A 230,686-nucleotide genomic window follows, 5' to 3' on the forward strand; every position below is an offset into this window, starting at 1 on the left:
AAGATAAAACTCTTGAATCAATGGTATTACATGTAAACTCATACGAACTCCTTATATAGTTTTTTTGTAAAGATAAAACCCTATAGATACTATTCGTTTTAAAAAGCATAATTTTTAAAAATCACTCTTTACTTGCCTTACAGCATATTTAAGATCTTCAACTTTTTGTTTTATGTTGGGATAAAGTCTGGCTATAAGAGTATGATCTACTTTGAAAGAATGGTGTTTTGCTAAAAAGGCCTTTACTTTTGGAAAACTAAAATGTTCTTCTTTAACTAAGCGATAGACCAAAGGGGCATAGTGTCCTAATAGCTTAGACGACTTGGTAACCTTTTTCTTTTTGTGGGCTGCTAATGTCACTTTTATTTGCATGTTAAATTTCTCCTCTAGGGTAGTTAATTCCTTTGAATGCTTTTTTGCAGAACCAAGGTGTAAGGTATGGTAATGTGCTTCAAGGGAGAATAGAAGCGCACTATGTAAAAGATGAGAGCGATTTAGCTTAGAATCATTTCGTGATTTAAGAGCGTAGTAACGCTCTAAACTATTTTCCAAAATTTCACATTGCGTTACATCTGGTATTTTTGAAAATTTCCGTAAAAGCTGCTCTTGGGTATATGTTTTCAAGAAATATTATTTAGATTTATTTTGTAGATTTATTTCATAAGCTATAGGATCTTTTAAATATTCCATTAATTCACTTTCCCTCCACCGTGGGCTCCTAGAGCCTAAATAGATGGGAGAAGGCGCTTTTTTTAATTTCATTAGATTGCGCCAGCTACCTTCTTTTTTATTAACTATTTGAAGTACATTTGCAAGACGATATAATTTATCCATTTTTTATTCCTAGTATGATATATTTTTTTACAAAATAAATCTGCATTTATTGCGGTATAATATTGTATATTTTATTAATATTAGCTTATAAATGCAGTTATTTGCATATTTTACGGTTTATTTATACTACTTTAACTATTTAATTATATGATATTGTCTAATACTTCACTTAGATGATAAAACTTTTTTATCATTCCTTGCCTTTTTTGTGATATAATGATGTAATTAAGAATTTAATGCGCTTTATTCGCGGTATATTATTGTATTTAAATTTAATAAGCTTTAAAAGGGGATATATGCAGTTTAATGCAAATTATTTTATCGACCGATTACTTGATTACTATAAAGTTGCAACCATTGTTGCACTATCTTCTAAAATGCAAATATCGCAACAAACTATAACGTCATGGCGGACACGTAATTCTGTTTCAGCAATTCGTAAAAAGTGCCGAGAATTAGGTATTTATCACGATATTTTTAATAATTTAATATCTTCAAACAATAATTTTCAAAATGCAAATTTAAGTGGCGGTGCTACTGGAGTTGAAATTGGCTCCATAAACAAATCAATTCATTCTATTGCGAATAATGATTTTGGTTGTGATGATCTTGTCAAATCTCTTGTTAAAGAGCTTTGCAAGAAATATAAAGACGATATGGACACTCTTAAAACTTTATTGTTTCAACTAACTCTCCAGAAGTAAAAAAATGGATAATTCAGATATTACTACTTCTATTGATACGATAAAGAATGATTTTAGAGATGCAAATTTCCAAGATGAATCAGCAGGGGTTAAATTAAATAATTGCAAAATCAACTTATTGACTAATCAATTTAATTTCCCAAAACTTCATTGCATCTTTGATAAACCAAAATTTGATTCTCAAAAATTTATACAAACTGGGGCACATACTCTTGTCTATTTTTTAATTATTATTGTTAGTGCTTTTTTGATTTTAGTAACTGTATTCGATTCGCAATTTAAAAATTTAAAAGATTTAGAACCTTATCTTGTAAAAATTCTAATTGATTTAATTATGTTGGTTTTGGTACTTGTGGCTTTTTTTGAGGTTTTCTATCGAAAATATAAAATAAATTTTTCAAATAAGCTATGCTCTATTATTAGAAAAAGTTTTCTTTTCTACATTTTACTTTTTACTTTTTTAACATTATTATATATTTATTTTGGTTTGTACAAGTTTGCATTGCTATTTTTTATGGCCGCCACATACACTTTAGTTATTTTATTTCTGGTAAAAAAATAACTATAGTAGTTTTAAATTAATTTGTTTAAATACTTAACTTCAACTGGTCTAAATAATCACTCCACCATTGCATTAATATCTTTCTTTCTTTTAAATATTCAGCATGATTGTATGCGGCTTTTACACCAGAGCGTTCAGCGTGAGCCAATTGCCTTTCTATAGCATCACTATGAATTCCATGCTCACTGATTTGTTCATGTAAGATTGTTGAAGCCATTGCGCGAAATCCATGATAGACAATTTCTTCTTTTGAATATCCTAACCGTCTCAGAGCATAGTTAAGCGTGTTTTCACTCATTATTTTTATATTAGAGATTGAAGAAGGGAAAACATATAGACTACAATGTGCATTAATTGAATATGCGTGTTTCAAAATTTCTATTGTTCGATCTGTAAGTGGAACAATATGAGGAGCTTTCATTTTCATTTTAGCTGCTGGAATTCTAATTTCTCTTTTTTCAAAATCTATTTCTTTCCACTCTAATGATCTTATATTAGAAGACCGTAAAAAAATATAAGGTGAAATCATCAAAGCTAGTTTAGTGTTAATATCACCTTTGTAGCCATCAATAGCGCGGAGGAGGGCACCAACTTCTTGTGAATCTGTTATTGTTGGGAAATGCCTACGCTCTTGCGCTTGAATAACCATACTTTTTTCAATATCGGCAATAATATTATGCTCAACAATTTGCATAGTAACAGCATAACGCCAAATATTATTGAGCATGTTTAAAACTCGATCAGCTACTTCAAAAGCACCTTTATTTTGGATTTCTTTTAATATAGCTATTACTTCTAAACGACTAATTGTTTTGATATCCTTTTGCCCAATACTAATATATACATGATTAACTAAAAAGCTTTTTTTCTTTTGAATAGTTGTTTGAGCAAGTTTTCCAGCTTTTATATTAAACCATTCTTCTGATATATTTTGTAGAGTTGTACAATGTGCCAATTCTTTTTTATTATCTTTACGCTCTTGAGACGGATCAATGCTCTTGAATATTTTTTCTTTTGATTCCTGTCTTAACTTTCTAGCTTGTGCAAGTGTTATTTCTGGATATGTTCCAAAAGAGATTGTTTTTCGTGTACCTTGAAATCTGTAATCAAAACCCCATCTTTTATTTCGTTCTTTTTTAGACCAAATAATAATATATAGTCCATCACCATCATAAAGTTTATAGTCTTTTTCTTTTCGCTTAGCATTTTTTATCTGCATCTCAGATAGCGGTATAATCGACTTAGCCATGATAAATGACAGTACCTCACTTTATTTTTTTTGTAATTGTAGCATGTACTGTCAAAAATACTGTCATATATTTTGAATGTCAGTAAATTTATCTGATGTTATTTGAAGGTAAATAGAGCACATAAAGCGCTATTTAAAAGGGTTTTATGAGGTTAAATGAACTTTTATGATTGTGTTTAAAAGAAGAGATGGTACCTGAGGCCGGACTCGAACCGGCATATGTCTCCATACTAGATTTTGAGTCTAGCGCGTCTACCAATTTCACCACTCAGGCACTGTAAATAAGAGTTTGGAAGTGTACAAAAAAAAAGCTTAAACATCAGTAAAACTGAATGTTTAAGCTTTAGAAGCGAGATATTAAGCTTTTGCTACAGCGTCTTTAAGTTTTTTACCAACTTTAAATTTAACAGCTGTTGTTTTTGCAACATCAACGACTCTGTTTGTACCAGGAACTCTAGCTTTTCTAGCAGCTCTTGTAGCAGTACTAAATGTACCAAAACCGATAAAGCTTACATCTTTGCCAGAAACTAGTGCTTCGCTGATTGCTTCTAAAGCTGCATCGACAGCTTTTTGACTATCTTTCTTAGAAAGACCTGCTTTCTCAGAGACTGCTTGGATAAATTCCGCTTTTTTCATGCCCATTCCTTAATATAAAGTGTTGTAATGTGAGGATTGTACAATTTTTTTTAAAAAAAGACAATAATATTTTTTAAAAAGTTAAAGAATAGTGCCAAAAAGCCGATATTTTGCACAAGGAATTAAAATTGCTTGTATTTGATACAAAGAAAATGGATGGAGAATACTATGAGAATCACAAATAACCTTTTGTACACTAATTCAATTCGTAACTATCGAACTGCCAGTGAAAAGCTTTATGATGTTAACCAACAAATAGCCTCTGGTCTAAAGATACAAAACAGTTACGAAGACACAGGAATATATGTTGATACCATGCGTTTAAATTCTGAACTGAGCTCCCTTGAACAAGCCTCTGAAAGTAGTTCCAAAGCAAGTTCATTTGCAACTAATACGGACTCAACCTTAAGCGATATTACGGAACAGCTTGAAAACTTTAAAACATTACTAACACAAGCTGCCAATGAATCAAACTCTACAACAAGTTTAGAAGCAATTGCAGTTGAATTAGAAACAATCTATGAACAAATTAAAAGTTTATCTAATACATCAATTAACGGACAGTATCTTTTTTCTGGTTCAGCTTTGGGTACAGAACCTATTAGTAGTGATGGAACGTATAATGGAAATGGTGAGAGTTTAACGGCTGTTGTTGGTTCGGGTCTGGAGCTTGCCTATAATGTGGATGGTGAATCACTTTTCTTAGGCAGTGATAGTGAATATACCAAAACAATTTCTACGAATGTTGCAATGCTCAATCAAACATCACTTTATCCTGAAGTCATGGATTCATCAGGGACTAATAGCTCTTCGACAGAAGAGTATCTCACTGAAGATGATACGATACGTGATATGGTTGGCGATACAGACAGTGATGCCACGAACGATCCTGATACCGTTTTTTATCTTTCGGGTCGCGATGCTGATGGCGAAACATTTAGTACAAAAATAACCATGAGTTCAACATCTTCTGTTTCAGATCTTTTAGAGAGCATTGGTTCTGCTTATGGTAATACATCGACTAATCAAGTGGTTGATGTCACGATGAATGCCAATGGCCAAATTGAAGTGACGGATTTGACGGGAGGCAATAATGTGATTGAGATGAATCTCTTTGCTGCAGTGGATCGTGATGCTGCCGCGGGAACTTCTGGAGATGCCGATCAAAACAGTGTTGAAGATCTTGTTGCTCAAAGTAATGTTGATATTATTGAATTTAATGCAAGTAACTACTCAACAACCAATTCAGCTTCTACGATAGCATCACGTGCGGATACTTATGAATCAGATATTTATTATATTGGGTATCCTCTTGAAGATAGCAGTGGCGATGCAGCAGAATCAACAACGCTTTTAAGCGATATAATGCCCTCAAATGTTGATAGTATTTTAGTGGGTGCGACAACGTTATCTGTAACGGCTACTACAACAGTTCAAGATCTATTAAATACTATTTCAACTGAAACAGGAGGAACGGCACGTATCGAAGATGGACAACTGATTGTTGAGAGTACAGCCGCAGTGAGTATTCAGCTCACGGCACAAGATGCCACCACAACTGCTACGGCTGGTTTTAGTATTCCAGATGCTGCCAATTATACTGCTCGTGGTTTTGAAAAAGATGGCAATGAACTGACTGGGAATGTCTCTCAGGTAGTCATTGCAACCAATGAGTATGCAACGGCCACCACAAAGTTGAGTGAAGTCTCAGGTGTTGATACCTTAGACGGTAAGTCTTTAACATTAGATTATACTGATAAAAATGGTAATAGTAATACGGCAACTATCAACCTAAGTGATGCTGGAAGTACCGTTTCAGTAGATCTGAATGGTGATGGTGACACTACGGATACGGATGAAATATTTACAATTTACGATGGAAGTGGCAACGTAACAGCAGCGGATGATGTAACGTATCAGCAACTTACAGACGTCATTAGCATGCTTACTTCTGGAAGTCTACCAACAGATGGCGTACCTGCTGCGTCAACGGATTATGAAGAGTACAATTATGCCCTCAAAACAGCCGCAAGTAGTGTTGAAGTTGAATTAGATGATGAAGGTAAAATTACTATTTTGGATAAAACTTCCTCTGAGTCCAAAATAGAGTTGTCAATGTATGACAGTGATACAGGTGATTATAGTGGAACAACTAGCACAGCCCTCTCTTTTATGGCGAATGATGCTGTAACAACTGAAAGCCCTTCGATTGATCTTTTTTCTCAACTTGAAGAGATGATTGAAGCTGTTCGATCTGGTACATTCCGTATGGATTCAGAATCAGACGATCCTCGCAATATGGGTATACAAAATGCTTTGGCTGTTATTGATCATATTGCAGATCATGTTGAAAAAGAACATACTAAAATTGGTGCGCTATCCAATGCTCTTACAAGTGCAAATGAGACAGCTGAGACTCTTACAACGAGTATTACAACGATTCAGACTGATATTGTTGGCGTTGATTTAACCGAAGCTTATTTAGAATACACCTCTATTTCGACCTCGTATCAAACGATGTTGTCGACAATTTCTAAGGTGATGTCAATGTCTCTAGCGGATTACATGTAATAATTTGTTATAATACCTACACTTATTACATGTAAAGGATCTGCTATCTTTAAAGAGACTCTTTTTATTATTTTCATTGCTATTGCACTTTTCTTGGGCGTAGCAACCATTTTACCCGATGCTTCTGTTGTGGGAAAATTTGGTGCATTTCTTGGGCAATTCAATCAACATGCCTTTGGGTATGCGGCTTTTATCTATCCGTTTGTCTTGATATTTCCCGCGTTTACACTCTATAAAGAGAGTAGACTCACAGAGCGACGTATTGGGGTGTTTTTAGCTTCTACTATTCTGCTGTTTACTTTTTTAATGGCGCAGTCTATTATTATCAAGAGTGAATTGTATGGTTCTTTTGGGCGTGCTATCGTTGATATGTTGATCGCTTCTATTGGTATTATGGGTGTGTGGCTTTTTATTGTTGCCATCTTTCTTCTCTCTATGACACTGTTGGTAGAATCGAGTATCAGCGATTTTCTCACGATTATGAAGCCGACTTTTACCAAAACGAAAATCAAAGAGTATCAAGCCGAAGAGGAACCAACGGTTGATACAAAAAAAAGTCGCGTTATCAAAAAAGAGGTTTCAGCTCCTAAAGAAAAAATCGTGCTTAACGATGATCTTCCCGATGAAAACCCTGTTATTATTGAACCACTGTATCCTGAAAATGCAGAGCCAAAAAAATCGCTGGTTCATCTTAAAAGCACTAAAAAAGTGGAGATTCTCAGTGAAGTAGCGGAAAATACCAAACTACTTTCTGAGATTGATCAAGGTGAATGCGACAAACCCAAAGATTTCAAACTGCCACCACTGTCTTTTTTGGCTAATCCTCCTGCCAAAGTTGTGCATGTCAATGAGAGCGAGATCGATCAAAAAATTCAAGACCTTTTAGAGAAACTCAGACGCTTTAAAATTGAAGGTGATGTTGTACGCACGTACTCTGGCCCTGTGGTTACAACGTTTGAATTTAAACCTGCACCTCACGTTAAAGTCTCACGTATCTTAACGCTTCAAGATGACCTTGCGATGGCGTTAAAAGCAAAGACGATTCGTATCCAAGCTCCAATTCCTGGTAAAGATGTTGTGGGCATTGAGGTACCCAATCAAAAAATAGAGACTATTTATCTTAAAGAGATTTTAGAGAGTGATATTTTTAAAAAGTCATCGTCTCCTTTAACAATTGCACTGGGTAAAGACATTGTGGGTAATGCCTTTGTAACCGATCTTAAAAAATTGCCTCACTTACTCATAGCCGGAACAACGGGCAGTGGTAAAAGTGTGGGCATTAATGCGATGCTACTTTCACTTTTATACCGCAATTCACCCGATACCTTGCGCTTTTTGATGATTGATCCTAAGATGTTGGAGTTTTCGATTTACAACGACATTCCGCATCTTTTAACACCTGTTATTACGAAGCCTAAGCAAGCCATTGTGGCACTGGCTAATATGGTCAGCGAGATGGAGCGACGTTATCAAATTATGAGTCGTTCCAAAACCAAAAATATTGAAAATTACAATGAAAAAGCAAAAGCAATTGGTGTAGAGCCATTGCCTTACATTGTCATTATTATTGATGAGTTAGCGGATCTTATGATGACGAGTGGTAAAGATGTTGAATTTTACATTGCGCGTTTGGCTCAAATGGCACGTGCGAGTGGAATTCACCTCGTAGTCGCGACGCAACGACCTTCGGTGGATGTTGTGACAGGTCTTATTAAGGCAAACTTACCTTCTCGTATTAGTTTTAAAGTAGGGCAGAAAATCGACTCAAAAGTCATTTTAGATGCTATGGGAGCTGATTCACTGCTTGGAAATGGCGATATGCTTTTCACACCTCCTGGCACTTCGGGACTCATTCGTTTGCATGCTCCTTACACCAGTGAAGATGAGATTGACCGAGTGGTTGAATACCTCAAGAAACAGCGCCCCGTCGTATACGACGAGAGTTTTCTTAAGGAGAGTGAAGAGGGCTTTTCAGCTTCGTCTAGCAGCAAAGACAGTGGTGAGTTGGATGAGCTTTTTGACGACGCAAAAGCCATTGTCCTTAATGAAAGAAAGAGCTCAATTTCTTATATTCAAAGAAGATTGAATATTGGCTATAATAGGGCAGCGACGATTGTCGAGCAACTGGAGGCTATGGGAATACTCTCTTCTCAAAACGCTAAAGGGCAGCGTGAGATCATCGTAAACTAACCAAATCGTAAGGAGTCAGTCACAATGAGTTTTTTCCAAGCGTATGAAGCAGAAGTGAATGAAAGAGCAAAGTTAGGGGTTCCTCCTTTACCTCTTGATGCCAAAAAGACAGCCGAGGTAGTAGAGCTTTTAAAGAAAGAGGAGGGTGATCAAGCCTTTTTAAGAGATTTGTTGGCAAATCGTGTACCACCTGGTGTGGATGAAGCCGCCTATGTCAAAGCAGCTTTTCTGAACGATGTCGCTCAAAAAAACGTTACATGTAAAGCAATCTCTCCTGTCTACGCGATAGAACTTTTAGGAACCATGTTTGGTGGCTACAATGTTCAACCCCTCGTTGATGCACTCAGTTCAAAAGATGAAGCCGTAGCGCGTGCCGCCTGTAATGCACTCAAACATACAGTGCTCGTTTATAGCTCATTTAACGACATTGAAGCTCTCTGTAAAACCAACGCTTATGCGAAAGAAGTGATGACCTCTTGGGCAAATGCGGAGTGGTTTACCAATAAACCTTCTCTTGCTGAAAAAATCACGGTGGCTGTTTTAAAAGTAGCTGGTGAAACCAATACCGATGATCTCAGTCCTGCAAGCGAAGCGTTTACCAGAAGTGACATTCCTCTTCATGCCAATGCGATGTTGGTTAAAAGACTCCCTGGTTCGATTGAAAAGATTAAAGAGCTTATTGCAAAAGGCTATGAGGTCGCTTATGTCGGTGATGTTGTAGGCACAGGAAGCAGTCGTAAGTCTGGCATTAACTCCATTCAATGGTTCATGGGTCGTGAAATCCTCAATGTTCCGAATAAAAAAACAGGTGGCTTGATCTTAGGATCGACCATTGCGCCTATTTTCTTCAACACCGCCGAAGACAGCGGTGCGCTTCCGATCGAAGTCAACGTGGAAGGCTTGGAAACGGGTGATCTTATTGATGTTTATCCTCTGATTGGTAAAATCGAAAAAAATGGCAAAGTCGTTGGAGAGTTTAAACTTTCCCCAAATACCTTAGCTGATGAGTACCGAGCAGGTGGACGTATCCCGCTTATCATTGGTCGTGGCCTTACGACAAAAGCACGAGCGAGCCTTGGTATGGGCGCTGAAACTATCTTTGCCAAACCAGAGCAACCTGAAGAGCAAAAAGGTGTTGGTTACACGTTGGCTCAAAAAATGGTCGGACGAGCATGTGGCGTAGAAGGTGTTCGAGCTGGCATGTATGTGGAACCGCATACCTTAACGGTTGGTAGTCAAGATACCACAGGACCAATGACCAGAGATGAAATCAAAGAGCTTGCAGCACTTGGCTTTAGTGCCGATCTTGTGATGCAAAGTTTTTGCCACACGGCTGCTTACCCCAAACCAAGTGATGTCAAACTTCACCATACGCTTCCAGCTTTTATCACCTCACGCTCAGGTGTGAGTCTCAACGCGGGCGATGGTGTTATTCACTCATGGCTTAACCGTATGGTGCTTCCAGACACCGTAGGAACGGGTGGAGACAGTCATACACGTTTCCCGATTGGTATCTCTTTTCCTGCAGGTTCAGGTCTTGTCGCCTTTGCCGCTGTGACAGGAAGTATGCCGCTTAATATGCCTGAATCGGTTTTGGTACGTTTTAAAGGTGAAATGCAACCGGGTATCACACTTCGTGATCTTGTCAATGCGATTCCCTACTATGCGATCAAAAAAGGGCTTTTAACCGTTCCTAAAAAAAATAAAAAGAATATTTTTGCAGGAAAAATCCTTGAAATCGAAGGGCTTCCAAAACTCAAAGTTGAACAAGCGTTTGAACTGAGTGACGCTTCAGCAGAGCGAAGTGCCGCAGCGTGTGCCGTAGCGCTTGATGTTGAACCCATCGTTGAGTATCTCAAATCCAATATTACGCTCCTTGAAGCGATGGTCAAAGCAGGTTATGCGGATGCCAAAACATTGCAACGAAGAGCTGATAAAATGAAAGCGTGGATAGCTGATCCTAAGCTTTTAAAAGCGGATGCGAATGCGCAGTATGCCGAAGTCATTGAAATTGACCTTGCTGAGATCAAAGAGCCAATTTTAGCATGTCCGAATGATCCAGATGATGTCGCAACGCTGAGCGAAGTGCTTGCCGATGATAATCGTCCTAAGAAAATCGACGAAGTTTTTGTGGGAAGTTGTATGACGAACATTGGTCATTACCGTGCGCTTGGTGAAGTATTACAAGGCGAAGGCAAAGTGCCAACCACACTGTGGATCGCACCTCCTACAAAAATGGACAAAGATCAACTCACCAACGAAGGGTATTATTCCATCTTTGGAACATCAGGAGCGCGTATTGAAATTCCTGGGTGTTCACTCTGTATGGGAAATCAAGCCAATGTTAAAGAAGGTGCGGTTGTCTTCTCCACATCAACCCGTAACTTTGATAACCGTATGGGGCCCAACTCCAAAGTCTATCTCGGTAGCGCTGAGTTAGCGGCACTTTGCGCACTTTTGGGACGCCTTCCAAGCGTGGAAGAATACATGAGCTTAGTGCCAAAAAAATTAGCAGGTAAGACAGATAAAGTCTATAAATACCTCAATTTTAACCTCATAGAAGATTACGAACTCGCGAATTAAGACCTATAAAAGCCACTCATTTTGAGTGGCTTTTACTTTTACATGTAAGGATATTTTTGATTATCACTAAAAACTGCCTTGTAACCCTTGACTACACTGTTTTTGACACGGAAAACAACCTTTTGGACAGTGGAGTTACACCGCTTGTTTATCTGCATGGAGGGTACGGCGATGTTTTTGAAAAAATCGAAAAAACACTTGAAGGTAAAAGTGTGGGAGAGAGTATTCACATTCAACTCTCACCCAAAGAGGCATTTGGAGAGTACAAGCAAGAGTTTGTTTTAATCGAAGAGCGCACGATGTTTGAAGATGATTTGGAAGTCGGGCAAAATGTTGAAATGGTCTTTAGCGAAGATGATGAGAGCGAGATCATGTTAACGTACGCGGTGGTTGAAATCCTAGAAGATCGCGTTATTTTAGATGCCAACCATCCTCTCTCAGGTCTTAGCATCATCTTTGATGGTACCGTCATCGGAGTCCGAGATGCAACCAGTGATGAAATTGAGAAAAGACTCCTCGGGCATGAAGAGTCTTTAGTCGCACACCAAGACTAAGTAAGTTTCGCTTCCAACGCTTCGACTACTTGGTGCATTTTGTACAGTGAATCAGGATTGAGGGAGATCGAATCAATCCCATTTTTCACCAAAAACTCCGTAATTTCAGGGTAATCAGAAGGCGCTTGTCCGCAAATACCGATGTATTTGCCGCGTGTTTTACATGCTTCGATTGCCATTTTCAGCATTTTTGTCACGGCAGGATTACGCTCATCGAAAATATGTGCAATCATCCCACTCTCTCTGTCCACCCCTAAAACAAGCTGTGTCAGATCATTCGATCCAATCGAATAGCCATCAAAGATTTTCAGAAACGCATCGGCAATGATCACATTGGCAGGTATCTCGCACATTGCGTAAATTTTGAGTCCATTTTCCCCTTGCACCAAACCTTGCGCGTTCATAATGCCAATGACTTTCGCCCCTTCTTCGGGTGTTCGTACAAATGGAAGCATGATAACAACATTGCTCAGCCCCATCTCGTCTCGCACGCGTTTGAGCGCTTCACACTCCCATGCGTATGCCTCTTTGTAACTTTCATCGTAATAGCGACTTGCACCACGAAACCCTATCATAGGGTTTTCTTCGACAGCCTCGTAAGCTAGACCTCCAAGCATATTGCGGTATTCATTGCTTTTAAAATCACTCGTGCGAATGATGACGGGTTTGGGGTAAAATGCCGCGGCGATCATGCCCACACCTTCGCTGATCTTTTGCAAGAAGAACTCTTTAGCATCATTATACGGAGCCATAAACGCTTTGATGGCTTCTTCATCTTTGACTTTATTTCCTTTGTGCATATTCACCAGTGCCATCGGATGGGCATTGATGGAATGCGTCATAATAAACTCCATGCGAGCAAGTCCGACGCCATCATTGGGCATTTTGGCAAGATTGAACGCTTCGGCTGGATTGCCCACATTCATCATGAGTTTTGTCTTTGTCTCTTTGAGGGAGCTTAGATCCATCGTTTTACATGTAAAGGCAATTTCACCTTCATAGATGTAGCCTTCATCGCCCTGTGCACAGCTGACGGTAACTTTTTGAGCGTTACTCAGCACGTCAGTGGCATTGCCACATCCTACGACCGCAGGCACACCGATCTCACGCGCAACGATGGCGGCATGACAGGTTCGGCTACCTCGGTTGGTAATGAGCGCAGAAGCTTTTTTCATGATGGGTTCCCAATCAGGGTTGGTCGTATCGGCAACCAAAACATCTCCCTCGTTAAAGCGAGCAAATTCGGAGGTCGTGTGGATGACGTTAACTTTTCCACTGCCTATTTTATCGCCCACGGCGCGACCCGAGGTGAGAAACTTCGCATCTTTGGTACTATCGAGTGTATATTTTTCGATGGAAATATGGTTTTGAAGCTTACTTTGCACCGTTTCAGGGCGCGCTTGAACGATGTAGAGTTTGCCATCCAAGCCATCTTTTGCCCACTCAATGTCCATCGGGCGTTTATAATACTCCTCAATAATGAGTGCATGCCGCGCTAATTGTAACACCTCACTCTCAGTGATGCAGAAGCTATTTTGCTCCTCTTGTGTTGTTGGAACATTGATGGTATGGGTTGCTTCGCTGTAGAGCATCTTCTCTTTTTTACTGCCCAAAGAACGTTTTAAAATCGTATTGAGCCCTTGTTTAAGGGTTGGTTTAAAGACAAAAAATTCATCGGCATTGACTTTACCACTGACGACATTTTCGCCCAATCCCCAAATAGCATTGATTAAGATGATATTTTCTGAGCCACTCTCGGTGTCAATACTAAACATAACGCCACTGCTGGCTTTATCGCTTCGAACCATCTTTTGAATTCCCACAGAAAGCGCAACCTTAAAATGATCAAACCCTCGACTGCTACGGTAACTAATAGCACGATCCGTAAATAAAGAAGCATAGCACTGCTTCACACTTTGCAAAAGTTTTTCAGGTGTGTCAATATTTAAAAAGGTCTCTTGTTGTCCTGCAAAACTGGCATCGGGAAGATCTTCAGCCGTGCCTGAGGAGCGCACAGCAACATCAATATGTTCTGAGCCATACTCTTGTGAGAGCATATGATAAGCACTTTGTAGCTCTTTACTCAGCTGTTCAGGAAGGGTGGCATTTAAGATGAGCTCGCGAATGGTATGACCACACGTTTGCAGAGCAAGCGTATCGGCACAATCAAGATTTTTTAGGGATGCTTGGATTTTTGCATCGATGCCATTTTCTTTAAGTAACAGACGATAGGCATCGCTCGTGGTCGCAAAACCATTGGGAACACGAATGCCTTTGGTCGATAATTTTTGGTACATTTCGCCAAGATTGGCATTTTTACCACCCACAAGGGCGATATCACTGAGGTGAAGTTCATTGAAGAATCGAATGTAACGCATCATAACCTCCCGTACGAAAAGTTACTCCTATAGTAGCACAAAACAGAATTAAGGTTGCTATAAAAAGAAGATTACATGTAAGGCAAAAATGAGTTATTTTTGCTTCAACCAACGCTTAGCACAGACCAAAGTCGTACCCAATAAAATAAATGATGCGAACCAAAAAGAGGCATAAGGATGCACAAACTGGTTCATGATGTATGCCAGCATTGGTCCTAGTGCCGCACCAAAGTCTATCAGCAATGAGTAGGTCGTCATAATTTTGATTTTGGCACCATTACTGGCCGTATCGGCTGCCAAAGCATCGGCAATGGTTGTCAAAGATGTTGCAGTAGCTTGTAACAAAAGAAGCACGCTGATCCATAGCCAAAGGGGCAGATTAAACGAGACAAGCGCAAAGAGAATGCTCGCTAAAAGAGTCGAAATCAAAAGTAAAGGGTAACGACCGTCTTTTCCATCGGTTAAGCTGCCAAACAGAGGGGCTAAAAAAGGCTCAAATCCCCAACGAATTGCTTGAAGGATACCTGCAAGTGATGAAGCGCCAATGAGGCAGCCAAAGATCAATACCACCGAACCATTATGAATATTAATCAGATACGAGAGTGTTGATGTCACAATTCCTTGGTAAATGAGCGCAAAAAACATCCCAATGCCTAAAACCGATAAGACTGTACGATTGCTCCACAGTGAAAAATGTCGTTCATCTTCGACGTGGTGCGCCACCATACCTTGGGATGTTGGTTTAATAACGATAAAAACAACGGGTAACGCGCAAAGGGTTACGAGACTAAAGATCATCGATGTGGTGGTTAAGCCATAAAAATCTGCTAAAAATCCTCCAATCAACATGCCCACTAAGCTTCCAAGGCGATACAAGCCATTGTAAAGCCCCATACTTTTACCTCTCGTCGCATCGGTTGCATATTCTAAAATCGTAAAATAAGCACCTAACCTTAAAAATCCCCACGCAACGCCCCAAAAACAACGCGCAATCAAAAGTCCAATAAATCCTTGAATTAAACCATACGAAAGAGTCGTTCCAAATGCCAACAAAACCGCAATCAAAACGCCTGTACGCGCACTGATTTTGGTGTAAAGCCAGCCGATAAGAGGATTGAGAGGGAGTCTGACTAAGCGGTTGATGGATAAAAGAATGCCTACTTGCCATAACGAAGTAAGCCCAGCTTCTTCAAAGTGCGTAGGTAAAACAACGTAAAGCATGGAATCGCCCACTAAGCAGACAGCGGTAAGAAGTGAGATAATAATGATTGGATTTTTCTGAAAAGTGGGAAGCGTTTCGGGTTTCATAAAACCAGCTATGCTATTGGATTTTACATGTAAAAGAAAAAAAACGTATTAAATGGTCGGAGTGACGTGATTCGAACACGCGACCTCTACCACCCCAAGGTAGCGCGCTAGCCAGGCTGCGCTACACCCCGACACATTTAAGAGTTTGGATTTTAACAAAGATAACCAAAAAGTTTTATTATAATTAAGAAAAAATCATGAATGGAATGAATGAAAGAAATTCTCTTAACCACGTTTAATGCGCGCTATGCACACACCTCCATCGCGCAACGCTATTTGTTTGCAAATCTTGAAGAGCTTCAAGAAAGAGCGAAAATACTAGAGTTTGTCATCAACTCTCAAGTCGTCGATGCCGCAGAAGAAATTTTGAGTTACCAGCCCAAAATCGTAGGTATTGGTGCGTATATTTGGAATGCTTTGGAGGTGCAAGAGCTTATAAGTATTCTTAAAAAAGTTGCGCCTCAGATTTTGATTATCCTTGGAGGTCCTGAGGCGAGCCATTTTCCCCATCGTGTCGATTTTAGCAAAGCAGACTACATCATCCAAGGGGAGGGCGATATTGCTTTTTATCAGCTCTGTAAAACACTTTTAGAAGGAGATCTACCGCTTGAACGTGTTATTAAAGCGCCTATGGTTAATTTAAGCGCCATCAAACTTCCGTACGATTACTACACAGACCACGACATCAAAAACCGTTACTGCTATGTGGAAGCGAGTCGTGGATGTCCGTTTACCTGCGAGTTTTGCCTCTCTTCAGCGGATAAAAAAGTACGTGACCTCGACATTACACGCTTTCTTGCAGAACTTGAAAAACTCTGGCAACGAGGAGTGCGCAATTTTAAGTTTATCGACCGAACGTTTAACTTGAGTATTGAAAATGCAACAAAACTTTTGGACTTTTTTCTCTTCAAACCAGAAGAGTATTTTGTCCATTTTGAGGTGATACCCGACCATTTTCCCTCAGTCCTTCGTGAAAAAATAGCACAATTTCCTCCAGCAGCGCTCCAACTGGAAGTGGGCATTCAAACGCTTGATCCTGAAATATCTAAAAATATTCACAGGCGGCTTAACATCCCAAAGATTGAAGAGAATCTTGCCTTCTTGCAAAATGAGACGCATGCCCATTTACATGTAGACTTGATTATCGGTCTGCCAGGGGAGAGTTTGGAGGGTTTTGGGCGCAATTTAGATAAGCTCTATTCGCTGACACAGTGTGAGATTCAAATCGGCATCCTCAAAAAGCTCTCGGGAACAACGATTTCAAGGCATGATGAGATTTACGGTATGGAATACTCCGATAAACCACCCTATGACATCTTGCAAAATGATCTGATTCCTTTTGAGCAGATGCAAAAGATGAAGCGCTTTGCACGCTTTTGGGATATGATCTACAACAGTGGCAATTTCAAAAAAAGTGCCACCTATTTGTGGCGCGAAGGCAAGGTGTATGAAGGCTTTTATGCCTTTAGCGAATGGCTTTATGCGCAAACAAAATCAACATGGCAAATTTCGCTAGATCGTTTAGCCGAGTTGATCTTTCGGTATCTTTGTGAGGTGATGAAACACGATGAAGCAAGCATAAAAGCTATTTTGATCGAAGATATTATGACGGTTCGTGGACGTAAAATGCCCTCTTTTTTGCGTGAAAATTACGTACCCAATGAGGCGCAAAAAGAGGGATCTTTAAAGCTCAATAAACGACAGTTAAAACATGCCACAGTATAATGGCGATTTTTTAAGGAGAAGATAAAATGAAAATTGATAAAAGTTGGTGGACGGATATTATAAGTGTGAGCTTGATTGGTGTTTCATTTGTGGTGCCAGAGCCGTATGCGCATTGGAGTTTGTTGACAGGACTTTTTGCCTTCTCAGGTGCGATTACCAATCAAATTGCCATTCACATGTTGTTTGAAAAAGTACCTTTTTTGTATGGAAGTGGTGTGATTCAGCTGCAATTTGAGGCGTTTAAAACTTCGATTAAACATTTGATGATGGATCAGTTTTTTACCAAAGAGCAGTTGGATGCTTTTTTTGAAAAAGAGAAGAAAACGCTTGATTTAGCGCCTGTGATTGCAGATATTGACTTTTCACCTGCCTTTGATGCACTAACGAAAACCGTGATGGAGTCATCGTTTGGCGGCATGCTCGGTATGTTTGGCGGGGAACGCGCATTAGAGGGGCTTCGCGCACCTTTTAGCGAAAAACTCAAAGATGCCATCATCGAAATCAGTGAAAGTGATGTATTTCAACAAAAAATAGCACAAAGTATCCAAAATTCATCACTTAGTGATGATATGCTTATCACCATAGAGCAGATGATCGATGCAAGGCTGAGCGAGCTGACACCACAGATGGTCAAAGAGATCGTGCAGAATTTCATCAAAGATCATTTAGGCTGGCTCGTTGTTTGGGGTGGATTTTTCGGAGCATTGATTGGGCTTCTTTCAACATTGGTTCTATAATACATAAAATAATACATAATAAAGAGGTTTCATGGAGTGTTCGTATTTTGGGAAATGTGGTAGTTGTACGCTGTATACGTTGGACTATGAGGCGCAAGTTGAGCATAAAAAAGCACAGATGCAGACGTTGTTTTTCCCTTTACATGTAAACGCATTTGAGTACTTCCAAACCCCCTCAGAACACTACCGCGGACGCTCTGAATTTCGCATTTGGAAAGAGGACGATACGATCAGCTACGCCATGGGTTCTATCGATAAAAAAGGGGCTGTGTGTATTGAAACATGCCCTAAAGTTGAGTTAAAAATCTATACATTGATGCCTGAGCTTCTCAAACAAATAGAGACTTCCACCATGCTTCGTGAAAAGCTTTTTGCGATTGAATTTTTAGCTTCTTCAGAACATCTTTTGGTCACGCTCATCTACCATAAGCCTTTACATCTAGAGTGGGATGAAGAAGCTAAAGTGTTGGAAAAAATGTTTGGTATTTTGGTCATTGGGCGAAGTCGTGGCATGAAACGTATCCTTTCACAAGACTTTGTCGAAGATCGTTTCGAGATTGCAGGAAGAATGTATCGCTACCATATCATTGAAGGAGGCTTTTCACAACCCAATCGTTTGATGAATCAAAAAATGATCAGCTGGGTTTTAAGCCATCTTGAAAACTGTGAGGATTTATTGGAACTCTACTGCGGTTATGGTAACTTCACGATTCCCATGGCGCAGAAATTTCAAAAGGTTTTAGCGACTGAGATTTCTAAAACGTCCATCAAATCAGCACTTCAAAACTGTGAACTTAATGATGTCCATAACATCGCTTTTTTGCGTATGAGCGCTGAAGAGCTCACCTCGGCTTTGAAAAAAGAGCGTGAATACAACCGCTTGGCGGGCATTAATTTAGAAGACTACACCTTTAGCCATGTCTTTGTCGATCCACCTCGTTCGGGGATGGATGAGGCGAGCTTAGCATTTATCTCTCAGTTTGAAAACATCATCTATATTTCGTGCAATCCCGAGACACTAAAGCGTGATTTGGAAGTGTTAACGTCTCAGTACGCCATCCTCCATTTTGCCTTGTTCGATCAATTTCCGAACACCGAGCATTTGGAGTCTGGCGTTATTTTAAAACGCCTTTAGCCCTTTTACATGTAAAGGGCTAAATCTTAAAGAGCGCTAGTTTTGAAGCAAGGGTTTTGGAGAGATTGAGAAGCTCATCCGAAGAGGTATTGAGGTTCTTTACATCGCTACTGTTTTGCAGAGATGATTCATAAATCTGACCAATATTGTTAATAATCGTTGTTGTATTTTGAGAAAGACGCTTAGAAACCTCTGACGCGATCTGCGAAGCATCGGATGCCTCTTTGATAATAGACTCAGTCGTGCTAATCTTAAGCTCAACCTCTTCAGAATTGTTCGCCATTTGCTCAATAAATTTATAATTTTCACTCATCTGCCCACTCGCATCCATAATGTTTTGAACAATGACATTAATAGTCGCATTAATCTCCGTAAGACTGCGTTGGGTGCGCTCCGCCAAGTTTCGCACTTCATCCGCCACAACGGCAAACCCACGACCGTGTTCCCCCGCACGCGCCGCTTCAATAGCTGCATTGAGTGCCAAAAGATTGGTCTGATCGGCAATATCAGAGATGACAGTAAGTACATTTTTAACTTGATTGGCATCTTGGCTTAATTGTTGCAAGCGCTCAGATGTATGTGATTCAACCTCGGAAGCTTGTTGAATATTGGCAACCAAATGTTTGATCTCTTGGGCTGTAGTGTTGAGTGTTTTAGACGCATTTAAGATATTTTCACTCGTTTGTGTTGCATTGAGCGTATTTTGCTCTAGCGTTGTTTTCATTGCATCGCCCAAATCTTTGGTCTGTTTGACAAAATCACGCTCTGCAACCATACGTTTATCGACTTCATGGGATATACTTGAAAATTGATGTGCCATCGAAGCACTCTCGGTAGATGTTTTTGTTGAAGCCACAACGGTTTGATGAATCTTTTCGATAAATTGATTGATGTTTTCAGATAAAGCTGCGATTTCATCTTTAGAATTGATTTGAATGCGCTTGGTAAGATCACCACTTCCTTTAGCAAGATCGAGCGTAATGGTTGAGAGCGCATCAATTGAATTGGTCATACTGATGACCATAACACGCGTGAAAATAAAGAAAAAGACCATCCCACAGACAGATCCTACAATTAAAATCAATCGATCATTCCCTGTGATCAAAAATGATACTAAGATAATATTTGCCATAAAACCACATAAGGTTCCGATTGCTAAAAACCAACCTTTTGTTTTAATCTTAATTTGATTAAGAAACATTACTCCTCCTTGAATGTAAACCCGTTGATTATAACAAATTCATATGATAAAAGGAATGGATAATCGAGGCAAAAGATTGGGTGTGCTATACTCACCACTTAAAAATTTTTTAAAGGAGCAATAATGGAATGCGACATTTCAAATATTAGCATGCCTGGTGATGCAGGCATAAAAGACATTTTTTCGATGTGTAAGAGTATTGCCATTATTGGTTTATCTCCTGATCCAACCAAAGATAGCCATAAAGTGGCACGCTACTTGCAAGAATGTGGGTTTAAAATCTATCCGATTTATCCTAAAGAGGAGATGATTTTAGGTGAAACCGTTTACCGAACTCTTTTAGAGATTCCTGATAAAGTGGATATGGTAAATATGTTTCGAAAGCCTGAAATCGCCGATAGTTTGATCGAAGAGGTTTTAAAAAAAGGTGATGTGAAAGTCTTTTGGTTGCAATTGGGCATCGTCAATAATCAAGCGTGTGCCAAAGCACATGAAAACGGCCTCATTGCCGTACAAAATCGATGCACCAAAGTAGAATATGAAAGGTTAATGAAATAAAATGATAGCTCTTAGTGAAATAGTCAAAGCAAAACGACAACTGGCCAATGTGGTCACAAAAACACCGTGCGCACTTGCTCCTCATTTGAGTGAAGAAGTAGGCGCACAGGTTTATCTCAAAAAAGAGAACCTCCAAATTACAGGAGCATATAAACTCAGAGGTGCTTACAATAAAATCGCCTCTCTCACCAAAGAAGAGCGTGCTCAAGGCGTGATTGCAGCGAGTGCGGGAAATCATGCCCAAGGTGTTGCTTACTCAGCGCGCAGTTTTGGCATTTCTGCCACCATTGTTATGCCTGAAGCGACTCCACTTTTAAAAGTAACGGGTACAAAAGCCTTAGGGGCTGAAGTGATTTTGAGTGGCGATAATTACGATGAAGCGTATGCGTATGCGCTCACCTACGCCAAAGAGCACGGTCTTACCTTTATTCACCCGTTTGAAGATGACATCGTCATTGCAGGGCAAGGGACGGTTGCATTAGAGATGATCGATGAGATCAATGATCTTGACATTATCGTTGTTCCTATCGGTGGAGGAGGGCTCATCAGTGGTATGGCTTCTGCCATCAAGCAGATCGATCCAAAAATCAGAGTCATCGGTGTCAATGCTTCGGGGGCACCCGCGATGTGTGAATCTTTTTATGCCAAAAAAGCGATCAACTCTAAAAGTGTACGCACCATTGCTGATGGTATCGCCGTACGCGATGTGAGTGTGTCAAATTTGGAGCATATCTTGGAGTGTGTCGATGAAGTGGTTACGGTGGACGATGAAGAGATCGCTGCGGCTATTCTGTTTTTGCTTGAACGTCAAAAACTGGTCGTTGAAGGTGGCGGTGCAGCGAGTGTTGCAGCCATTATGCACCAAAAATTTAACTTTACTAAAAATATGAAAATAGGTGCAGTACTAAGTGGTGGAAACATTGATGTTCAGATGCTCTCGGTGATTATCGAAAAAGGTTTGATCAAATCGCATCGTAAGATGAAGTTGGTGATTACACTTATCGATAAACCGGGCTCACTGATGCGTCTGACAGACCTGTTTAAAAATGCCAATGCCAATATTATTCAGATTGATTACGACCGATTTTCAACCAATCTTTCGTACGGTGATGCGCAAATTACGATTATGCTAGAAACCAAAGGGATTGAACATCAAAAGATGATCGGTTCACTTTTAGAAGCCGCAGGGTATGCTTTTAAAGAAGAGGTCTAAACGAAGTCAGTGAGGGGTAACCCCTCACGTTTAGTCGAGTTGTTGGTAGGCTTCTAAAAGTGTTTCACGAAGAGCGTCTGAGAGTGTCTCTCCATTTTCACAATACTCTTTTAAGAAACCATCCAAATGACTCAGAAGCTCAAAGAGATCGGCTTCGATCTCTTTAGCACTCTTCTTTTTTGCCATCATCGTCTCAAAAAAGACCAATTTACGAATAAAATCAGAAAGAATCTCTAAAGCCTCATCTTCATTTTTGCCTTCTATTAGTTTAAAAGGACGCTCATCGGGTGTTTTAGAACTATCAAGACTGAGCTTTATGTTGCGCACATGATCTTGGATGATGGCTGAAAACTGCGCATAACGCTCAAACGAACCTTCACCAGAAAAGGCATCCAGTTTGTTGGTTAGTTTTCCTATCTGTTTTATCAATACAAACGCCACCATCGCTACAATCATCACAACTGGAATCAATTGTTCCATCATCTCTTATCCTTACATGTAAACCAAAATTAGTGCGATAAGATTTGCTCCAAAAAGAGTTTTAGACGGTCTGACTCAGGGTTTTGGAAAAACTCCTCAGGTGTATTTTCCTCGACGATTTGACCTGCATCCATAAAGATAATCCTATCGGCTACCTTTTTTGCAAAACCCATTTCGTGCGTTACACAGACCATCGTTTTATCTTCGCGCGCTAATTCTATCATAACATCCAAAACTTCGGCTACCATTTCGGGGTCAAGTGCGGAAGTTGGTTCATCAAAGAGCATAATTTTAGGGTTTTTACACAAACTTCGAGCAATCGCAACACGTTGTTGTTGTCCACCTGAGAGCTGGTTAGGGTATTTGTGTGCTTGATTGGCAATACCTACACGCTCCAAATACTTCATCGCAGTCGCTTCTGCCTCTTTGCGTGGCGTCTTTTTAACCCAAATAGGCGCAAGCGTGAGGTTATCGAGGATGGTTAAATGCGGGAAAAGGTTGAAGTGTTGAAACACCATGGCAACCTCTTCACGAATCGCTTTAATTTTCTTAACATCATTCACAAGCTCAATACCATCCACAATGATATTACCTTCTTGAAACTGCTCAAGATAGTTGATACAACGAATGAGCGTTGATTTACCCGAACCTGAAGGTCCACAGACAACGATAATTTCACCTTTATTGATGGTTAAGTTGATATCTTTTAAGACGTGAAAATCACCGTACCACTTGTTTAAGTTTTTAATTTCTATAATTTCTTTTCTATCTTTCATCTTCTATTCCTATCTCAAATTAGTATTAAATCGTTTTTCAAGCTTTTGGCTAAAGGTTGACATTGAGTAACAAAAGAACCAAAAGATAAAAGTAACAAACACATAGCCTTCCGTCTCATAGCCCAGCCAGTATGAATCAGCAGCACTCAAACGGACCATCGCTAAGAGGTCAAAAAGACCAATAATAAGAACCAGTGTTGTATCTTGGAAGAGGGCAATCGCAACACTTAACAGGTTAGGAATAGCCACTTTTAACGCTTGTGGAAGAATAACCAAAAACATCTTCTGCCAATACGAAAGCCCAATGGCATCGGCTGCTTCAAATTGACCTTTGGGAATAGACTGAAGTCCACCACGAATATTTTCAGCAATATACGCTGCTTCAAACATCGCAATACCAATGAGCGCACGTAGCAATTTATCAAACGTCACTCCCTCAGGAAAGAAGAGTGGCAAAATGATCGATGACATAAAAAGAATCGTAATCAGTGGCACACCCCTGATAAACTCGATGTACGTCACACTGATACTTTTAATAATCGGCAAATGCGAAGCACGACCCAGCGCTAAAAGAACACCCAGTGGAAATGCAGCAGCAATACCAACCGCGGCGACCATAATGGTGAGCATCAAACCGCCCCATTTATCGGTTGGAACCATTTCAATTCCAAAAAAGCCACCGTGCACCAATAAAAATCCAACAATAAAATAGATATGGGCTAAAACAACCTTGACCAAAGGACGTTTAAGATACTTAAACGCAGCAATCAGTACAAAGAAGAGTCCATAAACCGTGTTGATTCTCCACCTAAGCTCTGAAGGGTAAAACCCGTACATAAACATATCGATTTTCATACGTATAAAGACCCAACACGCACCACCACTGGTACAATCTTCACGCGTTGTTCCTGCAAAGTCGGCATTGATGTAAGCCCATTTGACAAAAGGAGGAATAATCCAAGAAAGCACCATAAGGCCTAGAAGCGTTAACGCAACATTGAGCGGTGTCGAGAAGAGATTCTCCCTGATCCAGACGGTGAGACCCTTTGTATTTGAAGGAGCTTTTCGTTCATTAATTTTGTTATAAATTGCCATATTAACGCTCCTGAATCTTCATTTTATGATTGAACCAGTTGAGTATCGCTGATACAAGCAAACTGATAATAAGATAGACGAGCATTGTCATCGAAATAATTTCAATGGCTTGTCCTACTTGGTTGAGAGACGTACCTGCAAAAACAGTCACAATCTCAGGATAACCAACGGCTGTTGCCAATGAGGAGTTTTTAATAAGATTGAGATATTGATTAATAATCGGAGGGATAGAAATACGAATAGCTTGTGGTAAAACAACCAATTTTAAAGATTGGTAAGGACTAAAGCCGAGTGAAATAGCCGCCTCTTTTTGTCCATGGCTGACTGCTTCAATGCCTGAACGTACGGCTTCAGCAATGAACGTAGCCGTGTAAATGGTGAGCGCAAATGTCAGTGCTAAAAACTCAGGTGAAAGTGTTTTTCCCCCTTTGAAGTTAAAGCCCATCAGCTCTGGATAACTAAAATTAAGGTGTGAACCACCGATAAAATACGCCAATACGGGAAAAAGAATCAACATGCCTATCGCAAAAGGGAAGACCATAAAATCTTTTCCTGTGGCTAATTTGCGTCTGTTCGCCCATGTATTAAGCACAATGGAAGCAATGAATGCGGCAATGACGCTTGCAAGCATTGTAAAAAACGTTGCATTGTATTCGGGTAATGGAAAGTAAAGTCCGCGATTGTTAATAAAGAAAATGTCGAAAAAATTAAAACTCTGTTTGGGACTTGGCATAGCACGCAGTACAACGTTGTACCAAAAGAGTATTTGAAGTAAAAGAGGGATATTTCTAAAAAAATCAATATAGGCTTTCGCAAGTCTTGCAATGAGCCAGTTGTTTGAAAGTCGCAAAATACCGATCAGTAGACCTACAATAGTGGCACACAAGATGCCTACAAAAGCGATAATAAGGGTATTCAGAAGTCCCACAACAAAAACACGCCCATGGGTGTTTTCTTCCGTGTAGGCAATAGGCGATTGGTCGATGCCAAATCCTGCGGTTCCATCCAAAAAGCCAAAGCCTGTTTGAATGCCTCTTTGTTCTATATTGGACATGGTGTTGGTACCAATATACCACAAAAAAGCAACCAAGCCAATAACGGTTAATAGTTGGAAAAAAATTCCTCGAATCTTTTGATTTCTCAAAAGTGCTAACATACGTGTCCTTTAATAGTTAAAATCAAAGGGCAGCGAACTGCCCTTTTTGCATCTTTGAATAGAGTGACGAACGACTATCTAAAAGGAGGCGCGTATTGTAATCCGCCTTGATTCCAAAGGGCATTATAACCACGTGCGATTTTAAGAGGAGAACCAGCCCCTACAGTTTTATCAAATGATTCACCGTAGTTACCGACTTGTTTAACGATGTTATACGCAAAATCTTTTTTAAGACCTAAGTTTTCACCCATTTGACCCTCAACACCTAAAAGACGTTTGATGTCTGGATTGTCAGATTTAAGCATTGCATCAGCGTTTGCACTGGTAACGCCTGATTCTTCAGCAGTTAACATGGCATAGAATGACCATTTAACAATGTCAAACCATTTATCATCACCTTGTCTAACAACAGGTCCTAAAGGCTCTTTAGAGATAACTTCTGGAAGAACGATAGACTCATCTGGTTTAGCCAATTTGATTCTCAAACCGTAGAGTTGAGATTGGTCAGAGGTTAAAACATCGCATCTACCTGATTCATACGCTTTAACAACTTGATCGTTGGTATCGTAAGAGACAAGTTTGTATTTCATTTTGTTGCTTCTAAAATAATCAGCTACATTAAGCTCTGTTGTGGTTCCTGTTTGAAGACAAATAGAAGCACCATCTAGCTCTTTAGCACTCTTAACACCAAGTTTTTTAGTAACCATAAAGCCTTGACCATCGTAATAGTTCACAACCATAAAGTTAAGACCAAGGGTAGTGTCTCTGGTTTGTGTCCATGTTGTATTACGTGAGAGCATATCGATCTCGCCTGATTGAAGCGCTGTTAAACGCTCTTTTGCATTGAGCGCAATGTATTTAACTTTTTTAGCATCGCCTAAAACTGCTGCTGCTACGGCACGACATAAATCAACATCGATACCTTTATAAACACCATCACCGCCTACTTCAGAAAAGCCTGGAAGCCCACCGTCAACACCACATTTTACGAAACCTTGTTTTTGTACTTCGCTGAGTGTATCAGCACTGAGTGTTGTTGAGCCAAGACCCAAAACTGTAATTGTTGCTAAAGAGATTTTAGCGAGTTTAGAACGTAACATCATTATCTTCCTTTCAAAGTTGATGCAAGAATTCTAACACTAAATTTTATTTTTTGGCGAAAAAACTGCCTATTTATTAATCACCACAATTAGGTGAGTAAAATCTACATCCTATTGAAACTATGTTCATTTTTTGCACATTCTTTTGTTAGTTTTACTTTGAAACAACTTTGTAATTTTAAGCCATCCTTTGTGACACATCTTAAAACTTTATAACTCCATTTGGCTATTCAATTCTCTTTAAAGCCAATCTCAATATAATAAATAAAAATTCAATTAAGGGTCATTTATGAGTTCTTGGACGCGCGCATCATGGAGAGAGAAACCAATTAAGCAACAACCAACCTATACCAACCAAGAGTTGTTAAAAAGTGTTGAGCAAGAACTGAGCAAATATCCGCCCCTTGTTTTTGCAGGAGAAGTGAGACAACTCAAAGCCTCATTAGCCGATGTGGTTGCAGGAAAAGCTTTTTTGCTTCAAGGTGGAGATTGTGCTGAGAGTTTTAGCGAATTTAATGCGGTCAATATTCGCGATATGTTCAAAGTCATGCTTCAAATGGCGGTTGTTTTAACCTTTGCTGGTGGCTGTCCTATCGTTAAAGTAGGGCGACTAGCCGGTCAATTTGCTAAACCTAGATCATCTGATTATGAAGAGATGGACGGTGTTTCACTTCCAAGCTATCGTGGAGACATTATTAACGATATCGAATTTACAGAAGAGTCACGTGTTCCAAACCCAAAAAGAATGTTAAAAGCTTACAATCAATCCGCAGCAACGATGAACCTTTTACGTGCTTTTTCACGCGGTGGTTTGGCAGATCTTCATCAAGTCCACAAATGGACATTAGGCTTTGTCTCTGCAAGCCCTTTGGGAGAGCGTTATCAACACCTTTGTGACCGCATTTCTGAGACATTGGCGTTTATGGAAGCGTGTGGCATCACCTCTGCCAATACCCCAAATATCAACGAAACCGTCGTTTATACCTCGCATGAAGCGTTGCTTTTGAACTACGAAGAGGCGTTGACACGCCAAGACAGTTTAACAGGTGATTGGTACGACTGTTCCGCACACATGCTCTGGATTGGGGATCGTACCCGTGATGTGGATGATGCACATGTGGAATTTCTCACAGGCGTTAAAAATCCTATCGGCATCAAAGCGGGTCCTAGTATGACCGCGGAGGGTTTAATGAAGCTTATCTACAAACTCAACCCTGAAAATGAGCCAGGACGTCTCAATATCATCGTGAGAATGGGCGCAGACAAGATCGAAAAAGAGTTCCCAAAATTGGTTCAAGCCGTTAAAGCTGCAGGCGCACATGTCCTTTGGAGCATTGACCCGATGCACGGCAACACCATTAAAGCCTCTAACAACTACAAAACACGCTCGTTTGATGAAGTGCTTCGCGAAGTCAAAGGCTTCTTTAAAGTCCATGAAGAAGAGGGCACCTTCCCTGGTGGCGTTCACTTAGAGATGACCGGTCAAGATGTGACTGAGTGTATCGGTGGCGCACAAGAGATCACGGAAGAGAAACTCGCATGTCGCTACCACACCCAGTGCGATCCACGCCTCAACGCCAACCAAGCCCTAGAGCTTGCATTCCTCATCGCAGACTCCCTCAAAGCCGCGCGTCAACGATTTTTAGCGCAATAAAACTGCTTTACATGTAAAGGTTTTGCCTTTACATGTAAACTCATCTTCCACTCAACCAATCACTCTTAGAGAACGGATACTGCTTTTTAAACTCAGCTTCATCAAAATCAAAACGATAATTTTCCATATAGGCTTTGATTAACTGGTACGCATCGTTGATCTCTTGAAATTTGGCTGTATCACCATTTTGGGCATCGGGGTGGAACTCTTTTGAGAGGGATAAATAGAGTTTGTGAAGGGTTTTTCTGTCAGTTTTGGCGACAACACCCAAGGTTGTGAGCGCTTTTTCAAAATCGCTGTACTCTAAACCTTGGATCATTGTTGCTCCTATAAGATCTTTTTAGCTCTGCGTTTGCGCTCTTTTTTCTTATGTAACCAGATATAAATAGCGGCAAAAATGACGATAAAAATAATCACTGCAATGGTAATGGTATGCAAATGTTCATTGAGCAGTGCTTCATTTTGACCAAAGTAATAGCCTAAAAACGTCAAGATGCTGACCCAAATGGCGGCACCAAAGCCAGTGTAAAAACAAAAAAGCCACACATTCATCCGCGCAAGCCCCGCAGGAAGCGAGATGTAATGGCGAATGACAGGAATCAGTCTTCCTGTAAAGGTTGAAAATGAGCCGTGTGTTTTGAAAAAAACTTCCACTTTTTCCAGTGTTTCAGGCTTGAAAAAAACGTAATGTCCGTATTTTAAAATGAGCTTTCGACCCAGTTTCACCGCTAAATAGTAATTCAAAAGTGCGCCTGCAATGCTTCCAAGTGTACCAAGCACAATGACAATCACCAAATTCATCTCACCTTTGGCACACAAATACCCAGCAGGAATCATCACCACTTCACTTGGAAGCGGGAAAATACTGCTTTCAATGAGCATCATCACAAAAATACCAACGTACCCAAAAGCTCCAACCGTCTGAACAATCCAATCAATAATCGCGTGCATAAAACTCCTACTTTTTGTTAATTAACACGAACTTCAACCTCTTTGCCTTGCCATAAACCATGCTTCGTGCAGTAGCATTGAGCATTGAAATGGTAGACGTCTTTGCTCGGAACAATAGAAAAAGCCACTTCTGCATTACCTTTTCGCTCTTCCGCACTTACGATGCACGCTGCCAGTTCGACTTTGGCAAGCATGTGGTCTGCATCAAAGAGCGTAATGGTCGAGATGTAATGGTTAAAATCATCAATATGCGCATGCTCACTTCCGACACGAACGCGCACAAAGGCAGGAATACCTTTTTGCAGCGCTGTATCACAGTAGATGTACGGCGTATGTTTATCGATAAAATCTTTACGTGCTTCGCGCTCTTCTGGACTGAATGTTTCGGGTGTAAAAATTTTTGGCATGATTAATCCTTTCTTTAAGGTTGTGCAATCCTACAATGAATATCTTTAAAAATTGAAATACTTAAGCTTTTAATTCAATCATACGGTCGCTACACCAGACGGCCAAATTTTTATCGTGGGTGATCAGCAAAATGCCCACTTGGTCTAAAAACTGCATCAGTAATTGCATTACATGTAAGCCTGTAATGTTATCGAGCGCAGAAGTGGGTTCATCGGCTAAAATGAGGGAAGGTTTCATTAAAAGTGCCCTTAAAATAGAACATCTTTGAAGCTGTCCACCGCTGAGTTGATGGGGCTTTTGAGCCAATACATCAGGGTCAAGATCGAGTGAATGACACAACTGGTGCAAATCATGCAACGGAGCGACGTCGCTGATTTGGTTGATGATCGTATAGGTTGGATGAAAAGAGGTGTAGGGGTCTTGGAAAATTTGCGAAAGTTTTGAGGTCGTGATCGTGCCACTTTTGGCTTTAAGATTTCCCGCAATCAGTTCAAAAAGTGTGCTCTTGCCACTGCCGCTCTCGCCCAAGATCGAGACAACTTCTCCGATGTTTACATGTAAAGAGAAATTGTCATACAAAAGCTTGGAATGAGCGTAAGCAAAACTTAGGTTTTCAATGCGTAAAACCTCTTGGTTCATGCGCGAATCTGCCCTTTACCGTAGACTTTAAATTTGTAAGTCGTTAGGTCGTTAATGCCCATGGGACCACGTGCATGCAGCTTATTGGTGCTGATGCCCACTTCTGCACCAAAACCAAACTCGCCGCCATCGGTGAAGCGGGTTGAAGCGTTGATGTAGACACACGCTGCGTCCACTTCATTGAGGAAACGCTCCGCCGTCGTATAGTTCTCACTTAAAATCGCCTCAGAATGCGAAGAGCCAAACTGCGCAATATGCGCAATCGCTTCATCAACACTCTCCACGATCTTGATATTCAGCGCATTGCTGAGATGCTCGGTATGATAATCCTCATCGCTGGCACGCTTTACATGTAAAAGTTTTTCGCTCTTTTCACATCCTTTAATCACAGCTCCTGTGCGATCCAGTGCCTCTTTCATGCGCGGTAGAAAATCTTCTGCAATCGCTTCATGAACCAAAAGCGTTTCCAGCGAATTGCACGCACTCGGGCGTTGGCATTTGGCATTGAGGACTATTTCTATCGCTTGGTCTAAATTTGCCTCTTTATCAACAAACGTATGACACACACCTTTGTCATGTTTGACCACAGGAACGGTCGCATTTTCACTCACGTAACGAATCAGCGCTTCGCCACCACGTGGGATGATAAGGTCAACATATTTATCCATTTTAATAAGTTTTGCAACTCCCTCACGGCTGTAATCGGGTAAAAGCGAGATGATCTCTGTTGGAAGGTTGAATTTTTCAAGTACCTCTTGCAACAATGACGCGATGATGGCATTACTGTAAAATGCCTCTTTCCCGCCTTTGAGCACGCACGCATTGCCACTTTTAAAGCAGAGCGCTGCGGTGTCACTCGTGACATTGGGACGACTCTCATAAATGATGGCAATCACACCAATTGGAATGCTTACTTTTTCAATTCTAAGTCCACTTGATACAACCCAACCCTCTAAAATACGCCCAACGGGCTCTTTAAGGGCAGCGATTTCACGAATCGCATTTGCCATCTCCGTAATGCGTTTTGGATTGAGTAAAAGGCGATCAACGAGAGCAGAACTGAGGTTGTTTTTTTTGGCTTCATCTAAATCTTTTTGGTTTTCTGTGATGATGCGCTCACTGTGTGCTTCCAACGCATCTGCCATGTGCATTAAAACATCGATTTTTGTTTTAGGATCAAGTGTCGCAATGATACGACTAGCAGATTTGGCGTGTTCTAAAAAATTTTGCACGTTCTTTCTTCCTTAGAGTGGAATTTAACCGCGATTTTACCACGTTTGTATTTAATATGTCATAAGTATGATCGGGGTATAATAGTTACCATTAACAGATAATTAACGAAGGGATACAAAATGCAGCAAATTTACGATTTAGTCATTATCGGTGGAGGTCCTGGAGGCATTGGTGCAGCGGTTGAAGCAAAAGTCCTTGGACTTAAGCATATCATGATGATTGAAAAGGGTGACAACCATTCGCAAACCATTCGCAAATTTTACAAAGATAATAAACGCGTTGATAAAAATTACAAAGGTCAAGAGATTGAACTTCAAGGTTCGATCGATTTTCGCGATGGCACCAAAGAGAGCACGCTGAACTACTTTGATTCACTTTTGGATAGAGGTGAAATTGACTCTGCGTTTAACGCTGAAGTGGAGAGCATCGTCAAAGAAGATGGTGAGTTTCGCATCGTCACAACCAAAGCAGGGTATCGCGCAAAGCATGTCATTGTCGCCATTGGAACGATGGGAAAACCTAACAAACCTGATTACACACTGCCGCTTTCACTCAAAGAGCGCATCAATTTTAACCTCGACAAATGTTCTCAAAATGAAAAATTACTCATCGTGGGTGGCGGAAATTCCGCTGTTGAATACGCCATAGAGCTTTCTAAAACCAACAATGTCACCCTCAATTACCGTCGTGACACGTTTAGTCGTCTTAATGAGATCAATCTTGAGCTGATTCAAGAGTACAACGGACAAGAGAAACTTCGTCTGCGCCTTGGAATGGATATCGTCTCAATTGAGAATGAAAACGGTCTGGTCAAAGTCAATTTTAGCGATGGGTATTATACGATTTACGATCGTGTCATTTATGCCATTGGCGGCACAACGCCGGTTGATTTTCTGAGAAAATGTGGCATTACCCTTGATAATGATGGTAAGCCAGAATTTGATGAAAATTTTGAAACCAAAACCAAAGGGCTTTACTTAGCAGGCGACATTGCAGTTAAAAGTGGTGGAAGCATTGCGATTGCGCTCAACCACGCCTATCATATTGTGTCACACATCTTAAAATCAAACTAACGAAGGCACCCACGAATGGCTCTTACTTCTTCTCAGGTTTTAAATATCGCACTCGGATTCGCTATTGTCGTTGGAGGCTTTGCCTCCGCTCAATACGGTAATTTTGGTGGAATTTCCTATGATGAACTCACCGAAAAGTACATCAGTAAAAGCGATGTCAAATTTAGTGATCTTCCACTTGAAGTGCAAACGCAGTACATCGATAAAGAGGCAACCATAGAGCAGAGCAAAGATGGCACGTTGTTTGAAGATGCCTATTACGATGAGCAAGGCAAATCTATTCCCGAGTCCGAACTTTCCAAGCAAGATTTTAAACGCATGATCAATAAACTGCAAAAGACCCTTCTTTTTCTACAACATGACAATCTTTTAATGTCCAATGAAAAAAGTGAACTCACCAAAAAAGTGGAAGAGCAACAAAACGAACTCGAAGAACAACGCAATCAATGGACCAATAAAAGCACCGAACGCCTAAACGAAGCCGAACAGCAACACTATCGCAACATCAGCGATCTGACGATGAAGATCAATGAGCTTCAAAAAGAGAATGTCATGATCTCCCAAAAAGCCAATATCGAAGCCAATACCTTGCGTAGCCAAATCGAAGAGCTCAGAGCCAAAGCCGTTGACGATGAAGATAAAAAACAGATAGCCATTGCAAAAGCCAGAGAAGAAGAGCAGTCAAAATTGGGTGACTATAAAGAGAAAATTAAATTTTTAAACGATCAAATCGCCCTTTTAAATGAGCAAATCAATACAACCAATGAAACCGCTAAAAGTGCTTTTGCTCGCAAACAAGAGGAGATTACAAAACTCAAAGAAGAGATCGTGCTTGCGGCAAAAGAGAAAAATGAGATCATGAGTAAGCAGACGCAAACGCTCGTGATTAATGAGCAAAAACATAAAGAAGAGATCGCAAAATACACCAAAACGATTGAGCAACTCAAAGTCGATACGGAAAAATTGATTGCGCAAAATCGTCAAGATATGCTCTCTCAAGATGCCGAGCATGCGAAAAAAATGGTACTGCAAGAAGAGAAAATTAAAAGTGTCAATACAGAACTTGCGAGTGCTAAAAAACACATTGACGCTTTGATGTTAGAGAATGAAAAAGATTTTAATAAATTTAGAACCTATCTTGAAGATGAGAAAAAGCTCAATAAAGAGCTAAGTGTCGCAAATAAAACCCTCGAAGAGAGTGCTCAAAATAGTGAAAAAACGCTCAATGTTTCCATCTTAAAACTCAAAGAAGAGATCGCTAAAAAAGAGAGTAGCATCAAAGAGCTCAACGATAAAATTATCCTTCTCAACAACGAAAAAGCCAATTTTGACATTGAAGTGAAAAAACGTGTTGATGAAAACGACAAAATTCACAATAAAAATTACAAAGTCTTTAATGAAAAAATAGCCAATTTTGACGCTTCCAAAAAAGAGCTCATCGAAAAACTTGAAAAACAGATGAATGAGTACAAGTCCGCTTCCACGGAGAACAGCGAGCGCGTTCAGTTTCACATCAATGAACTTGCAACCTCCAACAACGAACTCAAAGCCAAAAATGACGAAAAAGAGAAAGAGCTTCAAAGCTTAAAAACGCAAATTGTTTCCTTTAGAACTGAGACGCAAAAAGGCAAAGAGAGCGATGAGAGCAAGCTTAAAGAGCTTCGTGCAACGCTTGAAGAGTTAAAAGCCAGCAGCAAAGCAAAAGAGAGCGATTTCATTGCTAAATTGCAGTTACTTCAATCAGAGATCAAAGAAAAAGAGGGTGTGATCACATCAGCGAAAAAAGAAGAAGCTCTGAAAATCGCTGCTTTGGAAAAAGAGATCAAAACTAAAGCGATAGATCTTCAAAAAATTCAAACGGAAAATGCGCGTCATGAAGGTACGATTCAAACCTTACATGTAAAGCTCAAAGATGCAGAAGATAACGCAACCAAAGCAACCAGTAAAAACGTCGAGGAGCTCAAAGCGAAAGTGGCAACGTTTGAGAAAAATCGTGTCAGTGAAGATGCCAAGATGGTCGGACTTAAAGATGAGCTTCGTCGCAAAGAGATTGAGTATTTGGACATCATCAAAGAGAAAGACAAAGAGCTCAAAATCAAAGAGGCGACGATAGTGGCAAATAAAGAGGGAACGAAAAAGATAGAAATGCTCAAAGCATCAACCGAAGAGAACCTCACAAAATTTAAAGAGGAGTTCAAACAAAAAGAGCTTCAACGCCTCGCCGAAATCAAAGTGCTTCAAAGTGACCTTAAAAACAAAGAGAGCCAATTATCAGCGTTTAGCAAAGAAGATTCTCTTAAAAGCAGTGCTTTGGAAAAAGAGCTAAGAGCCAAAGAGGCGACCATCGTTGCCAACAAAGAAAATTATAAAAAAACAGAAACGCTCAAAGCTTCCTTGGAGGAGAATTTAGCCAAACTCAAAGAGGAGTTTAAACAAAAAGAGCTCCAACATTTAGAAGCCACCAAAGCCTTGCAAACAGAATTAAAAGCCAAAGAGAGCCAACTAGGTTCTAGTAAAAAAGATGAAACGCTGAAAATCATAGCGCTTGAAAAAGAGCTCAAAGCCAAAGAGAGTGCGCTTGCTCAAAGCCAAGAAGAGCTGAACAAACGCATAGCATCCAATGAGCAGACGATTAAAACGCTCAATGAAAAAATCAAACTTTTAGAGACAGCCACACCAAAAGTAGCTGCTAAAGCAACGACACCAGCACCAAAAGGTCAAAAATTAACGATGATAGACAAGGTGACATGTACAGACATGGGAACGGGCGTGAATGCCATCTCTGAAGCGTGTAAAAAAGAGGTACAAACCGTTCTTGCAAAATACGACAGCAGCTACTTCTTTGAAGTTGCACCGATTGTAGATAATGGCGGTTTTGCATCGCTCAAACTGATCAAAAGCAAAAAAGTGGGCGTTGAAGATACGGAGATCGATCGTATCAGCGGACTTGCCAACATCGGACTTGGAAAAGCCAGAGCCAAAGCAGGCGGTGATTTGGTCGAATCTTACGTTGGCGAGGGGGCAAAAATCAGTTATGCACTCTCAAACATCGAACAAGATAAAGCACGAGGCTTCCAAATCAGGGTGTACCACTAAATCATGAATCTGTTTCAACCAAAGCAAGGGTATCGTTACAACAGCGACACCCTTTTACTGTACGATTTTATCAGCTCATTTGCACCAAAGGGTGAACTTTTGGACGTGGGTTGTGGCTGTGGTATTTTGGGACTGTTGCTCAAACGCGATTTTCTTCATTTACATGTAAGCCTTTTGGACATTCAATTTCTCAATTGTGAAATCGCCAAAGCCAATGCCAAAGCCAATCTTTTAGCGATAGAAAACATTACATGTAAAGATTTTTTAGAAGCAATATTTGAGCATAAATGGGACATGATTGTCTCTAATCCTCCTTTTTACCATAAAGGTGGTGTTAAAAATGAAGACAATGCCCTTTTCCTAAGTCGCCACAGCAGCGCACTTCCATTTGATGCCTTTGCCAAAAAAGTGAGTAAAACGCTCTCCAATCGGGGATATTTTTGTTTCTGCTATGATGCGAAACAGATAGACCACGTGATGGCGTCACTGCTTGGAAATGGACTCAATGTCGAAGACCTCTGTTTTGTCTATCCTAAAGAGGAGAAAGAGGCATCGTTGGTGTTGGTACGTGCGCGTAAAAACTCAAAAACACTCTGTAAAATTCATCCACCGCTTTTTATCTATACGGGTGAGCATATCAGCGTGCGTGTGAAAGCTATTTTTGAACAATCTGCCACAAAGAGTTGTGAATGGAACACTTGATGAAATGCGAAGGCTATCCGTATGCGTTTGATCCCAACGCCTGTCAAAACTGCTCGGGAAAGTGTTGTATTGGAGAGAGTGGATACATTTGGGTCACACACGAAGAGATAAACGCTATTGCTTTGAAACTTTCTTTGTCCAAAGAGGCATTTATCAATAACTATTTACTAAAAATTCGCTATCGTTTCACGATCAAAGAGATCGCATACGAAGGCGGCTATGGTTGCGTCTTTTTCGATATGGAAAAAAAGATGTGTCGTATCTATGACGTACGCCCACAACAGTGCCGTACATTCCCTTTTTGGGAATATTTTAAAGAAAATATTGACGAGGTAGTCACAGAATGTCCCGGTATTATTCGCTTATAGTCGTTCTTGTTTTATTGGTGGGATGTAGCACCAAAGAGGTTGTTATTACGAACGAAACTACTAAAAAGGTTTTTGAAGAAGAGGATAATCTTATTTTGCAGGCGTTAGATTATCAGCAAAATGGCGATTATGTCAACGCGCGCAAAATTTATCATGCTCTGTATGAACAGAGCCAAAAGAAAGTGTACCTCACCGAAGATGCAGGGCTTGCCTTTGTCTTGGGCGATCCTGATGCGCACGATCTGATTGTACAAGGGATCAAAAAATACCCCGATGAGAAAAACTTCAACCGTCTTTTGGTGGGACAATTGGTCAAAGAGAAGCGCTATGAAGAGGCTGAAAAAGAGATACTCAGGCTCATAGAATTCAATAAAAGTGTCCAACATCTCAGCATCGCGGGCAATCTGTATTTGCAAATGAAAGCGTATGATTTGGCACTCAAATACTTTGAAAGTGCTTACAAACAAGAGCAAAACGAAGATATTTTGATCAACATTGTCGAGCTGTTAAACCGCTTCTTAGGACGCAAAGACGATGCCATTGCCTACTTAGAAACCTATGCCAATATGGAAGGGTGTGGCAATACTGTCTGTTACAAACTGGTTGAGATTTATGGACGTGATCGCAATGTTCAAGGATTAATTGCTACCTATAAAAAACTCTACAAAGAGGAACAAAGCGAAGAGATAGCCAAGAAAATTGTTGAACTGATGCTGTACATTAAAGATGTCAAAGGGGCAACAACCTTTTTGGAGAAAACAGGCTTTAACCAAGACATGCTGCTTCAAATCTATGCGACACAGAAAAAATTCAAGGAAGCCTATATATTGGCTGAAAAACTCTACGATGAGAGTAAAAATCTTGATTATCTAGGGAAAATGGCTATTTATGAGTATGAACTCAATAAAACAAAGCTGGCGCCTGAAACCTTGCAATCAATTTCGCGTAAATTTAATGAAGTGACCAGTTTGTTGAAAGACCCTGTTTATCTTAACTACTATGGGTATCTGCTCATTGACCATGATATTGACATTGCAAAAGGGATTGCACTGGTGCAAGAAGCGCTTAGATTAGAGCCAAATTCTCCTTATTATCTTGACTCCTTGGCATGGGGGCTCTACAAACAGGGTCAATGCGATGAGGCATATAATATCATGAAATATTTTGGTGAGCATGTGATGGAAGAAGAGGTCATCGCGCATATTGAAGCGATTAAAAAATGTTTGAAAGAGAAAAAATGATTTTAGACGAAATTATCAAACGCACGCGTGAGGATTTAGAAAAGAAGAAAAAAGAGTACACGATTGATTGGTTAGGTAGAAGCCTTGCATTTAACCCGTTTATGCCACGTGATGTGAAGCCTTATCTTAAAGCAACGCCTCAAAATCCGTATCGTATCATTGCCGAAGTGAAAAAAGCCAGCCCTAGTAAAGGGGTGATCAAAGCTGATTTTGACCCTCTGTTGATTGCCAAAGCGTATGAATTAGGAGGTGCTGATGCTATCTCTGTGCTTACTGAGCCTCATTATTTTCAAGGAAACTTGGAGTACTTAACCCAAATTCGTCGTTATGTTCCCACACCCTTGTTGCGTAAAGATTTCATTGTTGATGAGTACCAAATCTTAGAAGCGCTGGTGTATGGGGCTGATTTTATCTTATTGATCGCAAAAGCGCTCTCCAAAGCAGAACTCAAGCACCTTTTAGAGTACGCATTACGACTAGGGCTTGAAGTTTTAGTCGAAATTCATGACAAAGAAGACCTCGTTAAAGCCATCTTTGCAGGAGCAAATATCATCGGAATTAACCACCGAAACCTAGAGACCTTTGAGATGGATATGAGTTTAACCGAGAAACTGATGCCACTCATTCCGCAAGGAAAAATCATCGTGGCAGAGAGCGGATTGAATGACAAAGAGACGATTCAGCACTTAAGTAAAATCGGTGCGGATGCCTTTTTAATTGGTGAACATTTTATGCGTCAGCCTGATATTCAAACAGCGCTCGAAGCCTTTAAGAAAGTTGACTAATGGATTACATGTATGCTCCTTGGAGGGATACTTATTTTAGTGATAAACCCGAAGGGTGCGTCTTTTGCAACATAAGTGAGCATCCAGAGCTGGATGAGCAGCATCATGTTTTGTACCGCGATGTACTCTGCTTTATCGTCATGAATCGTTATCCTTACACGCCTGGGCATTTTATGGTGATTCCACATCATCACACCGATGCGGTTGAAACACTGGAACCCGAAGTGTGGCTGCATCTCTCGTTCATCGTGCAACGCTGTGTGAAGATGCTTAAAGAGGGTATTGGCGCGCAAGGGGTGAATCTTGGGATGAACCTTGGCAAAAGTGGCGGAGCAGGCATTGCAGAGCACATTCACTACCATGTGATTCCACGTTGGATGGGCGATACCAATTTTATTACCACCATCGCTGACACCAGAGTTTATGGAACCGATTTTGAAAAAATCTATACCCATCTTAAAGGTCTCGTTCCTGAGTATCTGGCATGCTGATTGAGCTTGACATTGACACCTTTATTTCCCAGAAATCAGAGTTTGATCTTTTAATCGACGCTCGTAGCCCCAAAGAATTTTATGAATCCCACATCGCAGATGCTCAAAACTTTTATGCCCTGAGTGACGCAGAACACCAAGAAGTCGGCACACTCTACAAACAAGTCTCACGCAATGACGCAAAAATACTGGGTGCTCGTTACATTTGCCAAAATGTAGCATCGCATCTTGAACGAATCGCAAAAGAGTACAAAATCGGCTCAAAAATCGGCATCTATTGCGCTAGAGGAGGGCTGAGATCAAGCTCTATCGCGATTATCCTCTCGCACATTGGCTATCAAGTCTACAGACTTCAAGGTGGCTATAAACAGTACCGTATGCATGTGCTCACCTTTCTTGAAAATTTACCCCATCACCATTTCATCGTCCTTGGTGGCAATACGGGCTGTGGAAAAAGTGAACTCTTGCAATCGCTTCATCCTTCCATCGATCTTGAAAACCTTGCCAACCATCTGGGTTCGAGCTTTGGAAGTATTAAAGGCGCACAACCCAGTCAAAAAGCGTTTGAAAATAGTTTATGCGAAATTTTACATACAATTGATCCTAATGCCACGATATTCATTGAAGCTGAAAGTAAACGCATGGGCAAATGCACCATTCCAGCGCTTTTACATGTAAGAATCTTAGAAGGGTATCGTGTCGAAATTACGGCACCGCTTGCGCAACGCGTTGAGCGAATACTTAAAGACTATCAGATGATTACGCCTGCCTTTTTTTACCAATCGATGCAGATGATTGCGCCGTACATTAAAAAAACCGTGAAAGACGATGTTTTACGCGCATACGAAGAGGGCGATCTTGCGCAAGTCGCGAAGATACTTTTGGTTGAGTATTATGATCTTGTCTATAAAAAACCGCGTCATAGCGATATAACCCTTGATAATGCCGATGAAATGGCAACTTTGGAAGCTCTTAGATCTTTACATGTAAAACGCTCAGCCGTTTAAACCCCACCTCCTTTTAAGTTTTTTTTTATCCACAAAATGCCACAATAATACCAACTATAGTTCAGTATTATTTAAGAGGAGTATTTGTATGAAAGTATTATTGGCATCGCTTGTGTGTGCATCGTCACTGTTTGCGCATTTTCAAACCGTTATGACAGATAAAACCGTCATTGAGCAAGGTGGGAACACGAAAGTTTCTATTCAATACGAATTTACCCATCCCTTTGAGCAAAATCTTATGAACATGGAAAAGCCTAAAGAGGCGGGTGTTTTTATGGACGGAAAAAAGACATCGTTTTTAGGTTCATTCCAAGCTGTCGAAAAAAACAAACTTACGACGTGGAAGAGTGAATATACAATAAAAGAGCCCGGTGTCTATCAATTTTATGTCGATCCTGTGCCTTATTTTGAACCTGCAGAAGAGAAATTTATCCGCCATCAAACCAAAACCATTGTGGACGCCTTTGGCTCAGGCGAGGGTTGGGATAAACCCATTGGTCTTAAAGCAGAAATTATCCCACTTTCTCGCCCTTATTCACTCTATGCAGGCAATCTGTTTAGCGCCCAAGTGCTTTACAAAGGCAAACCCGTTCCAAATGCTGAAGTGGAAGTCGAGTTTTACAACACCAAAGGACTTAAAGCACCCAATGAAATGTACGTCACACAAGTCTACAAAGCTGATAAAAATGGTGTCTTTCATGTCGCACTTCCACTTGAAGGCTGGTGGGGCTTTGCTGCTTTGATGGATGATGATGAAAAAATTAAAAAAGATGGTAAAAGTTACCCTGTTGAGTTGGGTGCGGTGCTGTGGCTCAAAACGGAGGCAATGAAATAACATGCACCTCAGTGAAGGCTTACTCAGACCTGAGATCTTAATCGGTGGAGCAGTCGTTTCGGCTGCTTTTACCCTGTATGCGTTTAAAACACTCAAAGATGACGAGATTCCCAAAACGGCCGTACTTTCAGCGCTGTTTTTTTTGGCGTCGTTCATTCATGTACCCATTGGTCCCACATCGGTGCATCTTGTCTTAGGCGGCATTGTAGGTGCAATGCTGGGTTTTCGTGCTTTTATCGCTATCTTTGTCGCTCTTTTACTCCAAGGCGTTCTTTTTGGCTTTGGCGGACTCACCACACTTGGTATTAATCTTTTCAATCTTGCCACGCCTACGCTGGTCGGCTATTGGCTTTTTATGCTTCCTACCACCAAACGCTGGCAAAAAGATCTGCTCTGGTTTTTAGTCGGTTTCGTTCCTTTAGCCCTTTCTGCCTTCTTACTTTCACTTACCCTAGCTCTCAATGGTGACGCGTTTGTGGATGCCTCAAAACTAGCTCTTTTAGCGCACTTACCGATTATGTTTATCGAAGGATTTATCACGCTTTTTGCGCTTCGTTTCATTGAAAAAGTCTCCCCACATCTTTTACATGTAAAGGAGCATTATGTTACGCATCGGGCTGCTTAGTCTTCTTGTGTTCACAAGTGTGTGGGCGCATAAAATCAACCTTTTTGCCTACGATGAAGCGGGTCTACTCTACGTTCAGAGTTATTTCACCAAATCGTCTCCTTGTAAACAGTGTGTCGTAAAGCTTTTGGATGCAAACCAAAAAGAGCTTTTAGCTTTCAAGACCGATGATGAGGGCAAAGCTTCTGCCAAACTGCCCTCTGCTGAATTTGACATTATCGTCGAAGCAGGTATGGGGCATCAAGCACAAACGCACTACGTCGCACAAAGTCATACCAAAGAAGAGACGAAAACACTACCATCCGACATGCCTTTGGATAAAATGCTCTTAGGATTGGTTATAATTGTTTTTTTCTTTGGAGTACTGTATTGGATCAAACGCAAACCCAGCCACACATAGCTTCCACAACAGCACTTCTTTTAGCGCTGTTGTATAGCACTGTTGTGGCATTACAAGAGCATCTTTATCTCCCCATGCTTCTACCACTGTTGTTGCTTGGCTGGATTCATAAAGCATCACTTGGGAATATTTTCAAGCGACTCTTTTTACTTAATACCTTGATTGCCATCGTCGTTGCAAGCATGCTGTGGCAAAAGAATTATGAGCTTGCACTGCTTGTTTTTTTACGATCCAATTTTATTTTGCTCTTTATTGTGATGCTTTTTCAGGGCAAAGATGAATTTTCCATCGCCATTGCGATGCACCGTTTGCGTCTGCCACATAAACTCACCTCCATCTTCTTTTTCACGGCAAAGTCCATTTTTCTCATCAAACGTGAGTTTTCTCTCTTTAAAAACACGTTACATGTAAGAGGCTTTACTCCTAAAACCAATCTGTTGACCTATAAAACGATGGCGGGATTTGTGGGAATTTTGTTCATTAAAGCGCTGGAGCGTTCATTTTGGCTTCAAAAAGCGATGCAACTGCGTGGTTTTTGTGGCGAAGTCTATACGTTAGAAGCGCATCAAGGCTTTAGCACGTACGATCGTTTGCTTGCATTTATCACGATTTTATCGTTACTTTGGCGACAAGGAGCCCTTTTATGAGCTGTTCGGTTAATATCAAAAATCTCTCCACCTCTCGCGATGGTGTGCGTTTGTATGAAAATGTGACACTGGATGTCTCGCACAAAGAGAAGATCGCCATTATTGGTCCTAATGGGTGTGGTAAAACAACACTTTTGGAGATCATCGCAGGACTTCGACCTTTAGAAGAGGGCACCTTAGAACTCTTTCATCAACCGATGAACTCTTTGGATGAGTTTAAAAGCATGCGTCATCTCATCGGCTACTTGTTTCAAGACTCGGACAATCAATTTTTAGCCCCTGTGGTCGAAGATGATGTCGCCTTTAGCCTTTTAGCCAGTGGTATTTCCAAAGAAGAGGCAAAACTCAAAACAGCGATGATGCTTCAAGACTTGGGCATCTCACATTTAGCGAAAAAGATTGTCTATCATCTCTCAGGCGGAGAGAAAAAACTGGTCGCACTGGCAGGTGTTTTGATTATGGAGCCCAAACTAATGCTTTTGGATGAACCTACTAATGGGCTTGATCAAGCGATGCAACTGCGTTTAATTGATATTTTAGGGCGCATTGATAAGAGTATTATTATTGTCTCGCATCACAAGGAGTTTATTGAGTTGGTGGTCGAAAAGATTTATGAAATCACACCCACAGGACTTAGCTGTTCGGTCAATCTTAAAAATGAGAGTAACCACCACCATGATCATGGCGATCACCCTCATTCACATTAGAGAGTTCTTTTAGAACTCTCAACACGTTTTTAAAGCAAAGCTTTCAAAACTGCGTTAACACTGGGTTTGCCTCGGCGGCACGCCCACGCACCCTTGGTGCTTTTCAAAAAAATGCTCTTAAAACGTTAAAAGAGGTTCTTTCCCAGATGAGAGTTTAACCGCTTCTTTGATGGCGTTGATGTAGCTTAAGCACGAAGGATTGCCATCTTTGTAAGCGATGTCAAAGGCGGTTCCATGATCCACCGATGTTCGCACGACGCCTGCATTGAGGCTTACATTGATGCTTTCGTCAAAATAGAGCGTTTTTAAAGGAATCAGACCTTGATCGTGGTACATACAGACAAAATAGGTAAAATTCTCACGATTGTTTTTTGAAAAAGCAATGTCAGGCACGAGGGGTCCCACAAACACTTCACGTTCTAAAAAATGATTGACTTTTAAGATTGCTTTTTCGATCTCCGCGTCTTCATCCCCAATCACACCATGATCGCCTGCGTGCGGGTTAAGCCCTAAAACAGCGATACGCTCAGCGCCTAATTCTTCATAGACTTTGAGCAAAAAAGGTTTGAGTTTTTTGGCTTTAATCTCATGCGGTACATCGCGCAGTGGAATGTGGTGCGTGTACAAAATGGTAAACATCTCCTCACATCCGAGCATCATAATCGCTTCGCAGCCCAAAAGATCACTCAAAGCATCCGTATGCCCTTTGTATTCCAGTCCTGACATCGCCCATGATTCTTTGTTAATGGGAAGGGTCACGATACCACTCACTTCATTGCTTTTTGCCAGTGCGACCGCGGTGATAAACGAGTCATACGAGCTTTCACCCGCTTCTGCAGTGCACACACCTGGTTCTATCTCAAAAACTTTCCCACAGTCACGTATCTCAAAATCACTTGGAACATCCAATCCTAAAAGCGCGGCTCCCCAGCCCAGCATATTTTCATTGATGCAGTAGAGAGGATAGCAATGCTTTTTCACTTCGTTATGTGAGCGCAAGGCAATTTCTAAGCCAATGCCGTTTAAATCACCAATACTGATGGCTATTTTTTTCATCGTACCAATCCTAACATCTCTTTGACTGCTTGCTCAAAGCCCACAAAAACAGCGCGCGCGATGATGCTTTGACCAATGTTGAGCTCGCTAATCTCGTTGATCTCTAAAATGCGTTTCACATTTTGATAATTAAGTCCATGACCCGCCGCTACTTTAAGCCCCAATTGGTGTGCCAGTTTAGAGGCGCGTTCCAACTCATGCGTTGCATCAAGCAGTTTTACATGTAAAGATTCGCGGTCTAATTCAAGCGTTTTGATACTGTGACGTGAACGTGAAAGATTGGAGTAGAGCATCGCGTAAATATTGGCGTAGGAGCCTGTATGAAGCTCGATCCATTCGGCTTGGATCTCTTTTGCCGCTTCGATCATTGCATTAGTGGGGTCAATAAAAAGTGAAAGCTCGATCTGCTCTTTTTTCAGCCTTTGCGCAATTGCTTTAATGACTTCTTTGTTTTTTACCACATCAAGACCGCCCTCTGTCGTCACCTCTTCGCGTTTTTCAGGGACTAAGGTCGCGCGATGCGGACGCAGTTCTATCACTTTTTTAATGATTTCAGGTGTAATCGAACACTCCAAATTGATAGGTAGCTGGGAAGTTTCAATGATTTTTTTTGCATCATCATCGTTAATATGACGGCGATCTTCTCGTAAATGAATCGTGATTTGATCCGCACCTGCGCGTTTGACTAAAGAGATGGCGTCCAATGGATCAGGATCATTAATCTTTCGCGCTTCTCTTAGCACTGCAATATGATCGATATTTACGCCTAGAAGCATCATTGTATCCTTCGTTTTTTAGGGATTATTATAGCCAAAATATGATTTCTAAAAAATTTCAATGGCTATTTGGGAATATGAATCCGTGTATTATCTAAAATGCCGTACTCAAAATCAGGGTGACAGGCAAAACAGTTTGAAGCATCTTTTACATGTAAAGAGTGATAGATATTTTTATCAATGCTTTTGTGTGTTTCTCTCCAATATGGAACCTTACTCATCGAAATAGGACGCATTTCGCCCAAAGATTCGAGTGTTTTAAAGGCAACTTTGTGCGATGAACTCTCCGCGCTGTGGCTTAAAAGGTACGCTTTGATGCTCATCTGTTCGCTTTTGGTGATGTTATTTTCTCTAATTTGCTCGCCAAAGTGATTATCCAGTCCCTCCATAAGACGTACCCATGAGTCGTGCGGTAACATAAAGGGAGGATAGAGTTTATGGCAGGTGCTACATTTTTCAAAAAAGGCAGGATTTTCTGCTTGAAAATTGCGCTTCTCAAACCTGCTTTGTGTCAAAAATGTCTCGTTAGAACATGCCACGCTATACAGCGTCACCATCGATAACCCAATCACCGCGTAGGCAAAAAGATGGCGTACCATCGAAACCCGCGCATCACTACCTTCTGCTTTTTTATAACCCGTGATCATCGCAAAAAGCATGTGCGTTTTATGGTAAAACTGCTCGATTAAAACACCAACGATGTGAATCAATGCCCAGATAAAAAGCAGATACGAAAGCACTTCATGGAGACTCAAAAGAGAGGAAGAAAACTGAAAATAGTGCTCATTGAGCTCTTTGAAAATCCCACTGCCTTCTTGGATTCCTTGCAAAAGTAGCCCACTGAGAACAATCCAACTCCCCAAGCCTAAAACAATCAGCGTAAACCAACTGGACGCGGCATTGTGCCCCGCATGAATTTTGCGCCATCTGTTTTGAACTTTCTGGACAAAATAGTCTTGAAGCTCTTTGGGGCTTAACGTAAACGTTTTAAACGTGGCATAATTGGGTCCAACAAATCCCCAAATGAGTCGAAAAAGTAACACAATGCCAAAAATAAGACCGAAGGCTAAATGCCATCTAAAAAGATAATGGAAAAATGAGGTACCAAAGGAGAGGAGAAAGGATGTTGCCATAATCCAATGAATAATGCGTGTACACAAAGGCCATACAAAAACTTCATGAATTCTTTTGTTCATTCGTAACTTTCAGATGTTTTTTGATGCGGTAAGACACCAAAAAACATCATACTCAAATTTTTATTTAGTGACGTTAAAGGTGTTGTGAATGTAATTCGCCATCATTTTAATGTCGTAGTCATACCCTTTTTCAGCTAATTTTTTCATGTTATGTTCCATAACATCGTGCTCGGTAGCCGTGGATTGTCCAAGACCGCCGTTTTTAATGTCAAAGAGTGACATCTCAAGTTCTTGAACACTCTGTTTCGTAAGAGCAGGTCCTTTTTTCTCAGCAACCCCTTCACCTTTTGGCCCATGACAGTGTAAACATGTCTCTTTATACACTTGATCTGGTGTGTATTTATAGGTGACAACCTCTGATTTTGGTTTATCGCCACATCCACTTAAAACAACCAAGGCAATGAGTGAGAGTGCTAAATTCATTTTTTTCATGCGTTTTTCCTTATTATGTATCATCATCAAAACTAGGCTCTACCAGAGAGCATGCCGTAAATTGTCATAGGTTTGAGGGCATAGACCTTAACCAACCACCATATCCAGCGCTCTTGTGTTGGATCAAGTGGGAAAGAAGGTGCGGGTTTGGCTGTCCAGTTAAATTCAAGCATTGCCACCGTTCCAATACTCGTAATCAAAGGACATACCGTATAACCATCGTACTCAGCAGGGAGTTTTGCTTGTTTTTCCATCACTGCGATTAAGTTTTCGGCAACGACATTGTATTGTTTACGCGCACTTCCGCCCGTTTTTCCCATAGGCACAGCGGCAACATCTCCTAATGCAAAAATATTTTTGTAGGTAACGTGTTGCAGAGTCTCTTTCACAACTGGAACCCAGCCTTTGCTCGAACCAACCGGTGATTTTCCAACAAAATCAGGAGCTTTTTGAGGAGGCGTGATATGGATAAAATCGTATTTTTTCTCGACCAATTTGCTCATAGAGACCATCGTGTACTCTTTAAGATCTTCGTCGTATTCACCTTTTTCAAGCCATTTCTTCTCAAAGGTTGCCATTTTTTTCTCAGTATCAATCGCAACTAAATTGGTTTTAAACTCCCATTTAAAATCTCTGACTTTAAACTGCTCAAAAATGGCGGCATTGTATTCAGGTACGCCAAACATTTTATCGCCTGATGGACAAAAGGTTAATTCTACTTTATCTCTTACACCCGCTTTTTTGAGTAAATCATGTGTAATGTACATAACTTTTTTAGGTGCGCCACCACATTTAATCGCCGTATCAGGGTCGGTAAAAATCGCTTGAAGTTTTTCAGGACCTTTGTGTGCTTTGGCTTTAGCGATCAGCTCTTCGATACCTTTTTTGGTATCCACGGCGCCATCGGCAAAATAGACAGAGTAAACGCCATCTTTTCCCACTTTTTTGCGCACAACATCATTCGCACCCATGGAGGTAATTTCGCCTTCTAAGCCTTTAATAGCCCCAAAATTCAGTGTCAATCCCGTTGCTACTACTAAATAATCGTACCCAATCTCTGTGCCATCAGCTGTTTTGACTTTATTGTTTTGTGGATCGAAACTCACAACCGAGTCTTTAATCCACTTAACCCCTTTAGGGATAAAATTCGCCGTTTCATAGGTAATGTCACTTTTTTCCCATACACCAGCTGCGATCAACGTTTGCCCGGGTTGATACGAAACAGAGTATGGATTTGGCTCGATCAGCGTAATGTCAGGGTTTGCAAGTCTGTTTGTAAGCTTTGCAGCGGTTGCAATGCCCGCAAGACCACCGCCTACGATTACAATTTTGCCTGTAGCATTCGAACTCGAAGCTTCAGCTTCTGTAGCGATTGTTGCACTTGCTATAACACTTGCAGCAATTGGAGATGCTGCCAATAACTTCATCGCATTACGGCGAGACATTCCACGTTCATGCTTTTCAATCTCAAAGAGTATCTCCTCAATGATTTTGTCTGATTTCATCGTTTTCCCATCCTTTTTGGTTGTGTATTTCCCCATTCTACTTCCAACAATCTGAGGCTTTCCTTGGTTAAAAATATTATACTTGATTATTTTAGTTGTTTATAATCTTCTGAAATTGTCCTCATAATGTAATGTTATCCAAACCAAACATTAAGTTTCTTTTTCCTAAAATCTTCTATTCACTTTAGCTCAAGTAGGCATTATGTTAAAACGAGAAGTTCTTATTTTTATCGTCATTTTTCTCTTCCTATCCTTAGGAATGCACATGAACCAGTGGCTGACACATCCTTTAGTGCATTTACAGCAACTCTCCATCCACAAAATGCCCTACCATCCGCTGCTTTACACCGTAATTGTCTACCTTCTTTTAGCATTAATTCGCGCGTTTATCAACACATTTATGAAACTTTTTAGACAAAAATAGGCTGAAAATGATTGGGTGTGATTTAGGCTCCAATACCCTGCGTATTGTGGAAATAGCGTGTGAGAGTAAAACCCGTGTGAAGGCGTTTGAGCGCATTGTGCGCACCGCAAAAGATTTACATGTAACGGGGAGGATCAGTGAAATTTCAAAACAGAATATTTTGAATGCGCTAAAAGAAGCTTCTAAAATTTTTGATTTTAAACAGGAAAAATGCTTCTGTGTGACGACTGAAGCGATGCGCGTGGCGTCCAATGCGAAAGAAATTTTAGACGAAATTGAGGCATGTTTTGGGCTTTGTTTTGAAATTATTTCAGGTGAAAGAGAAGCGTACTTAACTTCATTAGCGATCGAGAATGCCCTAAAACGTGAGGGTTTTGAGCATCAAACCTACGCCTTGTTCGATCTAGGCGGAGGCTCAACAGAACTCACGTTTTGCCGGAGTGGTATCAAACAGTCTCAAAGCTTTCCCTTTGGCATTATCAACACCGCGGAGCGCTATACACAAGAACGTGAAGCGCATGTTGCACGCATTGTAGAGTCCATTAGCCCGTTTGTGCAAACGCAACCCGATATTTCTTCCACTTTTTTACAATTAGTAACAACTGCAGGAACACCAACCACGGTTGCCGCTTTTTTAGAAGGGCTGGATTATGCCCATTACGATGCAAACAAAGTCAATGGAAAGATCTTACATGTAAACGATTTTGAAGAGGCGTATCAGCGATTAAGTTGTATGAATGAGAGCGATGCAGAGCGCTTCACAGGTACGAATCGTAAGGATTTGGTGGTTGTGGGAATTTTAATTGTCAAAGCGATGATGCGTAAACTTGGCTTTGAAAAATGTATTGTCGTTGATGATGGACTCAGAGAAGGGGTTGTTCTAGAGCAGTGTTACAATTTAGCACGATCCTAAAATACGCCTTCCAAATGAACCCTTTTTAATCTTTCTTTGCTATAATAACCCACTTTTTTTACAGAGCTTTACGGTACTTTGTAAATAATGATTGAGTCTTAGCCGACCTGTTCGGCAAGCTTTAGCGCCCAAACATCGTATAAAAATTATGTAAAGGAGAGGTCATGGAGTTAAGCGGTTCCCAAATGGTCATAGAAGCACTACGTAAGGAGAATGTCAGCGTCGTCTTTGGCTATCCTGGTGGTGCTATCATGAATGTTTACGATGAAGTTTACAAACAAAACTATTTTAAACATATTCTCACACGACACGAGCAAGCAGCCCTTCACGCAGCCGATGGCTATGCCAGAGCCAGCGGAGAAGTCGGCGTTGCCTTTGTGACCAGTGGTCCTGGTTTTACCAATGCTGTCACTGGACTTGCAACAGCCTATATGGATTCCATTCCGATGGTCGTCATCAGCGGTCAAGTTCCGATTAGTATGATCGGAACCGATGCGTTTCAAGAGATTGACGCGGTGGGTATTAGTCGTCCGTGTGTTAAACACAACTATTTGGTTAAAGATGTCAAAGATTTGCCACGTATTTTAAAAGAGGCGTTTTACATTGCACGAAGTGGACGTCCAGGTCCCGTACATGTCGACATTCCTAAAGATGTCACAGCACAGATGGGTCACTTTGCGTATCCGAGCGAAATTAAGATGCAAACGTATAAGCCAACTTATAAAGGCAATCCACGTCAGATTAAAAAGGCAATTGAAGCGATCCAAGCTGCTAAACGTCCGGTACTTTACATCGGTGGTGGTGCGATTAATTCTAACGCTAGCGCAGAAGTAAGGGAATTTGCAAAGCTCTGTGGTATTCCTGCGGTTGAAACCTTAATGGCACGTGGTGTTATGGGTGATGAGAACCCACTGCTTCTTGGAATGCTTGGAATGCACGGCTGTTACAGTGCCAATATGGCAATGAGTGAAGCCGATCTTATGATCGCATTTGGCCCACGTTTTGATGACCGTGTTACAGGAAAACTCAGTGAATTTGCCAAACATGCCAAAATCATTCATGTCGATATTGATCCTAGTAGCATTGGAAAAATTGTCCCGATTGATTACCCCATAGTAGGTGATCTTAAAAACGTTGTTGAAGCGATGATTCCTCTGGCAAAAGAGCAAATCGATGAGAGTAAATACAAACCGTGGCGCGATCTGTTAAAGCGCTACGATGAGATTCATCCTCTTAAATACGAAGACTCAAATGAGATTCTTAAACCACAGTGGGCGATTGAACGCGTAGGGCAATTACTGGGCGATAAAGCCATTATCTGTACTGACGTTGGGCAACACCAAATGTGGGCAGCACAGTTTTATCCCTTTTCCTACCCTCGCCAATGGCTCAGCAGCGGCGGACTTGGAACAATGGGGTATGGACTTCCTGCAGCCATTGGCGCTAAAGTTGCCGTGCCTTCTAAAACCGTTATTAACTTTACGGGTGATGGCTCCATCCTTATGAACATTCAAGAGTTAATGACCGCGGTTGAAAACAAAGTTGCGGTGGTTAACATCATCTTAAACAACCAATTTTTAGGCATGGTTCGCCAATGGCAAACGTTCTTTTACAATAAACGCTACTCGTCAACCGACCTTTCCGTTCAACCTGATTTTGTCAAATTGGTGGAGAGTTTTGGCGGCCGTGGCTTTAGGGTTACCACCAAAGATGAGTTTGACAAAGCCCTTAAAGAAGCGATTGAGAGTAACACGGTCTGTATGATCGATGTTCAAGTCGACCGTTTTGAGAATGTTTTACCGATGGTTCCAGCAGGTGGAACGCTTTACAATATGATGCTTGAGTATAAGGAGTAAGCGATGGAACATATCAGAAGAGTTTTATCGGTTATCGTTTTAAATGAAGATGGCGTTTTATCGCGCATATCGGGTCTCTTTGCGGGTCGTGGGTACAATATTGATTCATTGACCGTGGCTCCTATACCCAAAACAAATCTATCGAGGTTGACGATTGTCACCTCAGGCAGTACGCCTGTTTTGGAGCAGATCGTTAAACAGTTGCATAAGCTGATTCCGACCTATAAAGTCATTGAATCAGGTCAATTTGTTGAAAAAGAGATGGCGCTCGTTAAAATTCCTCTTAGTGAAGATTTTAACGGTCTTGATGCGATGCTTAAAGCGTACAATGGCACGATTGCAAGCAGTGGTGAAGATTTTATCGTTGTCATGGTTGCCGATGATTACGATCGTATCGACAACTTTTTAAAAGCGGTTAAAAAATACAATCCTACCGACATCGTTAGAAGCGGCTCAGTCGCGATGGATATTTAGATGAAACTAAGCCTTTTAGCCCAAGCGATTTCGCTTGAATTTTCAGGAATGGATCAAGAGGTTACCTCCTTTGCAACACTCAAGGAGGCGACTTCTTCGCAGATCGCTTTTTTTGTCAATCCTAAACTTTTAGGCGATTTACAAAACACCAAAGCAGGGGTCGTCATTCTCCCTGCTGCTTTTTTAGAACATCTTCCTTCAAGTTCCCAAGCGCTTATCAGCGACAATCCTTATTTGAGTATGGCGTATGCGAGTGCCTTTTTTGCTAAAAAACCGTTTGATACCTCGTCTCCTGCTACGATTTGCGAAAAAAGTAGCATTGGGACGCACGTGGTTATCGGCAGTGGCAGTGTTGTGGAAGAGGGCGTGCAGATTATGCCCAATGTCACGATAGGTGCAAATGTAAGCATTGGTAAAAATGTTGTGATTTACCCTAATGTTGTGATTTACGATGGTTGTGTCATTGGCGAGGGTTGCATCATTCAAGCGGGAACGGTGATTGGAAGTGACGGTTTTGGTTATGCTCATACAAAATTGGGTGAGCATATTAAGATCTATCACACGGGAAATGTCATTCTGGAAGAGAATGTGGAAGTAGGGGCAAATACAACCATAGACAAAGCTGTTTTTGGATCGACGATCATTCGAAAAGGGACAAAAATAGACAACCTCGTTCAAATTGGGCACAATTGTGAATTGGGGCAGTATTGTATTATTGTTGCACAATCGGGATTGGCAGGTTCATCCAAACTCGGGCGTAACGTTGTTATGGGTGGACAAAGTGCAACAGCTGGACATTTGGAGATTGGTGATTTTGCAACGATTGCTGCACGCGGTGGCGTTTCAAAATCAATAGAGGGCGGTAAAACGTACGGTGGTTTCCCACTGACTTTGCAAAGTGAGTGGCTTAAAACGCACGCAAAAATAGCGAAATTTTTTACAAAGAATTAAAAGGATCAAGCCATGGGCGGAAAAAACACAATATTAACAAAATTTCCATTAGCAGGAACAAAAAACGGAATTATTTCGATCTCGCATTTAGAAGAACCGTATGGAAGTGGTTCATTTCCAGTTGTAAGCATCGGTATTGCTTTGAAGAAAAATGGCGAAGAGCCTGATTGGAAAGCGCATATTCCTTATGAAAATCTTGATGAACTCATTGCAGCACTTCAAGATGCCAAAGTGCGTTTTGGAACACCTTCAAAATAACACACAATTGTTTTACATGTAAAGAATCTTTACATGTAAAACGTTCTCATTCAATTTTTATAAAACTCGATTTTCAAGCAATAAAAGTACCAAAGGTACGTGGGCTTTTCGCCGAGAAAAACCCAGTGTTAACGTAGCTTTTAAAGCTTTGCTTCAAAAGTGTGTTGAGAGTTCAGAAAGAACTCTCTTAAATTGAATCAATATACTCTTCGATTGCAACCGCAGCACGTTTTGAAAAAGCGACTGCTTCGACTACCGTTCGAGCTCCCGTTACCACGTCTCCTGAGGCAAAAACACCTTCCATTGTTGTACGTCCACTCTCATCCGTAATAACTAAGCCTTTTCCATCCACTTCAATTTGGCGTGCAGATTGGACAATATTGTCTTTAGGGCTCTGACTAATGGCGATTAAAATAGAATCTGCTTCCAATAATCCCTCTTCACCACTCTCATCCGTACTAGCGTAGATAACACCTTGTTCGGTAATTTCAATAGGCTGTTTGTAAAGCTCAAACTTGACACCATCGATTTTGGCACACTCGACCTCATGATGCGATGCAGGAATGTCTTCCATCCCTTTTCGATACATAATAATCACTTCACGTGCGCCATGACGCACCGCTGTTCGTGCCACATCCATTGCGACATTGCCTGCCCCTAAAACAACCACTTGGTGTCCTAAACGGTAGACCGAAGGATTTTTGAGATAGTCAATCGCAAAATGCACATGTCCTAAGCTCTCGCCTTTAATACCCAATTTCTTCGGAGCCCAAACCCCTGTTCCAATAAAAATAGCTTTAAAATCATCACGGAAAAGATCGGCGATGGTGATGTTTTTACCAATGGTAATGTTCGGGCGAATCGTAACGTCTAACTGGCGAAGTTTCGTCTCAATCGTATCTAAGATCTCTTTATTGAGCCTAAAATCAGGAATACCATAGCGAAGTACGCCACCGATTTTATCGTGGGCATCGTACATCGTAATCTCGTACCCTTTTGCTCCTAAAATAACCGCTAAAGAGATACCCGCAGGGCCACTTCCGATAATTGCAACTTTTTTGCCATTTTTGATGGGTTTTTCAAACTGAAGATCGTTCATGTAGAGATCGGAAATATAATTTTCAATACTTCCAACACTCACCGCCGTTCCCTTTTTATTGAGAATACAGTGCCCCTCGCAATGTTTTTCATGCGGACAGACCATGGAACAGATGACGGAGAGGGGGTTATTATCAAACAGTAATTTACCTGCTTCTTTAATCTCGCCTGCCAAAAAAAGACGAATCATTTCAGGAATGGGCGTGCCAACAGGACATCCAGTACGACAGGATGGCTTTTTACAGCCCAAACAGGTTTTTGCAAGAGTAATGACATATTTGTTCATCGCGTTAAGCCTTTATCTATGTGTGTAAAAATAATGTCGGAATTGTATCAAAACTATAAGATTTTTTTGAGAAGTTTTAACTTAACGAAAGAGGGTACTTTTTTTGGGAGTACCCTTTAGAAGTTTACTTGTAATTTTTAACAAAAGAGGCAATACGTTCAATGCCATCTTTAATCGTTGCATCATCGGTCGCAAAAGAGAGTCTAAAATACCCTTCCGTGCCAAACCCAATACCTGGAACAACCGCAACGCCTTTTTCTTCAAGCAATTTTTGACAAAACTTCATAGAGTCATTTTCAATCGCTTTGGTATTGACGAACAGATAAAAAGCGCCTTCTGGTTTTAACACCGAAATACCCTCAATTTGATTTAAGAGCTCATGCGCAAGATTACGTCTTCGCTCAAATGCTGAGCGCATGATTTCAATATCCGCATCGGCTAAGCCATTGAGTGCAGGAACCGCCGCTTTTTGCGTAATAGAGTTGATGTTTGAGGTGCTTTGTCCTTGAAAATCAACGATCGCATCAGTAATCTCTTTAATAGGACAGGCAAAGTAACCAAAACGCCAGCCCGTCATGGAGACTGATTTACTCAAACCATTGACCGTAATGGTGCGTTTAAACATATCTTCACTGATCGATGCCACTGAAGTGAATACAAGACCATCAAAGAGAATTTTCTCATACATCTCATCGGAAACCACTAAAATGTTGGTTCCTTTTAACACGTCTGCTAAAGCCGTAAGCTCTTCTTTGGAATAGACAGAACCTGTTGGGTTAGAAGGGGTGTTGAGTAACAGTGCTTTTGTTTTTGGGGTAATCGCCGCTTTAAGCTGTGCAGGGGTGATTTTAAAACCACTGGTTTCATCGGTATCAATAAACACAGGTGTTCCATCACTGTACTTGACAATTTCAGGATACGTTACCCAGTAAGGGGCAGGAATAATGACTTCATCACCTTCGTCAATGATTGCTTGAAAAATGTTAAACAATGAATGTTTCGCACCTACATTGACCACAATATCGGAAGGTTTATAGTCAAGATTGTTTTCACGCTTCAATTTTCCAGCAATTGCTTTTAACACTTCTGGAGTACCGCCAACCGCGGTGTATTTTGAAAAACCATCGTTAATCGCCGCAATCGCCGCATCTTTGACAATTTGTGGCGTATCAAAATCAGGCTCACCCGCTGAAAAACTCAGAACATCTCGACCTTGTGCTTTAAGGTCTCTCGCTAAAGATGTAATCGCCATAGTAAGAGACGGTGATAAAACTTGGATTCTTTTAGACAGCATGAAACTTTCCCCTATAAAAATATCGTGCAGATTATAGCGAAAAATTAGCCTGTTTCTCTTATATTTTTTACAAAAAAAGCTATTCCCATGGTGCTTTTTGAAAAACAGTTGTAAAGAAAGGATCCTCTAGAGTTTGAACGAGCTCATGTGCAAAGCTAAGGAGACCAGTATAGCCTATAAAAGAGGTTTGCAACACAGGTGAAACCTCGATAAAAGCGATTTTGGATGCAGCCGCGGAATGATAATGATGAACATCGCAGAGTAAAATATCCACCGCTTCTTCGTCAATGATCTCTTCAAGCTCTTCGTAAGGGTCGCGAATGACCATACCTTGACCTTTTAACAATTCAAAAACTTTTTCACTATCATCTTGTGTGCATTGGTAAATGGCAGTTGCTGCGATGCGAACATTCAGCTCTTTTAACATAGGAATAAATTGCCATGAGTATTTGCCTTTAAGATCGAGTAGTGCGACTTTATCCTTTAAAACTGTGCAACAAGATTCTAATGCTTGATGGAGACTTTTCTCTTCACGCGCAATAAACTGCTCTGAAATACGCGTCAGTTTTCCATCGGCAAAAATTTCAACGATGGAGCGAATAGCATCAGAAGTTGCGTGCCTTCCATAAAAGGAGACCTCGACCCAAGGAATATCCCACATCTCTTTCATCTTTCTGGCTAAACTGACCATCGGTTTAGCCCCAATCAGGACATTGAGTTTTACACAGTGCGCCATTTGTGTGCGCTCCACATCTTCCACGCCTCCAAAGATCCAATGGATGCGAAAACCAATGCTTTCAAGGAGCATTTTATACGCATTCATTTCATTCAGCGAGGCGTTAAAACCTATGAGATTAATGTCGTATGCCAAAGCATCCAAAGGCTCTTTTTGCCCCATTAACTGTTGCATCAGTGTCACGCCTGCAATGCGTGCACCAAACGGAACACCGCCCATAAACCCTGCTGCATTGATGAGAATAATCGGGATACCAAGGGTTTCTTGCTTGGTGTTTATAATGCGTTCAATATCCTCACCAATTAAAGAGCTTACGCAGGTCAGATAGATAAAGATGACTTCGGGATGAATATGCGCATAAACGTAGTTTATGCTTGAAGAGAGTTTGTCTTCACCTCCAAAAATGAGATCGTGTGCGTCCATTTGTGTGGTAAAAACAGAAGAGGGCGCATTCTGAAAAAGATGTGTTACCTGAGGACAAGTACTTGGCGAATGAATAAGATGCGCCGCATTTTTGAACGGCAATAAGGCTTGAAGCGCTCCTTCAAACGAACATCCACCAATCATAGTGCCAGGACTAAGCCGCTCACAGGTCACTTTTTTCTCTGTATTGGTATTGTGACTACAGCTGGATTCGTTGAACAGCTCTTTAATGCTCTGATAACGCGACATTTTTCTTCCTTACTGCTTAAAGATACTCTTCAACACCGATCTCAAATTTTTGGATTTTATACCCAATTTGGCGGTTGCTAATGCCCAGTTTTTTTGCCGCATGAATCTTAATGCCACTGCACTCTTTCAGCACTTTAATGATCGTCTGACGCTCCAACTCCTCCAAATCTGCCTTCGTTTCAAAGACTTTGATGTCGACATGTGTCTTTGCCGGAAGCACGGAGGAGAGGACGTGCGCGTTTACATGTAAAGAGGGAGCGAGCAGAACAATGCGCTCCATACAGTTTTCAAGCTCACGAATATTGCCCGGCCAATTGTATGCTTTAAGCAGTGTTTCCGCATCGTTCATCAACATACGCTCTTTGCCATGACGCCTGCAAAAACGCTCCAAAAAGTAGCGTGAAAGCAAAATAATATCTTCGCCTCGATCGCGCAGTGGAGGGGAGTGAATCGGAATCACATTGAGCCTATAGAAAAGGTCTTCCCTAAAACTTCCTTGGCGTACCATCTCTTTGATATCACGGTTCGTTGCCGCCACAATGCGCACATCGACTTTGATGGTCTTGGTTCCACCTAGCCGTTCAAACTCTTGTTCTTGAAGCACGCGCAACAGTTTGGCTTGAAGGTTTAAACTCAAATCGCCCATTTCATCCAAAAAAAGCGTTCCCTCATCGGCAAGCTCAAAACGCCCTTTGCGCATCTCTTTAGCATCGGTAAAAGCGCCTCGCTCATGCCCAAAAAGCTCGGTCTCCAAAAGGTTCTCAGGAATGGCGGCACAGTTGAGTTTGATGTAGGGTTTTTCTTTGCGCAGACTGTAGTTATGGATGGCTTTGGCAATAAGCTCTTTACCCGTACCTGTTTCACCGCTGATCAAGATGGTGGAGCTTGTACATGCTACTTTGCCCACAATCTCCAAAACATTTTGAATCACATTGCTATGACCGATGATCTCATTTTGTTTTAAAATCTCTTCTTTGTAGTAGAGTTTTTCTTCTTTAAGACGCTTCTTTTCATCATTAATCGTCTGATTAATCTGCTGTGACTGTGCCATCAATGAAGCAGTAATCGTTAATAGTGTCACTAATTCCTCAAAATCTAAGAGCGATTTTTGCGTTAAACTCACACCCAAAACGCCAAAGAGTCTGTTTTGAGAAAGAGCTGGGATGGCAAGATAGGAGATTTCACTCTCTTTGAGACTGCAGCTTTTATTGAGAAAAAGGATATTTTGATGAACATTTTCAATGACAACGGGCTCTAAAAATTGCGCACACAATCCCGTAGCACCTTCACCAATGTGATAGGTCGCTAACAGTTCTTGCCGTTTGCTAAGCCCCACAGAGCTTAAGACTTCAAGTTCATTGCTCTCATCATTGAGCGCATAATAGATGCTTTTATCCATGTAAAAATGCCGCTTCAGTAGGCTGAGTGTTGTTTCAAACGCTTTTTCGATGCCAAGTTCACTGCCTTTAAGTGCGACGGAGATTTCGTATAAAACCCGAAGCTCTTGATAACGTGGGCAATCTTTGATGGGGCTGATGCAAATCGTATCCACAGGCTCTCTCCTCAGTTTTGATGAATGGCAACGTATCGTAGTATAATTAACTATACTATGATAGTATACTGCTTAGTAGAAGAACGATGAATCACAAAAGTGCCTCTTTATTGAACAATTCGCTATTCGAGGCAATATTTTCTTTTGCACTGAGCTCATAGGGTTCAATTTTAAAGACAGAGACGGCTTTGCCATCGTGTGTGGAGCGATACTTTTCGATCAAACTTCCCGAGAGTTGGTGCTTATAGTAGTGTGGCGTGTATTTATCCAGCAATTTTTGAAGCACTAAAGAGGACTCTTCGGCGTCCATCACTTTATCCGCCTCGCCAAAAATGATCACACTGCGATACGCCGTATCGGCATGACAGGGAACAGGGTCGACGACGGTGCCGTATTCATAGAAGATGGTGAAGCAGACGGAAGGTTTTTGAAGCAAAATGCTCTCTTTTTTACCACTTCCCATGCCATGAAAGTAAACAGCACCCTTGTGCCATACGTAATTCACAGGCGTGGCGTAAGGGAAATTTTGCTCATCCACCATCGCGCGTCTCGCTCAAAAAGGCTTCAATAATCGCTTCATCGGTACAAATTCTCTTGGTATAACAAATTGTGTGCATATTTTTTCTCCTCGTGATGGAGGGATTTAGCTTTACATGTAAAGACAAAATCCCTCTGTTTTTCTACCAAACGTTGAGTAACCACTCTTTGTTTCGTTTGTATTCCATATCGCTAAACAGTGTATTGGCGATCTCTTCCGCAAGCCAAATCGCCCCTGCATAACCCACAATAGGATGACGATACAATCCAGCGCGATCAAAGGTTGGAAAGCCCACGCGCACCATCGGGATGTTATTGTCAATCGCGGTAAATCTACCTTTGGAATGCCCCATAATAAGATCAAGCTTTAAGCCTTTGTTTTTGATGCGATCTTCAAGTTCCCAAAGGTCCGCATTGGTGATGATCTCCATATCAAAATCTACTTTGGATTGAAGATTTTTGATGCGCGCATCTTTTTTGTAGCCTGAATTATCATCGCCCAAAAGAAGGAGTATGGGTTTCATCTCCATATCGATGCAAAATTCCGCCAAGCCGATAACAAGATCAGCGTTTCCGTAAATAGCCACACGTTTGTCCGCTAAGAACATATGCGCAAGATCGGTAATCGCATCGATAGCAATACCACGCTCTTTCACCAATGCTGCAGGAATGGGTTTTCCTGTGAGTTGTTTAAGGTGTTGTAAAAAGGTATCGGTATTGCGAATGCCAATGGGGGTTGGTCCTATGATTGAAGGTACTTGAAAATTTTTCTCCAAATATTTGGCTGCTTTACCGCCCTCATAGCGATTGAGTGCAATTGTACCAATGGCATCGCCGGTACTGATCATATCTTCCACCGTCGTATCGCCATGAGAGACTTCGCATTGCCCGCTTGGCATCAAAGGAGAGTCAAAACTCTCGATCTCAAACAGAACCGTCGCATCAATCTCCATCATTTTCAAAAGATGTTTGAGTGCAGTCACATCGCCTGGATTAACCCAACCCGTGATGAGATTGATCTTGCCATTGGGCGTATCCGTTTTTTTCGCAAAGGCTTTGAGCATCGATTCGACCGCAACATCGTAACCACTGACCATACTGCCTTTAAAACTCGGTGTATGCACTGGAACGAGATGGACTTCGCGCCCTTCGTATTTGTCTTTTAAAAGCCCATTATTAAGCTTGGTGATAACACCTTCGATATCATCGCCAATAATTTCCGTCGAACATGTCGTAATAATTGGAATGACTTTGATGTCGGGATAACGCATTAAAAGGACATCCACCGCTGTTTCAACCCTTCCCGTTGCTCCAAAAACAGCACTGTCTTCATGCAACGAAGAAGAGGCGATGTCGAAGTTATCTTTGAAATGTTGCGCAAACAGCATCCGCACAAACATAACGCACCCTTGCCCACCGTGAACAATGGCGATACAATCTTTGATGCCAATACTCACGTACTGTGCGCCACACGGCTGACATGTAAAGATCGGGTTAATAATACCCGTACGATCTTTTGCTCTGAGTTCACATGACATGGTTTATCCTTTTTTAGTATCGTGCAACTGTCAGCTCTTTGTTGAGCGAACCGCTAATCGTGACGTAGTCAATACGTTCTTTAAGCTTTTCTATCAGCACCTTGATACTCTCTTTATCCATTTCCGCAAACCACGCAAAGCGCGCTCGAAACGCTTCAGCTAAGGAGAGGGCATCGACCCAATAGCAACGATCCTCTGGCGTCTCTTTCGCCACTTCTTCATCGCATAAAAGTTGCTTTGTTTTGCTAAGAACCCCTTCGTTTTGCCTCTCTCTATCCCACGATCTTGAGTGAAACTGCCAAAGGCAATGTTTCATAATATAATCTTCCATCTGCATGATTCGAGCACTTTGTGTCGATTGTATTTGCATATTTACTTTTTCATCGCTCATTGGTTTCTCCTTTAAACCGCTGCTTGCTCGTGATTACGAGACAACTCAGGGTCATACACTTTACCTCGAAGTTTCGTCACACAATCAAAATCACCCGTGTACGGTCTCTCTCCCTCCACATTCGCTTCTTCTGGTATCAATTTTACATCGGAGATCATTTTGCGTGTCATAAAGCCTTTATCCGTCGCAATCGGGTCTCTGCTGATGTCAATGCCTGAGAGCTGATGAATCGGAGAGAACGCAGCATTGTAAATATCACGCGCAAAGCGAACCCACCCCTCATACCCTTTGTACGGTCCATTATGATAGGCGTGGGCATTGAGGTATTGAACCCGACGTTTTTTAGCCACTTCTCCAGGGCGCATACCCGTGAAGATGACATCGGGTTTGAGCTTATCCATCGCTTCGATGCCTTCAAGCTCGTTCGGATCATCAATGGCAAGTGTGCCGGGTTGGGCTCGTGCTACGCCTTTTTCCATATCACCTTGGTGCCCAAATTTGGTGTACAAGGAGACAACTTCAACGCCCATCTCTTCATGAATCACATTCGCCCAATGCCACAGTTTTGAACCTCCAGGCCACAAACATACTTTGACACCCGTCAGACGTTTTTTGTACCAATCAAGCTCAGGCTTCCAACGTGCGGTCTCTTCATCAATAATCGCTTGTGCGCGATCTTCAAGTCCAAAGAAGCGTGCTACTTTCATCAATGAATCGGAAAGTGGCTCAAACCCAAATCCATCGATATCAAGTCGTGGAATACCATACTTTACGCGAAGTTCGTTGCAGATATACTCAGCCGAACGTGCGCACTCAAGGACATTTAAATGCGCTCCGTGCATGCTTCTAAGCTCATCGTACGAGCCGTTGCCCGTAAAGCTTGAGAGCACTTGAATGCCCATGCGTTTGAAGTAGTCGCACATGATTTCACAATCGCCTTGAATGTTATAATCACCGACGTAGTTGATGACATAATCACTCGTAATTTTGGGCTCAACGGTTCCTACTTTTTCATGAATCCACGCAATGTTGATCTTATGATGCCCGCCTGATTGGCTAGGACCCGCAAAACCTGGCGAGTTACAGACAAAAATGTCTTTATCAGGCATCTCTTTGAGCACGTCTCTAGCAATCGCTTCCATATCATCCCCAATCAACGCTGACGCGCAGGTTTGATACACGGTCATACGGTTGATCGTCGGGTGCGCTTTGAAGGCTTCGATAATGTTCTTTTTGAGCAAATCGCCGCCACCAAAAACGACATGAGACTCTTTCATATCAGTGGCATAGGTGTATTTGAGCTGAAAGTTGTCGTTGTCGCTGATGTAACGTTTGGTGTGCCATGTATCATACGTACATCCCACAGGGCCATGACTCATATGAATCGCATCTTTCATAGGAGTGCCAATAACGTGTTTGGCGCCACAATAAGCACATCCTCGCTCCGAAATGGTTCCGGGGATGGTCAGAAGATGTCCTTCTGGAAGACATGAGGTCAAATCCTCGCCTTCACCTTTCACAACCGCATGTGACTTTCGCTCCGGAATGCAGGAACTGCATTCAAATTCATGATGTGGCATAGCTGGTTTCTCCTTTTTAATGTAGTCAATCATCCCCACACCAACTGCACGGAGTATTCCTGAGATTTAAAAAGGATAAAAGTGCCTATTGAAGGGCTTTTGAAAAACTTATGGAAAAAAGGAGGAGGGCTATTTTGACAAAATTGTAAGGGTAGGTATGTACAAAACAGTGAAAATGTAAAGCTTACATGTAAAAGAGTTTGGGAAGTAAAAAGGGGAGAGAAGAGTAAACGCGTTTAAAAAAGTTTACTCTTTAACGGATTCTAAATAGCATTTATAAATGGCTTCAAGTTCGTCATCTTTGATTTTGAGATCTTTGTTGGTGGTTAAGACCGCTTCTTCTAAAATCTTGATGCGTTTGAACATATAGATGAAAAGCTCTTTGTTGATGTCGGGGATTTTGTTGTGTGCCATAGGGTTTTTGTCGCGCCCTTTATCAATGATACGAGCAGGCAAACCCACCGCTGTTGAGTCATCGGGGATGCTTTTGACGACAACGGAGTTCGAGCCAATGCGGCAATTTTCACCAATGATAATATCGCCCAAGATTTTAGCACCTGAGCCAATAACGGTATGATTGCCAATCGTTGGATGACGTTTGACTCCACGATCCAAACTTACACCACCTAGCGTAACGCCTTGATAAATCAAAACATCGTCCCCCACAATCGCAGTCTCACCCACAACCACACCAAAGGCATGATCTATAAAGACACGGCGACCAATGGTGCACGCAGGGTGAATGTCCGTGTTGGTGATAATCTGCGAAATGCCCATCAGTGCGCGCGCAAGCGTTTTAAAACCCTTTACATGTAACGCATGCGCAATGCGGTAATTAGCCAGTGCCCAAACCCCTGGGTAGTTAAAAAAAAGCTCTACTTTCGAGTTGATAGCGGGGTCATGCAGAATCGGTTGGGAAAAATCTTCTTTAATTTTTTCCCACAAGGAGACAGAGTTCATTGCGAATTATCCTCATTGTTAATCGTTTTAAGATAGCCGTTGTCATTTAAGAAGAGGTAAATCTCACCTAAAATGTGTTTTTTCTCTTTTTCACTGATAATGTCAGACGCCTCAATGCGATCATTGAGATTTTCTTGAACCTCTTTAATGTCGTAATCAAGGTCTTCTAAAATGTCACTAATGCTTTGCGATTCTAAGATATTTTCAATCGAATAGCCATCATCATCAATAATAATAGTAGCCTCAGTTGGATGAGTAAAGAGGTTGTGTTTCATACCCAATACTTCTTGATAAGCCCCCACTAAGAAAAAGCCTAAGAAATAGTCACGATTTTTAATGTCCACATCGTGTAAAAAGAGTGGCGTTTCGGTGTTAAACCCTATCTCACCATCACTATCGCACGTGATGTCCCACAAAGAGGCTGAACGTGTAGGCACTTCATCCAAACGATCCAGAGGCATAACAGGAAACGTCTGACCAATGCCCCAAAAATCAGGCAAACTCTGGAAGAGTGAGAAGTTAACCAAGTAGCGCTCTTGCACACGATCTTGAATGTCTAGTATCTCACTGAGCTTTTTATCGGCAACCAAACCAACCGCTTTTTTGATGATAAGATTAACCAAAATCTCGGTATTAGAGCGATCTTGAAGGTCAATATACCCCAAATCAAACAGGGTCAATAACGACTCCATGTGATCGATACTATCGTGTAAAAATTCAAGCGCATTTTTACGGTTCATCGTACCTAAAAGATCGTATAGCTCTTGAACGAGAGGAGGGTTGATCTCTTTGGGTCTGAGCTTTTGATCGGTGTACTCTTGAGAGAAAAGCTCCAAAACAGGCGCAATAAGTACGGCATGGTGCGCAGCGACAAAACGTCCTGACTCGATGAAAATATCGGGTTCATGAACCCCTTTTTGGGTTGCGATGTCTTTAAGCAGATAGACAACGTCGTTGGCATACTCGCTTAAGGTATAGTTTTTATGCAGGGTAGTTTTATGTTGAGAGTATTCAACCGCCAAACCGCCGCCTAGATTGATCGCTCGAAGATGGGTTGCGCCCATACGACAGAGTTCTGCGTAAATATTTCCAGCTTCACGAAGCGCTTTTTTCAAAGGGGCAATGTCGGTAATTTGCGATCCGATATGAAAATGAATCATCGTAAATTTTTCAAGCAAATTGGCATCACGAAGCATATTAACCGCTTCTAAAAGCTCGGTGGAGGTTAACCCAAACTTGGAGTTAATACCACCACTTTTCGCCCAAATACCAATGCCAGAGCTGTGCAGACGAATGCGTAGACCAATATTAGGCACACACCCAAAACGATCTTTAGCAATGGAGATGATGCTCTCAAGCTCATTGAGTCCTTCAATGGTAAGCGTGATATTATGCCCCATCTCTGCGGCAATAAACCCTAACGAGATCATCTCATTATCTTTAAAACCATTCACGGTGATCGGAGCATCCGGATTGTTGTACGCCATCGCTAAAATCAGCTCCGCTTTACTACCAGCTTCTAGACCATAGTGATACTTTTGCCCTAAGGTGACAAGGTTTTTGACGAAATTGGGAAATTGATTGACCTTAAGAGGGTACACCGCACTAAAGTTACCTTCGTATCCAAACTCTTTTTTTGCATCAGCAAAACTTTTGTAAATCATACGGATCTGTTTTTGAATCAGATGCGGGAATCGAAGTAAAATAGGACCACGGATACCATCTCGTCGTATCTCTTGAATGATTTCTATCAAAGAAGGCTCACAGCCTGTGTTCACTTTTACCTTACCGTCTTCGATAAAAAAGTTATCGTTTCCCCATGTTTTGATTCCATAGTCCAATGTTTTGCTCCTTAAAAATGCGACAAATTGATAATTTTTTCTTCTTTACTCTCTAAATCTTTAATCCAAACACTCTGCTTCGCAAGCTCGTCTTCACCGATACATACACAAAATTTTACATACAATTTATCGGCCGCTTTAAGATGATTTTGGAGTGACTTTGACGCATACGAGGTTAAAACTTTCTCGGTTTTACGTTTTTCATCAACCAGCTTAAAGACGATCTCTTTCGCCCCATCGCAAAGTGCTGCAATATAGTAGCCTTCACGACTACTTTCTGGCATCTTAACCAGTTCCATCAATCGCTCAATGCCCATCGCAAAGCCAACAGCAGGCGTAGCCTTGCCATCTAAAAACTCAACCAAACGATCATATCGTCCGCCACCAGCGATGGCACTTTGCGCACCAATTTCGGAACTTACAAATTCAAACGCCGTTTTGGAGTAATAATCAAGCCCACGAACCAACTTTGGATTGACCACGTAAGCGACGCCAAACTGGTCTAGAATTGACTTTAATGTTGTAAAATCCTCTTTACATGTAACGCATAAATGATCAATGATCAATGGTGCATCCGCAAGCAACACTTTGCAGTGTTCGTTTTTACAATCCAGCACGCGAATCGGATTGGTCAGTTTTCGTCTTTCACAATCTTCACATAACCCTTCACGCGTCTCTAAAAATTTAACCAGTGTCGTGCGGTACTGAGGCATACACGAAGGACATCCCAAAGAGTTGATTTCCAGCGTAAACCCAATGCCAAGCGCTTCAAACATCGCCTTAAGCATCAAAATAATCGTTGCATCTTCTCTGACATCGCTTTCGCCAAAACTCTCCGCACCAAATTGGTGAAATTGTCGCAAGCGTCCTTTTTGAGGCCTTTCATAGCGAAACATCGGACCATGGTAGAAGAAGCGTCTTTTTTCGCCCGCTTTGTCGTATTTTTGCTGAATAAACGCTCTTACAACTCCAGCTGTGCCTTCAGGGCGCAAACAGACGTCGTTTTCACCTTTGTCAATAAACTGATACATCTCTTTACCGACAATATCACTGCTCTCACCCACACTGCGTTTAAAAAGTGCGGTCTCTTCTAAAATAGGCGTCTCGACAAACGAAAAGCCATACTGCTCCGCAATGCGTGAACAGGTTTTAATCATATAAAGATAGGTTTCACTGTGTGGCGAGAGGGTATCTTTCATTCCACGTAAAGCATTAATCATTTAAAAAATCCTCAATCTGTTTATAAATCGTCTCAATTTCGTGTGAAGCATCGACTTCCAAGACCTGAATCGGCAAGGTTTTAACAACGCGACGCATTATATCTTGAATCCGTAACAAATAGCTTACACCGCGCTCTTCAATTGCATCCTGCTCTTTTGCGCCCATGCGTTCACTCATCAGCGTCTTGTTTGTGAGAAAAAGTACGATTTTTTCAGGGTAAGACTCTTGCAGGGCTAAGCGGTTCATCGCAAGCAATAACTCGCCATCCACCTCTGCATGATTGGCACACGCATACGCGATCCCCGATAAAAAGCCACGATCGCTGATGACCAAGCGCTCATTGCGCGCAGGTTTGACAACACTATCGTAATGCAGTGCTCGATCGGCTAAAAACAAAAAAAGCTCTGCATTAAAAGAGCTTTTCAGCGCTCCACCCAACAACATTTCACGAAAATTCAAGCCTGTGGGCGTTCCACCAGGCTCTTTGGTCGCTAAAACTGTTTTATTGCGCTTGGCAAAAAGTGCCACTTGGGTACTTTTACCCGTCGTATCAATGCCTTCAAAAATCACATACATGTAAATCTACTTTGTAAATAAGGTAAAACCATAGGAGGGACTAAATGCGCAACATTCCCGCCATGTTTTGCGATGGAGCGTACCACAGAGGAGCTAATAAACGCATTTTTCAGACTGGGCATCAAATAAACCGTCTCAATTTCACTCCACAACGAGGCATTGGCATAGCCCATTTGGAGCTCAAACTCAAAATCACTCACAGCACGTAGTCCTCGTATCATCACGCGAATATCTTTCTCTTTTGAAAAACTGACCAAAAGGTTATCAAAGGGTTCAACTTCCACACCTTGCATATCTTTAATGGCGGCTTGCACCATCTCAACACGTGTGTTTATGTCAAAAACGGGACGTTTCTCTTCGGAAAGCGCTACAGCAACCAAGACTTTGTCGAAAAGCTTTTGCGCACGCTTGATGACATCCATATGCCCATTGGTGATAGGATCAAAAGTTCCTGGGTATATCGCGACTCTCATGCTCCCTCCCAACGTTGAAACAGGTTGTGTTCAATCCCTAAAAGATCAAACCATTTGCCAATCAAGAAATTTTCCATCGCTTCAAGGCTTGACGCCTTGGCATAATAACCCAAAATTGGAGGTGCAATATGTATACCAAGCATGGAGAGTTTGAGCATATTTTCCAAAGCAATCGCTGAAAAAGGCATTTCGCGAGGAGCCAAAAGAAGAAGGCGCTTCTCTTTAATCATCACCGAAGCAGTACGCGTAAGAAGATTGTCGGCAATGCCGTGTGTTATTTTAGCCAGCGTATTCATGCTGCACGGGATAATCGCCATAGCGTCTGTTTGAAACGAACCCGAAGCGGTGATGGCTCCGATATTTTCATCATCCAGTACAAAAGTATTGGCTTCTTTTGCGAGCACGATTTTGGCATGATCGGAGATAATAACGTACTTTTCAATGTTACTTGGAAGTGCCTTGATAAAGGCAAGCCCAAGCTCTACTCCACTGGCACCGCTAATGCCGACAATGATGCGTTTCATTCGAGGATAATCACTTCATGATGTGAAAGAATTTTTGCACTCAAAATTTTGCCTTGTTCTGTTTTAATTTTGACAACATCACCGATATTGCCGTCTTCCAAAAGGGTAGCTTGCACTTCTATAACCAAACCTTCCTCTTTGAGTAGCGCTTTAATACTCGCTTTTTTACTCACCATTTTTTTAACATCCAAATGAAAATCCGTCAAAATCTGACCCTCTTTAACACCGTTTTTGATCATACTATTGTGAGGTATTTCATTGGTAATCACACGTGTTGGAAGGGCATCTAAACTCTCCCAAACACTCTCGTAGTCATTGTTTGTGAGGATTTTACCGTTAAGCAAATTACGTTTTGCTTTAAACACCATCACCTTCGCATTCATCTCATAGGCAAAATAGAGCTTTTTATCCCGATCACCTACTTTAAAAATAGCCACAAAAGAGCCACTGTTTTTCTTAAGCATCGCCTCAGAGATCACAATATCAACAAGCTCATAGCGTTTAAAATCGGCAGGTAAAGAGGTTTTAATGGAGATACGCGGTTTTTCATCAATCATCACCAAAGGAGACGCTTCTTGAAATTTTTTTAAAAAGAGTTCAGTCATTGCATCCGCTTTGCCCATAAGAGAACAATTACGCCTAAAAATCACCACACCATCACTGCTATCGATGATGGTGACATTGCGATCACTAAAAGCTACACGCAGGGTACTGGTAGGAACGGTATACTGCACGCGTTCTTTGGGAATGGTGACAATAATGGGATCATCGCTGCTTTGATAGCCAAAAAAAGAGGCTCTAAGCGCATCTTCTTCAATGCAATAGGTTTTATCAATATAAAGAGGCTGTGAAAAAAGTGAGGTGATAAAAAGAAGTAGGATTAAAATGGAGCGGGAAACGAGGTTCGAACTCGCGACCCCGACCTTGGCAAGGTCGTGCTCTACCACTGAGCTATTCCCGCAAAACGGACGGAATTCTACCAAAAAAAACCCTTTGTGTCAATCTATTTTGAAATAATTGTAGCACAAATAGATTTTAAAGGGCTTAGAAGAGCTTTTTAGACCTTGAAAATCGTAATTTCTTGCTCCAACTCTTCGGTTGAGAGATTTAAACTGCTGGAAACTCCCATCAATTCATCGGCAATCTTTTTATTTTCGTGCGCAAGTCCTGTCGCTTCTTCAACCCCTTGCGTAAGATGGTCGATCTCTTTGGTGATACTTAACGTTTTTTCATAGGCAATATTCGTGATTTCTAGGCTTTTGGCTGTTTTTTCTTTGGTTTCATTTGCCAATGTCGAAATTTTGATAGCATTTTCATTCAGATCAACCACTTTTTGGCTGTTCTCTTTGATATTATCGCTTGCACTTGAGACACTTTGAATCACCACACTGATAGTTACATCGATCTCTGAGAGTGATTTTTGGGTTCGCTCAGCCAGCTTTCGCACTTCATCAGCAACCACCGCAAACCCACGTCCATGCTCACCCGCTCGGGCTGCTTCAATGGCGGCATTGAGGGCTAGTAAATTGGTCTGATCGGCGATATCTTTGATCATCTCCAACACAGAGCGAATTTGGCGTGTCTGCTCGGAGAGGTCGTGCATTTGGGTTGAGATATGCTGTTCATCTTGGCTCACTTGATTAATACTTTCAACAATAGAATCAAGGGTTTCAATCATTTGATCCAACATCGCATAATCCTCTTTCATATACGCAGCAGAGGTTTCAGAGATGTCGCGAGACTCTTGCAACTCTTGGTTGATTTTTGACGTCAATTTTTTAACATTATCCACTATACGATCTTGATTTTGAGCAACACTGGTGATGGTCTGCGCAAACGTTTGCATGCTTTTATTGGTTTGAGAATTGGCTGCCATCGTCCTTTTTGCTTTAATCAATGCTTGCTGAAGTGTGAAGAGTAGGGTATTGAGATTTTCGCTGATATGTCCTATCTCATCTTTATTTGAAATCTCGATAGGGCGATTGAGTGCCAAATCTTTTGTAATGTCTGAGAGATGATCCCCAATACGAGCAATACGTTTGACAATGTAACGCGTAATGGAGAGTAAAAGTGTGGATGTGATCACTAAAACAAGCGAAGAGATCACGATGACCAAATAGAGATTACTATTGAGTTTTGCACCAATTTGCAGGCTAATATCTTTCACCCGTTGTGTTGTAAAGTGTGAAATATTATCAAAACGTTGGGAAATATACTTACAATCTGTCTCGATTTCAACCGCCATATCACCGATATCTTCACGATTGTCTTTGACATAAAGTTCATGAATACGTTTAAATTTGAGAGCAATTTTTTGGTTATAGCGTTCATACGCCTCGTGAAGATTTTGTTTCAGTGTTGGCTCAGCGTAAAAATCACTCACAAGCGCTTTTTCAAAAAACTCTTTGAGCTCTTTTTCAATTATTGGAAGATGATCTTTTGCTTGCCCTGTAGGTAAAAATTCACTCGTGACATAAATGAGGTCATTTAAAATCATATCAAAGGTATTGCGCGCGAGTGCAATTTCACTATCGGGAATGACATTTTTTTGATAAATAGTTTCCAGTGAATTTTTACCAATCAGACTGGAATTGATACTGATATACGAGAGAATAATTAAACCAAGAACCGTTACAATCGAGATAAAAAGAAGCTTTGTGGAAATCTTTATTTCGTTAAACATTACATACCTTTACCAGAGCACTTTCAGATTTTGTGTAGCAAATAGTATCCAAAAAAGATTCATAAGGTCAAGTTTTTTAAACTAACTAAAAATAAGTCATATTTAATCGTAACCTATATTCCTAAAATACGAAAATAGCAATCGGTGCATTTTCGCCAACACTGCCAATACTTTCGTCACTGATCCATAACGCATTGCTCTGAACAAGGGGCTTTACCATGCCTGAGCCATATTTATTAGCGCCAAATACGTGAAATTTTCCATCCAAATAGGTTCCTAAAACAAGATTAACACGACCCGATTTGACTTTAAAAGGCTCAGCATTTTGTGCATACATGGGTTCGAAGTTAAACTTTTTTTGACCTTGAAGTTTCTTCAGTAAAGGGATCAGAAACAAAAAGGCATTGACATACGCAGCCAGAGGATTTCCTGGCATGGAAGCGACAATGGTTTTACCCATTTTACCCATCATTGTGGGTTTTCCAGGTTTGATGTTGATGCCATGAAACGAAGCTTCAAAGCCATTTTTCAAAAGAGCTCGCTCCACAAAGTCAGCCTCGCCTCTGCTCACACCGCCACTGGTAACAAGTACATCGTACTGTTTCATGCGCGCAAAATAGTCCGTCGCAGCGTCTAAATGATCGGGAATAACGCCACAATAATGCGCCACAAAGCCGTGTTCTGCCAAAAGCGCAATTAATGAGAGTGCATTAATGTCATAAATTTCATCTTCAGTGGCATTTTCCCAAGGCGATTTGAGTTCATCGCCCGTTGAAAAAACGGCAATGGAAAGCTTTTTATAGACTTCCACCATGCTAATGCCTTGCGATGCAAGCAGAGCAATATCACGCGACGTTAAGCAGGTGCCTTCGCTGAGCAAAGAAGCGCCCACGCGCTCTTCTTCCCCCTTGAGACGAAGCGCGTTACCTTTTTTCACATTGGGGGAGAGAACAATGTTGCGATCATCGTACGAAAGACAATCCTCAAAAGGGATGATCGTATCAGCATCACTTGGAACTTTCGCACCCGTCATGATTTTATAGCACTCATTGGTACTCAAACATGGCTCAACCACACTACCTGCCAAAATCGTTGTTTTAATAGCAAGTTCGCTTAAACCTTCTTGGTACTTAAAGGCAAACCCATCCAAGGCAGCATTGTTGTAAGAGGGGAGATTTTTCTTACATGTAATCTCACACGCAAGAGTACGACCTAGTGCTTCAAAGACACTGACCCACTCGTGATGGGGCTTTGTGCGAGCAAGATTTTCACTTAAGCGCATCGCCTCATCAAAACTAACTACGTGCTCATTGCCCATGGTTTACTCCTCAAGCCTTTCGATGTGCGCACCGAGTTTGGAGAATTTACCTTCCAAATCTTCATACCCACGATCAAGGTGATAAATTCTGTGAATTTTTGTCGTTCCATCCGCCACGAGTGCCGCTAAAATAAGCGCTGAACTTGCGCGAAGATCGGTTGCCATGACATCAGCGGCATTCAGTTTTGCTTTTCCCTCAACGGTTGCACTGTGCCCTTTAAGCTTGATGTTCGCACCCATACGCGAAAGCTCACTGACGTGCATAAAGCGGTTTTCAAACAGACGCTCATCGATGATGCTCGTTCCTTTTGCTTGGGTGCACAGTGCCATAAATTGCGCTTGAAGATCGGTTGGAAAGCCTGGGTATTCGGAAGTTTCAATATCAGAAGGGGTGATTTTTTCCGCAGGATGAAGGGTGAGCGTATCGTCTTTTTCATCGATTTTAAAGCCCATTTGTTCTAATTTCAAGATCACCGCGTCCAAATGGCGTGGATTGACATTTTTAAGGGTAATTTTTGACTTCGTAATCGCACCCGCACACAAGTACGTTCCCGCTTCAATGCGATCAGGAATGACACTAAAATCAGGAATGTCCAACAGTGTACCACCACTACCTTTGATGATCAGCTTTGATGTACCAATGCCTTCGATGCCAACCCCAGCTTCGGCTAATACTTCGCATACTTGAACCACTTCGGGCTCTTTCGCGACATTGACAAGCGTGGTCGTTCCATGCGCCAAGGCTGCTGCCATGATGATATTTTCACTGCCCGTTACGGTGACTTTATCAAAAATGATCGTAGCACCTTTGAGCCCTTTGGGCGCTTTGGCTAAAACATACCCTTGCTTAATCTCGATCTCCGCACCCATTTGCTCCAACGCTTTTAAGTGCAGATCGATCGGTCGCTGACCAATGGCACAGCCTCCTGGCAAAGAGACTTCGCAGTGTCCAAAACGTGCTAAAAGTGGTCCAAGTGTTAAGATGGAAGCGCGCATTTTACGCACGATGTCATAGTTTGCACATGCAGAATTGACCGTTGTGGCATTGACTTCTACCACATTTTTATCTTTACATGTAAAGCTTGCACCTAAATTGGTAAGCAGTTGTAAAAGTGTTTTGACATCGGCAACTTGAGGCATATTTGAAATCGTAATCGTTCGTTTTGAGAGGAGGGTTAACGCTAAAAGGGGCAGTGCGGCATTTTTGGCTCCTGAGATGAGAACCGTCCCGCTAAGTTTTTGTTTCCCTTTGATCGCTAAATAATACATCATTTATCTGTTCCTTTTTAAAAATTAAAGTATTGTAGTTAAAAAATGATTAAATTTTCTATGAATTTGGGTAGAATTTGAATTACTATGATTGTGAGGAATTTGGATGCTTTTAGAACAGTTTTTGCATGAAACGCGCTATCTCTCTATCGCTCACCTCTATTTTGGTGAAGAAAAGCTCACCATCTTGAGTCGTGCCAAAAAAGAACATGCTTCCTTTCAATCGTTTGATCTTGCAAAAGATCTTAAGACCATTCCCACAGCCGACATACTTTTTATCGAAATAGGCGAGAGTAGTAAAGACAAACTCAAACTGCTTGTCAGTCTTTTTGCCAAACATAAACCGATTATTGCCTATATTTTCGCCGATGATGTGGAAAACAGACTTTTACTTAAATTTGCACTGCACTTTGGCATCACCGATGTTTTACCTCTAAAAAATGAAGAAAATCTCCTCTTTTCCATCTTCTCAAAAAATGCTAATAAACTCGATGACAAACTCTACACGTTCCAAAAAATCGAACTGGAAAAAAAGATAGAACACTTTTTTCCTTTTCTCGTCTTTCAAGGCGAAACGCTCACCTACGCCAACGCCAAAGCAAAAATGCTTTACGAGACCAATGATCTTGCCGCTCTTCAAGCCAAAATAAACCGTGATGAAGAGCTTTGTGAGGCACTCAAAGCAGATGAAGATGCGCAAGGAAACATTATCATTGAAACGGCTTCGGCAGAAAAAGAGGTCTATCTCTGCGTCATCAAATCGTTTCCGCAAAGCCGTGAGAAGATCGTAACGCTCATCAATTACGATCCTGAAAGTGAGACCAAGAATTGCTCGTCCATTTTAAACCGTTTTGATTTTGTCGACAAACTTAAAGACCGTTTGGCGCAACAAAGTGTGACAAAAGCGCCTATTTCGCTGGTCTTTATCAACATCTCAAACCTTGATAAACTGAGCAAAACCTTCACGAGCACCACACTTTACGATGCGTTTAAAAACTTGATGCTCAAACTGTTTCAACTCAAAGAAGAGGATCAAGATGTCATTCAATGGAGCCCCAATCTCTACATTTTAATGGGCGAAGAGCGAAGTTTTGAGCATGCGTGTGAACAGACAAAGCATCTGCAACAAGAGCTGATTCGCGCTACCATCAATGAAAAAATCACACCGATTATCTTAAGCTCCGCTTTTCATGTTGAATCCGATGATCTTAATGTTGTCATCGACTATATTGAAAAGATCAACACTAAAACGCTTCTGCCACACGACATCGCCACGATCAAGTATTTTGAGTTGGAATACTTGGATAATGTCATCGAAGAGCAAGAGCAGATCACGTACCTTATGCACAATTGTGTCAATAACAAAATTCCAATCAAACTGCTCAATATCTACAAAGGACTTTGCATCAACACAACGTCATATATTCAAAAAATGGCAGATGAGAGCTATCAGATGAGTTGTGAAAACCTCCAAGGTTACGCGATGCAGATCGAAAAAGAGACGGTTTTGCAAGCGCCAAACTTCCCAAAAGACATCAAAGCCGAGGTCTCGTTGGTGGACATTAAACGCTCGTTTGTGGTCATTAAAAACCTCTCATTTATGCGAAGTAGTGCCAACAGCAGACAACACACACGCGTTCAAACCAGCATCCGCACACCCGTACTCATCAAATACGCTCAACGCTCATCCGCCCAAGGCGATATTCTTGATATTTCTGTCAATTCTATTGCAATGAAAGTTGGTAAATCGTTCCGCGAAGAGGAGATGCTGAACCAAAAAGTACGCCTCAATTTTTCCCTGCCCAACGAAGAGGGTGAAAATGGTTACGTCATCATGGACATTGAAGCGAAAGTAACCTACATTTCACAAAAAGACGACGCCACGAAAATCGTCGTCTTACTTGAAAACCTTCCAAAACCGTATGATGACTACTTGCTTCGTTACATGTACAACCGCCAAAAAGAGCTGATTTTTGAGATCAAAAAGGCGACCAAAGCATATAATTAGCCTTTACATGTAAAGCAAGAAAAACCGTTAGTCGGTTTTCTTTTCTATGTATTTAGCGCCATCATTGACCTTTTCTTTGCTCCACTGAGCACCATCAGACGTGTCTTGTTTGACACCACGCCACGTCTCACAACCAGTCGCCATAAATGCTACAAAAAGAAGCATTAGAAAGATTAAACTTTTTTTCATTTTAGTTCCTTTTTACTTTTTAAAGAAAAGATAGATGCCAACCACAAAACTGACAGCACCAAAAATATAATAGGTCATGACTTTATCGGTATCGGCACCTGTCACAGCTTGGGTTACTTGCGAACCGATAGAACCAGACATCTGAAATCCCCATACGGCAAAACCAATCCCTAGAACGACTAGAATAAGACCAATGATTTTGCTCGAAGCGCCAAAATTTGTTTGCATCGTAAACTCCTGTATTTGAAAGAGCTGAAATGGTGTAGGCATTGCAGGTAACTATACTATACATCAATATTTCTTGTTAGGTAATAAGAAATGCAAAACCATTATTTACCCAAGAATTTTTACATGTAAAGACTCTTCGTGTAAAAAGTTTACATGTAAAATAAATCGTTCATCTTTCTGTCGAAAAATTAATAAAAATTATGAAATCAATAATTTTTAATATATAATCAAAAAAGTTATTAAAATATCACACTAGGGGGCTAGAATGAGAAAAGTATGGATGTCAATGGGATTACTCACAAGTATGTACGCGATCCCGCCTTGCGAATATGACATGGAGCAAGTGTGCATGTATCTGTACAAAGGGCCTATGAGCGCAGAGGTAAACGTTATTAATATGACACAAAAAAAAGTAGTCGTTCAAGCCGAGGCGAAGCTTGATAAAACCTATCGAAAAATAGACAACCTTGTCTTAGCACCCAATCAAACCATGACACTGATAAAAACAAGATACGACAACTCTTCAACAAAACCAAGTTATATTTCGAGAAAATTTTCGTTTAAATACATGAACTAAAATGATCGCCTAAAAGGGTCAATGAAAGGCTTTATGCGTTATACATTAGATCCGTTACACCTTTACATGTAAAGCCTCAGATTCTTACCTCATTCTTTACATGTAAACGGTGTAACTTTAGAGCTTTTTACCAGTAACCAAGAACTTTCCACCAAAGACCACCTACAAATGTCCAAATAAACATATTGACTACGCTCATAATAAATCCCATCTTCCACCACTCTTGTAGCGTGGTATATCCTGAGCCAAATACAATAGGTGATGTACCTGTCGCATAGTGCGTTAATGTCATCATGATTGAGGAAGCGCCTATTAATGAAAACGCTAAAAAGAGTGGAGGAGCTCCAAGAGCAATTCCTGCTGCAAAAAATGCTCCAAACATGGCTGTTACATGCGCTGTCGTGCTTGCGAAGAAATAGTGCGCATATAAATACACGGTTACCAAGACAAATACCGCCAATTCCCACCCCATTCCAAAACTAGCAATGCTCGTCTCGATCAACCCTGAAAACCATTTAATTAAGCCTAATTTTTGAAGATACGATGCCATCATAACCAAAGCCGCAAACCACGTAATAGTATCCCATGCTACTTTTTCTTTTAAAACATCTTCCCACGTTAAGACTTGTGTCACCAGAAGAATGGCTAAACCAAGAAAAGCAACGGCGGTAGGGTCAACTTCAAAAGCTTTTCCAAAAATCGTTGCAGGAATATTTGCCCAAAGAAAGAGAAGTAAAGCAAACACACTGATCATAATCTTCTCTGAACGTTTCATAGGACCCATTTCCGCTAACTTTTCCCTAGCAAACACTGGCGCACTAGGAGTTTCTAGAATTTCGGGCGGATAAAAGAACTTTACAACAAACGGAACAAGCGCAATACACACTAACCCAGGAATTAATCCTCCAATCGCCCATTGAGCCCATGTGATATTAATTTTTGAGTTTGTCGCCTCGGCTATAAATTTGACGATCAAGGGATTGGGCGCCGTTGCTGTAATAAACATCGCCGACGTAATAGGATTGATATGATAACTGACAAGTGCTAGATACTTGCCAATTTTATTGGAGGTACCATCCTCAGGCGATGAATTAAAACTGGTCGCGATAGATTTCATAATAGGATGAATAATTCCTCCTCCACGCGCCGTATTGCTAGGCGTTACGGGAGCAATAATGAGTTCAGAAATAGCCAATGAATAGACAATACCAACTGTTTTTTTACCAAAGATTGAAATAAAATAATAACCAATTCTATTGCCCAATCCTGTCTTCACTAAACCACGAGAGATAATAATAGAGATGCCTATTAACCAAATAAGAGAATTAGAAAAGCCGCTAAGCGCATCACTCATGGCAATGGACGGCTTTGGATTTGTCACTCCCGTAATGGCAACTAAGGTAATAGCAATAATGGCTATAGAACCAATAGGCATTGCTTTGCCTATAATCGCAACAATTGTGCCAACAAACAAAGCCAGTAAATGCCATGCTCCAGGGGAAACACCCGTTGGAACCGAAATCCCAAACCATATCACAAGTGTAATCGCTATAGCAATCACACTGGATATTAATCTTATTTGATTCTCCATGAAATAGACCACCTTTGACGAAGATTGATTAAAACTCTTTACATTATATTACGAAATGCTTGCAAAATTTCATTAATTTTAAAAGAATTAAGAGAAATAATGAAAATAATGTGAGGCTACTTTTATGCTTTACATGTAAAGCATTTTGAAAGAGAAACTAAAAGTTATTTAAAGTAGCCTCGTCCCAATTTATCCTTTGTGACTTCTGAAACCGCTTGTTGCTTTGCGGAAGACTTTGCGATTTGTTCTTTGATATAGTTTGCATTTGCCATACTCTATTTCTCCTTTGTGGTGTTGTTAGTTTGTTGATTTTCTAAAAGCACTTTGCCGTAATCTAACGTCATATTTTCATAGCGTGAAGGACCTGAACCAAAGCGGGTATCGTATCCGCCTACGAGTGTGTAACCACAATACTTCTCAAAGGTATATTTCATAGCCTCTGCAGATATATGCCTTTCTAAGTATCTCTTGTCTAAATTATCAATTAAGAGTGAAGCGGTGTTGTCCGCCATTGCTTTAAGCTCTTGACGCAAGGCAATGTAGTGTAAAACATACGGATGGGTGCAAGAAAGCTCTTTTGAGGAAAACTTTGAAGCCAATGCTCCTCCTTGCAGCATCGTTATCATGGCAGCAATGCGTGTGGCTTCAAGGCTAGAATGCTGTTTGAGCTCTTTTTGCATCAAGGGGGAGGTTTCCCATTTACTTGCTAAAGCATTTAAGGCTTCATAAGCCGTGGTGGCAATGTAGTAGGACTTTTGGTTTACGAGCCAGAGGTTGTCATACATTGCACGAAACATTTTTTTCTCTTTTTCCGCCCTTGCTGGATCATGTGTTTTTGCATTAAGCACAACAAGTTGGTCTTGACTATACACCATCGGCTTATGGGCGATTACCTCTTCGGCTTCAGGGGTGACAAAGATGGATGAGGGAACTTTTTCGTGGTTATACATCTCATCAAGGTAGAGTGCTGCTAAGGGTAAGTCTCTTAGGGCATGGTGTTCACGGATGTTTTTATCGCTGAAGTTATCGTTATGGACTGCTTTGATAAACTCCCAAGTAAAGGTTGCCACGGCTCCTTCTTTACGCAAGAAGGGATTGGTATTGCTCTCATAAAGATAGTGAGGCATGGAAAAACCTCTTGCATGAGGATAGACAAACCAATGGTACCGCCATAAAGCCAACTCTCCATCTTCTTGTGGAATGAGCGGTGTCGCCATAGCATACAAGATACGCTGAGGGTACACAAGCCAGTAGGTTATGGGATTATTAGGAGAGAGAAATGCTCGGTAGAGCGCTACAACATTGCCTGCGGCGTAGTAACATTTGGCGTTGGGGTATGCACTCTCTTTAGGGCTTATCCACTCATAACACTGTTGGAAGTAAAAAAAGGAGTTAAACCCCACTAAAAACAAGAAGAGACGTTTTGTCCAAGGGTTTTTCAGTGAAACCTTAGGAATCTCTTTTTGAATAAAAGGACGACAACATCCAAGTATAAATGCTACGATATAAAACCCAAAAAGACCAAGAATGAGGCTAAATATCACAACTACTAACCATGCAAAACCCAAATGAAAAATGATCATCTTTTTCTTCCCTCTCATATAGTTTTACATGTAAAGCAAGTTCTTAAAATTTTCTGTGAATGTTTTGAATAAATTATTGTAGCAAAATTATGAAAAGAAGAAAGGAAAATCCCTTTTAAAGATGGTTAATAATACTCGCGTTATACGCTGCGCCAAAGCCATTATCGATGTTAACAACACTGACACCACTCGCACAGCTGTTGAGCATGGAAAGTAGGGCTGCTATGCCTCCAAAGCTGGCGCCATAGCCGACACTGGTGGGAACAGCGATGACGGGTTTGTCGACTAAGCCTCCGATGACGCTGGCAAGGGCTCCTTCCATGCCTGCGATGACGATGACCACTTTAGCGTTTTGGATAACCTCCAGATGCGCGAACAAGCGGTGAATCCCTGCCACGCCCACATCGACCACTTTTTTGACGTGATTGCCCAAGATGCGCGCCGTCTCGTAGGCTTCTTCCACCACGTAAAGATCGGACGTTCCTGCCGCGACAATCGCGATGTAACTCGAAGGTGGTGTTGTAATCTCTCGCTCGATGGTGATGGTTCGACCCATCACGTTGTATTTGGCTTCAGGTGCGATGCTTTGAACGGCTTGATACGCCGCTTCATTGGCGCGGGTGATGAGAATGTTATTGTCTCTATCGAGCAGTTTTTGGGTAATTTGAGCGATCTGATCAGGCGTTTTACGCTCGCCGTAAATCACTTCGGGATAGCCCAAACGAACCCCTCGATGATGGTCGATTTTGGCAAAGTCTAACTCTTCAAAAGGTTGTGCTTTGATCTTTTGGAGTGCTTCAGCAACGCTCACTTCACCATTTTGAACGGCTTCTAAAAGCTTTTCAATGCTTTGACCACACATGTTTAGGCGCCCAAACTGAGGGATTCTGCGACAGAATTGTGTCGGTAACCTTCAAGATCAAGCGTTACATGTAAAAATCCCAGCGACTTGAAATAAGCACACATTTCGCTCAATCGTTGGTCTTTTAGAAGATGAATTGCATGCGATTGTGGCATTTCAATCCTTGCTAACCCTTCTTCATAGCGCACGCGTATGTTGCCATAACCTTGCTCTATCATGTATCCCTCAGCCATTCCTACCATGCCCAGTGCTGTTTCATCGATGGTTTTGCCATACGGAAACCGCGTCAACAAGCACGCATAGGAGGGTTTATCCCATGTGGAGAGCTCCATATCTTTGGAAAGGGCGCGTATCTCATCTTTGGTCAGCCCCGCATCGAGAAGGGGTGTTTTGATGCCAAGCTCGCCCAGAGCCGCACGACCAGGTCGGTACTCTTTGGTGTCATCGACATTGCTCCCTTCGGCTACGGCGCTGAAACCTTTTTGGTTCGCGACTTCAAGTAAAGAGGAGAAGAGGGCGTGTTTGCAGAGGTAACATCGGTTTTTTGGGTTCTCACGAATCGCTTCGATCCAAGGTTTAACAACGACTTCATGACGTGCACCGATCTCATCGGCGATGCAAATCGCATCTTTGACTTCCCAATCCGCAATGTAGGGTGTTGAAGCCGTAATACCGATGGCTTTTTCACCCAAAACATCATGCGCCGCTTTGAGCAAAAAGCTGCTGTCAACACCACCCGAAAAGGCGACCATAAGGCTGTCGTAAGAGCCGATAATTTCCACTAAACGTTCGTATTTTTTATACATTTTCTTTTCCCATCGCTAAAGTGACACTCTCATAGACCAATGCTATGGAGACATTATACTCACGTGCGGCTTTTTTGCACTCTTCGTATTCGGCTTTGTATTTCACGCGTTTCCCCTCAAAATAGGCACATTTGACGCTAATTTCACCGTAAGGCGTTTTTACATGTAAAACGTTACGATCCAACGCAATTTTTTGAACCAACGAGCGTCTAAGCCCAATAGAGGTTGTCTCCGAAAAGATAATGCACTTCGCCTCAGCTTCTTTGTCCAGACCGACTAAGACGCTGAGCTTCACACCCAAACGGTTTTTCTTGGTCGTAATGGCAGTCGTGTAGACATCTTTCACACCCGTTTCAAACAGTCGCTCTTGTACAAAAGAGAGTATTTCAGGACTCATATCGTCGATATTTGTCTCTAAAATAACCTCTTCGTCCACGCGCTCATCTTCCTCTCCCAAATAGACACGCAAAATATTGGGAATACTAAAATCTTTATGCCCAATGCCATACCCAATCTTCTCAATCACCAAAGAGGGCTTAGCTTCATACACATCGACATTGGCTTTGAGAATGGCCGCACCCGTGGGCGTTGTTGTCTCAAAAGGGACGCGATTTAAGGTAACAGGAATATTTTGAAGAATTTCCACTGTCGCAGGAGCAGGAACAGGAAGTGTGCCGTGCGCGCAGGTGACAAACCCACCGCCTAGCTCAATTTTAGAAGCGATAATCTTCTTTACATGTAAAGCTTCTAAACAGATGGAAGCTCCCACAATATCGACGATGGAGTCAATCGCACCGACTTCATGGAACCCAATTTCATCAGGTACTTTGCCGTGGATTTTCCCCTCTGCCAAAGCCACTGTCCAAAACATCTTCAAACTTCGCTCTTTGATACTTTGAGCTAGTGTACTCGCGTTGATGATCGCTTCAATACTTTTAAAGGTTCGATGTTCGTGATGATGGGCATGCGTATGCCATGTAGGTGTGAGTTTAACGGTGACTTTCGTTCCGCTAATGCCCATTTTATGGGTTTTTTCAACCACCAATTCAAAGGCAGAATCCAAAGAGAGTTTGGAGAGTTCTTGCCTTAAATGCGCTTCACTGACGCCTAAATCAAGGAGAGCTCCTAGATTCATATCGCCGCTGATGCCGCTAAAGCAGTCGTAGTAGAGAACTCTCATGGTTATCCTTGAACTTAATTACTCACAACTTTTGGAACGGTGATCGAGCCAAAAGGAAGCACGATGATGCTCGCGTTTTCACCTTTTTCTTTAATCGCCTCAGCGAGTGCTACATGTAAATCATGGTAAGGCTTTAGATGCACCGCTTTCATCTCTTCATCGCTGAGTTCACTGACCGCCCAACTTTGCGCCCAAAGGTTGATTTCTGCCATTTTAGCCGCTTTGTGGTAGCCTAGTTTGTAACCGCATTTGATTTTATTGAGCACTTCTTGTGGGCAGTGAGCGGAGCTCATCAACTTAAAGAACCCCTCTTCACCAATACCTGTACGACACTTCGCAACCATGATAAGAATACCTTTGTCATTGAGGGCCAGTTTACCATTATCCAGTGCTTTTTGAGACTGATAGAGGTCAATGTCCATCGGATAGGGCGCAACAGAGATGACAATGTCCGCTTTTTGAGGGATGTTGACACAAAAAACTTCATCGGCTTTATCAATCGCGGCGTAAAAGGAATCACTTAAATCGCCTGCCGTTACAGCACAAATGTCATGATCGCTGTCCAAAACCGTCATAATCGCAAAGACATCAATATGCGTTAACACGCTCATCGCGTCCATCATATCTTCATGAACGGGATTGCCTTTTAAAGAGAGTGCTTGAGCATTAGGATGAAGCGCTAAGAGGTGATTTTGCTCAATCGTCTCAAATGCTGCAACACCCGGTAAAAACGCTTTTCGTCCCCCCGTATACCCTGCGAAATAGTGCGGCTCTACCGAGCCAATCGCGCAGACTTTTTTCGCTTCGGCGACGATTTTATTGAGGTACATCTCTGTACCGTTGGTTGATTTACCAAGATAAACCATTGCATCCTTGCGTGAATCATGGCTCCAGAGACGATTCTTTACATGTAAATCTTCGTAGATCTCTTTTCCCAAGATAAAATGCCACTCTTCTTCGGTGGGTGCTCTATGACAGCCCGTTGCCACGATAAAATAAATATCTTTCTCTTTAATCTTCGGATAAATACGCGCGAGTACTTTACGTGTTGGAGTAGGGCGTGTGCCATCATTGACGATGAACACAATGCGCTCATTGGTGTCGATAAAATGATCGAAACTCTCTTTACCAAGAGGCTGAACAAGCGCTTCATCAAGTGCTTGATTGTAGTCAATTTTGAGAACACTGTTTGGGTTATAAACACCCACCAGTTGCTTCTCACTAATCTCTAACTCAAATGTTTCATCTTTGCCATAGCCAACACTGACGTTCATTGCGCATCCTTCATTTAGTACTTAATTTTATTTATGTGTTCTCTCAAAAAGTTATATGTGATATTTTATCACCGTTTAGAACTCTAGGAAAACGTTTATCGAAACGAGTGAATCCCAAAAAAATCAAACACGTTTTAATAAAAATTTTCGATCAAAAAAAGATGCGAGAGCCAATTAGCCCTCACATCGTAACGCAAACTGTAACCTAAAATACTTCGTATTGTGCGCGACCAATTTTATAAAGATCAGCACCATACGTATCGTTGATAACGGTTAAAGGAAAGTCAACGACTTCGAGTCTACGAATCGCTTCAGGGCCTAGTTCTGGGTAGGCAATCACTTCAGCACTTTTAATTTGACGCGCAAGAAGTGCGCCCGCACCACCCGTTGCACCAAAATAAATGGCTTTGGAGTTAACACATGCATCAAGAACTTCTTGGCTTCGTTTACCTTTACCGATCATACCTTTAAGACCTTGCTCATTGATGAGTTTTGGAGAGTAGGAGTCCATTCTGTAACTGGTTGTAGGACCAGCACTTCCGATTGGATCGCCTGGTTTTGGAGGGGTTGGTCCAACGAAATAAATCACCGCACCTTTCATGTCAAAAGGAAGGGCTTGACCCGCGTCTAAAAGATCAACCAATTTTTTGTGTGCTGCGTCGCGTGCTGTATAGACAACACCGGTTAAATAAACAATGTCACCTGCTTTGAGTGGTGTAATATCTGCGTCACTAAGTGGTGCTGTTAAATGATATGTTTTGCTCATGGTAGTCTCCTTATAGCTTGATATGCATGTGACGTGAACTGTGGCATTGAACGTTAACGCTCACTGGCAAGCTCGCAATATGGCAAGGGTTTTTCTCGATGTGAACACCAAGAACGGTATTTGTTCCGCCCATACCCATAGCACCGATACCTAAGTTGTTAAGAAGTACCATTAATTCTTCTTCCATTGATTCTAAAACAGGGTCACTGTTTTTGCTTCCGAGCTCTCTAAAAAGAGCATGTTTAGAAGAAATTACCGCTTTTTCAAAGGTTCCACCAATACCAACACCAACGGTGAGTGGAGGACAAGGATTTGGACCCGCATCGGAAATCACTTGTTTAACGTATTCGATGATACCTTTTCTTCCTTTTGCAGGAGGGAATACGGTAGCTCTTGAAACGTTCTCAGAACCGCCACCTTTTGCTGCGTATTCAATGTCTAAGCTATCGCCTTCAACAAGGTCAAAATGGATGATCGCTGGAAGGTTGTAACCGACTTCGTCTTTAAGGTTAGCACGTGTGTCCCAATGACAGGTAGACGCTCTTAAATAACCCTCTTTATACCCTTGTTCTGTTCCCTCGTTGATCGCTTTTTTCAAGCTACCGCCAACCACTTTAACATCTTCGCCGACTTTGACAAAGAAGACGGCTAAGCCTGTATCTTGACACAAAGGTCTCTCTTCATTTTTTGCGATGTCTGCATTTTCCAAAATCTGCTTCAACACCTGTTTACAGACTTCACTTTTCTCATTTTTATAGGCATCTTCCAATGCTTTGTAAGCATCTTTTGGCAAGTTGGTTGCGCTGAAAAGGATCATATCCTTTACACTCTTGACGATCTCTTCGTACTTGATTTCTCTCATTTTACCTCTCCGAAAAAGTTGGTTTTTGGTTAAAACTGATTTTAAGCACTTTACAAAAGTACCAAAAATCAATTTTATCATCTTCTAACCCAAAACAGTGGGTTAGAGGTGCTTGGTTGAGTTTACATTAAAAGGAGAGCACCTCTAGAGATCTTTACATGTAAAGATCTCTAAAAAAGCTTCTGCCCCAAATATCGGGGCAGAAAAGGGATTGTGTTAGATCAAACCGTAAAGTTTTGCAAACAAGAAACCACAACAACATGCAGTCGTTACACCCACAAAGCCTGGTAAGATAAAGCTGTGATTGATAACGAATTTACCGATTTTAGTCGTACCTGCACGATCGAATGCAAGGGCCGCGATGTCGCTTGGGTATGTTGGAAGAATCCAGTAACCATACGCTGCAGCAGCAAACGCAGCGATCATACCTGGTGCTACACCCACCGCAAGAGCGATTGGAACCATAGCTGAAACAGCCGCCGCTTGTGAGTTGATGAGTTTAGAGATAAGGATCAAAACAACCGCATATGCCCATGGATAAACTTTGACAAGATCACCCATGCTTGCTTTAATATCAGCTGTGTGCGCGCCAAACATTGTTGAAGTCATCCAAGCGATACCAAAAACAGCGATAACCGCAGTCATACCTGCTTTAAAGACATCACTCTCAACAACAGTTTTTGATTTAAGATCAGCGACAATATAGATAGCAGCTGCAACGGCTAACATAAACATTTGAATGGCATCAACCATTGAAAGTGGTGTTAATTTACCTTTGATAGTAAAGGTTGGAACCAATGCAGGGAACATACCAAGGATCGCGATAACAGCGATGGTACCAAGGAAAAGCCATACAGAGATGTATTGTTTACGTGTAAAGACTTTATCAAGGAGTGTAGCCGTTGAACCGTAAACGTATTTTTTAGCTTCAGGATCTTTGATAAGCTCTTGGAACTCAGGATCTTTATCCAAGTCTTTACCTCTGTACATACTCACAAAACCAACAACCAAAACACCGATCAATGCTGAAGGCATTGTGATTTGAAGGAGTTGAATAAGACCTAGATCTTGACCGTTTACTAAAGGGTGTCCTTTCATAAGCGCGATCATAGAAACAACCGCAACCGATGCAGGAGAGATCATAATACCCATTTGCGCGGCAATTGTACTTGCTGCCATAGCGCGTTCTGGTCTATTGCCTGTTTTAATAGAAATATCATAAATAATAGGAAGCAATGTATAAACAACGTGTCCTGTACCACAAAGGAAAGTCAAGATAATCGTTGTAAGCGGTGCCAAAACAGTAACATAACGAGGATGTTTTCTGAGTAATTTCTCCGCTTGTTGTAACATAACATCCAAACCACCAGATGCTTGAAGAGCCGCACCCGCACAGACAACGGAAAGCATAACCAACATAACATCAATTGGTGGCTTACCTGGTGCTAAACCAAATCCAAATACAAAGATAATAACACCAACCCCACCAATAAGTCCGAGTGCTATACCACTTTTTCTTGCAGCAAAGAACAAGACGACCAATACTACAAGCAACTGTATCCAAAACATGCTTGACATGAAAACCCCTTTGAGATAATTTTTTATATTTTAACTTTAACTTAGAGCTAAAATATAATTTTCAGATAGCATTATATTCTCCGATTTAGGATATAAATGAGACCTTTTTGCTAATATAACAAAAAAATAAGTCTGGAAACCAATGTTAAACTTAAAAATAATTATTATTTTATTTATTTACAGCTCTTTTTTATTTTCAAATGAAATTCTGCTGCTTCACTCCTACAACAAAGGACTCAAATGGAGTGATGGAATTTCGCGTGGTGTGGAAAATATTATGCAAAAGCATCCGCAATATGAACTTACAACAGAGTATATGGATAGTAAAAAAATAGAATCCGAACATTACTTCGAAGAGCTGCTCGATCTTTATAAAAAGAAATTTAGAAATCGACGCTACAAAGCCGTCATCGTAGCCGATAACTATGCTTATGAATTCGCCCTTAAATATCAGCATGAGCTTTTTCCTAAAACACCGATCATCTTTTGTGGTGTTGAAAACTTTAATCCCAAAGATATTAATGATACGATGAAGCAGTATGTCACGGGTGTTGTAGAGTATAAAGATATACGTAAAAACCTCGAATTGATCTATCAACTCTTTCCTGCCATTAAAATGGTATACATTATAAGCGATGATGCGTACTCTTCCTTGGTGATCAAAGATCAGATAATTGATGAGTCCAATAATTTTCAAGATAAATTCCGTGTCGTATTTGACAATCAGATCGATTTTGATGCAATTGACGCTAAAATTGAAAAACTTCCAAAACACAGCGCCATTTTGTTTACCAGTTTTTATCGAGATATGAATGATAAGTATGTTCCCTATTACAAACTCCAAGCCTTTTTTCAACGCTCGCCTTATCCTATCTTTGCACTTAATCATATCCATGTCGGCGAAGGGGTTATTGGCGGCTATATGGTCAATCCTTATGAACAAGGAATGATTGCTGCTAAAAAAGCGTTTGAGCTGATTAATGGCAAAAAAATCAGCTCACTGCCTGTAGAAATACCCAAAGGGACCTACTTTTTTGATAATAATATTTTGCGAAAATACGCTATTTCGCTTAACGATATTCCTACTCCTGCTGAAGTCCTAAATGGCGTTGAGAGCTTTTACGAAAAACACCGTAAATTTGTGGAGAATGCGTTTGCATTGATGCCCCTGTTGCTTTTGCTGACCACCATTTTGGTTTTAAACATTATCAAACGTATTTCACTGGAAAAAGAGCTTTTGCGCCAGAATAAACTGGACTATGTTCTACTCAACAACATCCAAAGTGCCATTTTTTGGAAAGCAAACGATGGTATTATCTTAGGATGTAATGATCTTTTATGCCATATTTTAGAGCGTGAGAAGATTGATATTATTGGAAAACACGTACGTGACGTGATGCCAACCATTTGCGATGCGGTTCAAGAGGTACCGCTTGATTGTCCAACCAGTGCTGAAATTGAGATGCACATTCCCTATAAAGATAAGATCATTTTCTCTGTTCGCAGAACCTATTATAAGGATGAGAACAACCAAGAAGCGGGCGTTGTCACCATTCTTACAGATATTACCGAGAAAAAGCGCATTGATACCGAGCACAAACGCCATGAGCAGTTTGTTATTCAACGCTCCAAACAATCCGAAGTAGGGGAGATGATCGCCAGCATTGCGCATCAGTGGAAAACGCCGTTGGTTGAGATCTCCGCCATTGCGCAAGAACTCATCTACAAACGTCGCAAAAAACCTTTGGATGAAGAAGATACCCAAAAATTTGTCGATGACATTATGACCCAAGTCAAATACATGTCCAACACCATCGATGATTTTAGACAATTCATCAAACCTTCGTCGATGCAAACCGCCTTTGATGTCAGAGAAGCGATTGATACGCTTTTAACCGTTGTCAACCATAATGTCAAATACAACTATATTACGATCCATATCGTCCAAAAACAGCAAGGAATACTCTTAGCTTTTGGTTACCCTAATGAATTTAAACAGTGCGTTTTAAACATCATTAATAATGCAAAAGATAGTATTGTGAAAAGAAGAGAAACACACAGCATTGATGGTATTATTGACATTGAGCTTGATAGCGACGAAAACAACATCTATCTCTCCATCAGTGATGATGGATGTGGGATTGAAAAAAGCAAACTCGAATCCATTTTTGATCCATTTATGAGCACTAAAGCCAATGGCGATGGCTTTGGACTCTATATGGCGCGTTTGATCATTGAAGATAAAATGGGTGGTAAAATTATCGCTAAACAGAAAAAGAGTGGTGCACAAATTTTTATCACCATTCAAAAAGCTAAAGGAGATGCATGAAACTATTGGTCTTAGAGGACAATGAACGCTTAGCCAATCTGATTGTCGAAGCATTAGAGCAAAAAAAATACCATGTCGATCTTTTTAGCGATGGCAAACTTGCCCTCGAAGCCATCGACAATGGGTATGACTGCTTTATCCTTGACATCAACGTTCCAGGCATGGATGGGCTCAGCCTTCTTAAAGAGATTCGCACGATGGATAATGCCACGCCTGCCATTATCATCAGCGCCAACGTTGAACTCGACACCATCCAAGAAGCGTACAGCAAAGGATGCGATGAATACCTCAAGAAACCGTTTTACATGTACGAATTAGAGACCAAGATAGAGCGGCTCTGTAAACCCAAAATCTGCCTAGTTGCGCTACCCGATGGCTTTACGTATTCTATGGAGCACGAACAGTTAGTTGATGGTAGCGGCGAAGAGGTTAAGCTGGCTAAAAAAGAGATTCTTCTTCTGAATCTCTTTACAAAAAATCTCAATAAAAACATCTCGTTTGAACGCATTGAACAGTATGTTTGGGGTGGAGAGCTAACCACCACAGAGAATATTCGAGCCCTAGTCAAGCGGCTTCGTAAAAAACTTCCTGAAGATACCATTGAAAATCAAGGTGGCATCGGATACCGTCTCAATTATGAACATTAAAGCCTTTTTTGCCACACGCGAACAACTGCTCTACTTATTTGCAGCAGCCGTTCCGATCGCTTTTACTGCATGGAATTCGCTTCTGAATAACTTTGCCATTGAATCCGCGCAATTTGATGGCGAAAAAATCGGTCTGCTTCAAAGCATTCGTGAGGTTCCTGGACTTTTAGCCTTTAGTATCGTCTTTGTTTTGCTCATCTTTCGTCAGCAAAATGCGGCATATCTTTCTCTGTTTCTTCTGGGGCTTGGTACACTTTTGACGGGTTTTTTCCCTACGACACTGGGGCTTTACACCACAACGCTGATTATGTCTGTTGGCTTTCACTACTTAGAAACGCTCAATAACTCGCTCAGTCTGCAATGGATCGACACGAAAAATGCTCCCTCTTTTTTGGGTAAACTCTCAGCCATTCGCTCCTTTATTGGGCTTGCAACATTAGCCACTCTGTATGTGCTGATGAAATTTTTTAATGTCGGCTATGTCGGTATTTACGTGCTCAGCGGTGGCTTGACGATGTTTTTAGCCCTTGTCGCATGGCTGGGATTTGAGCATTTTAAAGACGATGTACTGCAAGAGACCAAACTCTTTATGCGCAAAAAATATTGGATCTTTTACGTGTTAACATTTTTAGCAGGGGCACGTCGTCAGATTGTCGTTGTCTTTGCAGGTTTTTTACTTGTTGAGAAATTTCACTTTACGGTCGAAAACATGGTGCTTTTACTCATTACCAATACCGTGTTAAATATGATTTTCGCCCCTTATGCGGGTAAGCTGATTGAACGTTTTGGTGAAAAACTCTCGTTACGCATCGAATATCTGAGCATTGTTCTCATTTTTATCCTGTATGGTTTGGTACAATCACAAAGTATGGCGGTGTCACTTTACATTTTAGACAATCTCTTTTTTACGATTGCCATCGCCCTGAAGACCTATTTTCAAAAAATAGCCGATCCCAAAGATATTGCGATCACTTCAGGTGTTGGTTTTACGATTAACCATATTGCGGCGGTTTTTCTGCCTTTTACGTTGGGTATCGTTTGGATTTACTCGCACAGCGCAGTCTTTTTCATAGGGGCTGCCATTGCGGTGGTTTCGTTTGTTTTGACATTTTTTATTGCTAAAAAGGAGCAGGGTTGCGTTTACATGTAAGCGAAGATTTTTTACAATTAGAGTACACTAAAGAGCTTAAAAACTACGATGAAGAACGCTATTTTGAAGAAGAGGGCAATGAAGCATTTGATGCACACTCTTTAAAACAGATGCAAATCATGATGACACGCATCGGCGAAGCAATGGAACTTGATGCTTACTCTTTGAAAAAACTTGAGGTTTTTTTGCGCACAGAGCTTCCATTTTTTGCGGTGACACGACGACTCGTTTTTCAATGGGTCACACAGAATTTTTTATATTAATCTCATACAATTTTAATATAATGTTTTATGGGTAAAAGGATAACGATGAAAAAAATTTATTTAATCAGACATGCCAAATCAAGCTGGAAAGATACAATCCTAGATGATTTTGAAAGACCCCTCAATAGTCGCGGTAAACGTGATGTTGTCTTTATGGGAAGACGTTTAAAGATGTTTAATGTCATGCCAGATCTTATCTATGCCAGTCCTGCGAAAAGAGCGGAGAGAACGGCGAAAGAGCTCGCACGTGAGGTTGATTATGATAAGAAAAAAATTAAAAGTGTGGATTCCCTTTATGAAAGCTCATATGAGAAGTATCTTGAGCTGATTCATGCGACCGATGACAAATATGAGTCCATTTTCATCATCGCACACAATCCTACCATCACGGAAGTAGGAGAGCGCCTTAGTGGAGCCATTTTGAGCAATATCCCTACATGCGCAATTGTCTGCATCAGCTTTGATGTGCACAGCTTCAAAGAGATCTGCGAAGAGAGCGGTCACATCCTCTTTTTTGACTACCCCAAAAAACACCTCAAAGATTAAGCGGCTAGAGTCTCTTTTTCAAAAAGAGAATCAACCCAGCCATCGCGACAGCACAACTTGCCATAATCAGCGTTACCAAGCTCGTACCATACGCAATATCACTAAAAGGCAGTCCTTGGCTGTTCATGCCAAAGTAGCCTGCCACAAAATGCAGAGGCAAGAAAATGCCTGAGAGAATCGTCAAAAGGTAGATCGTGCGGTTCATCTTTTCATTGCTACGACTGGTGTAGAAGTTATACAAGTTGTTTAGTTTATCGGTCGCAAGAAGCGCTGAGCGGTTGGTTCGTCCGATGTGTTCGTGAATATCTTGAAAATGAATCGCTAGAAAATCCTCTGCTTTAAGATACGTCTCAATAAATTGACTGAGCACCTCATCGCCCAAGGTGAGTACTCTTTGAATGCGGCTTAGATCTTTTTTATTGGAAAGCCAATAGTGCATAAAGTTTGAAAAATTGGCATTATCGTACAGCGCTTCTTCCATCAGATCAATACTTTCGTGGATCGAAGCAACCAATTTCATGACATGATTGGTCTTTTCATTTAAAAATTCATACACGCGTTGCATCGTCTCAAAATTGACAAATTCAGCTTTTTGTTTATCAAAATAGTAGTACGATTCATGGTCAAACACAAACGCATGCGACTCCATTTTTAGGTGTTTCCCCTCTTTATAGGGAAGCACTAAAATCAAAATATCATACGCAGATTCTTCAATAAAAATAGAAGGATGTGTAGGGTTTTTTATATCCGATAAGTGGAAACTGTCGACTTTTTCAAAAAGATTTTTCATTCCATACCATCCATTGTATCTGCTGCAATTTTAAGACGTTCTTTATCGAAATGGGTATAAATACGTGATGTATTGAGATCCGCATGTCCGAGGGCTTCTTGCACCAAAATCAGGTCGTGATTTTTTTGGTAGAGCAGGGTGGCAAAGGTGTGGCGAAGCATGTGTGCACCGTTTTTCTCTTTGCGAATACCCGCATGAAGCAGCATTTTATCCATGATGTAGCTCACATACGCTTGCGTCAAAGGCTTTCCTGTACGACTTTGAAACAACAGCATACTTTCATTGCTTCGATACCCCATCCACTCTTCCAAATCATGCGCGATGTTTTCTACTTTAACCATCGCTGTTCTGGGTTTATTGCCTTTTCCCCGAATCTGAAAGACGTAATACTCTCCATCTTTGACCATATCTTTCAGCCGCATCCCCAACGCTTCGCTCACACGCATGCCCGTATAAAGGATGAGTTTGATCAAAAGCCTGTTTTTGGCTTGGGCATAAGGCTTAAACTCGGTCTCTTCGATCGCTTTGAAAAAACGGGTAAGTTCCTCTTTGTACATGTGTGCAGGTAGCTTCTCGCCTTTGCGCCCACCAAGTCCGCCCCAGTTTTTAAGCTCAATGCGAAACTGATACGAACTGCCACTCTCATCTTCGTTTTGTTTGTCGATGAATTTAAAAAGCCCCAGCAGGGCAATCCGATAGTTCTTTTTCGTCGCATCGGAGAGTGAACCTGTCTGAGACGCTAAAAATTCACTCAACAGCTCCTCATCGATCTCTTTTAAAGAGCCTAGTTTCATAGGAGTGAGGTAATGGTAAAATTTTTCTAAGGGATTGATAAAAAGGTTGATCCCAATCAACCCAATATTGCGCGCTTCCTTGGCAAGATTTTTGAGATCATCCATGCTTTCGCTTCCATGGTTGAGCGAACCGATAATAGCGGAGAGTTTGGCATTTTCTTCGACATGGCGGTTGGAAAGAGAGGTGAGTTTTGACTTGATAAAACGATCCAGCCAAAAAAGCAAGCTCTGCTCAAAATTCTCTTTCACATCCACCTTGTAGCGCATCTTATTTGGCTCGCTTGGCGTAAAATTCTGCTTTAAAGGCTTTAAATTCACCTTTTAAAATCGCCTGACGCATCTGTTTCATCAATGTGAGGTAGTAATGCAAGTTGTGGATCGACGCCAGTCTAAAATAGGTCAGCTCTTTGGCACGGAAGAGGTGGTGCAAATAACCCCTTGAATAGTGTTTACATGTAAAGCATTCACACTCAGGATCAAGCGGTGCCTCATCACGTTGAAACTTCGCATTTTTGATGCTGATTTTACCAAACGAGGTAAAAAGTGAACCGTTGCGTGCATTGCGTGTAGGCATCACACAATCAAACATATCCACCCCTCGCTCAACGTTTTCGACCAAATCTTCAGGTGTTCCAACACCCATCAAATAACGTGGTTTATCTTTAGGCATTAAAGGCGTTACAAACTCAACCGTTTCATACATCAACGCATTGCTTTCCCCCACACTAAGACCCCCAATGGCAAACCCATCAAAGGGTAGGGCGCAGAGTTCATTCGCACTGATTTGACGGAACTCTTTATCGGTTCCACCTTGAATGATCGCAAAGATATTTTGATGCAGACCAATCCCCTCAGACTGTTTTTGTTTATGATACGTTATGGCACGCTGTGCCCAATCGGTTGTGCGTTTGATGGAAAGCGCGATGCGCTCTTTTGTAGCAGGAAGGGCTACAAGATCGTCCAAGATCATCATAATGTCAGAGTTGAAATTGTACTGAATATCGAGCACCTTCTCTGGTGTAAAGTAGTGCGATGAACCATCGATGTGGCTTTTAAACATAATGCCATTGACATCGGCTTTGGAGATGTCACTTAAGCTAAAGGCTTGAAATCCACCGCTATCGGTTAAAAAACTGTTCGGAAATTTGGTAAAGCCATGAAGCCCACCAAAATGTTTGATCACTTCATCGTTCGGGCGAAGGTAAAGATGGTATGTATTGCCTAAGATTATCTGAGCTCCAAGCATTTCGCTCATATCGACAGCGTCTAAGCTTTTCACACTGCCCACTGTTCCAACGGGCATAAATACAGGGGTTTGGATGGTGCTGTGTGCCGTTTTTATCGTACATGCACGTGCACTTCCATCGGTTTTATCTATCTGAAATTCCATTTTAGTTACAATATCCTCTCATATTTTAGGGAGTCGCTTATAATGAAAAAAATTTTAATTATCGCTGATGGCATTCTAGCAAAACAATTTTTAGAAAAGGTTATGGAAACCGAGGCTGGAGAGAATAGCTACACCATTGTGACCTATAAAGAAGAGACTTTACCTAAAAAGCGCCCTGAAAACTTTAAATTTTTTGAATTTGACCCAACCAGTTACGAAAAACTCGCCATCGTCCTCAATGAACAATTTTTCCAAGTGATGATTATGATGTCCAATGAACTTGACGTGAAAGCCACCTACACGAACATCAGGCGTGTGGATGGCAAAGTGCGTATCGTCATTATGGATAGATGGGATTTAAAGATCGAAGATAAACGTCTTTTGATGCTCAACTCTCGCGAGATCCTTGCCTCTCGTTTTACCGACCACCTTCCTAACACGCCGATTGTCGCACAAAACATCGGTCTGGGCATTGGTGAAATTATGGAAGTTTCGGTGCCTGTGGGAAGCTCTTACGCGTACCGTCATCTTGCCTCCATCGAGCAGAGCAGGTGGAAAATCGCAGCGGTGTATCGCTCCAACACGCTCATTCTCCCACGTCCTGCGCTCATGCTCTTACCCAACGATCTTTTGTTGCTTGTGGGCGATCCTAAGGTGTTGCAGAGTGTCTTTAAAAGTATCAAGCGTGAGCTGGGTCAGTTTCCTTCGCCGTTTGGTAGCAGTATCTACTGTTTGATCGACATGTTGCGCATGAGTGACAAAGAGATCGATGTGCTTCTCAATGACGCGCTGTTACTGCACTCAAAACTGAACAGCAATAAGTTACATGTAAAGATTATTAACCCAACCTATTCTAAAGCACTCGATAAGGTCAAAAGCTACAGCAACCACCACATCAACGTCATGATCGACTACTTTGAGACCAATCCACGTAAAGCACTCAGAGACGATACCGAGAGCATGGATATTGGGTTGATTGTTGTGATGAACCGCTTTTTTCAAAAGAACAAACGCACTCTGTATAAAACCAAACTGCCTATCTTCAAAATGGGAAAACAGGGCTTTGCAAGCCTCAATCAAGGCGTTGTGTTAAGCAATGACGCGCATGAAATCGAACAAGAGTCTTCCGTCATTTTTGACGTCGCAACCCAACTCTCACTCGATCTCAAACTCTACTCCTACAATCCTGACCATGAGAGTGAGAAAAACAGCCTTATTGAGCACTTTGATAACCTCTCTAAGATCTTTGGTCGCGAAGTCGATGTCATCCAAAGCGACAAAAACCCACTGGTAAAACTGCGTCATAAAGATAATATTTTGCAGTTTTTACCGTTCAGTCCCAAAATTTTGGAAACCAATATCCTCTCGATTTTCTCAACCGATATGGAAAAATTACACTTTAAACTTGCCGACAATTACCAGCTATTCATCCCAATCAATGCATAATTAAGTGCTTTTTGAGTAAGATAGAAATAAAAAACGGAAAGAACATGCACGTCAATGTTGTCTTAAACAAAACCACTTCAAAAGATTACAGTGTCATTATTGACCCATTAGAAAAACGCGTCTTTGATACCAAAGTGATGATCGTCACCAACACCACAGTAGCAGCACTTCACCTCTCAAGCCTTCAAACACGCATTGAGGCGAAAGAGCTTCACACACTCATTCTTCCCGATGGCGAAATGTATAAAAACTTTGAGAGTCTGAACCTCATTTTAAACGCCTGCTTTGAGCACCGATTGGATCGCAAATCCATTTTGATCGCTTTTGGCGGTGGCGTCATTGGCGATATGACAGGTTTTGCCGCTTCGATCTATCAGCGAGGCATTGATTTTATTCAGATTCCTACCACACTTTTAGCTCAAGTCGATGCCAGTGTAGGTGGCAAAACGGGCATTAACAACGACTATGGCAAAAATCTTATCGGCTCATTTTGGCAACCACGCGCCGTGTATTGCGATAGCGCATTTCTTAAAACCTTGCCCAAACGTGAATTTGCAGCGGGTGTAGCGGAGATCATCAAAATGGCAGTCACGTTTGATAAAGCCTTTTTTGAGTGGTTGGAAAGCCATGATCTGTTTGATGAAGATAATCTCAAGATGGCGATTCATAAAAGTATCTCCATTAAAGCTGACGTCGTTTCACAAGACGAGACAGAGCAGGGCATACGCGCGGTGTTAAACTACGGACACACCTTTGCCCATGTCATCGAGAACCAAACCCATTACACGACTTATTTGCACGGTGAAGCCGTTGCAATTGGGATCATGATGGCAAATGCACTCGCCCAAAAACTAGGTCTTTTAAGCCACGAAGAGATGTTGCGCATTCAAGCACTTCTTGAGCATTATGCGCTTCCAACCCACTATAACATCGACGATTTAGAGACATTTTACGATGCTTTCTTCTTAGATAAAAAAAGTGCCAACGACACAATTACTTTTATTTTAGCCAAGGGAATTGGCGGTCATGTGATGCGAAATAACATCCCAAAAGAGACCGTTCTTGAAGCGCTAAAGGATCTTCATGCCTAAAAAAATTCTGTGGCTTATTTTTCTTACATGTAACCTTCTTTTAGCCGAAACCAACACGACATCTAAGCTTGAAGAGAGCATCAAAACCGAAGCACTGCGCCAAAAAATTACGGCAATTGATGAAGCGATTAAAGACAACTTGTGGTTTAAGCGCTATGGCAACTACTTAAGTTACCAAAAGCTCATCGAAGAGCTCTCCACCGTTGATGCTGAAGTCAAAAAAATCAAAAATGCGAAAGATAAAGCCTCGATTGAAAAACGCGAACGATTGGTGAGTAAACAAGAGTCTCTTGAAAAACAGATCGAGCTGTTGCAGGAGTTTAAAAACTCACCGTTTAGCAAGATGGTTGAATCCATTGAGCTGGAGAGTTACCCTAAAATCACCAACCCTTTTGCGATTATCTCAGCGCTTTCATACATTAAAAAAATCAAACAAGAGAGTGCTGACTACCATGCCCGCATCGATCGTTTGGACTTTTTGGTTGGAAAACTCAGAGAAAAACTCGCGTTAATTGAAGAGATCAACCAGATCGAGCCAATCATCACGAACGAAGATATGGCGTATGAAGCGCAAAAAGAGCTTAACGCGTTTATCGCCGCGCAAGAGATTGCGAGTACGAGTTACTCTTTACATGTAAAGAAAGTGGACGAGGCGAGTATTCGCATTACCCAAGACATTACGTTGCAAATGAAACGGGCGTTCAACATCGGTATTTTCATTATTGTGGTCATTGTCATCACGCTTTTACTCAAATTTGTTGCCAAACGTTACATCAAAGACAATGAGCGTTTTTACACCGCCAATAAGATCATCAATTTTCTGAACGTCACGCTGATTTTGCTGATTTTGCTCTTTTCGTACATCGAGAATGTCTCCTACCTTGTCACCGTTTTAGGATTTGCCTCTGCGGGTATCGCGATTGCGATGAAAGACTGGTTTATGAGCATCTTAGGCTGGATGGTCATCATTTTTGGTGGCAGTTTTCACGTGGGAGATCGCATCAAAGTCAAAAAAGATGGACTCGCATATGTGGGCGACATCATCGATATTTCACTGCTTCGTATGACGTTACTTGAAGATATTACGCTCACATCATACATGGAAAATACACGTTCAGGAAGGGTTTTCTTTATTCCCAATAATCTTATATTTTCCTCCGTCATTTCCAACTATACCCACGGCACGATGCGTACGGTTTGGGATGGCATTAATATCTACATCACGTTTGATTCCAACCACAAAAAAGCGGTGCATTTAGCGCGCGAAATCACGAAAAAATACGCCAAAGGCTACACTGACATTGCACGCAAACAGCTCAACTTACTGCGCAATCAGTACAGCCTCAAAAACACCAATGTCGAGCCTCGTATTTTCTCATTTGTCGAGGCACAAGGATTTTGTATCAACTGTTGGTACATGACCAATTCGTACGCAGCACTCGCCCTTCGTGGTACCATTGGTTGCGAAATCATCGATGCGTTCAATCAAGAAGAGGACATCACGATCGCTTACCAAACACAAAATATCAACATTGCTCAGCAACAACGCCCCTCATCTCCACCGGATACGCCAAAGAGTCCTGATGAAAAAAGTCTTTTTTAAAACCTTCGGGTGTCGCACCAACATCTACGACACCCAAGTAATGATGGCAAATCTGAGCGATTTTGAAGTGACGGAAGTAGAAAACGAAGCGCAGATCATCGTGGTCAACTCCTGTACGGTGACCAATGGTGCCGATACGGGTGTGCGAAGCTACATCAACCACGCGACCAAAGAGGGCAAAAAAGTCATCATCGCAGGATGTGGCGCGATCAGCAAAGGGGAGAGTCTTTTTAGCCAAAACAAGGTGTTTGGTGTAATGGGACACTCTGAAAAAGCGCACATCAACACGCTTCTCAAACAAGAGAGCCCGTTTTACGAAATCGGCGATCTAACGTCTTTGGACGAAACCATTGTGCACGAATACACAGGCAAAACCAAAGCATTCATTAAGATTCAAGAAGGGTGCAATTTTAGATGTTCTTACTGCATTATTCCCTACGTTAGAGGCAATGCGAGAAGTCAAGATGAGGGCAAGATCATCGAACAAGTGCAAAAACTAGCCCTCAATGGCTACGGTGAATTTGTGCTCACGGGTACGAACATCGGTAGCTACGGCAAAGACAAAGGCAGTTCTCTTGGAAAACTCGTGCAACGATTAGGCGCCATTCGAGGAGTTCGTCGTATTCGTCTTGGAAGCATTGAGCCTGTACAGATCGATGAGAGTTTTCGTGAGATACTCAGTGAGCCGTGGTTAGAGCGCCATTTACATGTAGCGCTTCAACACACCTCTGAGCGTATGCTAGAACTCATGCGAAGGCGCAATAATGTCAAGCGTGACTTGGAGCTTTTCCACGAACTTAGCGAACGTGGGTTTGCGCTAGGAACCGATTTTATTACAGGACATCCAGGTGAAAGTGACGAGATTTGGCAGGAAGCCTACACGACATTGGAGCAGTTTCCACTCACGCATCTGCACGCATTTACCTACTCCAAACGTGATGGAACGCCCTCAAGCACGATGAAACCAGAGGTCAAAGGCGATGTGGCGAAAGAGCGCCTCAAGAGCATCGAAACGCTTGTAGAGTCGAAAAACATGACTTTTAGGCAAAAAAAGAGTGAAATACCTTTAAATGTCTTGGTCGAAGAGCACAAAGACGACCACTACATCGGCTACGATCAGTTTTTCAATAAAGTCATTATCAAAAGCAATCGCGACTTGCTTAAAGAGTGGGTTACGATCGAAAACTACGAGATTCAACAGGAGGCGAACTATGCGCACTTTTAAGTCCCCAAAACTGATGCTCTCCCTTATGGCGCTGAGCATTTTTGCGGTACTGCTCGCTTTTGGGTATTTACGCATTACGCCAAAGATCATTGATCTACCGACGTATCACGCACTTTTGGACAGCGGAAGCATCAAAAAAGCCAAAGTCGAAGAGAACCAAGTGTTTCTTTATGGGATTAATGACGAGTTTGTCATCATCAAAGACGGCATCGACATCGAAGCACTTCTTAAAAAAGTGCCCATCGAAGTGCAACGCTCCCATCCATTTTTTGAAGATTTGATCATTTTAGGCATGCTTGGAAGTCTGCTGTTTGCACTTGTTTTTTATGCACGCAAAAAACGCGCAGAAGATGTCAAAAAAGAGCAAGAGACCAGCCAAAAAGCCTATGCTTCGTACGATCCGTTTATGAGTAGCATCATCAGACCCGTAAGAGCAAACGTCAGTTTCAAGGACGTTGCGGGCATCCAAGATGTCAAAGAGGAACTCGAAGAGATCGTGGATTTTCTCAAAAATCCTGCACGCTACAAACGCTATGGCATCACGCTTCCCAAAGGCGTGCTTTTAGTAGGCCCTCCAGGCGTGGGTAAAACGATGATCGCCAAAGCCGTCGCAGGCGAGGCGAGTGTGCCTTTCTTCTACCAAAGTGGCGCGACCTTTGTGCAGATTTACGTGGGAATGGGTGCGAAGCGGGTGAAAGAGCTCTTTTCCCAAGCCAAAGCAAATGCCCCTTCCATCATCTTCATTGACGAGATCGACGCTGTAGGGCGCGCACGTGGTGGCATGCGCAATGACGAGCGCGAATCAACCCTCAACCAACTGCTGACTGAAATGGATGGCTTTGAAGACAGCAGTGGCGTCATCGTCATCGCCGCAACCAATAAAATCGATATCATTGACGAGGCATTGCTTCGCTCAGGTAGATTTGACAGGCGTATCTTCATCTCGCTTCCCGATAAAAGCGATCGCTTAGAGATCTTAAAAGCCTATATGCGCAACAAACCGACCGAAGTGGACTTAGAAGCGCTCGCCAATATGAGCGTTGGTTTTAGTGGTGCAGCACTGGCAACCTTTGTCAACGAAGCCGCCATCAACGCACTTCGACGAGGTTCTACCATCTTAGAACTGGGCGACTTTGTGGCGGTACGTCAAAAAGTGCTCATGGGAAAGAAAAAAGTACTCAGTTTCTCCGATGAAGAGAAGAAAATCCAAGCGCTCTACCAAGCCGCAAAAGCGCTGTGCGCGTACTGGTTTGAGATCGACTTCGACAAAATCACCATTGTCAATGACCGTCTGAAAGACATCGACCGTGAGATCGAGTCTAAAACGCAAATGCTTTCAAAAATCAAGGTCTATCTAGCGGGCATGGTCGCAACCAAACTGGCGTACAATGAAAAATTTACCAACGCTACAGAAGACTTGGAGCGTGCTACCACTATCGCCAAAGAGATGGTCGAAGTCTATGGCATGGGTGAGAAACTCATACCGTATGACAATGATGTTTTGATCATTTTAGAAAACGCCCAAAAAGAGCTCGAACACTTTCTAGAAGGGATGAATGCCATTTTAGAAAAAATATCGCATGAGCTTTACACCGTAGAAAGCATCTCCAAAGTGCGTCTTAAAGCCATCATCGATGAAGTTCTTTAGTGGTTTTTGCCTTGCAAACGAGCAAGAACTCTTCACACCGTATCTAAACCAAAGCGATTTCACCGTCGCTGGGTTTAGTTACGGAGCCATTAAAGCTTTTGAATACGCCTTTACATGTAAAGAGCGCATCGACACCCTCCAACTCTTTTCCCCCGCCTTTTTTGGGGACAAAAACGCAAAATTTAAAAAACTTCAAACGCTCTCCTTTTCCAAAAATAGCGACCTTTATACACAAAATTTTATGCAAAATTGTGTGTATCCTTCCACATTTGATATACGACCATTTTTCAAACAGGGAAGCATCGAAGAGCTAAGCGAGCTTTTACACTACACATGGGATGAAGCGCATTTACAAGCTCTTAAAGAGCGAGGCATTAACATCGAAGTCTATGTAGGCGAGCAAGACACTATCATAAATTCTTTACATGTAAAGGATTTTTTCGTACCTTATGCAAGCGTTTACTATCTCAAACGAGTAGGGCATATCTTAAAATGATTCACGATTTAGATGAAGCCGCCGTTTTAAAACGCTTACACGAGCCTTCCCCTCGTGCCTTTTTTCTTCTGTTCTATACCACCCACTGCACGCAATGCAAAATTGCCCGCGCGCGAATAGAGCGCGTCATACAAAAAGGAACTTTTGAAGTGGATTTTTTTACATGTAATCTTGATGTTGCCCCCAAAGTAAGTGAATATTTTGGCATTCGCTCTGTGCCTGTATGTATGACCTACAACCAAAAAGGCGAGCAACAAAGGGTCGAATATGCTCTAAAATCCGAAGCAGTTTATGAGAGTATGGTTCTGGGAGTGAATACACAAAAAGGCGATCCAAAGTCGCGGTTGTTGGGGTTCTAGGGGTATGTTGATGCTTTTACATGTAAAAAAAATAAAAGTTTAGGGCTGCCCAAAATACTATATTAAGAAAAGGGTTTGTGTTGGATTTAAGCAAAGAAGTCAATGAGCTAAAAAAATCTTTTAAAGAAGGTAATATGTTAACCAAGATTATAATGGGTATAGGATTTTTCATTACCCTGAGTTCTTTGACGGAACTATCTTCCAAAATCATAGCATGGAAAGGATTTATATGGGATGGTTTGAGATTCTATCAGTCGATATTCGTCGAACCAGTATCCTCTCTATCATCACATATTGGTTTAAACTATACTGAACTAGAAATCCACGTCGCAACTATTTCATCTATTTGTATTGCCATAGGAATGCGCGTTCAAATAATGGGTCAAAAGGTTGCATTTCGTAATATTAGTGAAAAGTATGGGAAAGAGGTTATCCCCAATCTTACATTTTTTTTGATTGCTGCAATAGTAGCACCTATTGGAATATGGCTATGGTATGGGCTTAATAATCCCACTATTTACATCTGGTGGGTTATATTTGTTTCAATGTTTCTGCCTTTATTTATAGTTGTACCAAAAATTATACTGACTAAGTTTTGTGATTATGAGTTTTTCGAGCAAGGTAATTTTAGCTACTTTAAAAGTTATTACATTTATATTTTTTCTTTGCTCCTAATTATATGTATATTGGCTGCGATTAACACTGGCCTTACAGAACAGGGATAGGAGCTAAATTTTTTACTTTTACATGAATAAAGGTGATAGGCTGCTTTAATATTCCACCATATCTTCTCTTCTTGATGTCACCTGCTTTTTATTTTATAGATCTATCACTCAAACCAAACTTTTGAAATCAACTCATACGATTTTATTCTATCCTCTGGATTGTGTATCATAGAGTTTATCATCACTTCATTTGCGCCTGTTCTCTCAATAAGGCTTTCAAGTTTTTCTTTCACAAAGGCAGGCGTTCCCCATATGGACTCTCTTGTTTTATGTCTTATGCTTTTTTCTTCCCACGATTCCCATAAACGACTCATATCGTGTGTTGGTTTACTTAACGGGCTATTATCGCCACGTTGAAGATGAAGAAACTTTTGAAGTTCGCTTGTTGCTAGGTAGTGGGCTTGCTCCGTTGTTTCAGCGCAAATGACATTGATGCAGATGATAATATACGGCTCTTGTAACGCGGATGAGGGTTTAAAGTTTGCGCGATAGAGTCTTATGGCATCTTCCATGGCATCCGGTGCAAAGTGTGAGGCAAACGCAAAAGGCAATCCTTTTTCTGCCGCTAATTGCGCACTAAACGTGCTCGAACCAAGCAACCAGATGGGGATGTCGAGTCCGTATCCAGGGACTGCTTTGATCCCTTTTGTGCCTGCACGATCTGATAAAAAGTATTGCAACTGTTCAAGCATCAGAGGAAAGTCTGAGCCGTCATTGTGTATGTCGCGTCTAAGGGCAAGCATGGTTTGTCTGTCCGTCCCTGGAGCTCTTCCTAAACCCAAATCTATTCTACTAGGATACAAAGACTCTAACGTTCCAAATTGCTCAGCGATAACCAATGGCGCATGGTTTGGTAGCATAATTCCACCTGAGCCTATTCTGATCGTTTTAGTTTTTGCGCCAATGTAACTTAATACTACAGAGGTTGCGGCACTAGCAATTCCGCTAAAATTGTGATGTTCTGCGACCCAATAACGACTATATCCAAACGCTTCAACCGCTTGGGCTAGTTTTGTACTATTTTCTATGGCTTGCGCTATGGTAAAGCCTTCTCCTACGGGGATTAAATCTAAAACCGATAAGGGTATTTTTGTATGATTCATGTTTTTCTCCATTTGAAAGCATAGTGCGTAAACACTACCTCCCACTATAGTAGAATAAAATTATAATAACATTACCTAAGAATCTAACGTTTTAAATTTCAGCTATTTTGATTTTGGAGCAGGATAGAAGAGGGGGAGGAGAGGGTGTAGCGCTAAACTTTTAACGTTTACATGTAAAAAAAATAGCCTGTCCTCATTTTTAACCTATGTAAAATAAAATCTTTACATGTAAATATTTTTATATGAAATTTAGCTAAAATTTAAAGTCAGAAGTTAGACGTTTGATGGGCAAAAGTTAAAAAATAAAGCCATAAATCTTTTTTTGCCTTTCAAAAAAATGAAAAGTCATTTTATCGAATAATTTAACTAAGGAAATGTTTTGGAAAACTACTTAAAATGACTAAAATTAACACTACAAAGAAAGGTGATATTTTTGAAAATGAAGTTTTTATTTTTTTTGAAAGTGAAATAAATGCAGATAGATTTTATGCAAAAAAAGAGTGTTGTAAGATTTTTGCTAAAAAAGGATATTACTCAAAAGACCGTTTAAAAGATATCATTTTTGATATTTCTATTGAAATTTATCTACCAAATCAAGACAAATATTCTATGTTGATACTCATAGAGTGCAAAAACTATAATCATAAAGTTCCTGTTGATGACATAGAAGAATTTAACCAAAAAGTTGAACAAATTTCAGGAGGAAATACTAAGGCAATTATTGTAACTCCAAATGCTTTTCAAGAGGGAGCATTTAATTTTTCTCACTCTAAAGGCATAGGATTACTGCGATATAGAAATCAAAAAGATTTAGATTGGGTTCTCCCTCGTTCACCATCAAATTTAGTTTCGTATAAATATGCGCAAACACAAAAAGATAATGTATATTCAGATCTTCTGTCAGAAACGTATACAAATAGCTTTTTTGATTGTTGTACTTTTTTTAATTATCAATATACCAATTCTTTTTCATTGTTTATATCTGCACTACTTGAATATAAAATTACAGAATCACTAAAAAAATCATTATTACCAATAAAAACAAATTTTAGTGGAGAAGAAAACTTAGTTGAATATATTGATAATATAACTATGGAACAATTAACTGCTGATATCCTTTCACAAATTGACTATAAAGATGGAAAAGTTAAATTAGAAGAAATATCAACTTTGTTAGAACAAAATCATAATCTTAAGATTTTTTATAACCAAAATTTGAATCAAGGTATTTTGGGTGAAATTGACTTTGTTAATCATAAAATTTGCATAGATAATAAACAATGTGAAACATTAGCTAGGACTCGTTTCACAATAGCTCATGAATTTGCTCATCATTTTTTAAAACATTCTAGATATATGTTAGGAGAAAAATTTTATAACAAAGAAGAAGATAATTTGGAAAAACCTTTTGGGATAGGTATTGAAGACGTTGTTCGTATGGAATGGCAAGCAAATCAATTTGCATCTTATTTACTTCTTCCTCAAAAGAATTTTCTAAAAGACTTTCATTTTTATGTTGAAAAATATGAACTAAAAGATAAGGGATTTGGTCTTATTTACTTAGATAAACAAAGATGCAACAGAGAAATTTTTATTAAAGTCTGTTCTCCTTTAATGCAGAAATATCAAGTATCTAGTTCAGTAATAAAAATTAGATTAAAAAACTTAGGTTTATTGCAAGAAAAAGTCTAAAGGTGACAAGCTACTTTAAGAAACTAAATAGAAAACTGTTAAGCATAACTTAGAACTCATTTGCTTAGCTAAATAGAGGCTATTTCCTAGGTTTTCATTTTACATGTAAAGAATTTTGGATCAAGTAGCCTCTCCCATTATTTCACTTTAAAAACATCTTTCTTCCTTTTCGACAACCTGCAAGATTGAAAGAATTCTCTAACTTACATGGGTGCTAATTATTCGCTGTACGGGTTAGGCTGTAGGAACAGTCCCACCATCAATCACATATTCTGTACCTGTTATGGATGCGGCGCGAGGGGAGACCAGAAACGTGATGAGATCAGCCACTTCTTGCGTCCGAGCGGGGCGACCAAGCGGAATGCCACCTAAGGCGTCCATGATGATCTTCTTTCCACCCTCATAATCAGTCTCAGCTTGATCTGCGAGCCGCTCGGCAAGCTGAACAGCTGCCTCAGTCTCAACCCAACCCGGAGAGACACGCACCACGCGGATACCTTTTGGTGTAATCTCTTTTGAGAGACTTTTGCTGTAGGTGGATAACGCCGCCTTGGCTGCCGCATAAGCGGTAGTCGACTCTGGTAATGGCAGTTCGTGTTGTATGGAGGTAACATGAATGATGACACCTGAGCCTTGCGCAATCATGGAGGGAATCAACCCTCTGTCAATGCGCACAGCAGGCATTAGATTTTGATTGATTGCAGCCTCCCATTCACCGTCATTGAGAGCTAAACATCCGCCGACTGGCGCGCTCGAACCACCGAGGACGTTGACAATGACGTCAACGCCTCCGAGGCGGTCAAGAACAGCTTTCGTAACAGTTTGACATCCCTCAGCCGTCGTAAGATCTGCCGCTATGTAGATGATGTCAGAAGCTACCGTGTCAGGGATCGAACGTGCCGCTGCTACGACTATCATCCCCGCATGATGCAGTGACTCAACGACGGCCGCACCAATCCCTTTTGTGCCACCTGTCACAAGAGCCCTGCGACCCGTGAGTTCAAGGTTGAAGCTCACAGGATGACTTCAAGGGACGATATCTTATTGCCTTCGAGGGTAAAGAAATAGCGAAGGTCAACGGGGCTACCAGGAAAGTTACCTTCAACGCGACTCGTGACCATTGTTATACCATCTTTTACTTCACAAGCAAAGGGCACACATGTGTAGGTATACTTCTTTGAAGAATCTATTTTCCATTGTTTAATGGCGGCTAAACCATTGTAGGTATTGCCTTCATCTTTTACTACGGCGTTGTCGGTGAAACACTGGGCAACAGCTTCACCATCACCTTTGTCAGCGGTGAAATAGGCGTCGATGGGTTGTGGAAGATTGAGAGACTTATTCATCATTTTAGTTCCTTTCTCGTTCGTAGATGTGCCAAATGGCTGTATCTATTATACAAACGATAACTGGACTACATTATGTCAAGTTATAAATTTTCTCTGATATTTTTTAAAAATTTTCTCTGATTGATGATACAGTTCATCACGAATGTGTTGTGGTTCAACCACTTCTAAATCATCTCCGAAAGAGAGGAGATAACGCATCAGCCACTTATTATCCGGTAAAACCGTTTCTATCATTAAAGAACCATCTTCATTTTTGCTAATGCTTTCTTCATTAAACTCTTCATATGCCCTGTATGCTCCATCTTTGGAAATTTTCAATTTGATAGTGATCCATTGTTCATGCCCATTATCCTGAGGCTCTTCATTAGTCTGTTCGGCTCGTTTAGTAAAGCCGTCTTGTGTAACACAAATCTTTGTGATGCGTGAAATCTTAAATGTTCTATAGCAATTTTTAGATAAGCAAAACCCATAAAGATACCACGCATTAACCTTATACACAAGCTTTATAGGCTCGATTTTTCGCCTGCTTTTTTCTCCAAAGCCGTTTATATAGTCAAATTCGATGATCAAATTGCCAAGAATGGCATCTTTAAGAGTGGTAAATTGAGATATTTGATTTTTAGTGCTACCCCAAGGAGAAAAGTCAACTTCAATCCAATTTAGCCCATTTTTTTTAAATAAACCACTTAACCTTGAAAGTACCTTATCGTCTTCTAAATGATGCGTTATGCTCAAGCTCTGTAAGGCATACAATATTTCGTTTTGTTCCTTGTCTGAAAGAACAGATTTGTTCAGTACATAACCATCCGTTATTCCTATACCGCCACCTTTTCCACGACTCGCATAGATAGGTATCCCCGCTGAAGAGAGCGTATTGACATCACGATAGATTGTTCTTATGGATACCTCAAAATGCTCAGATAGTTCGTTAGCCGTTACTGTTTTTTTATCCAGTAGAATATAGACAATTTCAAATAATCGATTGATTTGCATTCTTTTCCTTTAATTTCTTTACATGTAAAGATAGAAACAAGATAAAATATAAAAATAGTCTATCCTCATTATTTTATCAAAAGACCAAGGAATCCTCCTCATGAACAAAACACCAAACGATTCCAAAGAGCTGTTTGCCCTCAACAAACCTAAAGGCTATCTGGTCACGCGCTCGGACGATCTTGGGCGCAAAACCGTGTATGATCTTTTGCCTGAGTGGGCTTTTAGTGATGGGTGGATGCCCATCGGACGACTTGATTTGGAATCGAAGGGGCTTTTACTCTTTACGACCAACAGCAAAATAAACCACGCATTGACCACGCCTAAAAATTGCATCAAGGTCTATGAGATTTGGGTGAGAGGTCACGTGAGCGATGAGCATATCGCAGAGGCGTTAAAAGGGGTGCAAAGCCCACATGGTCTACTCAAAGCGCTTGAAGTCGAAAAAATGGGTATGGGAGGTGCGAAAACAAAACTCAGGGTCAAAATCGACGAAGGAAAAAATCGGCATATCCGAAGGCTTTTTGGAGCGCTGAAAGATCCAAAATTTGGCACGCCTTTAAAGGTTTTGGAGCTGAGTCGTGTGAGCATTGGGAGTTTTAATCTCGACATCAAAAGCGCTGAATGGCGTTATCTCTCACAAGAAGAAGCGAAACTGCTCCTTGAAAATCTTGATTAAAGCCGAAGCACACTTTTTTACATGTAATCTCATCACCATTTTCCAACATTATCACAAAGGACTTTTAGACATATGACATCAATTGAAATGGATTTTTTCCAGTGGCTTGGCTTTGCAGGGATGATTTGTATTGTTATCGCCTATTTTTTGTTACAACTTGGTATGTATGATATTCATGCCTTAAACTATCAGCTTCTTAATCTTATAGGTGCGATTGCGCTCATTATTTCTCTTTTGGTCCATTTTAATTTAGGGTCATTTTTAATTGAAGTTTTTTGGATTATGATTACGGTGTATGGCATCTTTAAAACAGTTCGACATAAGCGTAAAAACGCCCAAAAGACTAAAGATCAACGCTAAACTTTCAACGTCTTACATGTAAATATTTTACGACTCAAAAGTCTTTACATGTAAAGACAAAAACGGCTTTTTCCTCCAACCCTTATTTCCCAAAATCAGACTCAATATTTTATCTCCATCAAGCATAAAAGGATTACAATGGAGTCATGTCAACTAGATAGAAAGGATTTTTCATGAATGACAACATTGCGATGTACTTTGCTAAGCTTTTAGCCGAAGTAGGAATTAAGAGAATATGGGGAATTACAGGTGATTCTTTAAATGGATTGAGTGATAGTTTAAAAAAATTGGGACAAATTGAGTGGATGGGAACACGTCATGAAGAAACAGCGGCTTTTGCGGCTGGTGCTGATGCGAAAGTGAGTGGTAAGATCGCCGTTTGTGCAGGCTCATCAGGACCTGGAAACTTGCATCTTATCAACGGTCTTTTTGATTGTCACCGAAATGGAGTGCCTATTTTGGCGATTGCTTCGCATATACCTTCGAGTGAAATCGGAAGTGGGTATTTTCAAGAGACGCATCCTGAAAATTTATTTAAAGAGTGCAGTGTTTATTGTGAGTTGGTCTCGACTCCTGAGCAGATGCCTTATATTTTAGAAACGGCGATCAGGCAAGCTATTTTAAAAAAAGGTGTCAGTGTCATCGTCATTCCGGGTGATATTTTGCTTCGACCTATGCCAAAAGATGCTAAATATTTGTGGAGCGAGCCGCGTTTTCCAAAGGTGATACCAAGCAGTGAGGACATCAACGAACTTGCGAAGATTTTAAATGACAATCAAAAAGTAACGTTTCTGTGCGGGGCAGGGTGCAGTGATGCTCATGATGAAGTGATTGGGCTTGCAAAACTTCTCAACGCTCCCGTTGTCCATGCGCTCGGAGGCAAAGACTCCATGGAAGGGAACAACCCAAACAGTGTCGGTATGACAGGACTTATCGGGTATGAATCGGGTTATTATGCGATGGAAAGCTCCGATGTATTGCTCATTTTAGGCTCGGCATTTCCGTATAAAGCGTTTTACCCACAAAATGCCAAAATCGTTCAAATCGACATCAAACCAGAAGCCCTAGGAAGACACACCCAAATCAATTTAGGCATGGTAGGCGATATAAAATCGAGCTTGGAACTTTTAGTGCCAAAAATCAAACAAAAAGAGAATGACACCTTTTTAAAAAGTGCCTTGGAACACTATAAAACAACGGTTGAAAAGTTTGACAAATTAGCCAGTGGAGACAGCAAAGAGGGGTTGATTCACCCGCAATATTTGACAAAACTGCTTAACACCTATGCGAATGATGACGCGATATTTACGTGCGATGTCGGCACACCTACGGTTTGGGCGGCGCGGTATATAAACATGAATGGAAAGCGAAAACTGATCGGTTCTTTCAGTCACGGTTCAATGGCAAATGCTCTTCCACAAGCCATCGGAGCAAAAGTGAGCAGTCCTGAGAAACAAGTCATTGCCTTGTGTGGCGATGGCGGTTTTGCGATGCTCATGGGCGATATATTGACACTGACTCAGCATAAAATCAAAGCAAAAATCGTGATTTACGATAATAGCTCACTAGGATTTGTCGCCATGGAGATGAAAGCGGGCGGGTACTGGTACGACAACACAGAATTAACCAATCCAGACTTCGCCGCAATCGCAAATGCCGCTGGCATTAAAGGCATTCGAGTCGAAAAACCTGAAGATTTGGAAGAGCGCGTCAAAGAGTTCCTTGCCTATGATGGCGCCGCCTTGCTTGATGTGACCATAGCAAAACAAGAGTTGGCAATGCCTCCAAAAATCTCTTTTGAAAATGCAAAAGGGTTCGGCATCTACATGCTAAGAGCGATTATTAACGGCAAAGGCGATGAATTGATCGAAGTGGCGAGAGAGAATTTAATACGCTAAAATGGAGTAAAGGTGACAGGTTCTTATAACTTGTCACCTTTTTTAGGTTTAGTTTTTTGCTACAATCATTTGGTAAAAGTTAGCAGAGAAATCTTTACATGTAAAGAAAATTAAAAGTTTAAACCTTTTTTTCATTTAGGAGCGTTTAATATGACATTAACCCATAAAATCAAAATTGACATCATCTCTGATGTTGTTTGTCCTTGGTGTCTCATCGGCTATAAGCGTTTAGAGCAAGCTATGAAAGAACTGGACGTGGAAGATAAATTTGAACTCGTTTGGAATCCGTTTGAGCTAAATCCAACGATGTCTCTTGAAGGCGAAGATGCCGTTTCCTATTTGGCACACAAATACACTATGAGCGTAGACCAAGTGAAGTCTACTCAAGCATCTATCACTAAAAATGGAGCCGAACTGGGATTTATATTTAATTACTTTGATGGAATGAAAACGGTTAATACACGCAATGCCCACATATTGCTAGATTTTGCAAAAGAATTTGGAAAGCAAACTGAACTCAAAACCAAACTCTTTAGTGCTCATTTTACAGAGAAAAAAGATATATCGAGCCGTTATATTTTAGGAGAACTTATTCAAAGTATAGGATTAGACAAAGATATATTTTTGGCAAAACTGGATGAAGAGAGTGCAAGAAAAAAAGTACAAGATGCAGAAGAGTATTGGCATAAACAAAACATATCTGCGGTTCCAACGATGATCTTTAATAACGAAATGGTTATGAATGGTGCCTATCCTGTGGGAACCTATAAAAAAGTTCTAACAGAATTACTGGAAAAAAGGTTAAAAAAGAATTAGAAGTAACCATTTAACGTTTACATAATTTAGAGTCTTTTTACATTCTTATCCCATTTTTTAGCTTTACATGTAACGCTATTTTCTACTTGCAATCATGGTGCATTAAAAAAAAACAAAAGGGCTACTTTAAATATTTTCCCTTCATAATTTTAATTTCCATTAATCTAAGTAAAGATAAAATTTCGCTCAAAAGGTATTCAGGTGACTCGTTCTCACCAGAATATTTAACATAATTTTGGGGTGTCGCCAAGCGGTAAGGCTCTGGTTTCTGGTACCAGCATTCAGGGGTTCGAATCCCTTCACCCCATCCACTTCTTTACTTCAAACAAATTCAAAATAATTTACATGTAAAGCGATTCTGCACTTGCTATAATAGTGCATCTTAAAAAATAGGGCAATTTGATGTTAGATTACCAAACGATTCTTGACGAAATTTTGCATGAGATTACGCCTTATTTAGGTGAGGGAAGGGTGGCTTCGTACATACCTGAGCTTGCGCGTGTTGAGCCAAGTTCCTTTGCGATGTCGCTTATGTGCGTGGACGGAAGCCAGTTTCATGTGGGTGAATATGAAAAACGCTTTTCGATTCAGAGTATTTCAAAGCTTTTTACACTTACTTTGGCGATGCAATTAGCGAATGATTCACTGTGGGAGCGCATCGGCAAAGAACCTTCGGGCACACCTTTTAATTCACTCGTCCAGCTCGAATACGAACATGGCATCCCTCGCAATCCTTTTATCAATGCAGGAGCGCTTGTTGTCACTGATGTCATTTTAAGCCATCTTCAAGACGCGCATCAGAGTGTTTTGGAATTCATTCGCACGCTTTGCGCAAAAGATGACATCAATTTTGACTTTAGCGTAGCAAAGTCTGAAGAGCAAACAGGTTTTCGCAACCATGCCATGGCGAACTTCCTCAAAAGCTTTAACAACTTAGAGCATGAGCCTTCTCGCGTGCTGAACGCGTACTTTCATCACTGCTCCATCGCCATGAGTACGCAAGAGTTAGCCAAATCGGCACTCTTTTTATCCAACGGTGGCATTCAGCCTTGGAGCGATGCACCCATCTTAAATGCACGCCAAACCAAGCGCATCAACGCCTTGATGTTGACGTGTGGCACGTATGACTCGGTCGGAGATTTTGCGTACCGTGTGGGATTGCCTGCGAAAAGTGGCGTCGGTGGTGGCATTTTAGCTACACTTCCTGGGAAATTCAGCTTGTGTGTTTGGTCGCCACGACTCAATGAAAAAGGCAACTCGTTTGCAGGTACGAAAGCGTTAGAGCTTTTTACTACAAAAACAAAGCTTTCGATCTTTTAGTGGTTTTTTACGTACCCGGATACATTCAAAATGGAGCATTATTACCTTTTTTCATTGGCTTTAAAAAAAGCAATCAAATCCTCTTTCAGCAGTGGCTTTGCAAAATAATAGCCTTGAAATCTATCGCATCCAAACGAGTGCAATAATGCTCGCTGCTCTTTGGTCTCTACCCCTTCAGCTAAAACTTGCATATTGAAATTTTTCCCAATCGCTATAATATTTTGCACCATTTTTTGAGTCGCTTCATCTTCGACAATGGTATCAATAAAACTTTTATCAATTTTAAGCTCATCAATGGGCAATTTTCTAAGCATACTCAAGGAAGAGTATCCTGTACCAAAATCATCCATAGAAACTTGAATATCTGCCTTTTTAATATCGTGTAACAACGGTAAAATATAATCAATATCTTCGATCAATAGATTTTCAGTAATTTCGATGGTAATCGAAACTTTGCTCATGTGACTCTCTTGAATCGCGTGTAAGAAATGCTCTAAAAAACCTACTTCCATGAATTGACGCACAGAAATATTAATAGATGTTTGAAAGACAACGCCCAATACGGTTTGAACCTCTTTAATGTCTTGTAATGTACGAGTAATTATAAAACGACCAATTTTGCCCATTTGCCCCGATTTTTCAGCCACAGCAATAAATTGATCGGGTGGAACCATCCCTAATGTTGCATTGTTCCAACGCGCTAAAGATTCAACTCCATACAGACGTCCATCTTGGTCAATTTGAGGTTGATACACCATAAATAACTCATTTTTCTCTAGCGCTTTTTTGAGTTCGAGCTCTATTGAAATATTTCTAAGGTAACTTTCTTGCATCGTATTGGCAAAAATATGTGCATTATTTTTGATCTTTTTAGATTCATACATCGCAATATCCGCAGCTTGCAGAAGTCTATCAAGGTTTTCACCGTGTTCAGGGTATTTGGCGACACCAATACTTGCACCCACGTTTAACGTCAATTTATCTAGGTAGTAAGGTTTTGAAACCGTCTCAATAATGCGGTAAGCAAGTTCAAGTAAAGCTTGATCGTGCGTTAAATGTGTAAAGATGACAAATTCATCACCACCATGCCGAATAATAATAGAATCTTCAGGAACAACGGTTTTAAGGCGTTTTGAGAGCTCCACTAAAAGAGTGTCACCGCACTGATGACCAAAACTATCATTGATATTTTTAAAATGATCCATATCGACATACAAAATCGAAAAACTTGGAGCACTTTCAAAAAGCCATTTAGTAATGTTTTTTTGCAGATAACTTCGATTGGGAAGCGTTGTGAGCGGATCATATGTCGCTTGAAAAATCAGATCAGCACTACGTTTTGCATCGGCTTTGGCAATGATTCTAAAAAGGAAAAAGAATCCCACAACCACAAAACTATAAATCAAAAGGTAAAGTGACAAACTTTTCAAAAAATCATTTTTGATGATTTCTAATGGCAAACGTACATGGATCCAAAGCTTATAAACTTTGTCATACTGAAGGGATAGTAGATACGTTTTTCCATTCGTTGCCGTATAGAGGAAAGAGAGCATAGTCTCATGTTCTTTTGCATCCTCTATGGTGACATTGAGTGAATCCATGATGGCTTTTTTAAGCCTTTCTTTTGAAGAAGAGGCCAGAGGAGTGAGATAAATTTGATGATTTGATTCATCTGAATTTGGAGAGACATACTGAAAATAAAAATCTTCGTCTCGAAGAATCGAGATGAAATAATTATGGGATTTATCGACATTTGCAACAAAATTGCCAAAGGTATCTTCGACCCTCAATGCGGCTGTAATAATCGTTACGATATTTCCTTTATCGTCACGAATGGCCTTGCGAATGGGCGTTATCCACTGATTGATAGGAGCAAAATAATAGGTACGTCCAAAAACCATGTGATGGCTTTTTAGCGTTTGAAGAAACGAATCTCGACTCGTTTCTTGGTTTAAAAGATTGGGAAATTTAGAAACATCATAGCCACCACTGACAAACGTCATCGTTCCACTCGGTGTTACAAGGGCGATCGCATCCATAGAAGGATTATCTAAAAGTGTCGAATTTAGGGTTGCCATGGAGCGAGGATTGTTTTTATACTGAGGATCTTCTAAAAAACGGTTACCAACAACATTAAGAACGGTCTCTTGTGTCTTAAACAAAGAACGTGTCGAACTCGCAATGATACTAACCATATTTTCTTGTGATACTTGATACTCTCTATAAATATGTTTCCAACTCATATACATCAATGTCGCCAATAAGATTAAAGAAAAAAAACTTAAAACGTAGAAAAGGAGCCAAATGTTTTTTTTCAAAATTGCCATACATTATCCTTGGATCAAAATTTTTAGAGGCTTTTTTATTGTACCATTTTTGTATTCTAAAGAGGAATCAAAAAGCACTTTTTACATCTTTTTTAATGCTGCCAACCACACTTTGGGCGTGATGCCATACCACTTTTTAAAGGCTCTTAAAAAGGGACTTGGTTCGGCGTAGCCTAGGTAGGAAGCGATGGTTGGGGTATCCAGTCCTTTTTGGAGGTAGTGCGTTGCTAATTTTTGACGTACTTCACCTAAAAGCGCTACAAAACTGACTCCTTCTTCTTTGAGCTTTTTTTGAAGGGTTCGTGGGTGCATGCCGATTTTGCGTGCTACGCTCTCTAATGAGACGTCGAGCTCTCCTGTGGCGATGAGAATGTAGCCTAAGACTTGATCTTTGAGGCTTCCGTGTACGCTCATGCCCAAGCTTTGTTCTGCCTCTTTTTCAAAGACACTGAGCAAGTAAGGATTGTCAAAACTCGTTTTCATTTTTAGTTGTGTTTGGTCAAAAAAGAGAGCATTTTCGACCTCATCGAAGAGAATGTTTTCACCAAATACGCTCTGATACGCTTTTACATGTAAAGGTTTCGCGTGCCGAAACGTCGTCTGTTTGGGGAAAATGGGATGGGGGATAATTTTGTTAATGAGATGGAGCAGGGCACTTAAATGGATCTCGGCACTGTACTTTTCAAGGTGCGTCATTTCGCCCTCTTTGTGAATGAAAAGCGTGAGTTTTGCCCCTTCTTTTTCAGGCACAAAAAGAGGTTTGAGCGTTTTTCCGATAAGCGGATAGTAACGACACAATTTAATGATCGCCTCTTCAACCGTGCGTGAATGCAGCATCAAATAGCCCAAAACGCCCAGATTATTAGGTGTAACCGATTCGGCAAATTTAAAGAGTAGTCCCGCATCGCCAGAGCGTGCGATCGCTTCTTCGATCAGTTCATGAAGGTACGATGCTCTGATCTTTCCACCTTTTACATGTAAAGATTGCAGAGTGATGTCGCGCACCTTCATAAACGCTGTTGCATCGTACGCATAGTTCTTGGTTAAAAAAGAGAGAATCACCAAAAACGCTTCCGCAGGAGCCTGTTTAAAATCATCGAGTCGCAAAATGTCATCCCTTGAGTCGTAAAATGTCACTGGAAATTTCTGGGCAGATTATATACTAACGAGCATTAACCCTGCTTAATAAGGAACCAAAATGAACACCTACAGCGTTGTACTCGCATTTCACGTTATCTCCATCGCAACGTGGATGATTATGCTTGTGTATTTGCCCAAACTTTTTGTCTACCACATCACAGCAACCCGTGATGCACAAGTACAAATTGCCGTGCAAGAGAGCAGTCTTTACAAAGTTGGCACCATTGCAATGATCTTATCGATCAAGTTCGGGCTTATCTTACTCTACCTCAATCCGTACCTGCTCAAAAGTGGAGGGTGGTTGCATCTTAAGCTTACGTTGGCGGCATGTATGGTGGTTTATCACTTTACATGTAAGAAATTCATCACGCAATTTGCGAAGGAGAGGGTTTCTCAAAACCTGCGATTTTTCAGGGTTTTTCGTGTCATTCCTGAGATCACGACAGCGCTGATTATACTTCTTACGATCATCAAGCCATTTTAATATTTGGCTTGAAATTCCATTGACAATCTTCTTTAAAAAATGTACTATTTCAAAAATGAATGACCGTCAGTCATTATTGAAAGGGAGTAGATGGCACGTATTATAGACAAAGAAGAAAAACGACTTGATATTGCCAGCGCATCGATTGAATTGTTTGCGCGAAAGGGCATTGCACAGACCAGCATCGAGGAGATTGCCAAAAGTGCGGGTGTTGCCAAAGGAACGATATATCTCTACTTTAAAAACAAAGAGGAGATCATTCTTACTATTTGGGACATGTTAGCCTCGCGCCACCAAGAGGTATTTCAAGCGCGCATTACCGAAACGATGAGCGCCAAAGAGAAAATCTTGGAGCTTTTTAATTTCAGTGAATGCAAAGAAGAACACGACAAAGAAGACCTCTTGACCCTTTACCAACACTTCTTAAGTACCATGCTCATTGATAAAACAGGGCTTTACACCAATTATTTTGCAACGATTTGCCAAAGAGATTATGACATTATCTTTCAGTGTATTCAAGAGGGTATTGCCAAAGGAGAGCTTGAAGTACACGATGTGGACAAACTCACCAATACCATTATTATTTTCATGGAAGGTGTTGTCATTCGATCCAAAATGAACAATTTTAATTTTGAACAAACACAATTACATTTAACCCAACATATTGCCTTTTTACTCGATCAATACCTAAGGAAAGAACCATGCAAAAACTAACCCTTTTATGCCTCTTTCCACTGTTTATTTTTGCGGGAAATTTACCTGAACTCGTAAGCCTTGCAGAACAAAACAAACACGTGGAAGCTTCACGTTATAGCTTAGAAGCGGCAAAAGAAAAAGAGTATGCCACGAAAAGTGGTTATATGCCCAGCCTCAGTTTAGGGGCAAATCAAACCTACAACCAAGAAGAGAGCATACTTTATCCAGAACGTAGCAGGACAGGTTCTGCCACACTCTCCTTTACCATTTACGATGGTGGGAAACGTGAAGCACTGTTTGACCAACAACAAGCCCTTGTGAAATCCGCTACATTTTCACTCTCATCGGTGCAAAATGATGTCTCTTTGAACGTCATCTATTATTATTACAACTACATCAGCACCCTTGCAAGCAGAGAATCAACCTTGCAAAAGATGGAACAACTCGAGGCAGAACGCTACCGACTTGACAAATACCTCTCTGTAGGCAGTGCAACCGCCGATGAGCTTCAAAAGATCATCTCAACCATCGAGCAAACCAAGGTCGATCTTTTAACCCTAGACAACACGCTCAATAACATCTCAAACACCCTCGAATATCTGACAGGAAAAGAGGTAAATGTAGAATCAGGCTCTACCATAGCCTTTCAAGAAGGAAAAGTGGAAGATGCCACACGTTTTGATATTTTGGCGTTAGAACAGAGTGCGCAAAGTGCCAAAGCCGAAGCTAACGTCGCCAAAGCACCGCATCTTCCAACCATTAAAATTGAAGACACCTATTCACGTTTCAAATACGACTACGCCAACCCTGCATGGGAAACAGACGCGGATCGTCAAAATACTGTGCAACTCTCACTAGAATGGAAAATCTTTGATTTTGGTTCTACTTCTGCTACCTATCAAGCGGCACAAAAGACGTATCTTTCCAAAAACAGTGATTTGGCGTATGAAAAAGACAAGGCCAAAGCGAGTTTTAAAAGTGCTCAAAACAGCTATAAAACAGCGCTTGCAAAGATAGAAGCAGCTCATGCAAAACTCACCGCATCTGAAATGACCTACGAACTCGTTAAAAAGAAATTTCAACAAGGCATCGTCAACAACGTCACGTATCTTGACGCTCTTAGCGATAAATTCAATGCCAAATCCCAGCTTCAAACAGCCTTGAATGAAGTGGAATACCAAAAAGCCGTCTTACTCTACGAAATGGGTAAAGAGATAAAAGGAACCATCCAATGAAAAAAATGTTAATCACCACTCTGTTTATGTTTCAAGCCCTCATTGCAGGGGAAGTTTATGCAACGTTTGATGTTGTCAGCGAGAAAAGCTCCGAGCTTGGACTCTCCCTTTCAGGCGTTGTTGGTGCTTTACATGTAAACGTTGGCGACCGTGTCAAAAAAGGTGATTTGCTCCTTGCTTTAAATAATGTACAAGAGAAAAATGAGTATGAAAGTGCTCGCAAAAATGCAGAACATTCCGTCAAAACGTACGAACGCTACGCCAAGATAGCGGATGTCATCGACAAAGAGAAGATGGAAAATTATCTTTATGATAGAGACATTCAGCTTTTAACCGCTCAAAACAAAGAGATTATCTTCAAAAAAACAGAACTTCGCGCTCCGTATGATTTGGTGGTGAGTAAGAAAAACACGGAACTTGGAAATATCGTTTTAAGTTCTCAAACTAAACTTTTAACAGTTGAGAGTACGCATGATGTCAAGCTTGTGCTTAAATTCGATGAAAAGTACTGGACCCAAATCAAAGTAGGGCAAAAATTTACCTATAAAGTCGATGGCAGCGATAAAAAACACGAAGGGGTCATCAGTAAAATCTACCCAACCATTTTAGCCAGTACACGTGAAATGCAAGCCGAAGTCAAAGCGGTCGATCTGATGCCAGGTCTGTTTGGCAACGGCACGATCAGCGTGGAATAAGCAATGTATAAATTAGCGATCAACCGTCCCATTACGACCCTAATGGGGGTTTTAACCTTCATCGTCTTTGGTTTGATGTCCTACAACACGATGCCCATCAACCTTTACCCTAATGTTGACTTTCCAATTGTCACGGTTCAGACTATTTACAATGGCGCTGATCCTTCCACAGTTGAGACAAAAGTTACCGACAAGATCGAAGAAGCAGTTTCTGGCGTGGATGGCATCGACAAGCTTATGTCGACCAGTTATGAAGGCTTTAGTGTTGTTACGATTCAGTTTAAGCTGACCAAAAACATCGACATAGCAACCAACGATGTCCGCGATAAAATCGGCGCACTCAATCTTCCCAGTGAAGTTGAAAAACCTGTGGTAAAAAAACTTGGTGCAACGGGTGGTGTTATAAATCTTTTTGTGGCGAGTGATGGTCATAATGACATCGCTTTGATGCGGCTTGCCGATGAAAAGCTGAAACCAAAACTCCAGAGGGTTAAAGGTGTGGGTGAAGTCAACATCATCGGTTTTCAAGAGCGCGAAATTCGCATCTTCCTTGATCCTTTTTTACTGAACAAATACAATTTAAGTGCCTCCGATCTTAGTGGCATTGTTTCGGTGCAAAATGTTAAACAAGGTGCTGGAAAGATGATCAACAAAGATCAAGAGATCATCATCAAAGCTGAAGGCGACGCGGAAAATATTCAAGAGATTGAGAATCTTTTGGTCAAACCAGGTGTTCGCCTCAAAGATATAGCGACCATCATTGATGGGCTCAGCGATGCGAAAAGTTTTTCTTCCTACAACGGACAAAGAGGAGTTACGCTCGAAGTTAAAAAAATCGCAGGTGAAAATGTGCTCAACATCATCACAGGCGTTAAAAAAATCATGCCTGATTTGCAGCTTCTTGCAGGGAAAAACAACGAAATTAAGATTTTGCAAGATCAGTCTGAAAAAATTATGGTCAACATCGACAATGTACGCTTTGACCTGATTTTTGGTGCTTTTTTATCGATTATCATCGTTTTTGCCTTTTTACGCAATGTGACGGCTACAATTGTCTCTGCACTTGCCATTCCTACGTCGGTCATTGGTACGTTTGCGATTATGAACGCGTTAGGATACGATCTCAACCGTCTGACACTCATTGGTCTCACCCTTGCCATTGGTATCTTTATCGATGACGCGATCGTTGTGATTGAAAATATTATGAAAAAGATGGAAGAGGGCATGAAACCCTTTGAAGCCTCGTTTGAGGGTATCAAAGAGGTGGCATTTTCCATTTTGGCGATCTCTTCCGTACTTTTAGCAGTATTTATTCCTGTCGCGTTTATGGATGGCATCGTGGGTATGTTCTTTAACTCCTTTGCGATGACCGTGGCTTCGGGTATTGTCATCTCGTATCTGGTGGCGGTTATGTTTGTTCCCTCCATTGCAGCGCGTCTTTTAAATGCCAAAGAGAGTAAATTTTACCATGCCACCGAGCCCATCTTAAAAGCAGTCGATAAAGGGTATGTGGCACTTTTAAAGCCACTGCTTCGCTTTAAAACGCTGACGGTTTTGGCAACATTTGGATTTTTGATTGCCTCGATGACACTCAAAGTGGGTATGGATTTTCTTCCGATGCAAGACAACAGCGAATTTCAGATCACTATTAAAGGCCCTGTGGGTATCAATCTTGAAACAATGAAACAAAAAGTGATTCCGATTGATGAGATGCTTAAAGACGATCCGTCTATTTCGTACTCTATCGTCTCTATCGGGTATGATTCTGCGCAAAGTATCCATAAGGCACGTATTTACGTGAAGCTAAAACCGGTTAAAGAGCGCACGATTTCACAACTTACACTGATCGAGCAGTACCGCGACAAGATGAAAAATGCCAAAGATTTGGTTATTGCGGTTGAAAAAGTCGATGATTTTAACACAGGTGGCACCACCGCACCGCTGCAAATCGTTCTCACGGGTGATCGTTTTGAAGTCTTGGATGAAACGTCTACGAAACTGATGGAGTTTTTAAAATCAAATCCAGGCATTGTCGATGTCGATCAAGACTATGAGAGTGGCAAACCTGAGATGAAAGTAAGTATACTTAGGGAAAATGCCCAAAGAGTAGGAGTAAGTGTCAAAGAGATCGCCGCTGTTTTAGGCTCAGCGTACTCAAGCGATAGCGCCATCTCGTACTATGAGGACAATGGCAAGCAGTTTGACATTACAATTCGTTTTAGGGATGATTTTAGAATGTCGTTGGAAGATATGAAAAAACTTCAAGTCAAAAATGCCAATGGCGATTTTGTGGCGCTTGAAGGGTTGATCGCCTTTGAAGAGAGTTTAGGCACAGCGTCTATTAACCGTTTTGATCGCGAACGAAAAATCTTAATTACCGCCAATATCGTAGGAACATCCCTCGATAAAGTCGTTGCGCTTGTCGAAGAGAAGATGAAAGAGATCTTGCCAGAGGGCTATCACTACCGTTTTACGGGCGATGTTGAAAACATGAATGACACAGCAACAGCCTTTGGTACCGCGGTTCTGTTAGCCGTTATTTTGATCTATTTGATTTTAGCCGCACTCTATGAGTCACTCATTCAGCCCTTTATTATCATGATCTCTATGCCACTTTCGTTAACGGGAATTATGGTAGCGCTCTATTTAAGCGGGTATACGTTCAGTCTTTTTGTTATGATTGGTATTATCTTGCTTTTGGGAATGGTGGGGAAAAATGCGATTTTGGTGGTTGACTTTGCAAACCGTGCGATCAAAGAGGGTAAAAAGATCGATGAGGCACTGTTAGAAGCGGGCGAAAAACGTCTTCGTCCTATTTTGATGACCACCTTTGCGATGATCGGCGCGATGATGCCATTAGCCTTTGGCAGTGGAGCAGGGCATGAAGCCAACGCACCGATGGCACTTGCCATTATCGGTGGACTTTTAAGTTCAACTGTTTTAACCTTACTGGTCGTTCCTGCCATCTATAAGTTCATGTATCCGATGGATGCGTGGCTTCGTAAATGGTACGAAAAAGGTACGATTTAAACGTTACATGGAAAGGGGTGAAATTCCCCTTTACGCCTTATTTATTGCGTTTGCGATCTTTTTTGACTTGCTTCGCTTTGGCTTTTGCTTTGGCTTTTTGAGCATCGCTCGGTTTTGCTTTATCCGAGTTTACTGCACCAACATTGGCCTGTTTTCCCTCGTAAGGAACGGTATGCTTTTGGAGTGTTGCTAGACCTGCAAGTTTGTAGCCATTTTCCATTTTAACGCTATTGTTGAGTAATCCGCCCATTATGTGTCCTTCATGATACTTAAATGTGATTGGAGAAAAATCGTTGAGAGTTTCGTAACGATAAGCGCTATTATACTTTATCCTTGCTTTAAGCCATGTAAAAGCGTTTACATGTAAAGAAGAGGGCTCTTATTTCAGCCTAATTGATTACAATAGCGGCTACTATTTTTTTACATGTAAAAGGGAACGTATGCTAGAGCAAAACCTCATAACCATGCAACAGATCGACTACGAGGTCGAATTTCACAAGCTTTTAGCCAAATACATCGAACTTCAAGACAAATATAACAAGTTGATTGAGTCCAATTGACTCCTTTACATGTAACGCAGAAGAGGGCACGCAAAATGCCCTTTTGAATGTGTTTAATGGCTGTTGAGAATGCTCAGAGTTTTTTCATACACACTGAGTTTGCCAAGTTCCGCTTTGAGCCCATCGGTCAATTGCGATTGCGATCGTAGCTCTTTGGATATGATCTGACTTTTTTCTGCCAGATTTTCCATATCGGAAGAGAGCGCGTTGCTTTTAGAGGAGACTTCCAAGAGACCACCACTCACACTACTCATGGTTTTGCTGATATTTTCAACCGCTTGGATGATGGTACTCACCGACACATTGGTCTCAGAGAGACTTTTTTGCGTACGTTCTGCAAGTTTACGCACTTCATCGGCAACGACAGCAAAACCACGTCCATGCTCACCCGCACGCGCCGCTTCTATTGCCGCATTGAGTGCTAGTAAATTGGTTTGATCGGCAATGTCAGAGATGACACTTAAAACAACACGAATATCGCGGACATTGTTGGTAAGATTTTCCACTTCATGGAGAAGATTGGCATTGTCAACACTTCCTTTTTCCATGCTCGAAGCAAACACAACAAACTCTTTTTCCACCGATGAGAGTTGCGTTTCGATCGCATCAATGGCACTCACAGCGTTTTGAAGCGTTTCACCCATGGTCTCAATAACAGGCATGCTCTCTTTCATTTGAGCCAACATTGCTTTGTTGATGGTATCGACCATGTTTTGGCGATTGATCTTTCGTAGTAAAAAATAGCTCTTAAATCCAGCGTATTTCTGCACAAAATTATCAACATAGTCATCTTCAAAATTAGCACCTTCTATCTGATAGAAAAAGATCGCGGTCAAGGTTTGGTTGACATTGACCCCTAAAAGCTCACCAAAAGTCGAAAAACCAGCCACGGGAATCTCATTAAAGACAGAGAGCTGATTGATCTCACGCGTATTGCACAAACGTCTTAAAATACAGTCATTGAAAATCGCGCCAATGGCTTTGGGCTTGTTATGGCAAAACTGCGCAAAATCATAGTTTGTGGTCTGCACAAAGTCTGTTTTTTCAAGCAAAAGAAGCTCTTCACCTGCCTCAATGTCACAGTAAAAATGGATCGTCTCATTGGGTACATCAAGAGACGCGATGGAGCGAATATAGATCTCACCATCAATTTCAATCCCAAAGGTATAATTGGCAAGTTTAGCATTGAGTTCACTCGCAGAGCATCTAAAATGGGTTGTTAACGCAGAGATGCCGCCAACGCTCATATTGGTACTTCGATCTAAAAAGGCACGCACTGTACGCGTAATCGGATTGGCATCCAAAACGGTAAACGAAATAGACGTTTTTCTAAAATTTTGACTTTTAAAAACACCAAAACGATACTGCGGTGTCAGTTTCATAAACGTCACTACCGCATGGTGCCTTAAGGTTCGCGTTCCATCGTAAATGTAGGTGTTTTGAAAGTCCAGCTTACCACCCGCACTGCCACCGATAAGCAAACACGGGAATTTTGCCACATGGTACACCGCTTCCATAAAAAAACTCTCACTCGCACTGAGTCCATCGATGAGCGTGTAACCCAATGTATCATCCGAGCGCATTTTGAAAGGCACGCGCACCTTTTTGACCTCTTCAGCAATCAAAGCAGAACGCTGCGCTGCTGTTTTGCCACTCGTTGCCATATCTTCGCTTTTTAGAGGAATGGAAGCAACATACACATCACTGATGATTTCGGGAGAAAAAAGCATTAAAACAATGTTATCGCCTTCACCAGCAGATGCTGAAGAATAGAGTGAGGGAAGGGGAGTTTCACCATGAAGGCTACACAGTTCGCCCGCCGTTGTTGAGAGAATCAACATTGCCTCAGGAGGAAGCGCTTGTTTGAGTTTTGATGCAATTGCGTTAAAATCCAAAGAGGGAGAGACAAAACCTAAAACAACTTTTGGTTTAAACAAAATAGTTTTAAAAGCGGTGGAAATGGATTGTTCTTGAAGACTTAAAGTTACAATAACATGACCCGTAGATGAGGCGTTAAAGGCTGTTTGCTCGGATGAACGAAAAAAACTAAACATGGCACTTCCTTATTAGAATAACTTATGTTTTTCATAGTAAATTCATACTAACTCACCAACCATAAAGATGTACTTAAACATCTTTTGCACACACACATTGACAAATAGACCATCTCAATTCAGTAACGATCGTTTTATTAATTATTGAAAACTGTAATTTTCAAAGTTAATATAGAGAAGTATAATTGATAATTTTACATTACGTTCGTAGCATGAAAATAGCCTATTTAAGTAGGTTCACTTATGTATCTTAAATAAAGTTTTGGAGAAGTTACGAAGTGGATACAAGAAGCTATCAATGAATATTGGTAGCTTCTTGTCTTTTGAAAGTTAGATGCCCAAATCTTGGCGTTTGAAATACTCTTGTCCAACTTTACACAAAGGACACGCTTTGGGTGCTTTTTTACCTCTATGGATATGTCCACACACTTCACAGACCCAAATCTCTTCTTCGGCATCTTCAAAGAAACCATCTTCTCTCATCGCATCTTGAAGCGCTTTGTATTCGCGTTCATGTTCAACTTCTACTTTACCAATGGCGTTAAAAAGACGTGCAAGCTCTTTGTGTCCTTCTTCTTCTGCAATTTTTGCAAAATTGGGGTACATCGTTTCATGCTCATAATGTTCACCTGCCATTGCACTATCAAGGTTTTTAAGCGTTATCTCTGTCTCTGCGCCATCTACAAGTTTATGGTAGGCTTTAAACTCAGCTCTTGCGTGCCATTTTTCATTTTCAGCGGCTTCTCTAAAGTGACGAGAGATTGCATGCCAGCCCTCTTCCAAGGCAATGTCTGCAAATAGGTCATATTTATTACGCGCTTGAGATTCTCCCGCAAATGCTTTCATCAGATTGACCGCTGTAAGATCTTCGGTGATACATGCCATCTCTTGACCACAACAGGTAAGTTTACCGCCACCCACATTTTGAACTTCCACTTCATTCCCGCATTTACTGCATTTGTATGTCTCGTACTGTCTCATTCTTGCTCCTTAAAATTTATAGTGACATTCTAATCAATTCTTACTTAAACAATAATAAATTGTAATTAATAATTTTTATCGTCTAAAGAATTCCTTTTTTAGTGAAAAAATCTTCAATCACTTTAGCCGCAAACGCTTTGTCGTACATGTAAAGCTCTTGCCATGTCTTACCTTCTAAAAAACTCTTTGTACCAATGTCATATTTTGCTTTGACCTGTTGGACAAACTCTAAGACAGCGCTGAACAAAAGTGCGTACTGAGCAGCAGTAAATTTTTTGAGAAGGTCGAACAAGCGGTAATAATTGACCATTTTTTTACTCGATTCTTCGACCATGCGAAGCGACCAAATGCGCCCTGCAAACTCATGTTGGTACTCAACACCTGTGCGAATCTGCAAGGAAAATTCTCTCAGTCCTTGTAAAAATGTCTCTTTGGGTAAAAAATCGGTGGTATTGTGGAAAAACAGATAGATACTAAACAAAAAAAGATCTTCGACGCAAGGCGCATACGCTCTAATCTCTGTATACGTCTCTTGTTCGACACTCAACTGCATTCGAAGATACGCCAGGTGCTTAACGCGCCAGTTATCTTTTTGCTCTGCCCTCTTCTGCCACTCAATCAATGTAGGTCTCGGTATATCGTAACGCTCAACTAAAGGCTTGTAAGATGTCTGCATCGCTTACTCCCAAGTCAGAATGGACTATTCTATTACTTTTTTTGAAATATTTCAATACTTAGGGGTTATTTGAAAGAAAGAGAAGAAAAATGTATACCATTGGTTAATGATGAAAACAGATGGTATACATAAAAAAGAGACTAGATATGGAAGTGTTTTAAAAAGGCAGGATTGTTTTCAACCAAACCAAGCTCTATCAGGCGCAAAATCGTTTTTTGATCGCAATCAGTGTCTTTTGGCCACTCTCTGGTGTAGCCATCAAGATCATTTTTGGTCGTTGCATCAATGCCAATAAACTCCTCTTCGACAAAAATGTCGCGAAGTGCATCGATGTTATTGACCACGCGCCAGATCAGCATATAGGCATTATCCACGCTATTGCCCTCATTATCCACCACGATCAAAAGTTTCATATGCTCTTTTAAAGGTTTGAGCGCTTCATACACCTCTTTACCTGCCCTCTTCTTAGAAATGGTCATAACGGTAATCGGTGTTTTCGTCTGTGTTTTGTACTGTTTGAGCGCAGAAACTTCGGGAACCAAGGTTGTGACCTTAAAAAGAAGATCTCTATCGCTCAAAATGGTTTTTGAAGGCGCGTCGATCACACCACCGGTACAATCCACACCGAGTTTCCCACCAAAAAGAGCATTTGGAGAAGCGTGATCCAGCGCGTCGCACACACCTTCGCTAATAAGCAAGCGTTTCGCACTGACGCGATTTAAGATGTAGTCGCTCAAAGGCTCGTAATCATCTAAGTCAGGAGCATTTTCATCGACAAAAATGGCGTGTTTAACAAAACTCATCTGTCCTACACCCCAAAACGCGTGCATAAACTGTTTTGCATGTCCAGGATAGAGCACATTCATCTTGGCTAAAATGAAGTTATGAAACACACCATTTTCAGGCATGTTGTAATCAATGAGATCAGGAGCTGTCGTTTTTAAAAGCGGTAAAAAGATGCGCTCCGTTGCCCAACCCATGTATTTATCTTCCAAAGGAGGTTTCCCCACAACGGTCGCTTGATAAACAGGTTTTTCTTTACATGTAATGCAGGTCACATCCATCACAGGATACGGCTCTTTAAGCGTGTAATAGCCTGTATGATCGCCAAAAGGTCCTTCGATCTCCATAAGGCTAGGATCAACCCAACCCTCAATAACAATATCCACATCTTCAGGCACATAAATAGGATTGGTCAGTGATTTGACAAGGCGAGCACTTTTGTCTTTGATAAAACCATAGAGTAAAAGTTCAAACATCCCAATCGGCATCGGCGCTTGTCCGCACCAAATATAAAGTGGATCGCCCCCAATTCCAATGCTCACAGGCATTTTTTTACCCGCTTTTTGGTATTCATGAAAGAAATGTGCGCTATCTTTGTGAATCTGCCAGTGCATACCCAAACGGTTTTTATCGTAAACTTGCAAGCGGTACATACCTAGATTTTGTTTCGTTCCATCCAAACTTTGTGTGTAAACCTGCCCCATCGTGATAAACGGACCACCGTCTTCGCTCCATGTGGTTAAAATGGGGAAAGCATAGAGATTTGGCTCGTCATACACTTTTGTTTGACAAACACCCTTACCTTTCAGTCGTTTTGGAAGCGCATTTTTAAGATTAAACAGTGTGCCGAGCATGCCCATTTTATCCATAAAAGACGTTGGCGGTTTCATGTGCATGAGTGATTCGATCTGCTTTGCCACGACGTTGGGATTTTTACCAAAAATAAGCTCGGTCGCTTTATCGGAGCCAAATACATTCATCAGCACTGGCATATCAAAGCTCTTACCCAGTCTTTTACTCACAGGTTTGGTAAATAAAAGCGCTTTTGAATCCGCTTTTTTGACTTCAATATAAGCCAAATGCGGAATTTCTAGATCAATATCAAGCTCAGTATCGATTACATGTAAAAGATCGTTTTGGCGTAGAAGGTCAATGATTCGCTGCATTTTCTGCCTTTAAAAAATTTCGTTTAGCGCGATCTGTTCCGCACGTTCCAAGAGCGCTTTCGCTCCTCTATCAATGACTTTTTGTGCCAATGCTTTGCCCACACTTGCATACTCTGCGCGTGTGGTGGTTATCGCTTCGCTGAGCATTTCAGAGCCATCGGGAAGTCCTAAAATCGCTTTTACATGTAAAGCATCGCCACACAATTCTGCGTTCACACCAATAGGCACTTGGCAACCGCCTTCAAGGATGGTGACAAAGTCGCGCTCTACGCGTGTTTCGATGATGGCATCTTCATCATTCAGCACGGAGACCAAACGTTCAACCTCGGCATCGCAGACAATTTCAATCCCAAGTGCGGCTTGCCCAGAAGCGGGGATCATTACCTCTTTGGAGATAGGCGTAAAATAGTTCACCTCTGCGCTCAAACCCAAACGGTTAATGCCTGCACTGGCTAAGATGATCGCATCAAATTCACCCTCTTTGAGCTTGCGAATACGGGTATTGACATTGCCTCTAAGATTTTTGATCACAAAATCAGGACGAAGTTTTAAAAGTTGCATGCGACGTCTTAAACTCGTCGTTCCAACGACCGCTCCAAGAGGAAGCGCTTCTAACGAAGCATATTTTTCAGAAAGCATCGCATCGCGGACGTCTTCACGCTTGGTGATGACGCCCAGTTTTAAACCCTCTGGAAACGCCATAGGAACATCTTTGAGACTGTGTACAGCAATGTGTGCTTCACCACGAAGCATCGCCTCTTCAAGCTCTTTGGTAAAGAGCCCTTTGCCGCCAATTTTTGCTAAAGCGACATCTAAAATTTTATCGCCTTTGGTCATCATAACGGAAAGTTCGACCTCAAGACCAGGATGCGCTTTTTCAAGTTCCGCTTTGACAAATTCGGACTGCCAAAGGGCAAGTTTACTTCCACGGGTTGCAATAATGAGTTTTTTCATTTAGACTCTTTTATAAATTTTCTGTAGCTTCGTTTTGTATCGTCTTTTTTACCATCCAGATAGATGGTTGGCGTACCATTGACCATGAGTGCTGTGGCAAGCTCGTGGTCTTGGTTTAGTTTTTGAAGAATGTGCGCTTGATTGATCTGATCAACGGTGAAATTTTTATTTAACGCTGTGTTGAAAAGTTCTAAAATTGCCTTTTCATCGCTGATTTTTATATCAAAAAACTCTTTGTACACTTTCTTTACAATCGCTTTATCACCCTGCTCTTCGGCTAAAATCATCGCTTTCACCAATGTAGGCGCTGCTGGGTGAATGTTGAGTGGAAAATGGTAGTAAAACAGTGCAAACATTTGCGGATTGGCTTCCACATCGGCAATCACTTCGGGTAAAAAATCCATACAAAAAGGACAGAGAGGGTCACTAAAAACAACGAGTTTATGCGGTGCATTAAGATTTCCTGCTAAAAGATGCTCTTTATTATACGCGGAAGCATCTACATCGAGCGAATAACTCCCTTTAATGCTTCGACCACTGCCAAGATCAGCAAAATCTTTACTCAAAATTTTACCATCGGTAAAGACCATGTCATTGACGGAGAGTTTTTTGCCCTCTTGCTTAGTCAAATTAAGATCAATTCGGACAAAATAGACCATCCATTCGGGCATCTCTTTCATCGCCTCTTTTTTGACAATCACCACTTTATCAAACGTATAATTTTCATTAGGCGCAATAGATTTTTGTAAAAATGTCGTTACTTTGGTATCAAGATCAGAAGCAGTAACGGCGGCAAAAAGCGTACTACTGCTTAAGCTGATGGCTATCGTCAATAATTTCAACATCAATGATCTCATCGTGATCTCCTTGTTTAAAATGCGTTGTTGTGGGGGTTTCATCTTTTACATGTAAGAATTTTGAAACGATTAAAGTCACCAGTGAGCTAAACTGTAAAAGTAAGCCTACTATATCGCCTAAAAAGCCTGGTAATATCAATAAAATGGCGCCTACAATCGCCCAAAGATTGAGTCTTTGAAATGAAGAGGGGCTGATCTCGCCTTGCATCAGAGCACTGAGGTTTTGCATCAGAGTTAGGCGGAAATTGGCAAGCAAAATTCCACCTAAAAGGGCTGAAATAACAAGTTCACCAAACGTTGCCATCACCCCAATCTGAGAGCCAATATTTAAAGAGACCATCACTTCTAAAAAGAGATAGATCAAAAAATACTTCACGCTAAAAGCTCCCTTAGTTTTGCAAGGGCATCTTCTTTTTTGACAACAGTTTTCTCCAATGTTTTTCGCTCAACAATCTCAACAAATCCCTCATCAAGCTCTTTCCCCACAATCAGTGCGTAAGGAAGTCCAATGAGTTCATAATCTTTCATTTTAAAACCAAAACGCTCATTGCGATCATCTAAAAGTACATTCAAGCGCTCCGCTTTTAAAGCCGTATACATCTCTTCCGCATACGCACTTTGAGCCTCATCTTTACCATTAGAGACAATGATGTCTAAAAGGTATGGAGCGGTTTGTTTATTCCAAATGCACCCTTTTTCATCATGACTTGCTTCGATCATCACAGCAACCAAGCGACTCACGCCAACACCGTAGCAACCCATAAAGAAAGGTTGTGCTTTACCATTTTTATCTAAAAAAGTTGCGCCCATTGCTTTAGCGTATTTTTGTCCGAGTTGGAAGATGTGCCCTACTTCAATGCCTTTGGTCACTCCAAGCTCTCCGCCACAACACGCACAACGATCATTTGCTTTAACACTCACAAGGTCTTTATAGCGATCTTCGTTAAAGTTAAACATGGAGACACCGACCATGTGGAAGTCTGTTTCGTTGGCACCGCAGATAAGATTTTTAGCCTCTTTGAGCTCTAAATCTATGTAAAATTTTACACATTCTAGTCCAATCGGTCCTATAAAGCCGGCTTTGAGCCCTGCTCTCTCGACCTCTTCCAAAGAAGCATCTAAAAGATCCAACGCACCACACGCATTTTGTGCTTTGGTCTCTTGAAGTTCGTCATTGCCTCGTACAAAGAAAACAACCACCTCCTCTTTATCGACATAGACGGCTTTTTTAACCACCGCTTTAATGCTGTAAAAAGGATCAACTTTGAAAAAATTGCAGACATCCTCAATGGTTTTCATATCAGGCGTTTTGAATTTGGAAAGATTGGCTTCAGGAGCTTCTTCTGTCGTGGTTTTAGGCGCACGTTTTGCCGCTTCGATGTTCGCAGCATACGAGCATTGTTGGCACACAACGATGTCATCTTCCCCGTTTTGTGCGAGCACCATAAACTCTTTACTCCCACTACCACCAATGGCGCCACTGTCCGCTTCTACGGCTCTAAAATCAAGTCCTAAGCGTGTAAAGATTTTGGTATACGTTTTTTCCATGACATCAAATTCTCTTTTCATACACGCTTCATCTTCATGGAAGCTGTAACCATCTTTCATCGTAAATTCGCGACCTCGAAGCAGTCCAAAGCGAGGACGCGCTTCATCGCGGAATTTTGTGGTAATTTGATACAAATGCAGAGGTAATTGTTTATAGCTATTGATGCGGTTGCGAACGATGTCTACCACCACCTCTTCATGGGTCGGCCCTAGTACAAATTCATTCTCTTTTCGATCTTTAAAGCGACACAACTCCTTGCCAAAAACATCGTAACGACCACTTTGTTTCCAGAGTTCTGCAGGTGTGACCACATCCATTTGGATCTCTTGGGCACCTGTTTCATCCATCTCTTCTTTAACGACATTTTTGATTTTGTCAAAAACGATTTTTCCCATTGGCAAAAAGTTATACAGTCCACTTCCTACTTGCGAGATAAAACCGCCACGCACCAAGAATTGATGGCTTGGAAGTGTTGCATCTTTGGGTGCATCCTTCGTTGTTGGTGCATACAGTTTTGAAAATCTCATTTTATTCCCCCCATTTGGTATTCGCATTTGTACATATTCATGCGCTTTGTTTGGTCTTCATTAATATTAAAAATATATTGAACCGCTTGCACGATCGTGTCAGCCTCTGGCTTTTCAGCGACCTCTTTGAGGTTTTTGGTAGCGGAGTGTAAAAAAGAGTTAAAGGCATGGTGCAGTACTTTGGAAACTTGATCTTGCAACTCTTCAGGAATATACCCTTTTTTGACCGCTTTTTCGAGCTCCTGCAATGAACACTCTTTCGCATGATCACGAATCTCTTTGATGATCGGATCGACGCACATGCTTTGCAACCATTTGAAAAAGTCCATTGTTGAGCGACCGACGATGCTGTACGCAATTTTGGCTTGCTCTTCACGAAGTGACATGTTTCTCGTCACGATCTCTTCCAAATCATCGACCGCAAAAACGTGCAAATTCGCATGCTCTTTAATGTCAATATCACGAGGAACCGCGATGTCAAACCAATAGCGTGAAAACTCTTTCTCTTCGACCATGTCATCGCTAATCACACTGTGAGGTGCGCCTGTTGCGGTAAAGACAAGACGGTAACGGTTGATAAATTCTGTGAGTTTTGAATAAGGCGCTGTGGTTGCAAGCTCTCCAAGCTCTGTTGCTAAAGCCTGAGCATGCTCAAGATTGCGGTTGATGATAATGACATTGACCCCATTGGAGATCAGATGCTTGGCGGCTAGCTGACTCATCTCACCTGCGCCTACAACCAACGCACTGAGCCCGCCAATGCTGCCTAGAAGATCTTTGGCTTTATTGACCGCAACGCTGGAAACGGAGACGGGGCTTTTGGAAATGTCGGTGCGGCTTCGCACTTCTGCGGCACAGCGAAAGGCATGGTGCATCGCACGTCCTAGCTTTTGACCACAGTAGTTGTTTTCAAAGGCAAATTTAAACGCCTCTTTGAGTTGTCCTGCAATTTGCGTCTCACCAATCACCAGACTATCTAAGGAAGCACAGACCGTGAAAAGATGATGAATGGCTCCATTGTCTTCATAAATGTCCGCATGTTCTTCTAACTCTTCGCGTGTTACATTGGCAACATGGCTTAAAAGATCAAATGAATCGCCCAAAGCCGATTGGCAATCTGTGACACTTGTGATGATCTCCACACGATTACATGTAGAGAGTAAAATCACTTCATTTACCGCCGCACAGCCAATCAACGTTCCCATAAAATGGCGACATTTTTCTTCTGAATTGAACGCTAATTTTTCACGAATGCTAATATCTGTGTTTTTGTGTGTAAAACTAATCGTAAGATAGTGCATTAAAAATTCCTCTCGATCATCTCTTTTATAATGGAGCTTAAGCCCACATCTTCTTCGTTTTCAATCACGTCTAGCGCTTCCATTCCTAGCCTTCTCGCATACGCAATGGCGTCTTGGAGCGCTTTTGTTTCATTCATTTTAGTTTTAATCCACACTTTGTCTGCCTCACCAAGCTCTTGTTGAAAAAAGGAGAGAAGTTTGGTTTGATCTTCAGCGTTTAATGCGCGGTACATGTAAAGATACGGTAATGTCGTTTTGCCCTCTTTAAAATCATTTAACGAAGGTTTTCCAAGGGTTTCGCTGCTTTGCGTAATGTCTAAAATATCATCAATAATTTGAAAAGCGAGCCCCAAGTTTTTACCGTAAAGTGCATAAATATCGCCATTTTTGCCAGCAAGGAGTGCTGCGGCTTTGGCGGAAGCTTCTATGAGTGAAGCTGTTTTTTTGTAGATCATGTCAAAGTAACGCTCTTCACTCTCATTAAAGGTTTGCGAAAGCTCTACATCTAACAGTTCACCCACGGAAAGCAGTGCTACTGCATTTGCGATGCTGTACGCAACATCTTTGGGCAAAAAGGTGAGTTCACTAAAGCCTTTAGAGTAGAGGATGTCGCCTAACATAATGGCGGTTTTATTGCCAAAAAGCGCATTGATGGACTCTTCACCTCGTCTTGTAAACGCATCATCGATCACATCATCGTGCAGTAAACTTGCCGCATGAATCAACTCAACAATCGCTGCAAGTTTGAGCGAATCCTCACTGAGCCCTGCAATCTTTAAAATGAGCTTTGCGCGTAAACGTTTTCCTTTAGGAACTCTGTGAAAGAGCTCAACACTGCGTGGATCACCCAAAGAAGTGACCATCTCGACCATCAAATTTTCAACTTTTCCTAACACGTGCGTTCCTACGGTTTCTTTTTTGGTTTAAACTCAACTTCTATGCGTTGTTGATTATCTTCTATAAATATATCTAAAATTGCCTCTTTATTTCTTTGATCGAAGTCATTAAAGACAATTTTTGCATAGGTTTGCGCAATCATCTTGTTATTTCCATCGGGCAAAAGCGGAACAATAATGCTCTGTAAAGGGTATTTTTTCTCTAAAACATACTGTGTTGGGTAGCCTCTATAGTTGACTAAAAGAGTCAACATATTATTGGTAAAGAGCGTCCAACGAAGTTTTAAGAGGTATTCGTTATTGGGATTTTCAGCGGTTGGCTTTTTGGTAACCTCTTTATGATTGATCAAAACCAATCCTGGTGCATCTTTTTTGAGGATAAATTTATGCTCATATTCGTACTCAATGGGTGCGCAAAGAGCATAGGAACACAAAAGGAACAGCCAAAATACGCTTTTATTCATTTTGGGTTAAAATTTCCCCAACACTGCTAATAAACAGATCGTTATTGTGTTCAACCACCGCGTCCATTTCATCCATTAAAACCGTACGGATCATCCCCTCAAGGGCATCAACACCGACCTGCTTTTCAAGCAAAATTTCCATAGCGCTGTAACGATCCACGATCTCTAAAAGCTTTGTCTTCACCAATTCTTTGTTGGCATTAAAGAGAATATCAAAAAATTTACTTCTAGGACTTCCCATAAAAAAGTCATCTTCGTCTTCGTACAACATCGTTTCTCCTCATTCAAAAAAGAAGATTATAGCACACTAAAGCTTGTCTCATCTGAAAAAGAAAAAGATGGATTGCATACGTTAGAGAAGCATTTTTTACTAACAAAGCGTTAGTAAGCACTCCTTTAATACTTCAAAAACTATGTTGTGTTAATGCCTAAAAAAGGCTATTTACATAAAATTATATGTATAATAATCTTTACAATTAAGCGAGTTAGTTTTTGAGACGTTGGAAGCACTAGAAGTATTATTTCTCATCCATTAGGCTTTACATGTAAAGATGAAAAATGCTTTTGCCGCCCTTCCCTCTTTTAAAAAACAATCTCTACTTTTTTAATCATTAGTTATTTGATAAAGTTACTTGACATTGAAAAAAAATTAGTCTATACTTTCAGCAACGAAACAAAAAGGATTAAAAATGAATCAAGAAACACTTGCTCTGCATTATGGCTATGACAAACAGCAATTTGGCACTATGTCCGTTCCTATCTACCAAACCACCGCCTATGATTTTGGAAGTGCCGAGACTGCAGCAAACCGTTTTGCACTCAAAGAACTTGGACCCATCTATACACGTCTAAACAATCCAACAACCGATGTTCTTGAAGCTAGAATTGCAGCGGTTGAAAATGGTGAAGCGGCTATTGCAACAGCAAGCGGTCAAGCTGCGATCTTTTTTGCGATTGCCAATCTTGCAGAAGCTGGCGATAACATCCTTGTTGCGAAGAAAATTTACGGTGGAGCAACCACGCTTTTAACCCATACCATTAAACGTTTTGGCATTACCGCAAAAGTCTTTGAGAGCGACCATGCCGATGATTTGGAAGCATTGATTGATTATAAAACCAAAGCGATTTTCTTTGAAACGCTTTCAAATCCTCAAATTGCGATCCCCAATATTGAAAAAATTGTCTCAATCGCTCAAAAATACAACATTATTACCGTTGCGGACAACACCGTAGCAACACCAATTCTGTTTCAACCGCTGAATCATGGCATTGATGTGAGTGTTCACAGCGCAAGCAAATACATCTCCGGTCAAGGCAGTGCGATGGGTGGTTTGGTTGTGGAAGCCAAAGGGCTCAATGCAAAGCTCATTGGCAACCCACGTTATCCACAATTTAATGAGCCCGATGAGAGTTACCATGGATTAATTTACGCGACCTTACCATTCCCGATCTTTTCACTAAGGATTCGTCTTTCACTCATTCGTGACATCGGAGCGACTATTGCGCCCTTTAACTCGTGGTTACTCATTCAAGGTCTTGAGACGTTATCGCTTCGTGTAAAAGAGCATTCACGCAATGCGCATAAAGTAGCATCATTTCTAAATTCTCATCCAAAAGTGAAAAAAGTCTCGTATCCAGGATTGGAGAGTGACCCTTTACATGTAAGAGCAAAACATTACTTTACCGACGCTCAAACATCAGGACTTTTAAGCTTTGAAGTGGAAGATTTTGAATTTGCAAAACATATTTTAAACAGCACTAAAATTTTCTCCGTTGTGGTCAACATTGGTGATTCAAAATCCATCATTACGCATCCAGCGAGCACCACGCATCAACAGCTTTCAACAGAGGAATTAGAAAAATCAGGCGTTAAAGCAGGACTCATTCGCCTTAGCATTGGACTTGAAAATGCAGATGATCTTATCTCGGATCTCAAAATTGCACTCGGTTAAGGAGAGGCTATGTCACTACTTTCAACCAAAGGCATGTATGGCTTAAGTGCCATGTACCAGCTTTTTTTAGCAAAAAGCACCAAACCGTTACAAATCAAGGAGATTTCAGCACGCGCTGAAATTCCCCAAAACTATTTAGAACAGCTTTTGATTCTGCTACGTCAAGCAGGGCTTGTCAACAGTGTCAGAGGCGCTTATGGAGGCTATTTATTAGCTCAGAATGCAGAAGATATTTTGATCAAAGATATTCTTATTGCGTTAGAAGGCAATCTTGTTGTCACTGATGTGGACGTGAAAGACCCTGTACTTCGAATGTTTTACGAAGAGAGCAATCATAAAATCCAAGAGATTTTTAACGTGCCTTTATCCGAATTTGAAGTCTATTCACAACGTCTTAGTACCCAACTAAACTATAGCATCTAAATCTAACTTAAGGAGATTCTTATGTATGCACAAAACGTAACAGAACTTATTGGAAACACACCCCTTGTTAAACTTAACCATTTATCCAATGCGTCAAACGCGTTGATTCTTGGGAAATGCGAATTTCTTAACCCTTCACACTCCGTTAAAGATCGTATTGGTTTTAACATGATTAAAACCGCTTTAGAAAAAGGCTTAATTGACCACAGCTCAATCATTATCGAACCAACCAGCGGCAATACAGGCATTGGTCTGGCGATGGTATGTGCAAGTCTTGGATTAAAACTCATTCTTACCATGCCAAGTTCCATGAGCTTAGAGCGTCGCAAACTTTTGGCGGCACTTGGAGCAGAACTCGTGTTAACAGAGCCAACACTGGGTATGAGAGGTGCGGTAGAAAAAGCGACGGAACTTTCCAAAGAGACACCTAACTCTTTTGTACCACAACAATTCGCCAATGAGTCCAATCCAGCGATTCACTACGCCACCACAGCCGAAGAAATTTGGAAAGATACCGATGGGAAAATAGACATTTTTGTGGCTGCGGTAGGAACGGGTGGAACGATTACAGGCACAGGAAAAAGACTCAAAGAGCTTAATCCTAATATTAAAATTATCGCCGTTGAGCCAGACACATCGCCTGTTCTTTCAGGTGGAGCACCAGGACCGCACAAAATTCAAGGTATCGGTGCAGGGTTTGTACCCGCTGTACTTGATACAAAAATCTACGATGAAGTGATTCAAGTCAGTTATGAAAATGCCATTGAAACATCACGTAATCTTGCCAAACAAGAAGGTTTATTGGTAGGAATTTCTGCAGGTGCCAATGTCTATGTAGCCTCAGCTATTGCACAACAAGCGGAAAACAAAGGTAAAACAATTGTGACTATTTTATGTGACACGGGTGAGCGTTACTTAAGCGCTGGTCTGTATGAATACAAAGAGTCGTGAAAACGACTCTCTTGTTTAACCATTCCTTTTTCTTTTACCTTTAACGGATTTTATGGTACTATTTTCCCAACGCAAAAGGGGCATATGTACGTCATGAAAAGAATACCGAGCATTATGCTTAAGAAGCCTATTTTATTAGGCTCAATCACATTTGTTGTCAATCTTTTTATCAGTTCAATACCCGTTTTAATTCTGCATGAAAAACATCTCGAACAGAATAAAAATATGTTTTCTATCTCGACGCTTTTAGATAACCAGCATCTTTTAGAGCAGCAAGCGATTGTCAATAGTGCCCTTTTTTATTCCTTCTTATTTTCCATTACCCTCTCTATCTTAATTGTTTTTTTGACCACATTTTTAAAAAAATCTTACCTTGAAGTTGAAAACCTCTCCCATTACGATGGACTGACAAAATTGTACAACCGTTTAATGTTTATGGAGATTTTTCAAAAAGAGATTCAAAAAGTTAAACGCACAAAAAATCACCTCTTTTTGGTGATTTTAGATATTGATGATTTTAAACCTATTAATGATACCTATGGGCATCTTGTAGGTGATGATGCGATTAAAACAACCGCTGATACCTTGCAACGTCTTTTACGAGAATCTGATACCATTGCACGTTTTGGTGGCGATGAGTTTATTATCTGTATTGTTGATCCGGATAAAGAGGCTGCTTCAACCATTGTCAATCGCATCTTAAATGAATTTAACCATAAGATGATCCCCGTAATACGCAATAATGAGATACAAGACCTTCAAATCAATCTGAGCATTGGCTACACCGCGTACAAAAATGAAGATGATTTTAAAACGATGCTTCAACGCGCCGATCAAGCGCTTTACATCTCTAAAGAAGCCGGCAAAAACACCGCTACGTACATTGCTTAAAAAACATTAAGACTCTGCTTTGCTTCTTATACTAAGAAGTCTATTAATCAAGCTTTTACCCCCATTTTTGTATAATCTCCCAAAAAATACAGAAGGCACACAGACTCATGAGTGAAAAAAGCACCGTTTACAACCCCAAAGAGATTGAAGAACGTTTTTACGCTATTTGGGAACAAAGAGGCTATTTTGAGATCGATGGCAATAAAATGATTCAAGAAGAAGGCAAAAACTTCTGTATCATGATGCCACCTCCCAATGTCACGGGAAGCCTCCACATCGGACATGCGCTTACCTTTACCTTGCAAGACATCATTACGCGTTACAAACGCATGGATGGTTTTAAAACGTTATGGCAACCGGGCATGGACCATGCAGGCATTGCGACACAAAACGTCGTTGAAAAACAACTTTTGGCGCAAGGCATTAAAAAAGAAGAGCTTGGGCGTGAGAAATTCTTAGAGAAAGTCTGGGAATGGAAAGCGTACAGCGGCGGTCAGATTTTCAATCAAATGCGTAAACTTGGCACCTCTCCTGCGTGGAGTAGAGAACGCTTTACGATGGATGATGGACTCAAAAACTCTGTTAAAAAAGCGTTTGTTAAGTACTACAAAGAGGGTCTTATCGTTCGTGGCAACTACATGGTTAACTGGTGTACGCACGATGGCGCACTCAGTGACATCGAAGTGGAATATGAAACCCACAAAGGCAAACTCTACCATCTCAAATACTTTCTGAAAGACTCCAAAGAGTGTTTGGTTGTCGCCACCACGCGCCCTGAAACCTACTTTGGCGATACCGCCGTTATGGTTCATCCAGACGATGAGCGCTACAAGCATCTCGTGGGTCAAAAAGTTATTTTACCACTGATTGGTCGTGAAATTGAGATTATTGCCGATGAACATGTCGATATGAGCTTTGGAACCGGCTGTGTTAAAGTTACGCCTGCGCATGACATCAACGACTACGATGTCGGTAAGCGCCATGATTTAGAATTCATCACTATTTTTGATAGCAATGGTATTTTAAATGACTACTGTGGTGAATTTCAAGGCTTAGAACGTCTTGAAGCGCGCTCTCCTATTATGGCAAAACTCCAAAGTGAAGGCTTTGTCGATAAAGTTGAAGATTATGAAAACCAAGTGGGTCACTGTTATCGTTGTAAAAATGTGGTGGAACCTTACATCTCTAAACAGTGGTTTGTCAAAAAAGAGATCGCTGAGGGTGCGATTGCAAAAGTCAATGAGCACTTAGCGGAATTTTACCCAAGCCATTGGCTCAATTCGTACAATGCATGGATGAAAGAGCTTCGTGATTGGTGTATCTCTCGTCAACTCTGGTGGGGACATCAAATCCCTGTTTTCTACTGCGATGAGTGCGGACACGAGTGGGCAAGTGAAAAAGAGAGTGAGCATAAATGCCCAAAATGCAAAAGTGCGAAAGTACATCAAGACCCTGATGTACTCGATACATGGTTTAGTTCAGGTCTCTGGCCTTTTTCAACATTAGGTTGGGAAAATGGTGATGTGTTTAAAGGTGAAAAGTGGAATGAGAGTGACTTAAAAGATTTCTATCCCAATACCCTCCTTATCACTGGTTTTGACATTCTTTTCTTCTGGGTTGCACGTATGATGTTCTCAGGCGAACATACACTGGGTGAGCTTCCATTTAAAGATATTTACCTCCACGCTTTAGTTAAAGATGAACACGGGCAAAAAATGAGTAAAAGTAAAGGCAACGTGATCGATCCATTGGTGACGATTGATGAATACAGTGCCGACACCTTGCGTTTTACCCTCGCCATCCTTGCGGTTCAAGGTCGCGACATTAAACTCAGCGGCGAAAAACTGGAACAAATTCGTAACTTCACCAACAAACTCTACAATGCGTCACGCTTTTTACTTATGAATGCAAACGCATTCCCCGATTTGGAAACGATTGAGATAAAAACGGCACTGGGTGCTTACATGAAAAGCCGTTTAGCTGTGGCAATGGAAGAGGTACGCGCTCACTTTAGCGATTACCGTTTTAATGATGCCGCAACGACACTCTACCGCTTCTTGTGGGGCGAATTTTGTGACTGGGGTATTGAGCTGAGTAAAGCAGACAAACCAGCCATTGTGGAGCTTGGAGCTATCTTTAAAGAGGCAATGAAGTTGATCCATCCGTTTATGCCATTTATCTCAGAGTTTTTGTACCAAGAATTGTCTGATCAAACACTTGAAGAGAGCGAATCCATCATGGTAAAACGCTACCCTCACGCACTTAAACAAGATGAGAAAATCGAGAAAACCTTTGAGCTGGTTATCGAAGCGATCGTGGGAATTCGTCGTGCAAAAGCCAATATTGACCTTGGAAACAAAAAAATCGAACATGCGTTTATTAAAGTACCTGATACAACAAACCTTAAAGATGCGTTGAAATACATTAGTTTATTGGCAAAAGTTGAAAATATCGACTTTACAGAGACTAAAATAGCCAACTCCGCAACCGATGTAGGCGATAATATTGAAGTGTTTATTCCCCTTGATGGCGTTGATCTAGGTCCCATCGTTGAGCGACTCAACAATCAAAAAATTAAACTTGAAAAAGAAATTATGAAACTCTCTGGGATGCTCTCCAATGAACGTTTTGTCGCCAATGCCCCCAAAGAGGTCATCGCTGAGAATCAAAAAGGGTTGGATGATGCCCAATCAAAAATGGCAAAAATTGAGAGCGAATTAAACTCATTTAGTATCTAAAAATACGAATCATAACAAGGAAGAAGGAGAAAGAATGCGTTTTATTGTAACCCTAATGAGTGTGATGGTAAGCGTTATGTCATTTGCACACGCAGCCAATGATGACAAAGTTTACACCTTAACACTTGCCACAACATGGGCAGAGCAAGTACCTTTTTTAGGAACAGCGCCTGCAACATTGGCACAAACCGTTGAGACGATGTCCAATGGGCGTTTAAAAATCAAGATTGATTCACCCAACAAACACAAATCCCCTTTTGGCGTTATGGACATGGTAAAAGCGGGTCAATACGACCTTGCCTACACCGCTTCGTACTATTACAAAGGCAAAGACTATAAATTGGTCTTCTTTACCACGGTTCCCTTTGGTATGCTGATCAGTGAACAGTATGCGTGGTATAACCATGGTGGTGGCAAAGAGTTGGCGGAAAAAGTGTACAGTGCACACGGGCTTATCTCTTATCCGATGGGAACAACAGGCATGCAAATGGGTGGATGGTTTAAAAAAGAGATCAAATCATTGGCAGACCTTAAAGGCTTAAAATTCCGCATCCCAGGACAAGGTGGTGAAGTTATGGCAAAACTGGGCGTGAATGCGATGAGCACCCCTCCAGGAGAGCTGTATACCGCACTTGAACGCAATACCATTGACGCAGTTGAATGGATCAGCCCTGTATTTGACTTCTCTATGGGCTTTCATAAACTCGCCAATTACTACTACACAGGATGGCAAGAACCCGCAAGTGAGATCCAAATGCTTGCCAATAAAAAGAAAATTGAAGCGTTACCTGCTGATTTAAGAGCGATCTTAGAAGTGGCGATTCGTTCAGTGGGAAGTCAGTTAATGGAGCAAGCAACGCATGCCAATGCAGAAGCTTGGGCGAATATTGCCAAAGAGTATCCAAATGTTAAAGTCCAACAATTTCCCTCCGATGTCATGGCGGCACTGAAAAAAGCTGCACACGAAATCGAAGATGAACAAGCCGCTAAAGATCCTGTTTTTAAAGAGATTTTAGAGTCACAACGTGCTTACTTAGCAAAAGTAAGACCATGGACACTTATGGGTGAATACGGGTATTTGAAACAACTCGAAAAATAAGAGAGTATAAGGGCTTTTACCGTTTTACATGTAAAGGTAAAAGCCCTCTTCTTTTTGCCTCGTTGCTTACGCTTTGGGGCGAAAAGGTTTGATCACTGCTTCGTTACATGTAAGAAACGGTCCTTCTAAAAGATCGATGCAGTAAGGAACGGCTGGGAAGACTGCATCTAAACATTCACGAATGGATTTTGGCTTTCCTGGAAGGTTAATAATCAAACTACGTCCTCGAATGCCTGCCGTTTGGCGTGATAAAATCGCGGTTGGAACGTATTTGAGGCTGACTTGACGCATAAGCTCTCCAAACCCTGGCATCATCTTCTCACACACCACTTCCGTGGCTTCAGGCGTCACATCTCGAAGCGCAGGTCCTGTGCCTCCTGTCGTGACAATCAGACAACATCCTTGCTCATCCGCCATATCTTTGAGAGCCTCTTCAATGAGACTCTGCTCATCAGGAATCACTTCGTAGATACTCTCCCACTCAGAGCTTAAATACTCGCTTAATGTCGCAATAATGGCTTTGCCAGAGAGGTCTTCATACACACCTGCACTCGCACGATCAGACACGGTTAAAATGCCAATTTTTGCTTTCACTGTTTTTCTCCTAATTTAAATTCAAGTAACGTCGAAATCGTTTTCGTATACGGTGCATCCACACCGATTTGATGCAATGCGCGAATGACGACACCACAAATCTCCTCGATCTCTATGCTTCGATTCTGCTCCAAATCCACCAGCATCGAAGGTTTAATCGAATCAAAATGCTTTATGAGTTCAAACATCGCCTCAACATCGGCCTCCGTAATCTTTACAAGTAAAGCACGTGCGGCAGCGGCAGTTTCCTGCATCAAGCCTTGCACGATGGATGAGAGCTTCGTGTGATCAAATAAAACGCCTGTTTTGACGCCCAAAAGCGCGCACAAGGCATTCACACCGTTGTTAATGATAAGCTTTTTCCAAAGTTCTTGCTCAATATCATACGTCGTTTGCGTCGGGATACCCGCTTCATTAAACGTTTTTGCCAACGTTTCTAAAAAAGTCTCATTCTCAGAGGTTGTGCGCATCATCCCTAAAATGGTCTCAGCAGACCCCACCGCATTCACGCATCCGGGAGCTACAACGTGCGCACCAATTTTACGGGTTAAACCGCCTATGACAAACTCTTCCGCGAAATAGTCGCATAAAATCGCCTCATTTTCAACGCCATTTTGCAAAGAAACAATGTAAGGAGGTATGATCTGTCGTTTAAGCCACTGCGCCAAAGAAGCGGCGGCTTCGCGTGTTGCGGTGGATTTTGTCAGCAGTAAAATCACATCGTAATGGTGTGGATCAAGGTGCGAAAGCGCTTCCATATCTAACGCTTTTACAGGATGAGAGAAGTGAAGCGTTGGATGCGAGAGGACAAGACCATTGGTCTGCAAAGCGTCTAAATGCTCACCTCGCGCGACCAACAAAACCTCATGCCCAGCTTCTAATAATTTGGCGGCGAAGTAGCTCCCTACTCCACCAGCGCCAAAGATGATAATGTTCATTTGGAAGAGAGGCGAACGCGCACACTCGCTTCATGCGCGCCAAGCCCTTCGGTATGTGCCAGAAGTGCGCACGCTTCACCGATCTCATCAATGCCCTGCTTGCTCATGCTAATGATGGAGGAGCGCTTCAAGAAGTTCTCAACACCCAGTGGTGAGTAAAACTTGGCAGTACCACCCGTTGGAAGCGTGTGGTTTGGCCCTGCAATATAATCTCCAATTGGCTCAGGCGTGTATGCGCCCATAAAAATAGCACCCGCATGGCGAATACGAGGAAGTAAATCAAATGGGTGTGATGTGACGATTTCTAAGTGTTCAGGAGCGATTTGATTCATCAAATCCACCGCTTCATCCATCGAAGAGGTCACAATAATAGCACCTCGCTCTTTGATTGAAACTTCAGCAATCGCTTTACGTTCCAGTGTTTCAAGCCACGCATACACTTCCGTACGTGTTTTCTCCGCAATCTCTAGCGAAGGAGTAATCAAAATGGAACTTGCCATCTCATCGTGCTCCGCTTGGGAGAGCAGATCGATCGCTAAAAGATGTGGATCGGCACTCGTGTCAGCAAGCACTCCAATTTCACTAGGGCCTGCGATCATATCAATATTAACGTCACCAAAAACAAGTTTTTTAGCCGTCGCCACAAAGATATTACCCGGTCCCGTGATCACGTCCACTTTTGGGATACTTTGCGTACCATACGCCATAGCGCCAATTGCACTTGCCCCACCAACTTTAAACGCCTTTGTGATACCACAGAGGTGCATCGCCGCAAGCAGTAATGGATTGAGTTCATTGTTGGGCGCAGGCGTACAGACCACAATCTCTTTAACACCAGCCACAATGGCAGGAATCGCGTTCATCAACAAACTGCTTGGGTACGCCGCTTTGCCACCAGGAATGTAAAGCCCTGCGCGGTCGACTGGGGTTACTTTTTGACCTAAAACCGTGCCATTGTCTTCAAAATCAAGCCAAGATTTTGGCATCAATTTTTCATGGTACGTGTAAATGCGTTTATACGCCAATTCTAGCGCTGATTTTAGTTTGACATCCAACGCATCATAGGCTTTTTTCATCTCTTCAGTTTTAACTTCAAGCGCTTCATCGTTCCCAACATGCCATTTATCGAATTTTTCAATATGATTTTTTAAGGCGCTATTGCCCTCAACTTTAATCTCAGAAAGGATTCCTCCCACAATTTTGGAGACATTTTCCATATCCATATTCCCACGACGGAGAAGTTCATCGAATTGGGCTTGAAAATTTACTTCATTGGTTTTTAAAAGTAACATGATTTATCCTCTTTATAAGTGCTTTATTATAGCATATTTGCCTTACGCGCATACCTCTGAATCATAGAAGTATTGCCCAAAACTCCTCCTTGATGGAGATAAATGGGCGTTCCATTAAGTGATGTAAGATGCTCCAATAAAGTTTGCCAACCGACAGGATCGTACACCAAATCAAACTCCACGCCCATTTCATCCCGTAAATGCTGCCATAATACATATAATTCTATGTACAATTTTCCGTAATGATACTTTTTCATACTTTCTAAAATAATAGGCAAAGACGCTAATTCAGGCTCAACCATCTTCCACTGCTTTTGCAAATACGCACTATCGCCAACCGTGTTACATGTAAAGACCGGAAAGGGAAGATGCTTTTGCAAAAAGAGTGCCGTTGTGCCCGTTCCTGAGGGTAAAAAGAGATAAGGATTGGGAATGGAATGCGTTTGAATATTGACTAAAAGCTCGTTCGCTAAAATCTTTATGCCCTCTTCCACCTCTTTTTGCCTACCACCTTCGTTTACATGTAAACTCTTTGCATCAAGCCAGTTTAAAACTTCGTCCTCGCGCGTCAGCGATTCAACCATCTTCATGCCATTTGCCAATGCTGCTTTGTAATTACCGATAGGATTGTCTTTCAAAAAACGTGGAATATGATCGCAGACATAAATAAACTCCCACCCTTTGAGGCGCGCTAAAACAGAGAGTGAATACATGGCGTTGGATTGATTGGAGCCTGAACTTACAACACGAGTGATGTGAGGGAAATCGTGCGTTAAAAAGAAGTGAAATTTACGCGCTTTATTGCCTGAAAAATCTTTACTCAGTAGATCATCGCGTTTCAGGTAAAAAAGCTGATTTTGGAAGGTTCGTTTTTCAAAAGGAGAAGGAGGGAAAAACATTTACATGTAAAGACAAAGAAGCCCTATTTTAGGGCTTCTTTGGATTAGCAACGGTTTAAGCAATTAAGGTCTTCAAAGGCTTTTAAAAGACGATTTTTAACGCTCTCTTCACCGGGGCGAAGCCATTTGCGTGGATCATAGTATTTTTTATTGGGTTTATCATCACCTTCAGGGTTACCAATTTGCCCTTGAAGATACGGTGCATATTTTTCAACATATCCCTTTGTTCCTTCCCAAAATGCCCATTGGGTGTCGGTATCGATGTTCATCTTGATGACGCCATAACCAACCGCTTCACGAATGTCGGAAAGTTCGCTTCCGCTTCCACCGTGAAATACAAAATTCACAGGTTTGGCATCGGTTTTAAATTTTTCCTCAATGTACTTTTGAGAATTATCTAAGATTTTTGGCGTTAAATTGACGTTGCCGGGTTTATACACACCATGCACGTTACCAAAAGAGGCTGCGATGGTAAAATTAGGGCTGATTTTCAAAAGCTCTTCGTACGCATACGCAACATCTTGTGGCTGTGTGTAAAGGGCTGCATTATCCATGTGGGTGTTATCCACTCCATCTTCTTCGCCACCTGTACACCCAAGCTCAATCTCCAAGGTCATCCCCATTTTGCTCATGCGTTTGAGGTACGAAACACAGGTTTGTACATTTTTCTCTAATGACTCTTCGGAAAGGTCCAACATGTGCGAACTGTAAAGGGGCTTGTTCGTTTTTGCAAAATGCATCTCACTTGCACTCAGAAGCTCATCGATCCATGGAAGCAGTTTACGCGCTGCATGATCGGTATGTAAAATCACCGCAACCCCGTACGCTTCAGCCAATGTATGTACATGTAAAGCACCACTGATGGCGCCAAGTACGCCCGCTTTGAGTCCATTGACACCTTTTCCTGCATAAAACTCAGCTCCACCGTTGGAAAATTGAACAATTACAGGAGAATTTGCCGCTTTGGCTGCCTCTAAAACGGCATTGATCGAGTTTGTTCCCACAACATTGACAGCAGGAATTGCAAATTGGTTTGCTTTTGCAATCGCAAAAACCTTCTCTAGATCACTTCCTGTAACAACACCCGGTTTTACAAAATCAAAAATTTTCGCATTTACCATACACTACCTTTGGATTAATCTGGAATTACTTGATCGTTACTTTTGCATTTTTTCTGAGTGTTTTAGCTTTATCGGCTACTAGAATACGGAATTTTTCCATTTTTAAGCCATTTTCAATTTGCGCTTTAACCACGTCAAACGTTGCTTTTTCAGCTGCTTTGGTATCTTCCACTAAAATAACATGGAAACCGAATTGTGTTTGAACAGGCGTTTTAGTGATTTCACCTTTTTTAAGTGCAAATGCTGCATCTGAGAAAGGTTTTACCATTTGATTGGCTGCAAACCAACCAAGTTCACCGCCACCTTGACCGCTAGGTCCTGTTGATTTAGTCGTTGCAAGCTCAACAAATTTGTCATTGAGTTTTTGACCACTAAGACCGTCTAATTCTTTAATGACATCTTTCGCTTCTTGCTCAGTTTTAACAAGTACGTGTCGTGCTTTAACCGTTGCAGGTTGCATAAATTTGTCAGCGTTTTTGTCATAATAATCTTTCACATCTTTAGCATCTACTTTAACGCCATCGTAGATTTTTTTCATCCAAACTTCAAGAGCAAGGTCGGCTTTGATACGCTTAAGCGCTTCAGCATAATCTTTCTCTTTTTCAACACCACTTTTGGTTGCTTCTGTGGTTAAAAGTTTACGCTCAACTGCTTGTTCAACAATTTTTTGCTTCGCATCTGCGGGAAGTTCTTCAAACTTTGCACCTTGCATTGCGCGCATAAGCACTGCAATGTCTTGATCGTTCACATCTTCACCGTTGACAGTTGCATAAACGGTTGCATTTAAACTTACACTTAATACTGCCGCAGCAATACTGCTTAGAATAACTTTTTTCACTAAGATCCTTTTATAAATTAATACGCGTATTGTACCCCAAATCTTATTACTATTTCTTAAATGAAATGTTAATTTTAAGGATTGTCGGTATAATTTTTCAAAAACAGATGAGAATGAAATGAAAAAAGCCACCCAAAAAGAGATTGCCACCATTAAAGCTCTTTTTTTAGAACACTATGAAAGTGCCGTTACCGAACTCAAATACAGCTCTTTGTACGAACTCTTAGTCTCTGTGATGCTCTCAGCCCAATGCACCGATAAACGGGTCAATCTCATCACCCCTGCGCTGTTTGAGCGCTATCCTGATGCTGCGTCACTTTCCGTTGCCGATCTTGATGAGGTCAAATCGTTCATCAACTCTTGCTCTTTTTTCAACAATAAAGCGACCAATCTTCTTAAAATGGCTCAAAAAGTGGTCGAACTCTATGATGGCGAAATTCCCTTGGATGAGCAAAAACTGATGGGTCTGGCAGGTGTCGGGCAAAAAACAGCGCATGTTGTCATGATCGAATACGCCAATGCCAACTTAATGGCCGTCGACACCCATGTTTTTCGTGTATCACACCGTTTGGGACTCTCAAGCGCTAAAACAGCGATTAAAACCGAAGAGGAGTTGACGAAGATTTTTAAAAATGATCTGCACACCCTTCACCAAGCGATGGTGCTTTTTGGCAGATACACCTGTAAAGCCGTCCATCCCATGTGTGAAGCGTGTTTTTTAAACGCCTATTGTAAAACAACGCAAACGTTTAAGGTCTAAATTACCCCGTAACGGTGTCGATCCATTTGATAGAGCAGCCTTGCGAAGGGTGTTGCACTTTGGGAGCATCTTGTTTGCTAAAGAGCATCATCACCGCTTCTCTAAGCTCTTCTTCTTTGACACTGCGTGCATCTTGCCAGTTATCATCCAATCTTCCATGATAATAGAGTTTTGCGTCACCATCAAATAAAAAAATGTCAGGCGTGCAGACTGCACCCAAACTTTTGGCGACATCTTGGTTTTCATCGATAAGATAAGGAAAGTCGATGCTCATCTCAGCGATTTTATCAAGCATGTGTGAAGGTGAATCTTCGGGGTAATTAGGGTGAATATTGGGATTGATCGCCACGGTGCCAATGTCTAATTTTTTCGCAAATTCAGCCACCGTGATCAACCGCTTCCAAATAGCGTTGGAATAGGGGCAATGATTGCACATCACAGCGATCATAAAACCACCTTTTCCAAACAGTTCTTGACTCTTAAAACGTTTTCCATTCGGATCTTCAAGTTCAAAATGCTCGAGTGTTTTGCCAAGCTCAAGTGAAGCAGAGTGTACCAGTGCCATGATTTAATCCTTGTAGGTATTTATAATTTTTTGAACGATGGAAGCCGTGTTGTAAACAGAGACAAGATCGCACTCTTCTCTGAGAGAATGCGGATAACGAATCGTGGGTCCTATGGAGACCGCTTCGATTTTTTGAGGTTGTCTTGCAATCAACTCACCACACTCAAGTCCTGCATGAATGGCTTTAAAAGGAGCATGCGCATAAATACTCTGCATCGCTTCTTGAACACGAAGCGCAAAAGGTGTGACTTCGGGCTTCCATGCACCATGCCAACCTTCTTGCGTTACGTCAAAGCCAAGTGCTTTAAAAAACGCCTCTGTTTCTCCTGCTAGTATAGCCAAATTTTCATCATCCATCGCTCTAGCTGCGCAGTCCAGTCGTAGCACGCCATTGCTATTGGAAATCACTCCCAGATTGATGCTCATCGAAGGAATATCAAGCACCCTATCCCACTCACGAACACCTTGTGCAAACGCGCCAAGCGCTTTCATGATAGCATTGGACGCTGCAATAAAATGCGTATAATTACTTCGCTCTAAAGGCTTTACATGTAAACGTGAATCGTTTACATGTAAAGGTGTTTTGGACGCCACAATCGCCGTTGCACTCTTAGGAATCGCATTGCGTCTCTCACCGCCTTCTAGCGCGATCAAAACGACATCTTGGTTTAAAAGCTCATACCCAAGCGCTTTAATGGCGGAGGGGATTTTTTTATCAATATCAACCCCCGAATGTCCGCCTAAAAAATCAAACGCGTGAATCTCATACACATACGCAAAATCTTCCAAAGGTTCATACTGAAGGCTCAAAGAGGCAATAACATCCACACCACCTGCACACCCGATGTAAATTTCACCCTCTTCTTCGGCATCCAAATTGAGTAAGCATGCAGATTTTAAAGGCATAGTAAACTGCATCGCACCAATAAGTCCCACCTCTTCATCGACGGTAAAAAGACATTCAAGATTTTCGTTATGCTCCATCGCCCAAAACATCATCGCCATGCCCATGCCATTATCCGCACCAAGCGTAGAGTTTTTGGCTCGTATGATCCCCTTTTCTATTACAATTTCTATGTTTTGAGTATCACCAATGCAGACCATGTCGTAATGCGCTTGCAAACAGACTTGGGGAGAACCTTTTTGACATAAGATATTGCCGATGGCATCTTCGAGCACCACAAAATCATGCGTTTGCGCAAATGCTTTAATCGCCTCTTTCATCTGAGTGGTATGATAACTGCAACGAGGAATGGCGGTAATTGCTCTAAAATGTTCTACTATTTGCTCCATCAAAACCCTTGAAAATTTAATAAATGAAATGCTATTATACAACCCATGAAAACAATATTAATCCTTCTCACTGCACTTCTTTTACAAGGTTGTCTCTATTTTAACGATCGAGGCGTATCGAATCGTTACTACAATGGTTGTAAAGAATACTACGATGGTATGGGCATCTACCACAAAGAGTGCGATGAAAACTTGGTTGAATACAAAACCGTGACCGATGGCGTTTCAAAAGGGGTCGACAAGAGTGTTGAAGCCACTAAAAGCCTGTTTGAATAAGCCTGTATGCCTTTAAATAAAATTCGCCAAGAGCGACTAGCGTGGCTAGAATGGAAAGATATTGCACCGATGCGAGAAGCCCTCGCCTCTCTTCCTAAGATTGAAAACATCACCACAACTTTGGGCAATAGCATCCACATAGATGCTTTACATGTAAACGATTCTGACAAAGAGATCATCAAAGAATACACCCTTGCCCTTCGTCCTTGGCGAAAGGGTCCTTTTGAGCTGTTTAATACCTTTATAGACACCGAATGGCAAAGCTTTATCAAGTACAATCTCTTAGAACCCTATTTTAATTTGGAAGGCAAAATCGTTGGAGACATTGGCTGTAACAACGGCTATTATCTCTTTCGTATGCTTTCACACAAACCTAAAAAACTGGTTGGGTTTGATCCTTCTGCTTTGTATAAAACGCAGTTTGATTTTATCAACCATTTTCTCAAAAGTGATATTGTCTACGAAATGTTAGGCGTTGAACATCTGCCTTTGTATGAACATAAATTCGATACCCTCTTTTGTTTAGGCGTTCTCTACCACCGAAGCGACCCAATTCAAACCCTTAAAGCACTCTACCAAGGACTCAATCCTGATGGAGAGCTTATTTTAGATACGTTTATGGTAGATGGAGACACCCCTGTGGCACTTTGTCCCTCAAAAACCTACTCTAAAATTCCCAATGTCTATTTTGTGCCAACCATTCCAGCTCTGACAAATTGGTTAGAACGTGCAAAATTTAAGGACATTGAAGTCCTAGAGATCAAAAAAACCGATGCTTCTGAACAGCGTAAAACCGAGTGGATTTACGGTGAAAGTTTGGAGCATTTTCTTGACCCACTTCATCCTGATTTGACGATAGAAGGCTACCCTGCACCTCAAAGGGTCTATATTAAAGCAAAACGTTAAATCAGTCGATTTGCTCACATCTAAAGAATAAAACAAATGTTTGATAACAATAATAGCAAGGATGCTTTATGGCAAAGAATAACGCGGGATTAGTCAAAGATATGATCGATAACACCACCAATTTTGAAGATGACTTAGAACTGTTGGATGACACGTCTCTTGATTCTGCCAATTTTTTAAATGACAATCTTAAAACCCATCTCAAAATTAAAAGTACTCTCGTTGGCAATCTTGTAGCCATGGCAAAAAACACCTCAAAAGTTGTTTTACAAACCACTCATGATATGAGCGTTGATGAGTTTGGGCTGATTCACAGTGGGTTTCTCTTTGGTTCAGCAGAATATGCAGCCGTGGCAGCTGTGAATGAGCCCAATGTCGTTGTCATTGGCTGTCGTTCAAAGTTTTTTGCGCCTGCCAAAGTGGGGGATCTAATCACGTTTGAAGCCAAAGGGCGTTTTGAAGATGCGCGTAAACGCGAGATCAAAGTGATTGGCATGATCAATGAAATCAAAGTGTTTGAAGGACTCTTTCAAGCTGTTTTACTTGAGAAACATATCCTTCAAACAAAAATTGATGAGCTACAAGCCAGTTTCAACCCCAAAGATTTAGCCTAAAAAACTAAACCAATACGGTACATTTTTTTGTTCAACTTTAAGCGTTGTCCTTTCTCCATGTCCTGGAAAAATTTCCCAATCTGCATCGATTTGTAGGAATTTTTCCAAACTTTGACGCATTTGATCACTGCTACTATAGGGAAAATCATACCGACCAATCGAATTTTTAAAGATAAAATCTCCACTAAACAGTGTATTGCCAATTAAAATAGCACTGCAGCCAGGTGTGTGTCCTGGAAAATGCAAAAACTGCACCACAATACCTTCTAGTTCAAAGCGTTGATCACCCACAACTTTGACATCGGCGTAACTTGCGGGTGTGCCTTGAATAAAAGGATCGCTCTCTAACATAAAACAGTCCTCAATCGGGGCATAAAGAGGAATATGAAGCGCTTTTACCAGTGCTGCGTTGCTCCACACATGGTCAAAATGACCGTGCGTATTTAAAATGGCAATAGGATGCGATACCTGGGCTAACACCCATTCTGCCGCTTCCATTCCAGGGTCAATAATAATCTCTTTGCCGTCTATTGTAACGATGTAACAATTGGTTCCATAAGCGCCACACGCTCTACTTTTGATCTGCATCATTCACTTCTTTTGATTGTTTTTTTTATTTTAACACAACTCATCTAATTTTGCTTTGGAAGCTTAAAAGATTGCATTAATTTTAAGTTTAGTATAATTGGAATGTTGCTCAAATTGCTTATAAGGTTACCATGATGAACAAATACCAATCCATTGAAAATTTTTTAATTAAGTTCCTTCAAGATGAGGTGCAAAAAGCTGGTTTTTCTAAAGTGGTTTTGGGTATCAGCGGCGGCGTAGATTCGGCTGTTGTTGCTATTCTTGCCCATAAAACTTTTGGTGATAATTTACTAGGAATCATGCTTCCTGCGTCGACTTCAAGTCGTGCAAGTTTAGAGCATGCGAGCGAGCTTTGCCAAAAATTTGGCATTAAGGTCGAGAAAATTCCTGTTGGTCCTCTAGTCGATACCTACTTTCACGATAAAAAAGATGCTTCAAAACTTCGCATTGGTAATTTTAGTGCACGTATGCGTATGTCGGTTCTTTACGATATTTCAGCACGTGAAAATGCGCTTGTGTTAGGTACGGGCAATAAAAGTGAAATTTTGCTCGGATACGGCACTATTTTTGGCGATTTAGCGTGTGCGATCAATCCTATTGGCGGACTCTATAAAAGCGAAATTTTTGAATTTGCAGCTTATCTTGGTGTTCCAAGTTCCATCCTTAGCAAAGCACCTTCCGCAGATCTTTGGGAAGACCAAAGTGATGAGGGCGAGTTTGGATTTAGTTATGCCCAGATTGATAAAGTGCTGTACGCACACATTGAAGAGGGAAAAGACAAAGAAGCCCTCCTTGCCTCTGGTTTTGAGAAAGAGCTTGTTGAAATGGCATTAGAGCGCATCGCAAGTAATCTTTTTAAAGGAAAACTTCCAACCATTGCTGATTTGTCAGCGGTAAAATAAAGGATAACTATGAGAGAAATACCGTTTTATAAACCATTTATCGACCAAAGAGAAAAGACACTTATCAATGAAGTTTTGGATTTAGAAAAAGCAAACAAAGTTGAAACCCTTGAAAAAGAGTTTATAAAATACACAGGATGCGGTGACGCTATCTCTACCGTAAACGGAACAGCGGCGATGCACCTTGCGATGTGCGCTCTGGATCTTAAACGCGGTGATAAAATCATCTGCTCTGTTAATGCGTTCCCCTCCGTTGCCGAGGTTGTGCGCCATTTTGATGCTGAGCCTATCTTTGTAGACATTGACAAAGATGATTTTAACATCGATATTGACCAACTTGAGAGCGTTTTGAAAAACAATAAAGCCAAAAAGCTCAAAGGGGCATTTATCAGCCATATTGCAGGTCAACCTACGGACATGGCGCGTATTTATGAGTTGGCTAAAATTTATGATATTAAAATTATCGAAGATGCCACAGCCGCACTTGGTGCTACCTACAATGGTAAAAAAATTGGTTCATTAGAGGCAGACATCACCGTCTTTCGTTTCAATCCACAATCCAATAATTCCGTTTCCAGTGCAGGAATGATGACTACCAAAGATCCTGAACTCTCCGAGCGTGCACGTTTGCTTCGTAACCACGCACTTGTGGGCGAAGGTTGGGATAAATTTGGTAACCTTGGGTATGTGTATGATGTGGTTGATATTGGTCTTAAATACGACCTTAATGAGCTTAATGCGGCATACGCGATTGGTCAATTGGAAAAAAATGAGAGCTTTATTGAACGTCGAATGGAAATTGCAGACATTTATAACCGCGAACTCGCTTCGTGCCCCCATGTAAGCACTCCGATTAAAAAACGCGATCACGTTTATGCACAGTACATTATTAAAATTGACAAAAACCGAGATAACTTTGCAAAAGAGCTTAAAGAACGTGGTATTTACACAGGGCTTCATTACATTCCATTGCACCTTTTGAGCTACTACAAACACAAATATACCTTACGCGTCAATGACTTTCCAAAAGCGCTGAGCAATTACCAACAAATTTTATCACTCCCCATCTACTCAAGTCTAACTGATAAAGATGTGCTTCATATTTGTGAACAGATTAAAGAGATTGCTAAGAACCGTGTTTAACCGCTCACGTTTTGTTCTCTGGGTAGAAGCCTATCTCTTCTACCCTACCTCTTTTTTTCAACGACTTTTATCGTACCTTTTACTCCCGCTTAGTGCAGTGTATTGCGCCGTTGTTCTGGGCAAACGCTTCTTCTATCGCAAACGAAAACTCTTTTTTACCATACCCATTGTCAGCATTGGCAATCTTACCGTTGGAGGCAATGGTAAAACACCATTTTGTATCGCGTTAGCCAAAGAACACTCCTCTATCGCCATCATTCTTCGAGGCTATGGACGAAAATCGCATGGACTTATTTTGGTCTCCGATAACGGTCAAATTATGTGCGATGCCTTAGCCAGTGGTGATGAAGCGATGCTGTATGCAAAATCTCTCCCTGACGCGACAGTGATTGTGAGTGAAGACCGTGTCGAGGCGATTCGCTTTGCCAAAAAAAAAGGAGCGAAAATCATCTTTTTAGACGATGGCTTTTCCAAAAGTTATATCTCGAAGATCGACATTCTCCTCAAACCCGTTCCCGAACCACCTAATAGCTTTTGCATACCCAGTGGACCGTACCGAGAACCACGGTTTCTTTACAAATTTGCCGATCTGATTGTCTCAGAAGGCAATGATTTTGTGCGCCATGTCGAAGTCTTAAACGCAAGCAAGCGCATGCTTTTGGTTACGGCTATCTCCAAACCCAGTCGTTTAGACGCGTATCTTCCAGAGAATGTCATTGGGAAAATCAGCTTTGAAGACCATTACATGTACACTGAAAAAGAGCTTGAAAATCTCCTTTTACAACACAACGCCACGACGATTTTAACCACCCAAAAAGATGCTGTCAAAATGGCAACGTTTGATATTCCGCTCTCCATTCTCAAACTTGAAGTTGAAATCTTCCCCGAAACACTCGCAAAAATCAACACACTTTTAGCTCCTAAACGCTAAAATAAGGGATTAACCTTTACACAAGGATTTGCTGTGCAACACAAAATACACCAAGCACAAATCTTGATGGACGCCCTGCCGTACATTAAACTTTTCAATAAAAAAACCATTGTAATCAAATACGGTGGTGCCGCACAAATCAACCCAGAACTCAAAGAGCAGTTTGCAAAAGATATTGTTCTGCTCTATCTTGTTGGCATTAAGCCAATCATTGTTCACGGCGGTGGCAAAAAGATCAATGCCCTCTTAGACAAACTCGAAGTCAAAAGTACCTTTGTGGACGGACTTCGCGTGACGGATGAACAAGTGATGGAAGTCGTTGAAATGGTGCTTAGCGGAAGCATCAACAAAGAGATCACCACACTTCTGAATCACCATGGCGCTAAAGCGATTGGAATTACGGGCAAAGATGCCAATTTTATCCACGCAAAACCGATGGACGATGGCAAATACGGGCTTGTGGGTAATATCACCAAAATCGATAAAAAAGTGCTCAAACACCTCATTCGTGAAAAATTTATCCCTGTTATTGCCCCCATTGCAGCAGGTGATGATGTGGATCATCCAGGGTATAACATCAACGCGGACCTCGCTGCGAGTAAAATCGCTGTGGCAATGAAAGCGAAAAAAATTATCTTTCTAACCGACACCCCAGGTGTGCTTGATAAAGAAGGCAATCTCATTTCAAGCCTCGATAAAACAAAAATCAAAGCGCTTAAAAAAGATGGCACGATTAGCGGCGGCATGATTCCCAAACTCGACGCCTGCTTAGAAACGATTAGAGGTGGGGTAGAATGCGCACACATCATTGATGGAAGAGTTCAACACTCCATTTTATTAGAGCTTTTTACCAAAGATGGTATTGGTACGATCATTAAAGAATAAAGAAGGAAATTGTATGTTTATAGAAACCAGAGGTAATGACGGGAAAAGAGCTAATAAAGTTCCCTTTTCATTTGCTATCTTAAATCCAAGCGCAAGCTTTGGCGGACTGTATGTGCCAGAAAATTTACCTAAAATCGACACAACCTTTTTAGAAAAAGCTTCAAAAAAAAGCTACAAAGAGATCACTCTGGACATTTTAAGACTCTTTAACATTGACATCGAAGAAGAAGTCATGCAAAAAGCGGTTGCATTGTATGATACGTTTGATGATGCCAGTGAGCCTACACCGCTGTCTCAAATTGAAGAAGACCTTTTTGTGAACGAACTCTATCATGGTCCAACACGTGCCTTTAAAGATATGGCATTGCAACCTTTTGGCTACATTCTCTCTCACCTTGCACAAAAGCTCAATGAGCAGTACCTCATTTTGGCGGCAACCAGTGGCGACACAGGGCCTGCAACGCTTGATACCTTTGCCAATAAGCCTAACATCAAAGTCGTCTGTCTTTACCCTGATGGTGGAACGAGCGATGTACAACGTCTTCAAATGACGACGCAAAAAAGCCCCAATCTTAAAATTATTGGTATTCATGGCAATTTTGACGATGCCCAAAATGCACTCAAAAGTTTACTCGCATCTTCCAGCTTTAAAGAAGCGCTCAATGCGAAAGAAATTAAACTCAGTGCTGCTAACTCGGTCAATTTTGGACGCATCATTTTCCAAATCATCTACCACATTTACGCCTATGTTGCGTTGCTGAAAAAAGATAAAGTCGAACTGGGAAAACCTTTTTATACGATCATTCCTAGTGGCAATTTTGGTAACGCTTTAGGAGCGTATTACGCGAAAAAGATGGGTCTTCCGATTGAGAAAATTCTGATTGCTTCTAACATCAACAATATCCTCACCGATCTTATCACGACAGGTGTGTACGATCTACGCAACCGAAGTCTGCTTCAAACAACCTCCCCTGCGATGGATATTTTGATCTCATCCAATGTCGAGCGTGTTTTGTTTGACAAATTGGGTGCAGCGCGAACCAAAGAACTCATGGATTCGCTTAAAGAGAATAAATTTTATACGCTAAGCAAAGAAGAGCTTGCACAGCTACAAGAAGATTTTGAAGCCGTTTACTCCGATGACGCCTTTGGAAAAGAGCAAATCAAGCATTACGCCGATCAAGGCTACATCATGGATCCACACACAGCAACGTGTCTTAAAGCCTACAAAGAGCTCAAAGCCAAGCCACTTCCGTGTGTGCTTTGCTCCACCGCGGAATGGACGAAATTTGCCCCAACGATGTTCAATGCCATCCAACAAAATAGCGTCAAATACAGCGATAAAGAGGCACTTGAAGGCATTAGCACCTCTTTACATGTAAAGATTCCAGAGTGCATCAGTACACTGTTTAATGAACCTGTGATTCACGATAAAATCGTCGAAAAAGAAGGCATCGAAGCGGAGATTTTTGATTTTTTGAACCTTACATGTAAAAAGGAATGTCAGTGATTATTATCCCAGCGCGCCTTGCATCTACGCGTTTTCCTGGTAAAATCTTAGCCGATATTCACGGACTTCCGATGGTCATTGCCACGGCAAAACGTGTGCAAAACCTCGATAATGTCGCTATCGCCGCTGATACAGACGAAGTCGTAGAGCTCGCTCAAAAGCATGGTTTTAAAGCGATTTTGACATCGCAAAACCACCAAAGCGGAACAGATCGCATCAATGAAGCCGCTTCAAAACTGAATCTTCCTGAAGATGAGATCATTGTCAATGTCCAAGCTGATGAACCGTTCATCGAAGAAGCGGTGGTAAAAAGTGTGATTGAACGTGCTCAAAAGACAGAAGCGATGATAACCAGTGCATGCAAAAAGATCGATCTTCTACATGTAAAAGATCCTAACCTGGTTAAAGTCATTTTAGACATCCATGGAAACGCCATTTATTTTTCCAGAAGTGCCATTCCCTATGACCGTGAAGGCGGATTTGAGGGCTATTTGGGGCATCTAGGCATTTACGCATTTCGCAAAAATGCGCTTGAAACATTTTGTGCCCTTCCCTACGCCCCAATTGAACATATCGAAAAATTAGAGCAGCTGCGTGCCATCTACCACGGGCACTCCATTGCGATGGTCGAAGTGCAAAGTCAAAGTTTTGGCATCGACACGCCTGAAGATTTAGAACGCGCACTCGCTTTTTTTAGTTAAATTTAACCCATTTTATTTCAAGGAAACCTATGCAAAATACCCTTTCGGACGAATCACAAAAAAGTTTAAATGCGCTGATGGTGAGATGGTTTATCATCGCGGCAAGCTTGGTGGTCTATCTTTTTATCGGTTACATGCTTGTCGTAACGCAAACCTACACATCACCCTATACCGTAGAAATTTTACAAACCACTCTCTTTAGTGGTATGAGCATTCATGCAGCGCTTTATCTCTTTGCGGCGATCATCTTTATAGGCGGCGATGTCCACGCTAAATCTTCCTACAAAAAACTGCTTCTAGCCGCAAGCGAGCAAAAATTTAAAACCAAAGACGATGAATTTAACTTTTATAGAACACGCTATGCGTCCATTATGTTCGTACATATCGCCATTTTTAATGTTATAGCGATTTTAGGCGTCATTGTATTTTTGGTCACATTGGATTTTGCAACATTGATGAATCTTAGTATTGTCTCATTATTGGGATTTGTACTGATGTTTCCCCATAAAGCAAAATTTGAATTTCAAACTGAGAAGAGTTGCCCTCTTAAGAAGAAATAACAGAAAAAGGGTTCAAGCCCTTTTTCTTAAAGTGCTACCTGCTCGAACGTATCGTTTTCATGATTGAAAAGATAGGCTTCCATCTCGTTTTCACCCACTTGAAACATGATCTTACATGTAAGAAATCCTGACTTTTTAAGCCCTTTTTCGACCACTTCCAAGATAAAGGCGCGCGTGCTAAACAGATGCGTCGTTGTATTGCCCTCGTACGCAAACACTTCACCCTCAATCGGCGTAATCCCCTCTTTTTTAAGGTGTCTATCAAACACCGCTTTTTCGTTCAAACCTTCCACATCAACGATCAGTACAACCTTCATTTACATCCCTACTTTTTCTAAATGCGCCAAAAATTCATCGGCATTTTTAAATCCTGCTAAACGAAGTTCGCTCACCTCTTTGCCCTCTTTAAAAAATAAAATGGCAGGAGGTCCATAAATTGTAAAGGCTTTTTGCAATGCTTTATCGTCATCGCTATTTTTGGTCACATCCGCTTTTAAAAGCGTGAATTTTTCAAGCTTTGCTTTAACACGTGAATCGCTAAAAGTAAACTGCTCAAACTCAACACAGTTCACACACCAATCGGCGTAAAAGTCTAACATCACAGGTTTTTGGGCATTTTTTAACGCAAGATTGAGCTCTTCAACATTTTTGATCTTTGTAAACAGTGTCGAAGAAGTGGAGACACTGACACCCTCTTTTGCCGTAAACTTCTCAAAAGGGGCTAATGGATTGGTAGCACCGCTTAAAAAGCCGATTAATAGTGCCACACCATACACAAGCGCCATAAACAAAATGCTTTTGAGCACTTTTTGCCACCCTTTGGTCTGCTCGCTAAAAGACTCCAACGCACCAAAATAGATCGAACTGCTAATGATCAGCACTGCCCACAAGGACATGCTCACAAAAGAAGGAATGATGCGTGAGAGCATCCAAATCGCAACGCCAAGAAGCATCACGCCAAAAAAAGCGGTAATGTTTTGCATCCACATACCAGGACGAGGCATATATCGCCCAGCCGTTGTGCCAATGAGCAGAAGTGGAACGCCCATACCCAGACTCATCACAAACAGTGCACTTCCACCCAAAAGAGCATCGCCACTTTGTCCGATGTAAATAAGTGCGCCTGCAAGCGGAGCCGCGACACAAGGTCCTACGATCAATGCCGATAAAAAGCCCATCACCGCAATGCCAAAAATACCTTGGGCTTGTGCTTCGCCTGTTTTTTTATTGATCCTATTTTGAATGAAGCTTGGCATCTTAAGCTCATAAAACCCAAACATTGAAAGCGCTAGAAGCACAAAGATGGCACTGAAAACACCAATGATCCAAGGATTTTGCATCGAAGCTTGCAGGTTTGCACCAAAAAGTGCCGCTAGAACTCCTGCTATCGTATACGCCAACGACATCGCAAGCACATAGACCAAGGAGAGCCAAAACCCTTTTTTGGCATTCATTGAGACGCTCGGTTGGGAAACGATGATGGAAGACAAAATGGGGATCATCGGAAAAACACATGGTGTTAAAGAGAGCAAAAGTCCAAATCCAAAGAAACTGAGCAGTACCAGCGCAACATTACCACTCATAAAACTTTGAGCAATCGAATCTTGTTCCGAGAGTGGCGTAGCACTGCCACCTTTAAGTTTAAAGGTAAACTCTTTGGTAATGGGCTGATAGCAAATACCCATCTCAGAACAGCCTTGATACGAAAAACTGAGCGTAAAACTGCCTTTTTTGACCTCATTTTCAAGTAAACTTTGAGGTACAAAAAGCTCAAAAGATTTACGTTGTGTTAGGGTATCATGAAAATACTCTGCTTTGGGTCTCTCGACCCATTGTGTCATATCAAGCGTTTTAGGCTTCGTAAGCTCTAAGCTAATTTTATCATCGTAAAGATAAATTTTCTCACCCAACGTAATGCTGATCATAACACCTTGGTTACTGTGGGTCGCGGTGACATTAAAAGCCTCTTCTGGCGTTAAGAGTTTGGGTTTTTCAACACCAAAAAGTGTGACCACGAGGAGAAAAAACAGAGAGAAAAAGCGTATCGTATGTTTCACAAAACTACCTTTGGTAAAATAATTCTTTATTGTAGCAAAGAAGCCTAAATGTTTTTTAAATTACAACGATTTTTAGAGTATGATACTTTTACATGTAAAACAGGAGCGGGCCGTGGGCAAAAAGAAAAAAGAGAAGGTTGTCTTTCAAAATGAGGAGCTTATCGTAGCCAAAGAGAAAGACGATAAAGTACAAATTTGGGTTAAAAAAAGTGAACTAAAATATGAAAAAGAGCTCAAGAGTCTTCAAATTGAGCTGCTGAAATTTCAAAATCATGTAAAAGATAAAGGGCTGAAAGTGCTCATTCTCATCGAAGGACGTGACGCTGCGGGCAAAGGTGGAACCATCAAACGTATCACAGAGCACCTCAATCCAAGGGGTGCGCGCATTGTAGCCCTTGCCAAACCCTCTGACACTGAACGTTCTCAGTGGTATTTTCAACGCTATACGGCGCATTTACCTTCCGCTGGAGAGATCGTTCTTTTTGATAGGTCTTGGTATAACAGAGCGGGTGTTGAGCCTGTAATGGGCTTTTGTAGTCAAGAAGAACATAAAGAATTTCTACGTGAAGTGCCAAAATTTGAAACCATGTTGGTCAATTCGGGCATTATACTTTTTAAATTTTACTTTTCTGTGGGCAAAGAAGAGCAAGCCAAACGATTTCATGAGCGTAAAGCTGACCCGCTCAAACAGTTCAAACTCTCTCCTGTGGATGAAAAATCGCAAGAGTTGTGGGATCAATACACCGTGGCAAAATACTCGATGCTCTTAGCCTCCAATAACCCTCGTGCCCCATGGACCATCGTCCTCTCAGACGATAAAAAAAGAGCACGCCTCAATACCATCAAATACATTTTAAAAAATGTTGAGTACCCTGATAAAATCAAGAAAAAACACCTTCGTATGGAAGAGGACATTATTCGTACAGCAAAACAGGAGATTGAGATTATGGAGAAGAGCTTACCGAGTGAAAATCTTTCACACTTAAACGGATAAGCTTTACATGTAAGAAGGCGGACCTAGCCAAGTGGCTAGGTCATTAAGCGTTTTTTACTCGACTTCAGCGTCGATGACATCGTCATCTTTTTTAGCTTTTGGTTTCTCACCGCCAGCTGCACCTGCTTCACCTTGATCTTTTTTGTACATTGCTTCCGCGAGTTTATGACTCGCTTCGCTCAAAGATTTGACTTTCGCATCAATCTCTTCTTTGGTAGCACTCTCATTGGTAAGAACATCTTTAAGCGCTTTAAGCTCTGCTTCGATTTTTGCTTTATCTTCAGCGCTAATCGCATCGCCCATTTCACCTAATGATTTCTCTGTTTGGTGAGCCAGTGCATCGGCTTGATTTCTAGCTTCAACTGCTTCTTTGCGTTTTTTGTCTTCTTCTTTGTGAAGCTCTGCATCTTTAACCATTTTCTCGATCTCAGCGTCATCCAGTCCTGAACTACCAGAGATTTTGATCTCTTGAACTTTACCCGTTGCTTTATCTTTGGCCGAAACGGTTAAGATACCATTCGCATCGATGTCAAACGCAACTTCAATTTGTGGAACACCACGAGGGGCTGGTGGGATGCTCTCAAGGTTAAATTGACCGAGTGATTTATTATCTCGTGCAAACTCACGCTCACCTTGTAAGGCATGAATCGTAACCGCTGGTTGGTTATCTTCCGCTGTGGAGAACACTTGAGATTTTTTGACAGGGATCGTTGTACCTTTTTCAATCAGTTTGGTCATAACACCACCCAAAGTCTCAATACCAAGGCTTAAAGGCGTAACGTCTAAAAGAAGAATATCTTTAACATCACCCTTGATAACCGCACCTTGAATCGCAGCACCAATCGCTACAACTTCATCAGGGTTCACAGATTTGTTAAGCTCTTTTTCAAAAAACTCTTTTACTTTTTGTTGAACCAAAGGAACACGCGTTGATCCACCGACCATAACGATCTCTTTGATTTCGCCTTTTTTAAGGTCAGAATCATTGACAACTTCTTTGATTTTTTTAATCGTAAGTGCGACTAAATCTTCGATCATAGACTCAAATTTTGCACGTGTGAGTTTTTTAACCAAGTGTTTAGGACCTGTTGCATCGGCGGTAATAAACGGTAAGTTTACCTCTGTCTCATTGGAAGAAGAAAGCTCTTTTTTTGCATTTTCAGCTGCTTCTTTAAGTCTTTGAAGTGCCATAACGTCTGATTTAAGGTCGATGCCATTGTCATTTTTAAACTCAGCAACCAACCAGTCGATAAGTCTGTTATCGAAGTCATCACCACCTAAGAAAGCGTCACCACCCGTTGCTAAAACTTCAACAACATTGTCGCCTGTCTCAAGAACGGTAACGTCAAATGTTCCACCACCCAAGTCATAAACAACGATTTTTTCAGCCTCTTTTTTATCTAAACCGTAAGACAAAGCCGCTGCTGTTGGCTCGTTGATAATACGAAGAACATTTAAGCCAGCAATTGTACCAGCTTCTTTTGTCGCTTTTCTTTGGCTATCATTAAAGTACGCAGGAACGGTAATAACAGCGTCTGTTACCTCTTCACCAAGATACGCTTCGGCATCTTCTTTAAGTTTCATCAAAACTTTTGCGCTGATCTCTTGGGGTGTATAGACTTTACCATCAATCTCAATCGCGCAGGCACCATTTCGATCAACAACTGCATACGGAAGACGTTTTTTAGCTTCGTTTGCTTTGTCTTCGTTGCTCATAAGACCCATAATTCTCTTAATAGAATAAATGGTTCTTTTTGGGTTGGTAACTGCTTGACGTTTCGCCGTATCACCGACCAAAACCTCTTCTTTATCGGTAAATGCAACCACAGAAGGTGTTGTGTTTTTACCCTCTTTATTAGGAATAACTTTGCTCTCTCCGCGCTCGTATACAGAGACACATGAGTTTGTAGTTCCTAGATCAATTCCTATAACTTTTCCCATTTTTTATCCTTTATATATTTGATTTATTTAACAATACTGACCATCGCTGGTCTTAAAATACGATCTTTGATTTTGTAGCCTTTTTGGAAAACCTGCAAAATTTCACCTGAACCTTTTTCTTCACTCTCTAACTGCATAACCGCTTCATGGAAGTTTGGATCAAATGTTCCATCAATTGCAACTAATTCAACACCATGTTTTTCAAAAGCTTTTCTAAACTGCTCAATGGTTAACCCTAAACCCTCTTTGACCTTACCAAGAAGCTCACCACTTTCAATCTCCGTGTTGCTTCCTGCTAAAATTGCCATTTCCAAAGAGTCAATGACAGGTAAAAGATCGCGTGCAAAGACTTCGTGTGCATAGGAAATCGCTTGCATTTTCTCTTTTTCCAAACGTCGTTTCATATTGTCAAAATCAGCGTTGGCTCGTAAATACCGATCTTCAAGTTCCGCCACTTTGGATTGGAGCTCTTCAAGTTCGCTTTTTTGCTCGCATTCACACGCTAGCTCTTCATCATTTTCAGAACACTCAGGAACTATCTCGGCAGAAATATCAGAAACACTCTGTTCCTCTTTTAGTTTTTCATCCACGTTTTACTCCTTAACTTGATTAAAAAAGTCTTCAAAATCACTCTCGATGCGACCAAAACAGAAAAGGTCTACTGTTGTATCTTCATCTTTAAGCTGTGCTTTTTGTTTGATCGCCATGCACCCTTGCGGAACAAAGCCATCAAAGTAGAGTCCATCTAACATAGATTCTACAAAATGAAGCGTTTGAAACCGTTGGATAAACGCCTCGTTTTGGAGCTCGTGTGCAATGGAGTACATCTCTTTCTCGCCTTCTCTTAAAATCGGTGCTTGCGAAAAAATAGAGGAGAGTTTTTCGTGCAACTCATACAACCCAACTTGCGCTGAAATGTCTTTGAGTTCACGCATTTGACACCCAACAAGGCGTTGTAAAAATTGCTCCACTTTAGCATTAAACTTTAAAACAACCTCATGCTCATCAAACACTAAAATCAAAAAGCGATTTTGCACCGTTACCAACTCTTTAAAGGGGGTATTGGCTGTTTTTTCAACAATGCAAAAAAGATTGTGTTCATGGGTTGAGCGTTTGATTTTATCGATATTTTTGATCGCTAAAGGCTGTGTGAGGTCGAGTTTTTCTTGCCAATATCCCATCAACGCTTGATGCGTTGGAACCCGTCCACCGCTTACATGTAACTGCTCAAGTGAGCCTACATCAGAGAGCTTTTTAAAGTAAATGCGTATGGTCGAAGGCGATATACCAAGGGTCATCTTCATCTGCAATTCGGAGGAGCCGATAGGCATTCGTGATTTCAGATAGGTTTGAATGATGGCATCTAAAATCAACTCTTGCTTCGAAGGTTTTTTCATTTTTAGCACTCTTCATGTTTAATTGCTTGGAAAATTATACAACATTGAGTGTGATGTTGTCAAGTAATGGTCAAAAAGAGAACACGTACAGGTTTACATGTAAAGAAGAAGGTGATGTAACAGGGCATAGGAGTAGTGCGTTAGAAGAGAAAAAAGAAGAAGGAACGATTAGCGAATAGGATGTTTGAGGCGTTTTCTATTGCGCATGATCAGGAGTTTAAAAAAGTGCTTGATCTCACTTTTGCTCTCTTTGAGCTTGGAAAAAAAGGTCTCTTTTTCCGTAATGGCGGTAAAGATGTCATTTAAAGCTTGTCTTTCGTTTTGGGACAACGTACTCATTTTTCATCCTTTAGTTCGTGTGATATGCGTTGAATTAAACGAAGAGCATCGCCTTCATCTAACTCTCCAAGCATTTTAAAAATGGCGGATGCAGCTTGTGGCTGAGAATTACCAAGTTTCCAGTCTTGATACGTTCGCATCGATACACCCAATTTATCTGCCATCTCACGCTGAGAAATCTTCTTGCCTAAAAATTTAGACTCAACAGCATTATGAAGGAGATTAAAAATATCGTTTGTTTTCATGTATAGGATTCTAGCTAAGGCTGGTTTAATTATACATAAATACGATGTTTTTATAAGTTATTATATCTAAAAAATAACGTTTTACTACGTTTTTAACACATTATTTTGTTAAAAAATACTTTTATTTAAATATTTTACTCATTTAATGTTTATATTCATACGGTTTTTCGTATAAATATAAAAAACAGAAAAGAATGACTGTGAAAGTAATGTATGAAAAAGGAGAAGCTAAAAATATTTACATGTAAAAGAAAAAAGGGGATGAAAGGAAGAGAAAAAGAGGTGTAGGATGGAATTTCCACCCTACGTGTAAAGCACTGACTATTTTTTATTATCTCTAATAGAAAGCTCTTTAATGATTTTGCTGTAAGTCACAAAATCTGTACGTTTAAGATATTTCATCAATCGTTTACGTTGACCAACGAGTTTAAGAAGTCCTAATCTTGAAGAGTGATCTTTTTTATTACTCTGAAGATGTCCTGTTAAATCAACAATTCTTTTTGAAAGAAGCGCGATTTGTACCTCTGGAGAACCTGTGTCTCCCTCTTTTCTGCCAAACTGACTAACAATTACTTGTTTTTCCGCCGAACCTAAAGCCATAATGACCTCCTGATTGGTATTTGATTTTTTGCTTTTATACAAAAGCTTGGAATTGTAGCTAAAAAAAGTAAAATTGTCTATCTCTACGTTCAGCCGTATCGTTTGTCTTTGCAAAGAGCCTCTTAGCACAACTTCAAGTCTCTCCAGCCTTTAGGAATTATCTTCGTAATTAAAGCTAAATATAACGTTTATTTAGTACAATATTTCTCTTATTTAACCTAGAATATTTGAGGAAAACCCATGCTATTAACCAAAGCCAGTGAATATGCACTGCTATCATTAATTCTTATTTCTCAAAAAAATACCCCACAAGATGTCGATACACTCTCCAGCCAACTCGGTATTTCTAAAAGCTTTTTAGCCAAAATCCTTCAAGCATTAGCCAAAGAGAACATTTTAAGCTCTTTTAAGGGAGCTCATGGTGGTTTTTTACTCGCCAAAAAACCTGAAGAGCTGACGTTGAAAATGATCGTAGAGTGTGCTGAGAAAAAGCAAACGATGGTTTTTGAATGCTCGCCTTCAACCCAAAAATGCCCTGGTGGCAAGGGAACGTATTGTCGTGTTTGGCCTATTCTCAATAAGCTTCAAACAAAAATTGATCTATTTTTAGATACTATGACACTTAAAGATATTATTGAAATTTAAGGGTGTTGATTGGCTAAAAATCAAAATGCGCTACTATCAAGGATCATTCCTTATTTAGAGCCTATTGTCAAAGCAAAAGATCTTACAGTTGTTGTTTTTATCGTCTCTATTATGGCGATTATTATCGTTCCACTTCCCAGTGCTATACTCGATTTTTTCTTGGTTATTTCGCTCTCTATTTCGGTTTTGATCATCCTGATTTCGCTTTATATCCCAAAGCCCACGGATCTCTCAACCTTTCCGACACTTATTTTGATCATTACGCTCTTTAGGCTTTCGTTGAACATTGCGACCACCAGAATGATCTTGACGAACGGACATTTAGGGCCTGACGCCGTAAGTGAAATTGTCTCTAGCTTTGGGCAATTCGTCGTCGGGGGCAATTATGTCATTGGTGTTGTTGTCTTTACGATTCTTGTCTTAATTAACTTTATGGTTATTACCAAAGGTTCCACGAGGGTTGCAGAGGTTGCAGCACGTTTTACACTCGATGCGATGCCGGGTAAACAGATGGCAATTGACGCCGATCTTAATGCGGGTTTGATTGATGAAAAAACCGCGCGCAAGCGTCGTGAAGAGATTATCCAAGAGGCAAACTTTTACGGTGCGATGGACGGTTCGAGTAAGTTTGTTAAGGGTGATGCCGTTGCTGGTATCATCATCACGATTATTAACATTATTGGTGGTTTTCTCATCGGTTCTTTTCAACATGGGCTGGAACTTGCTGTCAGTGCGCAAACCTATACAATTCTCACCATTGGCGATGGTTTGGTTTCGCAACTTCCTGCCTTGATTACATCAACGGCAACGGGTATTTTGATCACAAGAGCGAATAAAGCAGATGACGTCAGCTTCTCCGATGGTGCCGTTGAACAACTCTTTGGAGAGCATAGAACACTGCTCATCGTAGGCTTTATTTTGGTTCTATTTGCACTGGTTCCAGGGCTTCCAACGCTCTCATTAATGTTTGTTGGGCTCATTTTCGTAGGACTTGGGTACCTGGTTAAACAGACCAATGATGGCAGTTTTTCCTTCCAAAAATTCTTCGCTTCAACTCCTCTTGCGATGCAAAAAGCCAAACAAGAAGCAGACAGTAAAGCACAAAGTGCTCAAGCACCTAAAAAGACGCCTGAAGAGCTTCGTAAAGAAGAAGAGACGACCCTTAATGACATTCTTAAACTCGAAATTTTGGAACTTGATTTGGGTTACCAACTCATCAAACTTGCTGATCCTGCACAAGGTGGCGACCTTTTGGATAGGGTTAAAAGTATGCGCCGTAAAATTGCATCCGATTTTGGATACCTCATTCCACAAGTGAGGATTCGCGATAACTTGCACCTTACGCCCAATCATTATCAACTCTTGCTCAAAGGCATTGAGATCGGCAATGGCGAAATTTATCCTGATAAATTTATGGCGATGGACAGTGGACTTACCATCGATAAAGTCCAAGGAATTCCTACCAAAGAGCCTGCGTTTGGGCTTGATGCCATTTGGATTGAGGCGAGTGCCAAAGAAGATGCGATTATTAAAGGTTACACGACGGTTGATCCAGCCACGGTGATTTCAACACATTTAAGTGAACTCATTAAAAAATATGCCGAAGAGCTTCTTACACGCCAAGAGGTTCAAAGCCTTATTGATAAACTTCAAAAAGATTATCCTGTGGTGGTGACCGATTGTCTCAAAGTTGCCAATGTGGGGCTTATTCAAAAAGTGCTTAAAGCACTGCTTCGTGAGAAAATTCCGATTAAAGACCTTCTCACCATTATTGAGACGATCAGTGATGTAGCCGAAGTGACCAAAAATGTCTCTATTATCGTGGAGCAGGTACGTGCCAAACTTTCACGTGTTATTACTAAGCTATATAAAGATGATAACGGTGTTCTAAGGCTTCTGACGTTTAATGCAGGAACCGAGCAGAAGCTTTTGGATGCGCTGAGAGAACGCGATGGTGTACGCGATTTGGTGCTTAACATCGGGCAAATTAACACGTTGGTGAAAGCCAGCAGCGACGAAGCAACCAAGCTGCTTCACAAAGGCATTGCACCGGTTGTCATCATTGTTGATCCACTGTTGCGCAAACCGCTCTCTGATATTTTTGATAAATTTGGACTCGACATCGTGGTACTCTCCCATGCAGAGATTGATTCAAGCTCCAAATTTGAAGTGATGGGCGCCATAGAGATTGAAAAACTCTAAGCCCTTCTAGTACAAACCAAACCATTCAGCATTAAGGATTTTTATGAACTACACGTTACACCACCTCTCACACACGGATTTAGATGGCTACAGCTGCCAGATGGTGAGTGCGCACTATTTTGATTCGATTCGATTTTATAACTCCAATTACGGCAAAGAGATCAACGAGTGTTTCAACCAAATTTTAGCCACGATTCAAAGCTCAGAATCCCAAAAACATGTAATTCTTATCACCGATCTCAATCTTACAATGGATCAAGCCAAAGAGTTTGAATCCAAAGTGAGCATTTGCGACAAAGAGATTATGATGTTTGTACTCGACCATCACAAAACAGGACAAGAGTGCGCGGATGCTTTTGAGTGGTACTATCTTGATTCAAGCCGTTGTGCTACCAAAATTACCTATGATTTTTTCAGCGCTTTGTATGGCAAAGACGAAAAACTTAGCCATTATGTAGACGTCGTTAATGCGGTCGATATTTGGCTTGAGGATAAACCTGAGTTTGAATTAGGAAAAGTCTGTATGGGGCTTGTCAGTGGCGCTAGAGAGGTCAATAAGATCATGTTCCCTGAAGAGAACAGCAAATACATTTTTGCCCTACTTTCTAAAGCTCAAGAGTACTTTACATGTAAAGAAGCACACATCGCTTTAGACGACGCCATACACGGGATTAAAAAGTCATTTTTTACAACCAGCAAAAACGATACACTGAGCAACCTCGTCTCCGCTTATAATGTTATTTTACTCACGCAAAATAGAGACAAAATGCAAATTAGCTACAAAGAGTACAAAGGCATTCTCACCTACAACATCGGTAATGTCTCGGTCATCGGCAATGACTTTTTAACCGCCAATCCCGATCTAGACTTCTTTATGGACATCACCTCGAAAAAGACCATCAGCCTGCGCTCCAACGGCAAAGTCGACGTCAGTAAGATGGCAGCACACATCGCCAATGGTGGCGGTCATCACAATGCAAGCGGTGGACTTCTCAGCAATTTTAAAGATGCTTTTATCTATGATACTATCAAATCACAAGTGATGAGCATCATCACCAATAAAGGATAATCATGGAAGCCAAGGACCTTAAAAAAGAGTTAGAGCGAGCCGAGATTGAAGTCGAAGAGATGGCGATGCAGTTGGCTGACATGTTAGGCGCTGCCCTCTTCTTCGCAGGTGTTAAAAAAGAAGATCTGCCTAAGGCAATCGATCTTTACCTAAAAGGGCTTGATGAAGTCTTTGAAGACGAAGATGAAGACAGCGAGATGGGCTTTGAAGAGGTCATCGAAGTCATTGAATACATCCGCAACAAAAACCCTAAACTGTTTCATAAAGCCTAAGTGTAGAGAATTTCTCTACACCTTTTTTTTAGCGATAAATGTCGCGAAATTTCCCCATTTAAAAATAACTTCGATCGTCTCAAATCCTGCATTTCTCAGCATCGCTTTGTTTTCATCTTCGGTGTAAGGAATCAAAACGTTCTCTAACGCTTCTCGCTTCTGCGCGATTTCAAAGTCACTGTAGCCTTGTTCACGTTTAAAATCATAGTAGAGATCAATCATCTCTTTATTGAGCACTTTGTCTTCAAACACAATCTTTTCGCTAAAAATAAAAAGACCATTTGGATTGAGCGCATCGTACAGCTTAGCGACAAAGGCAGCACGTTGCAGAGGACGGATAAATTGAAGCATATAATTGGCAATAATGACATCTTTACATGTAAGCGCTACGTGTGTGATGTCTGCGTGTTCTAAATCTATATTTGCCCCATACGCATGCACCTTTTGGCGGGCAAGATGCAACATCGCTTCAGCATTATCGATGCCTAAGAGGTGGTAGCTTTTATCGCTTTTTTTATGCAAAGCCAGCAGTGTATTGGCGGTTGAACACCCAAGGTCAACAATATGCGCACCCTCTTTTACATGGTGACAAATCGTTTTACATGTAAGCGCAATGACCTCTTTATAAAAAGGAATTGAGCGCTCAAGCATGTCGTCAAAAACGACTGCAACATCTTCATCAAACTCAAATTGTTTGGTAATCGGTTTCGTAAATACTTTGTCCATTACAATCCATATCCATCCCATAAAATTCTTTTCAATTATAACAAAAATTAGTTAGTATTAAGCATTCTCTTCTTATACTGTCACTACTTCCAAACAGGTCATATAATGAACAAACAACTGCAAGAGCTTACCGATTTAACGATTAAAGAGATACGCAACCTTGAAATTGTTTTGCCTGAAATTTACCGCGATATTTTCTACAGCAAAGCTAAAGATCTTGGCATTAAACTCAGTGACATTGACAAAGAAGCCGCTATGCTCTACGCGCTTCGCAAAATTCAGCTGATTCAAAACGAGACCGAACGCTCAGCCTCAGCGCTCAAAGAAAATGTGATGAATGCCAAAATCGCCATCACCAATAAAGACAATATGGCATTGCAATTTATTGAAGACAATATGATTGAGTTAGAGACACGAATCGCTTCGTTGCTAGAAGAGCTTTACATTGATGATTTGACGCGCTTGTATAATCGAAGGTGGCTTTTTGAGAAGTTTCTCAAAGACGATCACTTTAAAAGCAATGGGCATTTAGCCTTTGTCGACCTCAATCACTTTAAGGAGGTCAACGATCAATTTGGTCATATCATTGGCGATAAAGTCTTACATGTCATTGGAAAAGTGCTTATGAAGGTACCCAATACGACAGCGATTCGTTTTGCAGGCGATGAGTTTATCATCTTAAGCGAACAGCATGACGAAGACGAAATACATAAAATTTTACATACAGTCAATCAAAACCTACTCAAAACACCGTTTAAACATAATAAAGAGCTCTTTTACATCGATTTTTCATTTGGCGTAGCCTCTTTTAAAGCCAAAGATAGTTTTAAAAAAGTGTTAGAAGATGCCGATACAAAGATGTATAACTACAAAAAATCTCTCAAATAGACTCTACAGGTTCCAAGGCATTTTCGAGCTTCCTCGCAATCGTGTTCAATTTGGGATTTCAGTTCACTTAAGCTGTTAAATTTTTGATTATCGCGCAAAAACGCTACAAAAAAGAGCTCAACTGCGCCATGAATTTCAGGAATCGTCGCATCTAAAATATGCGTCTCAATGGAAAATGCCCCATCGGTACTCTCTCTTACCCCAATAAACGAAACAGAATCGTAAATCGTTTGCGCAATGCGCGTACGTGTCGCATAAACACCTGCGTGCGGAATGAGATATTCCAAGACTTTGAGGTTTAACGTTGGAACAAGCTCTTTTTTACCAAGCCCTTGCCCCGTGACAACATCACCTGTTATGGCATATTCGCGCCCTAAAAAGCGGTTTGCCTCTTCTAAACGCCCCTCTTGTAAGTAGGTGCGAATCAAGCTAGAATGCACGGAATTGCCTTGGTAGCTGAACTCTTCAACAATCACCACGTCACCATCAAAAAACGTTTTGAGATCTTTCGCCGTGCAAGAGCGGTGTTTTCCAAAACAAAAATCATAGCCAACAACAATTTTTTTAAGATGAGGAAACTCTTTTTTTAAAAGCTCAACAAACTCCGCACCACTGAGGTCTTTTACTTTGAGAAAATGAAAAAACATACACGGGTAGCCCGCATATTCGCTACGCTTAATCCCAGGAGTTAGGTTTGCTTGGTCTTTGTCGATGACGAAAAGTGCCCCGTGAGATCCTAAATGGTTGATAAGCTGTCTGTGCCCTACGTGAATGCCATCAAAACTACCGATGGCAAGGGTGTCAACACTCTCTTTTTTTAAAATAGTAGAACGTCTCAACATTCCCCTCTTTTCCTTTTACAAGCGATTCTCTTTTGTCGATCAATGTCCAGCCAAGCGTGATCGCCTGTGCTTCAAACTGATAATGTGCGCGCATAATAGCCGAGCCATCTTTAACGACTCCTTTAGTGGAGCGCTTGACATCTTTGCCCACTTCAAATTGGGGCTTAAACAAGATGATAATAGCAGAATTTGCTAACGTATCGATTACGTCAATAAGCGCTCCAATCCCAATAAACGAAACATCACAACTGACTATATCGTAGGTTCGCTCAGGCTTAAAAAGTCGAATATCACTATTTTCGTGCAAAATAATTCGAGAATCGACTTTAAGAGAGGGGTGAAGCTGCTCACTTCCCACATCCACTGCGGTCACACTTTTGACATCTTCTTCCAGCCACACCTGCACAAAACCGCCCGTACTGCTCCCAATGTCAAGAACATCCAAACCCTTTACATGTAAACCTAATTCATTGATAAATCCACGAAGTTTGAGTCCTGCGCGACTGACATATTGCGTCATTTTTGTCACGTTAACCGTGTCGTTCTCGCCAATCTCCACAGAGCTCTTACGCTCTACTTTACCGTTGAGCCAAACACTGCCCTCTTTAATCAGTTCCGCTGCTTTATTGCGACTTTGGGCGAACCCTTTTTCAAACACATAACTATCCAGTCTCATTCAATCATCCCGTTTAATTCACTTTCACTCAGTGTCTTGACACCCAGTTCTAAGGCTTTAGCTAACTTACTGCCTGCTTCTTCGCCATAAATGACAAAATCGGTCTTTTTAGAGACACTTCCACTCACTTTTGCACCCAGTTTCTCTAACATCACTTTGATCTCATCGCGTGGTTGGCTCATAGAACCTGTTAAGACGACTGTTTTTCCCGTAAAAACAGACTCCGTTATCTCAAGTTTAGAGGCAATAGGCTGAATTACAGCCATCAACTCATAGGTTTCGGCTTTGTTGACATGTATAAACTCGACCAAACTCTTCGCCATCTCTTCGCCAAACCCTTCAAGAGCAATGATCTGCTCAAAGCTTGCTTCCAACCACTCCAAACCAAACGTACGCGCGATCTTTTTAGCCGCCACTTCACCGATATGCTCGATGCCTAAAGCGTTAATAAACTTCTCTAAACTCACCCCTTTGCTCTGCTCAATCGCCGCTAAAAGATTGTCCGCTTTTTTCGCTTTAAAGCCCTCCAACGCAAGGAGTTGATCTATATGTAACGTGTACAAATCTTTTACATGTAAAACGAGTTTTTGCGCATAAAGCTGTTCGACGATTTTATCGCCAAGCCCGTCAATATTGAGCGCTTTTTTAGACGCAAAGTGAATAATCGCCCCCACAACTCTCGCATCGCAGGAGAGATTTTGACATTTAATCAGTGCGCCATCGTCCAAAAGCTCACTGCCACACACGGGGCAATTGAGCGGTCGCTCAACGATTTTTTCACTTCCATCACGTCGTTCGCTCAACACTTTAATAATCTTAGGAATAACATCACCACTGCGGATGATAATAACACTATCCCCGATGCGCACATCTTTACGCTCGATCTCATCAAAATTATGCAGTGTCGCTCGCTCAACAATAACCCCTTCGATATTGACCGCTTCGACTTCCGCCACAGGCGTCACGACACCCGTTCGACCCACTTGCAAGGTAATGTCTTTAAGTCGTGTCACTTTCTCAATCGCAGGAAATTTAAACGCGACCATCCATTTGGGGTATTTCACCGTGTAGCCCAGCTCTTCTTGAAGACTTACATCGTCGATTTTGACGACCATTCCGTCCATCATCATCTCGATCTCATCGCGCTTGGCGATGAGTTCTGCGTAAAGTGTATGCACATCATCCACGCTTTGGGTTACGACGATACGAGGGGGTTGTAAAAAACCAAGGCTGTAGACAAAGCTCATTTTTTGACTCAAAAAGCTCTGTGTTAAGCTATTAAATCCAATGCCCCACGGGTAAAACATCAGTTTACGCTTCGCCGTAATGCTCGTATCAAGCTGCCTGAGGCTTCCTGCTGCGGCATTGCGAGGGTTGGCAAATAACGCCTCACCAACGTTTAAACGATCAGTGTTAAGTCTTTCAAAGTCTGCTTTTTTGATGACCACTTCGCCACGAATTTCAATGAGTTCCTGATAGCTAATCCGTAAAGGAATCGAGCCAATGGTTTTAACATTTTGCGTCACATCCTCACCGATGCTTCCATCGCCTCTCGTGATCGCTTGCTTTAACATACCATTTTCATAAATGAGGTTCAGACTCGCCCCATCAAATTTTGGCTCACAATAAAAGGTAAAATTCTCTTTGACTTTTTTAACACGCTCTATCCACGCATCAAGATCATGCTCATCAAACACATCTTCCATGCTCCACATGCGTGCTTTGTGTTCTGCTTTGTTAAAACCTTCCAATACCATTCCACCGACGCGTTTGGTGGGGCTATTGACATCTGCAAAAAGTGGATTTTCCTGCTCGTAGTTTAAGATTTCATGGTAAAGTGTGTCATACTCTTCATCACTCGCAAGCGGTGCATCATCGACGTAATAGGCTTTTGCCCACGCATTAGCACGCTCGATTTTGGCTAAATACTCTTCGTGTGTCATGCGATGTAACTGGTATAAATAAGTTTTAAAAGCGTGAGTCCAACCATGGTGAGAAAAAAGGTACGGATGAATTTCACCTCTTTTTTAATGACCATATTAGAACCTATGTACGCACCGATAATCTGCCCAAAACCCATCAGCAAACCTACTAAAATAAGCACATTACCACTCCAAAGGAAGACAGCTAAAGAGACAATATTACTGGTAAAATTCATCACCTTAGTTTGAGCCGTCGCTTTTTTAAGATTGAATCCAAGCAGTGTCACAAGCGCAATCGTCCAAAAAGTTCCTGTTCCTGGTCCAAAAAAACCATCGTAAAAACCAAGTCCTATACCAAATATCAAGAAAAAGAGATGGTTGCCAAGATAGGCATGGCGATCGTTCTCTCCCATTTTAGGCGATAACAGCGTGTAGATAAAAATCCCCACAAGCATGGCAGGGATAATCTTCGCCAAAATGCTCGCATCCATCAGCAAAATCGCATAGGTTCCAAGCGCCGCACCAATGAACGTATAGATAACCCCGATCATCACTTCAGACCACGTGATAAAGCCTTTGCGAATGAAATTGATCGAAGCCATACCACTACCGAATGTGCCTTGAAGTTTATTGGTCGCAAGAGCAATGTGTGGGGGCATACCAGAAGCTAAAAGCACAGGAATTGTGATAATGCCACCCCCGCCTGCAATCGCGTCGATAAACCCTGCCACAAGGCCTGTCAGCAAGAAGATCACATAATAATAAAATTCAAATTCCACTTTTTTTGATCTCCTCGGTCTCAATGCTACTGCTTGCCTCTTCAGATGCTGGTATCACCGTTTCGACGCCTTCAGATTCGTTTACATGTAAAGGTATTTCTTCGTTCTCTTCAGGCAAAGAAGTCTCAGGTACGACGGTTTCACTAAGCGCATCCGTCGTCTCCTCTAAAACAGCCGAAACGTCGCTTTCATCTTGTTCTTTGGCCTCTTCAAGTTGTGCATAGATGTCCAACGCCTCTTTGGTGGCCGTTGCAACCTCATTGTACGTTCCCTCTCGAATGTGCCTCCAAATATCGCGCCTGACCAAGCTTAAGACATAACGCCTATCGCCTCCAACCACACGACCAAGCTCATGACCGCCACACGTTGGGCAGACAAAAAAGGTGATTTTATGCTGTAAGGTCTCTTCCGAACGACAATTTTCATCATCCACCATCAGCATGCTTTGACACTTAGGACAATAACACCAAAGCCCGATGACATCGCCTTTTTTATACTTCCAACGCCACAACACTTTAAATAAAATGAGTTCACGAAATCTAAAATATTTAGGGCGCATCAAAACGCGAGCAACAAAAGGAAAGGCAAGTAAAATAATACAAATTGCAATGGCGCCACTGTTGACAACCCATTGAGGAATAGCGTAAAGCTCACTGATACGGTTTAAAAGATCGATAATTTTTTCCAAAAAAGAGTCCTAAAAGGTTGTTTGATTGAGAGCTCGAAGCACACTCAGTGCTTGCAGATGCTCTTTAACGTCATGAACACGCAGTATTGTGGCACCTTGTTCATACGCCTTAAGATGAAGTGCCAATGTACCCGCTAAACGCTCAGAAATGGGCGTAGGGATGATTTTGTCGATCATTGATTTTCGACTGGCTCCAAAAAGCAATGGATAGCCAAAATGTAAAAAGTGTTCGTGGTGTTTAAGAAGTGTTAAATTGTGCTCTAAATTTTTGCCAAAACCAATGCCCACATCAAGAACGATCTTGAAAATACCAAAGCTTTTTGCCTTAGCAATGCGCTCTTCAAAAAATGCATCTACCGAAAAGAGGACATTGTCATACTGAGGCTCTTGTTGCATGCTCAAAGGATCGCCTTGCATATGCATCAAAACGACGGTTGCATCGTACTTTGCCGCAACACGTGCCACATCATCATTGGCAAGCGCGGTAATGTCGTTAACGATACTAAAACCACGTTGTAAAGCATATTCCAAACACAAAGGTGAATAGCTATCGAGGGAAAAAGGTGCTTTTTCAAACAGTTTGTGCTCGTAAATCAGATCGATGATAGGCTTCACACGTGCAAGCTCTTCTGTTTCACTCACGCTCAGACTCCCTGGACGACTCGAAACACCACCCAGATCGATGATACTAGCGCCCTCACCTATCATCGTTTCGATGTGTTTGAGTGCAGCTTCACCGCTAAAACGACTGCCCTGAAAAAAGCTGTCTTCATTCGTGTTAATAACGCCCATAATCTCAAAATCATTCTTACATGTAAAGCCAAATTCATTCAATTTTAAAGCAACCTCTTTGAGTCCAAAGGGTTGGGCTTTCTCTTTGCGCGCGAGCTCTTTAAGCTGTTTGTCATTGGCAATTAAGATCGCATCGACCAGAGCTGTTTTACATGTAATGGTATCTTTAGGCACCGCAAGATCGGCGCCAATAGACAAGGCATCTTGTTTGAGAATATTGGCTGCAGGTGTTTTAAGGTCTTTAATGTAGATGAGATTGTGATGCGCCTTTTGCGCTAAAATCGCACTTCCCTCTCGGGTGACACCTAAAGCATGAAAGAGCGCTGCAACATCGCTGTTAGTGTTTAATTTACAGAGTTTCATCGGTATTTTCTTAACATAATGGAGAGCAAAAGAGAGGTTAAAATCGTTTGCGCTCTGGTATTAAGTTCCACCAAATGCAACAATTTTGCAAAATGTTCCAACTCTTTTTCACTGAAACGCAGATGATGCTCATGAATCGATTCGTACACAATGGCTTGAACCAACTCTTTGAGCAGCCCTTTTTCGACATTTTGGTGTTTTTGAATAAACGGATACATATCGCCTAGATCGAGTTTCGCAAGATTCAGTCCACTGTGCGTCACCTCTTGTTCAATCAAGAGCTCTTTTTGAAGGAGGCGTGAGCGAACGGTTGGCAAAAAAGCTGTTTTAGAAGGGGCAACGACAATGAAAACAATGTGGCGAGGAGGTTCTTCCAAAATTTTCAAAAGCGCATTTTGCGCCTCGACGCGGTACCCTTTGGCAATGAGAATGAGGTATTTATTTTCAGATTCTGCGATATACGCCTCTTTGATCACCTCTTTGGCATCATCGATGAGAAACTCATCTTTGATAAAAAACAGGTGACGCTCTTTGGCATACATTTCGTGCAGACTCTCTTTGGCTTTTTCCACATTTTTACAAATCAAAATATGGCTAAAAACCCCTTCATCATTCGTTTTCAAAGGTAACCTCGGCAAAAAGCACGGCATCGATACTTTTATCGAGAAGTCTAAAAAGTTGAATCAATTTAATATCTAAACTATCGTCATCGCTTAAAAGGTAAAAGCTATTTTGAACATGTTCATCCATAATCCAGAGGAAACTATCGTCTTTACGTTTGGTAATTTGCATCTTAATATCGCTGTTTTTACCCACGTAAAAGAAGGTGTAACCACTTGGAAAGGCTTGGGAGAGCATGTTTTCCAAAAGCTCTATATCTTCTTTTGTTTTAACTTGATAGAGATTGGGATAGAGCGTTTGCAAGGCAATAAAAGGCAAAATCGGTCTATTTTTATGATGATTGTTGATAGCGCGTAGCATATAGTGACAAAACCACGCCCTATCATCATCGGTAATCACAATAAACGTATGGCCATCCAGAAGATTTTTGAGCATGGAAGCGGCAAGAGGAACCCATTCGAACCTCTTCTCTTCCATCCAGCTCATCATGGAACCGTCTTTGCGGATCTCCTCAAGTGTCCATTTTAGAAATTGTTGCATCGATTATTTATCCAATTGGTAAGCACTGTGAAGGGCACGAACGGCAAGTTCACCGTATTTTGCTTGAATAACCATAGAGATTTTGATCTCGCTGGTACTGATCATCTCGATGTTAATGCCCTCTTTTGCCATCGTGTCAAACGCTTTACACGCCACACCACTGTGCGATTTCATACCTACACCCACAACTGAGACTTTAACGATGTCACTGTCATACTCCATAACATCACTTGCTCTAAGCTCACTCATAGCAGCTTTTGTCATCTCTAGCTCATTTTGAGGAACAGTAAAACCAAGGTTTGTTGTGCCATCGTGTCCTACATTTTGGATAATCATATCAACGTTAACGTTACAATCAGCGAGTTTTTTAAAAATCTCAGCCGCAATGCCAGGCTTATCCGTAACACCGCGAAGTGTCACTCTGGCTTGGTTTTTATCGAGTGCAATACCGCTAACTAATGGTTGTTCCATAATCTTATCTTCCTTTGTAATAAGTGTTCCTTCGTGTTTGTTAAAGCTACTGCGTGTCACGAGATTGACGTTGAGTTTTTTTGCCATCTCAACAGAGCGGCTTTGAAGCACTTTCGCCCCCAAACTTGCGAGCTCTAACATCTCATCGTAGCTGATTTTATCGAGTTTTTTAGCCTTAGGTTCAATGCGAGGATCGGTTGTATAAACACCATCCACATCGGTGTAAATCTCACACAGATCCGCTTCTAACGCTCCTGCAATCGCAACCGCAGAAAGATCACTGCCTCCACGACCCAGCGTTGAGACTTCACCGTTTTCGGTCACACCTTGAAAGCCTGCAACGACGACAATTTTGCCTTCTTTTAGCTCTTTTTTCATCAGTGTCGTATCGATGTATTCAATACGCGCTTTGGTATGAACCGCATCGGTCACAATCCCAGCACGACGTCCGCTCATCGAAACAGCAGCATAACCCTCTGCTTCAAGCGCAATCGCAAGCAAAGCACTGGTCACACGCTCACCAGAACTTAATAACATATCGACTTCGCGATGATTGGGTGTTGTGCTAAAATGCGCTGCATACTCTAAAAGTTTATTGGTCTCACCACTCATCGCGGAAACAACGACGACAAGATCGTGTCCCTCTTGTTTGCTTTCTATGACTCGTTTGGCAACAGCCTCAATGCGCTCAACATTGCCAACACTCGTTCCTCCGTATTTTTGAACGATCAACATCTTAAAGATACCCTTCTTTTTTGAAATATTCTAACACTTGCTTATACACAGGTCGCTTGAAATAGGTAATAAAATCAAACACTTCTTCTAAATTGACAAATTTATAGTCGCAAAACTCTGGCTCTTTGGTTGCAAGGTTAATCTTGGCATCTTTTTTGAGTCTTACTAAAAAATATTTCTGGCTCTGTCCATCAAAAGGGTACATTTTTTGAGCAATTTTTTGAGGAAAATCGTATTGTAACCACTGAGGATACTCTGCAATGATTTCAACATCACCCGTACCAATCTCCTCTTCGAGTTCACGATAAAGGGCTTCTTGAGGGGTTTCTCCCGCATCAATTCCGCCTTGTGGAAACTGCCAAGCGTCTGCTATGTCGCTACGACTGGCAATAAAAAGTTGGCATTGAAAAGGGTATTTGGCAGAGACAATCACGGCAGCAACATTAGGTCTGTATCGTTTTGGTGATTCCATAATTGCGCATTACCTCTATATTTTTGTTAAAATAGTATCGAAATAGTCATTAAACTTGCTTGATATAAGGAAATCCGTGTTAGCTTACCTCCATATCCCTTTTTGCGACAGCAAATGCCATTATTGTGCCTTTAACTCTTACGATAACAAAAGTGTACTCAAGCAAAATTACATGCAACAGATTACAAAGCAACTGCGCTATGAGCTGGAAAAATTTAATATGCCCCCAAAAAGTATTCGCTCTTTATTTATTGGAGGCGGAACACCTTCAACCATTCAAGCTTCGTGGTATGCACCATTTTTTGAGATGATCACGCCCTATTTAGAGGATAATGCCGAAGTCACCTCCGAAGCCAATCCTCAATCAGCAACGAAGGAATGGATAGAGGAGATGCGCGCGTTAGGCGTCAATCGCTTAAGCTTTGGCGTGCAGAGTTTTGATGCGCAAAAACTCGCTTTTCTAGGGCGCAATCACACACCCAAACAGGCCTTAGACGCCATCGCTTTGGCGGCAAAACTGGGCATTCAAAACATCTCCCTTGATCTCATTTATGGCACCGCACTGGACACGCCAGCGCTGTTGCAAGAAGACCTTAACATCGCCAGCTCTTTGCCCATCAATCATCTCAGTGCTTACGCGCTCACGCTTGAAGAAGAGACACCTTTTTTCAAACGAAAGGATGTTGCCAATGGCTCTGAGAAACTTGCCAAAGATTTCGTGCAAGCGATCATACAAGCGGGGTTTCCACAATACGAAATCTCCAATTTCGGAACCTACCAAAGCGTTCATAACAAAGGCTATTGGGAACATCAAGACTATTTAGGCATCGGAGCTGGTGCTGTAGGATTTTTAAAAAACAGGCGTTTTTACCCCGCCAAAGAGATCGAAGCGTACGTGCAAAATCCTCTGTTTCAAGAGATCGAAAAACTAAGCTTAGACGATTTACATGTCGAAAAGATTTTCCTAGGATTGAGGAGCATGATTGGCATCGCATTAGCCTGTTTTAGCCCCAAAGAGATGATGCAGGTTAACCTTTTAGTGGAAGAAAACAAGCTTACATGTAAAGATCATCGCGTCTTTAATACCGACTACTTTTTAAGCGATGAGATCGCACTTTTTATTACTCAGTAGGATTCTCTTCAAGGGCTACATGTAAAAGTGCTTTAGCCGCTTCTCGTCCTTCGTTGACAATATGCTTCACTTGAAGTGCTTTAAGCAGTTTTTTCTCATCGTAGTCACTCGCTTTGGCGACGATCTTAATCGGAGCATCAAACGATTTAAGCACCTCGCACAACAGAATGAGTTTTTTCTCATTATTAATCGCAATAATAACCGCTTTAGACTCTTCCACAAACGCATTTTTCAAAATACTCTTCTCAGCCGCATTTCCAAAATAGACAGGTTCGCCTCTGTTTTGCCCGAGTTTGACCAGATTGATGTCGTGCTCCAAAACCAAATAATTGACATTCATCTTTTTGAGACGATACACAATCTCTTGCCCTAGCTTTCCGTATCCACACACAATGATATGGTCTTTAATGCCTGAAGAGTGAATCATAAAATCGCCGTTATTAGGTTCTTTAGTGATAGCATCGACAATTTTTTTCATATTTTTCAGAATAAATGGCGTCATAATCATTGATAGTACAACCGTAACAATCAAAATTTGTGAAGTTTTGGTGCTGACAAGATGCGATGAACTCGCAAGCGCTAAAATCGCCAAAGAGAATTCACCTGCCTGACACAATGCTAAACCCGTTTTAAGGGCAACCCTTCCACCCACAGCGAAAAATAAAATGCCAAAAACAACTAGCGTTTTAAACGAAACCATCGTGGCCAAAAAAAGCAAAATTGTGCCGTAATTTTGCGCAATTAAACCAAGATCAATCTGCATACCAACGGTGATAAAAAAGAGTCCAAGCAACAAGTCCCGAAAAGGAACCAAGTCGGCTTCGATTTGATGTTTGTACTGCGTCTCAGACATCATCATACCTGCCAAAAAAGCACCCAAAGAGTAGGAAAAGCCTAAAGTGTGTGCTAAAAATGAGGCGCCCACAACGAGAAGCAACACCGAAGCGATGAAAATTTCTTGGGTATCTGCCCAGACAACAAGTGACAAAAAGCGATCGAGAAGGTATCTTCCGATGATAAACATCAGCCCCAAGATCAGAACAGCACTGTAAAGCGTCTGCAAAAGAAGATCGGTGAGTGAACTGTTTTGATTTGAAAAAATGTTCAGCATCAATAAAATGGGGATGACCGCAATATCTTGAAAGAGTAAAATTCCCAGCGCTTTACGCCCATAAATGGTATGAATCGTTCCGCTGTCATTCAGAATCTTAAGCACAATCGCCGTGGATGAGAGGGCAAGCGCATACCCGATGATGATCGCACTCTTTTTTTCAATACCAAAAAAATGCTCCGCCCCTAAAGCAATCACACCTCCAACCAGAGAGACTTGAAGTAACCCGTAAAAAAAAACATCTTTTTTCATACTCAAAAGATGTTTGATGGAAAACTCAAGTCCAATAGTAAACATCAAAAAAACAACACCAAATTCTGCGATATGCGTCAAAGATTCATTATTGCGACCGAGTTTGTACATGTAAGCAATAGCAAATCCCGTGATAATATAGCCAATAATTGTTGGTATATTAAAACGCTTCAACAAGAGGTTGAAGAGAGTTGCTAAAGCCGTTGCACTCAAAATGATCGCTAATATATTATCCACGCTTATTCCCCAAATAAAATAATCTCGTAACTATTTTTGTGTTTTACCAAAGGATTTTTGGTTTGCGTACTTTTTTTCGTAAGCCCACTGAGTTCCATGCGTAAACTCTCCACCAATACTTCAAAGTCATCGATTTTATCTTTAAGCTGCATAATGATGTCTACACCTGCTAGATTGACCCCAAGATCGCGTGTGAGGCGCTGAATCATCTTGATTTTATCAATATCTTGTTGTGAATAAAGCCTCATCTTACCATCGGTTCTAGAAGGTCGAACAAGCCCTTCTCGCTCATACTGACGAAGGGTTTGAGGATGAATGGTTAAAACTTTTGCGACAACACTGATCAAATAAACCGGTTCTTCATACCCATGATGCATGGCATACTCCTCGTAAGTTTAATTGGGTAAATGCTCTTCCAACAGTGCTTTTAAGGAGCTATCCAAAGAAGCAAGAGGAGGAAGAACGATGTTAGCCACTAAGTACAAATCACCTTTACTTTGCGTTTTACGGTTCAATGCACCATACTCTTTAACTCTAAATTTTTGTCCATTTTTCGTATCTTCTTTGACTTTGAGGGTAATCTCTTTATACAGTGTATCCACAGCGATTTTACCGCCAAATAGAGCCGTTTTAAGAGGAAGGTCAATGCTCTTCACCAGATCATCGCCTTCTCTGGTGTATTCAGGACTGGAAGCGACTTCCACACTTAAGATAAGATCGCCTTTTTGACCTTGAAACGTTTTACCCTTCTCTTTCACGCGCATCTTTTCGCCGTTTTTGATGCCAGCAGGAATTTTGACATCAAAACTTTCATTATTGTAAGAAAGCGAATGTTTACCACCTAAAATAGCCACATTGAAAGGAATAATAATTTTAGCACTGACATCTAAGTCTGGCTCACTAAACCCACCAAAACCGCCGCTACCAAAGCTTCCAAATCCACCTCGACCTCCACTGCTAAAGCCACCAAACCCACCGCCGCCTCCGCCACCGAAGATGCTACGTAAAATATCGTCTAAATTCGCACCCCCTTGGGCATTGGCAAAATCGTGGAAATTCTGACCACCGAACATGCTATCGCCGTACTGGTCATACTGACGACGTTTTTGCTCATCACTGAGGATTTCATAGGCAGCATTAATCTCTTTAAATTTCTCTTCTGCACCAGCATCTTTGTTGATGTCAGGATGGTACTTACGTGCCAATCTTCGGTAAGCTTTTTTGATCTCTTCCGCGCTCGCATCGGCGGCGACATCTAATGTTTCGTATAAACTCTTACTCATGCGTGTTAACCTTGTTTTGGACTCTTTTTATCCATTAATATTTATAGCGATTATACCATAAAAGTTTAGTCTAGATCAATCAACTTCCCTGCTTCTTAACTTAATATTTACTTTATGTTTACCTCTCTCCTTTATAATTCCATAAGACAAAGATTTCAAAGGAGTTTGACTATGAAAAAAATAATTTTACTATCGCTTGTTGCATCGCTATCCCTCTTTGGCGCGACGATTGACATCGCTCAAATGCCTAAAGATTCTGAGCGCAAAGATGCCACAGCTTCCAATGTGATCCTCTCTTACAATACCGCTATCAAAGAGGCTAAGAAGAGTGTTGTCAACATTGCAACGACGAAAAAAAGTAAGCAAAACGACCAGCTCAATGAACTCATGCAAAATCCGTTCTTTAAAGAGTTTTTTGGAAATAAGATGCCTGAACTCAAACAGCAAGAACGTAAATCGCACTCTTTGGGTTCAGGTGTCATTATCTCCGCCAATGGCTACATCGTGACCAACAACCACGTCGTTGAGGGTGCTGATGAGATCGTTGTCACGCTTCCCGATGATGAAAAAGAGTATAAAGCCAAAGTGATCGGCGAAGATCCTAAAACCGATTTAGCTGTTGTTAAAATCGAAGCGAAAGATCTCCAAGTCGCTAAATTTGGCGACTCGTCTAACCTCTTAGAAGGCGATCTTGTCTTTGCCATTGGTAACCCTTTTGGCGTGGGTGAGACGATCACGCAAGGTATTATCTCCGCACTCAATAAAAACAATGTCGGACTGAATCAATACGAAAATTTCATCCAAACAGATGCTTCCATCAACCCGGGAAACTCGGGTGGTGCGCTTGTGGATAGCCGAGGGGCTCTCATTGGTATAAACAGCGCGATTCTCTCCAAAACAGGTGGAAATAACGGCATAGGCTTTGCCATTCCGTCCAATATGGTGCAAAAAATTGCAACCTCTCTGGTCGAAACAGGCAAAATTGAGCGTGGCTTTATGGGTGTTTCCATTTCCGATTTGACCAATGATCTTAAAGAGCTGTATGAGAACAAACAAGGCTCCGTTATTTTGATGATCGAGAAAAATTCGCCTGCGGAGAAAGGTGGACTTCAAGTCTCAGATCTGATTCTTGAGGTGGATGGCATCAAAGTGAAGAACTCCAATGAACTCAAAAACACGGTGGCAAGCATTGCACCTGATAAAACCATTACCATTACGTATGAGCGTGATAAAAAAGTCAAAACAACCAAGATCAAACTTGCCAAAATGGATGCAGAAGAGGTAGTGGCAAGCAGTGATGGCAAAGCGACAACAACGCCTATTGAAGGGCTGAGTCTTTTGGAAATCAACGATAAAACCAGAGCCCAATACCAAATCCCTAAAGAGGTTGAAGGCGTGCTTGTTTTAGAAGTCAAAGAAGACTCAAAAGCTGAAAAAATGGGCTTTAGAGAAGGTGACATCATTATCCAAGTGGAACAGATGCACATTACCTCTCTTAAAGAGTTAAATGGCGCACTTAAAACATATAAAAACAGTAAAAAACGCGTTATCATCAACCGTCAGAACTACCGTGCTATCCTTGTAATGCCCTAATATTTAGGAGGCAAAAGCCTCCTAAATAGGCTATAATATCCTTTACATGTAAGGAGTGGGTTGATGACAAATGTTTTGATGATCGAGGATGATTTGGAACTTGCCGAGATTTTGATGGAATATTTAGAACCGTTTAATATTGCGATTACTATCGCAGACGATCCTTATCTTGGACTTTCAACCCTTGACACTCAAAAATTTGATCTTGTTATTTTAGACCTTACACTTCCAGGACTCGATGGTCTTGAAGTCTGCAAAGAGATACGCAAACGCCACAGTGTCCCCATTATCATCTCCTCAGCACGAACAGACATTACTGACAAGGTGACTGCTTTGGAAAATGGGGCCGATGACTATCTTCCAAAACCTTACAATCCAAGGGAACTTCAAGCACGCATTATGAGCCTACTTCGTCGGCAAAAAGGGTTGATTCCTACCGAACAGAGTGTGCAAAAACCAAAAGATTTGATCTTGAATGAAGATCAAATGATCATTTTATTACAAGGGAAACAGCTGCATCTTACCGCTGCAGAGTATGGCATTTTAGGCTATTTGATGAAAAAAGAGGGCGGTGTGGTTTCCAGAGAAGAGCTTATCTATAATATCGAAGCGATCAGCGAAGAGACAACCAATAAAAGCATCGATGTGATCATTGGCAGAATTCGTCAAAAATTGGGCGAAAACCCTAAGGAGCCTACGTATATCCATGCAATTCGTGGTGTGGGATACAAATTTTTACAATGACAAAATCTTCTATTTTCTACAGTATCACCTTTATTTTTTCCATCAGTATTGTCAGTATTTTTTTGGCACTCCTCTTTTTGCTGGAGTATGACAAACAAACCTATACGGAAAAACTCAATATAAAATACTCCATCATCGCACGCGCAACGCTTTTTCATCTGAATAACTTTATCACCAATGATGAGCTTAAAAGACAGGTACACGGGTACCAAATGCGTGAAATTACCGATAAAGAAGATAAAGAGCAAATCATTAAAAATGCTCAAATTATTCAAAAACTTGTTGATCGTATTGGTACGAGTGCCATTTTACGCTACGAGAACGATCATTACCTACACATCGAAACCAAATACGCTTCGTTGCTTCTTAAAGATGAAGATTTTCAGCCCTACCGCTACGATTTGATTAAAGTCATTTTTGGTGTTGTTTTTGCCATTATTATCATCGCGTACATTCTCACCATCCGTAAACTAAAGCCTCTTCGTAAACTCAAACGTCAAATGGACCGTTTTGCAAAAGGTGATCTTGATATCAACTGTAAAACCGATGGGGAAGATGAAATTTCTCAAGTCGCCAATGCTTTTCACAATGCCGTTGAACAGATCAATAAACTCAACCACTCCAGACAGCTTTTTTTACGCAACATTATGCACGAACTTAAAACACCGATCACCAAAGGGCGCATTAGTGCGGAGATGCTTGAAAGTGGGAAACAACGTGAGCGACTGATTGGTACGTTTGAAAAACTTGAGCTTCTGATTAACGAATTTGCCTCCATTGAGCAGATCACCTCAGGCGAAGGACTTAAAAACATTAAACCGTACCGCTTAGTCGATATGCTTGATGAGGCGATTGATCTTGCAATGATCTCGCCTTCACAGATTGAGATCGAATTGGATGATGAAATCATTTTACATGTAGACTTTAGACTCTTTACAACCGCTATGAAAAATGTGATCGATAATGGGATCAAATACTCCATTGATCAAACCATTAAAATTGTTGCGACCAAAGAAACCATAGCCTTCATCAGCCAAGGAAAACCCTTAAAATACGATCTTGAGCACTATTTAGAGCCTTTTGTTCAAGAAAAAAACTCTCACCAAAGTTTTGGTTTAGGGCTCTATATTGTCCATCACATTGTCAAAGCCCATCATATTAGCTTTACCTATGAACACAAAGAGGGGTATAATTATTTCAATTTTGAAAAAATTGAAACGCTAGCATAAATTTTACAGTACAATTAAACACACAGTAGGAATATAAAGGAGTTTTTATGTCTGGTATCACGTTTTCAAAAATCAATCTTTCCCATCTTATTGATCACCATATCGCACTGTTAGAGCGCTTTGGTATCAAAGACGAAGTTCCTTTTTCACTTATCTTTTTTTCCTTAGAAGAGCGCAAAGAGATCGATAGTTTAGAGATGTTCCAACGCATTCTTCGAAGAACCGATGCCATTTTTAACCACAGTAACCACTATGTTGTTATGCTGACAGGAACGGATTGGAATGGCGCGACAGAAGTACTCTCAGGAATTCAAAGTTTCTTAGATCAAGAACCTTTTGATAACGTTGTCACCTACCCAGAAGATGGCGCTGATGCCAAAGCACTTTTGCACAGACTACGTGATTTAGTGGAAACAAACTGCAATATTAAAACTGATCTTTTAAAGTAGGCTTTTTCAAGCCTACTTCCTACTCATTTCGAAGGGTATCTAAAACGTTAATTTGCGTCGCTTTATAGGCAGGATAATACGAAGAGAGTGCGACAATCACACTGGTTCCAACCACCGTTAAAATAAAATCCAACAAAGAGAGATCCAAAGGCAACCGTGCTGTGCCATAGACATCCGCAGGCAGAGAGATAATGTCAAAGGAACCTAAAACAAAGAGGGCTAAAGAGCCTAAAAGAATACCAAACACCATTCCCCCTCCCCCAATGACTAAACCAAGGTAGAAGAAGGTGTTTTTGATCTCTTTCTTGTACGCACCAAGGGAGAGTAAAAGAGCGATCTCTTTACGCCTGTTCATCACCGTCATCAAAAGAGAACTGATGATGTTTAAGGATGCGATCAAAATAATCAGCATTAACACAATAAAAAGTGCGCGCTTTTCAAGGGCAAGGGCTGCAAAAAAGTTACCATTCATCTGCCACCAACCGACAATACCTAAATCATCAGGAAGCACTTTACGGATTTTTTCAATGTCTACTAAAGGATTATCCGAATAGATATGAACACCATCAAAATGTCCCTCATCGTACTGCATCACTTGCGCCAAGGATTCCAGCGTAGTGTACATGTAAGCTTTATCATACGCCATCAACCCTGAACGAAAAGAGCCTTGATAGTTAAAGCGTTTCATCTTCGGAATGAGGCTCATGCCACCTGGATCGTTTTTTGTGAAAATAAGTGTTGCTTTTTCGTCAGGTGAAAATTGGTGGGTTTTAGCGATCTCACTGCCCGTAATGAGGTCGTATTTATCCAGTGTTTTACCCTGAATCGCCTCAGCCACAATGGCATTGATCTTCGCTTCTTGCTCAAAATGGACGCCAAAGAGCATTCCACCTTCTAAGCGATTGCCTTTTTTAATAATCACTTGCGTCGAAATATAGGGGCTAAAAAGAAGTTTGGGAAATTGCTCTTTGAGCGTATTGAGTTGCGCTTGATCCAGAGGTGAAAAACTACGCGAATAGATAGAGAGTGGATAATTCATCGTAAAGAGTTTCTTTTCAAACTCCTTATCAAATCCATTCATAATCGCCATGGCAACCATCAAAACAGTCAGTCCAATCGCCACACCAAAAAATGCTAAAAGCGAAATAACGGTAATAAAAGGTTGTGACTTGTCAAATCGTAAATACTTTTTGACAAGATAAAAACTCAGATTTTTTTGCACCCTATTCCCTTACGCTAAAAGCCCTTTTTTAGGACCACTCTTGCCACAACACTGTTTATACTTTTTACCACTTCCGCAAGGACATGGCTCATTACGCGCTGCTTTTTTATCTTTTTCATCTTCTTCATCGGCATAAGGACTTTGATGTTGAAGCGTTGCATTGGCATTGGCCGCTTCCATTCTTCGAATCATCTCTTCCATCGCACGCTTCTCTTCTTCTTCTTTGTTGTCACGCAGTTGAACAATATGCAGTGTTCTAAAGCTCTCAAATTTGATCTGCTCTACCAGTTCGATGAAGAGGTTATAGCTCTCTTTCTTGTACTCGGTTAGTGGATCTTTTTGGTTATACCCACGAAGACCGATGCCTGTTTTTAAGATGTCCATCTGATACAAATGGGCTCTCCACGCATTATCAAGCACTTGAAGGTATAAAATACGTTCAATCTCTTGGCGTTGTGTTGCATCCACCACAGACATTTTTGCATCAAAAATTTTCTCTAATGACTCTAGAATAAACGTACGCAATGCGTCAAAATCTAACCCTTCTAAAACACTGTGCTCAAAGGTTTCATTAAGGTCATCTTGAAGAACCGAAATCAAGCGTTCTATGTTGTATTCACTCTGCGCAATGCCTTCGTAAATCTCTGCTTTAAAGAGCAAATTGGTCACAAATTCAAAACGAATCTCTTTAATTTTAGTGTCAATATCGAACGTTGGGTTGAGAAGTTCATTTCTAAAGTTGTAAATCGTTTTACGTTGCTTATTGGCAACATCGTCGTATTCAAGGAGGTGTTTACGAGACTCAAAGTGAAGTGCTTCCACTTTCTTCTGTGCATTTTCAACGGCGCGCGTCACCATTTTAGACTCGATGTGTTCACCCTCTTCAATGCCTAAACGCTCCATAATCGCTTTGATACGATCGCTTCCAAAAATCCGTAACAGATTGTCTTCCAAACTTAAATAAAAGCGGCTTTTGCCGTTATCGCCTTGACGACCTGAACGTCCACGGAGCTGATTGTCGATACGACGACTTTCATGACGCTCTGTACCAATGATATAAAGACCTCCAAGGGCTTTAATTTCATCGTCAAGCTTAATGTCGACACCACGACCTGCCATATTGGTTGCAATCGTTACAGCGCCTTTGACACCTGCATCTTTAATAATTTGTGCCTCTTTTTCATGGTTCTTCGCATTTAAAACCGAATGTGGCACTTTTTCTTTTTTCAAAAGAGCATGCAGTAGCTCACTTTTCTCAATCGAAGCGGTACCGACAAGAACCGGCTGCCCTTTTTCATGGCACACTTTGATGTCTTTGATAACGGCTTCAAACTTCTCACGCTCTGTTTTATAGATAAGATCGTTTTTATCTTCTCTACGCATTGGCACATTGGTAGGAATCGAGATAACTTCAAGATTATAAATCTGCGCAAACTCCGTTGCTTCGGTTTGAGCCGTTCCAGTCATACCTGCTAGTTTTTTATACAGTCTAAAGTAGTTTTGAAAGGTGATGTCAGCTAAGGTTTGTGACTCTTCTTTGATCATAACACCCTCTTTTGCCTCTAAGGCTTGGTGCAGTCCTTCAGAAAAACGTCTTCCTTCACTTAAACGACCTGTAAACTCATCAACGATGATGATTTCACCTTCGCGAACCACATAATCCACATCGGCTGTAAAAAGGTAACGTGCTTTGAGCGCTTGATCGAGATGATGGGAAAGTACCGCATTATCAAGGCTGTAGAGGTTATCGACACCGAAAAGTTTTTCAGCATTGCTAATACCATCTTCCGTCATTAAAACCGTTCTGTTTTTTTCATCAATCGCAAAATCAGTCTCTTTGGTCAGCTGTTTAGCAACGCCATCAGCAATTTTATACCCATCAAGTGTACGATTTGCAGGACCTGAAATAATCAAAGGAGTACGCGCTTCATCGATTAAAATAGAGTCCACTTCATCGACGATAACAAAGTTATGGGAACGTTGAACTTTTTCATCCAAAGAGTAGCGCATATTATCGCGCAAGTAGTCAAAACCAAACTCATTGTTGGTTCCATACGTAATATCACTATCGTACTGCGCTTTACGTTTGGCATCGTTTTCAAGGTCATTGGTCACAACACCCACACTCAGACCTAAGAAGTTATAGATACGTGCCATATCCGCCGCATCTCTTTTAGCAAGATAATCATTGACGGTAACAACATGCACACCCTCACCCGACATGGCATTTAAGACAACCGGAAGTGTTGCCACAAGAGTTTTTCCTTCACCGGTTTTCATTTCAGCGATGTCGCCACCGTGTAACACCAAACCACCGACCATTTGGACATCAAAATGGCGCATTCCTGTCGTTCGTTTGCTCGCTTCACGGGTCATTGCAAACACATCATTTAAAATAGCATCTAAGGTTACTGTTCCTGCTTTGACATTGACTCTTAAAGCATTAAAGGCTTCTAACAAGGCTTCATCACTCATCTTTTCATATGTTGGCTCTAAGGCATTGATCTTTTTTACGCGTACTTGGTGCTCTTTAATAACGCGATCATTTTTAGTGCCGAAAATTTTACGAACAATATTACTCAACATCATGTGATTTCACCTCTATTTTCTTTACTTTTGTAGCATAAGTTTCTCTTAAAACTTGGGATTTTATCATACTTTTACTATCTATTTGATAAAACTCCATATCTTATTTATCATCTCAAGGAGTCTTTATGCGTTTTTTTGGAATGTTTCTCTTTTTAACCACACTCCTTTTTGCTAAAATCGAGCACTTTAAAACGATTCAAAGTGATTTTACTCAAAAAGTAACGAACGATCAGAATAAAACCATTGTGTATGAGGGGACTTTTTACGCAACCAACGACAAAAAAGCACTGTGGATTTATGAAAAACCTGTCTCTAAAAAGATCTATTTTAATAACACACGCGTTTTAATTATTGAGCCGGAGTTAGAGCAAGTGATTATTACAACGCTTGAAAATACGCCAAATATTGCCCAATTGTTGCAAGAGGCAAAAGAGGTTACACCAAACAGGTACATTACCCACTATCAAGAAACAACGTACACCATTCATACGCAAAAAGAGCAGATTGAAAAAGTTTCTTACCGTGATAAACTCGATAATGCTGTCGAAATTCTCTTCACCAACCAATCCACCAATCTCTTTTTAGATGAGGAACTTTTTCGTGCAGAAATCCCAAGAGGCTACGATATTGTCCGTGAATAATCTTTACATGTAAAGATTTTCTGGCGGTGTTGGCTTTCCAAAGAAATACCCTTGGAAATAGTGACACCCCATGGCTTTGAGTCTTTCAAACTGCTCTTCGCTCTCAACACCTTCAGCGATCACTTCCATATTGAAATTTTTACCAATAGAGATGATCGTCTCTACAATCAAAGCATCACTGCGATCGGTGAGAAAATCCCGAATAAACGATTGATCAATTTTAAGCTCATCCACATTCAGATGCTTCAAATACTGCAAACTCGAATACCCTGTTCCAAAATCGTCCACAGAGAGGGAGACACCTAAGGTTTTGAGTGCTTCTATCTTCACAAGCGCTTTAGCACTATCCCCAATCAAAAGGCTCTCCGTAAGTTCCAAACGAATCAACGAAGGCTCAATCGCTGTCTCGTTTAATACGCTCTCCACCACGTGGACAAAATCTTCGCGCTCAAACTGCTTGGTGCTGACATTGATGGAGACGCGCCATTGTGACTTTTGGGCATCTTTTTCCCAGCGTTTCACTTGCATCATCGCTTCGCGTAAAATCCACTGCCCTAGGGGTACAATCAGACCTGATTCTTCACATAAGGGAATAAACTGCCCAGGAGGAATCAGCTCTCCTGTAGCTTTTTTCAAACGAATCAGTGCCTCAACGCCGATAACATGCGCGTTTTGGTCAACTTGAGGTTGATAATAGAGTAAAAACTGTTTCGAATCAATTGCGTCTCTGAGTTGTTGGAGCATAGAAGATTTTTCTTCCATGACTTTTTGGATGTAAGGATCAAAAAAGCGAATCGTGTTACGTCCATCACTTTTAGCCGTATACATCGCACTATCGGCGTGACTCAGTAACTCCTCAGCACTCTCGTTCCCATCAAAAAGCCCAATGCCAATACTCACTGTCATATAAAAAGGATGCCCATCAATGATAAAAGGCTCTTTGGTCGCCAACAAAATTTGCAACGCAATTGCTTCGGCTCTCTTAGCGGCTTCTTCAAGGACATTGCCTAGATTGGGAAGGAGTAGCGCAAACTCATCACCTCCAAAGCGTGCAATACTATTGTTCTCCTTCGTATAAGACTCCAACCTCTGCGCCATCATCACCAAGAGTTTATCGCCTGTTTCATGACCTTTGAGATCATTGATGGATTTAAAATTATCCAAATCCATAAAAAGAAGCGCCCCAAAAAGGACGTTCAGTTTATTTGTAGCAATACAAAGCCTCATTTGCTCGATTAAGAGAGCTTTATTGGCAAGATGCGTCAGCGAATCATAATACGAGAGTTTTAAAATGCTCTCTTTTTGCATAAAGGAATTAATAGCAAACCCAATATCACCGGCTAACTCCTCGATCATAGAGCGCTCTTCGGAACTAAATCCTTCTGGAATGGTGGTGCAAATGCTCAAAACCCCTAACGCCGTAAGGGTAAATCGATCGCTTTTCAGTGCCGTAACATAGGCTTCACTCACGTGATGACGCCGCATGGTTTCTTGGCAGCTTTCAGGGACATCTTCACTCGCTCTGGTGATGATACGAAATCCACCATTGCTAAAAACAGCCTCTTCCATGGCATTGATCTCATGCTCTTCATCAAAGCCTCGTGACTCTTTTACATGTAAAGCACCGTTCTCATACAACGCGATTTTAACATGGGCAAAAGAGTCATTGGCAAAAAGGCACAACGCTGTTTCATAAAGTAACTCTTCGAGTGTTTGAGTGGTAATAAGAATTTGGTTACTATCGGCAACCGTGCGTAACACAGAATAGAGATGTTTCTGATGAACGTACGCTTTTTCAAGTTCAGCGCTTTTTTGAACCAATGTTTTGGTACGCTCAATGACCAATCCTTCAAGCTCTTTTTTCTGTTCAACATCGCGCTTGGTAAGCTCTTGAATTGCAATATACATCAAAACAAGCAAGAAAAACATGACCAAGGAGCTAAAAAGTACCTCTTTCCAAAAAAAGGAGAATACTTCATCAAAGAGAATGTTTTTAGGAATTTTTATACTCGTAAGACCTCTTACTTCATTCAATTTATACCCATACGCATTTTCATAGCGATTGGCAATATAAGGCAATACTTCGCTCTTCTGTCCATGACACACCAAACAATACGCTTGAATCCGAAGAGGTGATGCAAAAAAGAAAAACTCTTTATCGCCCTCTTTAATCAGCGCTATACTCTCGTTTTTATCGGAATTTTGATTGAAATAAGTGATGGCGTTTGTCTCAAGGGCGTCTGCTTGATTGATCGGATTGCGCGGGCGATCTGAAACATTGTTTATACGAATGCCTTGCGTCGAGCGTTTCAAAAACTCCTCACTGATATGAGAAGAGGCATGGGCAGGTAGAAATCCAATCGTAGAATCGTTAAGATCAATCCCACTTTCTAAAAATTGTTGATGGTACACATAACGCATAGATGTAAAGTAGTCTTGAAGGGTTTTTGCTTTGGAATACGCACGCATCTGCGCTAAATTTTCAGCTTGATGATAGAGAAAAAAGACGATAAGCGTATTGGCACATAAGACACAAAAAGCAATAATCCAAAAAAGACGTTTGCTAAGATTGAGCTGTCTCATGCAAATCCCCCTATTGCTCCATTACAACACTTTCTTAGATTGTAATATCTCTTAACTTAAAGTGTCTTGTATCTTTTGAGGCATACTGCGTAAGTAAAAATATCCTACGATTCCTGAGAGAAACGAGCCTAATAAAATGGCTAATTTATCAGAATAATGGAACAAATCCGTATCATTGTAAGCTAAGGAGTTGACAAAAAGGCTCATCGTAAAACCAATGCCTGTGAGAATGGCTACGCCATAGAGCTGCTTAAAATTGCTGCCTGTAGGTAAAGAGGCGAGACCGAGCTTAATAGCAAGAAAACTAAAGCCAAAAACACCCACTTGCTTACCCAAAAAAAGCCCTAAAATAACGCCCAAAGAGACATCAGAAGCAATGGCGGAAGGGGCAAGATCTTTAAGATCCACACCCGCATTTACAAAAGCAAAAAGGGGCAAAATAAAGAAAGCTACCCAGTAATGCAGGTCATGTTCCATCTCTTTCAGCATTGAGAAATGCTCACCTTTTCGCGTTGTCGAATACAGAGGAATACAAAATGCCAACACAACGCCTGCTATGGTGGCATGAACTCCTGATTTTAAAACGCTAATCCACAGCACAATACCCACTAAAATATAGGCGGCTTTTTTGATGACTTTTAACTGATTCATCCCCACTAAAATGACAATGGAACCTAAAGCAATGCTAATCGATACGAATGATAAATCACTGGTATAAAAGAGCGCAATAATCACAATCGCACCTAAATCATCAATAATCGCAAGTGCCATTAAAAAGATTTTCAAAGAGACAGGAACACGGTTTCCTAGTAAAGAGAGAATACCCAAAGCAAACGCAATATCGGTTGCTGTTGGAATCGCCCACCCATTCATAGAAAATGCATCGGTGTGATTAAAAAATGTAAAAACAAGCGCAGGCACGATCATGCCGCCCAGTGCTGCAATGGCTGGCAAGGCTATCTGGCTTTTAGATGAAAGTTCACCTTCTAAGACTTCGCGTTTGACTTCAAGACCTATTAGGAAAAAGAAAATCGCCATTAAACCATCATTCACCCATAAAAGCAGTGGCTTAGCAATGCCAAATGTTCCGATACTGATATGCACAGGCGTATGAAGAAAATGGGTATAGGCGTCGGTTAAAAAACTATTTTGAAGAAGCAGCGCTAAAAGTGTTACCGCAATGAGAAGAATGCCAGAAGAGGACTCTTTTTTAATAAACTCTTCTATCGTTGAAAACATAATGACCCCTTTGTGTTGCTCTTTTTATCGTAGCATACAGAGGTAAACAGTTTATAAATACCCTTATTTCCCAAGGCAAAAATTGCTAAACATCTTCTCTAAAATCTCATCACGATCAAACGCTGTGGTGATCGAAGAGATGTGCTGGATCGCTGCATTGATGTGAAAAGCAAAGAGTTCTAACTCGCCCTCACCTAAAAGAGTGTAGGAACTTTGCACGTTTTCATGCGTATTTTTAACGGCATCAATTTGACGAGTAGAGGTCAGCATCAGGCTGTCTTCAACCGTTGTTTGATCTAAGATTGTTTGTAATTTTTGGGTCAGTTCGTAGCTATCATTTTGACACGAAAGGGCTATGAAATCTCCGTTTAAATGGCTGGTTTCAAAGTGATTGGGAAGATCAATTTTATTCAAAACCATCACAATCTGTTTTGAAGCACTGTAGGTTTGAAGCAATGCGAGCATTGTTTCATCTTCATGATCATAGGGCGTACTGTTATCAAACAGTGCGATCACGATTTCGGCCTCTTCAATCGCTGCGATGGAACGTTCAATGCCAATCTTCTCAATCGTATCGTGTGCTTGTCTGATGCCCGCTGTATCGACAATGCGCACCAAATGTGACCCTATACGAAGCTCTTCTTCAATTGTATCGCGTGTCGTTCCAGCAATGTCACTGATGATCGCTCTATCGTAACTCAGAAGCGTGTTTAAAAGCGAACTTTTACCGACATTAGGCTTACCCACAATCGCGATTTTAAAGCCTTGCATCAAGCCTTGACGTCTTTGACTGCTCTCATAGGTTTTGAAAAGCTCTTTAGCTAATGTATCTAATTTAACTTTGATTTTCTCGATCATATCTAAGGGCAAATCTTCTTCCGCATAGTCAATATTCACTTCCACAAAGGCAAGAATTTCTATCAATAACTCTCTTACATGTAAAACAAAATGACGAAGTTCGCCTTTGAGCTGGCGCGTCAGCATCTTAGCCGCGTCCACACTTTTGGTCTCGATCAGTGCGGCAATCGCTTCGGCTTCAGAGAGATCAATGCGTCCATTCAAAAAAGCACGTTTAGAAAATTCACCTGGATTGGCAAGTCGTGCCCCATGATGAAGCAATGTCTCTAAAACAATCCCCGCCACCACACTACCACCATGGCATTGAAACTCCACAACATCTTCAGCCGTAAAGCTATGTGGTGCTTTGAAGTAAATGACAATCGCTTGATCAATGGCATCATCCTGTGCGTCATGCAAAAACGTTAGGGTAGCAAGGCGAGGCTCAAAGTTTTTTTTATGGGAGAGTTTAAGCGCCAAAGCAAGGGCATTGGGTCCACTAACGCGAACAATCGCGATGGAACCAACCCCTGCACTGGTGGCAATAGCAGCAATCGTATCTATGCGTTTTTCCTATTAAAATCATTGACAACGATAAATTTACCGCCATCTTTACCTGATTTAATCCCAACGTATTTTTCAGGAAATTCACCACGTAACGCTTCAAGCGCGATCTTAATCAAAACACCATCTAAAATTTTGGTTTGCCCTTTGCCGCTGTTTCGAATACGCTCAATCACAGGAATAAGATATTTTTCGATCATCTCTTCTTGATTTTTCAAAAATTCGGCAATTTCAAGGCGAATATTTAGACCGTATTTAAGGTTAATCCAGTTGTAAAGCAAATACGAGAGCGCTTTATAACGATACCCCTCTTTGCCAATCAATAACGCAGCATCTTCACCGCTAAATTCGATTAAGATCGTATCGTCGTTGTATTTAGAAACACTAGGACTTTCCAGCGTAAAGCAGCTGTATTTAAAGAGATTCTTAATTTGTACACGCACTTCATCAATGACGTCATTGAGCTCACGCTTCTCATGGTGAAAATTTTGATCAATCGCTGTGGGTGCAATGGTATGTCTAGGCTCTTTAACAGGCATAGCTTTAGGCATTTCAACCTTTGGTTCCGCTTTGGGAGTCGCTACACTAGGGGTTTCTTTAGGAGGAAGTGGCTCTGAGCGTTTAGGCTCAGAAAATTCACTCTTAGGAAATTCCCTATTTTTATTCTTATTGCGTCTATTTTTTGGACGACGATTGCGATCTCTTCGCTGGTCATCATCACTGAGCGCCGTTTCGACCTCACCACTCTCTTCTTTACGTGGAGGTGCCACGAACTCTTTGCGTTCGCGCTCTTCTCTAAAAGGCTTAGAACCTTTACGCTGCACTTCGATAATGGCACTCTTTTTAAAAAGCCCAAGAAATCCGCTTGAGCCATTTTGAATAATATTAATCTCTAAATCGACGACCGAACAAGACAACTCACTCGCAGCTTTGGAGTAAGCTTCTTGAAGTGTTGCTGCTTCTACTTTGATCATTTTTCGACCTTTGGCTCTTCATGTTTTTTTGCGAAAAGTTTATTGACGTAAAACTGCTGTACGATAGATGCTAAATTGTTGGTAAACCAGTACAGGGTTAAACCTGCAGGGAAGGTTACAAAGAAGAAGGTAAAGATAAGGGGTAAAAACTTCATAATCTTCTCTTGCATTGGATCTGTAAAGGTTGTTGGCGTAATGCGTTGGTGTAAGAACATCGTAATACCCATCAAAATTGGAAGAATAAAATAAGGATCTTTAATCGCTAGATCGTTTACCCATAAAATCCACTCAGCACCTTTGAGCTCAATTGCATTTTGTAAAACACGGTACACTGCAAAGAAAACAGGAATTTGTAAAAGAATCGGCAAACACCCACCCATTGGGTTAGCGCCATTTTTCTTGTACAGTTCCATCATATGGGTATTGAGTTTTTGCTTATCATCCCCATATTTTTTCTGTAACTCTTTGACTTTTGGCGCAAGCTCTTTGAGCTTGTTCATCGAAACCATACCTTTGTACGTTAAAGGATAGAGCACTAAACGAACGATAATCGTCATACCTACAATTGCCCAACCCCAGTTACCAAAAATACCATGAAGGAACGCAAGCAGTGAAAAAAGTGGTTTGGAGATAAACGTAAAGAAACCGTACTCAATAACATCCGTCAGTTCAGGGTTAATCGCATGAAGTTTTACATGCTCTTTGGGTCCAATGTAACCACTGAGTTTAAAATCGTCATTGCCTTTGACAAATAAAAGAGGATCTTTATCTTTGCCCACAGAGACAACACTCTCTAAGCCTTTGTCTAACTCATAAAAAAACGTCGTGTAGTATTTATCCGCACCTGCTACGATTTTAGCATTTGCAAAATGCTCATCGCCTTTTGCACTACCATCATCAATCGTCTTAATACTGCCATCTGCTTTTTTAATCAATGCGCCATGGAAGGTATAACTATCAACCGCAAGGCTTGGTCTAAAACCAGGAGAGATGAAGTACTCTTTTGGCGTTGAAAGCTTTACATGTAAATCATATCTGCCTGATGGAAAGAAGGTAATCGTTTTTGTCACAACAACATTACTGAGTGTTTGTGTTAAAACAATACTACCACCATTTTCATTCACATCGACAGTATCTTTGTCTGCGCTGTACGACATAACAAACGCATCTTCGTTAACAGCTTTGTCACTAAATCGAATTTCAAGGGGTAAAAGTGCTTGAGAAGCATCGATAAGCTGAAAACGCCCACCGTTATCGTCTTTATATTTGCCCTCTTCAAGATAAAACTTTGCAATTCTGCCAAGTCTGTCGATCTGAACCTCATACCCTGCCGCTTTAATCGTTGCAATCGTCTCACCCAATTTTGATGGGCTCGTAGGCGCACCTGCAATATCAACGCTACTGGCAGATTTTACATCAGCAGGTGCACTAGTCGTTGTGGTTGGCGTTGCATTTTGTTCAAGTGAAGTGGTTTCAATCGGAGGATTTTTGGGGATAAAAAAATGATCATACAGAGCAAAAAATAAAAATGATAGTACAGTGGCAAGTATAATGCGCATCTGAGGAGTAAGTTTATCTGTCACGAGATTCCCTTTAATTCGTTGTTTTAAAAGCTTTTATAACATAAAAACTTTGCTTGTTTTTTGGCACAAACCAAAAAGTAATACGATGCGCGTGTGGTTGTTTGAGAGAAAGAGGAAGAGGAGATGCAAATTTTTTAGTCACGACTGGATAGTCGATTCCGCCAGCAAAAAGCTGATTACACCTCAAAATGCGTATAAAACTATAAAAGATAGCTTTTAAAAAACTATTGTGTAGAAGTTGCTCTTTCGCATATTGCGAACACGTAGGATAATACCTACAACTTCCATAGCCAATCAGTGTAAAAAACTTCTGATAAAGCTTTATCAACATCAGCGCTAAAGAGTTCATTCTTTAACACAGTTTAATTTTTTCACAGACCATAAAATGCCTTTTTTTAAAACATCATACGGAATGTGATTAATCTTCTCTTTTGCTACAAAAACATACACGCCATTTTGTAAAGTGTGTTGAATTTCTAAAAAGATAGCCCGAAGTCTTCTTTTGGCTAAATTTCGCTTGATAGCATTACCGACTTTTTTACTTGCCGTAAAGCCAACTCTTTTTGCTGTATCGTTATTGTAAAAGACTAAAGCACCTTCATAATGCCATTTTTTTGCATGGTTATAAACGTATGAATACTCTCTCGTTGCCTTGAGAGTTTCATAATCCTTTAAACGGCCAATCTGCTTCTACCTTTAGCACGACGTGCTGCGATAACTTTACGTCCACCCTTAGTTTTCATTCTAAGTCTGAAGCCATGCGTGCGCTTTTTAGGGGTACTATGTGGCTGATACGTTCTTTTCATCAAAAGTTCCTTTACCAAAAAATAATTTTAAGGTATGGATTTTACCTTAGCTTTACTTAAAATTGCATAAGCTTCGATTAAGCCCTGCTTTACATGTAAGGCTTTAGCGAAGCTCCATGACCATTTTTTTCAAAACTTCTTTATCAATTTTAGCTTCACTTGGACTAGTCTGTGGAAGCTTCTCTTTATGGAGAATTATGGAAGGGATCATGTGGTTTGGCAAATGCTTTTTAAGCTCAAACACAATTTCATTTTTAGAAATTTCTCTCGCAGCGCTGTAAACCATGACAATCTCTTCTTCTGTTTTCTCATTTTCAATGGAAAAAACAGCGCATTGTGCAATTAACGGCAATTTATCATGCACGACGCTTTCGATTTCATAAGGGCTGATTCTAAAACCACTGACTTTGATCATATCATCCTTGCGCGAAACGAAATAGAGGTAACCCTCCTCATCTCTGTAAACAAAATCACCACTCGCAACGACAATTTCATCGGTTAAGTCACCCTCTAAATTGACCACTTTATCTAAAATAGCAATGCTTTTATAACGTTTTTGCGTATCTTCTTTGGATTTCCAATAGCCTTTGTAAATATAGCCTCCGCGATGAATCAACTCACCAATTTCACGAGGCTGACACTCCAGCCCTTGTTCATTAATCACATGAATTTCAACACCAGGGATCGGCTTACCAATCGAATTGGGACGAATTTTAAGCTGCGCAGGATCGAGGTACGTTGAACGAAACGCTTCGGTCAACCCATGCATCGAATAAAACTTGGCACTTGGATAACGCTCTTCAATGTCCGCAATCATTTTAGGTGTAATTTTCCCACCCGACGAGGTCACAATGCGCACATTGGCTAAAAGCTTAGCGTTGGGAATACGCTTAGGATCGCTCTCAAACATCTGCGTGATGTGCGGAGGCATCAGTGGAAGAACCGTTACACCGTCATTGATGAGATGGTTGAAAAAATCTGATGGAAGCACTAAAGAATGAAGTGCTAACGTCGCATGATTGTAAATGGAACAGAAAAGTTGGTTAAGACCATAATCTAAGATAAACGGCAATGTTCCAGAGATAACATCACTCTCTTTAAGTTCAAGGTAGTTTGAAGCGACTCTTGCGCTATCGATGAGATTACGGTGCGTGATGACAATACCACGAGGAAAACCCGTCAAACCAAAACTATAGGTAATTGCCGCATTTTTATAGTCGCCAATGTTACATGTAAAGGCATCACTGCAACATTTATAGATCTCTTCAAACGAGACGATGTCGCGCTCACTGGCTTCATACGTGACAACTTTACCGCTAAATTTGATCTCATCAATGCTTTTGATCTTCGATTTATCAGTAATAATACACGTCATGCCACAATCGTTAATGATGTGTTCCACTTGCTCAGGCTTAAGTAGGCGAGAAATGGGCACAAAAATATATTCGGTTGAAAGCAGTGCCAACATCGCAATAATCTGTTCACTGCTTTTATGCGAATAAATACCAATACGTGACCCACTGGGAAGGGCAAGCTCGCTCAGATAGCGCGCGATTTGATTGACTTTACGAAACAAATCAGCATAAGTTAGTTTTTTAGAGCCATCAATCACCGCCACTTTATCGGGACACGCAACCGCAGCTTTTTCAATCAATGCGCGAATACAGTTTATAGACATTTTGGCTCCTTTGATTCATTATTTTCCATTCCAAGCGTCCAGATCGCATAGTCGAAATCCATAACAATATTGGGAATAGCATAAAGATTCATCACTTTTTTATAGAAAAATTGCATAATCATCTCGACCTCTTCGTACGAGAGCACTTTGGTGATACCACCTGTTAAGACAATGGTTTTAAGTAGTTCTAACTGCAGCGTTACATACAAAGGATGCAGCCTTGAAACCTTGTACAGTACCAAAAAGATAGAGAGTTGCATTAAAATACGTAACGCTTTTTCGCTCTCCTCTTCTAAGATATTCTCCGTAACATTTAAATACGCTAACAATTCATAGACAAACTCATTGTTTTTAGCCGCGAAAATGAGCGTTTCACGAGACTTAAAAACACCAAGCTTTTTAAAGACTAAACGATCATAACCGCTTTCACTGACAATGTTATCGCGCACCAAATCACGACTGTAGTGAATATCCGTCGTAGCCCCTCCGATGTCCACAACAATGAACGGATTGACCACTTCAAAATTGGCATCAATGAGTGGCAAAGAACGGTTAACGATGTACGGTGTTGAATAGATTTGATTCGCCGTGATTTCGTAAAGATGCTTGATGTCCTCTTTGCCCACAATGTCCGCTTGATAGAGGTTTGTGAGGTACTCTTTCAGCTCGCCACCGTTTACATGTAACTTCTCGGTGATAATGTTTCCAAGCACTTTTAATGCAGGAATGTGTTCACTTAAAAATGCTACATCTTGTTTGGTGCCCACATAAACGATATTGCTATACTGCACGTTTTTGAGGTAATCAAACAGTTTTTCATCAAACACCTTGCCAATACCATCAATTCCACCCACAATAATAACAACATCGACCAGTTCGCTAGGCGCTCTGCTCTCCTCAATTTTGCTGTATAAAATCGTATCGATGATGTTAATGCCCGAATTGAACGCTATGTTTTTAGCAAACTTCAAACTAAAAGAGTTGGTAAGCCCGATAATCAGCGTGCTTAAACCACCATTGGCAGAAGAGCAGATAAAAATATCTTCTTTTTGATAGTTTGCAAAAATGTTACCACACTTGGTGATTAAATCATCGTAAATATCTTTTTTAAAATCCCTAAAATACTGGCTAATACCGCTTGTCTGGCAGACTTTAAAGTAGGTGCTCCCTACATCGATGAGAAGTTTACTCATAGCATCGCCCCTATGTCATGGATAATTTTATTAATCACTTCCGTTTGGCTTTCAGGCAGATTAACTTTTGATTTTTCATAGGCAAAACAGCGATCAGGCAGTGGGAGTTTCCCTTTTTCAATAATGCGGATATTGCCAGAGTCATCGCGAATGGTGATAACTTCGTTGTGATTGATAATATGCGGTGAAAAAGGTACATCGATCAGACCATTTTTAATCGTATTGAACACTTTACGCCATAAAGTATCGGCAGAATCATTAAAAACAGCGTCCATGATGGCTCGCACTTCCAGCTCCAAGTTCTCCTCTTCCTCTACGTCATGCACTTGTGGCAGACCTTTGAGCGTGCGAAGCGTGTATTTGGTATTGGCAACCGACTGGGCGTTGCACTGCATGGTGGGGATGCCAAAGGCTTCATCACGCGTTTTAATGATGATTTTATCGGCTCGTACCATTGCCGCAATGACAGTATTAGTATTAATTAAGGAATCGGAGAGGTTTTTATCGCGTGGAAACGCGCCCATCCATTGATGATACACAAGGTTAATGATAGCATCCTCTCCACCAAACATGTTGGCATATTCACGAGCTAGTTTTTTAAGAACATTGGAGGTGACGATGTCTTGCATCATCGAGCCATTTTGAGAAAAGCTCACTGAAAACGACTTTACGCCCTCCTCGATGGATAGGAGCATCTCGATGAGCTGAATGACGATGACGATGCATGGAGGAACGAGTGTTGCGGTCAATGGTCCAAAGGATTCACGGTTGATCGGTTCATTGAGCGTTGAGTACTTCGCGCAGACTTTATCGACGTATTTCCAATACAAAAAAGCTTTATCGAGGGGGAAATTTTTTGAGTATGGAAGCATATACGTAATCGGTCCACCTTCGATCTCGAAGATGCCCGAAGCCAGTGCCGTTTCAACCAAAAGCCTTGCATCGGGTGTGCCGTGGCGAAGACTGACAGGTTTATTAAAATGTGTCATCATTTTACGCGTTGTACGATAGCCATGATTGACCAGAGGGTAGCCATTGAGCATATCCATCTCGTTCTCTTCGGAGAGAGTGAGCATCTTTTTTGCCATTGCGTAGTCATTGAGTCTTGTGTTACTATCAATGGTAAGCGGCAAAACATCAATGTCCGCTTTCATAAACTCTTCGTAGAGTTCAAACATCTTTTTATAGGTCGGAAAACCGCCACGAGGTTGAACAAGAAGTCTGTCACGCTTTTTGAAATGATGCGAGATAAACATCTCTTTATTGGCATTGCGAATAAAATCTTCAATCTCATCAAAATCAAAACTATCAGCATACTCATTTCGGGTGATGACATCACGCTCTTTTTGGAGTAAACTCATGCTCGCTCCTTTACAAAACGCTCTATCTCATCGAGTCCAGTATTAAGATCGACTTGATGAAAGACAAGATCAAATCCATACGATTTATACTTGGGAATGATGTCACTTTGCGCGGCTTCACCTACGGCTAGATTGCCCCCAATCACAAAAACAACCTCTTTGAGATCATATTCGGAGCGCAAAAATTGCAAATCTCGGCACCACCCCTCTGCTTCACCATTAAGTGAAGAGATAAGCAGTATGTCTGCATCTGTTTCGACAACAGCGTCAATAAACTCTTCCAAAGAAGTATTGACACCAAGGTTAAACACCTCAAAACCTCTCGCTTGTAATGATATATCGATGAGCCTGTTTGCGACAACATGGATATCATTACCCACCACACCTGTGACTACTTTCATGGACTGACCTACAATTTGAATGATTTTGCATTCTATCTTAACGTTATTAAAGGTATAATTAACACAAATTTTCTAAAGTGGATTCATGTCAAAAAAAGCCTTTTTAGTACTCATTCTTCTCATTTTGAGTTTTCAGAGTTTTTTAGTTGCGTGTGGCGGAAGCTGTTTGGAGTGCCATTCAAAGCTTCGACCTTACATCAACGACCAAAACCATATCGTATTAAATGAGTGCATTACCTGTCACAATAAACCCTCCGAGCAAGGGCAATGTGGCAAAGACTGTTTCGATTGTCACTCGCGTGAAAAAGTCTACGCTCAAAAAGATGTAAGTGCTCATCAAGAGCTTAAAATCTGTGGAACATGCCACAAAGAGACCGTTGATTTTACGCTTCCAAAACGTTCTCAAATTTCCAATCAACAAAATCTAATACAACTCTTCAAATAACCTAGGAGCCCTTATGAAATTTTACACAGCCGATCTTTGCGATAAATACCCTGAAAATATTCAGGTTCTTGACCCCATCATGAAGTCCTACGGTGGCGCGAAACGCATTATGGGTCAAATTGTCACCGTTAAACTTTCAGGAAGCAATAAAACACTCATTGCGCTACTCAAAAGCGAAGGATCTGGGCAAATCGCCGTTGTCGATGTTGAGGCAAAGTTCACCGCTGTGGTTGGAGACAATCTGATGAAATTTGCTCACGAAAACAACTGGGCTGGCATTATCATCAACGGATACGTTCGTGACACCAAAAATACCAAAGAGATTGACGTGGGACTTTTTGCCCTTGGAACCTGCCCTAAAAAGACGATGGAAGCATGCGAGGGATCTTTACATGTAAAGATCCATTTTGGAGGAATTGACTTTAACGAAGGCGATTATCTCTACGCAGATCGTGACGGCATTATCGTGAGTGCTACACCTTTGGAGATGTAACCAGACAGGCTTGCATGATCTTTTTCCAACTCACACCAAAGTGTTTGTTTATGTACGCTTTGGTGTGAGGAACACTGCACGCGGAGCAATCCAGATGTGCGACATTTTCATACACAAACACCCCACTTTTCTTTGAATGAATGGAGCACACACTTTTACATGTAACGCCCTCTTCCACACTCAATCCTGCATCATTAAAACGAAAATGTGGACACGCACACAGATAACAATTCAGCGCTTTTAGGTCGTGGCATTTTTGTTTGTTAGCATAAAGCAGGCAAAAATCAGGCTCTTTTTCAACCATGTTTTCGAAGAGAAAATAGTCAATGATCATCGCTTTGGTGTAATTTTGCACGCATAATTTTTGAACAATGGCATGATGTTTGTTAGCATGTGTTTCAAACCACTCTAAATAGCTCATAAATTTGATTTTCCTTCCAAAAATTGGCATCGATCTTAAAGATTTTATTGTAAAATTCCGACAAAGGAATGATATGAAACGATTATTGATTATTTTAGCACTTATTTCAAGGCTCGTTGCTGAGGATGCAAACGATTTGGACGAAATTAAGGAAGAGGACATCCCTAAAATTCTCTCCATTATTAAAGACGGTACCAAAGATCATTTGCCGATGATGTTAGATGACTACACAACGCTCGTCGACATTGTTAGTGTCAATAATGCCATCGAATATCGAAACCGTATCAATTCTTCGAATGAACACGTCAAAACAATTTTAAAAGCCGATAAAGGCACGCTGATTAAAACAACGTTTGAAAACAATAAAAGTTACCTCTGCAGTGATTATGAAACCCGCTTGCTTCTGAAAAAAGGGGCTGTGTTCGTCTATGTTTTCTACGATCTCAATGACGCTGAACTGTTTAAATTTTCGATTCAAGATAAAGATTGTCAGTAACTTCTTACATGTAAAAAGATTTACATGTAAGAAGTGTTTGTTACTTAGTGTTGCTGTATAACGATTTCACCGTTCTTTGCATCGATGACAATACTTTCACCCTCATGCAATTTCTCTTCCAAAATAAGCTCCGCTAGTTTATCTTCCACAAGCTCATAAAGTGCCCTTTTAAGTGGACGCGCTCCATACACGGGGTCAAATCCAGCTTCGGCTATCAACGCTTTTGCTGCGACCGTAAGTTCAGCTTTAATCTCTTTGGCGGCAAGTTTCGTCTCAATCTCTTTGAACATAATGCTGACAATCTCGCGCAAACCATCTTCGCTCAACGGATTGAAAATGATGATGTCATCCAATCGGTTCAAAAATTCAGGTTTAAAATGCGCCCTAAGCTCCTTCATCACCTCTTCGGTGCGTTTTTCGCCCTCGTACATCATAATCTTATCGCTGGCAATATTCGACGTTAGAATAATAATCGTGTTTTTAAAATCAACCGTAATGCCCTTATTGTCCGTCAAACGTCCTTCATCCAGCACTTGAAGCAAGATATTGAAAACATCTGGATGCGCTTTTTCAATCTCATCAAACAACACAACACTGTACGGTTTGCGACGCACGGCTTCGGTAAGTTGTCCACCCTCATCGTACCCCACATACCCTGGAGGCGCACCAACCAAACGACTCACGGAGTGTTTTTCCATGTATTCACTCATATCAAAACGTATCAACGCTTTGGTTGTGTCAAATAAGAAATTCGCCAGAGCCTTAGCACTTTGGGTTTTACCTACACCCGTTGGACCAAGAAATAGAAAACTACCGATCGGCTTATTTTGCTCGCTAAGACCCGCTTTATTACGTTTAATCGCTCGACCGATCGCCTTAATCGCCGCGTCTTGTCCCACAACCTCTTTTTTAAGATGCTCTTCAACGGCTAAGACTTTGGCTTTTTCGCCTTGAAGCATTTTAGTCACAGGAATGCCCGTCCATTTGCTTACAATAGTCGCGATCATCTCTTCATCAACGCTGTTTTTAAGCAGTGTTCCGCTCTCCACCATCTTTTCCCATCTGGTTTTTAGCTCCTCTTCTTGTTTCAAAAGCTCAGGCAATTTACCGTACTCAATCTCAGCGGCTTTGTTAAAATCACTGTTCTTTTTAGCATTTTCCGCCTCACGACGCAAGGCTTCTGACTGTGTTTTAATCGCGGCAATATCGTTAAAAACACTTTTTTCTGTTTCAAATTGAATCTCAAGTGCATTGCGTTTCTCTTTGGCATCGCCCAACTCTTTTTCGATCATCTGGGTGCGCTCTTCATTTTTCTTATTTTTTTCCATCAAAAGCGCTTCTTTTTCAACCATCAACGTGCTCATGAGACGTTTGATGCGACTGAGCTCCGTAGGTTCACTCTCGATTTGCATCTTAAGTTCAGCCGCCGCCTCATCGATAAGATCAATCGCCTTATCGGGTAAAAAACGATCACTGATGTAGCGTGAACTCAGTTTTGCAGCCGCCACCAAAGCAGAATCCATAATGGTCACATGATGGTGCGCTTCCAAACTCTCTTTAATACCGCGTAAAATTTGCAATGCCTCGTTGATGCTAGGTTCATTGACCGTTACAGGCTGAAAACGACGTTGCAATGCCGCATCTTTTTCAAAATATTTGCGGTACTCTTTGAGTGTGGTAGCACCAATCGTATGCAGTTCCCCACGCGCAAGGGCTGGCTTTAAGATGTTGGCAGCGTCCATACTCCCTTCACTTGCTCCTGCACCAACAATGGTGTGAATTTCATCGATAAAAAGAATGATATTGCCACTTTTTTTCACTTCATCGATGACCGCTTTAAGTCTGTCCTCAAACTCACCACGGTACTTTGCCCCTGCAATCAGCGCACTCATATCTAAAGCAATAACGCTTTTATTTTGAAGACTTAGAGGCACATCGTTGTGGGAAATTTTAAGCGCTAAACCTTCTGCAATTGCCGTTTTACCCGTCCCTGGTTCACCAATTAAAATCGGGTTGTTTTTGGTTTTACGAATTAAAATCTGCATCATACGGTGAATCTCTTCATCGCGCCCAATGACAGGATTTAACTTGCCCTCTGTGGCTAATTTCGTTAAATTAATGCCATATTTATCAAGCGATTCAAGATTTTCATCGCTACTTTGTTTGTCGATTTTTTTGTTGCCACGCAACGCTTCAAGGTTTTTCTTAAACTGCAAAAGATCAAGGTATTTGCTCAGAATTTTTTTCAGTGGATCACTATCAAGGCTTGAAAGTAACCATGTATCGACCGAGAGATAGCTATCGCCTTTTTGTTTCATCAAACCTTCGGCTTTTTGCAAACTCTCTACTAAAGAGCGTGAAATCGAAATATTTTCTTTACTGACATGAGACACGGTTGGAAGTTTTTGGACTTCACTCTTTACTTCAAGCTCTATCGCACTCTTATCAATATTCATTTTGTTAAAGACTTGATTGAGAATGGAAGCTGAATTGGTTATGAGTCCCCACGTTACATGTAAAGGGGTTGCTTCATTGTTTTTTGAGTGCAAAGCAAGGCTGATGGCGCTTTCGATCGCTTCGCGCATTTGATTGGTAAGTTGTTCAAAAAGTGAGTTCATAGGTCTCCTCCTCGGGTATTTATAATTTGTATAATTTTACAACTTTGAGTGCATTAATGTCAAGTTTATTTAGCATTAAAGCATTATATTCAATCTCTAAAAGTCATCATTTCAAGCCTTGGGTTACTTCAAATTTCGCTTGATTACCCCAGCGCCTTCATAGAAAATTTAGGGAACCTGCACTATAATCTTTGATCTCAAACTATACGCATATCATGCGAGGAGCATACACACGCTATGAAACACTTACCATTTGCTACCGTTGGCTTTATTGCCACGTTTGTGGGGATTACAACCTTTTTTTCTTCAACCCTTTTTGCGGCTGATAATGCTGAAGGTGAAAAGAGCCGTCTGGCCTCTTTGGCAAAATTTACGCGCGTTTTAGCAACGATTGAAAAATATTATGTTGATGACATCAAAATTGATGACATCGTTAAAAAGTCAATTGAAGGACTTTTAACCAACCTCGATGCACACTCTTCGTACCTCGATGAAAAACACTTTAAAGATCTCAAGATTCAAACCGATGGCGAATTTGGTGGTCTTGGTATTACCGTAGGTCAAAGAGATGGCGCACTGACGGTTATTGCTCCGATGGAGGGAACTCCTGCGGATAAAGCTGGTGTGAAAGCAGGCGACATCATCCTTAAAATCAACAAACAATCAACGCTCAATATGACCATCGATGAAGCGGTCAACATTATGCGTGGAAAACCCAATACGAGCATTGAACTCACATTGGTGCGTGAGGGAGAAAATAAACCTCTTACGATCTCGATTGTTCGCGATATTATCAAAATCGAATCGGTTTACTCCAAGATTATTGAAAATGAAAACATCCTCTATGTGCGTGTTGTCAATTTCGATAAAAACATTGTTGGCGATGTTCAAGAAGCTATCAATAAACATAAAAACGTCAAAGGTATTGTTTTAGATCTTAGAAACAATCCTGGTGGACTTTTAAACCAAGCCGTAGGCTTAGTCGACATCTTTGTGGATGAGGGCATCATCGTCTCCCAAAAAGGACGTGTTGAGTCTGAAAATGCGGAATACAAAGCAACCAAATCCGGAACCAATACCAAACTACCGCTGGTTGTTTTAGTCAATGGTGGCAGTGCAAGTGCGAGCGAAATCGTCAGTGGCGCATTGCAAGATCATAAACGTGCCATTATTATTGGTGAAAAAACCTTTGGTAAAGGAAGCGTTCAAGCGGTTCTTCCTGTTGTGGACAATGAAGCGATTCGTCTGACCATCGCACGTTATTACCTTCCAAGTGGTCGCACCATTCAAGCAGAAGGTGTTACACCTGATATTACTGTTTATCCAGGTGATGTACCGACAAAAGCCAATGAGCAAACCCTTAAAGAGAAAGATCTGAAAAAACATTTAGAGGGTGAACTGAAAAAAGTAGATGAAAACAAAACAGAAGTAAAAGAGACAAAACCAAAAGCAAAAACCAAAGAAGCAATGAAAGCCGATAAAGAGATTGTAAGTCAAGAGAATTTGTTCAAAGATTTACAACTTAAAAGTGCTGTTGATGCGATCAAAATACTTGCTATAAAAAAATAAGAGGAGAATCAAGTGAATAAAGGTGAATTGTTATACGAAGGTAAAGGTAAAAAACTGTTTTTGACAGACGATGAAAATCTTTTAGTTTCAGTGTTTAAAGATGATTTGACAGCATTTAATGCAGAAAAAAGAGGCAATGAAGCAGGCAAAGGCGCACTTAACTGTAAAATTAGTACCCAATTGTTTCACCTTCTTGAAAAACATGGCATTCAAACACACTTGGTCAAAACGCTTAACGATACAGAGCAACTGATTAAAAAAGTGAAAATTATTCCTATTGAAGTGGTTGTTCGCAATATTGCGACGGGCTCTTTGGCTAAACGTCTTGGTATTAAAGATGGTACGATACTTCCTTTCGCTTTGGTAGAGTTTTACTATAAAGATGATGCGTTGGGTGATCCTATCATTAATGATGAACACTGCTTGTTGTTGAATCTTGTGAAAAGTGAGTCTGACCTTGAAGAACTTAAACGCCTTGGTCGTGAGATTAACGTTATTATGAAAAGCTTTTTTGCAGAACGTAAGCTTAAACTCGTTGATTTTAAAGTTGAGTTTGGTGTGGATAAAGAGGGTAACATCCTTCTTTCGGATGAGATCAGTCCTGATAGTTGCCGTTTTTGGGATATGGATACCAATGAAAAATTGGATAAAGACCGTTTCCGTCAAGGCTTAGGCGATGTAAAAGTTGCTTATGAAGAAGTCCTAAAACGTATTCTATCTCACTAAAATCAAAGGAAAAGATAAACAATGAAAGTTATTGTCAACATTCAACTCAAAAATGGCGTTTTAGATCCACAAGGAAAAGCCGTTCATCATGCGCTCTCTTCTTTAAAATTTGACGAAGTGAGTGACGTGCGTATTGGAAAGCAAATTATCCTTGACATCAATGAGAGCGATAAAGCAAAAGCACACGAAAGAGTGACCATCATGTGCGATGAGCTTTTAGCCAATACCGTTATTGAAGATTACACCATTGAGTTTCCAGCATGCTAGTAGCTGTTGCTGTATTTCCAGGCACCAACTGCGAAATCGACACCAAATACGCTTTTGAAAAACTGGGGCAAGAGGTTGTCCTTGTCTTTCATAAAGAAGAAAAACTACCAGAAGGAACCGATTTAGTCGTACTTCCGGGTGGTTTTAGCTATGGCGATTATTTACGAAGTGCAGCTATTGCTAAATTTTCACCGATTATGAAAGCGGTCATTGACTTTGCCAATCAAGGTGGAAAAGTGCTTGGTATCTGCAATGGTTTTCAAATGCTGGTTGAAGCAAGACTCCTTCCTGGTGCGATGAAACGCAATGAGAATGTTCATTTTATCTCTCAGTTTCACCATCTTAAAGTGATTGCCAATGACAATACTTTTTTACAAAAATGCTCTGTGGGTGAACTTTTAAATGTGCCTATCGCTCATGGTGAGGGAAGTTTTTATATTGATGAGGCGGGTCTCAAAGAGCTTTATGCCAACCATCAAGTCCTTCTTACCTACACCAACGAAAAAGGCGATGTTCAAAACCCTAATGGCTCGGTAGATTCAATCGCTGGTATTTGCAATAAATCTAAAAATGTCTTTGGACTTATGCCGCATCCTGAGCGCGCTATTGAGAAGATTTTGGGTTCATCCGATGGTGTGAAAATGCTTGAGGGCTTTTTAAACTAACGTGATGAAGCAATTTCTCACACTCCTTGCACTCTCTTTAGCCTTTTTCGCTTCTGCTTTTGCTGCTGAAGAGAGTGTTTTTTCAGGAAACTCAAAATCGCTGTTTATCTCTGTTGAAGAATCTCCTTCCAAAGTCTATGTGGGGCAAATTTTTCCTGTAAAGCTCAAAGCTATTGTTGCAAACGATACCATTGATGGTCTTGGAAATACATTTTCAGGTGCCACTGGTGTCGAAGTGATTAATCCCCAAAATACATGGGAACGCTCACGTGACAATACCTACTCCAATACCTTTTATTTTAAGATCAGCTCTAAAACAGCGGTTATGCCGCGACTGAGCGTTTCATTGATTCAGCGTCAAGAGGCATTGGAGAGTGAGGTTATTACCTTCAATACACCTCAATTGATTCAACTCAAAACTGATCCTCTCTTTAGCAATGTCATCGCACAGAGCCTTACCATTAACAAATACAAAACAACCACATTTGATGCAAAAAATGTGATTGTCGTCTTAGAGATTGAAACGACCGGTGCAAATTTAAAAGACTTTGCCCTAAGTGGCATTGCAAAAAGCGGTATAGACTCTTTCTCCGATACAGGCACGAGCCAAAAGATTTACTATTATGCCATTGTGCCGAACTATCAAAAAAGTTTTGACTTTACCTATTTTGATCTCACAAGCAATAAATTCAATAAAATTACTCTTCCTATGACGATTGAAAACGATGAAGTAAGCACTCAATTAGGACTTAACCCTAAAGAGAGCATCTTTGAGTTTTACAAAACAATTGGCTATGGCGTACTCTCGTTTATCTTTTTTATTATTCTTATTAAACGCCGAAGATGGTACTATCTTCTGCTCTCATTGATCTTTTTAGCCCTCTTTTTCTTGGATCAAAATCCACTCAATAACGCTAAACTTAAAAGCAATAGTAGCATTATGATCCTCCCAATGGAGCGCTCAACGGTTTTCTTTACGAGTGATAAAATCTTAGATATTGAAAAATTAGGTGATCGTGAAAATTACATTAAAATTTTGCTTCCTGATGGAAAAATTGGATGGACAGACCGTGAAAATATTATCAAAAATTAGAGGGTTTTACGTGATGATTGAGTTCGTCATCACCGTACTGATCATAATCGTTTTGATGTATGCTTTTCGCAACCACACGCATCCGATTAGACGTACGTGGGGACACTTGCAAACCTTTTTAATGGGCTTTCGCATCAAACAAGTAGGCGAAGCAAGTACGACCACGACGCTTTTAGTCCTGAACCATCAAAGCCTTGTAGACATTGTCGCCCTTGAGACCATTTACCCTAAAAATCTCTGCTGGGTCGCTAAAAAAGAGATTCAAGATATTCCACTTTTTGGGCACATTATCCCAGCACCTCGTATGATCTCGATCGATCGTAAAGATAAACGCTCGATCATCAAAATGATCAAAGAGGGAAAAGAGCGTGTTTTGGAGGGTCGTGTGCTGGCGATGTTTCCTGAGGGCACACGCGGACGTGGCGATAAGCTTCTCAAATTCCAAAGTGGTGCAAAAATTTTGGCTGAGAAGTTAGAGCTTATCGTCCAACCTGCTATTATCGTAGGTGCGCGTCATATTTTTGACTCTAAAAACATTGATGCACATGGCGGAGAAATTCAGGTTATTTACCTTGATCCCATCAATCCTAAAGACGATGAACTGTGGTTTGAAAAAATGCACGCAGCAATGAGCGAGAGATTGGCGCTTGCGTTGGCTGTCCACTAAAAACTGTTTTGAAAGTCACTAAAGTGGCTTTCAAATGCTTCTGATTTTGCTAAAATAACGCGAATTTTTTGAATGTGTCAAAAAACTTTCTTTACATGTAAAGCTTTTTGACACATTCAAACTACACACATATTAAAGGATAGATTATGTCAAAACATCAATTTCAAACCGAAGTCACTCAGCTTTTAGACCTGATGATTCACTCGCTCTACTCTAACAAAGAGATCTTCTTACGTGAACTTGTCTCCAATGCTTCCGATGCACTCGATAAATTAAATTACCTTACCCTCACGGATGAAACCTACAAAGCGCTCTCCTATGTGCCACGTATCGACATTGCTATCAACAAAGAGCTCAAAACACTGAGCATTAGCGACAGCGGTATTGGTATGAATGAAGAAGAATTAATCGAAAATCTCGGAACCATCGCTAAAAGTGGTACCAAATCCTTCTTGCAAAACCTCAGTGGTGACAAAAAGAAAGACTCTAGCCTGATTGGTCAATTTGGTGTCGGTTTTTACTCAGCCTTTATGGTCGCGAATAAAATAGAAGTCATTAGCCGTAAAGCGGGTGAAGAAAAAGCGTACATGTGGAGCTCAACCGCAGGTGCTGAGTATGAGATCGCCGAAGTTTCCAAAGAGAGCCACGGAACGTCTATTACCCTTTATCTCAAAGACGATGAAGATGAATTTTTAGAGTTCTACCGCATTCAAAACGTCATTAAAAAATACTCAAACCACATCCAATTCCCTATTTTTATGGATAAAGAAGAGAAATCGTATGACGATGAAGGCAAAGAAAAAAGCAGTGAGATAAAAAATGAGCAGATCAACAAAGCCAGTGCGCTTTGGACAGTCGCCAAAAGTCAAATCAAGCCCGAAGAGTACAAAGATTTTTACCAACAAATCTCTCACGATAGCACCGATCCACTCCTTTGGAGCCACACGAAGGCTGAGGGAAAATACGAGTACACAACGCTTTTCTACATCCCTTCCACACCTCCAATGGACTTGTTCAGAATGGACTATAAACCAGGTGTTAAACTCTATGTTAAACGCGTTTTCATTACCGATGATGAGAAAGAACTACTTCCTACTTACCTTCGTTTTGTCAAAGGTATCATTGATGCAGAAGACCTACCACTCAACGTCAGCCGTGAGATTTTGCAGCAAAACAAAGTCTTGGAGGCAATCAAAAAAGCTTCGGTTAAAAAAATATTGAGTGAGCTTAAATCGCTTAAAGAAAAAGAGAGTGAAAAATACCTAGAGTTCTACAAAAACTTCGGTCGTGTCGTTAAAGAAGGACTTTACAATGACTGGGACAACAAAGAAGCGCTTTTAGAGCTTGTGCTGTTCAAATCGTCTAAACGCGATGGATTAGTCAGTCTTAAAGAGTACAAAGAAGCGATGAAAGAAGATCAAAAAAGTATCTATTATATCACAGGCGAAAATGAAAAAATCCTTCGCAATTCGCCACTGATTGAGCAGTTTAAAGCCAAAGATATTGAAGTATTACTCCTTGATGAAGAGGTCGATGCTATCGTCTTCCCAATGGTGGGCGAGTACGATAAAACGCCAATCAAACCCGTAAACAACTCCGACATTGATGAAGAGATCAAAGAAGATAAAGCCAAAGTCGAAGAGGATGAAAAAACCTACAAAGAGATTTTGGTAAAAATGAAAGAGATCCTCAAAGACGATGCCAAAGATGTCAAAATCTCTAGCCGTTTGAGTGACTCTCCATCATGCCTCGTGTACGATAAAAATGACCCAGATTTCCAAATGCAACAAATGCTCAAACAGATGGGACAAGACAATCTCCCAGCCGTTAAACCTATCTTAGAGATCAATCCTGAGCATGAGATTTTCAAAAAGCTCAGCGCCAAAGCGGATCTTTTAGAACTCAACGACATCGCTTTCTTACTGCTTGACCAAGCAAAACTTCAAGAAGGTATGAAGATCGATGATACCGCAGCATTCGCCAAACGTTTGAACCGTTTTATCGCTAAAGCACTTTAACAAAAATAGATTTACATGTAAGGATTTTTCCTTACATGTAAAAGAGAATTGCCTTTACCTCTCCAAGCTACCTTAACCCTCTATTTTCATAAAACATCATACACGACGTCCAACATTTGTAACATGTAGGTAGAAAATACGGAAAGTTAAAAGTTTAGCCCTTATATCTATCAATCATTTATTTGGGCATATCAGACTGTTTTGTATATAATGTTTGTTGAATAAATAGTTATACTCATGAAGGAAAAGACACAAATGTTTGAAGACCTGATAAAAGAAATAGAACGTTTAAACGGTCAATCTGTATCCGTTCCTATTGACTCTGATGAGAAAGGCTATACAGACAAACAATGTCCATCAGAAGAATGTGAGTTTATTTTCAAAGTCAATGAAGAAGACTGGAAGAACATTTTTAAAGATGAAGCTGTTTGGTGTCCTCTTTGTCGTCATGAAGCCCCGGCAGATCAGTGGTTTACTATTGAGCAAGTTGAACATGCCAAAGCGGAAGCCTTCGCTGTCGTTCAAGGAAAAGTACACAATGCTTTAAAATCAGATGCTCAAAAATTTAATCGAAAACAACTGAAAAACAGTTTTATTTCTATGTCAATGGAAGTAAAAGGTGGTTTTCATAGAACTTACACAATTCCTGCACAAGCAGCTGAATTAATGCAGCTTGAAATCCAATGTGAAAAGTGTAATGCACGTTTTGCTGTAATTGGCAGCGCCTATTTCTGCCCAGCATGTGGTCACAATTCAGTAACTCAAACATTTTCAGATTCACTTAGAAAAATAAAAGCCAAAAAAGATGGCATTGATATAGTTAGAAAAGCACTAATTGAATCTATAGGAAAAGACGAAGCCGAGTTGACTTGTCGATCACTTCGTGAAACATGTATATCCGATGGTGTTGTTGCATTTCAAAAATATTGTGAAGGCATGTATGAAGGCTTTGGAAAAATTCCTTTTAATGCATTTCAACGTTTAGAACAAGGAAGTCAACTGTGGTCAATTGCTGTTCAAAAAGGTTATAACGATTGGCTATCTGATGAAGCACTCGCAAAACTAAACATCTTATATCAAAAGCGACATTTGCTGTCTCATAATGAAGGTATCGTTGATTCTCAATATATTAATAAATCTGGTGATACTGCTTATAAAGAAGGGCAGAGAATCGTTATCACAGATAAAGATATTGACTCTTTGGTCTCATCTTTAGAGAAACTAAGTAATGGTATTAAAAGCGTTTGCAGTAATGTATAAAAAATCAGAGGAGCCAATAAATTACCTTGCAGGTAATTTATTGGCTCATTTTAAACGTTAAACAAAAAAAGAGAGCTTAAACTTTTAACTTTTACATGTAAAGCGCAACTGCCCTCACCGCTTCAGGGTAGGCATGTGCATACTTTTGAATCCCTGAACCAAAACTCTCCAACATATCTTTCGCACGAATAAACAGTGCTGTATCATCTTCAATCTTCGCTAATTCAAAAAGATTTTTGATCATCGTTGAAAGCGGACTTTTGTAGCTGTTATCTTCCAAAACCGCTTTGGCACGAAAGGCTTTGTCAGAGAGATACCACGTCTCTTCTTTGTAAAATTTATGCTCTGACTCATGGCTTAGTTTCTTTGCCAACTCTAAGTAGCTTCCTTCTTTGGTATGTGCGTAGCCACGCAGTAACGCTTCAATCACAAAGGCATAATCTTCCAGCAGTGCTTCCACTTTCAAACTGCCACCTAAGACGATTTGGTGGTACAAAACGCCGTTTACATGTAAAGTCTTCAAGAGCGTATCCAGTACACTTTTTGCTTTTTCTATTTTGCCTGCCTCAAAAAGTGCTGTAACCATTAAAGCGTTCCATGCGGTTAAAATTTTGGTGTCGATAAACGGATACGCCACTCTTTGGCGCACCTCTTTTAAAATCGCTTTTGCTTCATCCAAACGAGCAGGTTTTTCGTTACATGTAAGAATAGGATTGGTGGTTTGGTGTTCAAAATTACCAAATTTTGTGATGCCAAAATAGTCCATCACGGCTTTGGTTTCCACTTCGCTCAGCCCACCTTTTAAAAGTGCCTCTTTGGCTTGGAGCAAGCCAAAAACAAAGTATTTGCCCTCTTCTCCTTCGCTGTCCGCATCGCTGGCACTTAGATAAAGTCCCTCTTTTAAAAAGCGCTCATCCATCGCTTCGATGGTTTTATCCACCACTTCATTGAACAGTGGTTTTTGTGTCAGAGTGTAAAGCTTAGCATAGACTTCGATCAGCTCGGCATTGGTATAAAGCATTTTTTCAAAATGGGGAATCACCCAAGCCTCATCGACGCTGTAACGGTAAAATCCACCTTCAATTTGATCGTTTATGCCACCAGTCGCCATCGCAAACAGCGCATCTTCGCTCATATACAACGCTTCAAGGTTTTTGGTTTGGGCGTAAATATCTAAAAGTGCGTTCCATGTCGACGCATGGGGAAATTTAGGCGCACTTCCAATGCCTTTGGAAACATCATCAAAACTCGTTTTTACCTTGCTCACAAAAGCTTCAATCACCGCTTCGGTGTGAATACTCTCTTTTTGCTCAAAACTCCGCTCATACTGTTTGATCGCCGCTTCAATACTCTGCGCACTCTTTTGAACTTCTTCATATTCATCATCAAACTTACCTTTGATGAAACTTGTCAGTTCACGAAAACCCATGCGTCCCTGCGCACTCACTGGTGGCAGATAAGTACCTGCAAAAATAACCTGCTGTGTGGGTGTCATAATGATACTCAGAGGCCACCCACCGGCGCGTTTAGTCAGCAGATAATGCACGTCTTGGTAGTATTTGTCAAGGTCAGGCATCTCTTCACGATCGACTTTAATGCTGACATACGCATCATTGAGCACTTTCGCACTAACGTCGTCCTCAAACGTCTCGCGCTCCATCACATGACACCAATGACAGGTACTGTATCCGATGGAGAGAAAGATCAGCTTGTTTTCGTCTTTGGCTTTGGCAAGCGCTTTATCGCTCCATGCCATCCAATTGACCGGATTGTGGGCATGTTGCAAAAGATAAGGAGAATCCTCATGGATCAGTTCATTGGTGTGCATCACAGACTCCTAGGGGTTGTAAGGCGTGGGTGTGTAGCCTTTTTGAATCAACGACTTCATTCCGCCTTTGAGATTGACCACTTTGTAGCCTTGCTTTGAAAGAAGCTCCGAAACAGCAGAAGTTCGACTTCCTGTACGGCAAATAAGGGCAAACTCTTGATCTTTACTCACATATTTATCCAACGCTTTCATGAAAGCTTCCGCGTCATAACGTCCTTGTTCATCAAAAAAAGTTAGTGGAATGGCATCTTTAACAATTCCAGTCTCTTTCCATTCAGGCATGGTTCGAATATCGATGATTTTAATGCCACTTTTAACAACTTCTTCGCTTACGTCAACATGGCGTAGTTCCGCAAATAAGAAGGTCGAAAAAAGGGCGATAAGCAGTAAAATTTTAGACATGAAAAACTCCTCACTTTTTAGGAGTTATTCTATCTCTTTTAAGTTAGCAGAACTTTAAATCTTATAGGCTTTTTCATAACCTTTGAAAAGATAAAGAGTTCACTAAGAGTGCGTTAATTTTTACAACTCAAAATTGAGTCATAGCCAAAGCTATGGCGATGTTTTTAGTTTTGAAAAGTGATGTGCTATAAGTGATACTCTTTTTTCAATAGGTTATGAAAAAGCCTATTGTACCATTCCCGCTTCAACTAAAAAGGGAGAATGGGTATAGCTGATCTTTTTAATCTTGTCGTATTTGGCATACGAGAGAATGAGCATATCTTTCGCGCGTGTGGTTGCTACGTAAAAAAGACGACGTTCTTCCTCCAAGCTTCCACCCTTTTGCATCAGCTTGCGATTGGGAAAACGCCCATCCATAAGGTCAATCACATAGACCTCTTTAAATTCTAGCCCTTTGCTCGCGTGAATACTCAGCAAATTGACCCCCTCGCCTTCACTCATCTCATTGCTTCCAAGGGTGAGTGCATTTAAAAAACGCTCGCTGGAAGCATAACCGCTTGCCAAATCTTTGAGCAAGTGCCCTTTGCGAAAAATACGCGCACGTGCTTCTGCCTTTAGTTTTTCATCCACCGTTCCATCTTTTTTGATCGTACGCTTCACCGCTAAGACTTCAGCAATCGCGCTAAACACTTCAGAGCTTAAGACTTGGTTGATAAGGCTTTGAGGCGTTTTAATGCGTGTTGCATGCTTCATAAATTTGTAAAACTGGTGGAGAAATTTGGCGCCATCAATAGACAGTTTCGGGTGTTTTAAGATAGGACTTGAGAGAAACTGCTCTTCAAAGCCTAAGCTGTAAAAACGACTCACACTACCAAGGTCCATAATGTCATCAAAGAGTCCTAGCTGATGGTTTTTAGCCCGCTTTTTAAAGAGATCTTCCACATCCTCACGTGGATGAAAAAATCCTTGGTAGATGTTGCCATCCCCTAGTTTAAAAAGCCCATCAAACAGCTCTTTGGAGAGTGAACTTCCCACACCTCTAGCGTATTCAAAACTATGAATAAACGCCATCATATCTTTAGGATTGACCACCACACCCACCAAATCGAGCATCGCTTTTACTTCAGCAGAGTCAAAAAAACTAATGCCCCCTTTTCGCTTACAGGCAATGCCCTGCTCACGTAGCGTGGCTTCAATGCCATCAGCGGTGGAGTTATTGCGAAAAATAACAGCAATCTCAGCAGGCTCATGCATGGAGTGTTTAATCAGGGTTGATATGGACTGATACTGCGAAAAAAGCTCATCGTAAATCAACAATTTTGGCGCTTCAAAGGCTCCATCACGCGTAACTTCAAGCCTTTTTTCATACAATCTTGGATTTTTTTCAATGACACGATTGGCTAAGGAGAGAATTTTATGTGATGAGCGGTAATTTTTGTTAAGCGTAAAGACATTGGCATTGGGATAACGTGTTGCAAAGGAACCGATAATGTCAATATTGGCACCATTAAACGCGTAAATACTTTGATCGTAATCACCCACGCAAAACAGCGACTTGGAGCGAAATGCATCAATGAGTGAGCCTTGCAATGTATTGGTATCTTGATACTCATCGATCAAAACTTCATCAAAGCTCAACACATCAGTGGTCTTGAGTGTGTCACGCATCAAAATCAAAAGATCGTTAAAATCCACATACTCAAATTCGCGTTTGAGCGCTTGAAACTCTTCAAAAATATCTTCGTAAATATCAAAAAAGAGCCCATGTTCGCTGTCATTGGACTCAAGCCACTCCGAAAAACTTTGTGTTACCGTACTGTTTTGGTAGAGTGAGAAAATATCGTAAAGATACGCCGCACCATAGGCTTTTGCCGTGGAATCAATGTGGTCAAATCGGCGTCTATCGTGGATGCTTTTAAGTAAAATTTTGAGATCTTTAGGCTGTTTTAAAACAATATTTCGACCTAACTTTTTCAAAAGTCGGTAACTAACTGCATGAAAGGTACCCGATTCAATTTGGGAGGTGATATTTTTACCAAAGAAAACACCCACGCGCTCCAACATTTCTGCCGCCGCTTTGTTAGTAAAGGTCAGTAGTAAAATACGCGAAGGCAAAATACCTTGGTTTAAAAGATGGGCAATTCTCGCCACGATGGTCGAGGTTTTCCCTGTTCCAGCACTAGCGATGATAAGATTATGTCCTGAGGGTGCAGTTGCTGCACTTCTTTGCTCAGTATTGAGTCGGCTAAGAGGCATTGGGTTCCTAGAGTAAAAAAATTAGAGGTGGGATTTTAGTCCAAAACACCCTAAAACAAAGTAAAGCCTCACAGATACCAGTGACGTTTAACCAACTTTCCATCTTTATTTTCATCGACATAGACTTTTTTAGGGTCATCATCCGAGAGCCAGAGCAGATAATTCATCTCAGGAGTGCTAATCTCAATGCGTTTTTCAACGATTTCATAGTTGCCTTTGGAGAGTTGCTCAAAAACGCGAGAAAGGACATGATCAGTACGAGGAAGTTTGAGCTCTTTAAGATTGATATTGTCGTGCATAAATTGATAAATCAGCTTTTTTTGAAGCACCAATGTTGCAAAATAAGAGCCACTTTCGCGGTACTCTTTGGTACTGATAAGATTTTTGGCAACATTGCCTAAAGGGTTGATCGAATCAACTTTAGCGCACGCATCGCCAATAGCGGTTAATATCTGCTCATTTTTATCATTTCGAATCAGAAAAACGGCACCATCGTTGCACACTTTTTCAAAATTTTTCGCCTCATAATCTTTCAAAAGATCGTTGTAAGAATAGGCGTACAGATAACTGCAAAAAAGACCCAATAATGCTAAAACAACTCTCATTCTTGTCCTTTATAAAAATTTAGTAGTTCGTGTGCTTCTTTAGAATTAATATAGCCTAAAAAAAGTTCCAAAGACCTTATAGCTTCTGTGCGATCTCCAAGGTAAAACTTTGCTTTGGCGTAGAGTATCCACGGTTTTTCAGAGCTTGAATTATATTTGCTTGCCTCTTTTGCCCACATTATCACCTCTGCATACGCTTTTCGCTCAAAGTAAAAATGCGCCAACGCATGGGCGTTGTCAAAATTTGGAACCGCATTATGCGCTTTGAGCAACTGGTGTTCTTCACGTAAAGAGCGTGTGGCTTCTTCGGTCTCAACAACAGGTAGTTTTACCTCTTCTTTGTAAACATGCGGTGCTAAAAAGAGTGTTTCATCAAGTGACACTTCAGGTGTTATTGTTTCTAAAAGCGTCGTATTGCTCTCATTGCGATCACTAAGGCTTGGAATAACGATCATCGCCTTAGGCTCCTCCTTAGGTGGCACGGGCACAACAACGGGCACAATTTTGCTATGGTGTATCCAATAATATCCGCCAAATCCCCCTAAAAAAAGGAACGCTATTGTAAAAACAATACGTAAAATCCGTATCTTTTTAAGCCTCGCACACCGTTTTTCAAGCTCTTCAAAACGTACACTAGTCATGGATCAGTCCAATATCAAGTGCTGCCATCGTTAAAAGGCAACTGTTCAGTTTACGATACTTCGACAACCCCTTTTTCTGCGCATAATCGAGCAGTTTCATGAGCGTATACAAAAACTTTTTTATCATTCTAAAGTTGCCTTTGGCATATCGGGCAATCACACGTGCTTCATTTTTAGTAAACATCAGTGCGATTTCACCGTGCGTATGCCCCATAAACAGGGTGTGAATGTAACGTAATATCTCATTTTCTTCCAAATTTCCATACTCAATGACCAGTTTTGTACGGGTTTTAAACTGCTTTTTTGCAAGCAAAGCCCGCCCCTCATCTTTATGCATGGCAAGGACAAATTGAAAGAGTTTGGTGTCACTCAGGATACGCAGGAATTCAAACTGTTCATCATTGAGAAGTTGCGCTTCATCGATGAAGATCGTACAAAATGTGCCCACGTACGCTTCAAAAAGTTCATCCAAAAACTCACCTTGACTTTTGTTTTTATCAAAAGGCATTTCTCTGGCTTCATAGAGCTCTTTAAAAAGATCGCGTGGGTCAAAAAAAGGGTGTTCTATCAAAATACTCGCACCATTTCGCATCGCAGAGTAGTGCATGACACGCATGATGTGGCTCTTGCCAACACCGGGATCACCCATGATGAAAATAAGCGGAATAAGCGGATCGCCGATGGAAATGCTTAGTTTATTGCGAGCAATTTCGGCACTCATGCTATCAAAATAAAACGAAGGATCAACCGTATCTTTAAAAAACTCTTTTGCGGCTTCAAAATCTCTCATTTTTACTCTTTTAATCATACTTTTTTTTAACTTTTTGATTTTAGCATATTCTGTGACGTTTGCTTGTGACTTATTTAATCTTGCTTTAGATAAAATTATAAAATATTATTAAAAGGATAAGATATGACTATAATATTTCCAACCATGAAAGAAGATGGACTAGGAGCAAAACGTGGTGCACACTTTGGTAAAGCGACTTTTTATACTGCAGTTGATGTGATTGATGGTATTGTTCAAGAAGTGAGTGTCCATAAAAACCCTGGACATGTCACAGGAGGCTGTGCCAATGCTGTCTCCAATATTCAAGCGCTAGGTGCAAATACACTGGTTGTATCAGGAATTGGAGCAGATCCACTCAAAAAGTTTTTACATGTAGGGATTGATGTCTATTTTGATGACAAAAATGATACCGTAGAAGATGCGTTACGCGACTTTATAGCAGGCAAAACAGCCAAGATCAATCCTGATCATAGCTGTGAACATCATCATTAAAAATTAACCGCATTCTCTTCTGGAATCAAAGAACGTTTTGGAAGAGGAGGTGCTAGGTTGAGCTGTTGAGATTGTTGTTGTTGTTTTGGAGCGTTATTTTGTTGTTGCTGTTGTTGAAAAACGCCCTCTTTTTTAATAGCATCAACGATTTCTTTTGTTGATGGATTGGTTTTGACAGTGAGCTCTTTAATGTACACGGCATCAATCACTAAACCGTGTGTTTTTTTAGCATACGCAATCAAGGTTGCTTTGAAAAGCTCTTTACCGCGTGAGGTTACAAGATCTTCGGCAAAATAACTGCCAATGACAATGTTGAGCGCGTCCACGACTTTATACTCATAAAGTTTAACCTCTTTGCCCTCAAAAATCAGACCAACCATCGCTTCAACAGGCTTTTTATCGGACTTTGCAAAGACATTGGCTTTAAAATGTTCCAACACCAATGTCTCAGCAAAAAGGCTTACATGTAACAGTAAAAATGCGATGAAAATGCGTCTCATAGGAGCCTTTGTTATACGGATGTGTCGAGTACACTCCCGCCAAGTTCGGCAATACGTGCGTCGACTTTTTCAAGTGCTTTTTGCATCGTAGTATAACTAATTTCAGGTAATTTTTCACCCCACATCTGCTCCGCTTCCGCAAAACCTCTTAGCATTCCCTCGCGACCTGCTTGGAGTTTTTCAAGGTCGTCCCCAGCACCATTAACGACAAAATCAGCGATACGCTCACTGGTTTGGGTAATGCCAAAAAATCCATCTTCAGAGACCAATTCAGCAGCTTCATCTTGCGTTAAATCGGCTATGGGTGTACCCGTGTAGCCAATGTCAGCTAGGCTAAACGTATTGGCTTGCTCACCAAACGTGGTGCTTGATTGTGCCATCATCTGTTTTTGATACTGCACCAAATACGCATTTGCAATATCTTTACCGCTAAGTTTATTCTTTTGTGCATCGTCTAAACTGATCGTGGATTTCGTACTGTACGTCGCACTCGACGTAC

227 protein-coding genes, 4 tRNA genes and 2 pseudogenes (2 of these 233 only partly in view) are annotated in these 230,686 nt (G+C 41.1%); 100 read left to right on the forward strand and 133 right to left on the reverse strand.

Annotated features, from left to right (window positions below):
• From SHALO_RS07800 to SHALO_RS07810, 3 genes are all read right to left on the reverse strand, one after another.
• Positions 1–42 carry the beginning of a hypothetical protein gene (locus SHALO_RS07800; RefSeq protein ID WP_069478043.1) on the reverse strand. It extends 495 nt beyond the left edge of the window, so 42 of the gene's 537 nt are visible here — the first part of the coding sequence; it begins with the start codon at positions 40–42; the stop codon falls past the left edge of the window.
• A 72-nt stretch (positions 43–114) separates the two neighbouring features.
• The gene (locus SHALO_RS15285) at positions 115–552 is read right to left on the reverse strand and encodes a hypothetical protein (RefSeq protein WP_145923246.1); all 438 of its coding nucleotides are present in this window, start codon (positions 550–552) and stop codon (positions 115–117) included.
• A gap of 78 nt (positions 553–630) precedes the next feature.
• Complete coding sequence (locus SHALO_RS07810) at positions 631–834, reverse strand: helix-turn-helix transcriptional regulator (RefSeq protein ID WP_025344723.1); 204 nt, start codon at positions 832–834, stop codon at positions 631–633.
• Positions 835–1,130: 296 nt separating this feature from the next.
• On the opposite strand from SHALO_RS07810, the gene SHALO_RS07815 reads away from it, so the two are divergent.
• Complete coding sequence (locus SHALO_RS07815; protein ID WP_025344724.1) at positions 1,131–1,538, forward strand: helix-turn-helix domain-containing protein; 408 nt, start codon at positions 1,131–1,133, stop codon at positions 1,536–1,538.
• A gap of 4 nt (positions 1,539–1,542) precedes the next feature.
• The gene (locus tag SHALO_RS07820; RefSeq protein ID WP_025344725.1) at positions 1,543–2,100 is read left to right on the forward strand and encodes a hypothetical protein; all 558 of its coding nucleotides are present in this window, start codon (positions 1,543–1,545) and stop codon (positions 2,098–2,100) included.
• A gap of 25 nt (positions 2,101–2,125) precedes the next feature.
• Here SHALO_RS07820 and SHALO_RS07825 read toward each other — a convergent pair whose 3' ends face one another.
• The 3 genes from SHALO_RS07825 to SHALO_RS07835 form a co-directional block, all read right to left on the reverse strand.
• On the reverse strand, positions 2,126–3,349 hold the full coding sequence (locus SHALO_RS07825) for a tyrosine-type recombinase/integrase (RefSeq protein WP_025344726.1): 1,224 nt from the start codon (positions 3,347–3,349) through the stop codon (positions 2,126–2,128).
• Positions 3,350–3,538: 189 nt separating this feature from the next.
• Positions 3,539–3,623: transfer RNA gene (locus SHALO_RS07830), tRNA-Leu, on the reverse strand.
• 83 nt (positions 3,624–3,706) lie between these two features.
• Positions 3,707–3,985, reverse strand: a complete 279-nt coding sequence (locus SHALO_RS07835) for an HU family DNA-binding protein (protein WP_069478044.1) — start codon at positions 3,983–3,985, stop codon at positions 3,707–3,709.
• 168 nt (positions 3,986–4,153) lie between these two features.
• Between SHALO_RS07835 and flgL the strand changes: the two genes are divergently transcribed.
• The 4 genes from flgL to SHALO_RS07855 all read left to right on the forward strand — a co-directional run bounded on the left by flgL (position 4,154) and on the right by SHALO_RS07855 (position 11,883).
• Positions 4,154–6,556, forward strand: a complete 2,403-nt coding sequence (gene flgL / locus SHALO_RS07840; RefSeq protein WP_069478045.1) for a flagellar hook-associated protein FlgL — start codon at positions 4,154–4,156, stop codon at positions 6,554–6,556.
• Positions 6,557–6,649: 93 nt separating this feature from the next.
• Positions 6,650–8,746: an FtsK/SpoIIIE family DNA translocase gene (locus tag SHALO_RS07845; RefSeq protein ID WP_238585216.1), complete on the forward strand. Its 2,097-nt coding sequence runs from the start codon at positions 6,650–6,652 to the stop codon at positions 8,744–8,746.
• Between the two features lie 24 nt (positions 8,747–8,770).
• Complete coding sequence (gene acnB / locus SHALO_RS07850; RefSeq protein WP_069478047.1) at positions 8,771–11,329, forward strand: bifunctional aconitate hydratase 2/2-methylisocitrate dehydratase; 2,559 nt, start codon at positions 8,771–8,773, stop codon at positions 11,327–11,329.
• A gap of 56 nt (positions 11,330–11,385) precedes the next feature.
• Positions 11,386–11,883: an FKBP-type peptidyl-prolyl cis-trans isomerase gene (locus SHALO_RS07855; RefSeq protein ID WP_069478048.1), complete on the forward strand. Its 498-nt coding sequence runs from the start codon at positions 11,386–11,388 to the stop codon at positions 11,881–11,883.
• Here the strand turns inward: SHALO_RS07855 and ppsA are convergent.
• The 3 genes from ppsA to SHALO_RS07870 all read right to left on the reverse strand — a co-directional run bounded on the left by ppsA (position 11,880) and on the right by SHALO_RS07870 (position 15,700).
• On the reverse strand, positions 11,880–14,261 hold the full coding sequence (ppsA, locus tag SHALO_RS07860; protein ID WP_069479372.1) for a phosphoenolpyruvate synthase: 2,382 nt from the start codon (positions 14,259–14,261) through the stop codon (positions 11,880–11,882). The two genes, SHALO_RS07855 and ppsA, sit on opposite strands and share 4 nt — an antisense overlap.
• A 93-nt stretch (positions 14,262–14,354) precedes the next feature.
• Positions 14,355–15,569 (reverse strand): MFS transporter, encoded by a 1,215-nt coding sequence (locus tag SHALO_RS07865; protein ID WP_069478049.1) that lies wholly within the window; start codon positions 15,567–15,569, stop codon positions 14,355–14,357.
• A gap of 53 nt (positions 15,570–15,622) precedes the next feature.
• Positions 15,623–15,700, reverse strand: a tRNA-Pro gene (locus SHALO_RS07870).
• 79 nt (positions 15,701–15,779) lie between these two features.
• Between SHALO_RS07870 and SHALO_RS07875 the strand changes: the two genes are divergently transcribed.
• From SHALO_RS07875 to trmA, 3 genes are read left to right on the forward strand one after another with little or no spacing between them, the layout of a single operon-like run.
• Positions 15,780–17,294 carry a B12-binding domain-containing radical SAM protein gene (locus tag SHALO_RS07875; protein ID WP_069478050.1) on the forward strand — a complete coding sequence of 505 codons (1,515 nt, stop codon included), beginning with the start codon at positions 15,780–15,782 and terminating at the stop codon, positions 17,292–17,294.
• Positions 17,295–17,320: 26 nt separating this feature from the next.
• A complete protein-coding gene (locus tag SHALO_RS07880; RefSeq protein ID WP_069478051.1) occupies positions 17,321–18,031 on the forward strand; it encodes a DUF445 domain-containing protein in 711 nt (236 codons plus the stop codon).
• 31 nt (positions 18,032–18,062) lie between these two features.
• A complete protein-coding gene (gene trmA / locus SHALO_RS07885; protein WP_069478052.1) occupies positions 18,063–19,166 on the forward strand; it encodes a tRNA (uridine(54)-C5)-methyltransferase TrmA in 1,104 nt (367 codons plus the stop codon).
• A 19-nt stretch (positions 19,167–19,185) separates the two neighbouring features.
• Here trmA and SHALO_RS07890 read toward each other — a convergent pair whose 3' ends face one another.
• Positions 19,186–20,367, reverse strand: a complete 1,182-nt coding sequence (locus SHALO_RS07890; RefSeq protein ID WP_069478053.1) for a methyl-accepting chemotaxis protein — start codon at positions 20,365–20,367, stop codon at positions 19,186–19,188.
• Positions 20,368–20,490: 123 nt separating this feature from the next.
• On the opposite strand from SHALO_RS07890, the gene SHALO_RS07895 reads away from it, so the two are divergent.
• Both SHALO_RS07895 and ilvA read left to right on the forward strand, forming a co-directional pair.
• Positions 20,491–20,925: a CoA-binding protein gene (locus SHALO_RS07895; protein WP_069478054.1), complete on the forward strand. Its 435-nt coding sequence runs from the start codon at positions 20,491–20,493 to the stop codon at positions 20,923–20,925.
• A 1-nt stretch (position 20,926) separates the two neighbouring features.
• Entirely contained in the window at positions 20,927–22,138 is a 1,212-nt protein-coding gene (ilvA, locus tag SHALO_RS07900) for a threonine ammonia-lyase (protein WP_025344739.1), read from the forward strand.
• A gap of 30 nt (positions 22,139–22,168) precedes the next feature.
• On the opposite strand, the gene SHALO_RS07905 is transcribed toward ilvA, so the two are convergent.
• From SHALO_RS07905 to SHALO_RS07925, 5 genes are all read right to left on the reverse strand, one after another.
• Positions 22,169–22,621: a hypothetical protein gene (locus SHALO_RS07905; RefSeq protein ID WP_238585217.1), complete on the reverse strand. Its 453-nt coding sequence runs from the start codon at positions 22,619–22,621 to the stop codon at positions 22,169–22,171.
• Between the two features lie 26 nt (positions 22,622–22,647).
• Positions 22,648–23,394 (reverse strand): amino acid ABC transporter ATP-binding protein, encoded by a 747-nt coding sequence (locus SHALO_RS07910; RefSeq protein ID WP_069478055.1) that lies wholly within the window; start codon positions 23,392–23,394, stop codon positions 22,648–22,650.
• Positions 23,395–23,403: 9 nt separating this feature from the next.
• The gene (locus tag SHALO_RS07915) at positions 23,404–24,489 is read right to left on the reverse strand and encodes an amino acid ABC transporter permease (RefSeq protein WP_069478056.1); all 1,086 of its coding nucleotides are present in this window, start codon (positions 24,487–24,489) and stop codon (positions 23,404–23,406) included.
• A gap of 1 nt (position 24,490) precedes the next feature.
• Positions 24,491–25,645, reverse strand: coding sequence for an amino acid ABC transporter permease (locus tag SHALO_RS07920; RefSeq protein WP_069478057.1), 1,155 nt, complete (start codon positions 25,643–25,645; stop codon positions 24,491–24,493).
• A 74-nt stretch (positions 25,646–25,719) separates the two neighbouring features.
• Positions 25,720–26,748 (reverse strand): amino acid ABC transporter substrate-binding protein, encoded by a 1,029-nt coding sequence (locus SHALO_RS07925; RefSeq protein ID WP_202968794.1) that lies wholly within the window; start codon positions 26,746–26,748, stop codon positions 25,720–25,722.
• A 286-nt stretch (positions 26,749–27,034) separates the two neighbouring features.
• Here SHALO_RS07925 and SHALO_RS07930 point away from each other — a divergent pair, with 286 nt between their 5' ends.
• Positions 27,035–28,399, forward strand: coding sequence for a class II 3-deoxy-7-phosphoheptulonate synthase (locus SHALO_RS07930; RefSeq protein ID WP_069478059.1), 1,365 nt, complete (start codon positions 27,035–27,037; stop codon positions 28,397–28,399).
• A 40-nt stretch (positions 28,400–28,439) separates the two neighbouring features.
• Here the strand turns inward: SHALO_RS07930 and SHALO_RS07935 are convergent, their stop codons facing one another.
• The 5 genes from SHALO_RS07935 to SHALO_RS07955 form a co-directional block, all read right to left on the reverse strand.
• The gene (locus tag SHALO_RS07935) at positions 28,440–28,718 is read right to left on the reverse strand and encodes a DnaJ domain-containing protein (RefSeq protein WP_069478060.1); all 279 of its coding nucleotides are present in this window, start codon (positions 28,716–28,718) and stop codon (positions 28,440–28,442) included.
• 8 nt (positions 28,719–28,726) lie between these two features.
• Positions 28,727–29,350, reverse strand: coding sequence for a DedA family protein (locus SHALO_RS07940; RefSeq protein WP_069478061.1), 624 nt, complete (start codon positions 29,348–29,350; stop codon positions 28,727–28,729).
• Between the two features lie 17 nt (positions 29,351–29,367).
• Positions 29,368–29,757, reverse strand: coding sequence for a desulfoferrodoxin family protein (locus tag SHALO_RS07945; protein WP_069478062.1), 390 nt, complete (start codon positions 29,755–29,757; stop codon positions 29,368–29,370).
• 61 nt (positions 29,758–29,818) lie between these two features.
• Positions 29,819–30,397, reverse strand: coding sequence for an ATP-binding cassette domain-containing protein (locus SHALO_RS07950; protein ID WP_069478063.1), 579 nt, complete (start codon positions 30,395–30,397; stop codon positions 29,819–29,821).
• A complete protein-coding gene (locus SHALO_RS07955) occupies positions 30,394–31,629 on the reverse strand; it encodes a glutamate-5-semialdehyde dehydrogenase (RefSeq protein WP_069478064.1) in 1,236 nt (411 codons plus the stop codon). The genes SHALO_RS07950 and SHALO_RS07955 overlap by 4 nt, the downstream gene beginning before the upstream one ends.
• Before the next feature lie 120 nt (positions 31,630–31,749).
• Here SHALO_RS07955 and SHALO_RS07960 point away from each other — a divergent pair, with 120 nt between their 5' ends.
• The 13 genes from SHALO_RS07960 to SHALO_RS08020 all read left to right on the forward strand — a co-directional run bounded on the left by SHALO_RS07960 (position 31,750) and on the right by SHALO_RS08020 (position 43,607).
• Positions 31,750–32,703, forward strand: coding sequence for an NAD(P)-binding domain-containing protein (locus SHALO_RS07960; RefSeq protein ID WP_069478065.1), 954 nt, complete (start codon positions 31,750–31,752; stop codon positions 32,701–32,703).
• A 15-nt stretch (positions 32,704–32,718) separates the two neighbouring features.
• Complete coding sequence (locus SHALO_RS07965) at positions 32,719–35,799, forward strand: hypothetical protein (protein ID WP_069478066.1); 3,081 nt, start codon at positions 32,719–32,721, stop codon at positions 35,797–35,799.
• Positions 35,800–35,802: 3 nt separating this feature from the next.
• Positions 35,803–36,501: a tRNA1(Val) (adenine(37)-N6)-methyltransferase gene (locus SHALO_RS07970; RefSeq protein WP_069478067.1), complete on the forward strand. Its 699-nt coding sequence runs from the start codon at positions 35,803–35,805 to the stop codon at positions 36,499–36,501.
• Positions 36,489–36,869, forward strand: a complete 381-nt coding sequence (locus SHALO_RS07975; protein WP_069478068.1) for a YkgJ family cysteine cluster protein — start codon at positions 36,489–36,491, stop codon at positions 36,867–36,869. Before SHALO_RS07970 ends, SHALO_RS07975 begins: the two co-directional genes overlap by 13 nt.
• Complete coding sequence (locus SHALO_RS07980) at positions 36,845–38,110, forward strand: tetratricopeptide repeat protein (protein ID WP_069478069.1); 1,266 nt, start codon at positions 36,845–36,847, stop codon at positions 38,108–38,110. Before SHALO_RS07975 ends, SHALO_RS07980 begins: the two co-directional genes overlap by 25 nt.
• A complete protein-coding gene (trpC, locus tag SHALO_RS07985) occupies positions 38,107–38,895 on the forward strand; it encodes an indole-3-glycerol phosphate synthase TrpC (protein WP_069478070.1) in 789 nt (262 codons plus the stop codon). Before SHALO_RS07980 ends, trpC begins: the two co-directional genes overlap by 4 nt.
• Positions 38,895–39,386 carry an HIT family protein gene (locus SHALO_RS07990; protein ID WP_069478071.1) on the forward strand — a complete coding sequence of 164 codons (492 nt, stop codon included), beginning with the start codon at positions 38,895–38,897 and terminating at the stop codon, positions 39,384–39,386. The genes trpC and SHALO_RS07990 overlap by 1 nt, the downstream gene beginning before the upstream one ends.
• Positions 39,380–40,393: a tRNA 2-selenouridine(34) synthase MnmH gene (gene mnmH, locus SHALO_RS07995; protein WP_069478072.1), complete on the forward strand. Its 1,014-nt coding sequence runs from the start codon at positions 39,380–39,382 to the stop codon at positions 40,391–40,393. Before SHALO_RS07990 ends, mnmH begins: the two co-directional genes overlap by 7 nt.
• 88 nt (positions 40,394–40,481) lie before the next feature.
• The gene (locus tag SHALO_RS08000; protein WP_069478073.1) at positions 40,482–41,228 is read left to right on the forward strand and encodes a DUF4198 domain-containing protein; all 747 of its coding nucleotides are present in this window, start codon (positions 40,482–40,484) and stop codon (positions 41,226–41,228) included.
• Between the two features lies 1 nt (position 41,229).
• On the forward strand, positions 41,230–41,853 hold the full coding sequence (gene cbiM, locus SHALO_RS08005) for a cobalt transporter CbiM (RefSeq protein WP_069478074.1): 624 nt from the start codon (positions 41,230–41,232) through the stop codon (positions 41,851–41,853).
• The gene (locus SHALO_RS08010; protein WP_069478075.1) at positions 41,831–42,253 is read left to right on the forward strand and encodes a hypothetical protein; all 423 of its coding nucleotides are present in this window, start codon (positions 41,831–41,833) and stop codon (positions 42,251–42,253) included. Before cbiM ends, SHALO_RS08010 begins: the two co-directional genes overlap by 23 nt.
• On the forward strand, positions 42,223–42,900 hold the full coding sequence (locus tag SHALO_RS08015) for an energy-coupling factor transporter transmembrane component T family protein (RefSeq protein ID WP_069478076.1): 678 nt from the start codon (positions 42,223–42,225) through the stop codon (positions 42,898–42,900). The genes SHALO_RS08010 and SHALO_RS08015 overlap by 31 nt, the downstream gene beginning before the upstream one ends.
• Positions 42,897–43,607, forward strand: coding sequence for an energy-coupling factor ABC transporter ATP-binding protein (locus SHALO_RS08020; RefSeq protein ID WP_069478077.1), 711 nt, complete (start codon positions 42,897–42,899; stop codon positions 43,605–43,607). Before SHALO_RS08015 ends, SHALO_RS08020 begins: the two co-directional genes overlap by 4 nt.
• Positions 43,608–43,724: 117 nt before the next feature.
• Here the strand turns inward: SHALO_RS08020 and pdxA are convergent, their stop codons facing one another.
• From pdxA to SHALO_RS08045, 5 genes are all read right to left on the reverse strand, one after another.
• Complete coding sequence (gene pdxA, locus SHALO_RS08025) at positions 43,725–44,663, reverse strand: 4-hydroxythreonine-4-phosphate dehydrogenase (RefSeq protein ID WP_069478078.1); 939 nt, start codon at positions 44,661–44,663, stop codon at positions 43,725–43,727.
• A complete protein-coding gene (locus SHALO_RS08030) occupies positions 44,660–45,439 on the reverse strand; it encodes a pyridoxine 5'-phosphate synthase (RefSeq protein ID WP_069478079.1) in 780 nt (259 codons plus the stop codon). The genes pdxA and SHALO_RS08030 overlap by 4 nt, the downstream gene beginning before the upstream one ends.
• 65 nt (positions 45,440–45,504) lie before the next feature.
• Positions 45,505–46,635 (reverse strand): cytochrome b/b6 domain-containing protein, encoded by a 1,131-nt coding sequence (locus SHALO_RS08035; protein WP_069478080.1) that lies wholly within the window; start codon positions 46,633–46,635, stop codon positions 45,505–45,507.
• 60 nt (positions 46,636–46,695) lie between these two features.
• The gene (locus SHALO_RS08040) at positions 46,696–47,067 is read right to left on the reverse strand and encodes a c-type cytochrome (RefSeq protein ID WP_069478081.1); all 372 of its coding nucleotides are present in this window, start codon (positions 47,065–47,067) and stop codon (positions 46,696–46,698) included.
• A 32-nt stretch (positions 47,068–47,099) separates the two neighbouring features.
• Positions 47,100–48,572: an NAD(P)/FAD-dependent oxidoreductase gene (locus tag SHALO_RS08045; protein WP_069479374.1), complete on the reverse strand. Its 1,473-nt coding sequence runs from the start codon at positions 48,570–48,572 to the stop codon at positions 47,100–47,102.
• Between the two features lie 202 nt (positions 48,573–48,774).
• Here SHALO_RS08045 and SHALO_RS15290 point away from each other — a divergent pair, with 202 nt between their 5' ends.
• The 6 genes from SHALO_RS15290 (at position 48,775) to SHALO_RS08075 (ending at position 53,448) form a co-directional block, all read left to right on the forward strand.
• Positions 48,775–48,996, forward strand: coding sequence for a hypothetical protein (locus SHALO_RS15290; RefSeq protein WP_069478082.1), 222 nt, complete (start codon positions 48,775–48,777; stop codon positions 48,994–48,996).
• A gap of 7 nt (positions 48,997–49,003) precedes the next feature.
• Entirely contained in the window at positions 49,004–49,909 is a 906-nt protein-coding gene (locus SHALO_RS08055) for a Ppx/GppA phosphatase family protein (RefSeq protein ID WP_069478083.1), read from the forward strand.
• A gap of 164 nt (positions 49,910–50,073) precedes the next feature.
• Positions 50,074–51,765, forward strand: coding sequence for an acetolactate synthase large subunit (locus SHALO_RS08060; RefSeq protein WP_025344772.1), 1,692 nt, complete (start codon positions 50,074–50,076; stop codon positions 51,763–51,765).
• 12 nt (positions 51,766–51,777) lie between these two features.
• Complete coding sequence (gene ilvN / locus SHALO_RS08065) at positions 51,778–52,239, forward strand: acetolactate synthase small subunit (protein ID WP_025344773.1); 462 nt, start codon at positions 51,778–51,780, stop codon at positions 52,237–52,239.
• The gene (lpxD, locus tag SHALO_RS08070) at positions 52,240–53,190 is read left to right on the forward strand and encodes a UDP-3-O-(3-hydroxymyristoyl)glucosamine N-acyltransferase (RefSeq protein WP_069478084.1); all 951 of its coding nucleotides are present in this window, start codon (positions 52,240–52,242) and stop codon (positions 53,188–53,190) included.
• A 12-nt stretch (positions 53,191–53,202) separates the two neighbouring features.
• Positions 53,203–53,448, forward strand: a complete 246-nt coding sequence (locus SHALO_RS08075) for a hypothetical protein (RefSeq protein ID WP_025344775.1) — start codon at positions 53,203–53,205, stop codon at positions 53,446–53,448.
• 187 nt (positions 53,449–53,635) lie between these two features.
• Here SHALO_RS08075 and SHALO_RS08080 read toward each other — a convergent pair whose 3' ends face one another.
• The 19 genes and pseudogenes from SHALO_RS08080 to murA all read right to left on the reverse strand — a co-directional run bounded on the left by SHALO_RS08080 (position 53,636) and on the right by murA (position 74,000).
• A complete protein-coding gene (locus tag SHALO_RS08080) occupies positions 53,636–54,832 on the reverse strand; it encodes an NAD(P)-dependent oxidoreductase (protein WP_069478085.1) in 1,197 nt (398 codons plus the stop codon).
• Positions 54,833–54,956: 124 nt separating this feature from the next.
• Entirely contained in the window at positions 54,957–56,126 is a 1,170-nt protein-coding gene (locus SHALO_RS08085; RefSeq protein ID WP_069478086.1) for a pyridoxal phosphate-dependent aminotransferase, read from the reverse strand.
• 79 nt (positions 56,127–56,205) lie between these two features.
• A complete protein-coding gene (locus tag SHALO_RS08090; protein WP_069478087.1) occupies positions 56,206–57,534 on the reverse strand; it encodes a nitrogenase component 1 in 1,329 nt (442 codons plus the stop codon).
• A 16-nt stretch (positions 57,535–57,550) separates the two neighbouring features.
• Entirely contained in the window at positions 57,551–59,086 is a 1,536-nt protein-coding gene (locus SHALO_RS08095; RefSeq protein ID WP_069478088.1) for a sigma-54-dependent Fis family transcriptional regulator, read from the reverse strand.
• A 91-nt stretch (positions 59,087–59,177) separates the two neighbouring features.
• Positions 59,178–59,627: a pyridoxamine 5'-phosphate oxidase family protein gene (locus SHALO_RS08100; RefSeq protein WP_202968795.1), complete on the reverse strand. Its 450-nt coding sequence runs from the start codon at positions 59,625–59,627 to the stop codon at positions 59,178–59,180.
• Between the two features lie 139 nt (positions 59,628–59,766).
• A complete protein-coding gene (anfK, locus tag SHALO_RS08105) occupies positions 59,767–61,161 on the reverse strand; it encodes a Fe-only nitrogenase subunit beta (RefSeq protein WP_069478089.1) in 1,395 nt (464 codons plus the stop codon).
• A gap of 13 nt (positions 61,162–61,174) precedes the next feature.
• Positions 61,175–61,552, reverse strand: coding sequence for a Fe-only nitrogenase subunit delta (gene anfG, locus SHALO_RS08110; protein ID WP_202968796.1), 378 nt, complete (start codon positions 61,550–61,552; stop codon positions 61,175–61,177).
• A gap of 11 nt (positions 61,553–61,563) precedes the next feature.
• Positions 61,564–63,132 carry a nitrogenase iron-iron protein, alpha chain gene (anfD, locus tag SHALO_RS08115; protein WP_025344783.1) on the reverse strand — a complete coding sequence of 523 codons (1,569 nt, stop codon included), beginning with the start codon at positions 63,130–63,132 and terminating at the stop codon, positions 61,564–61,566.
• A gap of 246 nt (positions 63,133–63,378) precedes the next feature.
• On the reverse strand, positions 63,379–64,092 hold the full coding sequence (gene cysE, locus SHALO_RS08120; protein WP_069478090.1) for a serine O-acetyltransferase: 714 nt from the start codon (positions 64,090–64,092) through the stop codon (positions 63,379–63,381).
• Positions 64,089–65,933, reverse strand: coding sequence for a biosynthetic arginine decarboxylase (gene speA, locus SHALO_RS08125; protein ID WP_069478091.1), 1,845 nt, complete (start codon positions 65,931–65,933; stop codon positions 64,089–64,091). Before speA ends, cysE begins: the two co-directional genes overlap by 4 nt.
• Positions 65,934–65,944: 11 nt before the next feature.
• Positions 65,945–67,153 carry a histidine--tRNA ligase gene (hisS, locus tag SHALO_RS08130; RefSeq protein WP_069478092.1) on the reverse strand — a complete coding sequence of 403 codons (1,209 nt, stop codon included), beginning with the start codon at positions 67,151–67,153 and terminating at the stop codon, positions 65,945–65,947.
• Positions 67,146–67,730, reverse strand: a complete 585-nt coding sequence (tmk, locus tag SHALO_RS08135; protein WP_069478093.1) for a dTMP kinase — start codon at positions 67,728–67,730, stop codon at positions 67,146–67,148. Before tmk ends, hisS begins: the two co-directional genes overlap by 8 nt.
• Positions 67,721–68,203, reverse strand: a complete 483-nt coding sequence (gene coaD, locus SHALO_RS08140; protein ID WP_069478094.1) for a pantetheine-phosphate adenylyltransferase — start codon at positions 68,201–68,203, stop codon at positions 67,721–67,723. Before coaD ends, tmk begins: the two co-directional genes overlap by 10 nt.
• On the reverse strand, positions 68,200–68,727 hold the full coding sequence (locus SHALO_RS08145; protein ID WP_069478095.1) for a UbiX family flavin prenyltransferase: 528 nt from the start codon (positions 68,725–68,727) through the stop codon (positions 68,200–68,202). Before SHALO_RS08145 ends, coaD begins: the two co-directional genes overlap by 4 nt.
• Positions 68,724–69,461: a flagellar basal body P-ring formation chaperone FlgA gene (gene flgA, locus SHALO_RS08150; protein ID WP_069478096.1), complete on the reverse strand. Its 738-nt coding sequence runs from the start codon at positions 69,459–69,461 to the stop codon at positions 68,724–68,726. The genes SHALO_RS08145 and flgA overlap by 4 nt, the downstream gene beginning before the upstream one ends.
• Positions 69,462–69,613: 152 nt before the next feature.
• Positions 69,614–69,688, reverse strand: a tRNA-Gly gene (locus SHALO_RS08155).
• A 279-nt stretch (positions 69,689–69,967) separates the two neighbouring features.
• Positions 69,968–70,726 (reverse strand): annotated as a pseudogene (locus tag SHALO_RS15745) (methyl-accepting chemotaxis protein); the annotation flags it as partial.
• Positions 70,727–71,531: 805 nt separating this feature from the next.
• On the reverse strand, positions 71,532–72,728 hold the full coding sequence (locus tag SHALO_RS08165) for a molybdopterin molybdotransferase MoeA (protein WP_084010821.1): 1,197 nt from the start codon (positions 72,726–72,728) through the stop codon (positions 71,532–71,534).
• Positions 72,729–72,731: 3 nt separating this feature from the next.
• Positions 72,732–74,000 carry a UDP-N-acetylglucosamine 1-carboxyvinyltransferase gene (gene murA, locus SHALO_RS08170; RefSeq protein WP_069478098.1) on the reverse strand — a complete coding sequence of 423 codons (1,269 nt, stop codon included), beginning with the start codon at positions 73,998–74,000 and terminating at the stop codon, positions 72,732–72,734.
• A gap of 103 nt (positions 74,001–74,103) precedes the next feature.
• Here murA and SHALO_RS08175 point away from each other — a divergent pair, with 103 nt between their 5' ends.
• Positions 74,104–76,005: a PilZ domain-containing protein gene (locus SHALO_RS08175; RefSeq protein WP_069478099.1), complete on the forward strand. Its 1,902-nt coding sequence runs from the start codon at positions 74,104–74,106 to the stop codon at positions 76,003–76,005.
• Positions 76,006–76,032: 27 nt separating this feature from the next.
• On the opposite strand, the gene SHALO_RS15380 is transcribed toward SHALO_RS08175, so the two are convergent.
• A complete protein-coding gene (locus tag SHALO_RS15380) occupies positions 76,033–76,194 on the reverse strand; it encodes a hypothetical protein (RefSeq protein ID WP_168156749.1) in 162 nt (53 codons plus the stop codon).
• A 12-nt stretch (positions 76,195–76,206) separates the two neighbouring features.
• Positions 76,207–76,422 (reverse strand): DUF3185 family protein, encoded by a 216-nt coding sequence (locus SHALO_RS08180; RefSeq protein ID WP_069478100.1) that lies wholly within the window; start codon positions 76,420–76,422, stop codon positions 76,207–76,209.
• A 265-nt stretch (positions 76,423–76,687) separates the two neighbouring features.
• On the opposite strand from SHALO_RS08180, the gene SHALO_RS08185 reads away from it, so the two are divergent.
• Positions 76,688–76,999, forward strand: coding sequence for a hypothetical protein (locus tag SHALO_RS08185; protein ID WP_145923248.1), 312 nt, complete (start codon positions 76,688–76,690; stop codon positions 76,997–76,999).
• A 127-nt stretch (positions 77,000–77,126) separates the two neighbouring features.
• Here SHALO_RS08185 and SHALO_RS08190 read toward each other — a convergent pair whose 3' ends face one another.
• The 9 genes from SHALO_RS08190 to SHALO_RS08230 form a co-directional block, all read right to left on the reverse strand.
• On the reverse strand, positions 77,127–78,590 hold the full coding sequence (locus SHALO_RS08190) for a DASS family sodium-coupled anion symporter (protein ID WP_069478102.1): 1,464 nt from the start codon (positions 78,588–78,590) through the stop codon (positions 77,127–77,129).
• Between the two features lie 275 nt (positions 78,591–78,865).
• On the reverse strand, positions 78,866–80,173 hold the full coding sequence (locus SHALO_RS08195; protein ID WP_069478103.1) for a hypothetical protein: 1,308 nt from the start codon (positions 80,171–80,173) through the stop codon (positions 78,866–78,868).
• Between the two features lie 115 nt (positions 80,174–80,288).
• Positions 80,289–81,035 (reverse strand): nickel pincer cofactor biosynthesis protein LarB, encoded by a 747-nt coding sequence (larB, locus tag SHALO_RS08200; RefSeq protein WP_069478104.1) that lies wholly within the window; start codon positions 81,033–81,035, stop codon positions 80,289–80,291.
• A gap of 2 nt (positions 81,036–81,037) precedes the next feature.
• On the reverse strand, positions 81,038–81,841 hold the full coding sequence (gene larE, locus SHALO_RS08205; RefSeq protein WP_069478105.1) for an ATP-dependent sacrificial sulfur transferase LarE: 804 nt from the start codon (positions 81,839–81,841) through the stop codon (positions 81,038–81,040).
• Positions 81,834–83,021 (reverse strand): nickel pincer cofactor biosynthesis protein LarC, encoded by a 1,188-nt coding sequence (larC, locus tag SHALO_RS08210; RefSeq protein ID WP_069478106.1) that lies wholly within the window; start codon positions 83,019–83,021, stop codon positions 81,834–81,836. The genes larE and larC overlap by 8 nt, the downstream gene beginning before the upstream one ends.
• Positions 83,022–83,035: 14 nt before the next feature.
• Positions 83,036–84,295 carry a lactate racemase domain-containing protein gene (locus SHALO_RS08215; protein WP_069478107.1) on the reverse strand — a complete coding sequence of 420 codons (1,260 nt, stop codon included), beginning with the start codon at positions 84,293–84,295 and terminating at the stop codon, positions 83,036–83,038.
• 205 nt (positions 84,296–84,500) lie between these two features.
• Positions 84,501–85,061: a Fe-S-containing hydro-lyase gene (locus tag SHALO_RS08220; protein WP_025344806.1), complete on the reverse strand. Its 561-nt coding sequence runs from the start codon at positions 85,059–85,061 to the stop codon at positions 84,501–84,503.
• A gap of 10 nt (positions 85,062–85,071) precedes the next feature.
• Positions 85,072–85,923, reverse strand: a complete 852-nt coding sequence (locus SHALO_RS08225; protein WP_069479377.1) for a fumarate hydratase — start codon at positions 85,921–85,923, stop codon at positions 85,072–85,074.
• Between the two features lie 216 nt (positions 85,924–86,139).
• Complete coding sequence (locus tag SHALO_RS08230) at positions 86,140–87,501, reverse strand: anaerobic C4-dicarboxylate transporter (RefSeq protein WP_202968797.1); 1,362 nt, start codon at positions 87,499–87,501, stop codon at positions 86,140–86,142.
• Positions 87,502–87,643: 142 nt separating this feature from the next.
• Between SHALO_RS08230 and SHALO_RS08235 the strand changes: the two genes are divergently transcribed.
• The 5 genes from SHALO_RS08235 to SHALO_RS08255 are packed head-to-tail and all read left to right on the forward strand — an operon-like array spanning position 87,644 to position 92,436.
• Positions 87,644–89,830, forward strand: coding sequence for a sensor histidine kinase (locus tag SHALO_RS08235; RefSeq protein WP_069478108.1), 2,187 nt, complete (start codon positions 87,644–87,646; stop codon positions 89,828–89,830).
• Positions 89,827–90,477 carry a response regulator transcription factor gene (locus SHALO_RS08240; protein WP_069478109.1) on the forward strand — a complete coding sequence of 217 codons (651 nt, stop codon included), beginning with the start codon at positions 89,827–89,829 and terminating at the stop codon, positions 90,475–90,477. Before SHALO_RS08235 ends, SHALO_RS08240 begins: the two co-directional genes overlap by 4 nt.
• Positions 90,431–91,627, forward strand: coding sequence for an MFS transporter (locus SHALO_RS08245; protein WP_238585219.1), 1,197 nt, complete (start codon positions 90,431–90,433; stop codon positions 91,625–91,627). Before SHALO_RS08240 ends, SHALO_RS08245 begins: the two co-directional genes overlap by 47 nt.
• A complete protein-coding gene (locus SHALO_RS08250) occupies positions 91,612–91,890 on the forward strand; it encodes a hypothetical protein (protein WP_069478111.1) in 279 nt (92 codons plus the stop codon). The genes SHALO_RS08245 and SHALO_RS08250 overlap by 16 nt, the downstream gene beginning before the upstream one ends.
• A 45-nt stretch (positions 91,891–91,935) precedes the next feature.
• Positions 91,936–92,436 carry a SixA phosphatase family protein gene (locus SHALO_RS08255; RefSeq protein WP_069478112.1) on the forward strand — a complete coding sequence of 167 codons (501 nt, stop codon included), beginning with the start codon at positions 91,936–91,938 and terminating at the stop codon, positions 92,434–92,436.
• Positions 92,437–92,440: 4 nt separating this feature from the next.
• Here SHALO_RS08255 and SHALO_RS08260 read toward each other — a convergent pair whose 3' ends face one another.
• From SHALO_RS08260 to tgt, 3 genes are read right to left on the reverse strand one after another with little or no spacing between them, the layout of a single operon-like run.
• The gene (locus SHALO_RS08260; protein WP_069478113.1) at positions 92,441–93,226 is read right to left on the reverse strand and encodes a magnesium transporter CorA family protein; all 786 of its coding nucleotides are present in this window, start codon (positions 93,224–93,226) and stop codon (positions 92,441–92,443) included.
• A complete protein-coding gene (locus tag SHALO_RS08265) occupies positions 93,223–94,287 on the reverse strand; it encodes a tyrosine-type recombinase/integrase (protein ID WP_069478114.1) in 1,065 nt (354 codons plus the stop codon). Before SHALO_RS08265 ends, SHALO_RS08260 begins: the two co-directional genes overlap by 4 nt.
• A gap of 1 nt (position 94,288) precedes the next feature.
• The gene (gene tgt / locus SHALO_RS08270; RefSeq protein WP_069478115.1) at positions 94,289–95,410 is read right to left on the reverse strand and encodes a tRNA guanosine(34) transglycosylase Tgt; all 1,122 of its coding nucleotides are present in this window, start codon (positions 95,408–95,410) and stop codon (positions 94,289–94,291) included.
• 42 nt (positions 95,411–95,452) lie between these two features.
• Here tgt and SHALO_RS08275 point away from each other — a divergent pair, with 42 nt between their 5' ends.
• The 8 genes from SHALO_RS08275 (at position 95,453) to SHALO_RS08310 (ending at position 104,003) form a co-directional block, all read left to right on the forward strand.
• On the forward strand, positions 95,453–96,856 hold the full coding sequence (locus SHALO_RS08275; RefSeq protein WP_069478116.1) for a COG3400 family protein: 1,404 nt from the start codon (positions 95,453–95,455) through the stop codon (positions 96,854–96,856).
• 44 nt (positions 96,857–96,900) lie between these two features.
• The gene (aroB, locus tag SHALO_RS08280; RefSeq protein ID WP_069478117.1) at positions 96,901–97,947 is read left to right on the forward strand and encodes a 3-dehydroquinate synthase; all 1,047 of its coding nucleotides are present in this window, start codon (positions 96,901–96,903) and stop codon (positions 97,945–97,947) included.
• The gene (locus SHALO_RS08285; RefSeq protein ID WP_069478118.1) at positions 97,940–99,550 is read left to right on the forward strand and encodes a mechanosensitive ion channel domain-containing protein; all 1,611 of its coding nucleotides are present in this window, start codon (positions 97,940–97,942) and stop codon (positions 99,548–99,550) included. The genes aroB and SHALO_RS08285 overlap by 8 nt, the downstream gene beginning before the upstream one ends.
• Complete coding sequence (gene mtaB / locus SHALO_RS08290) at positions 99,531–100,775, forward strand: tRNA (N(6)-L-threonylcarbamoyladenosine(37)-C(2))-methylthiotransferase MtaB (RefSeq protein WP_069478119.1); 1,245 nt, start codon at positions 99,531–99,533, stop codon at positions 100,773–100,775. The genes SHALO_RS08285 and mtaB overlap by 20 nt, the downstream gene beginning before the upstream one ends.
• Positions 100,762–102,423, forward strand: a complete 1,662-nt coding sequence (locus tag SHALO_RS08295) for an AAA family ATPase (protein WP_069478120.1) — start codon at positions 100,762–100,764, stop codon at positions 102,421–102,423. The genes mtaB and SHALO_RS08295 overlap by 14 nt, the downstream gene beginning before the upstream one ends.
• Positions 102,410–102,919, forward strand: coding sequence for a pimelyl-ACP methyl ester esterase BioV (gene bioV, locus SHALO_RS08300; RefSeq protein ID WP_069478121.1), 510 nt, complete (start codon positions 102,410–102,412; stop codon positions 102,917–102,919). The genes SHALO_RS08295 and bioV overlap by 14 nt, the downstream gene beginning before the upstream one ends.
• Entirely contained in the window at positions 102,916–103,278 is a 363-nt protein-coding gene (locus SHALO_RS08305; RefSeq protein WP_069478122.1) for a thioredoxin family protein, read from the forward strand. The genes bioV and SHALO_RS08305 overlap by 4 nt, the downstream gene beginning before the upstream one ends.
• A gap of 80 nt (positions 103,279–103,358) precedes the next feature.
• A complete protein-coding gene (locus SHALO_RS08310) occupies positions 103,359–104,003 on the forward strand; it encodes a heme transporter CcmC (protein ID WP_069478123.1) in 645 nt (214 codons plus the stop codon).
• 104 nt (positions 104,004–104,107) lie between these two features.
• Here the strand turns inward: SHALO_RS08310 and SHALO_RS08315 are convergent, their stop codons facing one another.
• Entirely contained in the window at positions 104,108–105,106 is a 999-nt protein-coding gene (locus tag SHALO_RS08315) for an LLM class flavin-dependent oxidoreductase (RefSeq protein ID WP_069478124.1), read from the reverse strand.
• A 396-nt stretch (positions 105,107–105,502) separates the two neighbouring features.
• On the opposite strand from SHALO_RS08315, the gene SHALO_RS08320 reads away from it, so the two are divergent.
• Entirely contained in the window at positions 105,503–106,798 is a 1,296-nt protein-coding gene (locus tag SHALO_RS08320; protein ID WP_084010823.1) for an ImmA/IrrE family metallo-endopeptidase, read from the forward strand.
• Between the two features lie 234 nt (positions 106,799–107,032).
• On the opposite strand, the gene SHALO_RS08325 is transcribed toward SHALO_RS08320, so the two are convergent.
• The 3 genes from SHALO_RS08325 to SHALO_RS08335 all read right to left on the reverse strand — a co-directional run bounded on the left by SHALO_RS08325 (position 107,033) and on the right by SHALO_RS08335 (position 109,140).
• Positions 107,033–107,815 (reverse strand): SDR family oxidoreductase, encoded by a 783-nt coding sequence (locus SHALO_RS08325; protein ID WP_069478125.1) that lies wholly within the window; start codon positions 107,813–107,815, stop codon positions 107,033–107,035.
• Positions 107,812–108,147: a nuclear transport factor 2 family protein gene (locus SHALO_RS08330; protein WP_069478126.1), complete on the reverse strand. Its 336-nt coding sequence runs from the start codon at positions 108,145–108,147 to the stop codon at positions 107,812–107,814. The genes SHALO_RS08325 and SHALO_RS08330 overlap by 4 nt, the downstream gene beginning before the upstream one ends.
• A gap of 75 nt (positions 108,148–108,222) precedes the next feature.
• Entirely contained in the window at positions 108,223–109,140 is a 918-nt protein-coding gene (locus SHALO_RS08335) for a helix-turn-helix transcriptional regulator (protein ID WP_069478127.1), read from the reverse strand.
• A gap of 100 nt (positions 109,141–109,240) precedes the next feature.
• Between SHALO_RS08335 and SHALO_RS08340 the strand changes: the two genes are divergently transcribed.
• From SHALO_RS08340 to SHALO_RS08365, 6 genes are all read left to right on the forward strand, one after another.
• Positions 109,241–109,819, forward strand: coding sequence for a pseudouridine synthase (locus tag SHALO_RS08340; RefSeq protein ID WP_069478128.1), 579 nt, complete (start codon positions 109,241–109,243; stop codon positions 109,817–109,819).
• 72 nt (positions 109,820–109,891) lie between these two features.
• A complete protein-coding gene (locus SHALO_RS08345) occupies positions 109,892–110,179 on the forward strand; it encodes a CBU_0592 family membrane protein (protein WP_238585220.1) in 288 nt (95 codons plus the stop codon).
• Between the two features lie 173 nt (positions 110,180–110,352).
• Complete coding sequence (gene poxB, locus SHALO_RS08350) at positions 110,353–112,077, forward strand: ubiquinone-dependent pyruvate dehydrogenase (RefSeq protein WP_069478129.1); 1,725 nt, start codon at positions 110,353–110,355, stop codon at positions 112,075–112,077.
• Positions 112,078–112,227: 150 nt separating this feature from the next.
• The gene (locus SHALO_RS08355) at positions 112,228–112,893 is read left to right on the forward strand and encodes a DsbA family oxidoreductase (protein WP_069478130.1); all 666 of its coding nucleotides are present in this window, start codon (positions 112,228–112,230) and stop codon (positions 112,891–112,893) included.
• A gap of 236 nt (positions 112,894–113,129) precedes the next feature.
• A tRNA-Gln gene (locus tag SHALO_RS08360) sits at positions 113,130–113,204 on the forward strand.
• 91 nt (positions 113,205–113,295) lie between these two features.
• The gene (locus SHALO_RS08365; protein WP_069478131.1) at positions 113,296–114,213 is read left to right on the forward strand and encodes a glutaminase; all 918 of its coding nucleotides are present in this window, start codon (positions 113,296–113,298) and stop codon (positions 114,211–114,213) included.
• Between the two features lie 41 nt (positions 114,214–114,254).
• Here the strand turns inward: SHALO_RS08365 and SHALO_RS08370 are convergent, their stop codons facing one another.
• Both SHALO_RS08370 and SHALO_RS08375 read right to left on the reverse strand, forming a co-directional pair.
• Entirely contained in the window at positions 114,255–116,540 is a 2,286-nt protein-coding gene (locus SHALO_RS08370; RefSeq protein WP_069478132.1) for a bifunctional diguanylate cyclase/phosphodiesterase, read from the reverse strand.
• An 81-nt stretch (positions 116,541–116,621) separates the two neighbouring features.
• Complete coding sequence (locus tag SHALO_RS08375; protein ID WP_069478133.1) at positions 116,622–117,647, reverse strand: AraC family transcriptional regulator; 1,026 nt, start codon at positions 117,645–117,647, stop codon at positions 116,622–116,624.
• 91 nt (positions 117,648–117,738) lie between these two features.
• Here SHALO_RS08375 and SHALO_RS08380 point away from each other — a divergent pair, with 91 nt between their 5' ends.
• From SHALO_RS08380 to SHALO_RS08400, 5 genes are all read left to right on the forward strand, one after another.
• Positions 117,739–118,164, forward strand: a complete 426-nt coding sequence (locus tag SHALO_RS08380) for a CopD family protein (RefSeq protein ID WP_069478134.1) — start codon at positions 117,739–117,741, stop codon at positions 118,162–118,164.
• 90 nt (positions 118,165–118,254) lie between these two features.
• Positions 118,255–118,878 carry a TetR/AcrR family transcriptional regulator gene (locus SHALO_RS08385; RefSeq protein WP_069478135.1) on the forward strand — a complete coding sequence of 208 codons (624 nt, stop codon included), beginning with the start codon at positions 118,255–118,257 and terminating at the stop codon, positions 118,876–118,878.
• Positions 118,866–120,095 carry a TolC family protein gene (locus SHALO_RS08390; RefSeq protein WP_069478136.1) on the forward strand — a complete coding sequence of 410 codons (1,230 nt, stop codon included), beginning with the start codon at positions 118,866–118,868 and terminating at the stop codon, positions 120,093–120,095. The genes SHALO_RS08385 and SHALO_RS08390 overlap by 13 nt, the downstream gene beginning before the upstream one ends.
• Positions 120,092–120,790: an efflux RND transporter periplasmic adaptor subunit gene (locus SHALO_RS08395; protein ID WP_069478137.1), complete on the forward strand. Its 699-nt coding sequence runs from the start codon at positions 120,092–120,094 to the stop codon at positions 120,788–120,790. Before SHALO_RS08390 ends, SHALO_RS08395 begins: the two co-directional genes overlap by 4 nt.
• A gap of 3 nt (positions 120,791–120,793) precedes the next feature.
• Entirely contained in the window at positions 120,794–123,820 is a 3,027-nt protein-coding gene (locus tag SHALO_RS08400; protein WP_069478138.1) for an efflux RND transporter permease subunit, read from the forward strand.
• Between the two features lie 37 nt (positions 123,821–123,857).
• Here SHALO_RS08400 and SHALO_RS08405 read toward each other — a convergent pair whose 3' ends face one another.
• The 14 genes and pseudogenes from SHALO_RS08405 to SHALO_RS08465 form a co-directional block, all read right to left on the reverse strand.
• Positions 123,858–124,070, reverse strand: coding sequence for a hypothetical protein (locus tag SHALO_RS08405; protein WP_069478139.1), 213 nt, complete (start codon positions 124,068–124,070; stop codon positions 123,858–123,860).
• Between the two features lie 363 nt (positions 124,071–124,433).
• On the reverse strand, positions 124,434–125,090 hold the full coding sequence (locus tag SHALO_RS15535) for a methyl-accepting chemotaxis protein (RefSeq protein ID WP_338011925.1): 657 nt from the start codon (positions 125,088–125,090) through the stop codon (positions 124,434–124,436).
• Between the two features lie 210 nt (positions 125,091–125,300).
• Positions 125,301–126,434, reverse strand: a pseudogene (locus SHALO_RS15540) (FIST signal transduction protein); the annotation flags it as partial.
• Positions 126,435–126,764: 330 nt separating this feature from the next.
• Positions 126,765–127,415: a ferritin family protein gene (locus SHALO_RS08415; RefSeq protein WP_025345025.1), complete on the reverse strand. Its 651-nt coding sequence runs from the start codon at positions 127,413–127,415 to the stop codon at positions 126,765–126,767.
• Positions 127,416–127,497: 82 nt separating this feature from the next.
• On the reverse strand, positions 127,498–128,091 hold the full coding sequence (locus tag SHALO_RS08420) for a hypothetical protein (RefSeq protein ID WP_069478141.1): 594 nt from the start codon (positions 128,089–128,091) through the stop codon (positions 127,498–127,500).
• A gap of 140 nt (positions 128,092–128,231) precedes the next feature.
• Positions 128,232–130,040: a menaquinone biosynthesis decarboxylase gene (locus SHALO_RS08425; RefSeq protein ID WP_069478142.1), complete on the reverse strand. Its 1,809-nt coding sequence runs from the start codon at positions 130,038–130,040 to the stop codon at positions 128,232–128,234.
• A 9-nt stretch (positions 130,041–130,049) separates the two neighbouring features.
• Positions 130,050–130,994: a hydroxymethylbilane synthase gene (gene hemC / locus SHALO_RS08430; protein ID WP_069478143.1), complete on the reverse strand. Its 945-nt coding sequence runs from the start codon at positions 130,992–130,994 to the stop codon at positions 130,050–130,052.
• Positions 130,991–131,851 (reverse strand): DsbA family protein, encoded by an 861-nt coding sequence (locus SHALO_RS08435; protein WP_145923249.1) that lies wholly within the window; start codon positions 131,849–131,851, stop codon positions 130,991–130,993. The genes hemC and SHALO_RS08435 overlap by 4 nt, the downstream gene beginning before the upstream one ends.
• On the reverse strand, positions 131,799–132,227 hold the full coding sequence (locus tag SHALO_RS08440) for an FxsA family protein (protein WP_069478145.1): 429 nt from the start codon (positions 132,225–132,227) through the stop codon (positions 131,799–131,801). Before SHALO_RS08440 ends, SHALO_RS08435 begins: the two co-directional genes overlap by 53 nt.
• Complete coding sequence (locus SHALO_RS08445) at positions 132,224–133,927, reverse strand: proline--tRNA ligase (protein WP_069478146.1); 1,704 nt, start codon at positions 133,925–133,927, stop codon at positions 132,224–132,226. The genes SHALO_RS08440 and SHALO_RS08445 overlap by 4 nt, the downstream gene beginning before the upstream one ends.
• The gene (hemA, locus tag SHALO_RS08450; protein ID WP_025345032.1) at positions 133,924–135,228 is read right to left on the reverse strand and encodes a glutamyl-tRNA reductase; all 1,305 of its coding nucleotides are present in this window, start codon (positions 135,226–135,228) and stop codon (positions 133,924–133,926) included. The genes SHALO_RS08445 and hemA overlap by 4 nt, the downstream gene beginning before the upstream one ends.
• Positions 135,228–136,124: a polyprenyl synthetase family protein gene (locus SHALO_RS08455; RefSeq protein WP_069478147.1), complete on the reverse strand. Its 897-nt coding sequence runs from the start codon at positions 136,122–136,124 to the stop codon at positions 135,228–135,230. The genes hemA and SHALO_RS08455 overlap by 1 nt, the downstream gene beginning before the upstream one ends.
• 8 nt (positions 136,125–136,132) lie before the next feature.
• Positions 136,133–136,588 (reverse strand): hypothetical protein, encoded by a 456-nt coding sequence (locus tag SHALO_RS08460; protein WP_069478148.1) that lies wholly within the window; start codon positions 136,586–136,588, stop codon positions 136,133–136,135.
• Entirely contained in the window at positions 136,581–136,859 is a 279-nt protein-coding gene (locus SHALO_RS08465) for a DUF2018 family protein (protein ID WP_069478149.1), read from the reverse strand. Before SHALO_RS08465 ends, SHALO_RS08460 begins: the two co-directional genes overlap by 8 nt.
• A gap of 418 nt (positions 136,860–137,277) precedes the next feature.
• On the opposite strand from SHALO_RS08465, the gene SHALO_RS08470 reads away from it, so the two are divergent.
• The 6 genes from SHALO_RS08470 (at position 137,278) to SHALO_RS08495 (ending at position 144,642) form a co-directional block, all read left to right on the forward strand.
• Complete coding sequence (locus SHALO_RS08470) at positions 137,278–138,540, forward strand: O-acetylhomoserine aminocarboxypropyltransferase/cysteine synthase family protein (RefSeq protein ID WP_069478150.1); 1,263 nt, start codon at positions 137,278–137,280, stop codon at positions 138,538–138,540.
• 9 nt (positions 138,541–138,549) lie between these two features.
• Positions 138,550–138,963: an Rrf2 family transcriptional regulator gene (locus tag SHALO_RS08475; RefSeq protein ID WP_025345037.1), complete on the forward strand. Its 414-nt coding sequence runs from the start codon at positions 138,550–138,552 to the stop codon at positions 138,961–138,963.
• Positions 138,964–138,984: 21 nt separating this feature from the next.
• Positions 138,985–139,914: a cysteine synthase A gene (cysK, locus tag SHALO_RS08480; protein WP_069478151.1), complete on the forward strand. Its 930-nt coding sequence runs from the start codon at positions 138,985–138,987 to the stop codon at positions 139,912–139,914.
• Positions 139,915–140,007: 93 nt separating this feature from the next.
• Complete coding sequence (locus tag SHALO_RS08485; protein ID WP_069479381.1) at positions 140,008–140,805, forward strand: GGDEF domain-containing protein; 798 nt, start codon at positions 140,008–140,010, stop codon at positions 140,803–140,805.
• 107 nt (positions 140,806–140,912) lie between these two features.
• Positions 140,913–143,543, forward strand: a complete 2,631-nt coding sequence (locus SHALO_RS08490; protein ID WP_069478152.1) for a valine--tRNA ligase — start codon at positions 140,913–140,915, stop codon at positions 143,541–143,543.
• Positions 143,544–143,577: 34 nt separating this feature from the next.
• Positions 143,578–144,642, forward strand: coding sequence for a TRAP transporter substrate-binding protein (locus tag SHALO_RS08495; protein WP_069478153.1), 1,065 nt, complete (start codon positions 143,578–143,580; stop codon positions 144,640–144,642).
• A 66-nt stretch (positions 144,643–144,708) separates the two neighbouring features.
• Here SHALO_RS08495 and mog read toward each other — a convergent pair whose 3' ends face one another.
• From mog to SHALO_RS08525, 6 genes are read right to left on the reverse strand one after another with little or no spacing between them, the layout of a single operon-like run.
• Positions 144,709–145,236, reverse strand: a complete 528-nt coding sequence (gene mog, locus SHALO_RS08500; protein ID WP_069478154.1) for a molybdopterin adenylyltransferase — start codon at positions 145,234–145,236, stop codon at positions 144,709–144,711.
• Entirely contained in the window at positions 145,233–146,174 is a 942-nt protein-coding gene (locus SHALO_RS08505; protein WP_069478155.1) for a ketopantoate reductase family protein, read from the reverse strand. Before SHALO_RS08505 ends, mog begins: the two co-directional genes overlap by 4 nt.
• Positions 146,171–147,466: a histidinol dehydrogenase gene (gene hisD, locus SHALO_RS08510; RefSeq protein ID WP_069478156.1), complete on the reverse strand. Its 1,296-nt coding sequence runs from the start codon at positions 147,464–147,466 to the stop codon at positions 146,171–146,173. The genes SHALO_RS08505 and hisD overlap by 4 nt, the downstream gene beginning before the upstream one ends.
• Before the next feature lie 26 nt (positions 147,467–147,492).
• On the reverse strand, positions 147,493–148,365 hold the full coding sequence (locus SHALO_RS08515; RefSeq protein WP_069478157.1) for a 1-aminocyclopropane-1-carboxylate deaminase: 873 nt from the start codon (positions 148,363–148,365) through the stop codon (positions 147,493–147,495).
• A gap of 44 nt (positions 148,366–148,409) precedes the next feature.
• Positions 148,410–149,486 (reverse strand): class II fructose-bisphosphate aldolase, encoded by a 1,077-nt coding sequence (fbaA, locus tag SHALO_RS08520; protein WP_069478158.1) that lies wholly within the window; start codon positions 149,484–149,486, stop codon positions 148,410–148,412.
• Between the two features lie 25 nt (positions 149,487–149,511).
• Positions 149,512–150,324: a peptidylprolyl isomerase gene (locus SHALO_RS08525; protein ID WP_069478159.1), complete on the reverse strand. Its 813-nt coding sequence runs from the start codon at positions 150,322–150,324 to the stop codon at positions 149,512–149,514.
• Between the two features lie 118 nt (positions 150,325–150,442).
• Between SHALO_RS08525 and nth the strand changes: the two genes are divergently transcribed.
• Positions 150,443–151,084 carry an endonuclease III gene (nth, locus tag SHALO_RS08530; RefSeq protein ID WP_069478160.1) on the forward strand — a complete coding sequence of 214 codons (642 nt, stop codon included), beginning with the start codon at positions 150,443–150,445 and terminating at the stop codon, positions 151,082–151,084.
• Position 151,085: 1 nt separating this feature from the next.
• Here nth and SHALO_RS08535 read toward each other — a convergent pair whose 3' ends face one another.
• Together SHALO_RS08535 and SHALO_RS08540 are read right to left on the reverse strand one after the other, a co-directional pair.
• On the reverse strand, positions 151,086–151,649 hold the full coding sequence (locus SHALO_RS08535) for a thioredoxin family protein (protein WP_069478161.1): 564 nt from the start codon (positions 151,647–151,649) through the stop codon (positions 151,086–151,088).
• Positions 151,650–151,652: 3 nt separating this feature from the next.
• Entirely contained in the window at positions 151,653–152,942 is a 1,290-nt protein-coding gene (locus SHALO_RS08540; protein WP_069478162.1) for a M20/M25/M40 family metallo-hydrolase, read from the reverse strand.
• A gap of 45 nt (positions 152,943–152,987) precedes the next feature.
• On the opposite strand from SHALO_RS08540, the gene SHALO_RS08545 reads away from it, so the two are divergent.
• The 3 genes from SHALO_RS08545 (at position 152,988) to SHALO_RS08555 (ending at position 154,738) form a co-directional block, all read left to right on the forward strand.
• Complete coding sequence (locus tag SHALO_RS08545; RefSeq protein WP_069478163.1) at positions 152,988–153,218, forward strand: hypothetical protein; 231 nt, start codon at positions 152,988–152,990, stop codon at positions 153,216–153,218.
• A 6-nt stretch (positions 153,219–153,224) separates the two neighbouring features.
• The gene (gene cmoB / locus SHALO_RS08550) at positions 153,225–154,124 is read left to right on the forward strand and encodes a tRNA 5-methoxyuridine(34)/uridine 5-oxyacetic acid(34) synthase CmoB (RefSeq protein ID WP_069478164.1); all 900 of its coding nucleotides are present in this window, start codon (positions 153,225–153,227) and stop codon (positions 154,122–154,124) included.
• Between the two features lie 68 nt (positions 154,125–154,192).
• Complete coding sequence (locus SHALO_RS08555; RefSeq protein ID WP_084010825.1) at positions 154,193–154,738, forward strand: PaaI family thioesterase; 546 nt, start codon at positions 154,193–154,195, stop codon at positions 154,736–154,738.
• Here SHALO_RS08555 and SHALO_RS08560 read toward each other — a convergent pair.
• Positions 154,730–155,326 carry an MBL fold metallo-hydrolase gene (locus tag SHALO_RS08560; RefSeq protein WP_069479383.1) on the reverse strand — a complete coding sequence of 199 codons (597 nt, stop codon included), beginning with the start codon at positions 155,324–155,326 and terminating at the stop codon, positions 154,730–154,732. The two genes, SHALO_RS08555 and SHALO_RS08560, sit on opposite strands and share 9 nt — an antisense overlap.
• 134 nt (positions 155,327–155,460) lie before the next feature.
• On the opposite strand from SHALO_RS08560, the gene SHALO_RS08565 reads away from it, so the two are divergent.
• The 7 genes from SHALO_RS08565 (at position 155,461) to SHALO_RS08595 (ending at position 161,958) form a co-directional block, all read left to right on the forward strand.
• Complete coding sequence (locus tag SHALO_RS08565) at positions 155,461–156,228, forward strand: NAD+ synthase (RefSeq protein ID WP_069478165.1); 768 nt, start codon at positions 155,461–155,463, stop codon at positions 156,226–156,228.
• A 9-nt stretch (positions 156,229–156,237) separates the two neighbouring features.
• Positions 156,238–157,371, forward strand: coding sequence for a DegT/DnrJ/EryC1/StrS family aminotransferase (locus SHALO_RS08570; RefSeq protein ID WP_069478166.1), 1,134 nt, complete (start codon positions 156,238–156,240; stop codon positions 157,369–157,371).
• Complete coding sequence (locus tag SHALO_RS08575) at positions 157,364–158,302, forward strand: tetraacyldisaccharide 4'-kinase (protein WP_238585221.1); 939 nt, start codon at positions 157,364–157,366, stop codon at positions 158,300–158,302. The genes SHALO_RS08570 and SHALO_RS08575 overlap by 8 nt, the downstream gene beginning before the upstream one ends.
• Positions 158,303–158,368: 66 nt before the next feature.
• A complete protein-coding gene (gene argB, locus SHALO_RS08580) occupies positions 158,369–159,187 on the forward strand; it encodes an acetylglutamate kinase (protein ID WP_238585321.1) in 819 nt (272 codons plus the stop codon).
• A 13-nt stretch (positions 159,188–159,200) separates the two neighbouring features.
• On the forward strand, positions 159,201–160,697 hold the full coding sequence (gene thrC, locus SHALO_RS08585) for a threonine synthase (RefSeq protein ID WP_069478169.1): 1,497 nt from the start codon (positions 159,201–159,203) through the stop codon (positions 160,695–160,697).
• Positions 160,694–161,398, forward strand: a complete 705-nt coding sequence (kdsB, locus tag SHALO_RS08590; RefSeq protein WP_069478170.1) for a 3-deoxy-manno-octulosonate cytidylyltransferase — start codon at positions 160,694–160,696, stop codon at positions 161,396–161,398. The genes thrC and kdsB overlap by 4 nt, the downstream gene beginning before the upstream one ends.
• A 29-nt stretch (positions 161,399–161,427) precedes the next feature.
• A complete protein-coding gene (locus tag SHALO_RS08595) occupies positions 161,428–161,958 on the forward strand; it encodes a DUF2207 domain-containing protein (protein WP_069478171.1) in 531 nt (176 codons plus the stop codon).
• A gap of 26 nt (positions 161,959–161,984) precedes the next feature.
• Here SHALO_RS08595 and SHALO_RS08600 read toward each other — a convergent pair whose 3' ends face one another.
• Positions 161,985–162,275, reverse strand: coding sequence for a hypothetical protein (locus SHALO_RS08600; RefSeq protein ID WP_069478172.1), 291 nt, complete (start codon positions 162,273–162,275; stop codon positions 161,985–161,987).
• A complete protein-coding gene (gene dsbD, locus SHALO_RS08605) occupies positions 162,276–164,015 on the reverse strand; it encodes a protein-disulfide reductase DsbD (protein ID WP_084010827.1) in 1,740 nt (579 codons plus the stop codon). It lies immediately after the preceding gene.
• A 79-nt stretch (positions 164,016–164,094) separates the two neighbouring features.
• On the opposite strand from dsbD, the gene ppk2 reads away from it, so the two are divergent.
• The gene (gene ppk2 / locus SHALO_RS08610; RefSeq protein ID WP_084010829.1) at positions 164,095–165,009 is read left to right on the forward strand and encodes a polyphosphate kinase 2; all 915 of its coding nucleotides are present in this window, start codon (positions 164,095–164,097) and stop codon (positions 165,007–165,009) included.
• 54 nt (positions 165,010–165,063) lie between these two features.
• Here the strand turns inward: ppk2 and dnaK are convergent, their stop codons facing one another.
• The 3 genes from dnaK to SHALO_RS08625 are packed head-to-tail and all read right to left on the reverse strand — an operon-like array spanning position 165,064 to position 168,347.
• Complete coding sequence (dnaK, locus tag SHALO_RS08615; protein WP_069478173.1) at positions 165,064–166,950, reverse strand: molecular chaperone DnaK; 1,887 nt, start codon at positions 166,948–166,950, stop codon at positions 165,064–165,066.
• Positions 166,951–166,973: 23 nt separating this feature from the next.
• Entirely contained in the window at positions 166,974–167,540 is a 567-nt protein-coding gene (grpE, locus tag SHALO_RS08620) for a nucleotide exchange factor GrpE (RefSeq protein WP_084010831.1), read from the reverse strand.
• A gap of 3 nt (positions 167,541–167,543) precedes the next feature.
• Entirely contained in the window at positions 167,544–168,347 is an 804-nt protein-coding gene (locus SHALO_RS08625; protein ID WP_069478174.1) for an HrcA family transcriptional regulator, read from the reverse strand.
• Positions 168,348–168,400: 53 nt separating this feature from the next.
• Between SHALO_RS08625 and SHALO_RS15645 the strand changes: the two genes are divergently transcribed.
• On the forward strand, positions 168,401–168,526 hold the full coding sequence (locus SHALO_RS15645; protein WP_274532256.1) for a hypothetical protein: 126 nt from the start codon (positions 168,401–168,403) through the stop codon (positions 168,524–168,526).
• On the opposite strand, the gene SHALO_RS15385 is transcribed toward SHALO_RS15645, so the two are convergent.
• From SHALO_RS15385 to rpsO, 3 genes are all read right to left on the reverse strand, one after another.
• Positions 168,516–168,686, reverse strand: a complete 171-nt coding sequence (locus tag SHALO_RS15385) for a hypothetical protein (RefSeq protein WP_168156750.1) — start codon at positions 168,684–168,686, stop codon at positions 168,516–168,518. The genes SHALO_RS15645 and SHALO_RS15385 overlap by 11 nt on opposite strands.
• The gene (locus SHALO_RS08630) at positions 168,683–168,931 is read right to left on the reverse strand and encodes a helix-turn-helix domain-containing protein (protein WP_025345066.1); all 249 of its coding nucleotides are present in this window, start codon (positions 168,929–168,931) and stop codon (positions 168,683–168,685) included. Before SHALO_RS08630 ends, SHALO_RS15385 begins: the two co-directional genes overlap by 4 nt.
• Before the next feature lie 321 nt (positions 168,932–169,252).
• Positions 169,253–169,531, reverse strand: a complete 279-nt coding sequence (rpsO, locus tag SHALO_RS08635) for a 30S ribosomal protein S15 (RefSeq protein ID WP_025345067.1) — start codon at positions 169,529–169,531, stop codon at positions 169,253–169,255.
• Positions 169,532–169,771: 240 nt separating this feature from the next.
• On the opposite strand from rpsO, the gene SHALO_RS08640 reads away from it, so the two are divergent.
• Genes SHALO_RS08640 through SHALO_RS08655 form a run of 4 tightly spaced genes read left to right on the forward strand, consistent with a single transcriptional unit; the run spans position 169,772 to position 173,719 of the window.
• On the forward strand, positions 169,772–170,176 hold the full coding sequence (locus SHALO_RS08640) for an RrF2 family transcriptional regulator (RefSeq protein WP_069478175.1): 405 nt from the start codon (positions 169,772–169,774) through the stop codon (positions 170,174–170,176).
• 9 nt (positions 170,177–170,185) lie between these two features.
• Positions 170,186–172,378, forward strand: a complete 2,193-nt coding sequence (flhA, locus tag SHALO_RS08645) for a flagellar biosynthesis protein FlhA (RefSeq protein ID WP_069478176.1) — start codon at positions 170,186–170,188, stop codon at positions 172,376–172,378.
• A 43-nt stretch (positions 172,379–172,421) separates the two neighbouring features.
• Positions 172,422–173,447, forward strand: a complete 1,026-nt coding sequence (locus SHALO_RS08650; RefSeq protein WP_069478177.1) for a DHH family phosphoesterase — start codon at positions 172,422–172,424, stop codon at positions 173,445–173,447.
• A 2-nt stretch (positions 173,448–173,449) separates the two neighbouring features.
• Positions 173,450–173,719, forward strand: coding sequence for a hypothetical protein (locus tag SHALO_RS08655; RefSeq protein ID WP_069478178.1), 270 nt, complete (start codon positions 173,450–173,452; stop codon positions 173,717–173,719).
• 15 nt (positions 173,720–173,734) lie between these two features.
• On the opposite strand, the gene cmoA is transcribed toward SHALO_RS08655, so the two are convergent.
• The gene (gene cmoA / locus SHALO_RS08660; RefSeq protein WP_069478179.1) at positions 173,735–174,445 is read right to left on the reverse strand and encodes a carboxy-S-adenosyl-L-methionine synthase CmoA; all 711 of its coding nucleotides are present in this window, start codon (positions 174,443–174,445) and stop codon (positions 173,735–173,737) included.
• A 105-nt stretch (positions 174,446–174,550) separates the two neighbouring features.
• Here cmoA and SHALO_RS08665 point away from each other — a divergent pair, with 105 nt between their 5' ends.
• Positions 174,551–175,333, forward strand: a complete 783-nt coding sequence (locus SHALO_RS08665) for a GGDEF domain-containing protein (RefSeq protein WP_069478180.1) — start codon at positions 174,551–174,553, stop codon at positions 175,331–175,333.
• Here the strand turns inward: SHALO_RS08665 and SHALO_RS08670 are convergent.
• From SHALO_RS08670 to SHALO_RS08715, 10 genes are read right to left on the reverse strand one after another with little or no spacing between them, the layout of a single operon-like run.
• Positions 175,312–176,175 carry a bifunctional riboflavin kinase/FAD synthetase gene (locus SHALO_RS08670; RefSeq protein WP_069478181.1) on the reverse strand — a complete coding sequence of 288 codons (864 nt, stop codon included), beginning with the start codon at positions 176,173–176,175 and terminating at the stop codon, positions 175,312–175,314. The genes SHALO_RS08665 and SHALO_RS08670 overlap by 22 nt on opposite strands.
• Entirely contained in the window at positions 176,135–176,851 is a 717-nt protein-coding gene (tlyA, locus tag SHALO_RS08675) for a 23S rRNA (cytidine-2'-O)-methyltransferase TlyA (RefSeq protein WP_069478182.1), read from the reverse strand. The genes SHALO_RS08670 and tlyA overlap by 41 nt, the downstream gene beginning before the upstream one ends.
• Complete coding sequence (gene ligA / locus SHALO_RS08680) at positions 176,848–178,794, reverse strand: NAD-dependent DNA ligase LigA (protein ID WP_069478183.1); 1,947 nt, start codon at positions 178,792–178,794, stop codon at positions 176,848–176,850. The genes tlyA and ligA overlap by 4 nt, the downstream gene beginning before the upstream one ends.
• Complete coding sequence (locus SHALO_RS08685; protein WP_069478184.1) at positions 178,791–179,552, reverse strand: TSUP family transporter; 762 nt, start codon at positions 179,550–179,552, stop codon at positions 178,791–178,793. Before SHALO_RS08685 ends, ligA begins: the two co-directional genes overlap by 4 nt.
• Positions 179,542–180,240 (reverse strand): hypothetical protein, encoded by a 699-nt coding sequence (locus SHALO_RS08690; RefSeq protein ID WP_084010833.1) that lies wholly within the window; start codon positions 180,238–180,240, stop codon positions 179,542–179,544. Before SHALO_RS08690 ends, SHALO_RS08685 begins: the two co-directional genes overlap by 11 nt.
• 9 nt (positions 180,241–180,249) lie before the next feature.
• Entirely contained in the window at positions 180,250–181,395 is a 1,146-nt protein-coding gene (gene folP / locus SHALO_RS08695) for a dihydropteroate synthase (protein WP_069478185.1), read from the reverse strand.
• Positions 181,392–182,018 (reverse strand): DNA polymerase III subunit delta', encoded by a 627-nt coding sequence (locus SHALO_RS08700; RefSeq protein ID WP_238585222.1) that lies wholly within the window; start codon positions 182,016–182,018, stop codon positions 181,392–181,394. Before SHALO_RS08700 ends, folP begins: the two co-directional genes overlap by 4 nt.
• Positions 182,005–182,556, reverse strand: coding sequence for a HobA family DNA replication regulator (locus SHALO_RS08705; protein WP_069478187.1), 552 nt, complete (start codon positions 182,554–182,556; stop codon positions 182,005–182,007). The genes SHALO_RS08700 and SHALO_RS08705 overlap by 14 nt, the downstream gene beginning before the upstream one ends.
• A gap of 3 nt (positions 182,557–182,559) precedes the next feature.
• Positions 182,560–183,762: an aspartate kinase gene (locus tag SHALO_RS08710; protein WP_025345081.1), complete on the reverse strand. Its 1,203-nt coding sequence runs from the start codon at positions 183,760–183,762 to the stop codon at positions 182,560–182,562.
• A gap of 1 nt (position 183,763) precedes the next feature.
• The gene (locus SHALO_RS08715) at positions 183,764–184,234 is read right to left on the reverse strand and encodes an RNA pyrophosphohydrolase (protein ID WP_025345082.1); all 471 of its coding nucleotides are present in this window, start codon (positions 184,232–184,234) and stop codon (positions 183,764–183,766) included.
• 76 nt (positions 184,235–184,310) lie between these two features.
• Between SHALO_RS08715 and hemW the strand changes: the two genes are divergently transcribed.
• Positions 184,311–185,366, forward strand: a complete 1,056-nt coding sequence (gene hemW / locus SHALO_RS08720) for a radical SAM family heme chaperone HemW (protein ID WP_069478188.1) — start codon at positions 184,311–184,313, stop codon at positions 185,364–185,366.
• Here hemW and SHALO_RS08725 read toward each other — a convergent pair.
• From SHALO_RS08725 to SHALO_RS08735, 3 genes are read right to left on the reverse strand one after another with little or no spacing between them, the layout of a single operon-like run.
• Positions 185,356–186,966, reverse strand: coding sequence for a cation:proton antiporter (locus SHALO_RS08725; protein WP_069478189.1), 1,611 nt, complete (start codon positions 186,964–186,966; stop codon positions 185,356–185,358). The genes hemW and SHALO_RS08725 overlap by 11 nt on opposite strands.
• A gap of 2 nt (positions 186,967–186,968) precedes the next feature.
• On the reverse strand, positions 186,969–187,343 hold the full coding sequence (locus SHALO_RS08730; RefSeq protein ID WP_025345085.1) for a heat shock protein transcriptional repressor HspR: 375 nt from the start codon (positions 187,341–187,343) through the stop codon (positions 186,969–186,971).
• An 18-nt stretch (positions 187,344–187,361) separates the two neighbouring features.
• Positions 187,362–188,249, reverse strand: a complete 888-nt coding sequence (locus SHALO_RS08735) for a DnaJ C-terminal domain-containing protein (protein ID WP_069478190.1) — start codon at positions 188,247–188,249, stop codon at positions 187,362–187,364.
• Positions 188,250–188,420: 171 nt separating this feature from the next.
• On the opposite strand from SHALO_RS08735, the gene SHALO_RS08740 reads away from it, so the two are divergent.
• The 4 genes from SHALO_RS08740 to SHALO_RS08755 all read left to right on the forward strand — a co-directional run bounded on the left by SHALO_RS08740 (position 188,421) and on the right by SHALO_RS08755 (position 192,264).
• On the forward strand, positions 188,421–189,842 hold the full coding sequence (locus SHALO_RS08740) for a Do family serine endopeptidase (RefSeq protein WP_069478191.1): 1,422 nt from the start codon (positions 188,421–188,423) through the stop codon (positions 189,840–189,842).
• A 63-nt stretch (positions 189,843–189,905) separates the two neighbouring features.
• Complete coding sequence (locus SHALO_RS08745) at positions 189,906–190,586, forward strand: response regulator transcription factor (RefSeq protein WP_069478192.1); 681 nt, start codon at positions 189,906–189,908, stop codon at positions 190,584–190,586.
• Positions 190,583–191,815, forward strand: coding sequence for an ArsS family sensor histidine kinase (locus SHALO_RS08750; RefSeq protein ID WP_069478193.1), 1,233 nt, complete (start codon positions 190,583–190,585; stop codon positions 191,813–191,815). The genes SHALO_RS08745 and SHALO_RS08750 overlap by 4 nt, the downstream gene beginning before the upstream one ends.
• 47 nt (positions 191,816–191,862) lie before the next feature.
• Entirely contained in the window at positions 191,863–192,264 is a 402-nt protein-coding gene (locus SHALO_RS08755) for a hypothetical protein (protein WP_069478194.1), read from the forward strand.
• Between the two features lie 19 nt (positions 192,265–192,283).
• Here the strand turns inward: SHALO_RS08755 and SHALO_RS08760 are convergent, their stop codons facing one another.
• Positions 192,284–193,486 (reverse strand): ABC transporter permease, encoded by a 1,203-nt coding sequence (locus tag SHALO_RS08760; RefSeq protein ID WP_069478195.1) that lies wholly within the window; start codon positions 193,484–193,486, stop codon positions 192,284–192,286.
• Between the two features lie 9 nt (positions 193,487–193,495).
• Positions 193,496–196,069: a preprotein translocase subunit SecA gene (gene secA, locus SHALO_RS08765; RefSeq protein WP_420801899.1), complete on the reverse strand. Its 2,574-nt coding sequence runs from the start codon at positions 196,067–196,069 to the stop codon at positions 193,496–193,498.
• 131 nt (positions 196,070–196,200) lie between these two features.
• On the opposite strand from secA, the gene lolA reads away from it, so the two are divergent.
• Entirely contained in the window at positions 196,201–196,716 is a 516-nt protein-coding gene (gene lolA, locus SHALO_RS08770; RefSeq protein WP_069478196.1) for a LolA-like outer membrane lipoprotein chaperone, read from the forward strand.
• A 3-nt stretch (positions 196,717–196,719) separates the two neighbouring features.
• On the opposite strand, the gene SHALO_RS08775 is transcribed toward lolA, so the two are convergent.
• From SHALO_RS08775 to glmS, 12 genes are all read right to left on the reverse strand, one after another.
• On the reverse strand, positions 196,720–199,299 hold the full coding sequence (locus tag SHALO_RS08775; RefSeq protein WP_069478197.1) for an EAL domain-containing protein: 2,580 nt from the start codon (positions 199,297–199,299) through the stop codon (positions 196,720–196,722).
• Positions 199,300–199,350: 51 nt separating this feature from the next.
• Positions 199,351–200,538 (reverse strand): Na+/H+ antiporter NhaA, encoded by a 1,188-nt coding sequence (nhaA, locus tag SHALO_RS08780; protein WP_069478198.1) that lies wholly within the window; start codon positions 200,536–200,538, stop codon positions 199,351–199,353.
• A 63-nt stretch (positions 200,539–200,601) separates the two neighbouring features.
• A complete protein-coding gene (gene mnmE / locus SHALO_RS08785; protein ID WP_025345096.1) occupies positions 200,602–201,939 on the reverse strand; it encodes a tRNA uridine-5-carboxymethylaminomethyl(34) synthesis GTPase MnmE in 1,338 nt (445 codons plus the stop codon).
• Entirely contained in the window at positions 201,936–202,913 is a 978-nt protein-coding gene (locus SHALO_RS08790) for a Jag N-terminal domain-containing protein (RefSeq protein WP_084010835.1), read from the reverse strand. The genes mnmE and SHALO_RS08790 overlap by 4 nt, the downstream gene beginning before the upstream one ends.
• Positions 202,910–204,472 carry a membrane protein insertase YidC gene (yidC, locus tag SHALO_RS08795; RefSeq protein ID WP_069479388.1) on the reverse strand — a complete coding sequence of 521 codons (1,563 nt, stop codon included), beginning with the start codon at positions 204,470–204,472 and terminating at the stop codon, positions 202,910–202,912. The genes SHALO_RS08790 and yidC overlap by 4 nt, the downstream gene beginning before the upstream one ends.
• Before the next feature lie 34 nt (positions 204,473–204,506).
• Positions 204,507–204,845 (reverse strand): membrane protein insertion efficiency factor YidD, encoded by a 339-nt coding sequence (gene yidD, locus SHALO_RS08800; RefSeq protein ID WP_025345099.1) that lies wholly within the window; start codon positions 204,843–204,845, stop codon positions 204,507–204,509.
• Positions 204,842–205,180, reverse strand: coding sequence for a ribonuclease P protein component (gene rnpA / locus SHALO_RS15210; protein ID WP_084010839.1), 339 nt, complete (start codon positions 205,178–205,180; stop codon positions 204,842–204,844). The genes yidD and rnpA overlap by 4 nt, the downstream gene beginning before the upstream one ends.
• Complete coding sequence (rpmH, locus tag SHALO_RS08805) at positions 205,168–205,302, reverse strand: 50S ribosomal protein L34 (RefSeq protein WP_014769624.1); 135 nt, start codon at positions 205,300–205,302, stop codon at positions 205,168–205,170. The genes rnpA and rpmH overlap by 13 nt, the downstream gene beginning before the upstream one ends.
• A 103-nt stretch (positions 205,303–205,405) precedes the next feature.
• Positions 205,406–206,980, reverse strand: a complete 1,575-nt coding sequence (locus SHALO_RS08810; protein ID WP_069478199.1) for an AMP-binding protein — start codon at positions 206,978–206,980, stop codon at positions 205,406–205,408.
• On the reverse strand, positions 206,971–208,173 hold the full coding sequence (locus tag SHALO_RS08815) for a glutamate mutase L (protein ID WP_069478200.1): 1,203 nt from the start codon (positions 208,171–208,173) through the stop codon (positions 206,971–206,973). The genes SHALO_RS08810 and SHALO_RS08815 overlap by 10 nt, the downstream gene beginning before the upstream one ends.
• A complete protein-coding gene (locus SHALO_RS08820) occupies positions 208,170–209,534 on the reverse strand; it encodes a methylaspartate mutase (RefSeq protein WP_069478201.1) in 1,365 nt (454 codons plus the stop codon). Before SHALO_RS08820 ends, SHALO_RS08815 begins: the two co-directional genes overlap by 4 nt.
• Positions 209,531–209,935 carry a methylaspartate mutase subunit S gene (glmS, locus tag SHALO_RS08825; RefSeq protein WP_069478202.1) on the reverse strand — a complete coding sequence of 135 codons (405 nt, stop codon included), beginning with the start codon at positions 209,933–209,935 and terminating at the stop codon, positions 209,531–209,533. The genes SHALO_RS08820 and glmS overlap by 4 nt, the downstream gene beginning before the upstream one ends.
• An 85-nt stretch (positions 209,936–210,020) precedes the next feature.
• Here glmS and SHALO_RS08830 point away from each other — a divergent pair, with 85 nt between their 5' ends.
• Together SHALO_RS08830 and rraA are read left to right on the forward strand one after the other, a co-directional pair.
• The gene (locus SHALO_RS08830; protein WP_069478203.1) at positions 210,021–210,380 is read left to right on the forward strand and encodes a hypothetical protein; all 360 of its coding nucleotides are present in this window, start codon (positions 210,021–210,023) and stop codon (positions 210,378–210,380) included.
• A gap of 13 nt (positions 210,381–210,393) precedes the next feature.
• Positions 210,394–210,873, forward strand: a complete 480-nt coding sequence (gene rraA, locus SHALO_RS08835; RefSeq protein ID WP_069478204.1) for a ribonuclease E activity regulator RraA — start codon at positions 210,394–210,396, stop codon at positions 210,871–210,873.
• On the opposite strand, the gene SHALO_RS08840 is transcribed toward rraA, so the two are convergent.
• On the reverse strand, positions 210,854–211,294 hold the full coding sequence (locus tag SHALO_RS08840) for a hypothetical protein (protein WP_069478205.1): 441 nt from the start codon (positions 211,292–211,294) through the stop codon (positions 210,854–210,856). The genes rraA and SHALO_RS08840 overlap by 20 nt on opposite strands.
• Positions 211,295–211,367: 73 nt before the next feature.
• Between SHALO_RS08840 and SHALO_RS08845 the strand changes: the two genes are divergently transcribed.
• Entirely contained in the window at positions 211,368–211,790 is a 423-nt protein-coding gene (locus tag SHALO_RS08845) for a hypothetical protein (protein WP_025345110.1), read from the forward strand.
• Positions 211,791–211,834: 44 nt separating this feature from the next.
• Here the strand turns inward: SHALO_RS08845 and SHALO_RS08850 are convergent, their stop codons facing one another.
• Positions 211,835–214,408 carry an ATP-dependent Clp protease ATP-binding subunit gene (locus tag SHALO_RS08850; RefSeq protein ID WP_069478206.1) on the reverse strand — a complete coding sequence of 858 codons (2,574 nt, stop codon included), beginning with the start codon at positions 214,406–214,408 and terminating at the stop codon, positions 211,835–211,837.
• Positions 214,409–214,645: 237 nt separating this feature from the next.
• On the opposite strand from SHALO_RS08850, the gene SHALO_RS08855 reads away from it, so the two are divergent.
• The 8 genes from SHALO_RS08855 to SHALO_RS08890 all read left to right on the forward strand — a co-directional run bounded on the left by SHALO_RS08855 (position 214,646) and on the right by SHALO_RS08890 (position 222,673).
• Positions 214,646–215,977 (forward strand): S41 family peptidase, encoded by a 1,332-nt coding sequence (locus SHALO_RS08855; protein WP_025345112.1) that lies wholly within the window; start codon positions 214,646–214,648, stop codon positions 215,975–215,977.
• A 12-nt stretch (positions 215,978–215,989) separates the two neighbouring features.
• Positions 215,990–216,703, forward strand: coding sequence for a phosphoribosylaminoimidazolesuccinocarboxamide synthase (purC, locus tag SHALO_RS08860; RefSeq protein WP_069478207.1), 714 nt, complete (start codon positions 215,990–215,992; stop codon positions 216,701–216,703).
• Positions 216,704–216,724: 21 nt separating this feature from the next.
• Positions 216,725–216,970: a phosphoribosylformylglycinamidine synthase subunit PurS gene (gene purS, locus SHALO_RS08865; protein WP_069478208.1), complete on the forward strand. Its 246-nt coding sequence runs from the start codon at positions 216,725–216,727 to the stop codon at positions 216,968–216,970.
• Positions 216,964–217,635 (forward strand): phosphoribosylformylglycinamidine synthase subunit PurQ, encoded by a 672-nt coding sequence (gene purQ / locus SHALO_RS08870; RefSeq protein ID WP_069478209.1) that lies wholly within the window; start codon positions 216,964–216,966, stop codon positions 217,633–217,635. The genes purS and purQ overlap by 7 nt, the downstream gene beginning before the upstream one ends.
• A gap of 4 nt (positions 217,636–217,639) precedes the next feature.
• Positions 217,640–218,728, forward strand: a complete 1,089-nt coding sequence (locus SHALO_RS08875) for a hypothetical protein (protein WP_069478210.1) — start codon at positions 217,640–217,642, stop codon at positions 218,726–218,728.
• A gap of 13 nt (positions 218,729–218,741) precedes the next feature.
• Positions 218,742–219,395 carry a lysophospholipid acyltransferase family protein gene (locus tag SHALO_RS08880; protein WP_238585323.1) on the forward strand — a complete coding sequence of 218 codons (654 nt, stop codon included), beginning with the start codon at positions 218,742–218,744 and terminating at the stop codon, positions 219,393–219,395.
• A gap of 146 nt (positions 219,396–219,541) precedes the next feature.
• Positions 219,542–221,413 carry a molecular chaperone HtpG gene (gene htpG / locus SHALO_RS08885; protein ID WP_069478212.1) on the forward strand — a complete coding sequence of 624 codons (1,872 nt, stop codon included), beginning with the start codon at positions 219,542–219,544 and terminating at the stop codon, positions 221,411–221,413.
• Between the two features lie 255 nt (positions 221,414–221,668).
• Positions 221,669–222,673: a hypothetical protein gene (locus tag SHALO_RS08890; protein ID WP_069478213.1), complete on the forward strand. Its 1,005-nt coding sequence runs from the start codon at positions 221,669–221,671 to the stop codon at positions 222,671–222,673.
• 91 nt (positions 222,674–222,764) lie between these two features.
• Here SHALO_RS08890 and SHALO_RS08895 read toward each other — a convergent pair whose 3' ends face one another.
• The 6 genes from SHALO_RS08895 to SHALO_RS08920 all read right to left on the reverse strand — a co-directional run bounded on the left by SHALO_RS08895 (position 222,765) and on the right by SHALO_RS08920 (position 229,195).
• The gene (locus tag SHALO_RS08895; protein WP_069478214.1) at positions 222,765–224,501 is read right to left on the reverse strand and encodes a thioredoxin domain-containing protein; all 1,737 of its coding nucleotides are present in this window, start codon (positions 224,499–224,501) and stop codon (positions 222,765–222,767) included.
• Positions 224,502–224,510: 9 nt separating this feature from the next.
• Positions 224,511–224,903, reverse strand: coding sequence for a rhodanese-like domain-containing protein (locus SHALO_RS08900; RefSeq protein WP_069478215.1), 393 nt, complete (start codon positions 224,901–224,903; stop codon positions 224,511–224,513).
• Between the two features lie 225 nt (positions 224,904–225,128).
• Positions 225,129–227,159: an ATP-dependent helicase gene (locus SHALO_RS08905; RefSeq protein WP_069478216.1), complete on the reverse strand. Its 2,031-nt coding sequence runs from the start codon at positions 227,157–227,159 to the stop codon at positions 225,129–225,131.
• Between the two features lie 68 nt (positions 227,160–227,227).
• Positions 227,228–227,764, reverse strand: coding sequence for a hypothetical protein (locus tag SHALO_RS08910; protein WP_025345127.1), 537 nt, complete (start codon positions 227,762–227,764; stop codon positions 227,228–227,230).
• Positions 227,761–228,405 (reverse strand): CDC27 family protein, encoded by a 645-nt coding sequence (locus SHALO_RS08915; protein WP_084010841.1) that lies wholly within the window; start codon positions 228,403–228,405, stop codon positions 227,761–227,763. The genes SHALO_RS08910 and SHALO_RS08915 overlap by 4 nt, the downstream gene beginning before the upstream one ends.
• Positions 228,398–229,195, reverse strand: coding sequence for an ATP-binding protein (locus SHALO_RS08920; protein ID WP_025345129.1), 798 nt, complete (start codon positions 229,193–229,195; stop codon positions 228,398–228,400). The genes SHALO_RS08915 and SHALO_RS08920 overlap by 8 nt, the downstream gene beginning before the upstream one ends.
• A gap of 123 nt (positions 229,196–229,318) precedes the next feature.
• On the opposite strand from SHALO_RS08920, the gene SHALO_RS08925 reads away from it, so the two are divergent.
• Complete coding sequence (locus tag SHALO_RS08925; RefSeq protein ID WP_025345130.1) at positions 229,319–229,687, forward strand: NifB/NifX family molybdenum-iron cluster-binding protein; 369 nt, start codon at positions 229,319–229,321, stop codon at positions 229,685–229,687.
• Here SHALO_RS08925 and SHALO_RS08930 read toward each other — a convergent pair.
• A complete protein-coding gene (locus SHALO_RS08930; RefSeq protein WP_069478218.1) occupies positions 229,684–230,187 on the reverse strand; it encodes a flagellar basal body-associated FliL family protein in 504 nt (167 codons plus the stop codon). The two genes, SHALO_RS08925 and SHALO_RS08930, sit on opposite strands and share 4 nt — an antisense overlap.
• Before the next feature lie 11 nt (positions 230,188–230,198).
• Positions 230,199–230,686, reverse strand: partial view of a hydrogenase gene (locus SHALO_RS08935; RefSeq protein WP_069478219.1) — the 3' portion only. 25 nt of this gene lie beyond the right edge of the window; the window shows 488 of its 513 coding nt (coding positions 26–513); its start codon lies off the right edge, out of view; it ends in the stop codon at positions 230,199–230,201.

It is taken from the genome of Sulfurospirillum halorespirans DSM 13726, from assembly GCF_001723605.1.
Classification (GTDB): domain Bacteria; phylum Campylobacterota; class Campylobacteria; order Campylobacterales; family Sulfurospirillaceae; genus Sulfurospirillum; species Sulfurospirillum halorespirans.

Excerpts from the sequence above, each read along its gene's own strand:
- SHALO_RS08090 (WP_069478087.1), bottom strand. The coding sequence starts at position 57,534 with ATGTCGCGTTATCAGAGCATTAAAGAGCTGTTCAACGAATCCAGCTGT.
- SHALO_RS08630 (WP_025345066.1), bottom strand. The coding sequence starts at position 168,931 with ATGAAAACAAACGATATTTTTAATCTCCTTCATAATGCTGTTGAGTCT.
- dnaK (WP_069478173.1), bottom strand. The coding sequence starts at position 166,950 with ATGGGAAAAGTTATAGGAATTGATCTAGGAACTACAAACTCATGTGTC.
- ppsA (WP_069479372.1), bottom strand. The coding sequence starts at position 14,261 with ATGCGTTACATTCGATTCTTCAATGAACTTCACCTCAGTGATATCGCC.
- lolA (WP_069478196.1), top strand. The coding sequence starts at position 196,201 with ATGCGTTTTTTTGGAATGTTTCTCTTTTTAACCACACTCCTTTTTGCT.
- SHALO_RS08705 (WP_069478187.1), bottom strand. The coding sequence starts at position 182,556 with ATGCAACAATTTCTAAAATGGACACTTGAGGAGATCCGCAAAGACGGT.
- SHALO_RS08220 (WP_025344806.1), bottom strand. The coding sequence starts at position 85,061 with ATGAGCAAAACATATCATTTAACAGCACCACTTAGTGACGCAGATATT.
- tgt (WP_069478115.1), bottom strand. The coding sequence starts at position 95,410 with ATGGAATTTCAGATAGATAAAACCGATGGAAGTGCACGTGCATGTACG.
- SHALO_RS08555 (WP_084010825.1), top strand. The coding sequence starts at position 154,193 with ATGGCAAAGAATAACGCGGGATTAGTCAAAGATATGATCGATAACACC.
- SHALO_RS07945 (WP_069478062.1), bottom strand. The coding sequence starts at position 29,757 with ATGCCAAAAATTTTTACACCCGAAACATTCAGTCCAGAAGAGCGCGAA.
- SHALO_RS08100 (WP_202968795.1), bottom strand. The coding sequence starts at position 59,627 with ATGGTGGATGAGCAAAATTTCCCTTACGCCACGCCTGTGAATTACGTA.
- SHALO_RS08035 (WP_069478080.1), bottom strand. The coding sequence starts at position 46,635 with ATGAACAAAAGAATTCATGAAGTTTTTGTATGGCCTTTGTGTACACGC.
- flgL (WP_069478045.1), top strand. The coding sequence starts at position 4,154 with ATGAGAATCACAAATAACCTTTTGTACACTAATTCAATTCGTAACTAT.
- bioV (WP_069478121.1), top strand. The coding sequence starts at position 102,410 with ATGAAGTTCTTTAGTGGTTTTTGCCTTGCAAACGAGCAAGAACTCTTC.
- SHALO_RS07880 (WP_069478051.1), top strand. The coding sequence starts at position 17,321 with ATGAAAATTGATAAAAGTTGGTGGACGGATATTATAAGTGTGAGCTTG.
- SHALO_RS08175 (WP_069478099.1), top strand. The coding sequence starts at position 74,104 with ATGCTTTTAGAACAGTTTTTGCATGAAACGCGCTATCTCTCTATCGCT.
- SHALO_RS08515 (WP_069478157.1), bottom strand. The coding sequence starts at position 148,365 with ATGTTTTTCCCTCCTTCTCCTTTTGAAAAACGAACCTTCCAAAATCAG.
- SHALO_RS07820 (WP_025344725.1), top strand. The coding sequence starts at position 1,543 with ATGGATAATTCAGATATTACTACTTCTATTGATACGATAAAGAATGAT.
- SHALO_RS08540 (WP_069478162.1), bottom strand. The coding sequence starts at position 152,942 with ATGGAGCAAATAGTAGAACATTTTAGAGCAATTACCGCCATTCCTCGT.
- rraA (WP_069478204.1), top strand. The coding sequence starts at position 210,394 with ATGAAATTTTACACAGCCGATCTTTGCGATAAATACCCTGAAAATATT.
- SHALO_RS08640 (WP_069478175.1), top strand. The coding sequence starts at position 169,772 with ATGCTATTAACCAAAGCCAGTGAATATGCACTGCTATCATTAATTCTT.
- SHALO_RS08335 (WP_069478127.1), bottom strand. The coding sequence starts at position 109,140 with ATGCAAATCAATCGATTATTTGAAATTGTCTATATTCTACTGGATAAA.
- glmS (WP_069478202.1), bottom strand. The coding sequence starts at position 209,935 with ATGAAAGTAGTCACAGGTGTGGTGGGTAATGATATCCATGTTGTCGCA.
- cmoA (WP_069478179.1), bottom strand. The coding sequence starts at position 174,445 with ATGGACAAAGTATTTACGAAACCGATTACCAAACAATTTGAGTTTGAT.
- mnmH (WP_069478072.1), top strand. The coding sequence starts at position 39,380 with ATGCTGATTGAGCTTGACATTGACACCTTTATTTCCCAGAAATCAGAG.
- tmk (WP_069478093.1), bottom strand. The coding sequence starts at position 67,730 with ATGTATGTGATTTTTGAAGGCATTGATACGACGGGTAAAAGTACCCAA.
- SHALO_RS08190 (WP_069478102.1), bottom strand. The coding sequence starts at position 78,590 with ATGGAGAATCAAATAAGATTAATATCCAGTGTGATTGCTATAGCGATT.
- SHALO_RS08425 (WP_069478142.1), bottom strand. The coding sequence starts at position 130,040 with ATGCAGCGAATCATTGACCTTCTACGCCAAAACGATCTTTTACATGTA.
- SHALO_RS08810 (WP_069478199.1), bottom strand. The coding sequence starts at position 206,980 with ATGTCTATAAACTGTATTCGCGCATTGATTGAAAAAGCTGCGGTTGCG.
- SHALO_RS08040 (WP_069478081.1), bottom strand. The coding sequence starts at position 47,067 with ATGAAAAAAATGAATTTAGCACTCTCACTCATTGCCTTGGTTGTTTTA.
- SHALO_RS08330 (WP_069478126.1), bottom strand. The coding sequence starts at position 108,147 with ATGATGAATAAGTCTCTCAATCTTCCACAACCCATCGACGCCTATTTC.
- SHALO_RS08020 (WP_069478077.1), top strand. The coding sequence starts at position 42,897 with ATGAGCTGTTCGGTTAATATCAAAAATCTCTCCACCTCTCGCGATGGT.
- anfD (WP_025344783.1), bottom strand. The coding sequence starts at position 63,132 with ATGCCACATCATGAATTTGAATGCAGTTCCTGCATTCCGGAGCGAAAG.
- SHALO_RS07905 (WP_238585217.1), bottom strand. The coding sequence starts at position 22,621 with ATGATGGAACAATTGATTCCAGTTGTGATGATTGTAGCGATGGTGGCG.
- SHALO_RS08045 (WP_069479374.1), bottom strand. The coding sequence starts at position 48,572 with ATGAAATCAGACAAAATCATTGAGGAGATACTCTTTGAGATTGAAAAG.
- SHALO_RS08650 (WP_069478177.1), top strand. The coding sequence starts at position 172,422 with ATGAACTACACGTTACACCACCTCTCACACACGGATTTAGATGGCTAC.
- SHALO_RS08490 (WP_069478152.1), top strand. The coding sequence starts at position 140,913 with ATGAGTGAAAAAAGCACCGTTTACAACCCCAAAGAGATTGAAGAACGT.
- ligA (WP_069478183.1), bottom strand. The coding sequence starts at position 178,794 with ATGACACACGAAGAGTATTTAGCCAAAATCGAGCGTGCTAATGCGTGG.
- SHALO_RS08265 (WP_069478114.1), bottom strand. The coding sequence starts at position 94,287 with ATGCGCTACAAGGTGGATGTGAAAGAGAATTTTGAGCAGAGCTTGCTT.
- SHALO_RS07910 (WP_069478055.1), bottom strand. The coding sequence starts at position 23,394 with ATGAAAGATAGAAAAGAAATTATAGAAATTAAAAACTTAAACAAGTGG.
- SHALO_RS08275 (WP_069478116.1), top strand. The coding sequence starts at position 95,453 with ATGAAAAAAATTTTAATTATCGCTGATGGCATTCTAGCAAAACAATTT.
- SHALO_RS08595 (WP_069478171.1), top strand. The coding sequence starts at position 161,428 with ATGCAAAATACCCTTTCGGACGAATCACAAAAAAGTTTAAATGCGCTG.
- SHALO_RS08460 (WP_069478148.1), bottom strand. The coding sequence starts at position 136,588 with ATGAATAAAAGCGTATTTTGGCTGTTCCTTTTGTGTTCCTATGCTCTT.
- SHALO_RS08225 (WP_069479377.1), bottom strand. The coding sequence starts at position 85,923 with ATGAGAGAAATCAAGTACGAAGAGATCGTCAAGAGTGTAAAGGATATG.
- aroB (WP_069478117.1), top strand. The coding sequence starts at position 96,901 with ATGCACGTCAATGTTGTCTTAAACAAAACCACTTCAAAAGATTACAGT.
- ppk2 (WP_084010829.1), top strand. The coding sequence starts at position 164,095 with ATGATACTTTTACATGTAAAACAGGAGCGGGCCGTGGGCAAAAAGAAA.
- SHALO_RS08145 (WP_069478095.1), bottom strand. The coding sequence starts at position 68,727 with ATGAAACGCATCATTGTCGGCATTAGCGGTGCCAGTGGAGTAGAGCTT.
- SHALO_RS07950 (WP_069478063.1), bottom strand. The coding sequence starts at position 30,397 with ATGAACCAAGAGGTTTTACGCATTGAAAACCTAAGTTTTGCTTACGCT.
- SHALO_RS08060 (WP_025344772.1), top strand. The coding sequence starts at position 50,074 with ATGGAGTTAAGCGGTTCCCAAATGGTCATAGAAGCACTACGTAAGGAG.
- SHALO_RS08560 (WP_069479383.1), bottom strand. The coding sequence starts at position 155,326 with ATGCAGATCAAAAGTAGAGCGTGTGGCGCTTATGGAACCAATTGTTAC.
- SHALO_RS07815 (WP_025344724.1), top strand. The coding sequence starts at position 1,131 with ATGCAGTTTAATGCAAATTATTTTATCGACCGATTACTTGATTACTAT.
- SHALO_RS08920 (WP_025345129.1), bottom strand. The coding sequence starts at position 229,195 with ATGAGAGATTTTGAAGCCGCAAAAGAGTTTTTTAAAGATACGGTTGAT.
- SHALO_RS08355 (WP_069478130.1), top strand. The coding sequence starts at position 112,228 with ATGACATTAACCCATAAAATCAAAATTGACATCATCTCTGATGTTGTT.
- trmA (WP_069478052.1), top strand. The coding sequence starts at position 18,063 with ATGGAGTGTTCGTATTTTGGGAAATGTGGTAGTTGTACGCTGTATACG.
- htpG (WP_069478212.1), top strand. The coding sequence starts at position 219,542 with ATGTCAAAACATCAATTTCAAACCGAAGTCACTCAGCTTTTAGACCTG.
- SHALO_RS08055 (WP_069478083.1), top strand. The coding sequence starts at position 49,004 with ATGATTGGGTGTGATTTAGGCTCCAATACCCTGCGTATTGTGGAAATA.
- nhaA (WP_069478198.1), bottom strand. The coding sequence starts at position 200,538 with ATGTTTTCAACGATAGAAGAGTTTATTAAAAAAGAGTCCTCTTCTGGC.
- SHALO_RS08880 (WP_238585323.1), top strand. The coding sequence starts at position 218,742 with ATGATTGAGTTCGTCATCACCGTACTGATCATAATCGTTTTGATGTAT.
- SHALO_RS08845 (WP_025345110.1), top strand. The coding sequence starts at position 211,368 with ATGAAACGATTATTGATTATTTTAGCACTTATTTCAAGGCTCGTTGCT.
- SHALO_RS08710 (WP_025345081.1), bottom strand. The coding sequence starts at position 183,762 with ATGTTGATCGTTCAAAAATACGGAGGAACGAGTGTTGGCAATGTTGAG.
- SHALO_RS07980 (WP_069478069.1), top strand. The coding sequence starts at position 36,845 with ATGTCCCGGTATTATTCGCTTATAGTCGTTCTTGTTTTATTGGTGGGA.
- yidC (WP_069479388.1), bottom strand. The coding sequence starts at position 204,472 with ATGCGCATTATACTTGCCACTGTACTATCATTTTTATTTTTTGCTCTG.
- SHALO_RS08395 (WP_069478137.1), top strand. The coding sequence starts at position 120,092 with ATGAAAAAAATGTTAATCACCACTCTGTTTATGTTTCAAGCCCTCATT.
- SHALO_RS08370 (WP_069478132.1), bottom strand. The coding sequence starts at position 116,540 with ATGGCAATTTTGAAAAAAAACATTTGGCTCCTTTTCTACGTTTTAAGT.
- SHALO_RS07990 (WP_069478071.1), top strand. The coding sequence starts at position 38,895 with ATGGATTACATGTATGCTCCTTGGAGGGATACTTATTTTAGTGATAAA.
- SHALO_RS07920 (WP_069478057.1), bottom strand. The coding sequence starts at position 25,645 with ATGTTAGCACTTTTGAGAAATCAAAAGATTCGAGGAATTTTTTTCCAA.
- SHALO_RS08915 (WP_084010841.1), bottom strand. The coding sequence starts at position 228,405 with ATGACTAGTGTACGTTTTGAAGAGCTTGAAAAACGGTGTGCGAGGCTT.
- SHALO_RS15385 (WP_168156750.1), bottom strand. The coding sequence starts at position 168,686 with ATGAGTACGTTGTCCCAAAACGAAAGACAAGCTTTAAATGACATCTTT.
- SHALO_RS08465 (WP_069478149.1), bottom strand. The coding sequence starts at position 136,859 with ATGTTGTACGAAGACGAAGATGACTTTTTTATGGGAAGTCCTAGAAGT.
- SHALO_RS08505 (WP_069478155.1), bottom strand. The coding sequence starts at position 146,174 with ATGAACATTATCATCTTTGGCGCTGGTGGAGTAGGGAGCTACTTCGCC.
- SHALO_RS08790 (WP_084010835.1), bottom strand. The coding sequence starts at position 202,913 with ATGATCAAAGTAGAAGCAGCAACACTTCAAGAAGCTTACTCCAAAGCT.
- SHALO_RS15535 (WP_338011925.1), bottom strand. The coding sequence starts at position 125,090 with ATGGTCGATACCATCAACAAAGCAATGTTGGCTCAAATGAAAGAGAGC.
- SHALO_RS08600 (WP_069478172.1), bottom strand. The coding sequence starts at position 162,275 with ATGAAGGTTGTACTGATCGTTGATGTGGAAGGTTTGAACGAAAAAGCG.
- purS (WP_069478208.1), top strand. The coding sequence starts at position 216,725 with ATGAAAGTTATTGTCAACATTCAACTCAAAAATGGCGTTTTAGATCCA.
- nth (WP_069478160.1), top strand. The coding sequence starts at position 150,443 with ATGAAAAAAGCCACCCAAAAAGAGATTGCCACCATTAAAGCTCTTTTT.
- SHALO_RS08435 (WP_145923249.1), bottom strand. The coding sequence starts at position 131,851 with ATGAGATCATTGATGTTGAAATTATTGACGATAGCCATCAGCTTAAGC.
- SHALO_RS07935 (WP_069478060.1), bottom strand. The coding sequence starts at position 28,718 with ATGATCCAAGGTTTAGAGTACAGCGATTTTGAAAAAGCGCTCACAACC.
- SHALO_RS07895 (WP_069478054.1), top strand. The coding sequence starts at position 20,491 with ATGGAATGCGACATTTCAAATATTAGCATGCCTGGTGATGCAGGCATA.
- SHALO_RS08730 (WP_025345085.1), bottom strand. The coding sequence starts at position 187,343 with ATGCATCATGGGTATGAAGAACCGGTTTATTTGATCAGTGTTGTCGCA.
- SHALO_RS08930 (WP_069478218.1), bottom strand. The coding sequence starts at position 230,187 with ATGAGACGCATTTTCATCGCATTTTTACTGTTACATGTAAGCCTTTTT.
- SHALO_RS07915 (WP_069478056.1), bottom strand. The coding sequence starts at position 24,489 with ATGGCAATTTATAACAAAATTAATGAACGAAAAGCTCCTTCAAATACA.
- SHALO_RS08625 (WP_069478174.1), bottom strand. The coding sequence starts at position 168,347 with ATGAAAAAACCTTCGAAGCAAGAGTTGATTTTAGATGCCATCATTCAA.
- SHALO_RS07865 (WP_069478049.1), bottom strand. The coding sequence starts at position 15,569 with ATGAAACCCGAAACGCTTCCCACTTTTCAGAAAAATCCAATCATTATT.
- hisD (WP_069478156.1), bottom strand. The coding sequence starts at position 147,466 with ATGTTACTTTTAAAAACCAATGAAGTAAATTTTCAAGCCCAATTCGAT.
- cbiM (WP_069478074.1), top strand. The coding sequence starts at position 41,230 with ATGCACCTCAGTGAAGGCTTACTCAGACCTGAGATCTTAATCGGTGGA.
- argB (WP_238585321.1), top strand. The coding sequence starts at position 158,369 with ATGGACGCCCTGCCGTACATTAAACTTTTCAATAAAAAAACCATTGTA.
- SHALO_RS08235 (WP_069478108.1), top strand. The coding sequence starts at position 87,644 with ATGTTAAACTTAAAAATAATTATTATTTTATTTATTTACAGCTCTTTT.
- SHALO_RS08475 (WP_025345037.1), top strand. The coding sequence starts at position 138,550 with ATGTCACTACTTTCAACCAAAGGCATGTATGGCTTAAGTGCCATGTAC.
- coaD (WP_069478094.1), bottom strand. The coding sequence starts at position 68,203 with ATGAGAGTCGCGATATACCCAGGAACTTTTGATCCTATCACCAATGGG.
- SHALO_RS15645 (WP_274532256.1), top strand. The coding sequence starts at position 168,401 with ATGTTGTCAAGTAATGGTCAAAAAGAGAACACGTACAGGTTTACATGT.
- SHALO_RS08850 (WP_069478206.1), bottom strand. The coding sequence starts at position 214,408 with ATGAACTCACTTTTTGAACAACTTACCAATCAAATGCGCGAAGCGATC.
- tlyA (WP_069478182.1), bottom strand. The coding sequence starts at position 176,851 with ATGAGACTGGATAGTTATGTGTTTGAAAAAGGGTTCGCCCAAAGTCGC.
- SHALO_RS08260 (WP_069478113.1), bottom strand. The coding sequence starts at position 93,226 with ATGAAAAATCTTTTTGAAAAAGTCGACAGTTTCCACTTATCGGATATA.
- SHALO_RS08185 (WP_145923248.1), top strand. The coding sequence starts at position 76,688 with ATGAGAAAAGTATGGATGTCAATGGGATTACTCACAAGTATGTACGCG.
- SHALO_RS08855 (WP_025345112.1), top strand. The coding sequence starts at position 214,646 with ATGAAACACTTACCATTTGCTACCGTTGGCTTTATTGCCACGTTTGTG.
- SHALO_RS08775 (WP_069478197.1), bottom strand. The coding sequence starts at position 199,299 with ATGAGACAGCTCAATCTTAGCAAACGTCTTTTTTGGATTATTGCTTTT.
- poxB (WP_069478129.1), top strand. The coding sequence starts at position 110,353 with ATGAATGACAACATTGCGATGTACTTTGCTAAGCTTTTAGCCGAAGTA.
- SHALO_RS08745 (WP_069478192.1), top strand. The coding sequence starts at position 189,906 with ATGACAAATGTTTTGATGATCGAGGATGATTTGGAACTTGCCGAGATT.
- SHALO_RS08180 (WP_069478100.1), bottom strand. The coding sequence starts at position 76,422 with ATGCAAACAAATTTTGGCGCTTCGAGCAAAATCATTGGTCTTATTCTA.
- SHALO_RS08470 (WP_069478150.1), top strand. The coding sequence starts at position 137,278 with ATGAATCAAGAAACACTTGCTCTGCATTATGGCTATGACAAACAGCAA.
- SHALO_RS08740 (WP_069478191.1), top strand. The coding sequence starts at position 188,421 with ATGAAAAAAATAATTTTACTATCGCTTGTTGCATCGCTATCCCTCTTT.
- SHALO_RS08340 (WP_069478128.1), top strand. The coding sequence starts at position 109,241 with ATGAACAAAACACCAAACGATTCCAAAGAGCTGTTTGCCCTCAACAAA.
- SHALO_RS08820 (WP_069478201.1), bottom strand. The coding sequence starts at position 209,534 with ATGAGTTTACTCCAAAAAGAGCGTGATGTCATCACCCGAAATGAGTAT.
- larC (WP_069478106.1), bottom strand. The coding sequence starts at position 83,021 with ATGAGAGTTCTCTACTACGACTGCTTTAGCGGCATCAGCGGCGATATG.
- yidD (WP_025345099.1), bottom strand. The coding sequence starts at position 204,845 with ATGAACTCTTTAGCGCTGATGTTGATAAAGCTTTATCAGAAGTTTTTT.
- mtaB (WP_069478119.1), top strand. The coding sequence starts at position 99,531 with ATGAAAAAAGTCTTTTTTAAAACCTTCGGGTGTCGCACCAACATCTAC.
- SHALO_RS08030 (WP_069478079.1), bottom strand. The coding sequence starts at position 45,439 with ATGCTTCTAGGCGTAAATATCGATCATATTGCAGTGCTAAGAGAAGCG.
- SHALO_RS08545 (WP_069478163.1), top strand. The coding sequence starts at position 152,988 with ATGAAAACAATATTAATCCTTCTCACTGCACTTCTTTTACAAGGTTGT.
- SHALO_RS08240 (WP_069478109.1), top strand. The coding sequence starts at position 89,827 with ATGAAACTATTGGTCTTAGAGGACAATGAACGCTTAGCCAATCTGATT.
- rpsO (WP_025345067.1), bottom strand. The coding sequence starts at position 169,531 with ATGGCTTTAGGTTCGGCGGAAAAACAAGTAATTGTTAGTCAGTTTGGC.
- SHALO_RS07940 (WP_069478061.1), bottom strand. The coding sequence starts at position 29,350 with ATGCACGCGATTATTGATTGGATTGTTCAGACGGTTGGAGCTTTTGGG.
- SHALO_RS07965 (WP_069478066.1), top strand. The coding sequence starts at position 32,719 with ATGGCTCTTACTTCTTCTCAGGTTTTAAATATCGCACTCGGATTCGCT.
- lpxD (WP_069478084.1), top strand. The coding sequence starts at position 52,240 with ATGAAACTAAGCCTTTTAGCCCAAGCGATTTCGCTTGAATTTTCAGGA.
- SHALO_RS08485 (WP_069479381.1), top strand. The coding sequence starts at position 140,008 with ATGAAAAGAATACCGAGCATTATGCTTAAGAAGCCTATTTTATTAGGC.
- SHALO_RS08565 (WP_069478165.1), top strand. The coding sequence starts at position 155,461 with ATGAACAAATACCAATCCATTGAAAATTTTTTAATTAAGTTCCTTCAA.
- SHALO_RS08755 (WP_069478194.1), top strand. The coding sequence starts at position 191,863 with ATGTCTGGTATCACGTTTTCAAAAATCAATCTTTCCCATCTTATTGAT.
- SHALO_RS08080 (WP_069478085.1), bottom strand. The coding sequence starts at position 54,832 with ATGAACAAATATGTCATTACTCTTGCAAAAACCTGTTTGGGCTGTAAA.
- SHALO_RS08495 (WP_069478153.1), top strand. The coding sequence starts at position 143,578 with ATGCGTTTTATTGTAACCCTAATGAGTGTGATGGTAAGCGTTATGTCA.
- hemA (WP_025345032.1), bottom strand. The coding sequence starts at position 135,228 with ATGCACTATCTTACGATTAGTTTTACACACAAAAACACAGATATTAGC.
- SHALO_RS07925 (WP_202968794.1), bottom strand. The coding sequence starts at position 26,748 with ATGATGTTACGTTCTAAACTCGCTAAAATCTCTTTAGCAACAATTACA.
- SHALO_RS07835 (WP_069478044.1), bottom strand. The coding sequence starts at position 3,985 with ATGAAAAAAGCGGAATTTATCCAAGCAGTCTCTGAGAAAGCAGGTCTT.
- anfK (WP_069478089.1), bottom strand. The coding sequence starts at position 61,161 with ATGTCATGTGAACTCAGAGCAAAAGATCGTACGGGTATTATTAACCCG.
- SHALO_RS08830 (WP_069478203.1), top strand. The coding sequence starts at position 210,021 with ATGTCAAAAAAAGCCTTTTTAGTACTCATTCTTCTCATTTTGAGTTTT.
- SHALO_RS08085 (WP_069478086.1), bottom strand. The coding sequence starts at position 56,126 with ATGCTGTCTAAAAGAATCCAAGTTTTATCACCGTCTCTTACTATGGCG.
- SHALO_RS08415 (WP_025345025.1), bottom strand. The coding sequence starts at position 127,415 with ATGAGACAGTACGAGACATACAAATGCAGTAAATGCGGGAATGAAGTG.
- SHALO_RS07875 (WP_069478050.1), top strand. The coding sequence starts at position 15,780 with ATGAAAGAAATTCTCTTAACCACGTTTAATGCGCGCTATGCACACACC.
- cmoB (WP_069478164.1), top strand. The coding sequence starts at position 153,225 with ATGCCTTTAAATAAAATTCGCCAAGAGCGACTAGCGTGGCTAGAATGG.
- pdxA (WP_069478078.1), bottom strand. The coding sequence starts at position 44,663 with ATGAAAAAAATAGCCATCAGTATTGGTGATTTAAACGGCATTGGCTTA.
- SHALO_RS08390 (WP_069478136.1), top strand. The coding sequence starts at position 118,866 with ATGCAAAAACTAACCCTTTTATGCCTCTTTCCACTGTTTATTTTTGCG.
- SHALO_RS07975 (WP_069478068.1), top strand. The coding sequence starts at position 36,489 with ATGGAACACTTGATGAAATGCGAAGGCTATCCGTATGCGTTTGATCCC.
- SHALO_RS08655 (WP_069478178.1), top strand. The coding sequence starts at position 173,450 with ATGGAAGCCAAGGACCTTAAAAAAGAGTTAGAGCGAGCCGAGATTGAA.
- hisS (WP_069478092.1), bottom strand. The coding sequence starts at position 67,153 with ATGATTAATGCTTTACGTGGAATGAAAGATACCCTCTCGCCACACAGT.
- SHALO_RS07970 (WP_069478067.1), top strand. The coding sequence starts at position 35,803 with ATGAATCTGTTTCAACCAAAGCAAGGGTATCGTTACAACAGCGACACC.
- SHALO_RS08295 (WP_069478120.1), top strand. The coding sequence starts at position 100,762 with ATGCGCACTTTTAAGTCCCCAAAACTGATGCTCTCCCTTATGGCGCTG.
- SHALO_RS07960 (WP_069478065.1), top strand. The coding sequence starts at position 31,750 with ATGCAGCAAATTTACGATTTAGTCATTATCGGTGGAGGTCCTGGAGGC.
- SHALO_RS08890 (WP_069478213.1), top strand. The coding sequence starts at position 221,669 with ATGTTTGAAGACCTGATAAAAGAAATAGAACGTTTAAACGGTCAATCT.
- folP (WP_069478185.1), bottom strand. The coding sequence starts at position 181,395 with ATGAAACTCTGTAAATTAAACACTAACAGCGATGTTGCAGCGCTCTTT.
- SHALO_RS08905 (WP_069478216.1), bottom strand. The coding sequence starts at position 227,159 with ATGCCTCTTAGCCGACTCAATACTGAGCAAAGAAGTGCAGCAACTGCA.
- SHALO_RS08000 (WP_069478073.1), top strand. The coding sequence starts at position 40,482 with ATGAAAGTATTATTGGCATCGCTTGTGTGTGCATCGTCACTGTTTGCG.
- SHALO_RS08875 (WP_069478210.1), top strand. The coding sequence starts at position 217,640 with ATGAAGCAATTTCTCACACTCCTTGCACTCTCTTTAGCCTTTTTCGCT.
- anfG (WP_202968796.1), bottom strand. The coding sequence starts at position 61,552 with ATGAGCGATGAAAAAGTAAATATGCAAATACAATCGACACAAAGTGCT.
- SHALO_RS08895 (WP_069478214.1), bottom strand. The coding sequence starts at position 224,501 with ATGCACACCAATGAACTGATCCATGAGGATTCTCCTTATCTTTTGCAA.
- SHALO_RS08215 (WP_069478107.1), bottom strand. The coding sequence starts at position 84,295 with ATGAACGTCAGTGTTGGCTATGGCAAAGATGAAACATTTGAGTTAGAG.
- SHALO_RS08570 (WP_069478166.1), top strand. The coding sequence starts at position 156,238 with ATGAGAGAAATACCGTTTTATAAACCATTTATCGACCAAAGAGAAAAG.
- SHALO_RS08405 (WP_069478139.1), bottom strand. The coding sequence starts at position 124,070 with ATGGGCGGATTACTCAACAATAGCGTTAAAATGGAAAATGGCTACAAA.
- SHALO_RS08255 (WP_069478112.1), top strand. The coding sequence starts at position 91,936 with ATGAAAAAAATTTATTTAATCAGACATGCCAAATCAAGCTGGAAAGAT.
- SHALO_RS08010 (WP_069478075.1), top strand. The coding sequence starts at position 41,831 with ATGTTACGCATCGGGCTGCTTAGTCTTCTTGTGTTCACAAGTGTGTGG.
- purQ (WP_069478209.1), top strand. The coding sequence starts at position 216,964 with ATGCTAGTAGCTGTTGCTGTATTTCCAGGCACCAACTGCGAAATCGAC.
- hemC (WP_069478143.1), bottom strand. The coding sequence starts at position 130,994 with ATGAAAAAACTCATTATTGCAACCCGTGGAAGTAAACTTGCCCTTTGG.
- SHALO_RS08380 (WP_069478134.1), top strand. The coding sequence starts at position 117,739 with ATGAACACCTACAGCGTTGTACTCGCATTTCACGTTATCTCCATCGCA.
- SHALO_RS08420 (WP_069478141.1), bottom strand. The coding sequence starts at position 128,091 with ATGCAGACATCTTACAAGCCTTTAGTTGAGCGTTACGATATACCGAGA.
- SHALO_RS08385 (WP_069478135.1), top strand. The coding sequence starts at position 118,255 with ATGGCACGTATTATAGACAAAGAAGAAAAACGACTTGATATTGCCAGC.
- SHALO_RS08195 (WP_069478103.1), bottom strand. The coding sequence starts at position 80,173 with ATGATCATTTTTCATTTGGGTTTTGCATGGTTAGTAGTTGTGATATTT.
- SHALO_RS15290 (WP_069478082.1), top strand. The coding sequence starts at position 48,775 with ATGTTAAAACGAGAAGTTCTTATTTTTATCGTCATTTTTCTCTTCCTA.
- SHALO_RS08400 (WP_069478138.1), top strand. The coding sequence starts at position 120,794 with ATGTATAAATTAGCGATCAACCGTCCCATTACGACCCTAATGGGGGTT.
- SHALO_RS08285 (WP_069478118.1), top strand. The coding sequence starts at position 97,940 with ATGCCTAAAAAAATTCTGTGGCTTATTTTTCTTACATGTAACCTTCTT.
- SHALO_RS08305 (WP_069478122.1), top strand. The coding sequence starts at position 102,916 with ATGATTCACGATTTAGATGAAGCCGCCGTTTTAAAACGCTTACACGAG.
- acnB (WP_069478047.1), top strand. The coding sequence starts at position 8,771 with ATGAGTTTTTTCCAAGCGTATGAAGCAGAAGTGAATGAAAGAGCAAAG.
- cysK (WP_069478151.1), top strand. The coding sequence starts at position 138,985 with ATGTATGCACAAAACGTAACAGAACTTATTGGAAACACACCCCTTGTT.
- SHALO_RS08925 (WP_025345130.1), top strand. The coding sequence starts at position 229,319 with ATGACTATAATATTTCCAACCATGAAAGAAGATGGACTAGGAGCAAAA.
- thrC (WP_069478169.1), top strand. The coding sequence starts at position 159,201 with ATGTTTATAGAAACCAGAGGTAATGACGGGAAAAGAGCTAATAAAGTT.
- SHALO_RS08230 (WP_202968797.1), bottom strand. The coding sequence starts at position 87,501 with ATGTCAAGCATGTTTTGGATACAGTTGCTTGTAGTATTGGTCGTCTTG.
- fbaA (WP_069478158.1), bottom strand. The coding sequence starts at position 149,486 with ATGGTAAATGCGAAAATTTTTGATTTTGTAAAACCGGGTGTTGTTACA.
- SHALO_RS07810 (WP_025344723.1), bottom strand. The coding sequence starts at position 834 with ATGGATAAATTATATCGTCTTGCAAATGTACTTCAAATAGTTAATAAA.
- SHALO_RS07825 (WP_025344726.1), bottom strand. The coding sequence starts at position 3,349 with ATGGCTAAGTCGATTATACCGCTATCTGAGATGCAGATAAAAAATGCT.
- SHALO_RS08815 (WP_069478200.1), bottom strand. The coding sequence starts at position 208,173 with ATGAGTAAACTTCTCATCGATGTAGGGAGCACCTACTTTAAAGTCTGC.
- SHALO_RS08075 (WP_025344775.1), top strand. The coding sequence starts at position 53,203 with ATGGGCGGAAAAAACACAATATTAACAAAATTTCCATTAGCAGGAACA.
- SHALO_RS08840 (WP_069478205.1), bottom strand. The coding sequence starts at position 211,294 with ATGAGCTATTTAGAGTGGTTTGAAACACATGCTAACAAACATCATGCC.
- SHALO_RS08365 (WP_069478131.1), top strand. The coding sequence starts at position 113,296 with ATGTTAGATTACCAAACGATTCTTGACGAAATTTTGCATGAGATTACG.
- cysE (WP_069478090.1), bottom strand. The coding sequence starts at position 64,092 with ATGAACTCTGTCTCCTTGTGGGAAAAAATTAAAGAAGATTTTTCCCAA.
- SHALO_RS08535 (WP_069478161.1), bottom strand. The coding sequence starts at position 151,649 with ATGGCACTGGTACACTCTGCTTCACTTGAGCTTGGCAAAACACTCGAG.
- SHALO_RS08345 (WP_238585220.1), top strand. The coding sequence starts at position 109,892 with ATGACATCAATTGAAATGGATTTTTTCCAGTGGCTTGGCTTTGCAGGG.
- SHALO_RS08910 (WP_025345127.1), bottom strand. The coding sequence starts at position 227,764 with ATGAGAGTTGTTTTAGCATTATTGGGTCTTTTTTGCAGTTATCTGTAC.
- SHALO_RS08445 (WP_069478146.1), bottom strand. The coding sequence starts at position 133,927 with ATGAGATTTTCAAAACTGTATGCACCAACAACGAAGGATGCACCCAAA.
- SHALO_RS08750 (WP_069478193.1), top strand. The coding sequence starts at position 190,583 with ATGACAAAATCTTCTATTTTCTACAGTATCACCTTTATTTTTTCCATC.
- SHALO_RS08900 (WP_069478215.1), bottom strand. The coding sequence starts at position 224,903 with ATGTCTAAAATTTTACTGCTTATCGCCCTTTTTTCGACCTTCTTATTT.
- larB (WP_069478104.1), bottom strand. The coding sequence starts at position 81,035 with ATGTGTGGTCAAAGCATTGAAAAGCTTTTAGAAGCCGTTCAAAATGGT.
- ilvA (WP_025344739.1), top strand. The coding sequence starts at position 20,927 with ATGATAGCTCTTAGTGAAATAGTCAAAGCAAAACGACAACTGGCCAAT.
- SHALO_RS08665 (WP_069478180.1), top strand. The coding sequence starts at position 174,551 with ATGAACAAACAACTGCAAGAGCTTACCGATTTAACGATTAAAGAGATA.
- SHALO_RS08315 (WP_069478124.1), bottom strand. The coding sequence starts at position 105,106 with ATGAATCATACAAAAATACCCTTATCGGTTTTAGATTTAATCCCCGTA.
- SHALO_RS08735 (WP_069478190.1), bottom strand. The coding sequence starts at position 188,249 with ATGAGTAAGAGTTTATACGAAACATTAGATGTCGCCGCCGATGCGAGC.
- larE (WP_069478105.1), bottom strand. The coding sequence starts at position 81,841 with ATGTATAAAAAATACGAACGTTTAGTGGAAATTATCGGCTCTTACGAC.
- SHALO_RS15380 (WP_168156749.1), bottom strand. The coding sequence starts at position 76,194 with ATGAAAAAAAGTTTAATCTTTCTAATGCTTCTTTTTGTAGCATTTATG.
- SHALO_RS07890 (WP_069478053.1), bottom strand. The coding sequence starts at position 20,367 with ATGTTTCTTAATCAAATTAAGATTAAAACAAAAGGTTGGTTTTTAGCA.
- SHALO_RS08165 (WP_084010821.1), bottom strand. The coding sequence starts at position 72,728 with ATGGGCAATGAGCACGTAGTTAGTTTTGATGAGGCGATGCGCTTAAGT.
- murA (WP_069478098.1), bottom strand. The coding sequence starts at position 74,000 with ATGATGTATTATTTAGCGATCAAAGGGAAACAAAAACTTAGCGGGACG.
- SHALO_RS07930 (WP_069478059.1), top strand. The coding sequence starts at position 27,035 with ATGAGTTCTTGGACGCGCGCATCATGGAGAGAGAAACCAATTAAGCAA.
- SHALO_RS08670 (WP_069478181.1), bottom strand. The coding sequence starts at position 176,175 with ATGTTGAGACGTTCTACTATTTTAAAAAAAGAGAGTGTTGACACCCTT.
- SHALO_RS08320 (WP_084010823.1), top strand. The coding sequence starts at position 105,503 with ATGACTAAAATTAACACTACAAAGAAAGGTGATATTTTTGAAAATGAA.
- rpmH (WP_014769624.1), bottom strand. The coding sequence starts at position 205,302 with ATGAAAAGAACGTATCAGCCACATAGTACCCCTAAAAAGCGCACGCAT.
- SHALO_RS08715 (WP_025345082.1), bottom strand. The coding sequence starts at position 184,234 with ATGGAATCACCAAAACGATACAGACCTAATGTTGCTGCCGTGATTGTC.
- trpC (WP_069478070.1), top strand. The coding sequence starts at position 38,107 with ATGATTTTAGACGAAATTATCAAACGCACGCGTGAGGATTTAGAAAAG.